Source organism: Salmonella sp. SAL04213 (assembly GCF_046550535.1).
GTDB classification, from domain to species: domain Bacteria; phylum Pseudomonadota; class Gammaproteobacteria; order Enterobacterales; family Enterobacteriaceae; genus Salmonella; species Salmonella enterica.
The window spans coordinates 1-230686 of the sequence record NZ_JBGDXS010000002.1 but is presented as its reverse complement, the minus strand read 5'-3'; the positions used below and the strand labels follow the sequence as shown (position 1 = coordinate 230686).

Here is a 230686-nt window from a genome sequence, read left to right as displayed (position 1 = left end):
CGCTGGACAACACACCGGGCGTAGAAGATCTCACCACCACCGCGCTGACCGGCGACGGCGGCATGGTACTCTTTGAATACTCACCGTTTGGCGTCATCGGTTCAGTCGCCCCAAGCACCAACCCGACGGAAACCATCATCAACAACAGCATCAGCATGCTGGCGGCGGGCAACAGCGTCTACTTTAGCCCGCATCCGGGCGCGAAAAAGGTCTCTCTGAAGCTGATTAGCCTGATTGAAGAGATTGCCTTCCGCTGCTGCGGCATCCGCAATCTGGTGGTGACCGTGGCTGAACCCACCTTCGAAGCGACCCAGCAGATGATGGCCCACCCGCGAATCGCGGTACTGGCTATTACCGGTGGCCCGGGCATTGTGGCAATGGGCATGAAGAGCGGTAAGAAGGTGATTGGCGCTGGCGCGGGTAACCCGCCCTGCATCGTCGATGAAACGGCGGACCTGGTGAAAGCGGCGGAAGATATCATCAACGGCGCGTCATTCGATTACAACCTGCCCTGCATTGCCGAGAAGAGCCTGATCGTAGTGGAGAGCGTCGCCGAGCGTCTGGTGCAGCAAATGCAAACCTTCGGCGCGCTGCTGCTAAGCCCTGCCGATACCGACAAACTCCGCGCCGTCTGCCTGCCTGAAAGCCAGGCGAATAAAAAACTGGTCGGCAAGAGCCCATCGGCCATGCTGGAAGCCGCCGGGATCGCTGTCCCTGCAAAAGCGCCGCGTCTGCTGATTGCGCTGGTTAACGCTGACGATCCGTGGGTCACCAGCGAACAGTTGATGCCGATGCTGCCGGTGGTAAAAGTCAGCGATTTCGATAGCGCGCTGGCGCTGGCCCTGAAGGTTGAAGAGGGGCTGCATCACACCGCGATCATGCACTCGCAGAACGTGTCGCGCCTGAACCTCGCGGCCCGCACCCTGCAAACCTCGATATTCGTCAAAAACGGCCCCTCCTATGCCGGGATCGGCGTCGGCGGCGAAGGCTTTACCACCTTCACTATCGCCACGCCAACCGGCGAAGGGACCACGTCAGCGCGTACTTTTGCCCGCTCCCGGCGCTGCGTGCTGACCAACGGCTTTTCTATTCGCTAACCGAGGTCGCGATGAATACCTTCTCACTACAAACGCGGTTGTACAGCGGTCAGGGCAGCCTGGCGGTGCTCAAGCGCTTTACCAATAAGCACATCTGGATAATCTGCGATGGCTTTCTGGCGCGCTCGCCGCTACTGGATACCCTGCGTAACGCGCTGCCCGCAGATAACCGCATCAGCGTCTTTAGCGAGATAACGCCGGACCCCACCATCCATACTGTGGTGCAGGGCATTGCGCAAATGCAGGCCCTGCAGCCGCAGGTGGTGATTGGTTTTGGCGGCGGCTCGGCAATGGACGCGGCGAAAGCGATTGTCTGGTTTAGCCAGCAAAGCGGCATCAACATCGAAACCTGCGTGGCGATCCCGACCACCAGCGGCACCGGTTCGGAAGTCACCAGCGCCTGCGTAATTAGCGACCCGGATAAAGGCATCAAGTACCCGCTGTTCAACAATGCGCTGTATCCGGATATGGCGATCCTCGACCCGGAGCTGGTGGTCAGCGTACCGCCGCAGATTACCGCCAACACCGGCATGGACGTGCTGACCCACGCCCTGGAGGCCTGGGTGTCACCGCACGCCAGCGACTTTACCGACGCGCTGGCGGAAAAAGCCGCCAAACTGGTGTTCCAGTATCTGCCCACGGCGGTGGAAAAAGGCGACTGCGTAGCGACGCGCGGGAAAATGCATAACGCCTCAACGCTGGCGGGGATGGCATTCAGCCAGGCGGGACTGGGTCTTAACCACGCGATAGCTCACCAGCTCGGCGGACAGTTTCATCTGCCGCACGGGCTGGCCAATGCGCTGCTGCTCACGACGGTGATCCGCTTTAACGCGGGTGACCCGCGCGCCGCCAAACGCTACGCGCGGATGGCCAAAGCCTGCGGTTTTTGCCCGGCAGAAGCCAATGACGTTGCGGCGATCAATGCGCTGATTCAGCAAATCGAACTGCTTAAGCAACGCTGTGCCCTTCCCTCACTGGCCCTTGCGCTTAAAGAAGGAAGATCCGACTTTTCCGCACGCATTCCGGCGATGGTGCAGGCTGCGCTGGCGGATATCACGCTGCGTACCAACCCGCGCCCGGCCAGCGCCGAGGAAATTCGCGAGCTGCTGGAGGAACTGCTATGAGCGCCGCCATCAATAGCGTTGAAATGTCTCATAGCGCCGATGAAATTCGCGAGCGCGTCCGCGCAGCGGGCGTTGTGGGTGCGGGCGGCGCAGGTTTTCCCGCTCACGTCAAACTACAGGCGCAGGTAGAGATTTTTCTGGTGAACGCCGCCGAATGTGAACCGATGCTCAAAGTTGACCAGCAACTGATGTGGCAGCAAGCTGCGCGCCTTGTGCGCGGCGTACAGTACGCCATGACGGCAACCGGCGCGCGCGAAGGGGTGATAGCCCTGAAAGAAAAATACCGCCGGGCCATCGACGCCCTCACCCCGCAGCTGCCAGACGGTATCCGCCTGCATATCCTGCCGGATGTATATCCCGCGGGCGATGAGGTGCTGACTATCTGGATGGCAACCGGTCGTCGGGTCGCCCCTGCCGCGCTACCGGCCAGCGTCGGCGTGGTCGTCAATAACGTGCAAACGGTGCTCAATATTGCCCGAGCGGTCGAGCAGCGGTTTCCGGTCACTCGTCGCACGTTGACCGTGAACGGCGCGGTCGCCAGACCGTTGACCGTTACCGTTCCTATCGGCATGTCACTGCATGAAGTGCTGGCGCTGGCGGGCGGCGCAACGGTCGACGACCCTGGTTTTATTAACGGCGGCCCGATGATGGGTGGCCTGATTACCTCTCTTGATAACCCGGTGACGAAAACTACCGGCGGCCTGCTGGTGCTCCCCAAAAGCCATCCGCTTATCCAGCGGAGAATGCAGGACGAGCGCACGGTGCTTTCCGTCGCGCGTACCGTTTGCGAACAGTGCCGACTGTGTACCGATCTCTGTCCGCGACACCTGATCGGCCACGAACTCTCTCCGCACCTGCTGGTGCGGGCAGTGAACTTTCACCAGGCCGCCACGCCGCAGCTGCTGCTGAGCGCCCTTACCTGCTCGGAATGCAACGTTTGTGAAAGCGTGGCCTGCCCGGTGGGGATCTCGCCGATGCGCATCAACCGCATGTTAAAACGCGAGCTGCGGGCGCAAAACCAGCGCTACGAAGGGCCGCTGAATCCGTCCGACGAAATGGCGAAATATCGCCTGGTGCCGGTGAAGCGGCTGATCGCCAAACTGGGACTAAGCCCCTGGTACCAGGAAGCGCCGCTGGTTGAAGAAGAGCCGTCAGTAGAAAAAGTCACTTTGCAGCTGCGCCAGCATATTGGTGCCAGCGCAGTACCGACTGTTGCCGTCGGCGAGCGCGTGACGCGCGGGCAATGCGTTGCCGATGTCCCGCCTGGCGCGCTCGGCGCCCCCGTTCACGCCAGCATCGACGGCATTGTATCGGCCATCAGCGAACAGGCCATCACGGTTGTAAGAGGTTAACCATGTCTCAGGCTATAGGAATTTTAGAACTCACCAGCATCGCCAAAGGCATGGAGCTTGGTGATGCCATGCTGAAAAGCGCCAACGTTAATCTGCTGGTCAGTAAGACCATCTGCCCAGGTAAGTTTTTACTGATGCTGGGCGGCGATATCGGCGCTATCCAGCAGGCCATTGAAACCGGTACGTCGCAGGCCGGCGAGATGCTCGTCGACAGCCTGGTGCTGGCAAATATTCATCCCAGCGTACTTCCGGCCATCAGCGGCCTGAACAGCGTCGATAAGCGCCAGGCGGTAGGTATCGTCGAAACCTGGAGCGTGGCGGCCTGCATTAGCGCCGCAGACCGGGCGGTGAAAGGCTCAAACGTCACCCTGGTGCGGGTGCATATGGCCTTCGGCATCGGCGGTAAATGCTACATGGTGGTGGCGGGCGACGTTTCTGACGTCAACAACGCCGTGACGGTTGCCAGCGAAAGCGCGGGGGAAAAAGGGCTGCTGGTTTACCGCTCGGTGATCCCGCGCCCGCATGAAGCCATGTGGCGACAGATGGTGGAGGGATAATGGAAAGACAACCGACAACGGATCGCATGATTCAGGAATACGTGCCGGGGAAACAGGTCACTCTCGCGCACCTGATTGCTAATCCAGGTAAAGATCTCTTTAAGAAGCTGGGCCTGCCGGATGCGGTCTCCGCCATTGGCATCCTTACCATCACGCCGAGCGAAGCATCGATTATCGCCTGCGATATCGCCACCAAATCCGGCGCGGTGGAAATCGGTTTTCTTGACCGATTTACCGGTGCCGTGGTGCTGACCGGCGACGTTTCTGCTGTGGAATATGCCCTCAAGCAGGTAACGCGCACGCTGGGCGAAATGATGCAGTTCACCACCTGTTCGATCACCCGGACGTAACGTCATGAAGCGTTTGATGTTTATCGGCCCCAGCCAGTGCGGAAAGACCTCTCTGACCCAAAGCCTGCGCGGCGAAGCGCTCCATTATAAGAAAACCCAGGCCATTGAATGGTCGCCGATGGCCATCGACACGCCGGGCGAATACCTGGAGAACCGCTGCCTGTACAGCGCCCTGCTAACCAGCGCCTGCGAGGCCGACGTTATCGCCCTGGTGCTGAATGCCGACGCCCAGTGGTCGCCCTTTTCTCCGGGGTTTACCGCCCCGATGAACCGCCCGACGATTGGCCTGGTCACCAAGGCCGATCTCGCCGACCCGCAGCGTATTTCGCTGGTTGCGGAATGGCTTACGCAGGCTGGCGCCCGGCAGATTTTTATTACCAGCGCGTTGAATAATTCGGGTCTCGACGCCGTGCTGGATTTTCTGAATTCGAAGGAACCTTTATGTCTTACAAAATAATGGCCATTAACGCCGGTAGCTCATCGTTAAAATTTCAGCTGCTGGAGATGCCGCAGGGCGACATGCTCTGCCAGGGACTGATTGAACGTATCGGTATGGCGGATGCGCAGGTGACAATTAAGACGCACAGCCAAAAATGGCAGGAAACCGTCCCCGTTGCCGATCATCGCGATGCGGTAACGCTGCTTCTGGAAAAGCTGCTGGGTTATCAAATCATTAACAGTCTGCGGGACATTGATGGGGTGGGCCATCGTGTGGCGCACGGCGGTGAGTTTTTTAAAGACTCGACGCTGGTCACGGATGAAACGTTAGCGCAAATCGAACGTCTTGCTGAACTGGCCCCGCTTCACAACCCGGTAAACGCGTTGGGTATTCACGTTTTTCGTCAACTGTTGCCTGATGCCCCTTCCGTAGCCGTGTTTGATACGGCATTTCACCAGACGCTGGATGAACCCGCCTATATTTACCCGCTTCCCTGGCATTATTACGCGGAACTGGGAATTCGCCGTTATGGCTTTCATGGCACCAGCCATAAGTATGTCAGCGGCGTTCTGGCGGAAAAGCTGGGCGTACCACTCAGCGCATTACGGGTGATTTGTTGTCATCTTGGAAACGGTAGCAGCATCTGCGCCATCAAGAACGGGCGTTCGGTCAATACGTCGATGGGCTTTACGCCGCAGTCAGGCGTGATGATGGGCACCCGTAGCGGAGATATTGATCCCTCTATTCTGCCGTGGATAGCCCAGCGCGAAAGCAAAACGCCGCAACAGTTGAATCAGTTATTAAATAATGAGTCAGGCTTGCTGGGCGTTTCTGGCGTGTCGTCTGATTACCGCGATGTCGAACAGGCAGCCAATACCGGTAACCGGCAGGCTAAACTCGCTCTCACTCTGTTTGCCGAACGCATTCGCGCCACCATTGGCAGCTATATTATGCAAATGGGAGGACTGGATGCGCTGGTATTCACTGGGGGCATTGGCGAGAACTCAGCGCGCGCCAGATCGGCGGTGTGCCATAATTTGCAATTTTTGGGCTTAGCCGTTGATGAAGAGAAAAATCAGCGTAATGCGACATTTATCCAGACGGAGAACGCCCTGGTGAAAGTCGCCGTCATCAACACCAACGAAGAGTTAATGATCGCACAAGACGTTATGCGCATTGCGCTACCGGCCACGGAAGGGCTTTGTGTACCAGCCTGAGAGGGTTAAACGACGCATTGCGGCAAGTCATGGTAATAATGCTTTTACCATGACACTATGCGCGCACACTATTCGTACCTGAAAGGTGATAACGTGGCTGTTGCGCAATGCCCCGCCTCATGCGGGGAACTTATCCAGGGATGGATTCTGGGCAGTGAGAAACTGGTCTCCTGCCCCGTTGACTGGTACAGCACCGTAGCAGTCACGGCTGCGCCGCCGTTGGTAAACGAACGCCCATTGTCGCGGGCGATGGTGGAGCGCGTTCTGGCGCACTGGCAGTATCCTGCGCACTGGAGTAACGAGATTCGCGTCGATGTGCGTTCGTCAATTCCTGTTGCCAAAGGCATGGCCAGCAGCACCGCAGATATTGCCGCTACGGCGTTGGCAACGGCGCATCATCTTGGCCATTCGCTGGATGAAACCACCCTTGCACAGCTTTGCGTCTCAATCGAACCCACTGATAGCACCGTTTTTCATCAGTTAACGCTGTTTGATCATAATAATGCGGTCACGCAAATCGCCTGCGAGCCACCGCCGCCAATCGATTTGCTGGTACTGGAAAGTCCGGTCACACTGCGCACGCAAGATTACCACCGTCTCCCTCGCCAGCAGAAATTAATAGCAAGTTCAGCAACCTTGCAGCAGGCCTGGAATCTGGTGCAGGAAGCCTGTATAACGCAAAATCCGCTCCGACTGGGTGAGGCGGCTACGCTTAGCGCTATCGCCAGCCAGACGCTGTTACCTAAGCCAGGATTTACCGCCCTGTTGTCGCTGGTCGAAGAGTGTGATTTATACGGATTGAACGTGGCGCATAGCGGTAGCGTGGTGGGTCTGATGCTGGACCGGAAACGTCATGATATTGCGCGCCTGAAAGGTAAGCTGGCAGAGAAAAAACTTACCCGACACTGGCCAAAACAACATTTACTCAAGATGGTCACTGGCGGGGTCAAACTGCAGTGAGAGCCTGATATACGCTCCCACTGCCGTAGCGCATTATTCGGCTTTTACATCGGCGTGTTTCATTTCGCCCATCGCTTTCAGCTTTTTGGAAATGTCGCGACGCTCTTTGGAGATTTCGGCATTTTTAATGATGTAGTCATCAACGCGATCTTCATAGTCGCTTTTCATGCTGGCGATGATACCCTGAATCGCCTCAACGCTCATACCTGGCTTGATGTAGTCGCTCAGGTTGTCCAGCAGCAGCACACGCTTCTGGTTGTCACGGATCTTCTTCTCAATGTCCTGAATTTCACGTTGCAGTTTATTTTTGCGACGGAACAGACGAACAAACTCCAGCACGTCCTGGAAAGAAGGCTTGGTTGTTTCCATTTTTACACCCCTGATAATGTGAGATTCGGATTCGTTAAGCAACTGCTAGTGGATAAACATTACGTTTATCCCCGTCATACTTCAAGCCGCCAGAGGAAACACCGTTACGTCGCCGTCTGGGAAACCTGAAGGTTCGGGGATAAAATCGTTGCCAGTAGCACTCATTTTATCCTTATATTAGTATCATACTCTTAATCTTTGCTGAATCGAAGCAGCAACAAATTCATTCGCCCCATCTGCTTTTTATTTGCGCAAAGCCCGGCAGATCAAGTGTGAAAGCAGTTCCAACTGTCGGGCCGTTTCCATACTTAGCCAAACATAGCCGTGGATGGGGGTTTCAGCCACCGCGTCGCCCTGCTGCTCGTTCATTAGCTGTCGCAACTCGGCAGCAATATCATTCAGTTTACCGGTATTTGCCAGTACCGGCTGCGGGTTGCCTTCAAACAACGCGTGGGCGATCGTTAGCAAGGTTTGCTGCGTCATCTGCTGGGTTTCACGCAATGTGTGCGCGTTAAGCATCACAAAATGGCTGGCGCGCGTCGCCCAGTGGGCATTGATTTGTAATTCAAGCATACAAACCAGATTGCGGTTGATGGTCTGAATGGCCTCGAAAATAGATTTTTGTATCCGGGTTTCTTTACTGGCGGGCGTTATCAGCCCGCGCATTTTGACGACATCGTTCAGCAACCGTTGCAAATGTTTATCCAACCGGGGGCGCTCCAGCAAATTCGGCGACAGAGCTGCCTGATACACCCGATTATACGCCGTGACGCAATGCGCCAGTTGGATGCGCCAGTGCAAAAAGGCGCGCTGGGGCCAGATGCCGGTAAACAACATCGCCAGTAGCGACCCCAAAATCACATCCCCGCCACGCCATAATGCCGTATTCATATCACCAGCGGGAGCGCCGACAACAACGGCGAGCGTTATGCCTATCAGTAGCGCCTGATACGGTTTTTTCCCTAAGGCCAGCCAGCCGCACAAAAACATCGCTATCGCACACCACACCAGCATCAGCGGTAAGGAAAAGAGCTCCAGGCGTAGCGCCACCAGCCCTAACGCCGCGCCCAGGATCGTACCGCCTATGCGCTCAAAAGCACGAGGCACTACATTTCCCCAGAATGAGATGGGCCCCATAATCACCACTAACGTGATTAGCGGCCATGTGCCCTCGGGAATAGAAAACAGACGAACCAGCAGAAAGGTAAGAATGAACGCCAGGGCGATACGTATGCCATGCACGATGCGATAATGACGGTACAACCGTATTTCAAAAGGGCTTAATGACTTATCGGCACGCACGCTTGCGCTCCTTACGGGAATGGCAAAAAATGCATTGTACCTGCTTTATAGCAAAAATAGCGCACTGGCGGACGGAACACATTATCCGTCCGCTCTTTTCAGCCAGGAAACCAGTCGATCACTTCCGCTGTACCGGAATATACATTTCAATATCCCAGTATCCATCTTCCATGCCGTTATTCAGATAGGTTTCAAAACAGGGCGCAGAGGCTATCTGATAAGCGCTATCCTGCTCCAGGACGTCAAAAAACCGTTCCCACGGCTTCGCAAAGTCACGGTCTTCCACACGCGCGACAGCAGTGGCATATTCGCCGCCTTCAATGGCGGTCACGATTACGCCTTCGCTATTGTCCGGCAGGATGAAATTCTCTGCCACGGACACCACGGTATCGCAGCGGAGTTTTTCCGCAGGTACGACATCTGGATTGTCGTAATAGACGGCAATCCATTCAACTGGCACGATCCGCTGTCGATCCACCCACGTCATCAGTTGTTCAAAACCCTGCTTCACGGTGTGTTCCCATGGACCGACCATGTGGAAACCGGCTATCTTGCGTTTTTGTTCCTGCCTGATTTCGTAATCCATGCTGCCTCCGTCACTTTACTACACTGTATGAATGTACAGTATAATTACAGCCTTTTACGGTCACAAGGACAGCGTGATCATTTTGTGAGCAACCTCGCAATCCCGCCCTTTTGACACCTCAGATGACGGTGAACGGTGTGTGACAACGGCTTACGCTTTATGCTGAAAATAGTCGCTCAGACGAGAGAACATACCGCCTTTACCCACCGATTCCAGAGTGACCAGCGGCCACTGAGCGATCAGTTTATCCCGATCGTAGAGCTCTATTTCACCTACCTGTTGATGAGCGGCGATTGGCGCCTCCAGCTCTTTTCTATCCAGCACATATTTTGCTTTGATATGCGGAATTTCCGCTTTGGGCAGCGCCATCCAGAAATCCTGTTCCGCACCCAGCGCAATCTTTTCTTTGTCTCCATACCAGATTCGCTCGCTGCCCACTTTTTTACCGCTGTGCAAAATCTGCACCGTCGCAAAGTTTTGCTGGCCCCACTGCAACAGTTTTCGCGCCTGTTCCTCACGACCTTTCGAACTTTTCGCCCCCATCACGACGGCAATAAGTCGGCGCTGCCCGTCCACCGCCGATGCGATAAGATTAAATCCCGCCCCCGATGTGTGTCCGGTTTTAAGCCCATCGATATGCATGGTCTTATCCCATAACAAGCCGTTGCGGTTCTGCTGCGTGATGCCGTTCCAGGTCAGGCTTTTCTCGCTGTACATGTGATAAAATTCAGGTTCGCCGTGAATAATCGCCCGGGAGAGTACGGCCAGATCATACGCGGAGCTATGTTGTCCCGGCGCATCCAGACCGTGGACGGTTTCAAAATGGGTATCCTGTAAATTGAGTTTTTTCACATAGCTGTTCATCATCGCCACAAACTGCGGCTGCCCGCCCGCGATATAATCCGCCAGCGCCACACAGGCATCGTTACCGGAATCCACGATTAAGCCACGACTTAAATCACGCACCGACACGCGATCCCCTTCTTTTAAAAACATCAACGAGGAGCCGACAAACACCGGATTATCCTTCGCCCAGGCGTCGCGCCCAACGGTGACGATATCGTCAGGGCTGATACGATGACTATCGATGGCGCGATCGACGACGTAGCCCGTCATGAGCTTGGTAAGGCTGGCGGGATTACGTTGCTGGTGTTCATTACCGGCGGTAAGAACCTGTCCCGTAGTGTAATCCATCAACACCCAGGCGCCTGCATCAATGGCTGGCGGTTGGGGAGCAAAACTTACGGCATCGGCCGCAAGCGCAGGAGAAAGGTGCATCGCGAATAAAGAAGCGGCAATAAACAAACGGCGTTTCAACAGCATGTCCTCAGGATGGTCTCAATTTGCCGTTCTTTTTACGGAAGTTCAGTTAAACAAACATGGATAAATTGCAAGAAAATGTGACACAAGGCACATTTTCTTGCTGACATTATTTTATGGATACGCTCAGACGGCGGACTTATCCCCGCGCGGCGCGGTACGATGACGATGATAGCCGTCAACCATGCTACGGAAAATTTGTCCCGGCGTGTCGCCAAGAGTACACAGATAGAGATGCGCGCAAATAAACAGTAAGCCGATGATAGCAAGCGCCATATGCAACACCAGCATCACAGGGCCCAGACCCGCAACCTGCGGATAGAGACACAGCAAACCGGTGATGATTAACAGCGGTACCAGCGCGTACATAATCGCCAGATATGCCAGTTGTTGCAGTGGATTGAACTTATTCTGCTCTGTTGCCGCGAACGGATGCGCTTCCCCTTTCATAATGCCAAAAAGGTAAAAACGCGTCTGGCGTATGCAGCGCGTTACCAGTCCGGAAAAATTTACCCGATAGTGACGCCCGTTACCTGTGGTGAGGTTGATCAGCACAAACCCGACCCAGAAAGCCAGTAAGGCAAAACCACACCAGGTATGCACTTGTACCATTAGCGCTACAGGGCCGAGAGAAAAATGACCAAATAAACCGCTTAACAGTAATAAAACAAACAGTAACGCATTTCCCCAATGCCAACGGCGAATCGCCAGCGAGTAGAGATAGTCACGATGCTCTTCGCCGCCCGCCGTTTTTGGCGCCAGCATCCGGCGCAATAACGCATGGATAACCAGCCCAACAAGCATGAGCAGCACCACGACGCCTGCGTAAATTAACCACAGCGGCCAATAATCTGGCGCATAATGTAGTTCCGCTCCCCAGATAGTATTCATGCTTTACCCTCCTGATGGACTTCTTTACGACGGTACAGACTGACCGCGCCGCTACGCGCCTCCTGCTGGCGATAGACCTCTTTCTGACCGACCCAGCGCTGGATCTCGCTCTCATCCAGTCTGCCGAATTTCAGCGCGTCCGTTGGGCAAACGGATACGCACGCCGGAGACTGGCCAGCCGCCAACCGCGTGTCGGCACAGAAGTTACACTTGTCGGCGACACCGGTTTGCGGATTCAAATAGCGCACATGGAAAGGACACGCGGCAACACAATAATCGCAGCCAATACAGCGCGATTTATCCACCTGCACGATCCCGTTTTCATCACGATATGACGCTCCGGTAGGACAAACGCTGACACATGGCGCATTTTCACAGTGCTGACAGGAGACGCGGACAAATTGAAAATGGGTTAGTGCGTTGGATGCCTGTTCAGGGGCGCGAATTTGTACCTGTACGCGGCTAAATCCCTCCGGTACGTCATTAAGCACTTTGCAGGCAACGGTACACGCCTGGCAGCCGATACAACGTTTTTCATCATGCAGCATGACGTACTGATTCGTTAAATGATTCATGGTTCCCTCCTCCCTCATGCCCGGCTCAGCGTCACGCCTGCGGTATGCACTACCGTACCGGATACCGGACTCGTCACGTGCGGCAGTAAATTGCCACAGTGGATACCGTGTGTCGTCGCCGCCGTTTTGGCCCCAGCTTTAGCGCCAAATCCCATATAGACAAAAAGCGTGTCCGGGCGGATTCCGGGCGTCACCAGCGCCTTACCTTTCTCTTTACCCGTAGCATTTTCCAGCCAGATCTCATCGCCGGTCTTAATGCCTTTTTCTTGCGCCGTTTGCGGATGGACCCAGACCGCGTTATCCCACATTAGCTCGCTGAGTAAAGGTACGTACTGCGTCGCGCCATTGGTATGCACGGCCACCTTGCCCTGAATGAAGTAAAGCTCATTCTCTTTTTTAAGCGCAAAGTCACGAACGCGCGGAACGCCGTAGCCTGGGAGCAATTCCTCCAGAGTTGAGGAATAAAGTTCGATTTTGCCGGAGGGCGATTTGAAGCGAAGCTGTTCGCCATAGGTGTTGTCGCTATCCGTCGCGATAGCGCCGGGGTAACGCGCCGTAAACTGACGAACGGATTCTGGTTCGCGTAATAGCAGCGGAACGCCCCATTCGAGATACCCTTTCTGTCGCAGTTCCTTCGCTAAGGCATGGTCGCCGTTCAACTGATAGAGTTGGCGCGTCTGCATATCCTGCCACGGATAGTACTGCCCTAATCCCAACTGCTCGCCCAGCTCTTTCCAGATTTGCCAACTTGGACGCGCCTCGCCAATCGGCTCTACGACCTGTTGGCGCAGAGCGTAAGCCGGGTGCAGTCCCGACATATCCGATACCTCTTCGTCCCGTTCGAGATAAGTGCATTCCGGCAGCAGATAGTCGGCATACGCCGCGCTCTCGCTCAAATAGACATCGCAACTGACCACCAGATCCAGTTGCTCAACGGTTTTTACCAGGTCCGAACGACAGGTGACGGTCTGGAAGGGATTATGCCGCGACATAATCCACGCCTTTATCGGGTAAGGCTTCTGGGTTAACACCGCGTCAATAATGCTTTGCACCACGCCGCCGCCAGCGGCGATATATTTAAACTGCGGTGCGACCAAATCGATGCGTTGCGCCGTCGGTTTCGGCATATTTTTAATGTTGAGTTTCGCCAGCGTTGGCGCGACCTTTTCTCCGGCCAGTTTATTGTAAACCGACGCATTTTTTTTCTGATATAGCCCGCCTTCGCGCTCAATATTACCGAGCAGCACATTAAGCGTAAAAATCATACGCCGCATATCGATCTCTTCCTGCGAGAACGTCGCGCGATGACCAGGACTGACAATAGCGTGAGGCGCGCAGGCGGCCAGTTCGCGTGTCACCCGGACAATAACGTCGGCTGGGACATCGGCCTGCGCGGCGGCCCATTCCGGCGTCGTCTCTTTTACCGCCTGTGCTAACTGTTCAAATCCGCTGGTATAACGCTCAACAAAAGACGCATCGTAGAGTTGTTCATCAATCATGACGTGGCACATCGCCAGCAGAACCGCTAAATCCCCCCCGGGACGAATAGCGTGCCACTCATCCGCCTTGCTGGAAAATATCGACAAACGCGGATCGAAGCTCACCATTTTGGCCCCCTTCTCCTGCGCGGTCATTAACTCATGGGTATCGGCAACTTCAATCCCTTCATACAAATTGTGGCCAAACGAAACCAGATAGCGCGTGTTAGCGATATCCATCGCCAGATCGCCGCCCATCATCACTTTTGCCGCAATGGCTTTCCCGGCAGGGCATGTTGAGGCGTGAGTAAAGGTATTAGGCGAACCAAAGGCCGTAGCCAGATGGAAAAGATGGCTGGAGAGCGAGCCCGATTTGGAAGAGAAAGCCACGCTCTCGGGGCCATGCTGCGCTTTGATGGCATTCATTTTCGCCGCGATTTCCTGGTAAGCCTGTTGCCAGCTAATCACCTGCCATTCACCGTCGCCGCGTGGCCCGGTGCGTTTCATAGGTTTTACAATCCGTTGCGGGTCATTGACCAGGCTGACGCCGCTCCCGCCCCTGGCGCATATGCGCGTCCCCTGCTGCGGCGCAGAAGGATTGCCCTGGATAAAAACGGTCTTGTTATTGACTACCTGCGCCTGAATAGGGCAACGAAAGGAACACATTTCGCACAAGCTTGGCGTTAGCGTGGTTTTACCGTTAATGCCGGCAATCGGGTTGCGCGCCAGCGCCCCGGGCGGAAAAGCGCCCAGCGCGCAGGCAGAGCAGCCGATGCCTACCCCCTGCAAAAAAGAACGACGACTAATGCTCATATAACCTCCTGTTATTAGATATAGCTGAAGATTATATTTAATTTGTATTATGAAATGTCGGCTTCAATCACAATTTGAAATAGTTGTTAAAATGAACACGCCAACACGATAAAACCTTTTATTTTATAAATATTTTACATTTCCTGAACACGCACATGGACTGTCATTGAATAATCAGCAGAATTACCAAACAACCCGCTGTTAATTATAAAAATGATACAATTCCAATAACACGTAATAATATTTAAAAGAAAACGATTATTTCCTGAAAAGCGATTTCACGCGCTTTACGCAGTTCTTTCTCATACGCGCCGGAACGTCCGCCGACGATATCCCGAATGCCGGTGAAAAACGCTGGTTGAGCATCGAAGCGGGTTTACTTTTGCGTGCACACGGATTCGTTACCCGACCCGCTTTTTATGCCTGGATTTTTCCGCAGATACGTCAGCGTCCCACAATACGGTGACATGATGACAGGATGGACACTTTCTGAAAGAAACCTGCCAGATAACATGGTGAATTGTGATCTCCATCGCCATACCGACATATGAAGCTTACTTTTAAGGCGTTAAAAATCCAGACCGTTTTTCCATAATGATGTTGATAAGGAATTCTAATGAAGATATCATCAGGCACAATTAATTTTTCTACTATTCCTAACCAGGTTAAAAAATTAATTACCTCTATTCGTGAACATACGAAAAACGGGTTCGCCTCAAAAATAACCAGTGTTAAAAACACGCATGCTTCTTTAAATGAAAAACTTAAAACAGGAAAGAGCTCATCGATTGAGTTCGCGTTACCACAAAAAATAAAAGACTTCTTTCAGCCGAAAGATAAAAACACCTTAAACAAAACATTGATTACTGTTAAAAATATTAAAGATACAAATAATGCAGGTAAGAAAAATATTTCAGCAGAAGATGTCTCAAAAATGAATGCAGCATTCATGCGTAAGCATATTGCAAATCAAACATGTGATTATAATTACAGAGTGACAGGTGCGGCCCCACTCCCCGGTGGAGTCTCTGTATCAGCCAATAACAGGCCCACTGTTTCTGAAGGTAGAACACCACCAGTATCACCCTCCCTCTCACTTCAGGCTACGTCTTCCCCGTCATCACCTGCCGAATGGGCTAAGAAACTCACGGATGCACTTTTACGACAGAAAGCCGGAGAAACCCTTACGGCCGCAGATCGCGATTTTTCAAACGCAGATTTCCGTAATATTACATTCAGCAAAATATTGCCCACCAGCTTCATGAAGCGAGACGGCGATATTATTAAGGGGTTCAACTTTTCAAATTCAAAATTTACTTATTCTGATATATCTCATTTACATTTTGACGAATGCCGATTCACTTATTCGACACTGAGTGATGTAGTCTGCAGTAATACAAAATTTAGTAATTCAGACATGAATGAACTGACTTTACAGTATTCAATTACTACACGACAACAGCCCTCTTTTATTAATACAACATTAAAAAATACGTTTATACGTCACAAAGCCAACCTCTCTGGCGTTATTTTAAATGAACCGGATAATTCATCACCTCCGTCAGTGTCAGGGGGCGGAAATTTTATTCGTCTAGGTGATATCTGGCTGCAAATGCCACTCCTTTGGAGTGAGAACGCTGTGGATGGATTTTTAAATCATGAGCACAATAATGGTAAAAGTATTCTGATGACCATTGACAGCCTGCCCGATAAATACAGTCAGGAAAAAGTCCGGGCAATGGAAGACCTGGTGAAGTCATTGCGGGGTGGCCGCTTAACAGAGGCATGTATCCGGCCAGTTGAAAGTTCGCTGGTAAGCGTACTGGCCCACCCCCCCTATACGCAAAGTGCGCTTATCAGCGAGTGGCTCGGGCCTGTTCAGGAACGTTTTTTTGCCCACCAGTGCCAGACCTATAATGACGTTCCCCTGCCGGCTCCTGACACATATTATCAGCAGCGCATACTGCCTGTGTTGCTGGATTCGTTTGACAGGAACAGCGCCGCCATGACTACTCACAGCGGACTCTTTAATCAGGTGATTTTACACTGTATGACAGGCGTGGACTGCACTGATGGCACCCGCCAGAAAGCTGCAGCGCTTTATGAACAGTATCTTGCTCACCCGGCGGTGTCTCCCCACATCCATAATGGGCTCTTCGGCAATTATGACGGCAGCCCGGACTGGACAACCCGCGCTGCAGATAATTTCCTGCTGCTTTCCTCCCAGGATTCAGACACGGCGATGATGCTCTCCACTGACACGCTGTTAACAATGCTAAACCCTACTCCTGACACTGCATGGGACAACTTTTACCTGCTGCGAGCCGGAGAGAACGTTTCCACCGCGCAAATCTCTCCGGTAGAGTTATTCCGTCATGACTTTCCGGTGTTTCTCGCCGCATTTAATCAGCAGGCCACGCAGCGACGCTTTGGGGAGCTGATTGATATCATCCTCAGCACTGAAGAGCACGGGGAGCTGAACCAGCAGTTTATTGCCGCCACGAACCAGAAACATTCCACCGTGAAGTTGATTGATGATGCCTCAGTGTCGCGTCTGGCCACCATTTTTGACCCCTTGCTTCCTGAAGGCAAACTCAGCCCGGCACACTACCAGCACATCCTCAGTGCTTATCACCTGACGGACGCCACCCCACAGAAGCAGGCGGAAACCCTGTTCTGTCTCAGTACCGCATTCGCACGCTATTCCTCCAGCGCCATTTTCGGCACTGAGCATGACTCTCCGCCGGCCCTGAGAGGCTATGCGGAGGCGCTGATGCAGAAAGCCTGGGAGCTGTCTCCGGCGATATTCCCATCCAGCGAACAATTTACCGAGTGGTCCGACCGTTTTCACGGCCTCCATGGCGCCTTTACCTGTACCAGCGTTGTGGCGGATAGTATGCAACGTCATGCCAGAAAATATTTCCCGAGTGTTCTGTCATCCATCCTACCACTGGCCTGGGCGTAGTCCAGCCTCAACCCGCATGGAATTAAGGGACACAGCGTTGTGTCCCTCTGTAAATAGACCCGTTTTAGTCCATGCATTTTTGAGATCCCGGCCAGATTGACCCTGGCCTAAATTCCATACAGTACTAAATCAGAATCAGTAATTTCAGATGGACCGAAATATGGTTTACCATAGAGGGAGCGTAGCTTAGTGTCGCTGATGATCATTTTAGTATTTTGTACTCAATGATTTTAATGTTTATGTACTCACCATCGCATGTACGAACATTAGCAACAATATCAATTGGTGTACAAATACAATCCATCAACGACAAAATAAAAGAATAAAATATTTCATATACAGATAACATCAGGCGTGTACATCAAGTGACAGTTAAAAACGACAGCATACAGAGCACATTCCTCTTCCACGATTACGAAACCTTCGGTACGCATCCGGCCCTCGACAGACCTGCGCAATTCGCCGCGCTCCGTACGGATAACGACTTCAACGTTATTGGCGAGCCGGAGGTGTTTTACTGCAAACCCGCCGATGATTATCTACCGCAGCCCGGCGCGGTGCTGATTACCGGCATCACGCCGCAGGAAGCGCGTGAGAAAGGAGAAAACGAAGCCGCTTTCGCCAGACGCATTCATGCGCTGTTTACCGTTCCTAAAACCTGCGTTGTAGGCTACAACAATGTGCGCTTTGATGATGAAGTCACTCGCAATATTTTTTATCGCAACTTTTACGATCCCTATGCCTGGAGCTGGCAGCATGATAATTCACGTTGGGATCTATTGGATGTCATGCGCGCCTGTTATGCGCTGCGCCCGGAGGGAATTAACTGGCCGGAAAACGACGACGGCCTGCCCAGCTTTCGTCTGGAACATTTAACCCAGGCGAACGGGATCGAACACAGCAACGCGCATGATGCGATGGCGGATGTCTACGCCACTATTGCGATGGCGCAACTGGTGAAAACACGCCAGCCGCGGCTGTTTGATTATCTTTATAGCCACCGCAGTAAACATAAACTGGCGGCGCTGATTGACGTTCCGCAAATGAAGCCGCTGGTGCATGTCTCCGGCATGTTTGGCGCGTGGCGCGGTAATACAAGCTGGGTCGCGCCGCTGGCGTGGCATCCTGAAAACCGTAACGCGGTGATCATGGTCGATTTAGCAGGCGATATTTCTCCTCTTCTTGAGCTGGACAGCGACACCCTTCGCGAGCGGCTTTATACGGCCAAAGCCGATCTTGGCGATCACGCCGCAGTGCCGGTAAAGCTGGTGCATATCAATAAATGTCCGGTACTGGCGCAGGCGAATACCTTGCGCCCGGAGGATGCCGACCGGCTGGGAATTAACCGCCAGCACTGCCTGGATAACCTGAAAGTGTTGCGTGAAAACCCGCAAGTCCGCGACAAAGTGGTGGCGATTTTTGCCGAAGCCGAACCTTTTGCCGCCTCGGATAACGTTGATGCCCAGCTCTATGATGGTTTTTTCAGCGATGCCGATCGCGCAGCCATGAAAATCGTACTCGAAACCGAGCCGCGTAACCTGCCCGCGCTGGACATTACCTTTGTCGATAAGCGCATTGAGAAGCTGCTGTTTAATTACCGCGCACGCAATTTTCCCGGTACGCTGGATGACGCAGAACAGCAGCGCTGGCTGGAGCATCGCCGTCAGGTGCTGACGCCGGAGTTTTTACAACAGTATGCCAATGAATTGCAGATGCTTTCTCAGCAGTATGCGGAAGATAAAACGAAGCTGGGGCTGCTGAAAACACTGTGGCAGTACGCAACCGAGATTGTGTAATTGACCAATGCCTGACGGGCAGTGTTAATCCAGAGCGGATAAAGAGTGACGCCGCCATCCGGTAAACGTGCTGGATGACAAACAAAAAACCGGAGGCAGTGCCTCCGGTTTTACTATTGCCGATAATACGTGCGATTACGCGACGTCTTCGTACTGTGGAACCGGGTTGCGGAAGCTTTTAGTTACGCACGCCAGATAAATCAGCCCGATACCCGCCCAGATCAGGCCCAGTACCATTGAGCTCTCTTCCAGGTTAACCCACAACGCACCAACCGTGAGCGCGCCGCACATCGGCAGGAACAGATACTGGAAGTGATCTTTCAACGTTTTATTACGCTTCTCACGGATCCAGAACTGCGAAATCACCGACAGGTTAACAAAGGTAAACGCGACCAGCGCGCCAAAGTTAATCAGCGCCGTCGCCATCACCAGGTCAAAATTAATCGCCAGCAGCGCGATCGCCCCGACCAGGATGATGTTCATCGCTGGCGTACGCCATTTCGGATGAACGTAACCGAAGAAGTTTTTCGGGAATACGCCGTCGCGCCCCATTACGTACATCAGGCGCGCTACGCCTGCATGCGCAGCCATACCGGAAGCCAGTACGGTGATAGTAGAGAAGATCAGCGCGCCCACCTGGAAGGTTTTACCCGCCACGTACAGCATGATTTCCGGCTGAGACGCATCCGGATCTTTAAAGCGAGAGATATCCGGGAAGTACAATTGCAGGAAATAGGTTGCAAAGATGAAGATCAGGCCGCCAATCAGCGCGGTCAGGAAAATCGCACGCGGGATCACGCGCTCAGCATCTTTGGTCTCTTCCGACAGGTTACTGATGCCGTCAAAGCCGGTAAAGGAGAAGCACAGGATCGTCGCTCCCGTAATCATCGGGATAACGTGCGCATCGCCGGACCAGAACGGACGGGTGCTCGCCAGCGTACCGGCGCCTTCGCCTTCAAATACGCCATAAACCACCATGCCCAGAATGACCGCAATCAGCACCACCTGTAGCACTACAATCACGGTGTTGAAGTTAGCGACCGATTTGAGGCTGCGCAGGTTAAAGGCCGTCATAAAGGCCACCAGCGCCACGACAAACACCCATGACGGAATGGAGGGCACCAGCGCTTCAAAATAAATTTTCGCCAACAGAATGTTGATCATCGGCGCGAACAGATAATCGAGCAGAGAAGACCAACCCACCATAAAGCCAACGGTCGGGCTGATGGATTTCTGGGCATAGGTATACGCCGAACCCGCGGAAGGGTAGCGACGCACCAGTTTCCCGTAGCTCAACGCCGTAAACAGAATCGCGATTAACGCGAATGCATACGCCGTCGGTACGTGACCGTCAGTGAGGCCTGAAACGATACCAAATGTATCGAACAGCGTCATCGGCTGCATATAGGCAAGACCCATCATTACAACCGGAACTAACGTAAGCGTTTTACGTAATTCCACGCGAGAGGTGTTTGGAGTAACGTTATGCGACATGGTCATTCTCCTTTACGGCGAATGCCGTCGCGTAAGCAAAAAATTGCCCCATTTTCTGGATTCCTCAGCGACAACAACTGTCGATTTTTAAGTAAGTATCTATCCGGTACGAAGCCCGGCCTCTTGGTATTGAATGATGTGTTTGAAGCAAAAAAATAACCGACGCGTATTAAAACGTCGGTTAGTGTCATTTTTTGCAAGCGGCGTATTCTGCCCTAAATTGAAGTGAAATGACAAGAGAATGCGAGCGCGTTCAAAAAATTATTTTTCATAAGCGATTGATTTTTAAACCGGCGATTTTGCATACACCCCAGCAATAGCATTATTTGCTAAAATTTCATCCCGCCACCAGCCGCTGGCCAGCCCGGCGGTCTGTTCATTCCAGCCAACCCACACCGGTTCATAGACGATTTGCGCCACAACTTTCTTCTCTACAAGCGCGCCGCTTTCCAAAAATCGCTGCGCCAGATAACGCGGTAAATAGCCGCATCCCAGGCCGCTAATTTGCAGCTCCAGCTTGGTTTTAAAATCAAACACGGTAATCGCTTCCTGAGCGTCGAGCAGTTCAGACCCTATTGATCGCGAGGAATGGACGCTATCGCCAACCACAATCGCGCGAAAACGTTTGATCGTCTGGCGGCTAAGCGGTTCCTCTTCATGAACCAGCGGATGATGCGGAGCGACAGCAAACACCAGTTCAAGATCGCCCAGTCTTGCAAAGCCAAAGCCGGTGTCAGGCGGCGGCGCGCGCATGGCGCCAACGATGATATCCGCCCTTCCCTGCGTCAGCGTCTCCCATGAACCGCCGAGAACGCCATTGACAAATTTAAGGCGCGTCACGCTGTGGCGTTGATAAAAAGCGTCGATAAGCGGGGCCAGAAGAGAAAAGGGAAAGGTATCATCCACACCGATGACCAGTTCGTTCTCCCAGCCTTCATGCAGTTTAATCGCCTGCTTTTCCAGCTCGCGAACGGTGTGCAGCACTTCACGGCCTTTTTCCAGTAGCATTTTACCGGTTCGCGTAAATCGCGCGCGATGCCCGCTACGGTCGAGCAGTTGGATATTAAGATCGTTTTCCAGCTTATGAACGGTATAACTGAGGGCGGACGGCGTTTTAAATAATTTTGCCGACGCCGCCGCGAAGCTGCCTTCTTTTTCTAACGCATCAAGAATAATCAGAACGTCCAGCAGTGGTTTCATACTCGTCCCCTTGCGCTATATGGCGACCACCTGCTGGACAGCGACTCACTCCATCGGCATCACCAGCGGATCGGGATATTGATATTCAAATCCCAGCTCATTACAAATCCGGCTACCATCGATAATCTTCCCTTTGCCGTTGTCCGGTGCGTCACGAAAATGCGGCGGCGCCATTCCCAGCAAGCGCGTCATTTGCGGATAAAACACGTTGCGGGCTGGATGCGCCGGCGCACATATATTATAGATGTGCCCCCCTTTTGGCGCCTGTAGCAAGAGGGTAATTGCGCCAACCACGTCTTCAAGATGCACCAGATTGACCCCGTGTTGACCATCCGGCGCGGTTTTTCCAGCAAAGAAACGTCCGGGATGGCGTCCAGGCCCGACCAACCCCGCCAGCCGCAGAATATCCACTGACGTGCCCGGCAGATTATGCAGCCAATCTTCCAGTTCCTTCAGGGTACGCCCGCTGGCCGTGACCGGATTACGCGGCGTATTCTCTTTCACCACGCCTTGCGCATCGCCGTAAACAGACGTCGAACTGGTAAAAATAATACGCGGGATACGATAAGCCAGCGCGCTGTCGACCAGCTCCTGCATCGCCTGCAGATAAAAATCCTCTCCCGGACCGCTACGGCGCGCGGGCAGTGTTATCACCAGCGCATCGACATCCAGCAGAGCGTCAAGATCGTCCGCCTCACAGACCAGCTCCGGCTCCAGACGCAGCGGATAGCTTTCAATTCCACTCATACGGGCCGCTTCCACCCCGTCAAGGGTGGTTTTGCTGCCGGTAACCTGCCAGCCTCTCGCTGCCAGCGACATTGCCAGCGGCATGCCTAACCAACCTAAACCGACAATTGCGACCTTTTTCATCCATTTTCTCCTGACTTTAACGCCTTATACATAAGGCTACGCCAGCCCGCCGTGACTGACAATTCATACTATAAATGCGAAATGAAAAAAGCGCTTGCTTTAAGGCGTAAAAGTGGTTTAGGTTAAAGGTATCAAATGAATAAGCATTCATCGGAATTTTTATGACACGCGTTCAATTTAAACACCACCATCATCACCATCATCCTGACTAGTCTTTCAGGCGATGTGTGCTGGAAGACATTCAGATCTTCCAGTGGTGCATGAACGCATGAGAAAGCCCCCGGAAGATCATCTTCCGGGGGCTTTTTTTTGGCGCGCGATACAGACCGGTTCAGACAGGATAAAGAGGAACGCAGAATGTTAGACAACACCCGCTTACGCATAGCTATTCAGAAATCAGGCCGTTTAAGCGATGATTCACGAGAATTGCTGGCCCGCTGCGGCATAAAAATTAATTTACACACTCAGCGCCTGATTGCGATGGCGGAAAACATGCCGATTGATATCCTGCGCGTGCGTGATGATGACATTCCGGGTCTGGTGATGGATGGCGTGGTCGATCTCGGCATTATCGGCGAGAACGTGCTGGAAGAAGAGCTACTCAACCGCCGCGCGCAGGGCGAAGATCCGCGCTATTTTACCCTGCGCCGTCTTGACTTCGGCGGCTGCCGTTTATCGCTGGCAACGCCGGTTGACGAAGCCTGGGACGGCCCGGCGGCGCTGGACGGTAAACGTATCGCCACCTCTTATCCGCACCTCCTCAAACGCTACCTCGATCAGAAAGGCGTCTCTTTTAAATCGTGTCTGTTAAATGGTTCTGTCGAAGTCGCGCCGCGCGCGGGGCTGGCCGACGCTATCTGCGATTTGGTCTCTACCGGCGCGACGCTTGAAGCTAACGGCCTGCGTGAAGTCGAAGTTATCTACCGCTCTAAAGCCTGTCTGATTCAGCGCGACGGTGAGATGGCACAGAGCAAGCAACAGCTGATCGATAAATTGCTGACCCGTATTCAGGGTGTGATTCAGGCGCGCGAATCGAAATACATCATGATGCACGCGCCAAGTGAACGCCTGGAAGAGGTTATCGCCCTGCTGCCAGGCGCTGAAAGGCCGACAATTCTGCCGCTGGCGGGCGAGCAACAGCGCGTGGCGATGCACATGGTCAGCAGCGAAACGTTGTTCTGGGAAACCATGGAGAAACTGAAAGCGCTTGGCGCCAGCTCGATTCTGGTACTGCCGATCGAGAAGATGATGGAGTGATCTGACGCCTGATGGCGCTGCGCTTATCAGGCCTACGTAATGCGTTGATATTTTGGGTTCAGTAGGCCGGATAAGGCGGAACCCTGTGATGGAGTAAAGACCATGAGCTTCAATACCTTGATTGACTGGAACAGCTGTAGCCCTGAACAGCAGCGTGCGCTGCTGACACGTCCGGCGATTTCCGCCTCTGACAGTATTACCCGGACGGTCTGCGATATTCTGGATAATGTAAAAACGCGCGGTGACGATGCCCTGCGTGAATACAGCGCTAAATTTGATAAAACAGAAGTGACAGCGCTACGCGTCACCCCTGAAGAGATCGCCGCCGCCGGCGCGCGTCTGAGCGACGAATTAAAACAGGCGATGGCCGCTGCCGTCAAAAATATTGAAACGTTCCATTCCGCGCAGACGCTACCGCCTGTAGATGTGGAAACCCAGCCAGGCGTGCGTTGCCAGCAGGTTACGCGTCCCGTCGCGTCCGTCGGTCTGTATATTCCCGGCGGCTCGGCTCCGCTCTTCTCAACGGTGCTGATGCTGGCGACGCCGGCGCGCATTGCGGGATGTCAGAACGTGGTTCTGTGCTCGCCGCCGCCCATCGCTGATGAAATCCTCTATGCGGCGCAACTGTGTGGCGTGCGGGAAATCTTTAACGTCGGCGGCGCGCAGGCGATTGCTGCTCTGGCCTTCGGCAGCGAGTCCGTACCGAAAGTGGATAAAATTTTTGGCCCCGGCAACGCCTTTGTAACCGAAGCCAAGCGTCAGGTCAGCCAGCGCCTCGACGGCGCGGCTATCGATATGCCTGCCGGGCCGTCTGAAGTGCTGGTGATCGCCGACAGCGGCGCAACACCGGATTTCGTCGCTTCTGACCTGCTCTCCCAGGCTGAGCACGGTCCGGATTCCCAGGTGATTCTGCTGACGCCTGATGCTGACATTGCCCGCAAGGTGGCGGAGGCGGTAGAACGTCAACTGGCAGAACTGCCGCGCGCGGACACCGCCCGTCAGGCCCTGAGCGCCAGCCGTCTGATTGTGACCAAAGATTTAGCGCAGTGCGTCGCCATCTCTAATCAGTATGGGCCGGAACACTTAATCATCCAGACGCGCAATGCGCGCGATTTGGTGGATGCGATTACCAGCGCAGGCTCGGTATTTCTCGGCGACTGGTCGCCGGAATCCGCCGGTGATTACGCTTCCGGAACCAACCATGTTTTACCGACCTATGGCTATACTGCTACCTGTTCCAGCCTTGGGTTAGCGGATTTCCAGAAACGGATGACCGTTCAGGAACTGTCGAAAGCGGGCTTTTCCGCTCTGGCATCAACCATTGAAACATTGGCGGCGGCAGAACGTCTGACCGCCCATAAAAATGCCGTGACCCTGCGCGTAAACGCCCTCAAGGAGCAAGCATGAGCACTGAAAACACTCTCAGCGTCGCTGACTTAGCCCGTGAAAATGTCCGCAACCTGGTACCGTATCAGTCCGCCCGCCGTCTGGGCGGTAACGGCGATGTCTGGCTGAACGCGAATGAATTCCCGACAGCGGTGGAGTTTCAGCTCACCCAACAAACGCTTAACCGCTACCCGGAATGCCAGCCAAAGGCCGTGATTGAAAACTACGCGCAATATGCTGGCGTAAAGCCGGAGCAGGTGCTGGTCAGCCGCGGCGCGGATGAAGGGATCGAGCTGGTGATCCGCGCCTTCTGCGAACCGGGGAAAGACGCCATTCTCTACTGTCCGCCCACTTACGGTATGTACAGCGTCAGCGCCGAAACCATTGGCGTAGAGCGCCGGACGGTTCCCGCGCTTGAAAACTGGCAGCTGGATCTACAGGGGATTTCCGACAACCTTGACGGCACAAAAGTGGTATTCGTTTGTAGCCCCAATAACCCCACCGGGCAACTTATCAACCCGCAGGATCTGCGCACGCTGCTGGAGTTGACACGCGGTAAAGCGATAGTCGTCGCCGACGAAGCTTATATTGAGTTTTGCCCGCAGGCCACGCTGGCAGGCTGGCTGGTTGAATATCCTCATCTGGTTATCCTGCGCACATTGTCGAAAGCTTTTGCGCTGGCGGGTCTGCGCTGCGGCTTTACGCTGGCTAATGAAGAGGTGATCAACCTGCTATTAAAAGTGATCGCCCCTTATCCGCTTTCTACGCCAGTGGCGGATATCGCCGCCCAGGCGCTGAGCCCGCAGGGAATAAACGCAATGCGCGATCGCGTGGCGCAGACAGTGCAGGAACGTCAGTATCTGGTGAATGCCCTGCAACAGACCGCCTGCGTAGAACACGTCTTTGACTCTGAAACCAACTATATTCTGGCGCGGTTTACCGCCTCCAGCAGCGTGTTTAAATCCTTATGGGATCAGGGCATTATCTTACGCGATCAGAATAAACAACCTTCTTTAAGCGGCTGCCTGCGGATTACGGTCGGCACCCGCCAGGAAAACCAGCGCGTCATTGACGCCTTACGTGCGGAGCCAGTATGAGTCAGAAGTATCTTTTCATCGACCGGGACGGAACCTTAATTTCCGAACCACCGAGCGATTTTCAGGTAGACCGCTTTGATAAACTGGCCTTTGAGCCAGAGGTGATTCCCGTATTGCTGAAGCTGCAAAAAGCCGGTTTTAAGCTGGTGATGATCACTAACCAGGATGGACTTGGCACGCAAAGTTTCCCGCAGGCGGACTTCGACGGACCGCACAACCTGATGATGCAGATTTTCACCTCTCAGGGCGTACGCTTTGATGAGGTGCTGATCTGCCCTCACCTGCCCGCAGACGATTGCGACTGCCGCAAGCCCAAAGTGAAGCTGGTGGAGCGTTATCTTGCGGAACAAGCGATGGATAGCGCCAACAGCTATGTGATTGGCGATCGTGCGACCGATATCCAGCTCGCTGATAATATGGGCATTACTGGTTTACGCTATCACCGTGAAACGCTGAACTGGACGATGATTGGCGAACAGCTAACGAAACGCGATCGCTATGCGCATGTGGTCCGCAACACCAAAGAGACACAGATTGATGTCAGCGTCTGGCTGGATCGCGAAGGCAACAGCAAGATTAATACCGGCGTCGGCTTCTTTGACCATATGCTCGATCAAATCGCCACCCACGGCGGCTTTCGTATGGAGATTACCGTTAAGGGCGATCTCTATATCGACGATCACCATACGGTAGAAGATACCGGACTGGCGCTCGGTGAGGCATTAAAACTGGCACTCGGCGACAAACGCGGTATCTGCCGTTTTGGCTTTGTACTGCCGATGGATGAATGTCTGGCGCGCTGCGCGCTGGATATTTCCGGTCGTCCGCATCTGGAATATAAAGCTGAATTTACCTACCAGCGTGTGGGCGATTTGAGCACAGAGATGATTGAACACTTTTTCCGCTCACTCTCTTACACGATGGGCGTCACTCTGCATCTCAAGACTAAAGGTAAAAACGATCACCACCGTGTCGAAAGTTTGTTTAAAGCCTTTGGTCGGACTCTACGCCAGGCTATTCGCGTGGAGGGCGATACATTACCGTCCTCGAAAGGAGTGCTGTGATGAACGTCGTCATCCTTGACACCGGCTGCGCCAATTTAAGCTCGGTGAAATCCGCCGTGGCGCGCCACGGTTACACCCCGGTGGTCAGCCGCGAAGCGGAAACCGTATTACGCGCTGACAAACTCTTTCTGCCCGGCGTCGGCACGGCGCAGGCCGCTATGGATCAACTGCGCGAACGTGAACTGATCGACTTAATTAAAGCGTGTACTCAGCCGGTACTGGGTATCTGCTTAGGGATGCAACTGCTGGGTCGTCGCAGCGAAGAGACGCGCGGCGTGGATCTGCTGAACATTATCGAACAAGACGTGCCGAAAATGACCGACTTTGGTCTGCCGCTGCCGCACATGGGCTGGAATCGCGTGTATCCGCAGGCGGGCAACCGGCTGTTTCAGGGCATTGAAGATGGCGCCTATTTTTACTTTGTTCACAGCTACGCGATGCCGGTCAACCCGTGGACTATCGCCCAGTGCAATTACGGCGAGCCGTTTACCGCGGCGGTACAGAAAGATAATTTCTTCGGCGTACAGTTCCATCCGGAACGTTCGGGCGCGGCGGGCGCACAGTTGCTGAAAAACTTCCTGGAGATGTAATGATTATTCCGGCATTAGATTTAATTGACGGCACCGTGGTGCGTCTCCACCAGGGCGACTACGCCCGGCAGCGGGATTACGGTAACGATCCCCTGCCCCGTTTGCAGGATTACGCCGCCCAGGGCGCCGGGGTGCTACATCTGGTAGATCTGACCGGCGCTAAAGATCCGGCTAAGCGACAGATACCGCTGATTAAAACCCTGGTCGCGGGCGTGAACGTGCCTGTTCAGGTCGGCGGCGGCGTGCGTACCGAAGAAGACGTTGCGGCATTACTGAAAGCTGGCGTTGCCCGTGTGGTCATCGGTTCAACGGCGGTGAAATCCCCTGACGTGGTGAAAGGCTGGTTTGAACGTTTTGGCGCGCAGGCGCTGGTGCTGGCGCTGGACGTTCGCATAGACGAACACGGCAACAAGCAGGTGGCGGTTAGCGGCTGGCAGGAAAATTCCGGCGTCTCGCTGGAACAACTGGTGGAGACCTATCTCCCCGTCGGCCTGAAACATGTACTGTGTACCGATATTTCTCGCGACGGCACGCTGGCGGGCTCTAACGTGTCACTGTATGAAGAAGTATGCGCCAGATATCCGCAGATCGCCTTTCAATCCTCCGGCGGTATTGGCGATATCGATGATATTGCCGCCCTGCGCGGCACCGGCGTGCGCGGCGTGATTGTCGGGCGCGCGCTGTTAGAAGGGAAATTTACCGTTAAGGAGGCCATCCAATGCTGGCAAAACGTATAATTCCGTGTCTGGATGTTCGTGATGGTCAGGTGGTGAAAGGCGTACAGTTTCGCAACCATGAGATCATTGGCGATATCGTTCCGCTGGCCAAACGCTATGCCGACGAAGGCGCGGACGAACTGGTGTTCTATGACATTACCGCCTCCAGCGATGGTCGCGTAGTCGATAAAAGCTGGGTGGCGCGCGTTGCCGAGGTGATCGACATTCCGTTTTGTGTAGCGGGCGGTATCCGGTCAATTGACGACGCCGCCAAAATTCTCTCTTTCGGGGCGGATAAGATCTCTATCAATTCCCCTGCACTGGCTGACCCAACGCTGATTACCCGTCTGGCTGACCGTTTTGGCGTACAGTGCATTGTCGTCGGGATTGATACCTGGTTTGACGACGCCACGGGGAAATATCATGTTAACCAGTATACCGGCGATGAAAACCGTACCCGCGTGACGCAGTGGGAGACGCTGGATTGGGTGCAAGAGGTACAACAGCGCGGCGCGGGGGAAATCGTCCTGAATATGATGAACCAGGACGGCGTGCGTAACGGTTACGATCTGACGCAGTTGAAAAAAGTCCGTGACGTTTGCCGCGTGCCGCTGATCGCCTCCGGCGGCGCGGGCACTATGGAACACTTTCTTGAGGCATTCCGTGATGCCGATGTCGACGGCGCGCTTGCCGCCTCCGTTTTTCACAAGCAAATCATCAATATTGGCGAATTAAAAGCGTACCTGGCAGGCCAGGGCGTGGAGATCAGGATATGTTAACAGAGCAACAACGCCGCGAGCTGGACTGGGAAAAAACCGATGGCCTGATGCCAGCCATCGTGCAACATGCGGTATCCGGCGAAGTATTGATGCTGGGCTATATGAACCCACAAGCGCTGGATAAAACCATTGAATCCGGCCATGTCACGTTCTTCTCACGCACGAAACAGCGTTTATGGACCAAAGGCGAAACCTCAGGCCATGTGCTGAATGTCGTCAGCATTGCGCCAGATTGCGACAACGATACACTGCTGGTGCTGGCAAACCCTGTCGGGCCGACCTGCCACAAAGGTACCAGTAGCTGCTTTGGCGACGCCAGCCATCAGTGGTTATTCCTGTATCAACTGGAGCAGCTACTGGCAGAGCGCAAAACCGCCGATCCGACCAGCTCTTACACGGCGAAACTGTACGCCAGCGGTACCAAACGTATTGCGCAAAAAGTTGGCGAAGAAGGTGTAGAAACCGCGCTGGCGGCCACCGTCAATGATCGTTTTGAATTAACCAATGAAGCGTCTGATTTGATGTACCACCTGCTGGTGCTGTTGCAGGATCAGGATCTCAACCTCACCACCGTGATCGACAATCTTCGTAAGCGTCATCAATAAGCGTAAAAAAAAACCGGGCAATGCCCGGTTTTTTAATGAGAAATCTTACCTGTCGTAGCCGACCACCATCCGGCAAAGAAGCTTACAAGGCTTTTGGCTTATAGCTACGTAGCGCATTGCGTCCCAGCACAATCCCGGCACCGATCATCCCACCCAGCAATACAGCCAGCACAAGGGTAATGGCTTTTTTCGGGCTATCGCGACGGACCGGCAGCGTCGGCTTCATCACATAACGATAGACGTGCACCGTATCGGCAGTCACTTTCAGATTTTTAATGTCCAGCAGTGTCTGCTTCGTCTGGAAATAGGCCGGAGAAAAGACCAGTGGACGCGTCGCTTCGTTCTGTATCATCGATTTTAGCGCATCGCTCCCCAACAGGAACATCGTGTCCTGGGTAACATCCTGGGTTTGCTGAATCTGCGGCTGCGTGATTTTGGCCTCATCCGCATAGCGCAACGCTTCTTCGATTTGCTTAATACGCAGATCTTTTTGCTCCTGCGCCACAACTTCCTGCGTCTCAAGGGACTCCTGCAACGTTTTGGTTTGCAGCGTGATGTTATCTTTCAGGTCAACTTCCAGTTCCTTAGCGACCTCTTCATCCACCTGTTGGATATATTCCGCCAGCCGACGCTGCGCCCCTTCAGCGGTAGTACTCACATAAGAAACCGAGAGCGGCAGCGTCTGCCCCTTTACCGACTGTTCAATGGTGAGCTTTTCCCGCTCTTTCTGATTATCCAGCGCTTCCGATAATGCGGAAAACGCAGAACTAAAGCGGCTTATAAAATTCGCCTGCACTTCAGAGATTTTGGGGGCATTCCCGCCATACAAGACGTTGAGCGCGTTGGTATAGGTGGCAACCTGCGCGGCATCAGGTTGGGTAATAATCGCCGTGGATGTCCATTTTTCTTTGGCTATCATCAGGTAGCCTACGGCCAGCAAAATGGCGATAATAACGGCTACAATAATGGTCATCTTCCCACGCCATAACTGTAGCAATAACTCAATCAAATCAATCTGTTCCGGATCGTTCCCACGCCCGGAAGACGTATTACTATCCACTGTCATAGATACCCTAACTAAAAAAAGGATGAAGCTGGAGACAGTGTAGTCATAAAGCAAATATATGCCATAGGATTAATGATAAAAATCAGACATTATTTCCATTTGGTCAATAAATCATCGGGACTCATCAGCCCCGATTGCCTTATTAATCACTACCGAAAAGATCGCGGGTATACACTTTTTCAGCGACATCCAAAAGCTCTGCCGCCATCCTGTTGGAAATAATGACATCCGCCTGCTGTTTAAAGTAGTGCAAATCACGTTCAAGGCGTGAGTTAAAGAAAGTATCTTCTTCCATTACCGGCTCATAGATGATGACCTCTACGCCTTTCGCTTTAATGCGCTTCATAATCCCCTGAATCGATGAGGCGCGGAAGTTATCGGAGCCACTCTTCATAATCAGGCGATAAATGCCTACCACTTTAGGCTTTCTGGCGAGGATAGCGTCGGCAATAAAATCTTTACGCGTACGGTTTGCTTCAACGATAGCGGAGATAATATTATTAGGCACCGACTGATAATTGGCCAGCAACTGTTTGGTATCTTTTGGCAAACAATATCCGCCATAACCAAAAGAGGGATTATTATAATGATTGCCAATACGCGGGTCGAGGCACACCCCTTCAATAATTTGTCGGGTATTTAATCCTAACGTTTCAGCATAGCTGTCTAATTCATTAAAATAAGCGACTCGCATAGCGAGATAAGTATTGGCGAAAAGTTTAATAGCTTCCGCCTCAGTGGAGTCCGTAAACAGCGTCGGAATCTCCTGTTTAATAGCGCCTTCCTGGAGTAATGCGGCAAATTCTCTGGCGCGCTCAGACTGTTCCCCAATCACGATACGGGAGGGATAAAGGTTATCGTAAAGGGCTTTACCTTCACGTAAAAACTCCGGAGAGAAAATGATATTTTCTGTCGCAAACTTCTGACGCATTGCCGTCGTGAAGCCAACCGGCACCGTAGACTTAATAATCATCACGGCTGCGGGGTTGATGCTGATCACATCCTGAATGACCGATTCCACACTGGACGTATTAAAATAGTTGGTTTTGGGATCGTAATCCGTAGGCGTAGCAATAATGACGTAATCTGCATTCTGGTACGCATCAAACTTATCCAGCGTTGCTCTGAATCTGATGTTATCTTCCTTTAAAAATTGCTGAATTTCTTTATCAACAATCGGAGATATCCGATCATTTAACAGTTCAACACGGGAAGGAACAATGTCTAACGCCACCACATCATGATGTTGTGCAATAAGCAAACCATTAGACAAGCCAACATAACCCGTCCCGGATATCGTGATTTTCATTATTCGCTCTCAGAATTAACTTAATTATGAATCATGATGTATTTCGCATCCTGATAAGATATTAAAGTTTTAACGCCTGAGTATATAAAGTGCAACGCAGACGAAAACAATTCAGATTATCTTCATTACGATAAACACAGATTATTAAGTTAATATTAAGCAAAAGCGATAAATCAATAAGAATAGAGATAAAAAAAGCCCGGTATTAAACCGGGCTTAAACATTTTTGCAGAAATTACTCCAACCATTCGGTATGGAAAATGCCTTCTTTATCAGTACGTTTATAGGTGTGCGCACCAAAGTAGTCACGCTGCGCCTGAATTAAGTTAGCTGGCAGTACTGCGGCGCGATAGCTGTCATAGTAGGCCACTGCCGCAGAGAATGTCGGCACCGGAATGCCGTTCTGCACCGCGTAAGCCACAACATCACGCAGCGCCTGCTGGTACTCATCAGCAATTTTCTTGAAGTAAGGCGCTAACAGCAAATTGGCAATACCAGCGTTTTCTGCGTAGGCATCGGTGATTTTCTGCAGGAACTGAGCGCGAATGATACAACCCGCACGGAAAATCTTAGCAATCTCGCCGTAGTTGAGATCCCAGTGATATTCATCAGACGCGGCGCGTAGCTGCGAGAAGCCCTGCGCATAGGAGACGATCTTGCCAAGATACAGCGCGCGACGCACTTTCTCGATAAATTCAGCTTTGTCGCCTGCCGGCTGCGCTTTCGGCCCGGAGAGCACTTTAGATGCGGCAACACGTTGCGCTTTCAACGAAGAGATGTAACGCGCAAAGACGGATTCGGTAATCAGCGACAGCGGTTCACCCAGATCCAGCGCGCTCTGGCTGGTCCATTTACCGGTCCCTTTGTTGGCGGCTTCATCAAGAATGACATCCACCAGGTAGTTTCCGTCTTCATCTTTTTTAGTGAAGATGTCTTTAGTGATGTCGATCAGATAGCTGCTCAGCTCGCCGTTATTCCACTCAGTAAAAGTGTTCGCCAACTCTTCATTGCTGAGGTTCAGGCCGCCTTTCAGCAGGGAGTAAGCTTCAGCGATAAGCTGCATATCGCCATATTCAATACCATTGTGGACCATCTTGACGTAGTGACCAGCACCATCGGCGCCGATATAGGTCACGCACGGTTCGCCATCTTCCGCCACGGCAGCAATCTTCGTCAGGATCGGCGCCACCAGTTCATAGGCATCTTTCTGACCGCCAGGCATGATAGATGGCCCTTTCAGCGCGCCCTCTTCACCACCGGAAACACCGGTACCGATAAAGTTAAAACCTTCCGCAGACAGCTCGCGATTGCGACGGATTGTGTCCTGGAAGAAGGTGTTACCGCCATCAATAATGATATCGCCTTTTTCCAGATACGGTTTCAGCGAATCGATAGCTGCATCAGTACCTGCGCCCGCTTTCACCATTAACAGGATACGACGAGGCGTTTCGAGGGATTCAACAAACTCTTTCACCGTGTAATAAGGCACCAGCTTTTTGCCGGGATTCTCGGCAATCACTTCTTCGGTCTTTTCACGGGAGCGGTTGAAAACGGAGACGGTATAACCACGGCTTTCGATGTTGAGCGCGAGGTTGCGCCCCATCACTGCCATACCGACGACGCCGATCTGTTGCTTGGACATTACATACTCCTGTCAGGTGTGGAAACCCTGCCACAAACGGTCATGGCAGGTTAAAGGTGAATAGTATGTTAACTCAAAGGTATGATATTAAGGTAGCGATTGATGCGTTCAGATTTTACGCAGGCTATTTTATACAATTATTATTCAGTACTTCTCGGTAAGCTTAATACGCACCATCTCGCCGCAAAACAACTTTCGCTGTTTTAAACAGAATGGCAATATCATTCCAAAGCGTCCAGTTTTTAACATACCAGGAATCAAAATAAACACGAGTGTCATAATCAACATCATTACGCCCACTCACTTGCCATAGACCTGTCATGCCCGGCTTTGCCATCAAATAATAATCAACATCATCACAATAACGCTCCAGTTCATCCGAAACGATAGGTCGTGGTCCAACCAGGCTCATATCACCTTTTAGTACATTAAAAAGTTGTGGCAACTCATCAAGGCTAGTTTTACGTATAAATCGACCTACAGCTGTGATTCGAGGATCATTTTTCAGTTTAAAATCTTTTTCCCATTCAGCTCTGGCAATAGGATCGTTAGCCAAAAGTTCTTTTAGTACCTCTTGAGAATTCATAACCATAGAACGAAATTTGTAGCATGGAAAAAGTTTTCCATGCCGGCCTACTCGCTGGTGACCATAAATAGCCGGACCACCATCTCGAGTAACTTTATACCACAGATAAATCATAAGTGGTGATGCAATTATAAGAATCATTATTGAACAAACAATATCAAATGTCCGTTTGAGAAAACGGGACGACCTTTTAGCCAAGTTATTTTGTATCCTTAATAACATAACTTCATGGCTAAAGATAAAAGACATATCTGTATTATATAACGGCAATCCTCTAAACGAGGGGACGACAGTAACAGAACGACAATGATGTTTTGAAAGTTCACGTAGCCAAAAATGTGTTTTCTCCAACTCGGTGTATTCATAAGCAAGGATATAATGGACATCACCTGTACGATTTAAATCCCAAATAGTCTCAGTATCCTTTATCACCGGCAACATATTTATTTCAGCATCTGACGCATCCGTATCAAAAAAAGCGATAACATCAAACCCCATCATCTCCTCACTTTGCAGCGCAGAATATGCACCACGAGCATTCTGTCCGCTCCCCAGGATGATAGTTTTTTTCTTCCAGATACCTAGCTTGTTCAATAAATGCTTTGTAAGTGCGCGAAAAAAAGGCACCAGGATTATGGCAAAAGTCCAACAAAACACCCAGACATAGCGTGAAAACTGCCATTTTGTAAAAGCAATTAAAGCCAAATCAAACACAGCAAAAATAACGATAGTACGAATAACCTCTTTCAACTCATACCAGAATGGCTTTCGATATGTATAGTGACGCAGCCGAACCCAAAACCATCCAACGCATACTATAGATAGAATAAAATGTGATATAAATCGATTATCCAATTGCTCTTGTGGTACAAATCGCTGAACTTCATCAAAGATTAAATATACAACACCTAGCGATGCCCATAAGGCTACATTAAAAAACAATAAATCTGATATAGCCAATAATATTTTGCATAAATTTGGGTTATACTTATTATCAAAACGATCCATTTAATCCTCACCCTCAACCTGGGTACCAGATAACCAGACAAAGTATTACTGGAAAGAAACGCTCTATATCAACAGCCATTAAGCTCTACCCAGTTTGCTTTTGATATTAGAGAGAACAGTTTCAACAATATTACATGCATCCTCTTGCGAGTCAGCCTCCGCATAGCAACGCAACTCAGGGGCATTGCCTGAAGGTCGTAAATGAATAATATTATTGTTATCGATAGTGATTCTAAAGCCATCAGTAACATCAGAATGTAATATATGATGTTTATTAAAACCAATATACTGCAAAAAATCCTCTTGATCTGTCAGACCAAGATTTATTAGAGACATACTTGTTTTAACACTTATATCCTGTAATCTGTTTGAATAGGTATAGCGAGCAGGAAGTTTTTTAACAAGCTCACTAATACTTTTGTCCTTGCTACCAAACAGAAGCATAATGGCAGGTAATAAAGCATCACGTGTTGGTAATGCCTTAAGTAAACGCTGATTAATATAAACATCGCTACCTAGCAGAAAGCCACCATTCGCTTCAAAACCAGCTATACAATTATAGTTTGCAGATAATTTAGCAAATGCTGCAATCACATAGGGTGAACCAATCTTTGTTCGTTCCACATGTTTAAAAAAGTTACCAGATGAGATTGTACTGTTGCAGCTTACAGGAATAGCGACTGCATCAGCAGCTAATTCGAGAGAGCACAGAAGGCCTAATATATCTCCTCTTAACCAATTTCCATATTCGTCAGCTATCAGAGGGCGATCTCCATCACCATCAGTTGAAAATATAGCATCTAACTGATATTTTTTTGCCCATGTGATTGCTTTATTTCTATCATCTTCACTTACAGCTTCAGTATCAATAGGAACAAATTCGTCGCTCCTTGCTAAACTAACAACTGTAGCACCCAACATTTTGAATAACGTCTTATAGAGATCACGACCCGCACTAGAATGCTCATAAATTCCAATGCGCTTATTTTTTAAGAATGGCATTGGAAATAATGAGGTATATCGTAGAATATAATTTCCAGCAGCGATTGTGGAAATTGTCAATTGTTCAAGCTTAGGCTTCATAAATGAGGCTTCAACATGAATAATAGCATTCTCATCATCTTTAGTAATTTCACCATCTGGCCTATAAAATTTCAGGCCATTACGGTCAAAAGGGATATGACTGCCAGTAACCATGATTGCAGGTACTTTATCGGAAATTGATTGATGAGCTAAAGCAGGTGTTGGAATTACGCCATAGTAAACGGTTTTAATTCCTTTTTCTTGCAAAGCAGCAGCACAAGCTTGAGCCATCGCGTAACTGCTTGGACGATTATCAATTGCGAGCGCAACCGTTGTAAATGAGAATCTTTGCTGCATTACTGTCAAAAAGGAAATGGTAAATGCTGCGCAAACTTCGGGTGTAAAATCGGTAACAAGGCCGCGGGCACCACTGGTTCCAAAATTAATTCCAGATTTGTTGATAACATCGTAAGTATTATATATATTTTTCATCAATTCATTACTCCAGATATCCAGAATGTTTCTCCAGGCGAATAATATCATCCTCCGCAAGATAGGTGCCAGATTGAATTTCTATTAGTTCTAATGGAATAGTCGCGGGGTTTTTTAACGTATGAACTGTATTAGCAGGTATAAATGTTGATTCATTCTCCGAAATTGTAAAAATTTCTTCCCCCTTAGTAATACAAGCAGTACCAGATACCACTATCCAATGCTCAGCACGATGGAGATGCATCTGAGCAGCAAACTTCGCGCCTGGTTTAACAGTTATTCTTTTAACTAAATAATTATCGCCACTATGAATTACGCTAAATTTTCCCCACGGTCGGAAAACCTCTAAATGTTTTTTATGTTCGTTTCTATTATTAGCTTTTAAATAATCAACAACTTTTTTAACATCCTGGACTGAATCTTTATCAGATACTAATAAGGCATCTGCTGTCTGCACGATAACTAAATTATTTACTCCGATTGTACTAATAAACGATTTTTCAGAATAGATATAATTATCTTTACTATTATATGCAAAAATATCGCCATGTAATACATTACGTTGTGGATCTTTCTTAGAAATATCCCACAGTGAAGACCATGACCCCACATCTGACCAGCCGGCATTCATCGGTACGACAACTGCATGCCTAGTATGTTCCATTACCGCATAATCGATAGAATCACTAGGGCACATTGCGAATGCTTCTTTATCAATACGGATAAAATCAAGATCAGGATTAATACTCCCTACCGCATTTTCACATGCTTGGTAAATATCGGGGGACAGATCCTTTAATTCTTGTAAGTAACTACTTGCACGAAAAAGGAACATACCGCTGTTCCAATAATATTTCTCTGAATCTACATAATGACGCGCTGTATCGAAATCAGGCTTCTCTACAAATTCGGCTACAGAAAAAGCATCTTCCCCGATTGCTTCACCTCTACAAATATAACCGTAGCCAGTTTCGGCCTGTGTGGGTACAATACCAAACGTTACTAGCTTACCTTGTGTTGCAAAAAATTCAGCGTGATTGATAGCTTTAAGAAACACTTTCTCATCGCGGATGACATGATCCGCAGCAAGGACAAGCAAAAGCGGGTCTTCATCGACGACATTCTGAAGTGAACAAAAAGCGGCCAGCGCTATAGCTGGGGCTGTATTACGCCCCACTGGCTCTAATATGATGTTATTTGCTAGTTTATTTATAGCTCGAAGTTGTTCAGCGACAAGGAAGCGGTGACTATCATTACAAATGACTAAAGGTTCTCCAGCCAAAAGAGGAGTCAATCTTTTAATGGTGTTTTGCAGCATAGATAATTCACCATCTACGCTTAAAAACTGTTTCGGATGCTCTTCACGTGAAAGTGGCCACAAACGGCTACCAATCCCACCGGCCATTATTACTGGTATTAATTTAGACATTCAATAAACCATAATTAACGTTTAATAATCTGTTCTGTTTTGAAAAGATTCCACTTTTCATTAACAAAGTTCTTAAATTCTTGTTCAAATCTTGATCGAGAAAATTTTTCTGCATTTTTTCTACAAGCCTGAGATGTAAAAAATGATGCATTTTTTTCAAACTCACTAACAGCTTCATGCAAAGAAGCAATATTCTGTTCCTTGAAGAAAATGCCAGTCGGTTCCTCTATACCTAGTGGGCGAACGGTTTCTAAGGCCCCTCCCTTCCCAAAGGCAATAACAGGGGTACCGCAAGCTTGAGCTTCGACAGGTATTATTCCAAAGTCCTCTTCCGCTGCAAAAACAAACGCCCTGGCGCTCTGCATATACTCTTTTAAAACAGGAAAAGATTGATAACCGAGCAATTTTATATTGTCTGTAGCCTTGCTCTTTATTTTTTTCATCTCCGGTCCATCACCAATAACTACTAATTTCTTTTCCGGCATTTTACTAAAGGCTTCGACAATAAGATCAATACGTTTGTAGGGTACCATACGGGATGCTGTGAAATAATAGTCTTGCTTTTCATTTTTTACTTCAAAATTATCCACATCTACAGGCGGATATATAACTGAAGCCTCACGTCTGTATACTTTTTTAATTCTACGCGCGATATATTGAGAATTAGCTATAAAATGATCAACCCCATTTGCGGTTCGAGAATCCCAAATTCGTATTTTGTGAAGAAGCCATTTTGCTAACCAACCTTTAATTCCTTTATTCAGGTTAGACTCATTAAGGTACTGATGCTGTAAATCCCACGCATATCGAATAGGAGAATGAACATAGCTAATGTGAAGCTGATCTGGTCCGGAAATAACACCTTTTGCAACGGAATGGGCGCTACTAATGATGATATTAGCATCTGATAAATCAAGTTGTTCAATAGCCAGTGGCATTAGTGGTAAATATTTCTGGTAAAATTTTTTAGCTTTAGGTAAATTTTGAATAAATGTGGTAGTCGCATATTTCCCCAGAAAATGTCTTCTTTGTTCATCCGTTAGAAAATCAACCACCGAATATAACTTCGCTTCAGGGAAAATATGCAGGATGGCAGATGATACCTGTTCGGAGCCTGCATAACTTAATAACCACTCATGAACGAGAGATATTTTTATTTCATTTATTTCCATCACATGCCTCTGTCAGTACCATTTCAATCTCACTAACCACGTTTTGCCAATTGAACCTCTTTGCCCGCAAAAGCCCCTTTTGGATTAAATGCTTACGAAGTTCAGAATCATTAATTAACCTCGAAATTCCTTTAGTAATAGCATCTTCCGAAAGAGGGTCGACAAGAATCGCTGCATCTCCAGCCACCTCTGGCAATGATGAAGTTAGAGAAGTTAATACAGGAATACCACAGGCCATGCTCTCCACTACAGGTAATCCAAAACCTTCATATAAAGAAGGGAAAACTAATCCTAACGAGCCCTTATATAACGATGGTAAATCTTTTTCAGACACGAACCCAAAGAACTTTACACGTTCACTTAAACCATGTTGTATTATTAGTTTTTCTAAATCATTACAAGGATTACCAGTAAAAACGAGTTTTATTGCTGGATCAATATCTGCTTTGGCAAAGGCAGATATAACACACTTCTCATTCTTATGAGTTTTTCTGTTTCCTACACATAGCAAATATTTATAGCCTAAATTCAATGGTTTTACATCGGCATTAAATAGACTAGATACCCCATTATATACCGTGACTATTTTATTAGGGTTTACACCTGACCATGCTACTATTCTTTCTTTTGAAAAATTCGAAACTGTGAATATTTTATATGCTTTTCTACAACCGCGCTTTATTATAAAATTATAAAATAACCTCTTAAAAAGAGAGGAATTATCATTTAAATCCAGATGATTTAGATCATGTATTGTTATTATGAACTTTTTCGAACAAAAAAGTGGTGGGATATAGCCAGGAAGAAAAACCACATCAGTTTTCTTTCGCAGAAAAATATTGACTGCTAAACCTAATGGGGCCAGCGGAGAAGCACATTTTCTATATAGTTCCTCCTTAGATATATCACATAGTAGTTTAGAAATTTCATCAGTAAAACGTCCAATACCCCCTTTATTAGACCAACTAATATCCATCAAAACCTTTTTATTATTCATTATCGCGTGCACCGTCTATTTGTTAATTTTAAAAATGGAATCAAAGCTAAAACTGTCCAATAATATATAGAAAAAGTTGATGACGAAGGTGCTGAACTTAACGCTGCACTTATAAAATATATACTTCCAAAGAGAAAATATAATCTATAGTGCATATTGCTACAATGACTGCCATATATTCTATTTAGTAAAGTTGAAGAATAAAATTGACTTGCTAGATAAATAATATTTATGATTAAGCCAATAATACCAGTCTCAAGGGCGATCCAGAAAAAATAATTATCCGTATTTAACCTATTATCTTTTACCGAAAGCATGTTTCCTGAACCTTGAGTACCCAGACCTATACCTGATGGATGTTCTGACAGGAAGTTTAATGAATTAATTGCCATATCTATCCGTCCCTGTGTAGATCCACGCGATGCCTGAGACGAATCTGTAAACCTGCCGATCAAAATTTCTGTATAGTTGTCAAAAATATTAGTAGAAATTGCTAAAACGGGTATAATTATTACAAATAAAGTTATTCCACAAAGAAGCATCTTCCGATTTGAAATTATATAAAGTGCGTAAATAAGCGCAGCAACAAGTATTGCTCCTCTAGTAAGACTCATGCAGATCGCTATAAATAGCACAAAACTAATAATAAGCATCAATAATCTTTTATATCCTTGGGAAAAACACTCCATACATAACAAAACACCTAATGTGAGCATATATCCAAAATTGAGAGCATCACTAAAACCGCCTGTAGCCCGGACCATCCCATCATAGCTATTAATTAAGTTTAATTGTTCTCCTGCATAATGCTCATCATATCCGAGCAATTTAATGAACTCTCCATTCATTAGTACATCAATAATAGATATTGTCGCAACTATAAACATTAGAAAAATTATGTAGCAAACTATTTTTTCAATATTTAAGGATTGCGGGTATGATACTTTTAAAATCACTAATGCTATGAAAACTGCCGGGAATAAAATATAACTCCGCCCCCCCATAATTGCTTGAATTTTATCCGGTGAGAATATAGTTAACGCTATTACCCATAGTATTACCGCCGACCATGAAAAAATAGTAAAAATCAACGGAAAATAAGTTTTTTTCCTATCAATGACAAATCGAACTAGCACTAACGCCACAAAAAATACATTGAGTACATCCCTTAGGATTGCTCCTGGTGGAAATGGCAGCATACCCACCATCCACGAACTAATATATGGAGAAAATAAGTTAACGCCTAATATCGCAGCAAGAAGTATATTCATAACATTTTTTGAAAGTGGAGGTTAAATACCAAGACGCGGAGTACCGCCTTTTTTGCTACGAATGTATTTAATTAAAGCATCATAGCCCCTCCGTTTTAGTACATACCCTAAAAAGGCATGCACATAGAAAAGCTTTTCATTTGAAAATCCCATTTCCCGAAATTTATTTATCATTTTAATATAAGTATAAAGAGGCAAGTCGAGTTGATCTCGAATATAAGGATAAAAATAGTTCGCTAAGTCTTTTCTAATTCCAGCATAAACGCCATCAATTTTTGTTGTATCTTCTATATATTTTGCAATTAGCAACAAGCCTTCAACCATATGTATACGGCCCTCTGGTTTATACCCCCCCGGGGTGAAAACTCCTTTTTCAGTTCCAGCGTTACCAAAGTCAGGAGCCTCTGTATCCCTCGACAATGTCATCACGTCGCTAAAATAGTATCCCTGACCTTCAGCCATTAGCATACCAGCAAGGTACATTTGATAATATAAACGCCCATCAAATAAATCACTCGATAGTTTTTTTGCTTTTTCAGCATTGACAATAAAGCCTGAAATAACTCCAACTCTACGGAAGAAAAATTTAATGGCATCAGCCCCCGGCTGAAATAAAGTATCGTCTGTTAAATGACGAACAGTATCACATAACTCATTCGGATTTTCCTTAAACCAACCATACGCTCGCGTAGCCAATACAATTTCAGGATTAGCCTTCAAAACTTTCACTATTTTTGATAACGCTCCATCTGCTAATAGATCATCGTTGCCCATGATCATGCAATATTTACCTGTCGTCAAACTAATGCATTTTTTTAAATTCTTATCATAGCCTAAATTATCTTCATTGAAATTAACATGAAGATTATGTTTATTATTTTTTGCTTTATAGTTTTCGATAATAGAGTTTATCTCATCTCTTTGTGGAGATTTATCTTCACAAACAATGACCTCAAAATCATTATTGTTTAAACAATAATCTTGATTATATATGCTATCCAGTAGTGGCTCTAAAAACTCAGCTCTATTATAAGACGGTATACAAATACTGATAAAAACATTCATTTTAAAATACCTTTATTACTTTAGCAGGAACCCCACCAATTAAACATGGCTTATCGACTTTTAAATCCTTGACGACTGAATTAGCTGCGATTACACAGCCATCACAAATTTCACTACCAGCCAGAATTACTGCATTATCTCCAATCCAGCAGCAATTACCTATTTTAATAGGAGCAATATCACCTAATGGCTTATTTGCTGGCGGTTCTATTTTCGGACTGCATACTTTATAACTGCCATGGCTATGATCGCCTATATAAACTTTGCTACCAATTAATATATCGTTTTCTAAAATTAAACATGATACGCAAGAAATATGAACATTATCACTTAAACATATACGATCACCTATGTACAAATAAGGTTCAAATTTTTCATCACCATAATTATATACAGCTTCAATCCAGCAGTTATCACCAACCCGCATACTACCCCATTTGGAAGAGGTGTTATTTTTTGCAGAGTACGGTTTGACATTCAATTTAAAATTCTTCCCAACCATTTTAAAATCATATCCGCTAAGCAGAACAAAAAACTTCGCTTTTAATTTCCGCCTAACTTTACTCAATAATGATATGATAAGATTTAATTTTAATCTTAAAATATAGACAAGCATTAGATAGTCCTATAAGTCGTTTTCAGCAAACCACCTTGAATAATTTTTATTTATGCATTAAAACCGTCTTTATAATATATTTTATTTTTCTAAATAAAGGCACAGTTTTAGGGTATAGATAGAAAAACCTAAGCCCATATTTATATATAATTAAATCTATAAATGCACTATCGCAATCTCTTAAATAATTATTTGTAGCAAAATTTTTGGTTTTATCTTCATCGCCTATGAAGTTAAGTAAGAATAAACATGCTGATGCGCGAACTCTCTTACTTACACGGTGCTCTCTGGGATAAAAAACATCAAAGATTGTCGCAAGATTATTAGAAAAAACCTTATATAAATGATATCCACCTGAATTATCTGGCTCAGCCTCAATTATATTATTATGGATAACTGCGAACTCTCCACCCTGTTTAAGTAATGGCAATTGCCATGTTAAATGCATAAGATATTTTCCAGTAGTTTGCGGACTGAAAATACCAACGGCTTTGACAATTGCATCAGTTTTCTTACATATCATTCCAGAAATAAACGTGAACATAACTTTCACGTCTGAAATAAAATCTACATCATTTGTGTAGAATGACGTCCTAACATCAGCATTATAATTTAACTCAGTCTTTGCTGCTGAGTTTACATACACCATATCTAATGCAGGCCGGGACTTTAATATCGAAAAAACCTTCGAAATACCATTTTTGACTATTAGATCATCATCGCCAATCATCCAAAGATATTTTCCATTTGATAACTCAAAACATTTCTGGAAGTTACCATCCATTCCTAAGTTTTCTTCATTTAGATGATAAGTACTATTTCTTATTTTATCTAAGCCACTCTTGGCTATTCTTGCTGTTTCATCTGTTGAAGCATTATCACAAACAATAACCTCGAGTTCATCATGACAATAGTTCTCCTGTTGAATTATACTATCAAGTAAACGAGCCAAACATGAAGAGCGGTTATATGTCGGAATAGCAATAGTAAGAAGAGGTTTTTTACTCATAAGAACTCTTGAATTTTTTAAAGATTATATAAGTTTGAGGAACAAAATATAACCACGTTAGTGCTGCATACATTAACATGTAGAACCTCGAGTACTCTAAATATGCAACAAACAACATTGTAGTTATAGTCAAGAGAGCCATTATACATGATGCCAATGTCATTTTTTCAGTTTTATGCGCTCTTATATAGGTTGCAAAGCAAGCTACAATGTGATTACCAATAATTGCTAAAGATAAAAAGAAAAAATCCTGCAATCCCAAAAACCGCTCGCCAATGTTTGAACCAGATAATTTCAATAACCATAATGAAATGTATACACCAGTTAACCCTGTCAAGACAAAAAAGGATGATTGCATTACTGCACTTTTGAACGATTTACTCAGTTCCGCAAGTTGTTTGTTGGAAACCATTACTCCCCATTTTGGATATTTAGTGGATATCCAAGCCAGGCCCGTAGCCATTACCATATTGCATAATGTTAAAGACATCCCTAACTGCCCTGCATATATAGCCCCGAAATATTTGAATGCAATGGGGGTCATAACAAAATAAATAAAATACCCTGACATCCAACTTAGAGCAATTCGCCATTGCATAGGAAATATTTCATTAACCCATGAAATACCACCTTCAGTATATTTATTTTTATACCTTAAAGATTGCAGGAAAATTTTTTTAAAATACTTATATGAAAATATGGAGAAGATGATAGTCCCTGAAATAGCTATTGCAGACGTAGCATATAGTCCAAAGCCACTAATAAGTAAGCTTACTGCCAATATACCAGCTAACAGCGACTGATACATTCTCATTTTATTCACATCAGTAATTAACCCACTCCCTTCAGCGACAGAAAGTACAGAAACAAGAAAAATATTAAAAGCTGTAACTATTGTTAATAATAACCATGCCCCTTGCCAAGGTACACCTAAGCCTTCTTTTTGCGTAAAAAAAACATACCCGATGGGACCGACTATTAATATTATTAGCAAAGCTATTACTGCATACCATTTTATTGCCAACCGAAATAACGATAGGTAACGTTGCTTATTTTTACTTTCACCTATAATATCTCGTTCAGAATAATCATATTTTAACGCTGACATTTCGTGGCTAGCGAATTGAATGATTACCGTTGATAGCCCCAATTCAAATATTATCTGTAGTGCCACCACTGAATTAAATGTATAATAATAGCCCTGTGCGTCTTTAGATAAATGGTGTGATATTAACATTATTAACAGCAAACCCGTTAATACAGATATTATCTTACCAAAAATAACATAACGAATTGCTTTATCTACACCTAACATTCTAATAATACGATTCATTAATCTTTCATACTCAACATTTTTTTCACACCCTTCTCAATAGAAAACTCGGCACTCCAACCTAATTGAGTCAAGAAAGAGGTATTTGCATGTGACTCCATAATCTCATCATCACGCATCGCAACTGCACCATAATTTATCTTACTACTACTATGCGTTTCTTTTTTTATTATCTCAAACACTTCTTTTAGCTCTATCGATTTTCCAGTCCCCACCTCGACATCATAGTGTCCAGCGTTAAAACCCTCCTTTAAAATTTTCAAATAGGCCGAAACAACATCGTCTATATAAATAAAATCTCTTTTCTGCCTGGCGATCGTACAATCAATATCTTCATTGTTTTTCATTTTTTTGATAATATACGGGATTATTTTACCTGCTTTATCCCTCTCACCGTAAACATGTTCTAAACGTAAATTTATAAAACAAACGTCTGGATGTTCCTCTACGTATATTTTTGATAGTTCTACAAAATGTCTTTTAGATGCCATGTAAGAACGCATATATCCATAGTGCTTCTCATATTTCCCAAAAAAAGAGTCAGTAGAAATAAAGAATTTAGTTTTAAGCGCTGGCATTAACTCAAGCAGTCTTGTTGGTAATAGGACATTACATTTATATTGTTCAGATATAGGGGTTCTGTTTCGACCATAGTCTGTTGCAATATGGACAATCGCATGAATATTCATAGATGATTGACATATTTTTTCTATATCTTGTATATTCAACCATTCAATCAAGGTATTGATAATCGTTGGCTCGGTTATAGGACGCTTTAATGCAATAATACTATAACCTTCCTTTATGAGACTATGTAGTAGATGGGTACCTACAAAGCTAGTAGCGCCAGTCATTAGGATTTTCTTATTCACATCAAGCATCCTATTCTAAAAATTAGAAATTTAAACCAAAAAATTCTTCAAACTTACTTACGACATAATCTAAATGCTCTGTAGTCAAGCCTGGATAAATACCAATCCAGAACGTTTGATTCATTATACGGTCGGTATTTGTCAACTCACCCACTACACGATATTTCACATTAGCAAAATACGGTTGGCGAATCAGATTTCCAGCAAACAGTAAACGTGTACCGATTTTTGCTTCATCAAGGAATTTCACCAGTTCGACACGGTTAACACCGCTAGTTTCTTTCAGGGTGATAGGGAAGCCAAACCAGGATGGGTCTGATTTCTCTGTTGCTTCTGGTAATTCGAGGAATTCAGTGCAAGATTGCAAACCCTGTTTCAAATAGGAAAAGTTAGCTTTACGCTGCTCTACAAACTCTTCCACGCGTTCTAACTGAGCCAGACCACATGCTGCCTGCATGTCCGTGATTTTGAGATTATATCCGAGGTGGGAATAAGTATATTTGTGATCATAGCCTTGAGGAAGTGACCCCAATTGCTGACCAAAACGTTTACCGCAGGTGTTATCGCATCCTGGCGCACAATAACAATCCCGGCCCCAGTCACGGAACGACTCAATAATTTTCTTCAGTTCACCTGACCTGGTGAATACAGCACCACCTTCACCCATTGTGATATGGTGAGCCGGATAAAAACTAACGGTTCCGATGTCACCAAAGGTACCTACCATCTGGCCTTCATAAGTCGTCCCAAGGGCATCACAGCAGTCTTCAATCAACCATAAGTTATATTTATCGGCAATCCGACGAACTTCACTCAGGTTAAATGCATTACCGAGTGTATGAGCGATCATTATCGCTTTTGATTTCTCAGTAACTGCAGCTTCAATGAGAGAGGCATCGATATTATATGTCGGGATATCAACATCCACGAATACCGGTATTAAACCATTCTGGATCGCCGGGTTTACTGTAGTCGGGAAGCCAGCAGCGACAGTAATAACCTCATCACCAGGTTTGAGAGCACGCTCGCCTAATTTTGGGGAAGTCAGCGCAGTCAGTGCCAGCAAGTTTGCCGAAGAGCCAGATGTAGTCGTTAAAACATGAGGAACCCCAATAAATTCCCCAAGTTTTTTCTCAAAGGCATCATTGAAACGACCAGTAGTTAGCCATCCATCAAGAGACGCCTCAACCATCAATTGTAACTCTTTGGCACCAATAACCTTCCCGGAAGGAGGCACAACGCTTGTACCTGCAACAAAAGGTTTCGGGCTCAATGCCTCATTCGCATACTGAGCGACAAGCTGAGAAATTTGCTCACGCAGGTTATTTGCTGTCATTACTTTGATTCCTTAAACTTATTTTCTTAACGAGTAGTTGCAGACATATAGTCGCTGATTTCACGCTTTGAACAAATCAACATATCTTCGCCGCGAATCCATGCTTTATGCCATTTTACGATGCGACCAAGTGTTTCAGTCAATCCCCAACGCGGATGCCATCCTAATTGCATATTTGCTTTAGAGCAATCCAGTTTCAGATAATGTGCCTCATGAGGATGATTCTCACCATCCAGTAACCAGCTTGCATCATCACCCCAAAGCGTGACCATCTTGTCAACAATAAATTCGACCGTCTTCGCATCTTCATCACGCGGGCCGAAATTCCATCCTTCAGAAAACTTAGCACCTTCTGTATATAAGCGTTGCGCCACCACAATGTAACCAGAAAGAGGCTCCAGTACATGCTGCCATGGACGGATAGAATATGGGTTTCGAATAATAACCTGCTGGTTATTTTCAAATGAGCGCAGAATATCGGGAATTAAACGGTCTTTAGCCCAATCGCCTCCGCCTATGACATTACCAGCCCTCACAGACGCCAAACCAACGCCATGTTGCTCATAATTTGCAGGATTGAAGAATGAGTTCCGGAATGCAGACGCGACTAATTCTGCACAACCTTTACTATTAGAGTATGGATCGTACCCTCCCATGGGTTCGTTCTCACGATAGCCCCACACCCACTCACGATTGTCGTAGCACTTATCACTGGTGATATTTACGACTGCCTTTATGTTACCTACTTGCTTAACTGCTTCAAGCAAATGGACAGTACCCATAACATTTGTTGAGTATGTTTCGATTGGCTGTTCATAAGATAGGCGCACTAAAGGCTGGGCTGCCATATGGAAAACAATTTCTGGCTTAAATTCTGCAATAGAATTGCGCAGCTTTTCAAAATCACGAATATCGCCAATATGAGATTCCATAAGATCATTAAGATGCACTATCTCAAATAAACTTGGAACAGTTGGCGCATCAAGTGCATAGCCTTTTACAATTGCACCCATTTCAGTCAGCCATAGCGAAAGCCAGCTTCCTTTAAAGCCAGTATGGCCGGTAACGAATACACGTTTACCTTGCCAAAAATTTTTATCAATCATCTAGTTACTCCCAGGTTTTCCACGGAGCTTTACCTTTTTCCCACAGCCCTTCGAGGTAAACTTTATCACGTAGGGTATCCATCGGCTGCCAGAAACCTGGGTGTTCAAAAGCCATTAACTCCCCCTGTTGTGCCAATGTCATTAATGGCTCTTGTTCCCATGTTGTTGCATCGTTATCGATGAGATCGATAACCGATGGATTCAACACAAAGAAACCACCATTGATCATTGCCCCATCGCCTTTCGGTTTTTCCTGGAATGACCGGACCTGACCAGCTTGGATATCTAATGCGCCAAAGCGTCCTGGTGGAAAAGTAGCTGTTAAAGTCGCTTTCTTACCGTGAGCCTTATGGAAATCGATAGTCGCTTTGATATCAAGGTCGGCAACGCCATCACCATAAGTAAACAGGAAAGCCTCGTCATCTTTTACGTATTCAGCAACACGTTTCAGACGACCACCAGTCATTGAAGAATCACCCGTATCAACCAATGTGACATTCCATGGTTCAACACGTTTATGGTGAACTTCCATACGGTTTTCAGCCATATGGAATGTTACATCTGACATGTGAAGGAAGTAGTTCGCAAAATATTCTTTAATCACATATCCTTTATAACCACAGCAGATAATAAAATCCTTGATACCATGCACAGAATACATTTTCATAATGTGCCAAAGAATAGGCTTGCCACCAATTTCTACCATCGGTTTTGGTTTTACAATTGTTTCTTCACTTAGTCTGGTACCAAGTCCACCAGCCAGGATGACCGCTTTCATAAATTACCCTCAATATTATTTAGATGCAGTAAATGCATCAGAATAGAAATGTTCTACAGAGAGATTTTTCATCATAAAGTCCTTTTTACTGGCATCGATCATCACAGGTGAACCACATGCATATATATCGAAGAACTCTAGAGAATCAAAATCATCCATCACGGCATGATGGACAAATCCCTTTCTCCCCCCCCATTCGGCGTCATCACCAGAAACAACAGGGATATAGTGAACGTTGTCGTACTGTTCACTCCACTGCTGCGGTAATGCAGAGTAAAAATCTTTACTATCTTGCATTCCCCAGTAAATGTAGATCTCACGACGACATTTCCCCTGAATGAGATGCTCAACCATTGATTTAACTGGAGCGAATCCAGTACCGCCTGCAAGGAAGATTATAGGTCTGTCACTTTCACGAATAAAAAATGTTCCGCAAGGCCCTTCAATGCGCATAAGAGTATTTTCTTGTAACTCCCCAAAAATGAGCGAGCTCATCTGACCATTGGGAACATTCCTTACATGCAACTCAATACCATTCGACTCATCACTATTAGCGATAGAATAACTGCGAGTTACACCTTTATAATGTAAATTGATATACTGCCCTGGAAGGAAGCCAATTTTTGCTGTTGGTGGTGTGCGTAACTTCAAAGTCATAACATCGCCTGAAACCAGTACAGCACTATTTACCTTGCATGGGACAATTTTTTTTGTCTGTCCAGCTAGTTCAGGAAAAAAATGCGCATTTAGCTCAAGGGCGGTTTTAGGTTTACAGCAGCAGGTTAGTATTTTATCACCCTGTCCAAAAATATTACCTTTGGAGTCAACAACTTCTCCCGCCAACAAATCGGACTCACAGATACCACAATCACCCGCTTTGCAGCTATGTTCAAGATGGATGCCAGCCGATAGCGCAGCATCGAGGATTGATTCATCCTCTCTTCCGGAAAATTCAATATTTGATGGAAAAATCTTAATAATATGAGACACGATGCTTACTCTGTTAACAAGGCTTGATGCAGTAAAGGTGCTGCAGCATCTTTTGCTGAAAGCTCAGGCAGCTGAGAAAAAGGCCATTCAATACCTATTGTCTCATCATTCCATAGAATGCTACCTTCCGATGAAGGTGAATAATAATTAGTTGCTTTGTACAAAAACTCTGCATAATCACTGAGAGTAACAAAACCATGAGCAAAACCTTCTGGAATCCAAAGCTGTCGCTTATTCTCAGCAGATAGATTTACGCCAACCCACTGACCAAAAGTAGGCGACTCTTTTCGGATATCGACCGCAACATCAAAAACCTCACCGATAGCACAACGAACTAACTTACCCTGTGCATTTGCTCCTCTCTGAAAATGCAGCCCTCTGAGTACGTTCTTTTTGGATTTTGAATGATTATCTTGAACAAATGTAATTTTACGTCCAATCAACTTTTCAAAGGTCTGCTGGTTATAACTTTCAAAAAAGAATCCCCTCTCATCACCAAAAACTTTAGGCTCTAAGATCAAGACATCTGGTATTGCTGTTTTAATCACAATCATCACTTATAAACCTTTCACCATCGTCAGCAAATATTTGCCATAATCATTTTTTAATAATGGCCCAGCCAGTTCTATAACCTGTTGTGCATTTATAAAATTTTTACGAAATGCGATCTCTTCCGGGCAGGACACTTTTAGCCCCTGGCGTTCTTCGATGGTTGCAATAAAATTACTGGCCTCTATCAAACTCTGATGCGTCCCTGTATCCAGCCAGGCATAACCGCGCCCCATCATAGCGACAGACAATCTTCCCTGATCCATATAGATACGGTTAATATCCGTGATTTCTAACTCACCGCGAGCGGAAGGCTTAAGATTTTTCGCCATCTCCACCACGCTATTATCATAAAAATACAGCCCCGTTACCGCGTAATTACTCTTCGGTTGTAACGGTTTTTCCTCCAGACTAACGGCTGTGCCACTTTGGTCAAACTCAACCACACCGTAGCGCTCCGGATCGTTTACATGATATGCAAAGACGGTAGCACCACTTTCTTTATTAACGGCAGCTTCCATTAACTTTGGTAAATCATGACCATAGAAGATATTGTCACCCAGTACTAATGCACAATCATCATGACCAATGAACTCTTCACCAATAATAAACGCCTGTGCTAAGCCATCCGGGCTTGGCTGTACTTTATATTGAAGATTCAGCCCCCACTGGCTGCCGTCTCCCAGTAGTTGTTGAAAACGCGGCGTGTCCTGTGGCGTACTGATGATCAGGATATCCCGAATGCCTGCCAGCATAAGCGTGGAAAGGGGATAGTAAATCATCGGTTTATCATAAATTGGTAGCAATTGCTTACTTACCGCCATGGTCACCGGATAAAGACGAGTGCCGGAGCCCCCCGCTAAAATAATGCCCTTACGCGTTTTCATTTCCATTTCTCATTCATAGAAAATGCCCTGATGGGCATTTAAATTTATCAGATGGTTGTCGTCGTAAACATTTCAGTCAGCATACGCTTAACTCCTAATTCCCATTGCGGCAGAATAAGGCCAAAATTACGCTGAAACTTTTCAGTATTGAGACGCGAATTTCCAGGTCTGCTCGCCGGCGTCGGGTAGGCGCTGGTCGGCACAGCATTAAGCTCAGTAAGCGCAAGTGTTATCCCTGCCTTACGCGCCTCGTCAAAGACTAAGGCCGCGTAGTCATGCCAGGTTGTGGTTCCCCCGGCAACCAGATGGTAAAGACCTGCGACTTCTGGTTTCTTTAACGCCACACGGATCGCATGAGCCGTGCAGTCAGCCAGTAATTCCGCACCGGTTGGCGCACCGTACTGATCGTTGATGACTGAAAGTGTCTGACGCTCTTTCGCCAGACGAAGCATTGTCTTTGCGAAATTATTGCCCTTACCTGCATAAACCCAACTGGTGCGGAAGATAAGGTGCTTAGGGCAGTTATCCTGCAGGGCCTTTTCTCCCGCCAGTTTGGTTTTGCCATAGACATTCAGCGGCGACGTAGCGTCCGTTTCCTGCCATGGGATATCGCCGGTACCAGGAAATACATAATCGGTTGAATAATGCACTACCCATGCGCCAGTTTCGTTGGCCGCTTTAGCAATGGCTTCCACACTGGTGGCGTTAAGTAACTGCGCCAGTTCTGGTTCAGACTCTGCTTTATCTACTGCAGTATGTGCTGCTGCGTTAACAATCACATCGGGACGAAGCTTACGAACGGTTTCGGCAACGCCTTTCGGATTGCTAAAATCACCGCAAAACTCTTTTGAATGGACATCCAGGGCAATCAGATTCCCCACTGGCGCCAGAGAACGTTGCAACTCCCAGCCTACTTGCCCTGTCTTACCAAAAAGTAAGATATTCATTACTGGCGTCCTTCATAGTTCTGTTCTATCCAACTCTGATACGCCCCACTTTTAACATTGTTTACCCATTGAGTATTTGCAAGGTACCATTCCACTGTTTTACGAATACCGCTTTCAAAGGTCTCCAGCGGTTTCCAGCCTAATTCGCGGCTAATTTTACCTGCATCAATGGCATAACGACGATCATGGCCCGGACGATCGGCGACATAAGTGATTTGTTCACGATAAGAAGTCGCTTTGGGTACAATCTCATCCAGCAGATCACAGATGGTAAATACCACATCGAGATTTTTCTTCTCATTGTGGCCACCAATGTTATAAGTCTCCCCTGCCTTGCCTTCAGTCACTACCATATGAAGCGCGCGAGCGTGATCTTCTACATATAGCCAATCGCGAATCTGATCCCCTTTGCCATAAATTGGCAAAGGCTTTCCTTCCAGTGCGTTCAAAATGACCAACGGAATCAGTTTTTCAGGGAAGTGATAAGGGCCATAGTTATTAGAACAATTGGTAACGATCGTTGGTAGACCATAGGTACGCCGCCAGGCACGGACTAAATGATCGCTGGATGCTTTTGACGCAGAATAGGGGCTACTTGGCGCATATGCCGTCGTTTCAGTAAATAACGGCAGCATAACGCTGTTTTCAACTTCATCAGGATGCGGTAAATCGCCGTAAACTTCATCAGTGGAAATATGATGAAAACGAAAATTATTTTTTTTATCTTCGCCAAGCGCCGACCAGTATTTACGCGCAACTTCAAGAAGTACATAGGTGCCGACGATATTGGTTTCAATAAATGCTGCCGGCCCGGTAATCGAACGGTCCACATGACTTTCCGCAGCCAAATGCATCACCGCGTCCGGCTGGTACTGCTCAAAAATACGCGTTATTTCAGCGGAATCACAAATATCCGCGTGTTCAAAATTGTAGCGATTACTTTCAGAAATATCAGAAAGGGATTCAAGATTACCGGCGTAGGTTAATTTATCAATATTAACTACAGTGTCCTGTGTATTCTTAATAATATGGCGAACAACAGCTGATCCAATAAAACCTGCCCCGCCAGTAATAAGTATCTTCACTTTTCTATTCCATAAGGCGTATTTAATGTGGTATTTAATTTGCCAATAAAAATTAATTGCTCAAGTCGTTACACACGCTACCGCCCCTGGCTCATCAGCTACCAGTGCACTGCGTACATATCGACTTGTTACAAACCTCGCCCAGCAGGGCAAAGCTCACTAAAACTTAAACGCTAATTGTCTTATTAATTGCATCCGGAAACAAGGATTAATCTTATAAAATCAGCATTAAAATGCTCCAGATAACCCCTTGTTACTTAAGCCTTTTATACAAAACTAAAACGGCAGTCAACACTCGTTTCAGCCAACTTGCCGCTTCGAATGTTCACTGCCGTTATTATGTTTATCACCAACCATTTATCACGGTTGTTAATACTTATTCATGCAGAAGCTGCTCTATGCTCTTACGGAACTTGGCTCCTTCTTTCAGGTTGCGCAGCCCGTACTTCACAAATGCCTGCATGTAGCCCATTTTTTTACCGCAGTCATAGCTGTCACCCGTTATTAGCATCGCGTCAACCGACTGTTTTTTCGCCAGTTCAGCAATGGCATCGGTGAGCTGGATGCGGCCCCAGGCGCCCGGTTCGGTTCTTTCCAGTTCCGCCCAGATGTCGGCTGAAAGCACATAACGGCCTACCGCCATCAAATCGGAATCCAGCGTCTGCGGCTGATCCGGTTTTTCGATAAACTCCACAATCCGGCTGACTTTGCCTTCATTATCCAGAGGTTCTTTCGTCTGGATAACGGAATACTCCGATAAATCACCTTTCATGCGCTTCGCCAGCACCTGGCTGCGACCCGTTTCATTGAAACGCGCCACCATCGCCGCAAGGTTATAGCGCAGCGGATCGGCGGTAGCATCATCAATAATAATATCCGGGAGTACCACAATGAAAGGGTTATCGCCCACGACCGGACGCGCGCACAGAATAGAATGCCCCAGCCCTAACGGCTGCGCCTGGCGAACGTTCATAATCGTCACGCCCGGTGGGCAGATAGATTGCACTTCCGCCAAAAGCTGACGCTTAACGCGCTGTTCAAGAAGTGATTCAAGTTCATAAGAGGTGTCGAAGTGGTTCTCAACGGCGTTTTTGGACGCGTGAGTCACCAGTACGATTTCTTTGATCCCTGCAGCCACAATCTCATCGACAATGTACTGAATCATCGGTTTGTCGACGATCGGTAGCATCTCTTTTGGGATTGCCTTGGTGGCAGGCAACATATGCATACCCAAACCCGCTACCGGTATAACTGCTTTCAAATTCATCATTGTTTCTTCCACCTGTAAAATGGTTGCTGAATTATAGCTCTTTAGCTTGTTTTCGCCAGCATGAATTACTCTGCTGCCAGGGATAATGATGGCACGCTCTACATTACGTCTTAGTCGGCCCCATAACATTAAGTATGAACAACTTTTTCCCAGGAATTTTCGTAAAAATAGCGATACTTACCCTCCCCGCTTCGGCAGAGGAAAATTCACTGCTTCGACATTCACGGTTTGGTGATTAATCCTGTCGATATCCACGGAACTCTGCCCGTTTTCATTGATGGCATGAACATTAGCGAGGGAAAGCAGCGTGTCCTGGCGGGCCATAAATTGACCACGGACATCTTTACGCAAATCGAAGTGCATTTTTAACGCCGGGCCAATCGCTGAAGTTTGCATCACGTTGATATTACGCAAAAAGAGGTGCTGCGGTTGATTATGCAGTTCCAGCGTAGCACGCGTCATCCGTACGTTGGTGATGGCGACAAAAGATGGGGTGTTGCCGGAGGAAATTTGAATGCCGCGTAATTTATAAGCAACCTGGCGATTATCCAACCGAATAGCGTTTAATTTAAAGTTTTGCGGAATTGACAGGTATTTTCCTTTAACGACGCCATAGCCGATGAGCATCCCGGCACTATTCGTCATATCAATATTATCAATGACGAAATTATCACAGCCATAAATTGCGATCGTTGCGTTATCAATACCCGCATTTTTACTGAAATCGGGCGTGATGTTTTTGGCTTTCACATTGCGAATGACGAAATGTTTGCCATTTTCTACGTGCACCAGCTGCCGGCAATCAGATCCGGTAATATTGGCCACCACAAAGTTTTTTACTGCCTGGTCTTCAGGATAACTGTTGTCATAGGTACTACCCGCCAGCCCGATGCCGATCCCCCAGTTGATTTTGCCATTGGTACAATCAATGCGTTCGATGACATGATCGGAAATCAGGATATCGCGGTCGTGAATCGCGACATTCCACTCAATGGCGTCCCCCTGTAAATCTCTAAAACGGCTATGCGTAATCCGCGCTCCATCCATTTGGTTATGAAATCCCTGGCGGAGAATGGCGTAGTTGGCGTGGGTAACGGTGATGTCATCGATAATGAGATTACGCATCACCTGCGGTTCCTTACCACCGATGAAAATTTGCGCGACGGGGCCAAAGCCGCTCATCGCCACGCCTTTAATCACACAGTCCGACCCGCGAACATCCAGCGTCACATTGTGCAGACTGCCGCCCTGCTCCCCCACCACCTGACACCCGTCCTGCAAAATAAACCGTCCCCGGCCATTCCCACGCACCGCGCCCTGTACCCGCAGCGTTTTTCCCGCCGGAATCGTTATCGCCGCATTGATATTTTCACACACCCATCCTGGCGGTACGACCACGGTCTGTCCGTCGGCGAAGGCCTGTTTGAACGAGGCGATACCGTCATCCGCCGGATAATCCTTAATATCGACGGTCTCGCGAGGTTCACGCGCCTGTACCGGCAAGGCGCGCAGGAAAGGAAGAACAGCAAGCGCAGAACCTGCCGTCAGGAGGGTACGTCGGGAGAATTTAGTCGCGGGCATACCACCTCGTTTATATCGTTTGTAGCAGGCTGGCTAACTGGCGATTAATCGCCTGCTGGTTAAAATCTTGCGCCACTTTTTCACGGGCGCGCGTGATCACCGACTCCAGCGTGTCGTGGTCAATCCGGCTGAACTCAGCGAGTCGGGCCGCCAGCGCCTGCGCATCGTTTTCCGGCACCAGCCAGCCGGATTTGCCGGCCTCCACCAGTTCCGGAATACCGCTATGCACGGTAGATACCACGGGAATCCCTACCGCCATCGCCTCCATCAGCGCTACCGGAATACCTTCCATATCGCCATCCGTACCGGTAATCGACGGCAGCAAAAAAACATCGGCGTCATCCAGCATCGCCTTCACTTCATGGCTCGGTTTAAACCCCGGCATCTCAATGACATCCTCTAGCTGATACTGCTCGATGAGCGTGCGCAGCCGACGTTCCCACGGGCCAATCCCCAGAATGCGGTAGCGAAACGCCACGCCCTGTGCTTTCAGTTGCCGACAGGCTTCAATCGCCACATGCAGGCCTTTTTTCTCGGTCAGGCGCGCGACGGAAATCATCTCCAGCGGCATCCCTGGCGCTTTCACCGAACGATGGGAAAAACGCGTCATGTCGACGCCCATGCGCGAAACAGCAATCTTTTCCGGCGGACAGCCCATACTTTTCAGGCGACCGGCCCACAGTTCGCTGATGGGCAGCATCAGATCGCCACGACGAAACAACTGCTGATACTCCGGCGTGTAATGACTGAGCACTTCGCGGCTGGAAATATCAATCCCGTGGAAAATAGTCGCTATTTTGCCGCAAAGCACGCCCAGTTCGCGTAGTTTGGCCGCCGTCACGCCCGCCGGACCAAAGTGTGCGATAAACACATCCGCCACAAAAGGGTGGCTCACCTGCGCGCAAATCGCGGAAAGGATCAAATTGCGTGATTCATCGCCATAGCGGGTAAAATTGAGCGCTTTCCAGGTCGCCGCCCGATGCAGCCCCGGCAGCGTTTTACATGCCCGGTAGCGCAGTTTCGCCAGCCGTCCCTGGGGCTCATCCTGTAACCAGCGGGTTTTCGCCGCCAGGCCATACTTCTCCCAGGCGGCATGAGTATGTTGGGTATCGCCTTTTTGTAACGCGACAATCTCCACCTCATGGCCCATATCAATAAACGCAGTAATCTGATTCAGCACAAAGGTTTCCGATGAGAGTGGAAATTTCAGCAGAAAAAAGCTGACTTTCATTGTTCCTCCCGAATTCTGTCGAGAACGGATTTGATCATCGTGAACCCTTTCGCCCGCTCCTCGGTAACGGCGTTAGCCACTTTTGCCTTTAGCGCAGGCAATTGATTGAGCGTATCGGCCACCACGCTTTGTAATGAACCGTTCAGCAAGTGACGGATATCGATGGCCAATTCCGCCAGGCCTAGCTGCTGCATAATCCCGGCGGATTTATGTTCATAATTAATGGCGATGGCGGGCGTGCCAAAATTCATGGAGATAATGGCGGAATGCAGGCGCGTCCCGATGGTCAGTACGCAGGAGGCGAGGATCTTTCCGATTTCCACGTCATTGAGTTCGTCCATCGCGATATGAAAATGCTCTGAGTCGTTTACATACTTCGCCATCCGTAACGCAACCATCCGGTCATCGCGGTTATAGCGATCGATACTGGTGCAGGTCGACAGCGCCAGTACCTGATAACCGTCTGCAATCAGGCGATTCACGACCTGGGCAAATGCCTGCTCATAGGCCTGCTGAGTGGTGCCCAGGCGTTTATCAAACGGCTCCAGATCGCGCAACGTAATCGCGACGGTTTTGCGGCGCGCGGTGACGTCCAGCCAGTGCTGGACAGCATAACTGGCGACAAACTCGTCGTGACGGCGTTCGACTAACCAGGCAGTATCCACCCCCTGCTCCACTTTCCGGGTATCGATCTGCGCGGCGGTCATCAGATCGCGGCTGACGGTTTCACGCAGGATCAGCGCACTGGTGCGCCCAAAAACATAATTGGCGAGCTGGTTAAAGTCAGGATTCTGGAAAGGGCCGACGCTATGTCCCACCATATAAATTGGTTTGTTCGCCATAAACGCGCACAGCGGATATTCAAAGTGAGTCAAACCGTATAAGTCGACATAGTTTGAACCGCCCACCTGAATGACGGCGTCATACTGCGCAATAAATTGCGCGAATTCGGCAAATTCCGGCGCGATAGCAAAATTACGCAGCGATCCTTCCTGGGCGACTTTAGACAATAAAATTTTATGCTGAAAACGACGGCGTAATACTTTTTTCACCCGACCGTTAAGCCCTGCCGCCGCCTGCTGTTTCTGGCTTAACTGATACAGCGGGTCGGCAATAATCGGGCGCCCCTGCAACCAGGCGGAACTCACCGGGAAACGGCTCATCACATCCATCTCCGCCTCTGGCGCCTGTTGACGGATGGCATCAAGCAAACCGCGCATAATGGCGCTATCACCACGGTTGCCGCATGTGTGGTTGCCTAAAATTAATAATTTCATAAATAGCCTCTTATATCCCCGTCATCCGACACGTAATAACTTTTTCATTTTTGCACTGCCAAAAAGCTGATTTTTAATTTCCGTCACCAGCGCATTGCGTGAAAAAATAATCATTAAAATAAAACTCAAAATACCGACCATAACCTGTAGCGCGAATACCCCCGACAACGGTAAATAACCGTCGACCAGCTTTCCTGCGCCGTAGCTGGTAATAAATGTTGGCAATGAGAGATAAAACGGTAGCCACAGGCTGAGAATATACTGACGATAGCTGGAGCCGAGTACCGGCTTAATCATCACGAAATAGCTCAGAATGGTGTTGATGATTTGTACCACCAGGAACCCCAGCGTCACGCCAATCGCCCCCGCCAGATGGCCGCCAATGAGAATTGCCGGGATAAACAGAAACGTTTTAAAGACGTTGAACTTAAAGCTGATATCCACGCGCGCTTTCGCCATCAGCAGCGAACCAATCGGGTTGCCGACCGAGCGCAGCAGCCCCACCACGCACAGCAATTGCAGGATCGGGATAATGCTGTTCCACTTCTCGCCAAACACTAACGGCACAAAATTGTTCGCCACTACCATCAGGCCCAACAGCGCGGGAAAATTGATAATTCCCACCACGGAAAGCAACTTATAGAAGTTGACGCGCAGCTTCTCGGTATCGTCCTGGATTTTGGCGAATGCCGGAAATAGCACGCGAGTAATGATGGGGTTAAGCTTCGCCGGCGGCACAACCGCCACGTTGTACGCGAGGTTATATCCCCCGGCGACGCTTGCGCCGAGAATTCGCGCCAGTACCAGCGTCGATAAATTCGTGTTGATGTAATTGACGATACTGTCCGCCGTCAGCCACGCGCCAAAACGCAGGTTCGTGGACACCGATGCCAGCGAAAAATGCAGCCCCGGACGGTAAATCTTGCGGCCAAAGTAACCAAACAGCAGCGTTCGCACCGCACTGTTCACCAGATAGCCGAGAATCGCGGTTAACGCCAGCGGCCAGTAATGGGCGCTAATCACCGTAAAGGTGAACCCCGCCAGCACGGAGGTCGTTTCGATCATGCCGATCTTATTGAACTCCAGCTCTTTTTGCATTAGCGCGCGGAACTGCTGCCCATGAGGGATCACGATAAACGCCAGCGACAACGTTTTGATTAACGGCGCGAGATCCGGGTTATGCAAAACATGCGCAATCGCATCGCTCAGCCAAAAGACCACCGCAAATACCACAATCCCAAGCCCAACGTTTAGCCAGTAAAGCGTGGTCAGCTCCAGATGCCCAATCGTTTTACGCTGGATAATCGAGTTCGCGATGCCAAAGTCCGAGATCGTGTCGGCCAGCGCGATAATCACCAGCGAGACGGTCAACAGGCCAAACTGGTGGTTGTCGATGATCCGCGCCAGCACCGTCATCTGAATTAACCCCAGACCGATAATCACTATCGTGGCGATAGCCGACCATTTAGCGCCGCTGATCGTTTTTTGTCGTAAACTCATTCTTTTCTCCAGAACCTGTTCACAAGGCGTCATTGGCGCAGCCAGATTGAGCACTGCCCTGGTGCAATATGGCAAGTAAAATAGCCTTGTGGGTCAGGTTCTTAATACGCCGCTTTATTAACAAACCCTTTAAAAATCGTCAGAAAAACGATTTTGATATCGAACCAAATACTCCATTCGCGGATGTATTCCAGGTCGAATTCCACGCGTTTTTCCATTTTCTCCAGCGTATCGGTCTCACCGCGCCAGCCATTAATTTGCGCCCAGCCGGTGATGCCCGGCTTCATCTTGTGGCGTAGCATGTAACCTTCAATCAACTGACGATACTGTTCGTTATGCGCCACCGCGTGCGGGCGAGGACCGACGATAGACATCCCGCCGGTTAATACGTTGATAAACTGCGGTAATTCATCCAGCGAGGTACGACGCAAAAAGTTACCTACCCGGGTGACGCGCGGATCGTTTTGCGTCGCCTGGGTAACGACCTTATCGTTCTCCATCACCTTCATTGAGCGGAACTTCCAGACCTTGATCGGCTTGCCGTCCATCCCGTAGCGCGTCTGACGGAAAATCACCGGCCCGGGCGAGCTCAATTTGACCGCCAGCGCAATGCAGCACAGTACCGGTGAGATGAGCAGCAGAATCAGCGACGCCAGCACGATATCTTCTGCCCGTTTAAGCAGACGGTTAATCCCTGATAGCGGCGTGTCATACAGCGGAACGACCGGAACGCCGCTCATCTCCTCCACGCGCGAGTGGAGAATATTAAAGGTGAACACATCGGGAATAAGGATCACCGAGCAGGTGGTGTCGGCCAGCTCGCGCACCAGTTTTTTCACCATGGCGCCGTCGCTCATTGACATGGCGATATAAACATTGTGAATTCGCGAGGCTTTCGCATCGTCAATTAACTGCTCGAAGTTCCCGGCCCAGTCAGCAGAGACGCCGCCCGGTTTAGGATCGTGATAGACGCCCACCACCTCAAAACCCAGCCACGGCTCATTACGGAAGCTATCCAGCAACGTCTGGCCCGCAGGCAAATCTCCGGCGACGGCGACCCGGCGAGTGTTATAACCACGATTGCGTAGCCAACCCGCGCCGAAACGAATAAATGAACGGCATAACACTAAGCCCAGGCTGGACAGCGCATACCAGGCCAGCCAGGTGGCGAGGCGGTTGTCAAAGTCATCATTAAACGCCACCAGACCGGCGCTGAAGATCAGGCTCAGCGTCCAGTTTTGCAGTAACAGCGTTAACTCTGTCGACATTTTGACGCCGCGCCAGGAGCGATAAAAATCGGTCATCCCGCCCAGCATTTGAAAAACAACCAGCGTAATCAGCGCCACCAACAGGTGCATGTACAGGAATGGCAGTCCACTGACTTCACAGATGAACCACAGCCCGCCAAACATGATGGTGATATCTGAAAAGCGTTGCACCATAGAGATTAACGATGCATTGGTTTTGGCTCGTTCGCGCTTTTTTAGATTTGTCATCGTTGTTCCTGTGATTGGCCCCTTACCCGCAGGCGGTAAGGGGAGATCTGACGTTACTGATTCAGCAGCGCCAGCAGAGTGCGTGTTCGCGCTTCCATCAGCGGAATATCGCCGCGTGATTCCACATTCAGGCGCACCACCGGTTCGGTGTTTGACGAGCGCAGGTTGAAACGCCAGTTGGCAAACGACATGCTGAGACCGTCCGTGCGGTCCACTGCCTGCGCCTCTTCCGCAAAGTGCGCTTCCACCCGCGCAATGGCCGCCGCCGGCTCCGCCAGTCTGCTGTTGATTTCCCCGCTCGCCGGAAACGCCGCCATCCGGTCGCGGACCAGTTCACCCAGCGACTGCCCCTTCAGGCACACCAGCTCCGCCACCAGCAGCCACGGGATCATCCCGCTGTCGCAGTAGGCAAAATCACGGAAATAGTGATGTGCGCTCATTTCCCCACCATAAATGGCATCCTCCGTACGCATCCGCTCCTTGATAAAGGCGTGCCCGGTTTTTGACATCACCGGCGTCCCGCCCGCCGCCGTCACCACTGCCTCCGTGTTCCAGGTCAGGCGCGGGTCGTGGATAATCTTCGCCCCCGGGTGTTTTTCCAGAAATGCTTCCGCCAGCAGCCCGACGATGTAGTACCCCTCGATAAACTGCCCTTTCTCATCGAACAGGAAGCAGCGGTCGAAGTCGCCGTCAAAGGCGATACCCATGTCCGCCCCGTGTTCAATAACGGCCTTGCGGGTGTCGTCGCGACACTCCGGCAGCAACGGGTTGGGAATGCCGTTCGGGAAGGTGCCGTCCGGGGTGTTGTGGATTTTGATGAACTCCACCGGCGCGCCCAGCGCCTTCAGACGCGCTTCGATGGCGTCAATGACCGGCCCCGCCGCCCCATTGCCGGAATTCACCACCAGCTTCAGCGGGGTGAGATTGCTGACGCTGATATAGCCGAGCAGGTGGTCGATGTAGGCGTCGCGCAGGCTGATTTGTCTGTAGCTGCCGCGCGCGGCCTCGTTCACCGGCGGGAAGTCGCCCGCTTCCGCCAGACGCTGAACGTCGCGCAGACCGGTGTCGCCGCTTATCGGGCGGGCGCCCTCGCGCACCAGCTTCATGCCGTTGTAGTCCATCGGATTATGGCTGGCGGTCACCTCAATACCGCCGTCCACGCCGAGGTGGAAGGTGGCGAAGTAAATCTCTTCGGTGCCGGACATACCGATATCCAGCACGTCGACGCCCGCGTCCTGTAACCCTTTCGCCAGCGCCAGCTTCAGCGCCTCGCTGGTCAGACGCACGTCGCCGCCCAGCACGATGGTTTTCGGTTTTAAATATTCGCCGTAGGCGCGGCCAATCCGCCACGCGATATCTTCATTGAGCTCTTCGCCCAGCCTGCCGCGAATGTCGTAGGCCTTGAAACAGGTTAATTTTGTCATGTTCTTACCCTTCTTCAGGCAACAGTTAGCCCTGACCGTAAATGGCCAACATCGTTATTGTTATTCATTGCCGGATGGCGCGTTGCGCTTACCGGGCACCGTTGCAGGCGTCAGACCCGCCCGTAACGATCCTCGAACCGCACCACGTCGTCCTCTTCGAGATACGAGCCGGAACGCACTTCAATTAAATCGAGCGGTATTTTTCCCGGATTTTCCAGGCAGTGGGTCGCCCCCAGCGGAATATAGATGGACTCGTTTTCACCGAGCAGCTTAACCTCGCCGTTGATGGTGACTCTGGCGGTCCCCGCCACCACCACCCAGTGCTCGGCGCGGTGATGGTGCATCTGCACCGACAGTCCTTCCCCCGGCTTGACGGTAATACGTTTCACCTGATAGCGCTCACCCGCGTCGATGGAGTCGTATTTGCCCCACGGACGGTAAACCTCGCGGTGCATGTGGTGCTCATGGCGTCCGTCGGCCTTGATCTTCTCCACCACCTTTTTCACGTCCTGCACCGCGTGGCGATCGGCAATCAGCACGGCGTCTTTGGTCTGCACCACCACCAGATCCTTCACACCGACGGTGGTCACCAGGCCGGATTCGGCGTAAACGTAGCTGTTTTCCGTTTTATGGCTGATGACGTCGCCGTGGTGGACATTTCCCTCCGGGGTGTGGGCGCTGATTTCCCACAGCGAGGACCACGAGCCGACATCGCTCCAGCCCGCGTCCATTGGCATCACCACCGCGTCCGCCGTCCGCTCCATCACCGCGTAGTCAATGGACTCTTCCGGACAGGCGAGGAAGGCCTCTTCATCCACGCGAATGAAGTCAAGATCCGGATCGACGCCGCGCATCGCCTGTTCACAGGCGGCCAGAATATCGGGGCGGAACTTTTTCAGCTCTTCCAGATAGCGTCCGGCGCGGAACAGAAACATGCCGCTGTTCCAGTAGTAATCGCCGCTGGCGACGTAGGCCTGGGCGGTTTCCAGCCCCGGCTTCTCAACGAACTGCGCCACCTCAAAAGCCACCGCATCCGTCGCGCCCGGCACGACATCACCGCGCCGGATATAGCCATAGCCGGTTTCCGGCAGATCCGGCACGATACCGAAGGTCACCAGTTTGCCCGCGTCGGCATAGGGCATGGCGCCGCGCACCGCGTCGCGGAAGGCCTCTTCATTGGCGATCGCATGATCCGCCGCCAGTACCAGCATCAGCGGATCGCAGTCCGTATGCTGGCGCGTCGCCGCCAGCGCCGCCAACGCAATCGCCGGCGCGGTATTGCGCCCGGCGGGCTCAAGAATAATGTTCTCCGTCAGCTTATTGAGCTGGCGGAGCTGCTCGGCAACGATAAAACGGTGCTGTTCGTTGCAGATAACCACCGGGCTTTCGCACTCCACGCCGTTCAGACGGCAAATGGTGGTTTGCAGCATGGTGAGATCGCCTTTCAGGCACAGAAACTGTTTTGGATAAAGCACGCGAGAAAGCGGCCACAATCGGCTACCGGAGCCACCGGCCATCACAACCGGGTAAAGTTTTGTCTGACGCATTATCATCCCCGAATATCTGCAATAAATTGGCGTAGCACGTTCTCTTTATTGAGCGTGCGTTCGGCGTATTCACGTGCCGTCGTGTTGTTTTTCGGCATGGCGAGCGCCTGGCTAATCCCGTTGACCAGCGCGTCGGTCGACTCCGGTTCCACGCAAACGGCGATGCCCGGATAGCGCGCGCAAAGTTGTCCTAATTCGGTGTGCGGCTCAGCGGTAATCACCGCATTACCGCCGACCGCCAGAATGTTAGTCAGCTTGGAGGGCAGTACCGCATCCGCTGCGCCGCGCTTTTGCACCACCAGATGGCAGTCGCCCATTTTCAGCAGCGCGGGTAAGGCGTCGTAAGGCTGCAGCGGGAGGAATTTAATATTTGGCAGGCCGCGTTCGCGGGCCATGTTCTCCAGCCGCGCCTTGCCGCCCCCCTGGCCGACAATCGCAAAAATCAACGGTCGATCGCGTAATCGTTCCGCGGCGTCAATTACCTTTTCCAGCCCTTGCTTTTCGCCGATATTGCCGGAATAGAGCACAATTTTTTTGCCCTCTGACAAGCCAAGCTGCTGACGCAAAGCCGTCACGTCAGCGTCATTAACATCCTGAAAGCGCGCCACTTCCGACCAGTTCGGAAAAAAGAGGATTTTTTCCGCCGCGACGCCCTTTTCCCGCGCTTTATTCATCATGGAGCGAGAGATGGCCGAAACATTATCAACGTTACGCAGCGCACTGCGTTCAAAGGCCGTCGCTAACCGCGCTACGCTGCCGCGCTTGCCTTTTCCCGCCATTCCTAAGCCGAGCATGGCGTCCACTTCGTAATCCTGAATATGCAGTACGGTACGCGCGCCGGAGAGTGCCGCCAGCAGGCGCATTCCCGGCGTACAAAAGAGCGTCGGTACAACGCCGATAATCCGATCCGGCTTCCAGCGACGCTGCGCCATCAGTGGGAAAAAACTGCTCAATGCAAAGCTCCCCAGATGAAGCAACCGTTTTAAGGTGGAGGGCTGTTTCGGCACATACAGCGGGCAGCGCCAGACGGTAGCCTCGCCCTCTTCCCGGCGATAGCGCCAGGCGGAATAGCGCTCGCCGACCTTCCACTGCGGGTAGTACGGCGGCGCAGTAATGACCCGCACCTCATGGCCTTCCCGCGCCATCCACGCCACCATTTCGCCGGTATATTTGCCGATACCGGTCAGTTCCGGTGAATAGTTAATGCCATAGACCAGGATCTTCATAGGCCCACCGCCGGCACGTCAGGAGAGAAGTAGGCCCGACTGTTCTCATGAACATTATCGCTTGCCAGAAGCTGTTCCGGCGTCAGCCAGCGGTAACTGCCATGCTGGGTGTCAGGCAGGCGTAAATCGCTCTCCGCCACGCGCAGACGAAAGCCGAGCACGATGTAGTGAGTTGAAAAATCCTCACCGGAAAAGTTGTCGTCATAGAAGTGCTGCCAGACGCCATAAAACGTCCCTGCCGCCAGCGGCAGACGCACGCCCAGTTCCGCCTGCGTCAGGCGTGCAAAGGCGGCCTCCAGCGTTTCGTCTTTGCACACCCGCCCCCCCGGCACAAACCAGTAGCCCTGCGCCGGACGGTTGAGACGCTGACCCAGTAAAATTTCCCCCTGGCCGTTTTCCACAATGAAATCGAGGGAGATGAGGGGCGTGGTCCGCACCACGGCGGCGAAATCTTCCTGACGTAAAAACATTGTCACCCCCGGAACCGTTGCTGATTCTCAAGGAACCACTGGTAAGTACCGGCAAGCCCTGCCTCCAGTGAAATTTCGTGATACCAGCCAAGCTGATGCAGGCGCGTGACGTCGAGCAATTTACGCGGCGTGCCGTCCGGCTTCGCGGCGTCGAACACCACCCGGCCCTGGTAACCCACCACCTTTGCGATGGTCTGCGCCAGCTCGCGAATGGTGCAGTCCACGCCAGTGCCGACGTTAATGTGCGACAGCATCGGGTCGGTGTTCTCCTGCCACACTTCGCGCGCCAGCTCCATCACGTGAATACTGGCCGCCGCCATATCGTCAACGTGCAGAAATTCACGCATCGGCGTGCCGCTGCCCCACACCACCACCTCCGGCGCGTGGCTCTGCGCAGCCTCATGAAAACGGCGCAGCAGCGCCGGGATCACATGTGAATTGTCCGGATGGAAATTGTCATGCGGGCCGTACAGGTTGGTCGGCATCACCGAACGGTAGTCGCGACCGTACTGCCGGTTGTAGGACTCGCACAGTTTAATTCCGGCGATCTTGGCGATGGCATACGGCTCGTTGGTCGGCTCCAACGTCCCCTGCAGCAGCTCGCTTTCCGCCATCGGCTGCCTTGCCAGTTTCGGATAGATACAGGACGAACCGAGAAACAGCAGTTTGTTCACGTTGTGCAGGTGCGCGGCGTGAATAATGTTGCTCTCTATCATCATGTTTTCATAAATAAAATCCGCCGGATACGTGTTGTTGGCGACAATGCCGCCCACTTTCGCCGCCGCCAGATAAACCTGGTCGATACCCGCCCCGGCAAAGAACGCCTGTACCGCGCGCCCGTCGAGCAGATCCAGCTCATCGCGGGTGCGCAGCACCAGTTCCACGTCGCCGCGCTGCGCAAGCTGCCGTACAATGGCGGAGCCCACCATCCCGCGATGGCCCGCCACAAAAATTCGTTGCTTATTCATTCTCAGGACTCCAGCGCGATGGCCACCTCGTAACCGTGAGATTTCAGCAGTGAGTGTTTTTTCGCGGCTTCCAGATCGTTCGCCACCATCTCGGAGACCATCTCCGACAGGGTGATTTCCGGTTTCCAGCCCAGTTTCTCATGCGCTTTGGACGGGTCGCCCAGCAGGGTTTCCACTTCCGCCGGACGGAAATAACGCGGATCAACGGCCACAATCACATCCCCCGGTTTCACGCCCGGCGCATCGTGTCCGGTAACGGATACCACGATCCCTTTCTCATTAATGCCTTCGCCTTCAAAGCGCAGTTTTATCCCCAGTTGCGCCGCCGCCAGCTCCACAAACTGGCGCACGGAATACTGCACGCCGGTGGCAATCACGAAATCTTCCGGCTGCTCCTGCTGTAACATCATCCACTGCATCCGCACGTAATCTTTCGCATGGCCCCAGTCGCGCAGCGAGTCCATGTTGCCGAGATACAGGCAGGACTCCAGTCCCTGCGCGATATTGGCGATGGCGCGGGTGATCTTACGGGTGACGAAGGTTTCGCCGCGACGCGGGGACTCGTGGTTAAACAGAATGCCGTTACAGGCGTAAATACCGTAGGATTCACGGTAGTTGACGGTGATCCAGTAGGCGTACAGTTTCGCCACCGCATAGGGGGAACGCGGGTAGAACGGCGTGGTCTCTTTCTGCGGAATTTCCTGCACCAGACCGTACAGTTCAGAGGTGGAGGCCTGGTAGAACCGCGTTTTCTTTTCAAGACCGAGGAAGCGAATCGCCTCCAGCAGGCGCAGCGTGCCCATCGCATCCACATCGGCGGTATATTCCGGCGACTCAAACGACACCGCCACGTGGCTCATTGCGCCCAGGTTGTAGACCTCATCCGGCTGCACTTCCTGTAAAATGCGGGTCAGGTTGGAGGCGTCGGTCAGGTCGCCATAATGCAGATGAAATTTCGGGTTGCAGCTGTGCGGATCCTGATAAATATGGTCCACGCGCTCGGTATTAAACGATGACGCGCGGCGCTTGATACCATGCACCTCATACCCTTTTTCCAGCAGAAATTCTGCCAGGTAAGACCCATCCTGTCCGGTTACGCCAGTAATGAGAGCGACTTTTGACATTTTCATTTCCTCAAATAGTCCCGTTAGGGAGTAACTTTCTGAACGCGCTGGCGCGTTACCACTGCGGGATTGCCCCGACAAATCGCATTTGCCGGTAATGATTTAAATACGCTGCTGCGCGCGCCGACGACGGTGCCATGACCTATCGTCACGCCGGGCGCGACAAAAACATCGGTTGCCAGCCAACATTTTTCGCCAATAACAATCGGCGCGGCGTTAATATCGAAATGGGCGCTGGTATAATCATGGCTACCGGTACACAAATACCCTTTTTGTGAAATGACCGCATGTGCGCCAATATTAATTTCACCCAACGTATATAACACAGCGTCGTCGCCTACCCAGGCATAATCGCCGACGGTTAATTTCCACGGATAGGTAATTTTTACTGACGGTCGAATAACCACATTCTTTCCAATTTTGGCGCCAAACAGACGCAGCAAAAAGGCTCGCCAGCGATACAATATTTGCGGCGATCCGGCGAATAATGTCGCCTGTACCGCCCACCATAATTGTACTTTTAGCGCATTAGCGCCGCGGAACCCTTTCGGCACCGTAAAGCCGCTAAGATCCTGCATAATAACTCCCGGTGATTAGACTTTGTTATACCGCGCTTTTGTTTTACCCGTCGTTTTCAGACGTAATAAATAGGATAATTGCGCCCAAAATCCTGGCACACGTAATATTTTTCGCTGTACATTTTTTGCATCCTGACATAATTCCAGATTATTCGAGGTTGACACGCCGCCCATCGAAAATTCAGATACCAGTCCGTTAATTCGCCGAAAAGGATAGCCTGCTTTATAGAGACGGGCCGCCAGCGCATAATCTGAAGAGACATGATATTGCAGATCATAAGGATACTTTTTTAACGCTACCGTCGGGAAAAATATCGCCTGATGGCTGGCTGGCAAACTATGGTAGATATAATACCCGGGTTTAGCCTTCCGGCGTATTTTATGCCCGCCGCCGAAATCCAGCAGCGCGTCGCCAATATACATCGCCTCGCCCTTTTGTCGCGCCAGTTGGCGGACAAACAGCGCGGCATCATCATGGAACGCATCACCGGAATTAAGAAACAGGGTATAGCGCCCCTGCGCCAGCGCAATGCCTTTGTTCATGGCATCATAAATACCGCGATCCTTTTCACTGATAAAACGCAGGTTAAACTCACCGTGACGTTTTTGCAGAAATTCGCGCGTGCCGTCCTCCGAACCGCCATCCACTACGATCCATTCAAATGACAGGCCCGGATCGCGCGCCAGATTGCGCAGCGAGCGCCAGGTTTTTACCACCCCTTCGTAATTGCGAAAGGCGACGGTAACGACGCTTAAAAACATGCCACCACCCCGTTATGAAATTTTTAACGCCTTGCGCAAAATGAACGGACAGACGATTAAAAAAGCATATTCCGGGCTAAATATTGAACCGGTAAAAAACAGCGACACCGGCGTAAAAAGATAGAGCTGCACCCGAAAATTACGATTATCGCCAAACGCATTTAGCGCCATTTTTAAAACTTTCCCCATATACCACAGCGTCATTAGCACTGCGAACCAGGAAAAATAAATAATCAGCAGATACAATCCATTGTCTATGGTTTTCCCGACATCCGCACCGTTAAAGATTCCGAATGATGCGACATATTCATAAAGTGAGCCAAATCTGACTACACCATCAATATGGGTCAAGGAATATCCGACCATGACTAACGGGCCCACAATACGATAATAAGAAGATGAGCCTTCCGTCCCTAAATCGCCAAGTCGTGTCGCGATATAAGGAAATGCAATAATTACCCCAACCAAAAACAGGGTTAATGAGACCAGCGCCAGTGGAAGTTTTTTCTTTATCGCATCCTTATTCAAATATTGGAACGCCCACTCCAGAAGGTAAAACAGGATAAAGGTCATTACCCCTGAAAATGATCCTGATAATATTATCCCTGCCAGAATCATAGCATCGCTTTTCGGTGTTTTGATACCAAACTGTTTGATGCTCAGCCAAATTGAGATTAGTGCCAAAGCGAAAAATGCCGGTTCAAAATAAAGCGCAGTGGTACGCTTACCGCCAAATTTTATGAAGTTCAGTACATAGCTATTACTGTAAATGAGATATTTCGAAATTCCTTCCATAATACTGCTGCCGCCGGTAAGGATAATTTGCGCCATCTCAACCGCGGCGAGCGCGACCACCATACCCACCACCAGATAAAAAAAACGCAAAATCTTTCGGTGGTTATGCGCGGAAATGGTTTTGAATCGGATACTCCAGACCATCCCGATAATGACCACAATATAGACAAACAGCATCGTGGACGTGACATATTTACCGGCATTCAGCGACTGGCCGAACAGGAAGTTAAATGCCGTAAGCCCCGCGCCGATGCCTAAGGCGATCATCAATTTTTTTACGCTAATGCGTTCCACAAATAACAGCAGCAACAGCGGTAAAAAAGTGACGATGGTAATGGGAAAGCTTTCCCCCAGTTGGGCAATCTTGACATTGACCAGTAGGTAGATCAGCGGCAGCAGCAGATAGCTACAGATTCTGATAGAACGAGACATACTCCTCCAGCATCTGTTGACCGCTGTACGCGACGCGGCTACGCATACGAAAGGCGTCCAGCGTTGCGCCAAATACCGCCTGAGCAATCTCTGGCTTACGCCGCTGCGCCAGGCGCAGTACATCTGTAGCGGCAAAGGTCTGGCCGCCGGATTTCGCCAGCACCTCCTGTGCCGCCTCGCTGTGGGTAGCGAGTACCGGTACGCCGATCGAGAGCGCTTCACACAAGATCAGCGGATAGTTATCGACCCGCGAGCTAAAGACCAGCGCATCCATCTCATTGAGCGCGCTCATTAATTTGCGCTTATCGGTTTCAAAACCGTGATTAACAACGTTTTGGCCGGTAAAAGGCGAAAATTTACCAAAGGTATGCAGTTCAATTTTTTCGCCCAGCGCCATCATGTCGTGTACCAGACGCTGGTCAGTTTTGCCGTCGTAACGCAAGTCATGCGCCACAATGGCGATCCGCGGTCTGCCCGGATTCAGCGGCACAGGTGATAGCTGCGCGAGAATCGCCTCGGTCGCCAGATCGATACCGTTGTTAATAATCTGGCAGCGCCCCGCGCCATAAACGCTGTTAAAGGCCTCGGCCACGTGCTGGCTCGGCGAAATAAACCGGCAGCCCAGCCGCAGCATGTCCCGAAAGCGCTGACGTTTGCCGTCAATAAGCTGGTGCGCCCGATCCACCCTAACCGGCGGATAATTGCTTAGGGTCGGGCATTTTTGGCAGCCGCTTTTCCAGCCCTCGCAACCGTCGGTGAAGGCGCAACGCCCGGTGACGCTCCAGTGATCGTGCAACGTCCAGACCAGCGTGACGTCTGGTTTTTGCGCTTTGACTTTTTCGCAAAACGTCACGATGTCCGCCAGGTTTAGCCAGTAACTGTGGAGAACATGAAAATGCAGCACCAGCGGGCCGGATGTCTGGATAACCGTGCGGTAAAGATTGTCGAGATTGCCAAACAGATCGCGATTCAGGAAACGAAACAGCGCGATATTAGCGATTGCCGTGCCGCGCGGCGTCTGTTTTATCACCTGCGGATAACGGTGGTGGCTGACGCTTTTTTTTCCGCCTTTGCCATAACCGTAGACAAAACGTGACGTCAGCCCTTTTTGCAGCGCCCGCAGATGGAGATCCAACGCCACTCCCGCCGCGCCGCCTTCCGCCAGCCGTACATTAAATTGCAGAATATTCATGTGCTGACCTTCACCCGTGCTTTTTCCCCCACCACCAGCGCATGGTCCGGAATACTGTCAAGCACCACGCTACCCGCGCCAATCGTGACGTGATTACCGATAGTAATATCGCCAAGCAGGATGACATTCGCCCCCAGCTCAACGCCGTGACCAATCACCGGACAAGCCAGGCTGTCCGCGCCGCGATTGCCAATGGTGACGCCGTGGCGAATGGTAAAATCGTCGCCGGCGACGACATGTTTGTTGATCACTACCGCGTAACCATGATGGATAGTGAACCGCCGACCAATGGTCGCGGCGGCCTGGATTTCATACCCGAACAGGCATTCCGTGATCACGCGATACAGCACCAACACCGGCGCGGCCCACAGATTATTCAGCACATTCTTTTTGCGCCAGACGGAACAAAAATGAGCGATACGGTAGGCCAGCACCATGCAACAGGGGCGTAAGCTCCAGCTATTCGCGCGTAAGTCTTCCAGCATCGTTATCGCCCCCGCAACCCGGCCGCCAGGCGTTTGCTATTACGCACGGAGAGCAACGTCAGCAACGTGCGCCAGGTCATTCGCTTATTGCGAATTTGGTACAGCGTAAAAAGCTGGTATTTTTTGCTGGCGCGATCGAATTTATCTTTGTGCTTACGATAAAAATGGAAATAGCCGGAGAACTTTTTCGGCGAAGAGGTAATCTGCATCTCGCCGTGGTTGATATGTAAAATTTGCGTCGCCTCTTCGACTTTCCACGGTTCGCCATACTCCACCACCATGCGCAGAAAAATGTCGTAATCCTGCGCCGCCTTGAGTTCGGTATCGAACAAACACGCTTTAAAACGCCAGGCCCAGGTAAAAACCTGATTGCCAATAATATTGCGCTTGTAGAATAAGCGGCGCGAATAAGGGGATTTCGGATACAGCGGCAGGCTGGCAGGCTGAGAGTAGACCTCGCCCTCGCACACATAGTCGTTGGCATACAAAAAGGCGTGTGTAGTTAACTGGTGTTTATGGGCCAGAAACACGCTCAGACGGTTGGGCGTCCATTCATCGTCATCATCAATACCGGTAATGTAGTGCCCTTGCGCCTGCATAATGGCCTGGTTGCGTACCGCGCAGGCGCCGGTATTCCTGGCGTTATGGGTATAACGGACGCGCGGGTCGTTCAGCTCCTCAACGAATTGTTGTAGCTGCTGATAAGACGAGGAGCAATCATCCACGATGATCATCTCCCAGTGACGGTAGTCCTGACGTAGTACTGATTTAATCGCCCGGATAGCCAACTGCTGCCTGTTCCAGGTTGGCATATAAATTGAGATCAGCGGATTGTCTGTTGTCATGCTTATTCCCCAGATAGTTTTGCCGCATGGCGCTACGCTTGTCCGGCCTACAGTCACAGGCCGCGCCATCCGGCACGCCTTATTTTTTATTTGGAATCTGACTGGTATTCATACTCGTAATAGCCATAATCCTGGTAGCCCGTCGCCCGGCGGAAAATGGAGTTGAGAATGACGCCTTTGACCTGAATGCCATTCTGGTCAAAACGGCTCAGACTGGTTTCCACCTCTTTTAAAGTGTTGACGGCATAACGCGCCACCATCAGCGTCGTCCCGACGTGACGACCCACAATCGCGGCGTCCGTCACGGCCAGAATCGGCGGCGTGTCGATTAATACCAGGTCGTAGCGGCTGCTTGCCCAGGCGATCAGCTCGCCGAAGCGCTCGCTCATCAGCAATTCTGATGGATTAGGCGGTACCTGACCGCGCGGAATAAGATCAAAATTAGCGATCGCCGTGGGTTTCGCGCAGGAGGCTATCTCGCCTTTGCCCGCCAGAATGTCAGATAAGCCGTCCACGTTATTGGTGCCGAGCAGTTCATGGGTGTAGCCCTTGCGCATATCGCAGTCGATCAGTAATACCCGTTTATGCGTCTGGCTGATGACGGCCGCCAGGTTGGCGCAAACAAAGGTTTTGCCGATAGAGGGGCTGACGCCTGTGAGCATGAGTACATTATTTTGCGCCTGCATCATGGCGAAATGCAGGCTGGTGCGCAGGCTGCGAATCGCCTCAATCGCCAGATCGGTCGGATTGCCCACCGCCAGCAGTTGGCTCTGCTTGTAACGCTTAATTCCTTTAATGGTTTTGACGCTATCGCGCGCTTTTTGCCATTCCGACAGCGGAATACTGGCATAGACGCTGATTCCGTGCTCCTCCAGTGCCTGCGGGCTTTCGATACCGCGATTAAACAGCGAACGCAGCAGCACGCCGACAATCGATAACATTAATCCCAGAATAATGCTGCCGAGAATAATCAACGCCTTTTTCGGCTTCAGCACGCCCGGCTGGGTAATCGCCGGGTCAACGATGCGCACGTCGCCAACGGTGCTGGCTTCGGTGATTTTCAGCTCCTGCTGTTTATTAAGCAGTTGCATATAAACCTGCTGGCCGGACTCCACATCACGGGTCAAACGCACAATCTCCTGCTGGGTTTTCGGCATTGCCGTCACCCGCCCGTTCAGTTTGGCTTTTTCATCTTCCAGCGCTTTACGTTTTTCCAGCAGGGTGCGGTAAGCCGGATGCGCTTTGGTAAAGAGCTTGGAAATTTCCGCCTCTTTAAACGTCAACTCATTCAACTGGGCGTCGATATTAACCATCGAATCGAGCACCGCCTTCGCCTCCAGTGGTAAATCCACCGAGTCTTTATCCTGGCGGAAAGCGTTTAGCTTGTTTTCCGCCACATCCAGACGGCTGCGGACTTCCGGCAGTTGTTTTGCCAGAAACGCCAGACTCTTCCCCGCCTCTTCAGATTTCCGCGCAATATCCTGTTGCAGATAGTTACGGGTAATACTGTTGAGAATTTCGCGGATCTGGTCGCGATCCTCTCCCGTGAACGTCAGGCTCAGAACGCCGGTATCTTTGCCGGTTTCCGTTACGGTGAGGTTATTTTGCAGGTTATTAATCATGCCAAGCGTTGAGAATTTACTCACCGTAAATTCTGTATCAGGACGGGCGTCAATTGCCTCTACCCGCATCGTCACGCCGTCTTTATTGAGTGGCTGGCCCACAACGCCCTGCGCGCTAAATCCGCCGTCGCTAACCAACTGATAACGTTTGTCGCCCAGCACTTTGAGGGTGAAGATCTGTCCGCTCATCGTCTCTGGTCGGGTGAATGTCGTGACTTTCACCATTTCATTGTGACGCCCCATCAGCCGCTCCCACCCGGCGCCGAACAGCGGAAAGGTGTTTTTGGTGACGGCAATATCCAGATCCAGATCGTCAACGGTCTTCCCCAGCACCAGGCGCGATCGAATGAGCTGAATTTCCGCATCGGAAGCCGGCGGCTTATTCGCTAATGCGCTGTTGATATCCTGTACCAGCGAATTACCGGCGTTTTGTTCAATCTGCACCAGCGCATCGGCGCTATAGATGGGCGTGGCGAAGAACGTATAAATTACCGCGCACAGCGCAAATATGGCCGTCGTCCCCAACACCCACCAACGCGCTTCAATCACCGTTCCGACCAGACGCCCGATATCGATTTCATCGCTACCCGTAACCGCCGCAGATTGTTTTACTTTTTCTGTCATGGTTTTCCCTGCTCTGCATTCAGTGCCTGCGCCCACTGGCGGGCAGACCTTTCCAGTAATGTGTACACCGCCTCAAACGCATCGCGGCTTTTGCGATACGGGTCCGGTATTTCACGCTCGCTGTCCCAGTGACCAAACAGCATTACCTTGCCGCGCATTTCCGGCGCAATGTCGCACAGGGCGGCGATGTGACGTTTCTCCATCGTCAGAATCAGGTCATATTCCCGGCACAGACGCGCGGAAATTTGCCTTGCGCAGTGATTTTCCAAAGACAGATCGTGGGCGCTCGCCACGCTCGCCGCCGCAGGATCGGCGCCTTTGCCGACCAGCGCGCCTAACCCGGCGGACGCAACCGTCAGCGAGGGATGAAAGCGCTTTAGCAAACGTTCCGCCGTCGGGGAACGGCAAACATTCCCCACACAGACCACTAAAATTTTGTTAAACATAACGATTACCAGGAATGAATGTCGCTGGCCGTATCCGTCATATAACGGACACCGCTAATGGTCGGCAGCAACTGATTGATCAGACGGTTCCAGCGAGCAACCGGCGCGGTCGTGACGTACACCACATCGTAAGGCTGAAGTCGGAATTCCGTCGCCATCACCAATGACGTGGCGTCAGACATATCAAGCTGGTAGATATTGGCGATCTTGCCGCCGCGTCCCCCCTCGCCTTTCAACGGACGAATCACAAAAATGCCGCTGGCGTTGGAGGTGGTCAGATCGATGCCTTCCGCATTGCCCAATGCTTCGGTGAGCGTCATACCGCTGAAATCCATTTTGAGGGTGCTCTGTTTTTTCACTTCGCCCATGACAAAGACTTTCAGATCGTCATTGCGCGGCACATACAGAATGTCGCCAGGGTAGAGCAAGCGGTTCTGGCTAAGATCGCCATTTTGCATCAGCGCCTGTAGCGAAATGCGCTGTTCTTTGCCGTTGTGCGTCAACACGACGTTGCGCCAGTCCGCCATATCGGTCAGGCCGCCCGCAGCGTTAATCGCATCCAGGACGGTTAGCGGTACGTTAGTAATGGCCTGCTGACCGGATTTATTCACCTGGCCGGAGATGTACGCTTTTTGCGAGCGGAAAGCGGCGATATTGACATCCACCTGCGGGTCCGCGATGTACTTCGCTAAACGCCCGGTAATATCGCTGCGAATCTCTGACAAAGTTTTACCGACGACGCTAACCTTGCCAATGTAGGGATAAAACATGGTGCCGTCCGGCTGTACCCAGTTGCCGGTATCGCTTGAGCTACGGTACTGGCCTGCTGGCGTGGTCAATTCCGGGTGATCCCAGACGGTGACATTCAGCACATCGCCAGGCCCGACGCGATACTGATAGCTGGCGATCTCCTGGTCCAGCGACATATTCGGTTGCGCGACATTGGGCCGCGGGCGTAATTGCTCAACCAGCCGTGGCGTCAGCGGATACACATTGACCATCCGGTCGAGATCAAAGTCAGCGTCTTGCTGTTTGATCACATCTTTCCCCATCGTAGACATATTGCTGCCCGGAAGTACTGTGCAACCACTTATCAAGCTGAGCGACGCCAATAATGGCATCAATTTCATTTTGGATTTCATCATTGATTATTTATCACTTTGGCAGAGTCATTATCCTGTGCAATTTAAATAGCGGCTTCGTCCGTGCACATTTACCTTGCAGTTAATGGCAGAGAAAATTAACTGGCATCATTCTGAAAAAAAATCAATTCATCCGCAGGCTATTGACAGAATAATAAAGGCTTATATTCAGGCTTTCAGGCACGCTACCGCCCCTGGCTTTTTAGCTACCAATACACTGATTATTCTAAATTTTCGCATTCCCCTCCGATTTCATCCTCGTTCAGATAAAAATCTTCAGCGAAATAAAGGTTACGTATTAATAGTTTTCTCGATGTCGTGACAGGATATTTAAGAGCGCTATCTTAATCCTGCAAGAATTGTTGCAGCTAACCTAATGACAGGCAAGGTAACAAACCCGCCATTCTATATTTTTAAGATTAATATTAAATGAATTAACAGATGATTTTAGGATTTTATTGATGTTGACAATATTTATTTACTCCACTCCACCTGCGATATTTCCTAAATATATTCTTGACATTATTTAGTTTCCGACAGAAACATTACGGCTATTTTAAAGTTATTTTATAGCCGCGTAACAAAGATAAATTGCTCTGCGGCATTGCATTTTTCCGCCGCATTATCCATGATCGAATTGTGACAATTGTCATATTACAGAAGGTATTGCTCTTACTATGGAATGGATTGCCGATCCGTCAATCTGGGCCGGACTGGTAACGTTAATCGTTATCGAACTTGTTCTCGGCATTGATAACCTGGTCTTTATTGCCATCCTCGCTGAAAAACTACCGCCGGGGCAGCGCGACCGCGCGCGCATTACCGGCCTGATACTGGCGATGATCATGCGCCTGCTGCTGCTGGCGTCAATCTCGTGGCTGGTCACCTTGACTAAGCCGCTCTTTAGCGTACAGGCGTTAAGCTTTAGCGCCCGCGATCTGATTATGCTGTTCGGCGGCTTCTTCCTGCTCTTTAAAGCCACCATGGAGCTCAACGAACGGCTGGAAGGGAAAGATAGCGCCAACCCTACCCAGCGTAAGGGGGCGAAATTCTGGGCGGTGGTCGCGCAAATCGTGGTGCTGGACGCTATCTTTTCTCTCGACTCCGTGATTACCGCCGTGGGGATGGTCGATCACCTGGCGGTCATGATGGCGGCAGTGATAATCGCCATTAGCCTGATGCTGCTCGCCAGCAAGTCACTGACCCGATTTGTGAACAACCATCCCACCATTGTCATTTTGTGCCTTAGCTTCCTGCTAATGATCGGCTTTAGCCTGGTGGCGGAAGGGTTTGGTTTCCACATTCCGAAAGGGTATCTGTACGCGGCTATCGGCTTCTCGGTGATGATCGAGGCGCTCAACCAACTGGCTATTTTTAACCGCCGCCGTTTTCTTTCCGCTAACCATACGCTGCGCCAGCGCACAACGGAGGCCGTGATGCGGCTGATTAGCGGTAAAAAAGAGGATGCCGAACTGGATGCGGAAACCGCCGCGATGCTGGCAGACCATGACGACAGCCAGATTTTTAATCCGCAGGAGCGCAGGATGATTGAGCGGGTGCTGAATCTCAACCAGCGCACCGTAAGTAGCATCATGACGTCGCGCCACGATATCGAGCATATCGATCTCAACGCGCCGGAAGCGGAAATCCGCGCTCTGCTGGAAAAGAACCAGCATACGCGTCTGGTCGTGACGGGTGAAAATGAACAGGAAGATTTACTCGGCGTCGTCCACGTCATCGATCTGTTGCAACAATCGCTGCGCGGCGAACCGCTCAACCTGCGGGCGCTGATTCGCCAACCGCTGGTTTTCCCGGAAACATTGCCGCTGCTGCCTGCGCTGGAGCAGTTCCGTAACGCCAGAACCCATTTTGCCTTTGTCGTAGATGAGTTTGGCTCGGTTGAAGGCATTGTGACATTAAGCGATGTCATGGAGACTATCGCCGGTAATCTGCCGAATGAAGTCGAGGAAATTGACGCCCGCCACGATATTCAGAAGAACCCGGACGGTTCCTGGACAGCAAACGGCCATATGCCGCTGGAGGATTTGGTGCAGTACGTGCCGCTACCGCTGGATGAAAAACGGGAATACCATACGATTGCCGGATTATTGATGGAATATTTGCAGCGCATACCGCAAACCGGTGAAGAGGTTCAGGTGGGCGATTATTTGCTGAAAACATTGCAGGTAGAAAGCCATCGAGTGCAGAAAGTGCAGTTAATTCCGCTGCATAACGGCGAGCCAGACCAGGAGATGTAACGTCTGTTCGCCTGCCCCGGCCTGCTTACCAGGCAGGCCGGTGGCGCGTTAGCCTCGCCATCCGGCTCTGCCCTTTGGCCAAAAACTACAGCTTATTCAGCAGCTTCTTCACATCTTTACCGTTGCGGGTATCTTTATTGCGATCCGCCCAGTCATTGAGCCGACGCTTCGCCTCATCCTGTAAATGCTTACGCAATAACTGATCCACTTGCAGGGTATAGTTCAGCTCCTGCCACTTGCCATAGACGCGCAGCGGCACCGGCGTCTCTTTCAGGAAGGTGATCAGGTTGCTATCGCCGTTCCAGCCGCCCAGCACACGCAGATTAAATTGCGTATCACAGCTCTGCTTAACCAGATCCAGCGTTCCGCTGCCGGTTAACGCCAGCATAGAAGATTGCCCGACCATGTCGTCGAGCGTCAGCGTGCCCTTATTTAGCGTCAGATCGGTCGTGAAGCGATCCAGTCGGGTCGCGTTGTCCATATTTTCCTGCGACTGCTGCGCGTCGCCGCCGCTTCGCTCTACGGCCTGCTGCACCAGTTGCTGGAAATTCATTCCTTCGAGGCGCGTATTGCTCATGTCAACATGCGCTTTTCCTTTCCAGCTGTGGCGAAATGCCTCCGCGTCAATATCCGCCCCGGAGAAATCGCCAACCAGCGACATCTTACCGGTCAGGCTAATCGGATAATTGAAGGCTTTCAGGATAGTCCCAATCTCAACATGGTTGAGGCGAGGGTGGAACTCGATGCGCGGACTGGCGGTGCGGGCGTCAAGCGTGCCGGGCAGCGACATCTCTCCGTCGGCCAGTTTCCCCTGCAACTCAGTGATATCCAGCAATCCGGCCTGATTAGACATCTTCGTCGAAACCTGGGTAAAGTCCATTCCCCGCCAGCGAACTGAATCCGCCTGTAAAACAATCTCCGCCGTAAAGCTTTGCAGCCCCTGATAAGGCGGCGCACCAACACGCGACGCGATAACTGGCCTGGTCAGGGGGAGCGTATTTTGCCCCTGCGACACCGCGCCGCCCGTCTGTGCCACGGCGCTATGATGCGGCAACAGGTTGTCCAGATTAAGCTTGCTGGACCGGAGGTCAATTTGCCATTCCGGCTGCTCCGCCAGCGTTACCTGAACATGCCCGGTCAGAGAACTGTCATTCGCCGTTAAATTTAAGTGGTTAAATGAAAGACGTTTTTGCGCCTCCTGCCACTGCGCCTGTAATTGTCCCTGCCCCTCAATCCCCTGCGCCGGTAAATCCGCGCCCTGCAATTGCCAGCGCAGTTGCTCAATACCCGCGGTTAAATTATGCGGATAATCGGAAGCATCCACCGTTCCGCTGAACGATAAAGCAAGATCCCGCTGATCGCGGTTCACGCGTCCCGAAAAATCAAACGTGCCGCGATGCTCGGCATCTTGTTCCATATTCAGACGAATATCGCGCACCGTGACCTGATCATCATTTTCATGTTGGAAAACCAGCACGCTGTCGGCAACGCGCAGGCTACGAATATCAAACGACCAGCCGCGATCTTCCGCTACGTCCGGCAAGGTATTATCTTTCGGCGCGACCGGCGCATCATCGCTGCGTACCGCTTCCGTTTGCGGCGTCAGTTGAATCACCCCGCCTTTCAGCATCACCTGCTTAACATGAAGCTGATGACTCAACAGCGGCCATAAAGCGACATCCAGGCGCATATTGTCAGCCCGCACCAGCGGTTCGCTGGCGCCTCGCGCCGTTAGCGTCATTCGCCCGGAAAGGATGCTGAGTTGCGGCCATACGTGCCAGCGCAGCGGCCCGTCCAGTTGCAACTGGTATTCACTACGCGCGGCAACCTGCTGCACCATATAGGCGCGGAAATCATTCGGATTGACCAACAATACCAACGCAGAGAATCCGGCCACCAGCACGACCAGGAGAATCATCAGCGTCGTCAGAAATCGTCTCATGCTACCCTCAATGGACCGGCAGTATTGCGCCGAATGGCTCAGTCTTTATCAATCCGGCTGGCGACAGCGCCCTGCTGATCGCGATATTTGGCATCCTGACGGCGGTTATAAGGCCGCGCCGCCGGGCCGGACAGCGGCTCAAAGCTCAGCGCGCCGATGAGCATACCCGGACGCAACGCCAGCGGCAGCTTCCCGGAGTTGTAAAACTCAAGCACAATGCAGCCCGACCAGCCGGGATCGATCCGGTGCGCCGTCACATGCACCATCAGCCCCAGACGCGCCAGCGAGGAGCGACCATCCAGCCAGCCCACTAAATCCGGCGGCAGGGTAACGGATTCAAAGGTAACGGCCAGCGCCAACTCGCCCGGATGCAGATAAAATGCCTCGCCGTCCGGCAAAACGATTTCATCGCTCATCACGCGATCCAGCGCTGCGCTGACCTCATCTTTCGGCCCGCTCAGATCGATAAACGCCGCCGTATGGCCACGGAAGGTTCGAAATTTATTGCCAAGACGTACATCGACCGTCGCGCCGTTAATGCGCTCTACGGGAGGTCGCGGGGTGATAGACAAACGGCCTTCATCCAGCCAGGCTTCAATATCTCGGTCGCATAAACGCATGGCACTTTCTCCTTTCGCGCATCAAGCCCTTAAATCAAGCACATCAAGGGCTAACCAGGTTATCACTGAACGGTACACAATTCGCCAGATTTATTCAAAGAACTGGCTGATTTTCGCTTTCAGAATATCAATAGCGATGCGGTTTTTACCGCCGCGCGGCACGATAATATCCGCATATTGTTTGGAAGGCTCAATAAATTGCAGGAACATCGGACGCACCGTTTTCTGATATTGCGCCATCACCGAATCCATTGAGCGACCACGCTCGTTCACATCGCGTTTGATACGGCGCATCAAACAGATATCCAGCGGCGTATCGACAAAAATAGAGAAGTTCATCTCTTCACGCAAACGCGCGTCGGTCAGTAACAGAATACCTTCAAGAATAATCACTTTCTTCGGTTCTACGCGAACCGTTTCCTGCATACGGGTATGCTCAACATAACTGTATACCGGTAATTCAATCGCCGAACCGCGCTTGAGCGCCTGAAGATGCTGAAATAGCAGGCTGTGATCCATCGCATTCGGATGGTCATAGTTGGTTTTTACGCGTTCTTCCATCGACAGATGGCTTTGATCTTTGTAATAACTGTCTTCGGGAATAACGCCAATATGTTCGTCACCCACTTGTTCACGCAATTCGCGGTAAAGGGTACTGGCAATAAGACTCTTGCCGGAAGCCGATGCGCCAGCGATACCGATAATGACGCACTGATGAGACTGATCAGTCATAAATTTAGCGACCTGATTAACCTGGATGTAAGGAAGGGGGGCGCCGAAACGCCAAACGCGGCAATTATAGGGATTTCAGCAGCGCGATACCAGTCCGGCGCTATGCCACGGTGAATTTGTTGGCGGCGCATTCGACGTCGCGACGTAAAAGCGTTCAGTTTTAACGCGGGCAGCGGTTTTATCGACCCGTCTGGAGGAGGAATACGCCGGGAGCCACAATTTATATTCAGCCAGCGTATAAATCATTACGCGTTTATACTAGCATAATCACAGAGTAAACTGACGCGTCCGGTATTCCGCGACGTTACCGGCGATTCGGATAGAGTGGTAATGAGTAAACCATCCCAACATGTTTTCGTTACCGTCCCCCACCCGCTATTGCGTCTGGTCAGTTTAGGCCTGGTCGCGTTTGTCTTTACGCTCTTTTCGCTCGTATTATCGCGTGTCGGCACCCAACTCGCGCCGCTGTGGTTCCCCACCTCCATTATGATGGTCGCGTTTTACCGCCATGCGGGCCGTCTGTGGCCAGGGATCGCGGTCGCCTGCTCGCTCGGCAGCATCGGCGCCTCACTGACTTTATTTCCTGCCGCCTCGCTTAACTTTAGCTGGACGGCAATAAATATTATCGAGGCGGCCACTGGCGCGATACTGCTGCGAAAACTGCTCCCCAGCTACAACCCCTTACAAAATTTGAATGACTGGTTTCGTCTGGCTATCGGCAGCGCCGTGATTCCGCCGCTACTCGGCGGCCTGTTATTTTGGCTGATAGCGCCGGAAGCGGTCGCCTCGAAAGCGTTTCTGATTTGGGTATTATCGGAAGCCATCGGCGCACTGACGCTGGTGCCGTTAGGTTTACTGTTTAAACCACACTATCTGTTGCGTCATCGCGACCCGCATCTGTTGCTGGAAACGCTATTGACGCTGGTCATTACGCTGGCGCTAAGCTGGCTCGCTATGCGCTATATTCCGTGGCCGTTTACGTGCGTTATCGTCCTGTTGATGTGGAGTGCGGTGCGTCTGCCGCGAATGGAGGCGTTTTTAATTTTTTTAGCTACCGTTATCGTGGTCTCGCTCATGCTGGCCAATGACCCCACGCTGCTCGCCACGCCGAAAACCGACGTGATGGTCAATATGCCGTGGCTGCCTTTTTTAATGATCCTGCTGCCTGCCAATATGATGACGATGGTGATGTACGCGTTTCGCACGGAACGCAAACATATCACCGAGAGCGAATCCCGCTTTCGCAACGCGATGGAGTATTCCGCCATTGGTATGGCGCTGGTCGGTACGGAGGGTCAGTGGCTACAGGTCAATAAATCTCTGAGCCATTTTCTTGGCTATAGCCAGGATGAATTACGCACGATGACATTTCAGCAATTGACCTGGCCGGAAGACCTGAATAACGACCTTGAACAGCTAAACATGCTGGTGCGCGGCGACATCAATAGCTATTCCATGGAAAAACGCTACTACACCCGCAACGGCGATGTCGTCTGGGCGCTGCTGGCCGTCTCGCTGGTTCGTCATAAAGACAATAAACCTCTCTATTTTATTGCTCAGATTGAAGATATTAACGATCTCAAGCAAAGCGAGCAGGAAAACCAGCGGTTGATGGAGCGTATTACACAGGCGAACGACGCGCTGTTTCAGGAAAAAGAACGGTTGCACATCACGCTTGACTCTATCGGAGAAGCGGTGGTGTGTATTGATGTCGCGATGAATATCACCTTTATGAACCCGATCGCCGAGAAGATGAGCGGCTGGCGGCAAGAGGATGCTTTAGGCGCGCCATTATTAACGGTTCTGCGCATTACGTCAGGTGATAAGGGGCCGCTGCTGGAGGATATTTATCGCGCCGACAGGTCGCGATCGGACATGGAACAGGAGATAGTGCTCCATTGTCATAACGGCGGCAGCTACGATATTCATTACAGTATCACGCCGCTCAGTACGCTTGACGGCGATAAGATTGGTTCGGTTCTGGTTATCCAGGACGTTACCGAATCACGAAAAATGTTACGCCAGCTCAGCTACAGCGCAACGCATGACGCCCTCACCCATCTTGCCAACCGCGCCAGTTTTGAAAAGCAGCTTCAACAGCGCCTGCAAACAATACAGGAATCGCCTCAACATCATGCGCTGGTGTTTATCGATCTGGACCGTTTTAAAGCGGTTAACGACAGCGCGGGACATGCCGCCGGCGATGCCTTATTGCGCGAGCTCGCGTCACTGATGCTCAGTATGCTTCGATCCGGCGATCTCCTGGCCCGTCTGGGTGGCGATGAGTTTGGCCTGTTGCTGCCGGATTGTAATAGTGACAGCGCGCGCTTTATCGCGACGCGGCTTATCAACGCCATTAATGAATATCACTTTATGTGGGAAGGACGCCTGCATCGGATCGGCGCCAGCGCCGGGATCACAATGATAAATGAACATAACTGCCAGCTCACAGAGGTCGTGTCTCAGGCCGATATTGCCTGCTACGCCGCGAAAAATAGCGGTCGAGGCCGTCTGACCGTGTACGAACCGCAGCACGCATTAACCTCCTCAAAGGGAATGATGCCGCTGGAAGAACAGTGGCATATGATTAAAAATAACCACCTGCTGATGCTTGCCAGAAACGTCGCGCCGCCGCGTACGCCGGAGGCCACCAGCTTTTGGCTGGTCTCACTCAGGCTGTGGACCAGCGAAGGGGAAGTGTTGGAAGAGCGCGCGTTCCGGGCAGGGTTAGCCGACTCCGCGCTGCATCACGCGCTTGACCGACGGGTATTCCATGAGTTTTTCCACCATGCGGCGACCGCCGTCGCCAGCAAGGGATTAAGCGTTGCGCTGCCGCTGTCCGCCGCAGGATTATACAGCGCGACCCTTATTGATGAGCTGCTGGAACAACTGGAGCATAGCCCACTACCGCCACGGTTATTACACCTGATTATCCCGGCTGACGTTATCGTTAAGCAGGCGCAGACCGCCGCTGCGACTCTGCGAAAACTGCGGCAACGCGGCTGCCAGGTTATTCTCAGCCATGTCGGGCGCGATTTACAGCTGTTTAATTTACTGCCCCCGCATATCGTCGATTATTTACTGCTGGATAGCGACCTTATCGCCAACGTTCATGAGAGTTTAATGGATGAAATGCTGACCTCGATCATCCAGGGACACGCCCAGCATCTGGGCATCAAAACGCTCGCCGGGCCGGTACAAAATCCACAGGTGCTGGATACGCTCTCCCGTATTGGCGTGGATCTGATTTATGGCGACACTATCGCCGAAGCGCAACCGCTGGATTTGTTACTGAATACCAGCTATTTCGCTATCCATTGACGGTTGCCAGCCGTGGGTATACCAGATATGCAGTAGCGCGTAGGAACGCCACGGTTTCCAGCGCTCCGCGTAGCGACGGATCTGCGCGGCCGTCATCCCGGCAAAGCGCTGCTTAATTAAGTAATCATCGGGCAAAAAGATATCTTTTGCCTGCCAACCGCGCAGGGCGAAATAGTTCGCCGTCCAGCGGCCAATTCCCGGAAACGTTTGTAAATTTTTAACGCTCTGCTCAATATCCGGCGGCGCGGCGAGCGCCAGTTTTCCCGCCAGCGTCGCCTGCGCCAGATGAATCAGCGCTTCGGCGCGCCGCAGCGGCATCCCCAGAGCTTTAAGCGCCAGCGGATCGGCCAACGCCAGCGTTTCCGGACCGGGAAAACAGACATAATCGGGCGCATCCGGCAACGCCTCGCCATAGCGGCGCGCCACTTTCGCCGTCAACCTTGCCGCCATCGCGACACTCACCAGTTGCCCCAGTATCGCCCGCACGCCTTGTTCAAACGTATCAACCGATCCCGGTAAACGCAGCCCCGGTCTGTCCTCGCCCAGTGGCCCCAGCACGGCGGCAACCTGCGCGGGCTGGCAGTCAAGATCAAACAGACGCGAAACCTTCGCCAGACACGCCGGCGCGACGGGAAGTAATCCGGCGCTCACGCTAACCTGCACAGTGTGGGTGGGCAGATGGGGCCTCACGCTGACCAGTCCGCGATGCTCGCCCACCACCAGGCTGCGCGCATAAAAGCCCTCGCCTACCGTTTCCACGCCGTCCACCGCACGCGAGGCAAGAAAGCCCAACATCCACGACCAGTCGTAAGGTGGCTGCCAGCTCAGGGTAAACATACTTTTCTCCTTTATTTGACCTTTCAGCATAAACGCTAATCGCACGTAACGCCTTGCTTTCATATTCCAGTTGTCGCCGCGACGACATTTCGCTAAAGTCACGCCCCTTCTTCACTGGCATGGGGATTTTAAGGTGTTTATAGGATTTGATTACGGTACGGCAAACTGCTCGGTCGCCATTATGCGCGACGGGCATCCACAGTTGCTGACAATGGAGAATAACAGCGCATTACTGCCGTCTATGCTGTGCGCGCCGACGCGCGAAGCGGTGAGCGAGTGGTTGTATCGCCATCATGATGTGCCGGCAACGGACGAAGAAACCCAGGCGCTGCTACGCCGCGCGATACGCTACAACCGCGAGGAAGATATTGAGGTTGGCGCGCAAAGCGTACAGTTTGGTCTGGCGTCGCTGGCGCACTATATTGACGATCCCCAGGAGGTCTGGTTTGTCAAATCGCCGAAATCCTTTTTAGGCGCCAGCGGCCTGAAACCGCAGCAGGTCGCGCTGTTTGAAGATTTGGTCTGCGCCATGATGGTACATATTCGTCATACGGCGCACAGCCAATTGCCGGAGGCCATTACCCAGGCGGTGATCGGTCGCCCGATCAACTTTCAGGGACTGGGCGGCGATGACGCGAACCGCCAGGCGCAGGGTATTCTGGAGCGGGCGGCAAAACGCGCCGGTTTTCAGGAGGTGGTATTCCAGTATGAACCGGTTGCGGCGGGCCTGGACTACGAAGCTACGCTGCGGGAAGAGAAGCGTGTGCTGGTCGTGGATATTGGCGGCGGCACCACCGACTGTTCCATGCTGCTGATGGGGCCGCAGTGGCGTCAGCGCGCCGATCGTGAAAACAGCCTGTTGGGACACAGCGGTTGCCGCGTGGGCGGAAACGATCTGGATATCGCGCTGGCCTTTAAAAATCTGATGCCTTTGCTGGGCATGGGCGGCGAAACCGAAAAAGGCATCGCCCTGCCGGTGCTGCCGTGGTGGAATGCCGTGGCGATTAACGACGTCCCGGCGCAAAGCGATTTTTACAGTAGCGCGAATGGTCGTCTGTTGAACGATTTGGTTCGCAACGCGCGTGAAGCAGACAAGGTCGCGTTGCTGCTCAAGGTCTGGCGTCAACGGCTTAGTTACCGCCTGGTACGCTGCGCGGAAGAGAGCAAAATCGCCCTTTCCGGCCAGGCGGATGTTACGGCGAGGCTGCCATTTATCAGCGACGACCTGGCGGTCGCTATCAGCCAGCAAGGACTGGAAGCGGCGCTGGATCAACCGCTGGCGCGTATTCTGGAACAGGTGCAACTGGCGCTGGACAGCGCGCAGGAAAAACCGGATGTCATCTATCTGACCGGCGGCAGCGCCCGTTCGCCATTGATTAAAAAAGCGCTTTCCGAACAGCTACCGGGCATACCCGTCTCTGGCGGCGATGATTTCGGCTCCGTCACCGCAGGACTGGCGCGCTGGGCGGAGGTTGTTTTCCGCTAAGCGCCTCGCAAGCCCAGCGCTGATGGATTGACATTATTCTTGATGTGGCTTAACGTCAGGAGTGAGGGTAAGGGAGGATTCCTCCTCCCCCTGGTGTCTTAGTAAGCTGGTAGGCTAATCACTAAGAGTATCACCAGTATGATGACTACCTTCATCATAACCCTTTCCTTATTTTGGCCCCTTCCTCGGGAGGGGCTTTCCCGTTTCAGCGTCCTGCTGAAATCGGTGGCTTACCTTTATTGCCGTGCCGCCACTTTACCGCACTCCGGCGCGTTAACGATTTTCACCGATGAGAGTTGCGTAGCGCCTCGCAAAGCGGGCCGCCATTCAGAATAATCCCGACCGTGTTCCATAATTCCTCCATTTTTCTCCCTTCCCTGCTGACTACAATAGAGGGAGCAACATTCCGCAAAACGTTTCAGGATGAGAAACTTATACCGATGAAAGGCAGTAATACTTTCCGCTGGGCAATAGCGATTGGGGTTGTAGTGGCCGCCGCATTCTGGTTCTGGCATAGCCGTAGCGAAAGCCCGACCGCCGCGCCGGGCGTCGCCGCGCAAGCGCCGCATACCGCCGCCGCAGGTCGCCGCGGTATGCGCGACGGCCCTCTGGCGCCGGTACAGGCCGCGACCGCGACCACGCAGGCCGTACCGCGCTATCTGAGCGGGCTGGGTACCGTGACCGCAGCGAATACCGTTACGGTACGTAGCCGCGTGGATGGTCAACTCATCGCCCTGCACTTTCAGGAAGGTCAGCAGGTCAACGCAGGCGATCTGCTGGCGCAAATCGATCCCAGCCAGTTTAAGGTCGCCCTGGCGCAGGCTCAGGGACAGTTGGCGAAAGATAACGCTACGCTGGCGAATGCGCGTCGTGATCTGGCGCGCTATCAACAACTGGCAAAAACCAATCTGGTTTCCCGTCAGGAACTGGATGCGCAACAGGCGCTGGTCAACGAAACCCAGGGAACCATTAAAGCGGATGAAGCCAATGTCGCCAGCGCGCAGTTACAGCTCGACTGGAGTCGTATCACGGCCCCGGTCTCGGGACGCGTGGGTCTGAAACAGGTGGATGTCGGCAACCAGATTTCCAGCAGCGATACCGCCGGTATTGTCGTCATTACGCAAACGCACCCGATTGATCTCATTTTTACTCTGCCGGAAAGCGATATCGCGACCGTGGTTCAGGCGCAGAAAGCGGGGAAAACGCTGGTCGTAGAAGCCTGGGATCGGACTAACTCGCACAAATTGAGCGAAGGTGTGTTGCTCAGTCTGGACAACCAGATTGATCCCACGACGGGAACGATCAAAATTAAAGCGCGCTTTACCAATCAGGACGATACGCTGTTCCCCAATCAATTTGTGAACGCCCGGATGCTGGTCGATACCGAACAAAATGCCGTTGTGGTGCCTGCCGCGGCGGTGCAAATGGGCAATGAGGGCCACTTTGTGTGGGTGCTGAACGACGAAAATAACGTCAGCAAGAAGCGGGTAAAAATCGGTATTCAGGATAACCGAAACGTGGTGATCAGCGCAGGCTTGTCGGCAGGCGATCGCGTCGTTACCGATGGTATTGATCGGCTGACGGAAGGCGCAAAAGTCGAGGTCGTCGAGCCGCAAACCACCGTGGCGGATGAAAAATCCCCTTCCCGCCATGAAGGTCAAAAAGGAGCGCGCGCCTGATGCAGGTATTACCTCCGGGCAGCACGGGCGGCCCTTCGCGTCTGTTTATTCTGCGCCCCGTGGCCACCACTCTGCTGATGGCGGCGATTTTACTCGCCGGGATTATCGGCTATCGCTTCCTGCCCGTCGCCGCTTTGCCGGAGGTCGACTACCCCACTATTCAGGTTGTTACGCTCTACCCTGGCGCCAGCCCGGATGTCATGACCTCCGCCGTCACCGCGCCGCTTGAGCGCCAGTTCGGCCAGATGTCAGGACTGAAGCAGATGTCGTCGCAAAGTTCCGGCGGCGCATCGGTGGTGACGCTACAGTTTCAGTTGACGCTGCCGCTGGACGTTGCCGAGCAGGAAGTACAGGCGGCGATTAACGCAGCCACCAATTTATTGCCTTCCGACCTGCCGAATCCGCCGATTTATAGCAAAGTCAATCCGGCGGACCCGCCGATTATGACGCTTGCCGTCACCTCAAACGCGATGCCGATGACCCAGGTAGAGGACATGGTAGAAACCCGCGTGGCGCAGAAGATCTCACAGGTCTCCGGCGTCGGGCTGGTGACGCTTGCCGGCGGGCAGCGCCCTGCGGTACGCGTAAAACTGAATGCTCAGGCTGTCGCCGCGCTCGGTCTGACCAGCGAAACGGTCCGTACCGCAATTACCGGCGCCAACGTCAACTCGGCGAAAGGCAGTCTGGATGGCCCCGAACGGGCGGTGACGCTTTCTGCTAACGATCAGATGCAGTCTGCCGACGAATACCGCAGGCTTATCATCGCGTATCAAAACGGCGCGCCGGTACGGTTGGGCGATGTCGCCACCGTCGAACAGGGGGCGGAAAATAGCTGGCTCGGCGCATGGGCGAATCAAGCGCCGGCTATCGTGATGAACGTTCAACGCCAGCCCGGCGCCAATATCATTGCGACAGCGGACAGCATTCGCCAGATGCTGCCCCAGCTTACCGAAAGCCTGCCGAAATCGGTGAAGGTCACGGTCCTGTCCGATCGCACCACCAATATTCGCGCTTCCGTGCGCGATACCCAGTTTGAACTGATGCTGGCGATCGCGCTGGTCGTCATGATTATCTATCTGTTTTTACGTAATATTCCCGCCACAATTATTCCCGGCGTCGCCGTACCGCTGTCGCTTATCGGCACCTTTGCGGTGATGGTGTTTTTGGATTTTTCCATTAATAACCTGACGCTGATGGCGCTCACTATCGCCACGGGTTTCGTGGTGGACGATGCGATTGTGGTGATCGAGAACATCTCGCGCTACATCGAAAAAGGAGAAAAACCGCTGGCGGCGGCGCTCAAAGGCGCGGGCGAAATCGGCTTTACCATTATTTCCCTCACCTTTTCACTGATTGCGGTGCTGATCCCGTTGCTCTTTATGGGCGATATTGTTGGTCGACTGTTCCGCGAATTTGCGGTGACGTTGGCGGTAGCGATTTTAATCTCCGCCGTCGTCTCTTTGACGCTCACGCCCATGATGTGCGCGCGTATGCTCAGCCAGCAGTCTCTGCGTAAACAAAACCGCTTTTCCCGCGCCTGCGAGCGGATGTTTGACCGCGTGATCGCCAGCTATGGACGCGGATTAGCGAAAGTACTCAACCATCCGTGGCTTACATTGAGCGTGGCATTCGCCACGCTCCTGCTCAGCGTTATGCTGTGGATAGTCATCCCGAAAGGGTTCTTTCCGGTACAGGATAACGGCATTATCCAGGGGACGCTGCAGGCGCCGCAATCGTCATCGTATGCCAGTATGGCGCAACGTCAGCGCCAGGTGGCGGAGCGGATATTACAGGACCCGGCGGTGCAAAGCCTGACGACTTTTGTTGGCGTAGACGGCGCTAACCCCACGCTGAATAGCGCGCGCCTGCAAATTAACCTCAAGCCGCTGGATGCGCGTGATGACCGCGTGCAGCAGGTGATCTCCCGGCTGCAAACCGCCGTGGCGACGATTCCCGGCGTGGCGCTGTATCTCCAGCCGACGCAGGATTTAACCATCGACACGCAGGTCAGCCGCACGCAGTATCAGTTTACCCTGCAGGCCACGACGCTCGATGCGCTCAGCCACTGGGTGCCAAAACTGCAGAACGCGCTACAGTCGTTACCACAGCTCTCTGAGGTAAGCAGTGACTGGCAAGATCGAGGATTAGCGGCCTGGGTGAATGTCGACCGCGACAGCGCCAGCCGTCTGGGTATCAGCATGGCGGATGTGGATAACGCGCTCTACAACGCGTTCGGACAACGCCTGATTTCAACGATTTATACCCAGGCGAACCAGTACCGCGTCGTGCTGGAACATAATACCGCCAGCACGCCGGGCCTGGCGGCGCTGGAGACGATTCGCCTGACGAGCCGCGACGGCGGCACCGTACCGCTCAGCGCGATTGCCCGCATTGAGCAGCGCTTCGCTCCGCTCTCCATCAATCATTTAGATCAGTTCCCGGTCACGACATTTTCGTTTAACGTGCCGGAGGGCTATTCGCTCGGCGATGCGGTGCAGGCGATTCTCGATACGGAAAAAACGCTCGCCCTGCCAGCGGATATTACAACGCAGTTTCAGGGCAGTACGCTCGCCTTCCAGGCGGCGCTGGGCAGCACCGTCTGGCTTATTGTCGCCGCCGTGGTGGCGATGTATATCGTGCTCGGCGTGCTGTATGAGAGTTTTATCCATCCGATCACGATTCTCTCAACGCTGCCTACGGCGGGCGTCGGCGCGCTGCTGGCGCTGATCATCGCTGGTAGCGAGCTCGATATTATCGCCATTATCGGCATTATTTTGCTGATCGGCATCGTGAAGAAAAACGCCATCATGATGATTGACTTCGCCCTCGCCGCCGAACGCGAACAGGGGATGAGCCCGCGCGACGCTATCTTCCAGGCCTGTCTGCTGCGTTTTCGACCGATTCTGATGACCACGCTGGCGGCGTTGCTCGGGGCATTGCCATTAATGTTGAGTACCGGCGTTGGCGCGGAATTACGTCGCCCGTTGGGGATCGCGATGGTAGGCGGCTTACTGGTCAGCCAGGTATTAACTCTGTTTACCACACCGGTGATTTATCTCCTGTTTGACCGCCTGTCGCTGTACGTGAAAAGTCGCTTTCCGCGCCATAAAGAGGAGGCGTAGATGCGCTTTTTCGCCCTTTTCATCTACCGCCCGGTCGCCACCATTTTGATTGCCGCCGCCATTACGCTGTGCGGCATTCTGGGCTTTCGTCTGCTGCCGGTCGCCCCGCTGCCGCAGGTCGATTTCCCGGTGATTATGGTTAGCGCCTCGCTACCGGGCGCCTCGCCGGAAACCATGGCTTCGTCGGTGGCGACGCCGTTGGAACGTTCTTTGGGACGCATTGCAGGCGTCAATGAAATGACCTCCAGCAGCTCGCTCGGTAGTACGCGCATTATTCTCGAATTTAATTTCGATCGTGATATTAACGGCGCGGCGCGCGACGTGCAGGCCGCCATTAACGCCGCGCAAAGCTTGTTGCCAGGTGGAATGCCCAGCCGCCCGACTTATCGCAAGGCCAACCCGTCCGACGCGCCGATTATGATTTTAACGCTCACCTCGGAGAGCTGGTCACAGGGCAAACTGTATGATTTCGCCTCTACCCAACTGGCGCAAACCATCGCGCAAATTGACGGCGTCGGCGATGTTGACGTCGGCGGCAGCTCCCTGCCCGCAGTACGTGTAGGCTTAAACCCGCAGGCGCTCTTTAACCAGGGCGTCTCGCTGGATGAGGTCCGCGAAGCGATCGACAGCGCCAACGTACGCCGACCGCAAGGCGCAATTGAAGATAGCGTGCACCGCTGGCAAATCCAGACCAACGACGAACTGAAAACCGCCGCCGAATACCAGCCGCTGATTATTCACTATAACAACGGCGCGGCGGTACGCCTGGGCGACGTCGCCAGCGTCACCGACTCGGTGCAGGATGTCCGTAACGCCGGGATGACGAACGCTAAACCCGCTATTTTGTTGATGATCCGCAAGCTGCCGGAGGCCAATATTATTCAGACGGTCGACGGCATCCGGGCAAAACTGCCGGAACTGCGGGCAATGATCCCCGCCGCTATCGATTTACAAATCGCCCAGGATCGTTCGCCGACGATTCGCGCGTCGCTGCAAGAGGTAGAAGAGACGCTGGCTATCTCTGTCGCGCTGGTGATCCTGGTGGTGTTTTTATTCCTGCGTTCCGGGCGCGCCACGCTAATCCCCGCCGTCGCCGTTCCCGTTTCGCTCATCGGCACCTTCGCCGCCATGTATCTGTGCGGCTTCAGCCTCAACAATCTGTCGCTGATGGCGCTGACTATCGCGACCGGATTTGTCGTTGATGATGCCATTGTGGTGCTGGAAAATATCGCCCGCCATCTGGAGGCGGGAATGAAACCTTTGCAGGCGGCATTACAGGGTACGCGGGAAGTCGGGTTTACGGTCATCTCCATGAGTCTGTCGCTGGTGGCGGTATTTCTGCCGCTGCTGTTAATGGGCGGTCTGCCAGGGCGATTATTACGGGAATTCGCCGTTACCCTCTCGGTGGCGATTGGCATTTCGCTGGTGGTCTCGCTCACGCTGACGCCGATGATGTGCGGCTGGATGCTTAAATCAAGCAAACCGCGCACCCAACCGCGTAAACGGGGCGTTGGCCGTTTGCTGGTCGCCTTGCAACAGGGTTACGGCACGTCGTTAAAATGGGTGCTTAACCATACGCGTCTTGTCGGTGTGGTTTTTCTTGGCACCATTGCGCTGAACATCTGGCTTTATATCGCCATCCCTAAAACATTCTTTCCGGAGCAGGACACCGGCGTGTTGATGGGCGGTATTCAGGCTGACCAGAGCATCTCTTTCCAGGCCATGCGCGGCAAGCTGCAGGATTTTATGAAAATTATTCGCGACGATCCGGCGGTGAATAATGTCACTGGTTTTACCGGCGGCTCGCGGGTGAATAGCGGCATGATGTTTATTACGCTGAAGCCGCGCGGCGAGCGCAAAGAGACGGCGCAGCAAATCATTGATCGACTGCGGGTCAAACTGGCAAAAGAACCCGGCGCCAGGCTGTTTCTGATGGCGGTACAGGATATTCGCGTCGGCGGGCGGCAGGCTAACGCCAGTTACCAATATACGTTGCTGTCTGACTCTCTGGCGGCGCTGCGCGAGTGGGAGCCGAAAATACGCAAAGCGCTCTCGGCCCTGCCGCAACTGGCGGACGTAAACTCCGACCAGCAGGATAACGGCGCGGAGATGAACCTTATCTACGACCGCGACACCATGTCACGACTGGGCATTGATGTTCAGGCCGCAAACAGTCTGTTAAATAATGCTTTCGGCCAGCGGCAAATTTCCACCATTTATCAGCCGATGAACCAGTATAAAGTGGTGATGGAAGTCGATCCGCGCTATAGCCAGGATATCAGCGCGCTGGAGAAAATGTTTGTTATCAACCGCGACGGAAAAGCGATCCCCCTCTCTTATTTCGCCCAATGGCGGCCCGCCAATGCGCCGCTGTCGGTGAACCATCAGGGACTTTCCGCGGCGTCCACGATTGCCTTTAACCTGCCGACCGGCACATCGTTATCGCAGGCGACGGAGGCCATTAATCGCACCATGACGCAGCTTGGCGTCCCCCCGACGGTACGCGGCAGTTTTTCCGGAACGGCGCAAGTGTTCCAGCAGACCATGAATTCACAGCTTGTTTTGATAGTGGCGGCGATCGCTACCGTCTACATTGTGCTGGGGATACTGTACGAAAGCTACGTCCATCCGCTGACCATTCTCTCTACTCTGCCATCGGCGGGCGTTGGGGCGCTTCTGGCGCTGGAACTCTTCAATGCCCCTTTCAGCCTAATCGCCCTGATAGGGATCATGCTATTAATTGGCATTGTGAAGAAAAACGCCATTATGATGGTCGATTTTGCGCTTGAAGCGCAACGAAGCGGCGGCCTGACGCCGGCACAAGCCATTTTCCAGGCCTGCTTGTTACGCTTCCGTCCAATAATGATGACCACGCTGGCGGCGCTGTTCGGCGCACTGCCATTGGTGTTATCTGGCGGAGACGGTTCGGAATTACGGCAGCCGTTGGGGATAACCATTGTCGGCGGTTTGGTCATGAGCCAGCTTCTGACGCTCTATACCACGCCAGTGGTGTACCTCTTTTTCGACCGTCTGCGGCTGCGTTTTTCGCGTAAAAATAGCAAACCGGTAGTAGAGATATGACAGAACTTCCTGACAACACCCGCTGGCAACTCTGGATTGTGGCATTCGGCTTTTTTATGCAGTCGCTGGATACCACCATCGTCAACACTGCGCTGCCCTCCATGGCGAAAAGCCTGGGGGAAAGCCCGCTGCATATGCACATGGTAGTGGTGTCATATGTTCTTACCGTCGCCGTAATGCTCCCCGCCAGCGGCTGGCTGGCAGATAAAATCGGCGTGCGTAATATCTTCTTTGCCGCCATTGTGCTGTTCACGCTGGGTTCGCTGTTTTGCGCCCTTTCCGGCACGCTTAATCAACTGGTATTAGCGCGGGTTTTACAAGGCGTAGGCGGCGCGATGATGGTGCCGGTCGGACGCCTGACGGTCATGAAAATCGTGCCGCGCGCGCAATATATGGCGGCGATGACCTTCGTCACCCTGCCGGGTCAGATCGGGCCGTTACTCGGCCCCGCGCTGGGCGGGGTGCTGGTGGAATATGCTTCATGGCACTGGATCTTTCTGATCAATATCCCGGTGGGAATTGTCGGCGCTATGGCAACCTTTATGCTGATGCCAAACTACACCATAGAGACCCGGCGCTTTGATCTGCCGGGGTTCCTGCTGTTAGCTATCGGCATGGCGGTACTCACGCTGGCGCTGGACGGTAGTAAAAGCATGGGGATTTCGCCCTGGACATTAGCCGGACTTGCTGCGGGCGGCGCGGCAGCCATTCTGCTCTATCTCTTCCATGCCAAAAAAAACTCAGGCGCGTTATTCAGCCTGCGATTGTTCCGCACGCCCACGTTTTCACTGGGGTTGCTGGGCAGTTTTGCCGGGCGTATCGGCAGCGGTATGCTGCCGTTTATGACGCCGGTCTTTTTGCAAATTGGTCTTGGTTTTTCACCGTTTCATGCCGGTTTGATGATGATTCCCATGGTGCTGGGCAGCATGGGAATGAAGCGGATTGTAGTGCAGATAGTTAACCGTTTTGGCTATCGTCGGGTTCTGGTGGCGACTACGCTCGGACTGGCATTGGTTAGCCTGTTGTTTATGTCGGTCGCGCTGCTCGGCTGGTATTATCTCCTGCCGCTGGTACTGCTTTTGCAGGGAATGGTGAACTCGGCGCGCTTTTCTTCCATGAACACCTTAACGCTAAAAGACCTTCCCGATACGCTGGCCAGCAGCGGCAATAGCTTATTATCGATGATTATGCAGCTCTCGATGAGTATCGGCGTCACTATTGCCGGAATGCTGCTGGGTATGTTTGGCCAACAGCATATCGGGATAGACAGTAGCGCCACACATCACGTCTTTATGTACACCTGGTTATGTATGGCGGTTATTATCGCGCTACCGGCGATAATTTTTGCCCGCGTGCCGAACGATACACAGCAAAACATGGTCATTTCACGGCGTAAAAGGAGCCTGTAATGAAAGTCTGGCGGCCCGGAATCACCGGCAAGCTGTTTCTGGCGATCTTCGCCACCTGCATCGTGCTGCTGATCAGTATGCATTGGGCCGTGCGCGTCAGTTTTGAACGCGGATTTATTGACTATATCAAACACGGCAACGAGCAGCGGCTACAAATGCTGGGCGATGCGCTGGGCGACCAGTACCAGCAACACGGCAACTGGCGTTTTTTACGCAACAACGATCGCTTCGTTTTCCAGATTCTGCGTTCATTTGAGCATGACAACGACCGGGATAAACCCGGCCCCGGTATGCCGCCGCACGGTTGGCGCACCCAGTTCTGGGTCGTCGATCAAAATGGCCGGGTGCTGGTCGGCCCACGCGGTCCGGTGCCGCATGACGGTACTCGCCGCCCCATTCTGGTCAATGGCGTCGAAGTCGGCGCGATTATCGCCTCGCCTGTCGAGCGGCTGACGCGCAATACGGATATTAATTTTGATATGCAGCAGCGGCGCGCCAGTTGGATGATCGTGGCGTTATCAACGTTGCTGGCCGCGCTGGCGACATTTTTGCTGGCGCGTGGCCTGCTCGCCCCGGTCAAACGGTTGGTCGAGGGTACGCACAGACTGGCGGCGGGGGATTTTACCACGCGCGTGACCCCAACCAGCGCCGATGAGCTGGGAAAACTGGCGCAGGATTTTAACCAGCTTGCCAGCACGCTGGAAAAAAACCAGCAGATGCGCCGCGACTTTATGGCGGATATTTCCCACGAACTGCGCACGCCGCTGGCGGTATTGCGCGGCGAACTGGAAGCCATTCAGGATGGCGTTCGCCAGTTCACGCCAGAATCGGTTACCTCGCTACAGGCGGAAGTCGGTACGCTTACCAAACTGGTTGACGACCTGCATCAGCTGTCGTTGTCTGACGAGGGCGCGCTGGCTTACCAAAAAACGACCGTCGATCTTGTTCCCCTGTTGGAAGTCGCTGGCGGCGCGTTCAGAGAGCGCTTTACCAGCCGGGGGCTAACGCTACATTACGCGTTGCCGGATAGCATGACCGTCTTCGGCGACCCGGATCGCCTGATGCAACTGTTTAATAATCTGCTGGAAAACAGTTTGCGCTACACCGACAGCGGCGGCGGCCTGCATATTTCCGCCGAACAACGCGACAAATCATTATTCCTGACCTTTGCCGATTCTGCACCGGGCGTCAGCGATGAGCAGTTACAAAAGCTTTTTGACCGTTTTTACCGCACGGAAGTGTCCCGTAACCGCGCCAGCGGCGGTTCTGGACTGGGGCTGGCGATATGCGTCAATATTGTACACGCGCATAACGGTCATCTTCACGCCGCTCATTCGCCTTTTGGCGGGGTTAGCATTACAGTAGAGTTACCGCTGGATCGCGATTTACAGAGAGAAGTATGACTGAATTACCCATTGATGAAAACACGCCACGCATTTTGATTGTTGAAGATGAACCCAAGCTGGGTCAGCTGCTTATTGACTACTTACGCGCGGCGAGTTACGCCCCCACGCTCATCAATCATGGCGACAAGGTACTGCCGTATGTGCGTCAAACGCCGCCGGATCTAATCCTGCTGGATCTGATGCTGCCGGGTACCGATGGTCTGACGCTATGCCGGGAGATTCGCCGTTTTTCCGACATCCCCATTGTGATGGTCACGGCCAAAATCGAAGAGATCGACCGGCTGCTTGGGCTGGAAATCGGCGCCGATGATTATATCTGTAAGCCTTACAGCCCACGCGAAGTCGTGGCCCGCGTGAAAACCATTTTGCGCCGCTGTAAACCGCAGCGCGAACTCCAGCAGCAGGATGCCGAAAGCCCGTTAATGATTGATGAAAGCCGCTTTCAGGCCTCCTGGTGTGGTAAAGCGCTGGATTTAACCCCCGCTGAATTCCGCCTGCTAAAAACCTTATCGCTTGAACCGGGTAAAGTTTTTTCCCGCGAGCAGTTGTTAAACCACCTCTACGACGACTACCGTGTGGTGACCGATCGTACTATCGACAGCCACATTAAAAACCTGCGCCGCAAGCTGGAATCGCTGGATGCCGAACAGTCATTTATACGCGCGGTCTACGGGGTGGGATATCGCTGGGAAGCGGATGCGTGTCGCCTGGTATAATGATTATTAGCATAACAATAACAAGGTCGTAAGACGATATTTTCCGCCAACGCTATTCTGGCGGAATTAACACACTGTCCTCTTTCCTTTGGCCGAGCGGTATCCCGAAAACCATGACGAACGCGATCGGGGACAATAAATTATTTGGCCGATCTTTTTAGTTTACCGATATACTGTGAGTAGTTTTTTAAACTTATTGCGCATTAATTCATTAAGTGAATCTAAAAATACATAAGCATAATGCCAGCTTAATTATACATGGATTTTTATGACAGAAACGTCATCTCACCGCTATAAACCACGCAATATAATAAATGCGCCAAATGTAAAATCGTCTATTTTTTCCCGGAGCCAACAACGCGGCGACAGCGAAAATATCCAGCGCTGGTTAAGCAACCATTTTTATCGTTGGATCATCGGTGACTTTCCTCATGTTTATCCTGTGCGCTCCGTCGCCGATTATGCCGTTTATTTTAGCGCTGATGCAGAAATCCCCGCCTGGCTGGTGCCAAAGCTGGGTGGCGATGAGCGCTTTTACTACCTTAACGTTCAGCACCCGCAACTCGTGGCAATGGAAAGAGATTTAGTGGAATTTCTTTCGCGGCAGGAAGGAACGCGGCTGGAAACTAAACTACAGCGCATCAACTGCTTTACCGTGCTGGCAATGCGCGAAGCGGAGCATCAAAAAATGCAGCGCCTGCGTGAACAAGGTTGGTATCCCTCCAACAGCGAGGCGCTAAAACCGGTGATGGCGGTGAATAACGGTGTGCTGGTTGAGCTTGATGCAACAAACCCCGGCCTGCGCAGTGAGATGGCGTATGAATCCTGGCATATGCAACACTGCGTCGGAGATTTTGATAATAAAGGCGCGCTTTCCGGCGGCTACGGCGATTACTACGCCCGGCAAATTGAACAACAGAAACTTCGCCTGTTCAGCCTGCGCGACGGCAATAATATTCCCCACGTCACAATAAGCCTGGTGGTCGGTAATAACGGCCTGAGCATTGATCAGATTAAAGGTAAGCAAAATCGCCATCCTATTAAGAAATATGCTAACGATGTTTTATCTCTGTTACGCCATCTGCAACCACTTCCTGAGCGCCACGCCGATTGTGAAGGGATGGGAATAGTTTATGAATCGACGCCGGAATATTCAGGTTGGAAATTTATTACTCATATTCATGACCTCAATTTTCTGCTCAATGTGCTGCATGACAATTTTCATTTAATGGAGCACTTCCCCACTCCCCCGGTAGCTTTACAGTGGCTGCTGTTGCACAGCGCCCCGGAGGCACTGCGCTACCTTCAGGTTGTTGATCCTAACGTGGCGACGGCTGCGGAAATGCTGTTTCCACGACATGGATGGCACCCTACGCTTGCCGGGAAAAACACCAGTAGCGAACCTTTCGAAATTGAAAGCCTGACGCTACAAACCACGCGCTATCTTTCTGCAACCAGGGAGGAGCGCTAATGTTCTGGATTGTTCTTATTATTGCCGCCCTATTTTTTAGCTGGCGCAACTACAAAAAAAACAAACCGCTGATTGCGGTCCGTATCGCCGAGGAGAAAGAAAAAGATCGTCTGAAGGATCTGCGTCGCGATACCCGACGGCGGCAATGGGCGCTGGCGCTAGCTGATATCCTCGCCCGGCGCAACGGGCTACCGACCAAAGGCGTTGAGCTGGTCTTCAAACTTGACGATGACAAACGCCGCTATCTGGCACAGCAGGTAAAAAAAGAGCTGGGCTTGAGCGAAAACCTCGACGGCGCGGCGTTACGCCACAAGGTCGAGGATATCTTACGCCGCTGGCCTGCGGGCATCGGCAGCTCGCCGCGCACGTTTTATCATCATCTGGCGGCCCAGGGCCAGGTCCGCGACGCGCTGGCTTTCGACTGCATGCGCACCGCCTTTCTGACCCGCTGTATCGCCGGGCTCGGCTGGTGCGACGTACATCAGGCCTGGCTGGTGTTATTACTTAACGCCCAGCGCGCTCAGGACTGTTTTGATTCCTGGGAGGATTACGCCACCGCCTACGTTCGCGCCCGCCGGGTATGGCTCACGCTACGTGACACGCCAACAGCGCTTGCCGGACGGGATTTACAGGAAGCCACCCATTATTTGCAAGACCCGGTCAGCCGCTGGCGACAACTGCCGTGGAATGAATTCAAAATTTTCGAGCCGATTTAAAGGACGCTTTATGGAACAGGATGATCGTCTGCTCAACGCTATGTTTGAGATGTGCAACCACAAAAATCCCCTCAATGACGGGCAACGCGAATGGCATATTGCCGATATTCCCGGCCTGCTGCGCGAAGAACGCTATGACGAACTGGACGAACGCTACAACCAGGCGCTGACGGAGAGCTTTACCAGCCGCGAAGCGGAAAAGCGCTATTTCTTCGCCTGGAATCAAATGGACAACCCTTTTTACGATATGGACACGCTGGTTGAGGCTGGGCCGCAAGGATTAGCGCTGATCAAAAACTGGCAGCGCGCTCGTCCCCGCTCCACTCACGCCTGGCTTGCCGAGGCGCAATACTGGAATCACCGTGCGTGGCTTTACCGCAGCTATGGCTGGGCGAGAGAAACCACCCGAGCGATGTGGATCTGCGCCGCCGCCTGCAACGAACGGATGGTCATCGCCGCGCTCAATGCTATCGACTGTGAACCGCGCCAGTGGATGGCGGCGGCCCTGACCAGCACCAACTCAAAAGTCTTCGGCCAGCCCGACTGGCTGGTTGAGTTCCTCGTGGGCGCGGATGTTGCCGGGCAGCCATTAATGGAAGATCTGGCTGAATATCATCGCCATTCACCGCAGGAGGTGGACGCGCTGATGGCCCATTCCGGGCTGTCGTTTGCCGATGCGGTTTGCCCAAATTTGCCGCGCCCGTCCGTGCTGCCGGAGTGCAATGACGATGCCGGGCAAAAATACTGGCTCGCCGTCTGCCTGGCTATTTTCCCGACGGCATTTTACGTGCTGGATGAATATATCCCGTTTCGTATGCCACGCTGGAGAGGGTCTCACGAGGAGATCCGCGAATTTCTGGAATCAAGCGTATGCGATCACCTTTCTGCCGCAGAACGTGAACATCTGGAGCTATTGATCTGGTGGGACGATCACCGCGATCTGCGCATCAAAGAGGTTGACTCCCCGGCAGAACAGGAACGTATTATCGCCAAAGCCGAAGAGATTAGCCTGCGAGCGCATATCCAGGAATCTCGCCACAACGCGCTGGAGTGGCTGCGGGTCTGCTATAGCGATCTGGACGATAATGACGCGCTCTGGCGAACCCTTCAGCGTTCGATCGTGGAAAAAGTTAAGCTCAACAACTACTTCTCTGATGACACGATAAAGTTCGCCCTGCGCGATTTTCCTGACACCTGGTGGATGTATAATTTTCTCTGTCAGAATGCGCAGCAAACGGAATTCGCAGTGCCGAAAATCCGTCGTGGCTACTTTCAGTACGCCGGGTTATTGGGTTTCGAAAAGGATGAGGCGCAAGGCCTCGCCTGGCTCGATAGCGTCGCCGACATTCAATATAACCATAACTGGCGGGCGGCGATTAAAAATTTCAACTGGTTCGGGCTCCCGGAACATTTCGTGCCGCTGGCAGAGCTGGGCGCACAAAGAAATATACCCGCCGCGCTAAACCTGCTAGGCCTTGAACACAATAATAAAGAGAACAACGGCCTACTACCTTACGATCCTGCCATCGCGTTAGGGTATTTTCAGCGCGCGGCGGAGATTTTGCACCGGCAGTTAGCGCTGCGCGAGAGCACCCCGTACAAATTAATAGATAACGGAGGCTATACCGACTATGAAAATGACCTGCAAAATATTCATTTCAGCATTGGCATCTGCAACCAGCGTCTGAGTAAACAAGAACCTGATACCGAAAAACGTTCCGCTTATGAAAAAGAACTGCTCGATAATCTCTGGCTGGCGCATCAGTTCGGGCATAAAGAGGCCTGGGGCTTGTTCCTGCTGAATATTTTTGAAGTGAAGGATATTACGCTGGCGCATAAGCATCTGGAACTGGTGCAACAAGAGGCCAACAAAGGCACGCTACATGCTATGGTGACCCTATCGCGCCTGCACGGTAATAAACACGATCGAACGCTGTTTAATATGAAGCTAAGCGCACGCTGGGCACATTTTGCCTTCACACTTTACCCGGATAATGAAATCGTTATGGACTGCCTGGACCACCTGCATTTCGATTCTTTCTGGAAACGCTTTCGTTTCGCCTGGTATACCGTCCGCATCCCGAATTCAGAGCTGCCGGGACAGGTCAACTCAATGGTGTAATGGAGTGATAATACAAAGAAAATCTCTATTTCTTTGCGCCCTGCTTCTACTCTGCGCCACCGCCAGGGCTGAAATTACGGAGCAGCAGATCGAGGCCGACTGCGCAAAAATTCCAGTTTTGGCCAGCCAGGGTGAACAGCTTTACAAGACCCAAAAGTATGCCAAAGCGCGCGACGCTTTTGAACAGCAGGCCGCATGGAGCGAAAGCTGCGCCCTTGACGACAGCGCCATCGCGACGGCCTACAACAACGTGGCGCTAACCTGGATACACGAAGGCGAGTGGCGTAAAGCCCGCGCCTGGCTGATGCTAAGGCCGAATGATAGCAAGTCGATCTACAACCTGAAACTGATCAAAGATAAGCTATCGGCCCTACCGCCACCGGTTTCCGCAGTGGGTGAATACTGGCGCTATGCCGGGCGCGCCTCCTGGAACGTGCTTAGCGTGAAGGCATTACCCACCCCATCGCGCTATCAGGTTAATTTTCAGGGTTACTGGTTCGGTTTAATGGGGAGCCACTTCGGCCCCTATATCGGCGAGTTCTCCACAGCGGTAACGCTGGAAAACGATAAAGCCATCGTGGCGCTTCGGGAAGGCGATGATATTCACTGTGACATTTCACTGGCTTTTTCTTCTGAAACCATTGATGCCAGCACCGATACGTTTGTGGACTGTGGTTTTGGCGCAAATGTCCGCGCCGACGGGCACTATCTGCGCGTTGAATAAATCTGGCGTGGAAACTGAAATTTTATGATTAACCTGAGTTCAGTTGAAATTAACAATCTATTTATAATTCTCATAACGTTTCTCATTCTTTCCTGATATCCATATTACCTTAACACCTCCATTACAATTATTAATGTCGTAAGCATGGTATATTTAACGCTCGCTTCTTTTTTTAACCTGTGATACTTCATTTCTGGATATCAATTTGAACCGACCATTTTCCATTTGATATTGTTCCTTTATATAAATCTGAGGCGCCTGATCTTTAAACTTTATAGTTACAAGCTGACCATCTTTGCTGTCTTCATACCACCTATATATAACATAACTATCAATGCTTATTGTGTAATCCTGGCGGATGACAAAATCAGAAAAACGCACGATATCTTCATAAGCAAAAAAGCTACTAAGCAATAAAGCATCCACCAGGTTTCCTTTTGCATCGTAACTATTTATTTGCACATTAAGCAATGACGTATCAGACTCTCCAATTTTATTATAAACTATCAATCTGTAAGTATTACCATCATGTTCAAAGTATCCTAATTCATAATAACGGACACCATCTCCAATATACGGAGAAAGAAAATTCTCACCTTTTACCGGCACCTTAACTTCCTGCTGATTAAATAAGTTAGTTTTCTCTTTATATTCACCTGGTAATTTTAACTCCATTACATTATCATCGGAATTAATATCCTTATAATAACAAGCCAATTGCGCAAACTGCGTGGAATCAACAGGAAGAACCAATTCTTTACTCTTTTGATTATTACAACCAACACTTGTTAAAATAATGCCAAACAATATGGCCGAACGCAGGAAACATAAAGAAAAAGTTAATCTATAACTATTCATAGTCGGCATTAACATTGGATTATATGTTGAAAACTATATAATAAAATATTGTCATCATACATTGTTGTATTTTTCAATTAAAGACTCATGATATGATTGCTAAATAAGCGTCAATTATTAAGATGTGCAGATGACGGTGTTGATACCAATTTTTAGCGTTTTTGCTGTATCGCGCACGTCAGCACCATTAAAGGCCATATCAACAATGTGTTCTTTGACGCCGGGCTTACGGGCTTCACAGGTATAAGACAACTGGAAAACGCGTCTACATGGCCGGCAACGAAAGCGCTCGTGCCGGGAAGAACTACGACCATGACGATAAATTTCATCTGAATGGCAACAGTAACCATAGAAAACCTAAAATAACAGGACATACTATAAATTCTATCGATTGAAGGCATTACCCCTGTATCCTCCACAAAACGTTGCCCCGGAGGATGGAGCTCGTTTACAAAACACCACATTATTCACACTTTATTCTTTCTGTACTATTTAAAGAACTTCCAAACTCATAAAAATCGTTCATATTAGTGATATAATCATGATAATTATCATCATTTAATTCACGTTCCTTCTGCATAACCAACGAAAACAATTCGCTGTCAGACTTAACATCATAGCAACCATGAACTGACATCACAGATAACAAATATATAATTGTCATTTTTTCAAAAGAACTATTTGTGGTTGAAAGTTTGTCTCTCAATAGAGGAATAGCCTTCGATCCCATAGGGGCAATACCATCAGCCATCCATAATGGATATGGTCTTTTAGCACGCGTACCATAATAATAAAAATCATACCTTTTATCTAAAGGCAATCCCTTCATATACACCAAAACATCCTGGATAGAGTGCCCGTTGAGGGTACTCCTGACATATTCAGGAATAGAAGACTGGCAAGCTGTTATCGCCGCAACGAATGATATGACCATAATTATAGAGAAAAATTTTTTTGACATAAATTATCACCTGCATCAGTTATTTTTTTCATATCAGATTTTATTTTATCCCCTGTCGCATAGGCATCCTTTTCAAAACCAATATTTCAAAGTCAGAAAAAATGCACGGCACGATAAGAACATTAGCTGGTATCTGACAATCAATCACTATCAATAAATTTGCGTCATTACCGGATTCTACATATTTAAATAAATACCATCATGACTTCCCAAAATTCCTCCAAGCCAGAGCATGTTCCTTAGATTTTACTCCCAACAACCCCTCTATTTCCCCCCATAAATGTTGATTGGCGTCTGTCGATGTAACTATTGCCTCAACAAGACCTGTTGCTATGGCAGTGGCTAATTCATCATTATCTGAAGCCATCCCATCTTCAATATATTTAAACAATAACTCTTTTTTAACACAATCAAGTTCAGAAAATATCGCTACCAAAGACTTACCAATCTGCGAAAATAGCATAATCAACGGTGGCTCATCAGGAATCCAATACTCATTAACGGACCCAATTGTTTCTGATATAGAGTCCGAAAAAGAACTAAATTTATCCACATAGTCAGCAATAATTTTATCCATTACTCTCCCCTTAAAGCTCGCTGTAAATCTTTCAATATATTCTCTGCCGCCGACCTTCTCACCAGTAGACAATTCATAAAGCACAGCATCCGCAGTGCTTCTGCAAATAGACCCGTTTTAGTTCAATGCATTTTTTTAAGATCCCGGCCAAATTGACCCTGGTTGAGTTGTATCCATTTCTTGTTTGGACCAACATACCCTCCCCCCAAGGCTCTACTTTTCCATCAGAATATGGTCACAGTGGCAAAGGTGGAGTTTTCTCTCCGGCTCATGGTGTGGCTCCAGTTGCCCCGTCATCTGCTCCGGCGTCAGCCCGTCCCTCTTGACTAAAATTTACACAATTCATTGATAATAAAAAATATTTAAATCATAGCTAATTCTTTAATTTTTTCAGTTCTTGTAGCTTGTTTTGAGCACCTATATCACCATTTTTTGAAGCCAATCCCATCCAATAAATAGCTTTGTTCAAATCATAATACTTTGAAAAGTCAGGGTTTGTATTGGATAAATAAATACCATAATTATATTGAGCTATGATATTTCCTTGAGATGCAGATATCTCCAAATACCTTAATTGTTCGTCAATGTTATTTATGGTGAAGCAATAATATTGATATAATCGAAATGATGCTTCCGAGTCTCCATCTTTCGATTTGTTTTCAAGCTCGAATTTTTGCTCATCCGTTAGATTATAGATGGTGGAAGTGGATTCCGACCTCCATTTATTACCGTCTTTAGACTTAGTCATTTTGCCACCAAATGTGTAAAATGATACTATTAACATTATAAATACAATAACAAATCGCATTTATTTCCTCATCATATAAATTTATTTTATATCTCCTGGTTTCTGAAGCGTTCCAGTGGTTGTTGATACGGGTTTAATCCCTCCATAAGCCCTATCGGGTCCTGTATGATATTCCTCCTTTGCAGCAAATCATACCATCGACATCAGTTGTAATCTCGACACCAGATAATTTTATATCTCATTAGCAGTAGCACAGACAGACTATTATTCACAAACATTTTCTTTTATTTTTTTTATCGATTCATTAATTTTGTCTATAATACGCTCATCTCTAAATTCATTTAATAGTTCATTTAGAATAGGAAGTAATTCTTTACTCCCGGCATTCCCGGCTGCAATAATAATTTCATCAAAAATCACATCTTTCTTAAGTTCTTTAATTATGGTTTCCAGAACACGTTCATCCTTTCTCTCTGCCAGACCTGATATAACCTCAATTCTTATATCATCATTCGTATCCAATAACATCCCCACAAACTCCTCTCTGATATCCTCGGTGTCATATTGATTGAAATTTATAGAAAATGCAGCCCAATTCTTCACGTCGCTATTATTATCACGAAGTAAACATAGCAATAAAGGTATTGTCGAGTTATCATTAATATTTGATAGTGCTGCTGCAATTGCACATCGAACATTTGCCGATTTATCATGAATTACTTTAGTGCATAAATTAATAAATTCCTTTTCGAAATGTTTGTCTTTTTTACAAAAATACCCTAACGCATTGATAATAGAGGCTCTTATCAAGACTGATTTATTGAGTTGGAACATGTTTTCTAAAAAACAAAAAGATTTTCGCAGTTTCTCATATGACATGGTCATTTGACTTAAAATAGTAACTCCAATTTTCTTTTTATAGTTATCCCTGGAATGACAAAGATTCATGGATAAATTAAAAACATCGTCTCCACTTAATATTTGCAGGCAAAATATAGCAGCATTTCTTTTTAAGGGGTCATTATCATACAAAATAGGAGTGAGTTGTTCTATTGTGTAGTTTTTATACTTTTCATATAGAAAAATCTCTCTTCTTTCTTTTTTTTGTTTGTATTTTTCAATAACTTTCATAACGATTATCACTTGGTAATTTTATCTTTGGATTGCCGTGTATGTTTGCATCCCCATGCCTTCATGGTGTACTTGTCTCCAGTGCAGTAAATCTACCATCTGCAATTAACTCTTCGAGCATCTCACATCGGCCAGGTTTCTTACCTGTACTTTGCCCTCGCTCACTTATTAATGAATCAACCAGCTTCTGTATTCCTGTGTTAGCTTGATTAGGCGCGGGTGAGTATGAACGGCAGCGGGCCGGGCAGCGTGAAGTCGGTCTCACCCGGCAGCACCTTCGCCCCCGGCAGCGGGTTTACCGGCCTCGCCGGACGTCATTCCGCCCGGACACACCGAGCACGCCACGCCTGTCGGCGCGCCTATCAGCCCCCCCCCGCAGCCCCTGGACTATCGGGCCACCTTCTGCTGTCATATCATTCTGGCGCGCCGCTGGTTTTCCGCTCATCACTCAATTCCTTTTATTATTTAATTTGATGTGAGGAATAAGGTATGTACGTATTTATCACTTGTGATACTCCTCGTTTTTTATCATTTTCCCCACCAAACAAAACCATTGAACATATCCACCAAATAAAAACCACCCCCATATTGCCACTGTCAAAACATATTCACTGTGAATGGTTGTAAAAATAAAACCAAAAGACAATAAAAATAAAAACAAAACAATAGCAAATATTATTCCTGTCGGAAATGATATTATTACCATCCCATACATCATAATACTATTCAGTTCACTTATATCGTAATTTGAATCTAACTGAGAAAGTCTAAGTAAAGAAACACATAATATAGAGATTGACATTGTTATCCAGATCATTTTTATACTTCTAATAAAGTGTTTCATTATAACACTCCAGTTAAAATAAATCTCATAAGCCGTCCTGCATTATTCCCGGAACATTTCATCTGACATGTTTTTAAAGTATCATTAGACCAATCCTGACAATTATTGACCAATCCAAATTTCATCGGGAACATCCATTCGGGTAATACGGTATAAAAAGGCCTTGCTCCTTTAAGTTTTTCTTTTAGGCAGCTTTCAATACAATCATTATCTGGTTCGACCGATTCGCACCGGCTAGCATCTTCTCTCGTATCGTTGCTCGCTTTTCCTGGTCCTAACATTCCATCAGTTGGCCATTCTCCTCGTTGATCCTGACCACCACAAACATATCCATTTTCCCCGTCAGGAACACAAAGATATTGATGATATAAAGGATTACCCCATATATCAGGGCCACTTTTTTCACCCGTACCTCCTAGTGAATGCAATGGTTTAGTACATTTTAGTGTTTCCAATCCTAATGGATCTATATCTGTGACCGGATTCAGCGGATATTTATAAAGGTTTCATCCCCCGGCTAATCCGATAGGATCCTGCGTGATATATATTCCCTGTTCCGGATTGTAATAACGGTACCGGTTGTAATACAGTCCCGACTCCTCATCGTATTGCTGCTCCGGCAGCCGTATCACCTGCTCCAGGTGCTCAGGGTTTTCCTCACCCGACAGGTTTTCCCATTCATTAAACGCTACTAACTTATACAATACTTCTATTAACGCCGATTAACATCTGCGATAGTCTCTAATAACCACGATAATATAGGTTTTTACCTACTGGTCACGATGCAAGCCTCTACTAGCTCTCCTCGTTTGCTGCGTTTTTTCATCACGTAAGTTTTCGATAAGAGCATCGACATCACGATCAAAGTGTGATGACTTTTTTATATATCGAATGATATCTTCCGATAAAAATTGGTCGGGATCAATAAGTGCCAACCTAACTAATTTCATCAATTCATCTTTAGATGGTTTCTTCTTTAACCACCAATGAAACGCGCCATTCCGATCATGTTCCGAACTATCCTCATGACCAACCTCATATCCATTAAGTTGTTTTAAAAACAATAAATCAGGATACATATCAAGGTCTAACCACTCCATTGGAAAAGACATTAATGTTATAAACTCTATTTTGTTCATAAACCACCTTATTAAACAGGATCCGCACCAGTATATTGAATTTCTCCACCTAACCTTTCGAATATCTCACACATCGACACATCCCCACGCAAACACCCTTCTCAAGCAGCCCCCATTGATATATATTGTAATAGTAAAAGGTCAGCACTTAATAACTTACCAAATTTAAAAATCATCTTCTGCCTGGCAGATAGAATTTTCTTACTTGCATCAGATAGTTTTCTACAAAATGAGCTTTGTTCCTTTGTCATTTTAGTTGAATCTGCTTCAGAAAGAGGTTTCCATGTATCGGTACTTACACGAGGACCATCATTTTTCCCTAAGTGAATATGATCTGGAGCATGGTCAGGCCGAAATCTGTGGCCTCTGGGCCAGGGTTCGCATGTACCGAAGTAGGACCTTAGCCCCAGGGATACCTTGTCCAAGGTTAACCAGCCCCAAAGGGTCACTTCTGCTAATCGGATTTAGTGGATACTGGTACAGGTTCCATCCTCCCATCAGCCCAATCGGATCCTGCGTGATGTACCTTCCCTGTTCCGGATTGTAATAACGGTGCCGGTTGTAATACAGCCCCGATTCCTCATCATATTGCTGCCCCGGCAGCCGTATCACCTGCTCCAGGTACGCCGGATTTTCCTCACCCGACAGGTTTCCCTATTCACCATATTTCCGCACGTCGACAAAGTTATCTTAAATATCAGATCAGTCATGCCTATAGATTGTGTACCATGCGAAACATCGAGCCAACCTATCTGGAATGTATGGAACATGATCTTTTACCCATTTTTCTATATTTTTTTCCTCTGATATTTCAGCCGCACCACTCCATATTGTGATAAAATCATCCTTAAACTCATCTCCAGAATAAAAAATAAACGCCTCATCGGCACCATATGTTTCTATATAGACGATTGAACTATTTTGCTCTTTAAAAAATTCGAGTATATTTAATCGTTCTGTTTTTAGTTGTCTTTTGATATTATTTTGCAAAGAATCTCTTTGTGCAGCACTTAATTTATCAGACATATTAGTACATGGTGTTTTTGCAAATGAAAAACCACAAGCCAGGCAAAATACTAACGTACATTTAAGTATATTTATTCTTATCCATCTCATTATCTCACATCCCCAAATTTCATATTCACCCGATTTTATTATTTCAAAAAAGCTCTTGACATTTCCCCTTCTTATCCTGCAATCATCCTCGTTCATCGCCACATCCAAACGCCAATGCAATTTATTTTCCACATCCCAATGGCTTCTCATCGCATTAGCAAATTTTTCTGCTGTTAAATCTTCTGAACATATATAATATCTCACCCAACATTTCCGGTTCTTTCTTTCCGCTACGTTTCTCTGAACGAAAAGATACCGTCACACATAGTTTTTTAACCCCTCATTCAAATGTAAAATCAATTAGCTCATCCGGAACATCACTGACAATATGAGTCACATGTTATTTAACATTCAATGAGAAATATATCTCTTTGTAATCTTTAAATGAGGGTGAATCCCCTACGCCCATAAAAATGAACATTATTTTTGTTGGTGGTAATGCCACCTCTGCCTGAAGGCACTGATCTATCAGGGAAAGATCATAACAACCATAACTCAAACATTAATTTATGAATTTAGTAATAACGCAACATTGATCTGTAAAATCCAGCACTGACTTGTATTTAAAAAGTTGTATTTAACGTGATAAATATACGACCCTTGGTTATTTTATTCTTTATCCCGGTGTGTACAAAAATATACTTTCATACTCTCGTCATGATGCTGAAGGTTAAATTTAATTCATTTTAAAAGGCTAAAACCAGGATGAAGATCTACCTCGTCACCAAATCAATTTGCCACCACCACCTATATAACTCCGGCCTGGATATGGAAGTATAAACATGTCATCACATTTTTCCCTGGAACACCCCCAGTATATCGTTTCCTTACCATCGGACCATTCTGCCGTGGCAGCAGCATTAATAGAAAAATGCCACTTTTTCTTATTATAAATCAACTCACCCGTTATTTCACAGGGAAACCAGAGCCAAAATCCAGTCATGGTATCACTCATTTCCTTGTATTTATCACTTAACGAAAATATTTTTTCTATCTGACTTGCATTTAAAACCCATTTATTGCATAAGTTTCTATCCCCAGGCTCTTTATTATAAGGACTCATATAATGGGACTGATTTATTTTTAATATCTTCATATCAGCAAAACAATAACTCACAGAGGATAAAAATAAAATCACAAAAATAATAACATTATTCGCTTTCATATTAACACTCTATCCAGGTCGAACGCATACCTTTGTCGTTTAGTCGAGCGGCGGCGGGCATATAGTTTTCCTCATTATATATTGATGTGATTTTGTATCATTGCAATTATAATATTAAAGTTACCTTACTCAGTTTAGTAAAAAAAGGCAGAACATGTTTGACGTCAATATTATTTAACATTCTATGAAGAAGTACAAATTCAAACTAACAGTTTGCACTTGCTTTTTGAATAAATAATGAGAAATTTTTTATCTGACTTGTTCTTTGCCCTAATTACTACAAATCCGTGAGTTTGTACTCGATTTTACATTATTGTCGATAGTCAGGAATTATTGATATATAATTCAGTAAATTTGACAAATTCGTTTCAGAATGACCTTGCTTTTATGTGAACTTCATTCATTTTTCAAACCGTCTCATATAATCTTTTCATGCAAATTTTCTTGTCGTACACATTGAAAACATATAACAAAAATATGCTCACGACATATCCAATTAATATTTCATACCATCATTAACTTCATCATCATAATTTATGAAATATAGAATTATTTTAGTGTAATACGTTTGAGTGGCAACCACTCACCAGGCTGAGAATATGAAAACATTTTTCCTTTTATATAATATACTTTTCCTTTATTGCTTATCTCAAATTGCGGTGATGGATATGGACATGCATTTTCCTCGTCGCCGTTATAGTATAATGCCAAAACACCAGAATTGATTTTTAAAGAGTAGTCACCAATGCATGTTATCCCCGCATGCCAGGTTGTCATGGATAAAGAAGCACGATTATTTTTACTATCTATCTTTAAATTATATTGTAAAAAAACCTGACTCCCATCATTTAACTGCTCGCCAAGTTCCTCGACTCTAAAGTTACCATCCCATTGAGTTTGAGTAATCGCAAAAGTATTTGCGCTCCATAAGCAAGAAAAAATAAATAGATACTTTATAAAATCGCCCATACCACTAACCCCTGATTTAATATGTAGAAGGTATCAATTCAGTATTCAGCATTGCCACACTATACACAAAATCACTCAAGTTGCATCAAGGCGGCAAGGATTTGCTATTGCGCAATGCGTAAAAAACAAAAATATATTTTTCATAATAAAATCCACTAATAAGTAGATTCAATGGATTCCATCTTATCAATACGTAATTATCATTTTCTGTTCAACCTCAACCTGATTTCCTCTTAGTACTGAGCATCGTCTGCGATCGTTAATTCTACCTCTGATGATATCTCGTTAAAAATAACGCTACCGCCATACCCTGGTTTACAAACCTGCACACCCTAAGATTACTCTCTTATCTGCATTAAGAATATCATTGTGTTTTTTTTCGGAATATATAAAGATTCCCCATAGTGGATACATAACGTGAGCCAAATTAGTTAAAGACGTAATCACTGACGCTATAATAAGTCAAATGACCTTTAGTATTTTCTTTAATAAATGTTGCCGGGGTAATTTCAACTTTATTTTTAGTGAATTAGTTTCATATTCAGGAAATACTTTATTTAAATCCTGAATATTGGGGACAGTGTCATAACATCCTGATAGCAGAAAGATATAAATAAGCAGCTATTTACCCTGATTAAACATATATGCCTCACGCACTACAATCTTCCGTGACCAAATCCAGCAGCGTTAAACTCCACCCTTTGCCCAAGCCATGAAGCTCGCTCAGATGAAAAATCAAACCATCACCCCATTTTTTCGGCACTGCCACCACTCGCTCTGATTGCAGCTCAAGCCGCCTGGCGTTTGCTATACGGGTATCAGACGCCTGATCCCCATTATCCGCTCCATTCACCATGCTAAACGTCAGCAGCGCATTATCAGAACCGGTATAGCTGACAAAAAAACCGGCGTGATCCCATCCCTTTTCACAAACGTACTCAACCTCCGTGTGGTGATCAAATTCGTTATCCACAGGAATATGCTCTGAAAACCAACCTACCTGCCCCAACAGGTAGTTAAAACCGGGTATCGGCTTATTAATATCAAAACTCTTCATCCACTCATAATCATGCCCAGCCCCAATTCGGTACAGCACATACATCCCAACTTTTTTATCAATCAGGGCATTAATTTTCGCGTTGTCTCGCTGCTGAAAAGCGATAATCACCTGTCTTGCCGTCTCTTCAAACGACGGAGCGGCACAAACGGGATGCGCGACCATTCCCAGCAGACTCAACGCGATGGCCGTGCGGCTCATTTTCATCATTGGCTCTCCATTAACATCCGGTGTTCTATTAGCGCCAATATACTCTCGCAATATTTACTCGGCCTGTCCGTAAGCGTACAATGCCCGCCCTTAAAGTGAGGACTCTCCTCAAGCCGCCTCATCAGGTGAGGCGGATCTGACCTGTCATCAGAACGAGAAAATGATGTTTAAACCAGAACTTCTTTCGCCGGCGGGAACGCTGAAAAATATGCGTTACGCTTTCGCTTACGGTGCCGATGCCGTCTATGCGGGCCAACCGCGCTACTCTTTACGCGTGCGTAATAACGAATTCAATCACGAAAATTTACAGCTTGGCATCAACGAAGCCCACGCGCTCGGAAAAAAATTCTACGTGGTGGTGAACATCGCCCCGCATAACGCCAAGCTCAAAACCTTTATCCGTGACCTGAAACCCGTCGTCGAGATGGGCCCGGATGCGCTGATCATGTCCGATCCAGGGTTGATTATGCTGGTACGCGAGCACTTCCCGGCAATGCCGATTCACCTGTCGGTACAGGCTAACGCCGTAAACTGGGCGACGGTAAAATTCTGGCAGCAGATGGGGCTGACCCGTGTGATTCTCTCCCGCGAGCTGTCGCTGGAAGAGATTGAGGAAATTCGCCAGCAGGTGCCGGATATGGAAATAGAAATTTTCGTCCACGGCGCGCTATGCATGGCCTATTCCGGCCGCTGCCTGCTTTCCGGCTACATCAATAAACGCGATCCGAACCAGGGCACCTGCACCAATGCCTGCCGTTGGGAATATAACGTGCAGGAAGGAAAAGAAGACATTGTCGGCAACATCGTGCATAAGCACGAACCGATTCCGGTACAGAACGTTGAGCCGACGCTCGGTATCGGCGCGCCGACGGATAAAGTGTTTATGATAGAAGAGGCCCAAAGACCGGGCGAATACATGACCGCGTTCGAAGACGAGCATGGCACCTATATCATGAACTCAAAAGATTTGCGCGCTATCGCCCACGTGGAGCGCCTGACGAAAATGGGCGTCCACTCGCTGAAAATCGAAGGCCGCACCAAATCCTTTTATTACTGCGCCCGTACCGCGCAGGTCTACCGTAAGGCCATCGACGACGCCGCCGCGGGTAAACCCTTCGACCCTACGCTGCTGGAAACGCTGGAAGGTCTGGCTCATCGCGGCTATACCGAAGGTTTCCTGCGTCGCCATACGCACGACGATTACCAGAATTACGAGTACGGGTACTCCGTTTCCGAACGCCAGCAATTTGTCGGCGAGTTCACCGGCGAGCGTAAAGGCCAACTGGCGGCCGTGGCGGTGAAGAATAAATTCTCCGTTGGCGATAGTCTGGAGCTGATGACACCGCAGGGAAATATCAATTTCACCCTGGAACAGATGGAGAACGCCAAAGGCGACGCTATGCCGGTGGCGCCTGGCGATGGCTATACCGTCTGGATGCCCGTCCCGCAGGACGTTACGCTGGATTACGCACTATTGATGCGTAATTTCTCAGGCGAATCAACGCGTAACCCCCATGCTAAGTAGTTAATTGCGGTTATTTTTTCATGACGGGAAGATTCTTAGAAATTGATCACATACCGCTTCGCTCAATGCGGGTATTATTCAACGCGCTGAAAAACATAACCCATAAATGCTAGCTGTACCAGGAACCACCTCCTTGGCCTGCGTAATCTCCCTTACGCAGGCTTATTTTTTGCGTTTAATCAATAAAAAAGTGGTACTTCCCGCCATATCCAAAATTGACCACACTAACCAAAGCGCAAATGGGCGCTTAGGTTTACAGACCTCCACTATTCATGGCCAGCCAGCAAGTCACAATCCTCCCGCATCCGGTCAGACTCAGGACTTAGCATTCTGACGTTTACGTTTAACATCAGTAAATTAAATCAATAACTGCTTTGTGAGAACTTACACAAAAAGTTTCCAGGTTATTAAATTAAGGTTAAAAACTGATAATTTAAGCGTGTAAAAATATGGCACGTTTTAATGCCGCTTTTACAAGGATTAAAATAATGTTTTCCCGGATTAGAGGTTTGATTTCATGTCAAAGTAATACTCAAACCATCGCACCTACGCTCAGTCCACCCTCATCAGGCCATGTAAGTTTTGCTGGGGTTGATTATCCTCTATTGCCACTAGATCACCAAACGCCGCTCGTTTTTCAGTGGTTTGAACGCAATCCAGATAGATTTGGTCAAAACGAAATTCCCATTATCAATACGCAGAAAAACCCTTATCTTAATAATATTATCAATGCTGCTATAATAGAAAAAGAAAGAATTATTGGTATTTTCGTTGATGGCGATTTTAGCAAGGGACAAAGAAAAGCATTGGCAAAATTGGAACAAAATTATAGAAACATAAAGGTTATTTATAATTCTGACCTTAATTATAGCATGTATGATAAAAAGTTAACGACGATTTATTTAGAAAACATCACCAAACTGGAAGCTCAGTCAGCAAGTGAACGAGATGAGGTCTTGCTTAATGGAGTAAAAAAAAGCCTGGAAGATGTCTTGAAAAACAATCCTGAGGAAACGCTTATTTCATCTCATAATAAAGACAAAGGGCACTTATGGTTTGACTTCTACAGAAATCTTTTCCTGCTAAAAGGAAGCGATGCTTTTCTGGAAGCTGGTAAACCTGGTTGTCATCATCTGCAACCAGGCGGCGGTTGCATATATCTTGATGCAGATATGTTACTTACTGATAAACTCGGTACTTTGTATTTACCTGATGGTATCGCTATCCATGTAAGTCGTAAAGATAATCATGTTAGCCTTGAAAATGGGATTATTGCTGTTAACCGCAGCGAGCATCCAGCATTAATAAAAGGACTCGAAATTATGCACAGTAAACCTTATGGCGATCCCTATAATGACTGGCTCAGTAAAGGGTTGAGGCATTATTTTGACGGTTCTCATATACAAGATTATGACGCATTTTGCGATTTCATTGAATTTAAACACGAAAATATCATTATGAACACAAGCAGTTTAACTGCCAGTTCTTGGAGGTAATCATGATAGCCTTGTTTTACTCACCCTTCCCACCGTCACGTATAATCGGTATCCAGAGTTATTCCTTTATCCTGTAAAATGTGATACAGATTCTCCATTGATCTAATAACTACCTCAATTTCACATTCAAGTTTCTCTACAGAACCTTCATTGAGTGAGAAGTTGAGAGCCAGTAATAATGATTGTGAGTTATTATCATAACACAAATGTGGTCCATTATTCTCTGCAAACCATAAATTAGCATTGAGAAATTCAAAAGCAAGATTATTATTATCCGGAGGTCTTCCGCAAAAACCGTATATCATTATATACTCGCTGTTAGTGCTTGTTAGTAAGATACGGTAACGGTTATCTATAATAAATGAGCATAATCTGTTTTCGTCAAAGGCAATTGAATCGGCATTTAATTTTAGTGAAAACTGTCTTAATAAGCGATCGGCTCTTGAATACATAACACCCCATACTCTATCTAAAGATTTTCTATATAAGTCATAAGCCTCTGGTCTGGACGCTTAACACCCCGTGTCATCGTCAGAATTCGTCTTTTCCCTATGACTTGCTGTGTTTGCTCATTTATGGCCAGGCTGGCCGGGTTCTGACGCCATTTGCGCTAAGGTATAGTCCGGCGCATATTCCCATCATACCAATTCCCCCCATGCCAAACGATGCGCCTAAAACCGTCAGAGCGGTAGTATATGCAGCACCACTACTGACACTGGCGACAGCCCCTGAGCATACCCCACTAAAAATACCTGTAAACAATGCCGTGGTTCCCACGCATATTAAACATCTGGGTTTATTGCCGTGAGCGTTAAACTCAACGATTTCAGCTGCCGGAATTTCTTCATTACACCGTTCAGAAGGGGAGAGCAATGGCGTTTGCGCATTCACGCCTGAAGTAACATTCATATAAACCTCTTCATGCACATGCCTGTTTATGTTTATGAGAAAAGCGATACCTCAGGCAACGGTACGACTATAAGAAACCGCGCTAAGTCATCATCTAAATAGGTTTTATTTGATAACAAGAATAGTGTACTGCTAATAGTGCGTCTTGTTCCTGCCAAAGCAGTCTAAAGAACATTTCGATTTTATGCTATTAAAAAGTATGTTTGGTAATAAATATCAGGTTTTTATCTGATATTATGAAGTTTGAAATTAATACTGATAACTGACGTATGTTCGTCTTGTTAATTCTCCGTTTCGTTATTAAAGGCGCTATATCGGAAAGCGTCTGACTACCCCTTGTGGTTTCCTTGCACTCTTACAAGCGATACTCAATGCGCATACCGGCATCTCTCTTGTCGCCATTTGCCTTAAACCATGCTTCGCTTACCGCTGCGTACAGCAGGAAGAAAAACGGTAAAGCAATAAGTGCGCAACATTTCAATTTTCATCCTGTTCTGACCTCGCTTTTTCATTTCTGCTATACACTTTCTGGAGATTGTTGTTCAACCTATTAAGGCATAACGGATGGCTAACTTTCCCGCCAGCTTACTGATCCTCAATGGCAAAAGCGCTGATAACCAGCCGCTACGTGAGGCCATTACTCTACTTCGCGACGAAGGTATACAGATTCACGTTCGGGTAACCTGGGAAAAAGGCGACGCGCAGCGTTACGTTGATGAAGCCCGTAGACTGGGCGTTGAAACGGTGATTGCCGGCGGCGGAGACGGTACCATTAATGAAGTGTCGACCGCGCTCATCCAGATCCGCGACGGCGTAGCCCCTGCACTGGGCCTTTTGCCGCTCGGCACTGCCAACGATTTTGCCACCAGCGCCGGTATTCCTGAAGCGCTGGACAAAGCGCTGAAACTGGCGATTGCCGGAAACGCGATGGAAATTGATATGGCTAGGGTCAATGATAAAACCTGTTTTATCAATATGGCGACGGGCGGTTTTGGCACCCGCATTACCACCGAAACGCCGGAAAAACTTAAAGCCGCGTTGGGCGGCGTCTCCTATCTTATTCACGGTCTGATGAGAATGGATACGCTGACCCCTGACCGCTGCGAAATACGTGGCGAAAACTTTCACTGGCAGGGAGATGCGCTGGTGATCGGCATCGGCAACGGTCGTCAGGCCGGCGGCGGGCAGCAATTATGTCCCACCGCGCTGATTAACGACGGGCTGTTACAGCTACGGATTTTTACCGGCGAAGAACTGCTGCCGGCGCTGTTTTCCACACTCACGCAGTCAGATGACAATCCGAATATTATTGACGGCGCCTCAGCGTGGTTTGATATTCATGCGCCGCATGAAATCACGTTCAATCTGGATGGCGAACCACTCAGCGGACAAGAATTTCATATTGAGGTGCTGCCTGGCGCATTACGCTGTCGGCTGCCGCCAGACTGCCCGTTGCTACGTTAATAACACCTGTCGCTGGCCGGATGCGCTCACATCCGGCTTTTCTTCGTTGAACTCAGGCGATGGTGACTTTGCTATCCAGATAGACATCTTGTACGGCGTTAATCAACTTCACGCCATCAGCCATCGATTTCTTAAAGGCTTTACGTCCCAGAATTAGCCCCATTCCACCGGCTCGTTTGTTGATCACCGCGGTACGAACCGCGTCGCCGAGATCGGTGTCACCGCCGTCCGCGCCGCCGGAGTTGATAAGCCCGGCGCGTCCCATATAGCAGTTCGCCAACTGGTAACGAACCAAATCAATCGGGTTATCGCTGGTCAGTTTGCTGTACACGCGATCGTCGGTATAGCCGAAGTTGACCGCTTTATAACCGCCATTATTCTCGGCCATTTTCTGTTTCACAATATCCGCGCCAATCGTAGCGGCCAGATGGTTGGCTTGCCCCGTCAGGTCAGCGGATACATGGTAATCAACGCCGTCTTTTTTAAAGGAAGAATTACGCAGGTAAGCCCACAATACGGTCACCATACCCAGCTCATGCGCACGCTCAAAAGCGGCGGAGATCTCTTCAATCTGGCGACGGGACTGTTCCGAACCGAAATAGATCGTCGCGCCTACCGCCACGGCGCCCATATTGAACGCCTGCTCAACGCTGGCGTACAGGGTCTGATCGTACTCTGTCGGATAGCTCAATGTTTCGTTGTGATTCAGTTTGACCAAAAACGGAATACGGTGCGCATAGCGCCGTGAAACCGAGGCCAGTACGCCGTAGGTAGAGGCCACGCAGTTACAGCCGGCCTCAATCGCCAATTCAACAATATTTTTTGGGTCAAAGTAGCGCGGGTTGGCCGCAAAAGAGGCGCCGGCGGAGTGCTCCACTCCCTGATCGACGGGCAGTATCGAAAGGTATCCTGTTCCCGCCAGGCGTCCAGTATTATAGAGCGTCTGCATATTACGCAGAACGGCTGGTGGACGATTGTTGTCAATCATCACCCGGTCAACGTAATCCTTGCCGGGTAGATAAAGCTGATCGGAAGGAATGGTCATACAACGATGCTGTAAAAGGCTGTCGGCGTCTTTGCCAAGCAACTGCGCAATATCAGTCATAGCTATGCTCCCGTAAGTTCCGATAGGGTATCGGAAGGTGAATAGTCCTGCCCCGCAGATTGCGGGTCGCAATAAGCCTGGTACTGACCGACCATTTTTGCCAACTTTAGCGCATTTTTTCGGCGCTATCTGCTGACTCGATTCACGTCCGAAAAAGTGTTAGATCGGTCAAAATTAATGCTCAATGGTATTTAAAAGGTATTATTAAGTGGTATTGTCGTGGCGTACCTTACCTGTCATGAAGGATTCAAAAATGAAAACGACCTTTAAACTGTCGTTCATGATGTTCGTGGAGTGGTTTATCTGGGGCGCCTGGTTCGTCCCCCTGTGGCTATGGCTAAATAAAAGCGGGTTTTCCGCCGGTGAAATAGGCTGGTCTTATGCCTGTACCGCCATTGCGGCGATCCTGTCGCCGATTCTGGTCGGCTCCGTTACCGACCGTTTTTTCTCAGCGCAAAAAGTCCTGGCGGTACTGATGTTTGCAGGCGCCGTGCTGATGTATTTCGCGGCGCAGCAAACCACCTTTGTCGGATTCTTTCCGCTGCTTCTGGCCTATTCATTGACCTATATGCCGACCATCGCGCTGACAAACAGCATTGCCTTCGCTAACGTACCGGACGTTGAACGCGATTTTCCACGCATTCGCGTTATGGGAACCATTGGGTGGATTGCCTCCGGCCTCGCCTGTGGATTCCTGCCGCAAATGTTAGGCTATAACGATATTTCCCCCACCAATATTCCACTGCTCATAACCGCCGCAAGTTCAGCGTTGCTGGGCGTATTTGCGTTCTGTCTGCCAGACACGCCGCCAAAAAGCACCGGCAAGATGGATATTAAAGTGATGCTGGGACTGGATGCGCTGGTCCTGCTGCGCGATAAAAACTTTCTCGTTTTCTTCTTCTGTTCCTTCCTGTTTGCGATGCCGCTGGCCTTCTACTACATCTTCGCTAACGGCTATCTGACGGAAGTGGGAATGAAAAACGCCACCGGCTGGATGACGCTCGGCCAGTTCTCTGAAATCTTCTTTATGCTGGCGCTGCCCTTTTTCACTAAGCGCTTTGGTATTAAAAAGGTATTATTACTTGGTCTTATTACCGCCGCGATCCGCTACGGCTTTTTTGTCTATGGCGGCGCGGAGACGTACTTCACTTACGCCCTGCTGTTCCTCGGTATTTTGCTGCACGGCGTAAGTTACGATTTCTACTACGTCACCGCCTACATTTATGTCGATAAAAAAGCGCCGGTTCATATGCGTACCGCTGCGCAAGGGCTTATCACCCTCTGCTGTCAGGGATTCGGCAGCCTGCTGGGGTATCGTCTCGGCGGCGTGATGATGGAAAAAATGTTTGCTTATCCGCAACCGGTTAACGGTCTGACATTCAACTGGGCGGGCATGTGGACGTTTGGCGCAGTGATGATTGCCGTCATCGCGCTACTGTTTATGATTTTCTTTCGCGAATCGGACAAAGAGATCACTGCTATTGACGATCGCGATATTGCGTTGACACAAGGGGAAGTAAAATGAAAGCAGAACGTATTCTCGGTGCTCTTTACGGGCAAGCGTTAGGGGATGCGATGGGAATGCCCTCTGAGCTGTGGCCGAGAACGCGCGTCAAAGCGCATTTCGGCTGGATTGACCGCTTTCTGCCCGGCCCAAAAGAGAATAATGCCGCCTGCTATTTTAACCGCGCGGAGTTTACGGATGATACCGCAATGGCGCTCTGCCTGGCCGACGCGCTACTCGAATGCGAAGGCAACATTGATCCCGAGATTATTGGGCGTAACATCCTCGCCTGGGCGGAACGCTTTGATGCGTTCAATAAAAATGTACTCGGCCCGACGTCAAAAATTGCGCTGAATGCGATTCGCGACGGCAAACCCATCGCGGCGCTGGAAAATAACGGCGTGACTAACGGCGCGGCCATGCGCGTTTCGCCGTTGGGCTGCCTGTTGCCGCCAACTAACCTGACAGCCTTTATAGCAGAAGTAGCGTTAGCCTCCAGCCCGACGCATAAATCCGATCTGGCGGTGGCTGGCGCCGTGGTTGTCGCCTGGGCCGTCTCGCGAGCGGTTAACGGCGACACGTGGCAAAGTATTGCCGACTCGCTCCCCGCCGTCGCCCATCAGGCGCAGACAGCGCGTATTACCACGTTTAGCGCCTCGCTATCGGCACGTCTGGAACTGGCGCTAAACATTGTCCGCCACGCCGACGGCGTCGAATCTGCCAGCGAACAGCTCTATCAGATCATCGGCGCGGGAACCAGCACCATTGAATCGGTTCCCTGCGCTATCGCCATGGTGGAACTGGCGAATACCGATCCTAACCGCTGTGCCGTGCTGTGCGCTAACCTCGGCGGCGATACCGACACTATCGGCGCGATGGCTACCGCCATTTGCGGCGCGTTGCACGGGGTAAGCGCCATTAACCCCCAGTTAAAGCAAACGCTGGACGAGGTTAATCAGCTGGATTTTGCGCGCTATGCCGTTGCGCTGGCGAGCTATCGTCAACGGCGGGAGGCACTATGAACGGCGCACGGTTGCTGACATTATTACCGACCCTGCATACCCGGCGTCCGCTCACCGTTATCGGCGCGGCAGTGATCGATATCATTGCCGACGCCTGGACGTTGCCGCGTCGCGGAGGCGATATTGAACTGCAACAACAGAGCGTCAATGTCGGCGGCTGTGCGCTGAATATTGCCGTGGCGTTGAAACGACTGGGGATTGACGCCAGCAATGCGCTGCCGCTGGGCCAGGGCGTGTGGGCGGAGAGGATTCGCCGCCGTCTGGCAAAAGAGGGATTATCCAGCGTGATTGACGCGGTTGAAGGAGATAACGGCTGGTGTCTGGCGTTAGTCGAACCGGATGGCGAACGCACGTTTATGTCTTTTAGCGGCGTGGAAAACCAGTGGAATGCGGACTGGCTGTCGCAGCTCAGGACACCGCGGGGCAGTCTTGTCTACCTGTCCGGCTATCAACTGGCCTCGTCCTGTGGCGAGCCACTGATCCAGTGGCTGGAAACCGTCGACGATGTAACGCCTTTTATCGATTTTGGCCCACGAATCGGTGATATTACAGACGATGTAATGGCGCGCATTATGGCCTGCCGACCCATCGTCTCCCTCAACCGCCAGGAAGCCATCATCGCCGCGGAACGCGCCGGACTTGCGACCGATACGCGCACTTTCGGCGAAGCATGGGTAAACCGCTTTTCCGCGCCGCTGGTGGTGCGCCACGATAAAGACGGAGCGTGGTATTTTAGCGCGCAATCTTCCGGCGTTGTGCCAGCGTTTCCGGCAACCGTGGTGGATACCATCGGCGCGGGCGACAGCCATGCTGGCGGCGTGCTGGCAGGACTGGCGTCAGGCTGGCCGCTCGCGGATGCCGTACTGCTGGGAAATGCGGTGGCAAGCTGGGTGGTCGGGCATCGCGGCGGCGACTGCGCGCCCACGCGCGAGGCGCTACTCCTCGCACACAAAAACGTATAGGTCGCTACGACAATAACTGATGCTGTATTCAATAGGCCGCTGCTGCTGATCGAGCGCCACCTGCTTAATCACCAGCACCGGCACTTTACCATCCATTTGAATATGCGACTGAAACTCATCATCCGGCATCCGGGCGCTGACGCGGGATCGGGTACACTGAGGGTAAATGTGCTGGCGACGAAAATAGTCATACAGAGAAATACCAATCGCGTCGACATCATGAATCAGATGCGCGGGCACCCAGGACTCTTCAATCGATACCGCATCCTCATCAACATAACGAATGCGTTTGAGTAAAAAGACGTCGCTGCCTGCGGGGATCGCCAGATGCTGCGCGACCTCATCCGGACAACTTACCACGCGTTTGTTAACCCATAGCGTATCCGGTTTTTTGCCGCGCAAGACAACCTGCTGAGAAAATCCCCGCGCCTCTTTCAGGGAATATTCAAAGATATTATTGATTTGCGTACCGTAGCCACGGGCGCGCGTGACGACCCCCTCTTCTTCCAGCGCCTGCATCGCTTTCCGTACCGTGATGCGCGAGACGCCGGTAAGCTGGCTGAGATCGCGTTCGCCAGGCAAAATATTACCGTGCTCAAGAATACCGCTGCGCACGGCATCCTTTACCGTCTGGGCGAATTTCATGTATAGCGGCGTATTATCCGCCGCTGAAATTCGTTCATTCAGTTGCGCGATGAGCCGGGTATGCGCTTGTTCCATTTATCTTTCCTGACGACGGGTCTGTAGGCAGTATACTACCACCACGCGTGGAAATGATGTACCGGACCAATGCCCTTCCCCACTTCCAGCGTGTCCGCCTGCGCCAGCGCCGCCGAAAGCCATGCCTTCGCCTCGTTTACCGTCTCTCCCCAACAGCGATGCCGGGGCCGTAACGCCGCCAACGCCGCCGACAACGTACAGCCCGTCCCATGCGTATTTTTGGTGTTCACACGCGGCGCGCTAAAACGTTGCTCGCCCTCACGGGTAAAGAGCCAGTCCGGGCTTTGCGCATCCTCTAAATGCCCGCCTTTCATTAATACCGCTTCACACCCCATCGCCAGTAACGCCCGCCCCTGCGCCAGCATCTCCTGTTCCGTACGCGCATGGGGCGCATCCAGCAACGCTGCGGCTTCCGGCAAATTAGGCGTAATCAGCGATACCTGCGGCAACAGCCGGACGCGTAATGTTTCTATCGCAGAGGGCGAGAGCAGCGGATCGCCGCTTTTCGCCAGCATCACCGTATCCAACACCACATTACGTACATGATGGCGCTGTAGTCGCTCCGCCACGGCCTCGACAATATCGGTTTCCGCCAGCATCCCGATTTTTGTGGTATCAATGCGCACATCGCTGAGCACGGAATCAAGTTGAGCGGCGACAAAGTCCGGCTCTATCCGGTACACCGACTGTACGCCACAGGTATTTTGCGCCACCAGCGCGGTGATGACCGAACAGCCATACGCGCCCAGCGCGGAAAAGGTCTTGAGATCCGCCTGGATACCGGCCCCGCCGCTGGGATCGGTACCGGCAATCGTCAGCGCGTTAATTCGTTGCATTGGCCGCCTCCACATCCAGATGATAGAGCGCATCAAGAAAAGCCGGGATGAAGCTGCCCGGACCTTCGCTACGCTCTGCCGCGGCCTGTCCAGCCAGTTTCATCCAGCAGCAGGCCGAAGCGACATTGTCCAGCGCGGCGCCCGGTAACGCGCAACTGGCGGCGGCGACCGCCGACAACGCGCAGCCGGTGCCTACAATGCGAGTCATTAACGGATCGCCGCCGGGAATGCTCAGCGTGCGCTGACCGTTAGTGACGTAATCTACCTCTCCGGTAACCACAACGATGCAGTCTATCTGACGCGCCAGCGCCTGCGCCGCAGGCAGTGCGGCCAACGCCGCCTCGGTGGTATCTACGCCGCGTCCGCCCAGCGCCATGCCGGATAACGCCAGGATTTCCGAGGCGTTGCCGCGTATTGCCGCCGGGCGCAGGGACAAGAGATCCAGGCAAAATCGCCGACGAAATTCCAGCGCGCCCACCGCGACAGGATCAAGGGTCCACGGCGTTTTGGCATCATAAGCGCTTTCTACCGCCGCACGCATCGCGTCAGCGCGTGAGGCGGTTAAGGTTCCGACATTAACCAGCAAGGCGTTGGCGATGGCGGCAAACGGTCTGGCCTCGACGGGATCAATCACCATGGCGGGTGAAGCGCCCAGCGCCAGCAGCGTATTGGCGGTAAACGTTTGTACGACGTCATTCGTCATACAGTGCGTAAGCGGGGAGAGCGCGCGAAAGTGTTTTAACGTATGCGCCGCAAGCGTGCGGCAGTGCAGGTCAGGCTGCATGGTTCAGCTCCTGCCCGCGTGAAGAAGGGACACGAGCAGTGTCAGACTTCCCTACGCTGGCATTATCCAGATCAGGTGGTACGGGTATTTCTCAGCCTTCACAAAGAAGGGCACCCCGAGTCGTCAAGCCCCACCGTGTTAAGCGGGGGTTTCGCTATTAAGCATACTGTCTGCGCCAGACAATGTAAATTTACAGCCAACGGCGGACGATAATTTCAGCGTTATCAGATAGTTCTCAAAACCTATTCGGTTCTGGCAAACTTGCTGGCGGATATGTTGCTGCACGACGCTTTCGTTTACACTTTTTACGAAAAGGGGCGTGAGATAACAAAATAGCGCTTGTCAGATACGCCACCAGCAGAAATGATACACACGATGTTAACTGACCCGCATATGTGGAGGGTAAAAGTATGAAAAGTAAGTTGCTGCCTTGCGCGCTGTTGCTTGCAACCAGTTTTGCATGGGCCGCCCCCGCGACAACGGGCATTGATCAATATGAGTTAAAAAGTTTTATCGCCGACTTCACCCACTTCAAGCCCGGCGATACCGTTCCGCAGATGTACCGCACCGATGAGTACAATATTAAACAGTGGAAATTACGTAATCTGCCCGCGCCAGATGCCGGTACTCACTGGACCTATATGGGCGGCGCGTATGTACTGATTAACGATACCGATGGAAAAATCATCAAAGCCTATGATGGCGAGATTTTTTATCATCGATAAAAAAAGCCCCCTCATCCAGAGGGGGAAATACAGCCCCATGTTACTTTTTTATTAGCCCTTAATCACTCTATCCCCTTCAAACTGCCTTTTTGTTGACTGCCTTCACTACCCGATTCTCTCTGGATCTCGCCCTTTTGAAACTACCGCATACCACATTAAAATTTATTGCAGAAAAATTGTCATCCCGGTCACTTATTATTGTAAGTGACCGGAAGTTCATTCACCTATCGCGCCATATATCTTAAATATTTTTCATATATATTAATCGTATTTCACATAGATCAGCGCAGTCGCTTTTAGATCGCCTGGCTTTATATTGTCTCGGTCATAAACATAATAACTGGCGATAATAGGGATTGTTATCATATCACTGTTGAGCGGCGTGCCTACTTGATCCACTTTCCATAACGTTGAAGCATTACCCTGCTCTGCTGTATTTGAAATATTCACCGTTTTTCCACCGCTCTCCAGTATAAATCCGACGCCATTATTCACAGCACCACGCAACACAGAATAGCTATCTGGTATTAAATCACTGCTGGAGAGATAAACCGTCATTTTACGCGATGCTTGTTTAGCATTACCAAAAAGATTATCACACTGGAGTCGAATATTATCCGCGGCATTTTTGTTACTGACCTTGCCTGTGTTATATAATTCAGAAAGCGCAATATTCGGTAGCGTGATCGTCAGATCTTCAGGTTTGCAGGTTGTCTGCTTGCGATCGTAGGACACAAACAGATCAAATGAATATAACCCTGCACCTCTAAGATAACTATTATAATCTGCGGCACAGGCATTCCAGCCTCTTCCTGCTAGCAGGCACCCTAAAAACCGCAAACCGGCCGTAAACTGAGTTGCAGAAGAAGCGCTTGTTATTGATACCACCCCGTTGATTAGGACACTGTTCCCACTACCGGCAGAAATATTTACATTCGCCCCAGAGGAAGCGGGTTCAACCGTTACCGTATAGCCCGTTGTAAACGGCATTGTGAGAGTATTATTATCTGCCCAGGCGATTTTTAACTTCAGTTTTACTGTATCATTGTATAATCCCACGATGATATCGGAAGGATCCATACGCGTTATCTTATAAGTCCCTGAACAAGTTGTATCGTTAAAATTATGGCTATAAGTTGCGGACTGATTAGGGTTAATCGTAAAATCCTCACGAATAATTAAATTATCCTGATAAGTAATTTCTCCCGTACAGGCTGCGTATGTTTCAGGTAAAATCAATAACATCACGATAAAAAGAAAGAGTTTCATTTCACCACCTCACCACTACCGACAAATATAAACTTTACTTTCATCAACCGTTTTACCAAAGGTGATTGAACATGAAAGCCCCTGCTCTTTATCTACTGGTACACTGACTTCGGGCGGAATATCATTCGTTCGAATAAATAGCTGACTACCTTGTCCAACAATGCCCACATTATGACCATGATGATCTACTACATCATAACCAAAAATAAGAGGCGAGCCATCAGGACGCTGCGCTTTAATAAACCATGGTTTACGCTGGTCGGTATCAAAATTCACTAGCACGACGGCCCCTCGGTACGGGGCGGCAACTTTACGGTTACCGCGTAATTCCGTTTCACTGCTACTTTGCGACACATCAAGCATAAGATGGTTTTCGCGATATGGCGTAAGGTTGTCATAAACCACCGTTCCTTTTTTATTGGTGGTCCGATATTTTTGGCCGTTAACGTAGGCTCCTTCAAGTCCCGGAGCCTGCATAATCGCAAAGGTATCTGAAAGCCGGCTGGATAAATTCAACCCGCCACTCCAGGCTACAACCCCACCGGAAATACTTCCGCCGGTCTGAGTATAATTGGACGACTGGCTGTAACTACCATTAAGCGTTGCAACGGGCGTATTCCAGGTTAAATTCGTCCCCGCTGTGGTCTCACTATCCTGTCGCTGATGACTAACATTCACGCCGTAATTAAATTGATCGCGACTGCCTGCCGTACCGGTTAAACCAATATTGTTTGAGGTAAATCCATCATCATCAAAGGTCGTCGAGTTCGACACATTCAGATGACGCCGCGGGGTAGTAATACCGTCCCCCCAGTCAAAGGGAATTGAAATAAACAGGTTAAAACGTTTATCTTCATTATGATCCTCGTCGTAAGTCTGACTGGCGGATAACGTATAATTAATTTTCTGGAACGTATTGGAATAGCTTATTTGATAATCTTTACTGGTGCCGCTACGTCCCCAGTAATCACGCCATAATGCACTCAGTGATACTGCGCCCCATCCTTCTGGCAAAGATTGGCTCACATTAGCTGAAAACGTATTTTTACGCCCAAAATCGTTTTGATAATAATCAGCAATATCGTATACATCATTCTTATCGCGACGATAGTTATTTTTATTATTGGCCCAGACATGATCGTTAAATGTGCGGTAATCCTGTGATGAATACCGATACGCAGCCAGACCAAACCGAGTTAATGTTTGGGTCAGGTATTTATTATAAGCAAGCTGATAACTCTGACCATCAAATACATCGCCATTATCCTGTTTACTGTGCGATCGCGTAGCGTCAAGCGAAATGGCGCCAATCCGGGTATTCCACCCCGTGCCGAGGGTAAACGCATTATAATGGTTCGATAGCATCGTACCGCCATAAAGCGTCAACAAGTTATTAAGGCCATACTGATAACTGATTTGTGTAAAATCGGCCTGATTATCGGCGCCTTCAATATGACTACTGCCGGCGGAAAAATCATACTTAGAGACGCCAGGCTGCAACATGTTCGGTACGGAAGCGTAAGGCACCAGCCAGGTATTTATCGAACCATCCGCCTCACGCACGGTGACATCAAGATCCGCGCCACCGCCCGCGAGTTGCAGATCCGCAATGGAAAAGGGGCCAGGAGGAACCTCTTTCTGATAAACAACGAATCCGTTCTGTTCGATGGTTACCAAAGCGTTAGTCTGTGCAATCCCCTGCACCAACGGCGTAAAATTCTGTTTCGAGTTTGGCAACATTTGCATATCGCGGAACAGGCGAACGCCGGTAAATCTCACAGAATCAAAAATCTCTGACGAGGTATACTGATCCCCGGCGCGTAATGTGCCGAGGAGCTCAGCGATACCGCGCTCCAGATACAATGTGTTGCTTTTCCACTCACCGCTGCTGCCATCGGTTTTATTAAATGTGGTATCCGCATGCGCTTGCCAGCCCAACAGATTGAAACCGCTATTGAACCGAACGTAAGTACTTTCACTACTGCCAGAATTCTTATAGTCACTGTAATACTGGCTGGCATAGTAAGAAGTATAAAATGCATTGATGCCGCGATCCCAGTTTTCAGGCAATACATAACCCGCCTCGACCTCATTTACATAGGCCTGGGGAACGCTCAAATCCAGCCGAAAAACGCCAATATTAAAAGTATAGCCACCGCTTCTCACGACATCTTTTAACGCAATACAATCCGTTGCTCCCTGCGGTTGCAGACCATCGCTTATCACACCAATATTTTTCAACAACTCAGTTGAAATACACGTGCTACCGGGATCATCGGCAACAATGATATCGTATTTACCTCGCCATTGATTGTTGACATAAATATCCAGTTCGTACTGTCCCGGAATTGGCTTATTCTCATCCAGATGGAAATTTGTTATTTTTTGATCTCTCATTCCCCCCACCATAAAATGGGTATCAAACGTTTCCGTCGCGATAGCCTGCGTTTGCCAGGTAAACAGAGTCAATAAAACAAGCGAAGCGATGGGCGTCATCCTTAGCATGATGAACTCCTGTTTATTTTACATTAATTTTGCTACTAATATAGTTACCATTATCATCAATAATCGTTACTTCATACTGGCTTGTTGACGCATATTTCATGTTAATATTTTGCGTCGATAGCGGTGGCAGCATGATAGTTTGATCATTAATCTTAGTATTTCCTGCTTTTACATCCGTCACGGTAATCCAGTTTGCAGTATCATTTTTCATGATGACAGTTTTATTACTGCGAAATAAACCAATCCGCTGAAAACTGTCTTTGGTTACGGCGGCAATTCGACTGGGGCGCCATATTAATTTTATTCGATTCTGCATTGCGAATTTAAGCACATTTTTACCGGCGTTTTCCTGGCTGTTTGGTGGAATATCAAGCACATTCAGATAAAACAGACTTTCTTTGTTGTCCGGTAAGCTATTAGGCATTTTCTTGATTTTGATCTGCTGACCAGACTCAGCGGCAACGCGCGCCACTGGCGGCGTCAGCATAAATGGCACCTGAATTTTTTCTGGCGGTAATGAAGTGTTACCGTCATCAATCCAGGACTGTACCAGCGAAGCTTGCTCGCCCTGATTCACCAATTGTACAACGACTTCTTTCTTCTCTGCCGGGTAAATCACACGCGTACCATAAATAACAATACCAGCATGCGCAGGCAAAATTATGGCAGATAATAATACTGCAGATAATATTTTCATATTTACACGGCCTTGCTTATAAAAAACCGGCGACGAACGCCGCCGGTTGAATAAATTAGTCAGTAACAACCGTTAAAGTCAGTGTTGAGCTAACATCACCAGAAGCAACATCACCGTCTAAACGCGCATAGCGTGCTAAAAAAGTCAAGTCGTATTCACCGCTGCTATTTGGATCTAGTGTCACCCCCGTCTCTGGATCAATCTGATTATCCGTACTTCCGTAGTAAACCGCAAAACCGACACCTTTGGCAGACCCGTTATTAAATGTGATATCGTGGCTGTCAAATTGCGTTGAAGAGAAGGTAATACGCGGCGCTACACCCTGTTGACATTTTATTTTCAACGGCATCTGAGTTTGATTAGTTACTGCGTCATAAATCTGACCCGGGGTTAAATTAATTATTTTATCCGCACCAATTTCATTCAGTCTAATTTCAGCGGTGTTCGTACCCAAAAATTGACAGGTAGTACCAACCACCTTTCCGTTAATATTCAGAACGCCTGAATCATACTCATCAACAGCAAAAGCCCCAGCGCTCATAAATACAGCAGACAATACAGAAGCAGCAATAAGTGAACGTTTCATAATCTCTTCCTTAATGAAGTAATTTCTATTTGTTAAGAGTTATTAACCCTTGCAACGAAAATTCTCATAGACAGGAAGTTATCGCAATGTAAACACGATGTTTTGTTGATTTAAAACAATTTACAGATTGCAATATAATTGCAACAAATAATCATTGCTTATCATTATTTTGTAAACTTATTAATTTCCGAAATTTACTGCCCTTAAATATAAACACAACAAATAAAAAAGCCCATATCATTGATATCAATGATATGGGCCTGCGGAATTAATAAGAATTAGTCGTAATGATTAACAACAATCTGTCGGGTGCTATCACCAGGCACCGTGTATAGCTGCGTTGTTACACCTCTCATCGGCGTAGCGGCGGGTGTTTGCAGCGTTGAAACGTGGATAGTGTTGCCGCAACGCTGCTGCAACTGTGCGTTTACCACTTCTGTACTGCACGTTGGCGCGGTCACTTTTCCACTGATGGTTAATGTTGCGGTGTCGGAGGCAAAAACGGGTACGCTTATCCCATAAGCCGAAACTATAATTCCCATCAGCAAATATTTTTTCATAGTGAGCAATTGTTCCTCTGGTGAACGTCAAACAGTATGCAGGCCGTCCTGATGAGCAGTATGAACGTATCGATACCTTAAAACCAATTGAAAAAATAAATCAGTAGGATAGGTATGATCAATTCAAATAATGTTTTTGCCGATTATTTCAGATAAACACCTGTCTGTTTAAGCAGGAATTAACAATGCGGGGGCTATTATTTTATTAATACATTCACTGCATCAATATATATTAATGCAGTGAATGTCATATTCTCTTTGGAATACGTCAGGAGGATTACACCGCGCGGAAGGCGATTTCTCCCGGAATCACTTCACCCTGCCAGTAAAGCTGTGCCGCAACGCGATCGGCCAGTTCGCGATAGATCGCGGTAAATTCGCTCTCCGGACGGCTAACCACCGTCGGCGTACCACGATCGAGATCTTCGCGCAGACTAATATGCAACGGCATCTGACCCAGAAGCTGAGTATGGTATTTTTCCGCCAGCTTCTGCGCGCCGCCCGTGCCGAAGATCGGTTCGTGATGGCCGCAGTTGCTACAAATATGCATACTCATATTTTCCACAATGCCGAGCACCGGCACTTCCACCTTCTCGAACATCACGATACCTTTTTTGGCGTCGATTAGCGCGATATCCTGCGGCGTAGTCACCACCACCGCGCCGGTAACAGGAATGTTCTGCGCCAGCGTCAGCTGAATATCCCCGGTTCCCGGCGGCATATCCAGTACCAGATAATCCAGATCCGGCCACAGCGTCTCCTGCAACATCTGCATCAGCGCCTTACTGGCCATTGGGCCGCGCCATACCATCGCGTTATCGTCAGTCACCAGATAGCCGATCGAGTTGGTCGCCAGGCCGTGAGACATAATCGGCGCCATATGCGTACCGTCTGGCGATGTCGGGCGCTGATCTTCTGCGCCAAGCATGGTTGGGATCGACGGACCGTAAATATCGGCATCGAGAACCCCGACCTTTGCGCCTTCAGCCGCTAACGCCAGCGCCAGGTTTACCGCCGTGGACGATTTACCCACCCCGCCTTTACCGGAGCTCACGGCAATGATGTTTTTCACGCCATTAATGCCAGGCTGATTTTTGACGCGTTTCAGCGTCGCAATGTTGTACGACAGTTTCCAGTCGATCGCTTTTGCGCCTGTAATACGTAACAGATCGGCGCTGCATTGCTCTTTTAAGACCTCAAACGCGCTGTTCCAGACGAACGGCATGACCAGCTCAACGTGCAGCGTATCATCCATCCAGGCGACGTGGTGCAACGCCTTAAGCGTGGTGAGGTTATGCTTCAGGGTTGGGTGCTGGAAATTCGCCAGCGTCCCGGCGACCATCGCTCGCAGGGTATCTGGTGATTTGGCCTGGGATTGTTCGTTCATCCCGACTCCTTTTGTAGTTCTGAAAAGTACGATTGTAACTTTGTAGTTTACTCCAGCGGTAACAATTATTCATTTACGGATAAATGCCCTTATCGATTGGCGCAGTAATTACCATTTTGGTACTATCAAAGCCCTTTTTTACAACAGAAGAAGTAATACCCACTATGACTCAAGTCGCGAAGAAAATTCTGGTAACGTGCGCGCTGCCGTACGCCAACGGCTCTATCCACCTCGGCCATATGCTGGAGCACATCCAGGCTGATGTCTGGGTCCGTTACCAGCGAATGCGCGGCCATGAGGTTAACTTCATCTGTGCCGATGACGCTCATGGCACGCCGATCATGCTGAAAGCGCAGCAGCTTGGTATTACGCCGGAGCAAATGATCGGTGAAATGAGCCAGGAGCACCAGACCGATTTCGCCGGTTTTAATATTAGCTACGACAACTACCACTCAACGCACAGCGACGAGAATCGCGAGCTGTCCGAGCTGATTTATACGCGCCTGAAAGAGAACGGTTTTATTAAGAACCGCACTATCTCTCAACTCTACGATCCGGAAAAAGGCATGTTCCTGCCGGACCGATTTGTGAAAGGCACCTGCCCGAAATGTAAATCCGCAGACCAGTACGGCGATAACTGCGAAGTCTGCGGCGCAACTTACAGCCCGACCGAACTTATCGAGCCGAAATCCGTGGTGTCCGGCGCGACGCCGGTAATGCGTGACTCCGAGCACTTTTTCTTTGACCTGCCGTCATTCAGCGAAATGCTGCAGGCGTGGACCCGCAGCGGCGCGCTGCAGGAGCAGGTGGCGAACAAAATGCAGGAATGGTTTGAATCCGGCCTCCAGCAGTGGGACATCTCCCGCGACGCGCCGTATTTTGGTTTCGAAATCCCGAACGCGCCGGGCAAATATTTCTACGTCTGGCTGGACGCGCCGATTGGCTATATGGGCTCCTTCAAAAATCTGTGCGATAAGCGCGGTGACACGACCAGTTTTGATGAGTACTGGAAAAAAGACTCCGACGCCGAGCTGTATCACTTTATCGGCAAAGACATCGTCTATTTCCACAGCCTGTTCTGGCCTGCCATGCTGGAAGGCAGCCACTTCCGTAAGCCGACCAACCTGTTCGTTCACGGTTACGTGACGGTGAACGGCGCGAAGATGTCTAAGTCGCGCGGCACCTTTATTAAGGCCAGCACCTGGCTGAAACACTTTGACGCCGACAGCCTGCGCTACTACTACACCGCGAAGCTTTCTTCACGCATTGATGACATCGACCTGAACCTGGAAGACTTTGTCCAGCGCGTCAATGCCGATATCGTCAATAAAGTAGTTAACCTGGCCTCGCGTAACGCCGGTTTTATCAATAAGCGTTTCGACGGCGTGCTGGCGGCTGAACTGGCCGATCCGCAATTGTATAAAACCTTTACTGACGCCGCTGCGGTGATTGGCGAAGCATGGGAAAGCCGTGAATTCGGTAAAGCTATCCGTGAGATTATGGCGCTGGCCGACGTCGCTAACCGTTATGTTGACGAGCAAGCGCCGTGGGTGGTGGCTAAACAGGAAGGCCGCGACGCGGACCTGCAGGCCATTTGCTCGATGGGCATCAACCTGTTCCGCGTGCTGATGACGTATCTGAAACCGGTACTGCCGACGCTTTCTGAACGCGTTGAAGCCTTCCTGAACAGTGAACTGAACTGGGATGCCATCGAACAGCCGCTGCTCGGTCACAAGGTCAACACCTTTAAGGCGCTCTACAATCGCATCGACATGAAGCAAGTTGAAGCGCTGGTTGAAGCGTCTAAAGAAGAGGTGAAAGCCGCAGCTGCGCCGGTTACCGGCCCGTTAGCCGACTTCCCGATTCAGGAAACCATCACCTTTGACGATTTCGCCAAAATTGACCTGCGCGTAGCATTGATTGAAAACGCCGAGTTTGTGGAAGGATCTGACAAATTGCTGCGCCTGACGCTGGATCTGGGCGGCGAGAAGCGTAACGTCTTCTCCGGCATTCGTTCCGCCTACCCGGACCCGCAGGCGCTGATTGGCCGCCAGACGGTAATGGTCGCCAACCTCGCGCCGCGCAAAATGCGCTTTGGCGTTTCCGAGGGAATGGTGATGGCCGCAGGCCCTGGCGGGAAAGATATCTTCCTGTTAAGCCCTGATGACGGCGCGAAGCCTGGCCAACAGGTGAAATAAGCAACAAGCCGGAGCATGCTCCGGCTTTTTTAACCGCTTAATCCTGACTGGCATATCACCCCATCCGCGTGTTTTAACTTTTTCCTTAATAAGCAATAGCGTTAAGACTCCATATCCGGACTGCTAAATAACGGCTAAAAGTCATATTCTATCTCTCCCTGATACATTGCTATTACTGGGTTAAATTAATTCATTGAAATTATTTTAAAAACCCAATCATTATATAAAATGGAGTTTTAGATGAAAATTTCTGGCAAGTTATTGTCCGCGGCTTTGGCTTCCGTACTGGTGTTCTCTCTTGCTGGCTGTGGCGATAAAGAAGAATCAAAGACCTTTAACGCAAACCTGGCGGGGACAGAAATTTCAATTACTTACACCTATAAAGGTGACAAAATCATTAAGCAGACGTCTGAAAGTAAAATCAGCTATGCCACTGTAGGCGCTAAAACGAAAGAAGATGCCGCCAAAATTCTCGATCCGCTGAGCGCGAAATATAAAAATATCGCCGGAGTGGAAGAAAAATTAACCTATGAAGATACCTATGCCCAGGAAAACGTCTCTGTGGATATGGAAAAAGTGGACTTTAAAGCGTTACAGCAAATCTCAGGGACGATGGTGTCCGGCGATACCAGCAAAGGTATCAGCATGAAACAAACCCAGACGCTGCTGGAAGCTGCTGGTTTTAAAGAAGCGAAATAACTGGCAGGCATAATGTATTGCATCGACTGGTAAAGTCGCTCAGGGCGCTGCTTCGGCAGCGTCTTTTCTTTATGAATTCCGAAAAAAGACAGCCTCGCTGTAAGTCCCCTCGCCAAAGCCTATAATCCCTGAATTCCTGGCCACACCAATACTTAACGACAAGGAATTGTTATGCAGGTTCTACGCCTTATGGCACTGCCACTATTCGCGCTCTCTCTATCGGTTAGCATAACTGGCTGCGATCAGAAAAACGATACTCTCCAGGGAAAGCAAAATAACATGACAGCGTTTATCAAGAAGATAGCCGCTAGCAAAGAGTCAGAGGAAACACAACGCTATGCAGGTAATCTCAACGGTATTGAAATCAAGTTAACCTATTACTACAAAGGGGATATCGTTTTACGTCAAATATCTGAACATAAAATACTTTATAAGACCCTGAAAGCCAATAATAAAGAAGAGGCACAAAAAATGCTGAGTCAAGTCGGCGAAGCTTATCAGGGTATGCCGGGTTTGACTGAACGAATCGACTATTATGATAGCTATGCTACGGAATATGTGGATATTGATTTTACCCAGGCAAAAATAAGCGACCTCTGTAAATTGCCAGGATCATCAATTGACAACTGTTCCGCGTACTATCTGTCAATGATTCGCTCGCAGAAACTGTTGGAAGAGAGCGGGTATCATAGAATCAATTAGTATAATAATGCGTTTTCCCGGTCAGACAGGACGCTGCCGGGAACAATACCGCAGAATTACTTCGCCGCGTGTTCACGGGCCGCCAGACCGCGCAGAAAATAACGCATAAACTGATCGCCGCATTCGCGGAAGTTCTTATGATCCGGCGCGCGCATCATCGCGGTGATCTCTGGCATTGAGACACGAAACAACTGACCGGTAAGTATCGCCAGGATATCATCTGTTTTTAGCGAAAAGGCAATACGCAGCTTTTTCAGCACAATATTGTTGTTGATACGACGTTCCGCCGTCAATGCAGGCGCCGCCTCATCTTTGCCGCGTTTTTCATAAATGAGGCCATTGAGAAATGAGGACAACACGATATCCGGGCAACGCTGAAACCCCTCTTCCTCTTCTTTGCGCAACCAGATTGCAATCTGCTCCGGCGTAGCATCAACGTTACCCAGCGCCAGGATACGCGCCAGATCGGTATTATTAGCTTTTAAAATGTAGCGCACGCTACGCAGAATATCGTTACTCAGCATGAGGCCTTCGGTCGTTTCTATGGCAAAACGATATTCTAACAGTCTTTTACAGGCCAATCGCCTCTTTTAAACTTTTCAGATAGCGACGGCTTACCGGCACCGTCAGGCCGTTGCGTAAAATCAGCTCTGCCTGCCCATTATCCTCCAGCCGAATTTCCTGCAAATGGGCCATATTCACCAGAAACTGACGATGACAACGCAGTAGCGGCGTCCGGCTTTCCAGCGTGCGCAGCGTCAGCTCGGTAAACCCCTCTTTACCTTCACTGCTGGTCACATAAACGCCGCTCATACGGCTACTGACAAAGGCGACATCATCCATTTGCAACAAATAGATCCGGCTGTGTCCGGTACAGGGAATGAATTTAAGCGCCTGCTGGTTTTCCGGCAGCAACGAAACATCCTGTTTACTGCGCTCCTGACGCAGACGATGTAACGTTTTTTCCAGCCGTTTCTCCTCTATCGGCTTGAGCAGATAATCAAAAGCGTGTTCTTCAAAGGCTTTGATGGCGTATTCGTCAAACGCGGTCAAAAAAACGATATACGGGCGGTGTTCCGGGTCAAGCATTCCTACCATCTCCAGTCCACTGATACGCGGCATCTGAATATCCAGAAACAGCACATCAGGTCGCAGCTTATGTACCGCGCCAATCGCTTCTACCGCGTTCGCGCACTCCCCCACAATCTCAATGTCATCCTGCCCCTGGAGCAAAATCCGCAGATTTTCCCGCGCTAACGGCTCATCATCCACAATCAGCACTTTAATCATGCGTCCTCCTCCAGTGGAAGTCGTAATGTAATTCGGGTAAAACAGTCCGGCTCGCAGGCCACGCTAATACCATAATCATCGCCAAAGTGTTCGCGCAGACGTTTATCAACCAGACTCATCCCCAGCCCGCTACTGCCGGCGGAAGGCTGATACAGTCCCGCATTATCCTCAATATCTAACATCAAATGCTGCCCTTCGCGCCGGGCGCGAATAGCGACGTTGCCGGTATCAAGCAATTGCGACGTGCCATGTTTAATGGCGTTCTCAACAATCGGCTGTAATGTAAACGCAGGCAATTTCTGACGTGAAAGCGTCGATGGAACATCAAGCTGTACCTGCAGACGCGACTGAAAACGCGCTTTTTCAATTTGCAGATAAGCGTTCACGTGTTCAATTTCATCCGCCAGCGTGACGATTTCCGACGGGCGTTTTAAATTTTTGCGAAAAAAGGTCGACAAGTACTGCACCAGTTGGCTGGCCTGTTCGCTGTCACGACGAATCACCGCTTTAATGGTATTGAGCGCGTTAAACAGAAAATGCGGATTCACCTGCGCGTGCAACAGCTTGATCTCTGACTGCGTCAGCAACGCCTTCTGCCGTTCATACTGCCCGGCCAGGATCTGCGCGGATAAAAGCTGCGCAATACCCTCTCCCAGAGTGCGGTTAATTGAGCTGAACAGCCGGTTTTTCGCTTCGTACAATTTAATGGTGCCCATGACTCGCTGATTTTCGCCACGCAGCGGGATCACCAGCGTCGAGCCGAGTTTACACTGCGGGTGTAGCGAACAGCGGTACGGCACTTCGTTGCCATCGGCATAAACCACCTCTCCGGTTTCAATTGCTTTCAGCGTATAACCTGATGAAATGGGTTTGCCCGGTAGATGGTGATCGTCGCCAATACCGGTAAAAGCCAGCAGTTTTTCACGATCGGTGATGGCGACGGCGCCAATATCCAGCTCCTGATATAACACCTGCGCCACCTTCATACTGTTCACTTCGTTAAATCCCTGACGCAGAATCCCCTCCGTTGACGCGGCGACCTTCAGCGCGGTAGCAGAAAATGCCGAAGTATATTTTTCGAACATGGCGCGCTTATCGAGCAAAATACGCATGAACAGCGCGGCGCCAACAGTATTCGTCACCATCATCGGCGCGGCAATATTACTGACCAGATGCAGGGCATCGTCAAACGGCCTGGCTATCAGTAAAATGATCAGCATCTGCACCAGTTCGGCAACACACGTAATTGCTCCCGCCGTCAGCGGGCTAAACACTTTGTCCGGGCGTCCGCGACGTATGAGAACGCTGTGTACCAACCCGCCCAGCAGCCCTTCGACGATGGTGGAAATCATACAGCTCAGCGCCGTCATGCCGCCCATAGAATACCGATGTAACCCACCGGTCAGACCGACCAGCCCGCCGACGACCGGCCCGCCGAGTAGGCCACCCATCACCGCGCCAATCGCGCGGGTATTGGCAATCGAATCTTCGATATGTAGCCCAAAATAAGTGCCCATAATGCAGAAGATAGAAAACGTGACGTAACACAGAAGCTTGTGCGGCAGACGAACCGTGACCTGCATAAGCGGGATGAACAGGCGCGTTTTACTCATTAGCCACGCAATGACCAGAAACACGCACATCTGCTGAAGCAGCAGCAACACCAGATTAAACTCGTACATACCCGCAAACCACACTTCAATTAAAAGCGCGTAACATACATTGAGTACGATTAACTTTCTTTGAACTGTTGCATAAAAATATGAATTCGTGAATACGATCACTTAAACGCCGCGCCGCAACCCGCTACTTCGCGTTTTAATGCATAAAAAACAGGCAAAACTTCCTGGTTCCTAAAAGAGCGTCTAAAGTTAAACCGGGACCTCGCGAGCAAGGGTGAAACGATGGCGCTTTACACAATTGGTGAAGTGGCTTTGCTTTGTGATATCAATCCTGTCACGTTGCGCGCGTGGCAGAGACGTTATGGACTTTTAAAACCACAGCGAACGGATGGCGGTCATCGTCTGTTTAACGATGCCGATATCGACAGAATCCGCGAAATCAAGCGCTGGATAGATAACGGCGTCCAGGTCAGCAAAGTCAAAGTGCTGCTCAGTAGCGACAGTAGCGAACAACCTAACGGCTGGCGCGAACAGCAGGAGATCCTGCTGCACTACCTGCAAAGCAGTAATCTGCACAGTTTACGGTTATGGGTCAAAGAACGCGGTCAGGATTATCCAGCCCAAACATTGACCACTAACCTGTTCGTCCCGCTGCGGCGACGATTACAGTGCCAACAACCTGCCCTTCAGGCGCTGCTCGGCATTCTTGACGGTATCCTGATCAACTATATTGCGCTCTGCCTGGCGTCTGCGCGTAAGAAACAGGGAAAAGATGCGTTGGTGATCGGCTGGAATATCCATGATACCACCCGCCTGTGGCTGGAAGGTTGGGTCGCCAGCCAACAGGGATGGCGAATCGACGTGTTGGCGCATTCGCTTAGCCAGTTCCGCCCGGAACTGTTTGACGGCAAGACGTTACTGGTATGGTGCGGAGAAAACCAGACGCTGGCGCAGCAGCAGCAACTCCTGGCATGGCGCGCCCAGGGACGCGACATTCATCCCCTTGGCGTTTAAACAGCAGCTAACAAATTCGCTTTAATGTATACTCCTTTTATTAACATAAGGAGTACATAATGCGCGTAGCGAAAATCGGGGTGATCGCCCTTTTCCTGCTGATGGCTATTGGCGGTATCGGCGGCGTGATGCTGGCAGGTTACAGTTTTATTTTGCGTGCCGGGTAAGCGCGCGCGTCAGCCTTTCAAACAGGCGATCGATAATGATCGCCGCCAGCGCCACCAGCAGCGCCCCCTGGATAACATAGGCCGTATTAAAGCCGCTAAGCCCGATAATGATCGGCGTGCCTAACGTACTGGCCCCCACCGTTGAAGCGATGGTCGCCGTACCAATATTGATAATCACCGAGGTTCGGATGCCCGCCAGAATCACCGGCGCGGCAAGCTGCAGCTCAACCTGATACAACTGTTGGCGACGGCTCATTCCCATACCGCTGGCAACACTCATCACGCTGGCAGGCACCGCGCCCAGCCCGGCCAGGGTCGCCTGCAGGATGGGCAACACCCCATACAGGATCAAGGCGATGATGGCCGGTTGCTGACCAAAACCCATGACAGGTACCGCGATCGCCAGTACCGCGACCGGCGGAAAGGTCTGCCCGACGGCGGCGATAGTCTCCACCAGGGGACGAAACTCTTTCCCACTTTCTCGCGTGACCGCAATCCCTGCGCCGACGCCCACCACGACGGCAAACAAACTTGAGATGCCCACCAACCAGAAATGGGCGAGCGCGAGGGCGGCAAAACTCTCCTGTTGGTAGACCGGGCGCGGTAAATCGGGAAACAGCGCGGCGAAGAACGGCTGGCTATAAGGCAATCCAAACAGCAGAAGCAAGAACAGAACAATAAGCCAGAGAAGCGGATCACACAGTCGTTTCACGGGGGGACGTCTCCGAAAGCAGATCGCGGAAATGGAGCGTACCGCAGGGCTCGCCCTGCTGATTCGCCACCGGCAGGACGTCGCACCGACGGGCGACAAACATCGATAGCGCATCGCGTAGCGTCATCTCTTCCACCAGCGCGTCGCCGCTGAGCTGTTCATGCCGACGTACATAATCGCCTACGCTACGTAACGAAAGCAGCCTTACGCCCAGCTCGCTGCGGCCAAAAAACGCCTGCACGAAATCATTTTCCGGCGAGGTCAGCATAGAAAGCGGCGATCCCTGTTGGATAACGTGGCCCCCGTCCATCAGCACCAGATGGTCGGCGAGGCGTAGCGCCTCGTCGATGTCGTGCGTCACCAGTACGATGGTGCGCCCCAGTAGCTGATGAATGCGGGTCATCTCCTGCTGCAATGCGCCGCGCGTTACCGGATCAAGCGCGCCGAAAGGCTCGTCCATCAGCAATACCTGCGGATCGGCAGCCAGCGCCCGCGCAACGCCGACCCGCTGCTGTTGCCCGCCGGAAAGCTGATGCGGATAACGATCGCGCAGCGCGCTTTCCAGACCCAATAATGCCATCAGTTCATCAATACGATCGTTAATCCGCGCACGCGACCACTTTTGTAGTTGCGGTACGGTGGCGATATTTTGCGCCACCGTCCAGTGGGGAAAAAGACCGATAGACTGAATGGCATAGCCCATGCGACGGCGCAGTTCAAGCACCGGCAGGCTGCGGATCTCTTCCCCGGCAAAACGGATCGTTCCGCTATCATGCTCTACCAGCCGGTTAATCATCTTCAGCGTGGTCGATTTTCCCGAACCGGAGGTGCCAATTAACACCGAAAAGCTGCCTTCGCTAAAGTGCAAATTGAGGTCGCTAACAGCCTGTTGATCGCCGAAGGTTTTACTGACATGGTTAAATTCAATCATCGGTTGCTCCCTTCAAAAACGCGATCCATAAATCAAACAGCGCGTCGATCACTACCGCCAGCGCAATCACCGGAATGACGCCCAACAGGACTAAATCAATGGCGCTGCTCAATAGCCCCTGAAACACCAGCGCGCCGAAACCTCCCGCGCCAATCAGCGCGGCGACGACGGCCATTCCCACTGTCTGGACCATGACTACCCGCAGGCTACGTAAAAAGACCGGCAGCGCCAGCGGCAGTTGCACATGCCTGAAGCGCTGGCCGCTACTCATTCCCATTGCTCTTGCGCTCTCCAGCACATCGCGCGGCACCTGATTGAGCCCGGCGACCACGCCGCGCACCAGCGGCAATAACGCATAGAGCACCAGCGCTATCAGTGCAGGCGTCATGCCGGTTCCCGCGACGCCGAATTCGGCAAGCCACGGAAACTGTTTCACCAGCCCGGCCAACGGCGCAATCAGCAGGCCAAACAGCGCGACGGAAGGGATAGTCTGGATCACATTCAGCACGGTAAACACCGGCCCCTGGCGTGAGGCGGAAAAATAACACCAGACGCCCAACGGTAGTCCGATCGCCAGCGCCGGTAGCACCGTGCCTGCCAGTAACATCAAATGTTGCACCAGCGCGGCATCGAAAACATCCTGGCGGTTGGTATACTCTTTCAGAAGCGAGAGGTTGTCGAACGTGCCTGAAAACAGCAGCGCCAGCGGGACAATGACAATTTGCGCGTGCAGCAACCAGCGCCACAGCGGCCCAACGGTAATACGGCGGATCGCATCGCTACAGGCCAGCAGCATCAGACCGAGGCCCAGCCACAATCCACTTCCCAGACTGGTACGCGCCAGCGGACTGCCCTCCTGCGCCAACTGGGTCGCCGCCCTGCCGACTCCCCACAGCATGACAATAAAAAGCGTCTGCGCCATCATCAGCGTCAGTACGCTACCGCGTTTACCGGGTACAAAGCACAGCGTAAACAGCGCGCATCCCGCGCCAGTCAGCATCCAGATGGTCGCCGGCCAGATCTCCCATAACTGGCGCCCCTCGCCGCTCACCAGACGATTCGGGGCGTAATTAATGAAAGGTAGCGCGACAGCAAGCAAGGTCAGAACAACCAACAGCAACAGCACACGATTAACCGTGATTTTTTTGGCAGCATCACTCACAGATTACTTCACCCACCCTTTTTGTCGGAGGTAATCTGCGGCGACTTTTTTCGCATCCAGCCCTTCTACGGCGATTCTGGCATTCAACTGTTGCAGCGTTTTCTCATCAAGGCTGGCGAAAACGGGCTGCAGCCAGTCGGCTATCTGCGGATAGGCCTGTAACACCGATTCACGCACTACCGGCGCGGGCGCATAGATAGGCTGGACGCCTTTCGGGTCGCTCAGGGTTTGCAGACCCAGCGCGGCGACCGGGCCGTCGGTGCCATACGCCATCGCGGCGTTAACGCCGGATGTTTGTTGCGCGGCGGCTTTGATCGTGACCGCCGTATCGCCGCCCGCCAGCGACAAGAGCTGGTTCTGATTCAAGGTAAAATCATAGGCTTTTTCAAATGCCGGCAGCGCATCCGCCCGTTCGATAAATTCCGCAGACGCCGCCAGTTTAAAAGTGCCGCCCTCTTTCAGATAACGGCTGAGATCGGCAAGCGAGGAGAGTTTATTTTTTTCCGCGATGTCCTGGCGTACCGCGATGGTCCAGGTGTTATTTGCCGGCGCAGGCGTCAACCAGACCAGCTTATTCTGCTCCGCATCCAGTTTTTTGACTTTCTCAAAGCCTTGCTTTGCATTTTTCCATGCCGGATCGTTTTCATCTTTAAAAAAGAACGCCCCGTTACCGGTGTATTCCGGATAGATATCCAGCTCTCCGGCGGTAATCGCGCCACGAACGACTGGCGTCGTCCCGAGCTGAATTTTATTGACCGTTTTAACGCCGTGGCTTTCCAGTACCTGCAAAATCATGTTGCCGAGCAGCGCGCCTTCGGTATCAATCTTTGACCCGACCGTCACGGGCGATGCCGCCTGTAGAGGTAAACTCACCGTCGCCAGCAACGCCAGCGAACTTACCCATAGCTTTGAGATCGTCATGATGCTTTCCTCATCCTTTTACGGCCTTTTTCAGAGACTTGAGAAAAAAGCATAGTTGAAAAGTCTGCGTTTAACCTGGGATTTTCCGCCAGTTTAAGTGACGTGGCAGGCAATAAAAGGGGGGACAGGAAAAGTCATTGCCAGACAGGGCGCAGCTATCGCGCCCTGTTGACGGCAGGCTTACAGTAGCTCGAACGATCCTTGTTTAACGCGAGCGGAATCCACGCCGATAAAGACGTTGAACTTGCCGGGTTCCGCGTCATATTTCATCTGCTGATTCCAGAACTTCAACGCCTCGATATCAATCGGGAAACTCACGGTTTTACTTTCGCCGGGCTTGAGGGTGATTTTTTCAAAGCCTTTTAATTGCTTCACCGGGCGGCTCATTGACGCCGTGACATCCTGTAAGTACATCTGGATGACCGTAGCCCCTTCGCGTTTACCGGTGTTCGTGACCTCTACGCTGGCCGTGACTTTGCCGTCGCGTTGCATTGTCGGTGAGGAGAGCGTGACGTCAGACACCGTAAATGTGGTGTAGCTCAGACCGTAACCAAACGGATAGAGCGGGCCATTCGCTTCGTCAAAATAACGTGAGGTGTATTTGTTTGGCTTTTCAGGATTATACGGGCGTCCCGTATTGAGATGGCTGTAATAGACCGGAATTTGTCCCACCGAACGCGGGAAGGAGATCGGCAGTTTGCCTGACGGGTTGTAATCGCCAAACAGCACATCGGCAATGGCGTTGCCGCCTTCCGTCCCGGCAAACCAGGTCTCCAGAATCGCATCGGCCTGTTGATCTTCTTTTACCAGCGCCAGCGGTCTGCCGTTCATTAATACCAGTACCAGCGGCTTACCGGTGGCTTTCAGAGCGGTGATTAAGTCGCGCTGACTCTGCGGAATGGTGATATTGGTACGGCTGGAGGCTTCATGCGCCATCCCCTGCGACTCGCCTACCACTGCGACCACCACATCGGCCTGTTTCGCCGCCTGCACCGCCTCATCAATCATCGCCTGCGGTGAGCGCGGATCGATTTTCACTGCCTCTTCATACAGGTTTAAGAAATCGACGATGTCTTTATCGTTAGTGATATTCGCCCCTTTGGCATAGAGGATCTTCGCCCCGTCGCCGACGGCATTTTGAATACCCGCCAGCACCGTCACCGACTGATTCGCGACCCCAGCAGCAGACCAGCTTCCCATTACATCACGTTGACTGTCGGCCAGTGGCCCAACAACGGCAATGGTGCCCGATTTTTTCAACGGCAGCGTTTCCAGCCGGTTTTTCAGCAGTACCACACTTTCCCGCGCCACTTCCCGCGCCTCTTTACGATGCAGGCGGCTTTCGGCATTGGTGTCCACCGGGTCGCTCTCTTTCGGCCCCAGATGACTATAGGGGTCGTTAAACAATCCCATGTCATATTTTACGTTGAGCACATGGCGCGTCGCGTCGTCCAGTTCCGCCATCGTCACTTTGCCCGACTTAATCAGACCCGGCAGATATTTGCTGTAATACTCATCCGCCATGCTCATATCCACCCCTGCCTTTAGCGCCACGCGCACCGCATCTTCCGGGTCGGCCGCGGTACCGTGTTTAATCAGTTCTTTAATAGCGCCGTGGTCGGAAACGGTAATTCCCTTAAAGCCCCACTCATCGCGCAGGACATCTTTCAATAGCCAGGAATCTGACGTCGCAGGCGTGCCGTTCAGCGAGTTCAGCGCCACCATCACCGCGCCGCTCCCCGCATCCAGCCCTGCTTTGTACGGCGGCATATAGTCATTAAACAGACGCTGGGAACTCATATCCACGGTGTTGTATTCTTTACCGCCTTCAACGGCGCCATAGGCGGCAAAATGTTTCACGCTGGTCATCACCGAATAGCGATCCGCCGGACTTTTGCCCTGCATCGCTTTCACCATGGTTTCGCCCATGATGGAGGTTAAATATGTATCTTCGCCAAAGCCTTCGGAGGCGCGTCCCCAACGCGGATCCCGGGAGACATCCACCATCGGCGCCCAGGTCATATTCAGACCGTCGTCCGCCGCTTCATACGCCGATACGCGTCCTACGGTTCTTACCGCATCCAGATTAAAAGAAGAAGCCAGACCGAGGCTTATCGGGAAGACGGTTCGCTGGCCGTGTACCACGTCATAGGCAAAAAAGAGAGGAATTTTCAGGCGGCTCAACGCCATCACCTGATCCTGCATTTGACGGATATCCTGGCGGGTGACGGTATTGAAAATCGCCCCTACCTGCCCGTCTTTGATCATCTCGCGAATCGCTTCTTTCGGGTTATCAGGGCCGACGCTAATCAGACGTAACTGACCAATTTTTTCATCGACAGTCATTTTCTTGAGTAAATCCGTGACGAACGCGTCGCGCGCTTCGGGCGTCAGCGGGTGATTGCCAAACAGGTTTTCCGCCAATGCTGGCTGCATCGCCAGACTCACAGCAACACCTACTGAACATAACCATTTCATGTTGAGTCTCTCTTTATCTTTATCCCGACGAGGCGGTAAAAACAGAATAAAAACCGCAGTTTGCCATAAGCCTAAACGCGAGAGGAGAAGAAAGCGAAGGTTATTCTCCTAATTTTCCGCACAGTCGAATACGCAGCCGCCAGCAAATGGTATCAAGGCGGCAAATGAATACCACCAACACAGAGACAATTTGAATGAGAAAGCGTATTGTCATACAAAGCGCTATGCTTAACGCTGATATTTTGTCCCACCACAAGGAGTGGAGAATGTCTTCCATAACAATGACTGATAATAAAACGTTCCTGAATGAGCTGGCCCGCCTGGTAGGCTATTCTCACCTGCTGACAGACCCCGCCAAAACCGCCCGCTATCGCAAGGGTTTCCGTTCCGGTCAGGGCGACGCGTTGGCCGTTGTTTTCCCGGGTTCGTTACTGGAACTGTGGCGTGTGCTCAACGCCTGCGTTAACGCTGACAAAATTATTCTGATGCAGGCCGCCAACACCGGTCTGACGGAAGGCTCCACGCCGAACGGCAACGACTACGATCGCGATATTGTGATTATCAGCACCCAGCGGCTGGATAAGCTGCACTTACTGGATAACGGTCAACAGGTTCTGGCCTGGCCCGGTACGACGCTCTATGCGCTGGAAAAAGCGCTTAAACCGCTGGGCCGTGAACCGCACTCGGTGATTGGTTCGTCGTGTATCGGCGCGTCGGTCATCGGCGGCATCTGTAATAACTCCGGCGGCTCGCTGGTGCAGCGCGGCCCGGCCTATACCGAGATGTCGCTCTTTGCCCGTATTGACGAGCAAGGCAAACTGCAACTGGTCAATCATCTGGGTATCGATCTTGGGCATACGCCGGAGCAGATCCTGAGCAAGCTGGATGACGAACGGATTAAAGATGAGGATGTGCGTCACGATGGTCGTCATGCGCACGATCACGACTACGTGACGCGGGTACGAGATATCAACGCCGATACGCCCGCCCGCTATAACGCCGACCCGGACCGTTTGTTTGAATCTTCCGGCTGCGCCGGAAAACTGGCGGTTTTTGCCGTTCGCCTTGATACCTTTGCAGCGGAAAAAAATCAGCAGGTTTTTTATATCGGCACCAATCAGCCCGCGGTACTGACTGAAATCCGTCGGCATATTCTGGCGAACTTCGACAATCTGCCAGTGGCGGGAGAATATATGCATCGCGATATCTACGATATTGCGGAGCAGTACGGTAAAGATACCTTTCTGATGATCGATAAACTCGGCACCGACAAGATGCCATTCTTTTTCACGCTAAAAGGCCGAACCGATGCGATGCTGGAAAAAGTAAAATTTTTCCGTCCGCATTTCACCGACCGCGCGATGCAGAAATTCGGCCATCTGTTTCCCAGCCATCTGCCGCCGCGAATGAAAAACTGGCGCGATAAATATGAGCATCATCTGCTGTTAAAAATGGCGGGAGACGGCGTCGCAGAAGCGCAACGCTGGCTGAATGAATTTTTTAAATCCGCTGAGGGCGGTTTCTTCACCTGTACGCCGGAAGAAGGCAGCAAAGCCTTCCTGCACCGCTTCGCCGCTGCTGGCGCGGCGATTCGTTATCAGGCCGTACACGCTGATGAAGTGGAAGATATCCTGGCGCTGGATATCGCTCTGCGCCGCAACGATACCGACTGGTTCGAGCATCTGCCGCCGGAAATCGACAGCCAACTGGTACATAAACTCTATTACGGCCACTTTATGTGCCACGTTTTTCATCAGGACTATATCGTGAAGAAAGGCGTCGACGTCCACGCGCTGAAAGCGCAAATGCTGGAGCTGTTGCAGGCGCGCGGGGCACAATACCCGGCGGAGCACAACGTTGGACATCTGTATAAAGCGCCGGAAACGCTGACGCGTTTTTATCGGCAAAATGACCCGACCAACAGTATGAACCCCGGTATCGGCAAAACGAGTAAGCGGAAATTCTGGCAGGAAAATACGCCCGACGAAACGCATTAACACGGTGCGGTTTACCGTGAAGCCCGGCGGCGCGATGCCTGCCGGGCCTACGGCGACTTAATCGTTCTGTGCGGTTTGCGCCCCGGCACTGGCGCTGGCTGCCGCCATTTGCGCGGCTTTTTGCTTTTTATAGCTCAGCGCGGCAGCCGGAACGGGCATGACTTTACCGGTTTCAATCCATGTACGCAGGCGACTGGCGTCCGCAAAGTGGGTATATTTGCCGAACGCGTCCATGACCACCAGCGCGACCGGTTTGTTATTGATCACGGTACGCATCACCAGGCAATGCCCCGCCGCATTGGTAAAGCCGGTTTTCGTTAACTGGATATTCCAGTTATCACGGTAGACCAAATGGTTGGTATTGCGAAACGGCAGCGTATACGCCGGATGCGAGAATGTCGCCATATCTTCGCGCGTGGTGCTTAGCTGGCCAATCAGCGGGTATTGCTTCGTGGCAATCAGCAATTTTGTTAAATCCCGCGCGGTCGAGACGTTATGAATCGACAGCCCCGTCGGCTCAACGAAGCGGGTATGCGTCATGCCCAGCGCTTTCGCCTTCGCATTCATCGCTTTAATAAACGCGTTATAACCGCCAGGATAATAGTGCGCCAGGCTTGCCGCCGCACGGTTTTCGGATGACATCAACGCCAGCAGCAACATATTTTTGCGGCTAATTTCGCTGTTCAGGCGCACGCGGGAGTAAACCCCTTTCATTTCCGGCGTCTGGCTGATATCGACCTTCAGTATTTCATCCAGCGGCAATCGCGCGTCGAGCACGACCATCGCCGTCATTAATTTGGTTATAGAGGCAATCGGACGCACCAGATCCGGGTGGTTCGAATAGATCACTTTATTGGTGTTGAGATCAACAATCATTGCGCTACCGGAGGCAATCTCAGGTTGAGACGCCGCGGTTGTCGCTGCCGTTTTCGCCACGGCCTGCGGGGCAAAAGGTACGGCCAACATCAGAGCAAGGCTCAGGAATGAAGCTCGGAATTTCAGCATGATGAGATTTCTGATAATGATTCACGCGCGTCGTAACGCACACCGCCTGAGCTAAGATTATACTCAAGCTAGCAGTGGCATCATAGCGGCACGCCAGCGTTGCCGCTACAGAAGAATCGTCAGCAAATGCTGCATTGCTGGCTTTTGCGCCAGCCCTTTTTCGCATCAGAACAGGCGGTAGCCGTATCCCCACAGGATCACGGTGATCGCCAGTAGCACCTCCAGGACCAGCACGCCGATAGCGAGCGTCGAACTGGAGAAGCTTAATCCTTCCTCTCTATTAATGTTAAGGAAAGTCGGAATACCCAAATACAGCAAATAGCCGGTGTAAAAGAGCGCGACAGCGCCGACCAGTGCGCATAACCATACCAGGGGATAGAGCGCCACCAGACCACTTAAAAACAGCGGCGTCGCGACATAGCCGGCAAAAACCATACAGCGCGCAAGCGATGGCCGTTGCGGATAGTTTCGCGCCATCCACCAGATGACGCGTCCCATCACCGCGACGCCCGCCAGCATCACGCCGTAGAACAAGACCGCCAGCGCAAAAGCGGTAAACAGCGAGAGTTGTAACACGTTGCCGTCGCCAAAATTCCAGCCGATTTGCGTCGTGCCGATAAAGGCGCAGACGACGGGAATCGCCGCCATCAGCAAAACATGGTGCGTATAGTGATGCGAAACGGTTTCGTTTTCGCTTTTGATCACCTGCATTTCCCGATCGGGATGGGAAAAAAGCCCCCATACATGGTTCATACTGCCCCCTTCTGCTGCCTCAGATGCCAGTATGTTCAAGTATAATTCAGTTTCTGGTTATTTTATGAGCAATGGCAAAATAGTCTCCGGCAAAACGTCGGCTTTGCCTCGCACGCCTCTTGCCAGGGTGTATGCTTAATGCCGGAGGTGGTTTACGCATGGATATCAACACGCTTATTACGCATTATGGCTATGCGGCGCTGGTTATCGGCAGTATGGCCGAAGGTGAAACCGTTACCCTGTTGGGGGGCGTCGCGGCGCATCAGGGATTACTCAAGTTTCCGCTGGTGGCGGCGGCTGTCGCGCTGGGAGGGATGATGGGCGATCAGCTACTTTACCTGTTAGGACGATGCTATGGCGGGAAGATCCTGCGTCGTTTCCCGCGTTATCATACGAAGATTCGTCGCGCGCAGAAAATGATCCAACGCCATCCGTATCTGTTTGTGATCGGCACGCGTTTTATGTATGGCTTCCGGGTGGTTGGCCCCTTGCTGATTGGCGCCAGCCGCCTGCCGCCTAAAATTTTTCTGCCGCTGAATATTGTAGGCGCGCTGATCTGGGCGCTGCTGTTTACCACGCTGGGATATCTTGGCGGCGAGGTGATCGCGCCATGGCTGCACGACCTCGATCAGCATCTCAGGCACGGAGTCTGGCTGATTCTGGCCATCGTCCTGGTGGTGGGCGTGCGCTGGTGGCTGAAAAGACGCGGCAAAGCGGAGGCCCGTTAAACCCGATGGTATCCGGATGGCATAACGCCGCCATCCGGCACCCGGCGTTTATTTGGCGTTGAATTGCGGATTCGCCAGCATAAACCCGCCGTCGACAATCAGCGACTGACCGGTGGTATAGCTTGCTCCTTCCGAACACAGCCAGGCGACGAGGCTGGCTATTTCATGCGTAGAACCCGGTCGGGCGATAGGGATCGAGGGTTCCGATCCCGGCTCAATGTCGCTGTCATCCATATCATTCATCGGCGTGGCGATAGCGCCTGGCGCGACGGCGTTGACCAAAATATGATGTTCAATCAGTTCCAGCGCCATGGATTTAGTCAATCCCCCCAGCGCATGTTTCGCCGCGGTATAGGCGCTGGCTTGCGGAAGCGGCGTATGCTCATGGACGGAGGTGATGTTGATAATGCGCCCTCCCTCTCCTTGTTTAATCATATGCCGGGCGGCGATCTGCGCGCAGAGAAACGCGCCATCGACGTCCACGGTAAAAATTTGCCGCCACTGCGTAAACGGCATATCAATAAACGCGGATTTGGTCATCGCCCCGGCATTATTGACCAGCACGTCAACGCGCCCCAGGCGCTGAATAAGATGTTCAATGGCCTGTGCGCCCTCGGGTAACTGGCTCAGGTCAAGATGAATGGTCTCAGCCCGCACACCAAACTGCGCCGCTTTTTTCGCCGTCTCCTGCGCGCCGCGTTCATCAGAATGCCAGGTGATACCAATATCAAAACCGTTTTGTGCTAATAACAACGCACACGCTTTGCCAATTCCCGAATCTGATGCCGTTACAATTGCGACTTTGGTCATATTCCTCTCCGGATGAATCATACACAGCCTAAGTATAGGAACCCTGTCTGAATCATCCGGAAAAATCAGGAATGATAACCGCCGCCCAGCGCGCTGGTAAGCTGAATGGAGGCATCCAGCCACTGGCCCTGCAACAGCAAGCCGTTACACTGCTCGCGCAGTGCCGGGATTTTGGCCTCGCTCACGCGGGAACCCGCAATAATGCCGGCATTAAAGCGCGCTTGCGCCAGACCGACCACACGCTGCGCGTCATGCTCAATCTGCTGCTGATGCTGATTTTTCTGCGCCAGCGTCTCTACCTGACTGGCGGCGCGCGCCACATCATTAACCGCATCTACCACCGCTTTGTTGTAGTTGGCGATAGAAAGATTGCTTTGCGCTTTGGCGATATCGAGGTTGGCATTCAGCCTGCCGCTGTCGAAAATCGGCAGCGTCAGCCCGCCGGTAATGCCATATTGCTGTGCGGAATGGCGGAACAGATCGCTCAGATGTAACGCATCCTGCTGTAAAAAAGCCATCAGATTGATATCGGGATAAAACGCGGCCTTCGCGGCGTCAATGCTGCTCAACGAGGATTCAATGTACCAGTGCGCGGCCTGTAGATCCGCCCGGCGCGCCAGCAACGAATACCCCAGTTGCGACGGTAACTGGCTTTCAACGGCGGGGAGACTCACCTGACGCAGCTTGAGCGCCGCCGATTGCGTATTGGTTAACGCGCTGAGCCGCGCTTCAATAACCTTCATTTTACCGTTAACGTCATTCAACTGCTGCTGGGTTTTGCTGGCGTCGATATCGGTCTCGACCCCTTCAACAGAAGAAGTAATGCCGTGTTGATACAGCTCCCGGTTTACCGTCACCACGTTTTGCTGCTCATGCTCGATTTGCATCAGCACATTTTTCAGCGCCGCCTGCGTCTGCCACTCCCAGTAGAGTCGCGCCACGCCGCTTGCCAGCAGTTGTCGGGTTTGCTCCTGCTCCGCTTCGCGCGCTTTGACCGCCCCGATCCGCGCAGTAACTTCAGCGCGGTTTTTCCCCCATAAATCCAGATCCCAGCCCGCCGTCAGGCCGAATGTACCGTTGGTATACCACGGCCCGGTCGTTCCCGCCGCGGGGTCGGTAATCGCGAATGGCCCCATCAGCCCTTCCGCGGACATTCGCTGGCGCTCAATGTCGGCAGAAAAGTCGAGCTGCGGGCCGTCCTGCGCCTCAACCGCTTTCGCCTGCGCTTCCGCCAGTTGAATACGCTGTTCAGCCACCTGCATATCCGGCGAATGCTGTATGGCATTATCAATCAGCGCGTCAAGCTGCGCATCGTGATACGCCTTCCACCACTGGCTATCCGGCCAACCGTTTTTCAATGCCGCCGGCAGGCTGGAATCAACATGAGAAGAGGGCGTCTGCTGGGTCAGCGACTGGCGGGTATCGTGCATGGGGGCGCAGCCCGTCAGCAAAATAAAAAGCGGTAAGCTCGCTGTCGCGGCAAGGAAAGAATTACGATTCATGGAGGTGTTCTGATAAAAAAAGGTGCGCAGAGAGTACGTCTTACGGCGATCTATTTTTTAGTTACGCGTGGCAATACATCATCAGACAACAAAAGACATATTTTGAAATTTATATGATTAGCAAATAATTTCATCTGATACATTTTTTGATGTAATACTTCAATGAAAAGTCCCACTAACCCGTTCATAAATGAACGATTTTGCTGCAATACGCGCCAGCAGCCTTCATGAGTTAAACGTCGCCGCGCCCAACAAAGCAGCAGATGGCTTAATACTTTCCTATACTTTGTTTGTATTTACCAATAAAGGGACAAACAATGAAAATTCTTCTTTGACATCCTCCCCCACCTTCGCACTTCGTGACTCAGGAGGGGGATTCCCATTAGTGGGTGACGACTGATTGCTCAGCGTCTGGTTCCTGTTTCAGACGGGCGGCCTGACTGCACCATCCCTCCACAGGCAAGAACGGCGTGCCCCGCCGCTAAAATGTTACGAGCGCCATTTACATCAGCGTTCGCTGTATATCCGCATGCCTGACACACAAATTTACTTTGTGACAGGCGATTTTCTTTCGCGGTATGACCACAGCACGCGCAACGCTGGCTTGTGTATGCTGGCGGAACCGCAAGCACCTGACCGCCACGCCAGAGCTGTTTGTACTCAAGCTGGCGGCGCATTTCATACCAGCCCTGATCCAGTATCGAACGGTTTAGACCTGATTTGGCCTTGACGTTTCGTCCGTGCTGTTCTGCTGTACCTTTTGCCGATTTCGACATGTTACTAACCTTCAAATCCTCAATGACTATCATCGCGTGGTTTTTGCTGATTTCACTGGTAACTTTATGAAGGTAGTCGCGCCGGATATTGGCTATGTGCGAGTGCAGACGCTGGACTTTTCGCTTTTGTTTCTGCCAGTTACTGCTGAATTTGACTTTACGGCTTAACTGCCGCTGGAGTGTTGCCAGCTTGCGCTGACTTGCTTTAAAACTGTTGACTGGTTGGTATACCGTACCGTCTGAAAGCGTGGCGAGTTTTGTTACTCCTGCGTCCAGACCGACTATCGTTGTGCTTGTGTGATTGGGTTCTGCCGTTTCAACTTCAACCTGAAACGAGATATACCACTGTCCCGCTAACTGACTGATTGTCGCATTTTTGATTTTACCGTTCACACGTTGAGATTGCCGGAATTTTACCCACCCAAGACCTGACGGTAGCTTCACTCTGCGATTTTCAAGGCGGCAATATTTCTCAAAGTTCACAAAACGGATTGAATCTCTGCCCTCATTTTTTCGTTTCCATACCGGGGCCTTAGCTGCGAGCTTTTTATCAAAGCAACGTTTCCATGCAGCATGCAGGTCTTTCAACTTTTGCTGCAGATTGTCGGTATAAGCATCCTGTAAAAAGATGTGTCCCGGCATTTTTTTCCACACTGTAAGCATCCTGTTCAACTCGAAAGCCGAAGGTAACTTTTCGCCTGAGCCAAGGATGCGCTTTGTCTCCGCAAGACCTAAATTCCAGACAAAACGGGCGCAACCACATAACTGCCGCAAACGCTGCGACTGTTCAGGCGTTGGTTCCAGTCTGAATTTGTAGGCTTTCAGGATTAGCATCATCACTCAGTGTGTAGGAGATTTGTTTGCTATGTTACTGTTTTTACGGTCAACTTCAATGCAAAAACATAATATTAATCGTTCAAGACATGCCGCCTTCCTTTTGCATGTTCATCTTGTCTTTGTAACAAAATACCGTCGAAAGATACTGGGTGAGTCACACTATGCTGCATTCCATCAGTATGCAGCAGAAGTCTGCCGTGATTTTGGCGGAGAACTTAAAGAAAGTAACGGAGACGTCGATCATGTCCACATGCTGATCGAATACCCACCAACAGTGCAGCTTTCGGTACTGGTTAACTCACTGAAAGCTGTGACATCCCGCCGTCTGCGAAACGAATTTATTGATTTGCGGGGAGCATACGGAAAAGCCGTGCTCTGGTTGAGGTCATACTTTGCTGGCTCGTGCGGAGGTGCGCCGCTGGAAGTTGTGAAGCAATACATTCAACATCAGCGTAGCTGATGATCCTTCGGGCTTTTCAAGCCCGTCCAAATTCCCCCCCCGCCTTATGTCGGCGGGTGGGGAATTTGGAGTTAAGATGGGCAATCTTAATTATTTTTCTGATTGGGCTGTTGGTGGTAACGGGCGTGTTTAAGATGATTTTCTGATTCCTGCGCCGGGCAGCGATAGTATCTGCCCGGCACACGTTCTGGACGCTGTAGAGATTAGATTTTAATATCCTGAATCGCCCGCGCAATCTCGGACGAACGATTTAACGCCCGAATCGACTGAAAGAGTTCCGTCGCCTCAATATATTCCTTACGTAAATATCCTAACCACTGTTTAATACGCGCGACATGATATAAACCGGTATCGCCCTGCTTTTCCAGTCGGGTATATTTTTGTAATAACGTCACTACTTCCGGCCACGACATACGCGGCTCGTTATACTTCACCACCCGACTCAGGTTAGGAATATTTAACGCCCCACGGCCGATCATCACCGCATCGCAGCCGCTGGTCGCCATACATGCCTGCGCGCTCTGCCAGTCCCAGATTTCGCCATTCGCGATAACCGGAATAGTCAGACGCTGGCGTATTTCGCCGATCGCCTGCCAGTCGATATGCTCGGCGCGGTAGCCCTGCGCTTTGGTACGACCATGCACCACCAGTTCACTGGCGCCGGCCTGCTGCACCGCATCGGCGATTTCAAATTTTCTATCGCCGCTATCCCAGCCGAGACGCACTTTTACCGTCACCGGCAGATGCGACGGTACCGCGGCCCGCATCGCTTTCGCGCCCTGATAGATGAGTTCGGGATCTTTGAGCAATGTCGCGCCGCCGCCGCTGCCGTTCACCACTTTTGACGGACAGCCGCAGTTCAGGTCCACGCCATACGATCCCAACGCCGTCGCCCGCGCGGCGTTTTCCGCCAGCCACTGCGGATGCTGGCCCAGAAGCTGAATACGCACCGGCGTGCCGGACGGCGTGCGGCTGGCGTGATGCAACTCCGGGCAGATGCGATGAAACACTTTTACCGGCAGCAGCTGATCCACCACGCGCACAAATTCGGTGATGCAGAGATCGTAATCATTCACTTCGGTCAGCAGCTCGCGCACTAACGCGTCGAGCACGCCTTCCATCGGCGCCAGTAAAACACGCATATCGGTATCCACAGCAAAAAAAGAGGCGCTATCATAACGCCTCTCTGCGATGAGCAAAACTTTTTGCCGGGTGGCGGCGCAAACGCTACGCTACGTCACGTAAGGCGCTCAACGCGGCTCAAGACAGTTATCTTCTTTCCAGCCGTACAGCCATTCGATACCGCGATAAAACGCCTCCTGCGATTTCCCTTTCCACAACAGATTACGCACCTGACGCTCCACCCCGGCGGCGTGATAGAGACGTCCCATCTCGCGGGTAGACCAGACGATACGCGCCGTGCGGGGAATACGCACCGACTCATACAGCGCAAATGCCTGCTGCGCGTCGCCGTCGCAGCGTTCCAGCGCTTTGCCCAGCGTGACGGCGTCTTCCAGCGCCATACAGGCGCCCTGGGCCATATATTGCGCCACCGGATGCGCGGCGTCGCCCACCAGAGTGATACGCTCGGTTCCCCATTTTGCGACCGGCTCGCGATCGGCGGTCGACCAGCGGCGCCAGGAGGTCGGCTTATCCAGCATCTGGCGCGGGCGGGGATGAATGCCGGCAAAATAAGAGAGCACCTCTTCTTTACTGCCGTCTTTCACGCCCCACTCTTCTTGCTGGCGGCTGTGGAATGTCACCACCAGATTGTACTGTTGGCCTCCGCGCAGCGGATAATGAACCAGGTGACAATGCGGGCCTGCCCACAGCACCGGTGCGTTAATACGTAAATCGTCCGGCATATCGTCGCAATCAATCACCGCCCGATAGACTACATGCCCCGTTACGCGCGGCGCGTCGCCGAGTAAACTTTGCCGCACGACCGATTTAACGCCGTCGCAGCCCACGAGAATATCCGCCGTCCAGCTATTTCCCTGCTCATCAAACACCGTAACGTCATCCGGCGTCTGGCGGATATCGACAATATGGGTCGAGGTACGATACTCCACGCCAGGGTGCGTCAGCACCGCTTCCCATACCGTTGCATGAATATCTACCCGGTGAATTACCGCATACGGCCCGCCAAAATGGTCGCGGAACGCCTGTCCGGTTTCAATGCATACCACTTCTTCGGCATTCACGGCATCCATCATGGTAATGTGATCGGTAAACACCGCACGCTGGCGGGCAACATCGCCCACACCGAGACTATCCAGCGCCGAAAAAGCGTTCGGCCCAAGCTGAATACCCGCGCCAATCTCGCCAATTTCGTGCGCTTTTTCCAGCAGCATGACTTTTATTCCCTGGCGCGCCAGCGACAGCGCGGTCGCCGCGCCGCCGATTCCGCCACCTACAATAATTGCGCTTGTCACGTGAGTCATGGTCATTCTCCTTTTCAGGCCGGGATTTTATCTTGCTGATTTTCCGGCGCGGCGGCAATAAACGCCGGTAGCTGTACGCAGGCGTCATAAACGGCTTTACAGCGCGGATAGCCTGATAAATCGCAGCCCATCCTGAGCGCATTCGCCCACTGAGGAATCAGGCAGCAGTCCGCAAGGCCTGGCGCGTCGCCCACGCAGAATCGTCCGGACTGACTTTTACGCAATAGCTGCTCTACCGCGCTTAACCCTTGCTGTATCCAGTGGGCGTACCAGCGTTTTTTATCCTCTTCGCTAACCTTCAGCTCATCGGTCAGGTAGCGCAACACGCGCATGTTATTGATTGGGTGTATATCGCAGGCGATAGCGTAGACAATTTCCAGCGCCTGGCTGCGCGCCGGGTCGCTCGTCGGCAGCAGCGGCGTTTGCGGAAAATGTCGGTCCAGCCAGTCGACGATGGCCAGCGATTGCCCCAACGATTCGCCGTCATCAGTGACCAGCGTCGGCACCAGGCCTACCGGATTCATCCGTCGGTAGGCCAGCTCATTCTGCTGGCCGATACGAATATTGACGCCCACTGTCTGGTAATCAATCCCCTTTAACGCCAGCGCAATACGTACACGATAAGACGCCGAACTATTAAAGAAACTGTACAGCTTCATCGTTCACCTCAGACAATTTTCACAGCAATCGGCGTCAGACCTTCTACGTTCCCGGTGATGACATCCCCTTTCACCACTGCGCCCACCCCCTCTGGCGTACCGGTGAAAATCAAATCGCCTGGCTGCAATTCAAAAAAGCCGGACAAATAGCTGATGGTTTCATTCACCGACCAAATCAGGTGACGAATATCGCTGCGTTGATGGTCTTCGCCGTTAACCTGTAGCCAAATAGGGGCGTTATCCACATTATGCGTTTCAGCGGCTTTGTGTAATGGCGCAATGGGCGCGGAGAGATCGAACGCTTTGCCAATTTCCCACGGGCGTCCCATCTGACGCATTTCCATCTGACGATCGCGACGCGTCATGTCCAGACCTGTGGCGTATCCCCAGACATATTCATGGGCTTTTTCCAGCGGGATATCGCTCCCCTTTTTACCAATCGCCACCACCAGCTCAATTTCATAATGGTAGTTATCAGTCTGCGCCGGATACGGCAGTTCCAGGGTATCCCCCTCCGCTACCGGGACGACAGCGTCCGCTGGTTTACAAAAGAAGAACGGCGGTTCGCGATCGGGATCAAAGCCCATTTCACGGGCATGGGCGGCATAGTTGCGACCCACGCAGTAAACGCGACGTACCGGAAACTGCTCATCACTGCCCGCCACGGGTACTGTCACTGGGGCCTGCGGCTGGAATACATATTTGGTCATGTTCTCTCTCCCTAATTAATAACGTGCTTCGCGGAACAGCCCCAGGGCTTCCTGAACCGGCTTGTCCGAAAAGCTGAATAACACCGTGTCTTCGCTGCTGCGAAACGACACCTCATGCCAGGTCGGCGCCACAAAAATGTCTTTTGCGGAAAAATGAAAAGTTTCGTTGCCGATAGTGACCTGCCCTGCCCCTTCAACGACGTGGTAGATAGTGCTGTCGGTGCTCCGCGCCACACGCGAGGCAAAGCCTTTTGGCAGCAGTTGCAGGAACGCGCCCATCGACGGCATCGGATAACCGCCGGTGACGGGATTAACGTAACGCAGCTTGTAGCCTTCCCACTCATCCGGATCGCCCATACGGGTCAGATCGTGCAACGCCTCGCGGCTGCGGTCGTAACGGTAGTTGAAAATCGGCGACGAGTTCCCGCGCTGGTGGCGTAGCGGCAGCATATTCGCTGCATAGCGCGGCAGATAATCGCCCTCTTTTCGCGTCACCGGCTGCTGATCTTCGGGATAGTCTTCCGCAAACCCACAGCCCAGGAGGTTGACTAACGGCAGATCCAGACCATCCAGCCATACCACCGGCTCTGACCCCGGATTACCATGATCGTGCCAGCGCCACTGCGGCGTCAGGATAAAATCGCCGGTATGCATTGGCGTGCGCTCGCCGTCCACCGCGGTAAATGCGCCTTTACCTTCGACGATAAAACGCAGCGCCGACTGGTTATGGCGATGACTCGGCGCGACTTCGCCGGGCAGGATCAGCTGTAAACCAGCGTATAAGGTCGCCGTGATCGACGACTGACCGCGCAATGCCGGATTTTCCAGCACCAGCACCCGGCGGATCGCCTCTTTCGCGCCAATGACATTGCCGCTTTCCATGAGTAGCGGACGAATTTCCTGATAATTCCAGTAGGCCGGCGCGCAGTTGGCGTTTGGCGTCTGCGGTACCAGGTGATGTAACGATTCCCACAGCGGCGTCAGATTCTGCCCGGAAATATGCTGGTAATACTGTTGACGGCTATCTTTTACGTTCTGATTTATTTCAGACATGGAGATTCTCCTTATTCGTTTACGACGCTGGCACGCGGCAGGTCGTCAGGTACAGAAATCGAAAGGCGGACAACCACCGTCAGCAGGGTAAGCATTACCGCGCTGATAGCCGCCGGAATAGCAATGACAAAAAACAACGTATCGAAAGAGAAATTGAGGGCCATCATCATGCCGCCGGAGAGCGAACCGACAATCGCCCCGCAGCGTCCAATGGCGTTCGACCAGCTCACGCCCGTCGCCCGGCTTTGGGTGGGGTACAGCGTCGCCGTCAGAGCATTAAGCCCTACCTGGGAACCGCTAATACCGATGCCGGTACCAAAAATCGCCAGCGCCATCAGCCAAAGGCCGTTTTCGCTCAGGCCTATCATGACAATGCAAACCGCGCCCAGCGCATAGCTCACCGCCAGTACCCGGAACGGGTTAAGCCGGTCCATCAACACGCCGAGTAACAGCGCGCCAAGCGTGCCGCCAACCTGGAATGCGGCAGTCACCCACGACGCCTGTTGCAGATCAATACCGCGATGGTTAAGTAACGTCGGCATCCAGCTGGAAAGCAGATAGATAATGAGCAGGCTCATAAAGAACACCACCCATAACATCAGGGTAATGACAAGCTGTCGCCCGGCAAAAAGCTGGCGAATACTGCCTTTGGCGATGGCTGCCGTCTCATGCAGAAAGAATTGCGTATCGTGATAGCGCTCGCCGGTAATGGCGCTGACCGTCCGGGCGACAACGGCTTGCGGTAGTTGGCGACGTACCTGCCAGCGGGGAGATTCCGGCAGCGCGAACAGCAAGCCGAAAAACAGCATCAAAGGCAAGATGCCGCCTAACGCCAGAATTCCGTGCCAGCCAATCAGCGGCACCAGTTGCGCGCTCACAATCCCGCCCATCGCCGACCCCAGGGTAAAACCGCAGAACATCAGCGTGACCAGCGCTCCGCGTCGACGAGCGGGAAGGTATTCCGACGTCATGGTGATGGTATTCGGCATCGCTCCGCCCAGTCCCAGACCGGTTAAGAAGCGCAGCAACACCAGGGTTTCTATATCCGGTGAGAAAGCGGAAAGCAGGCTCAATGCGCCGAATAGCGCTACGCAAAGCTCAATGACCCGCTTGCGGCCAAAGCGATCCGCCAGCGGCCCGCATAGCAGCGCGCCGGCCGTAAGCCCCAGCAGCCCTGCGCCAAACAGCGGCGCAAGTTCGCTGGCGCTTAGCTGCCAGTGAGTACGAATATCCGGGGCGATGAAGCCAATCGCGGCGGTGTCGAAACCGTCGAGCATAACCACCAGAAAACAGCAGATGATAACGCGCCACTGCATTTTGCCGACGGGCGCGGCATCAATAAGGGCTTGTAGATCACGTCGTTGAGTCATAGCTAATGCCTCAGTGCAGGGAGATAGATGTTGTTTTTATGTTTGCTATGTTACGAGTTTGTAGAGTGAGCGATAAAATGTACAATGGCTTTTCAGGCAGAGACATAACCTGGAGGTTATAGCGGATGGCGAACTGGGCGCAGAAATTGAAATTACATCACCTGCAAACGCTGGTTGCGCTGGGCGAACAGGGCAACCTGACGCATGTCGCCCGGATGATGAATATCTCCCAGCCGGCGCTATCGAAGTGGTTATCTCAACTCGAAGATGAGATAGGCATCACGCTTTTTGAGCGCCACAGTAAAGGGCTACGGCCCTCGGAAGGCGGTAAATTACTGCTCCAGCACGCCCAGCGCCTAATTAACGATCTGGAGCGTTCACAGTATGAAATCGCCCGTTTCAAGCAGGGCGGCCTGGTTGGCAGCCTGAAGATCGGCTGTTCGCCCGTGGCGACTGACTGCGTATCACAGGCGATTCTGAGCCTGCTTAACGAAATGCCGACGCTGCATCTGAATATTGAAGAGAAGGTAATGACGCCGCTGCTGCACGATTTGCTTGCCGGTCAGGTGGATGTAGTGGTAGGGCGTGTCGGCGGCCGCGCCCTGCAACTGCCGCTTAATTATCAGGTACTTTATACCGAGCCGGTCTGCTTTGTGGCGCGTCCGCACCATCCGCTGGCCGCGCGAGCACAGATCGCCTGGAGCGATCTGGCGCACTGGCGGTGGATAGTCTGGCCAACCGGCACCCCTATTCGCATCAGTATTGATAACGCCCTCGTCGATAATGGCGTCATGCTCCCGGAAAACACCATTGAATCGGCGTCAATGAACGTCAGCACCAATTTGCTGCAAAGCAGCGATATGATCTCTATTCTTTCTTTACGGCTGGCGCAACGCTATGCCAGCCAGGGGCAACTGGCGATTTTAAACTTGCCAAAAATTGAGCAAAAAGGCAGCGTAGGGATGTTCTGGCGTAAGAATGAGACGCCGTCTTTGGCCCTGAGTCGCTTTTTGTATTTTTTAGCCCAGGTTTAACGCCGCCGACCAGGGGCATTGCCCGATGTTCCTGCTGTCTATACCCACTATGCTAAGAATTCATGATGTGATCGGTAGCACGTTTTAACGTTTAATTGTATGATGAATCCATCTCATCAAGGGCTTTAAACATGAGTAAGTCACTGAATATTATCTGGCAATATATACGCGCTTTTGTATTGATTTATGCCTGTTTGTACGCAGGCATTTTTCTTGCATCACTGCTTCCTATCACTATTCCCGGCAGCATTATCGGGATGTTAATTCTGTTTGTGTTGCTGGCGCTGCAAATTCTGCCGGCGAAGTGGGTTAACCCCGGCTGTTATGTGCTGATTCGTTATATGGCGTTGCTGTTTGTGCCGATTGGCGTTGGGGTCATGCAATATTTTGATTTACTGCGCGCGCAATTCGGCCCGGTGGTGGTCTCTTGCGCTATCAGTACGCTGGTCGTTTTTGTGGTCGTAAGCTGGAGTTCACATCTGATACACGGTGAGCGTAAAGTGGTTGGGCAGAAGGGAACGAAAAAATGATGACATATATCTGGTGGTCGTTACCGCTGACGCTGGCGGTATTTTTCGCCGCCCGCCGACTGGCGGCGCATTTTAAAATGCCGTTGCTGAATCCGCTGCTGGTGGCAATGGTAGTCATTATTCCTTTTCTGTTGCTGACCGGTATTCCCTACGAGCACTACTTCAAAGGCAGCGAAGTACTTAACGATCTGCTGCAACCGGCGGTAGTGGCACTGGCCTATCCCCTTTATGAACAATTGCACCAGATTCGCGCGCGTTGGAAATCCATTATTAGCATCTGTTTTGTCGGCAGTCTGGTAGCGATGATTACCGGGACATCCGTTGCCTTGCTGATGGGCGCAACGCCTGAAATCGCGGCATCGGTACTGCCTAAATCCGTGACTACGCCTATCGCGATGGCGGTGGGCGGCAGCATCGGCGGCATCCCCGCGATCAGCGCGGTATGCGTAATTTTTGTCGGTATTCTGGGCGCGGTGTTTGGCCACACGCTGTTAAACGCGATGCACATCCGTACTAAAGCCGCACGCGGGCTGGCAATGGGGACCGCCTCACATGCGCTCGGTACTGCACGCTGCGCCGAGCTGGATTACCAGGAAGGCGCGTTTAGCTCCCTGGCGCTGGTGATCTGCGGCATTATTACCTCGCTGGTAGCACCCTTTTTGTTTCCGCTCATTCTGGCGGTAATGCGCTAACGACGGGACAAAAGACCGGGTTAAAATTTGCGATACGTCGCGCATTTTTCATTTAAGTTTCACAAGTTGCATAAGCAATGAGATTTAGATCACATATTAAGACATAACAGGCCCGTAAACTACGGTTCCATTACATTGTTATGAGGCAACGCCATGCATCCACGTTTTCAAACTGCTTTTGCCCAGCTTGCGGATAATTTGCAATCAGCGCTGGCCCCTATCCTGGCGGACCACCATTTTCCCGCCATGCTGACCGCAGAGCAGGTCTCGACGCTTAAAAATACGGCGGGACTGGACGAAGACGCGCTGGCTTTCGCACTGTTACCTCTGGCGGCGGCCTGCGCCCGTACCGATTTGTCCCATTTTAACGTCGGCGCGATTGCGCGCGGCGTTAGCGGCAACTGGTATTTCGGCGCGAATATGGAGTTCCTGGGCGCCACCATGCAACAAACTGTGCATGCTGAACAAAGCGCGATTAGCCACGCCTGGCTACGCGGCGAAAAAGGGCTCGCCGCCGTCACCGTTAACTACACGCCTTGCGGCCACTGTCGCCAGTTTATGAACGAGCTGAACAGCGGTCTGGATCTGCGCATTCATCTGCCGGGCCGCGCGCCGCATACGTTACGCGATTATCTGCCTGACGCTTTCGGGCCAAAAGATCTGGAGATCAAAACGCTGCTGATGGACGAGCAGGATCATGGCTTTACGTTAACGGGCGATACGCTAACGCAAGCGGCGATTACGGCAGCCAATAAGAGCCATATGCCTTATAGCCACTCACCGAGCGGCGTGGCGCTGGAATGTAAAGATGGCCGTATTTTCACCGGCAGCTATGCGGAAAACGCCGCCTTTAACCCTACGCTTCCCCCGCTGCAAGGCGCGCTAAACCTGCTGAGTCTCAATGGCTATGACTATGCGGATATTCAGCGTGCGATTCTGGCGGAAAAAGGCGATGCGGCATTAATTCAATGGGATGCCACCGCCGCAACGCTGAAAGCGTTAGGTTGCCATAATATTGACCGCGTGCTTCTCGGCTAAGCAAATGTGCCGGATAGCGACGCCCTGGCGTCTTATCCGGCCTGACTCTCCTCTCCCGCGACCCGATACAAGGGAAATCATGCTGAAAATCTCCGCAATCAGACGGCGGTTTCTTGCGCTACGTCTTCGGGTACAGTAGCCTGATCGTACTTTCATCCTGGTATCGAGTTTCCTGCATGTTAAAGCGCGTGTTTTACAGCCTGTTGGTCCTGGTAGGCTTGCTGCTGTTGACGGTGCTTGGCCTCGATCGGTGGATGAGCTGGAAAACAGCGCCCTATATCTATGACGAGCTACAGGATCTCCCCTACCGCCAGGTTGGCGTCGTGTTAGGGACAGCCAAATACTATCGCAAGGGTGTCATTAATCAGTACTATCGTTATCGTATCCAGGGCGCGTTAAACGCTTACAATAGCGGTAAAGTCAATTACCTGCTGCTCAGCGGCGACAATGCCCTGCAAAGCTATAACGAACCGATGACCATGCGCAAAGACCTTATCGCGGCGGGCGTCGATCCTGCGGACATTGTGCTTGATTACGCTGGCTTCCGTACGCTTGACTCCATTGTGCGTACCCGCAAAGTGTTTGATACCAACGACTTTATTATCATCACTCAGCGCTTCCACTGCGAACGCGCCTTGTTTATTGCGCTGCATATGGGCATTCAGGCGCAGTGTTACGCGGTACCTTCGCCCAAAAATATGCTGACAGTGCGCCTGCGCGAATTTGGCGCCCGCTTTAGCGCGCTGGCGGATCTCTATATTTTTAAACGCGAACCGCGTTTTTTAGGCCCGCTGGTACCTATTCCCACGCAGCATCAGGTGCCGAATGACGCCCAGGGGTATCCGGCAGTTACACCGGAACAATTGCTTGAACTGGAAAAGAAAAAAGGGAAATGATCATGAATGTACAGACGATATTTGTCATATTAGCCTTTCTGCTACTCCCGCTTTTTTGCTTCCGTGAGGCCTGGAAAGGCTGGCGAACCGGCGCGGTAGATAAAGTTGTCAAAAATGCGCGAAAACCGGTTTATGTCTATCGCCATGCCGATCCCGTACAATATTGGTCTTATCTTTTTCTTTATACCGGTTGCGGTTTTTTATTTACTGGAATGATTATTTATCTTCTTTTTTATCGTTAATCTATTTATTATCCCTTTAAAATTGAGAATAGTTATTATTATGATATAAGGAACAAATGCTGTTTTGCATTCTGGTTTCATTTTTTTGTGAATTCTTTCACAGAATACCCTTCTTTCAATGCTTAGGCTGGCGGTAGATTTTAGATCATTAAAACGCGTTATTTGCGTTTCGCCTTAATTTATTCAAGCATTAAGGAAGATTATATGCCGCAACAAAATTATCTGGATGAACTCACGCCTGGTTTTACGCCATTACTGGCAATAAAAGAGGCTTCACGTTGTTTATTATGTCACGATGCGCCCTGTAGTCAGGCTTGCCCGGCGCAAACCGATCCGGGGAAATTTATTCGTTCTATTTACTTTCGCAATTTTAAAGGCGCAGCGGAAACTATCCGGGAAAATAATGCGCTTGGCGCCGTCTGCGCCAGAGTCTGTCCGACGGAAAAATTATGCCAGCGCGGATGTACACGTTCCGGAATAGATAAACCTATTGATATTGCACGCCTGCAACGTTTTATTACCGATTTTGAACAGCAGACTGCCATGCAGATTTATCAGCCCGGGAGTAAAACACGCGGGAAAGTCGCGATTATTGGCGCGGGTCCGGCAGGTTTGCAGGCAAGCGTGACGCTCACGCATTTAGGCTATGACGTCACCATTTACGAAAAACAGCCGCAGCCCGGCGGATGGCTGCGTCACGGCATCCCGGCATTTCGTCTGCCGCAAAGCGTACTCGATCAGGAAATTGCCCGCATTGTAGAAATGGGCGTCAATATTAAATGTAATTGTGAGGTGGGCGGGTCGCTATCGCTTGCGCAACTCAAAGCCGAATATCGCGCCGTGCTGATGACCGTCGGGATGCCCTGTGGCTCTGATTTACCGTTATTTGAGCAAGCCAGTCACGTAGAGATTGCCGTTGATTTTTTACAGCGCGCCCGTCAGGCCGACGGCGATATTAGCGTTCCGCGTAGCGCATTAATTATTGGCGGCGGCGACGTAGCGATGGATGTCGCCAGTACGTTAAAAATTCTCGGCTGTCCTTCCGTCACCTGCGTGGCGCGGGAAGAATTAGCCGAATTCCCCGCCAGCGAAAAAGAATTTACCAGCACGCAGGCATTAGGCGTATCGATTATTGATGGTTTTACGCCTGTCGCCGTCAGCGGAAATAAAGTGACCTTCCACCATGTACGCCACTCAGGAGAACTGACGCTGGAAGCGGAAAATATTATTTTGGCCGTGGGGCAGCACGCACGACTGGATAACTTTGCGGAGATAAAAGCGCAGCATAATATTATCGACACGCATAATTATCAAACCGACGACCCGGCGATCTTTGCCGCTGGCGATATTGTTAAAGGTGATAAGACCGTCGTTTATGCGGTAAAAACCGGAAAAGAAGCCGCTCAGGCTATTCATCATTATTTAGAGGAGGCCTGCTCATGTTAACAAAAGATTTGTCTGTTACCTTTTGCGGCGTTAAGTTTCCCAATCCGTTTTGCCTTTCTTCTTCTCCGGTAGGCAATTGTTATGAGATGTGCGCCAAAGCCTATGATACCGGCTGGGGCGGGATCGTTTTTAAAACCATTGGTTTTTTTATTGCCAACGAAGTCTCTCCACGTTTTGACCACCTGACGAAAGAAGATACCGGTTTTATTGGTTTCAAAAACATGGAGCAAATTGCTGAGCATCCGCTGGAAGAGAATCTGGCCGCCATTCGACGGCTAAAACAGGATTATCCGGATAAGGTGCTGATTGCTTCCATCATGGGAGAAAATGAGCAGCAGTGGCAAGAACTGGCGCGTCTGGTTGAAGAAGCCGGCGCGGATATGATTGAGTGTAACTTCTCTTGCCCGCAGATGACCTCGCACGCCATGGGAAGCGATGTAGGGCAAAGCCCGGAGCTGGTTGAAAAATACTGCCGCGCCGTAAAACGCGGTTCATCTTTGCCAATGCTGGCGAAAATGACGCCGAATATTGGCGATATGTGTGAAGTCGCGCTGGCCGCTAAACGCGGCGGAGCCGACGGTATCGCCACCATCAACACCGTGAAATCCATTACTAACATCGACCTGAACCGCAAAATCGGGATGCCGGTGGTTAACGGTAAATCCAGTATCTCCGGTTATTCAGGAAAAGCGGTGAAACCCATTGCGCTGCGTTTTATCCAGCAGTTGCGAATGCACCCTGAACTGCGCGATTTCCCGATTAGCGGTATCGGCGGCATTGAAACCTGGGAAGACGCTGCCGAATTTCTGCTGCTGGGCGCGGCGACCCTACAGGTGACGACAGGCATTATGCAATACGGTTATCGCATTGTAGAAGATATGGCGAGCGGCCTCAGCCACTATCTGGCCGATCAGGGATTTGCCTCATTACAGGAGATGATCGGGCTGGCGAATGGCAATATTATCCCGGCGGAAGACCTGGATCGCAGCTATATCGTCTATCCGCGGATTAATCAGGAGAAATGCGTCGGCTGCGGACGTTGCTATATCTCCTGCTATGACGGCGGTCATCAGGCGATGGAGTGGGATGAACACAGCCGCACGCCGCATTGCAATACGGAAAAATGCGTCGGTTGTCTGCTGTGCGGTCATGTCTGCCCGGTCGCCTGTATTGATTTAGGCGAGGTCAAATTTAAAAAAGGCGAAAAAGAACACGCGTTAACGCTGTAGCTCGCGGTATGAAGCCCGGCGCGCAGTTTCGCTGCGCCGGGTTATCTGATAAGCAAGGCAATACGTCTGGATAACTACTTCTTACGCGCGTATTTCAGCGAGTCCAGCGCCACGGCGAAAATGATAATGCCGCCTTTGATAATGTACTGCCAGTACGGGTTTACCCCGATATAGGTCAGGCCATAGTTGATGACGGTAAAGATAATGACGCCGGTCACCACGCCGAAGACCGTCCCCACTCCGCCGCTAAACGATACTCCCCCGACAACGCACGCGGCAATCGCATCCAGTTCATACATAAAGCCGAGGTTGTTGGTGGCAGAACCAATACGCCCTGCTTCCAGTAAGCCGCCGAAGGCATAAAACACGCCGGAGAGCGCATAAATCATCAGCAGGTTCAGCGCCACGTTTACGCCAGAAACTTTTGCCGCTTCCGGGTTGCCGCCAATAGCAAAAATGTTTTTACCAAAACGGGTCTTATTCCACAGCACCCAGACAAACGCTACCGCAATCAGGGCGTAAAAGGTGATGTATGAGAGCCGGAAACTGCCCATCGCCACAAAGCCCTGCGCAAAGGTGGAAAAGCCGCTGTCAAAGCCGGAAATGGGCGAAGCGCCGACAAAGTCATAGTAAAGGGAGTTGATCCCATAAACGATAATCATCGTGCCAAGCGTGGTAATAAACGGCGTCACATTCAGGTAAGCAATGATGATACCGTTCACCAGGCCAATCACCGCGCCAATCGCGCAGACAATCAGGATGACCAGCGCAATCGGCATGGTCGCCATTTCCGGAAACACTTTGTTGGCGTTTTCCATTGATTGCAGTAATGTTGCCGCCACGACCGCCGCCAGCCCTACCTGACGCCCCGCCGACAGGTCTGTCCCCTGGGTGACGATGAGCCCCGCCACGCCCAGCGCGATAATAATACGTACCGAAGATTGCGTCAGAATATTACTTAAATTCAGCAAACTTAAAAAAGTCGGGTCCTGGAAAATAATAATCGCCAGCAGCACTAAAAGAACGACGTAAATTCCGCCCTCTTTCAGCCAGGTCAAAAAGCTTTTCTTGTTTAACGCACTCATAAGGAGCCCCTGATCTTAAAGGTGCAAAGAAGCAAGACGCAAAATTTCGTTTTGCGTTGTTGTTTTAGTATCGACAATGCCGGAAACGAGACCGTTACTCATCACCAGGATACGATCGGTAATCCCTAACAGCTCCGGCATTTCAGAAGAGATAATGATGATCCCCTTGCCTTTTTTCGCCAGTTCCGCAATAAGCTGATAAATTTCAAATTTTGCGCCGACATCAATGCCGCGGGTCGGTTCGTCCAGCATTAATATTTCCGGCTGCGTTAATAGCCAGCGACCAATGATCACCTTTTGCTGATTGCCGCCGGAAAGTGAACCAATTTGCGTGCGATGCCCCGGCGTTTTTACCCGCATGGAATCAATGACCCATTGGGTGTCGCTTTTCATCCGGGAATTATCCAGTAACCCCACTTTATTTTTATAATTACGGATATTCGAAATTAATGAGTTAAATCCGATATCCAGATAGGCATAAATTCCGGTGGAACGACGCTCTTCCGTCACCAGCGCAAAACCGTGGTTAATCGCTTCGTTCGCAGTGTGATTATTAATTTTCTTGCCATGTAAAGTGATTGTCCCGGACGACTTCTCACGAATACCAAACAGCGTTTCGACGATATCGGTACGCTTTGCCCCAACCAGGCCGGCAATGCCCAGAATTTCGCCCTTGTGCAAATCAAAGGAGACATCGCGAATGGAAGGCTGGCGCAGCGAGGTCAGGTTACGTACCTCCAGAATCACGTCGCCCGGCTTATTTTCTTTATCCGGAAAGCGCTGGTTCAGGGAACGCCCGACCATCATCGCAATGATCTTATCCATATCCAGCCCTTCCAGCGGCTGGGTGGCAATCCATTGACCGTCGCGCAAAATAGTAATTTCATCGCACAATTGAAAAATTTCTTCCATTTTATGCGAGATATAAACAATTCCGCAGCCGCGTTCTTTCAGCTTGCGGATAATGGTGAACAGATGATTAACCTCTTTCTCAGTTAACGATGAGGTCGGTTCATCCATAATAACGATCTTAGCGTTATAGGAAAACGCCTTCGCAATTTCGATCATCTGCATTTGCGAAACGGATAACGTTCCTACGCGCGCGCGTGGGTCAATATCGATATCCAGTTCATCAAATATCGCTTTGGTATCCTGGTACATTTTATCCTGGTCGACAAACATACCTTTGGTGGGATAACGTCCCAACCACATGTTATCCATGACCGAACGTTGTAATACCAGATTTAACTCCTGGTGTACCATCGAAATCCCATTCTCCAGCGCTTCTTTCGCCGAATGGAAGTCCACTTCTTTTCCCTGAAATACAATGCTGCCGGAATCTTTTTGATAAATACCGAAAAGACATTTTAATAATGTTGATTTGCCTGCGCCGTTTTCACCCATTAATGCATGAATAGAGTGCGGACGAACGTTTAAGTTGACATTATCAAGCGCTTTCACGCCGGGAAATGATTTGTTAATGCCACGCATTTCCAACAAATATTCACCCGACGACGGAGAGATCGTGCTGCCCATAATGATACCCTGTCGGCCTTTTTAATTATGACTATCCGCGCCGGATGGCAAAAGAAATACGTTATCCGGTCTGCGGCACGTCACCCTTCCACGGTTTCAGGGCGCAACAAAATTGCGCCCACAGACGGAAAAGTTATTTTTGGGTAAATTCGCTCAGATTATCTTTGTCCACGCCGACATAAGGCACGCGCACGATTTTGTTCTCAATCTTCCAGCTGGTGCCGTCAGCCGCGCCCTTGCCTTCGGCGAGGTTTTTCGCCAGATCGAATGTCGCTTTCGCCTGATTGTTGGCGTCATTCAGTACCGTACCGGCCATCGCGCCCGATTTCACCAGCGCCAGGGCTTCCGGTAACGCATCGACGCCAAAGACCGGAATCGACGATTTATTATGCGCTTTCAGCGCCTCTACCGCGCCCATCGCCATCGCATCGTTATTCGCGATAACCACTTCAATCTTGTTAGCGTTCGGGCCAGACAGCCAGGCATCCATCTTATCTTTTGCCTGCGCGGTATCCCACATGGCGGTGTCTAACGCCAGTTGCTCGGTCTGAATACCTTTAGCATTTAACTCTTTCACCACATACGTCGTACGGGCTTCAGCATCCGGGTGCCCCGGCTCGCCTTTCAGCAGAACATACTGAATTTTACCGTCTTTATTCAGATCCCAACCCTGATTCGCCTGCCAGTGTTTGGCAATCAAGTCGCCCTGAATCACACCGGATTCTTTAGAGTCAGTCCCGACATAATACGCCTTGTCATAGCTGTCCAGCGCTTTGCGGGAAGGCTCTTTGTTAAAGAACACCACCGGCACATTTTGCCCGCGCGCTTTCTCAATCACCGTACCGGCGGCTGCCGGGTCGACCAGGTTAATCGCCAGAGCTTTAACCCCTTTCGCCAATAAAACGTCAATTTGATCATTCTGTTTGGACTGATCGTTTTGCGAGTCATTCATCAGTAGCTGAACATCCGGCGCGGATTTGCCATCTTTTTCAATAGCCTTACGCACCACGGACATAAAGTTATCGTCATATTTATAAATCGTCACGCCAATACGAGTATCAGCCGCGTGCGCGTGCGCGCCGAATAACAGACTTGCCATCACGGCAGAAAGGGTCAGTACCTTCTTATTCATGGTAGCTCCGGTTTTATTATGTAGGGTATAGCGTAAAAAAATGCCCGGCTGTTCAGCACGTTAACACATGTTACTGAACGCCGAAGCGTATTTAGAGCCTATCCCACCAGGCGTTATTGGCGCAGCCAGTTTGGACACGGACAGCGCGCAAAAACCGGAGCGTACACGTAGTACGTGAGGTTTGACTCGCTACGCTCGCCCTTCGGGCCGCCGCAAGCGGCGTTCAAAACGCTAACGCGTTTTGGCGAGCACTGCCCAGGTCCAAAATGGCAAGTAAAATAGCCCTAATGGGATAAGCTCTTATTCAACTCTTTATTTTTGTCCGGTAGTCGCGGGATATTGTGATAACGGTTTTTATAAGCGAAATACCCCAGCAAAACTGACAACTAACTGTTACACATTAGTTACAGTGCGACAAACGTTGTCATCATAGCTATCACAATGTTAATAAACTGTGAATTTACTCACAGATTGAAAACGGTTACATGCGGTGCGTAATCAGTTAGTGATCAGTACCGCATTCTGTCGCCATGCCACCGAATGGCGCCGTACCAGGGTCGGCATGAAGCAGTGCGTCGCCGTGATATCCAGCGTGCCTGCGGCCCCCTGTAACGCCAGCTCGGTCGCGATTTTCGCCATAGAAGCAATAGGATAGCGCACGGTAGTCAACTGAGGATCGGTATAACGAGCAATAGGGATATCATCGAAACCGATGACAGACAGATGCAAGGGAATGGCGATGCCGTTATCTTTTAACGCCGTCAGCGCGCCCGCCGCCATGTTATCGTTATAGGCAAATACCGCCGTCAGTTGCAGATTGCGTCCCAACAACTCAACCATTGCCGACTCGCCGCCCTGCATATCCGGCGTGCCGGTGCCAATCCAGCTCTCCGACGCAGCAACCCCCTGCTCTTGCAGCGCGTGTAACCACCCTTCTCTGCGCATCGCGTCATCTTCAATACGGTGGCTGGAGGCCAGGTAGCCGATGCGTTGATGTCCATTATTCAGCAACATTCGGGTCGCCATTCTGGCGCCGCTCACATTGTCGAGACAGACACAACGATGCGCATAACCCGGCACGATACGGTTAATCAGCACCATACCGGGGATCTGATCCATAAAGTCGCTCAGCTCGCGATCGGTTAAGGCTTTTGAGTGAACAATCAATGCGTTACAACGCTGACGGATCAAGACTTCAATCGCATGGCGCTCTTTTTCCGCCTCATGATAACTGTTGCCAATGAGAACATATTTCTGGTGCTGCTGCGCGACCAGATCTACGGCTTTCACCAGAGCGCCGAAAAAGGCATCGGAAACATCCATGACCACGACACCGATGGTGTCGCTCACCTGAGTGGCCAGCGCTTGCGCATTCGCATTTGGCCGATATCCCAGCAGGGTGACGGCCTGCATAACGGCGTCACGGGTGTCGGGACTAACCAACGCGCTGTTATTCAGTACGCGGGAAACGGTCGCTACAGACACGCCAGCCTGGCGCGCTACATCACGAATGGTGATCATATTCACTGCCCTGTTTGAGTTCAAAAATGCTCACAAATGCCCCGTTAGCAGGCGGCTATTTTGTCAGCACCCTGCCCAGGGCTGCGTGAGAAACATCACAGGGATGGAAACGGTTACAGCCATTTTGTTAATGAATGTGATCCAGATCGTTATCTGAGCGATCCTGACGCGCGCAACGTGAGTTGACGCCATAACCACTCGACCGGTCCCTGTCGCCAGAAACGTAGCCAGATGACGGAAAAGAGAAGGTTTATTGCCCATACCGGAACGACAAAGAACAAGAGTTCCAGTCGATTGAATTTCATAAATAAGCCAAACTGATAAAACAGCGTGGTACAGATGATCGTCTGCAGCAGATAATTGGTCAGCGCCATTCGCCCTACGCAGGCAATGGCAAGCGTCAGTCTGCATCGGCTAAGCTGCGGCCAGAAGCCAAACATCAGCGCGGCATAGCCCAGCGTTTGCAACGGCGCGCTCAGTTCGCGCGGCGCCTGCAATAAGAAGGCGCACCAGCGGTACGCCCAGTCCAGCCGCCATTGTAAAATGACCGCAGGCAGGTTGATCATTAGCCCTAACGCCACCAGCAGAACCCCGGTACGGCGATAGTGCCGCAGACTGTACTGACCTTTCAGCCAGCCGCTACGCATTAGCGCGGCGCCCAGCAGCATCATACCTGCCAGTTGCCAGCCATACTGCGCGCCGAGCGCCAGTAAACTATTCGACAGCATCTCTGCCCGGTTGCTGATAGCCTCCATGCCGCCATTCAGCTTCCAGTATTTTTCATACAATATTGCCGACGCATCCGGCGTCCAGGCGCGGCTGGTTTCGCTACTCGATACCACGCCCAGCAGCAGTAGCACGCCAATCCCGACCAGATAAAGGAGTATGCCGGTATTGAACAGGCTTTTTACCGAAGGCGCATCGCGTATCAGTCGCCAGCAAATTAACCCGACCAGACCGTAGGCCAGCAGAATGTCGCCGTCCCAAAAGAATAACGCATGGATAAAACCTAACAGTACCAATAGCGTCAAGCGCGACTGAATCCACTGTTTACCACGCGGAAGCAGCATTTGTAGCCCCGCGCCAAACAACAACGCGAACAGCGTAAGAAACTTAGCCTGCGCCACAATATCGAGAATCGCCCAGGACCAGGCGTCTTCGGGAACGATCGCGCCGTACCAGGCGGGATTGAGATAAGCCGCCTTCGGCAATCCAAAGGCGCTAATGTTAAGAAGCAGGATACCGAGGATAGCGACGCCACGTACAAAATCCAGCGTGACATTACGCTCCATCGTCTCCGCCTTAATCATGGATGATGGCGAACGGCACGCAGAAACTCCTGGCGCGTATTCTGGCTGGACTTAAACAATCCGCCCAGCGACGTCGTCGTCGTGGCGCTGGTTGCGTCACGAATACCGCGCGCTTTCACGCAGTAATGCACCGCATCAATCGATACCGCTACATTATTGGTGCCGAGCAAGGTTTGCAGCGCCGTCAAAATTTGTTGGGTCAAACGTTCCTGAACCTGTGGACGCTGGGCGAAGAATTGCACGATGCGGTTAATTTTCGACAGGCCGATCACAGAATCTTTGGGGATATACGCGACGGTCGCTTTGCCATCAATGGTCACAAAGTGATGTTCACAGGTGCTGGTCAGCGTGATATCGCGGACGGTGACCATTTCATCCACCTTCATTTTATTTTCAATGAGGGTAATTTTCGGGAAATTGGCATAGTCGAGGCCGGCGAAAATCTCGTCAACGTACATCTTAGCGATACGATGCGGCGTTTCCATCAGACTGTCATCGCTCAAATCGAGATTCAGCAACTGCATAATCTCAGTCATATGCCCTGCGATAAGGCTTTTTCGCGTTTCATTATCCAGTTCATCCATAGGCGGGCGCAGCGGCGTTTCCAGCCCCCGAGCAACCAGCGCGTCATGAACCAGGGCCGCTTCTTTACTGAGTGATGGCATTAATCGTGTTCTCCTGCAGGTGTGGCGCCTCTGCCCTGCATGGGGCAAAGTTTGTCAATATTGTGACAGTGTGATTATTGTGCGTGAGGTAGCGCACATAATCCAGTATTCACGCCCATAATTGTTGAAATTGTCGCTGCCTTTCATGACATCTTTTCCGGTGCAAGAATGCTGGCAGGACAAAGGGCATATTTGTTAACGCAACGTTATTTAAATGATGAAGCATGTTTATGTATTACGGAAGTGAAAGTTACTCACAACGCGGTGAATAATCTGTATTATGAAGAATCTGCATACCTTATCAGGTTCACCATAAAAGGAGCCCCCGCATGGAAATGCTCGAAGAACACCGATGTTTTGGCGGCTGGCAGCAGCGCTGGCGTCATCATGCCGCCACGCTAAACTGCGCCATGACATTCAGCATTTTTCTTCCGCCGACTCAGGATAATGAACCGCCTCCGGTACTGTACTGGTTGTCCGGGTTGACCTGCAATGATGAGAATTTTACTACCAAAGCAGGCGCGCAGCGTATCGCAGCAGAACTGGGCATTGTATTGGTGATGCCGGATACCAGTCCACGCGGTGAACAGGTCGCCGACGATAGCGGATACGATTTAGGCCACGGCGCCGGGTTTTATCTCAATGCCACACAGCCGCCCTGGGCCAGCCATTATCGCATGTACGATTACCTGCGCGATGAGCTTCCGGCGCTTATCCAGACACAGTTTAACGTCAGCGACCGTTGCGCCATCAGCGGGCACTCGATGGGCGGCCACGGCGCATTAATCATGGCGCTGAAAAATCCGGGCAAATACACCAGCGTCTCTGCTTTTGCGCCTATCGTCAACCCCAGCCGCGTGCCGTGGGGAATCAAAGCGCTTACCGCTTATCTCGGCGAAGATGAATCAGCCTGGACTGAGTGGGATAGCTGCGAATTAATGCTGGCCAGCCAGCCGCAGGACGCCATTCCTGTGCTCATCGATCAGGGCGACAGCGATCAATTCCTCGCCGATCAGCTTCAGCCCGCCGTACTGGCGGAAGCCGCGCGGCAAACCGCCTGGCCGATGACGCTACGAATCCAGCCTGGCTACGATCATAGCTATTATTTTATTGCGTCCTTCATCGAGGACCATCTGCGCTTTCATGCCCGGTATTTACGGGACGAGCGTGAGACGTCACCAACATAATGAATTTTCCAGCGCCGCGCTGTAATTCACCTCCTCCGACTGCGGCGCGGAAGATTTATTATTTAAATCCGCGGCCTGCTGGCGTACCTGAAGGCGGCCGCTCCCCTCTCCGCCTTCATAACTTTCGTGAAAATTACGCAGCTCGGATTCAAACAGCACCGCATCAAGATTATGCAACTTATCCAACGCCCGCAGGAGAGAAATTAACGTATCAAGATTGAGCCCTCCCCCCTTCTCGATACGCTTGATGGTGGCGATGCCAACGTGCGCGCGATCGGCAAGCTGCTGCTGGGTCACCGAAAGAGACAGACGCGTCTCCTTTAAGCGGGCGCACAACGACAGGATAATCTCGTCGTTATTCATCGTATTGTATTTCACGCTGTTACCCTCTCTTGCGCGGCTGAATTTTCCCCAGCGAACCATGATACGTTTCACGGTATTTAGCGCTCATGTCTTTACCGGTCTCGTACATCGCAGCAATGATCTCATCGAGCGAAATACAGGGTTCGCTTACGCGACTCATCGCCATCGTCGCCGCGTTTATCGCTTTCACGGCAGAGATGGCATTTCTCTCTATGCAGGGAATTTGTACCTGCCCGCCCAGCGGATCGCAGGTCAATCCCAGATGATGTTCCATGGCAATTTCAGCGGCGCTCAGCGTTTGCTCCACGGATGCGCCCATCAGTTCAGCCAGGCCCGCCGCCGCCATTGAGCACGCCACGCCGATTTCCCCCTGACAGCCAACTTCAGATCCCAGAATAGAGGCGTTTTGTTTAAACAACATCGCGATAGCGGCGGCGGTCAGGAAGAAACGGGTCAGAGCACCAGGCTCCAGCGGCGTGACAAATTTATCATACCAGCAGAGCGCTGCCGGAATGATGCCGCACGCGCCATTGGTTGGCGCGGTAACAATCTGTCCGCCGCTGGCATTTTCTTCGCTTACCGCAATCGCGAAGGCATTGACCCAGTTCAGCGCGGTTAAAAAATCGCTGGCGGAGCGGTTAGCCTGTAACGTCTTATGTAACGCACAGGCGCGCCGCGGTACCTGATAGGGACCGGGTAATACCCCCTCAGTATGCAGGCCGCGATAAACCGCCTGCTGCATCACGTCCCATATTTGCGCCAGATAATTCTGCAACGTCTGTGGCGAGTGGCGGCACAGCTCATTTTTCATCATCAGCGCCGCCACGGACAGGCCATTACGTCGGCACAGCGCCAGCAACTGCGCGGCATGGCTAAATTCAAAGGGCGACACTGTACGCAAAGGAAGCGATGGCGTCAGCGGCTCGCCATGTTTGCGGACCTGCCCGGCGCCGGTCGAAAACCAGGTCTCTTCATACACCGTGAAATAATCATCTCTGGCGCGAAACGTCATGGCATAAGGATGGCCTGGATGCGCCTGGTGATTGGCGATAATCTTGACTTTTATCGTGATTCCGCCCGCGTCGGAGAGCGGGAGTTCGATTTTGTTTTCATTTTCCGCACGCTTAATTACCGCCATATACGAACGGAGATCGACATTCTCCGGCTGGCAACCCAGCAGCCCAAGATAAAGGGCGGTATCCACATTGTGGCACTTGCGGCTTAACGATAACGCGCCATACAGCTCGATTTCAATTTCCCGAATTAGCGGCAACGTCTCTTGTTCTCTGAGCAATGAAATAAAGTGACAGGCGGCGCGCATCGGCCCTACGGTACGTGAGCTGGATGGACCTATTACTATTTTGAATATATCAAGGCAACTCTCCATCGTTATATCAATCCTTTCAGTGTCATTCGCGTTCAGTAATAAATAACATCCTCGCACAGTTGGCATATCAAAAGTGATACCTTTTGTGTCTGAACTTTACCTGGTATCAAAAACAACGCTTTTTTAGCCCTTTTCTGGCTGTGATATCTGTGATAGCACAAGATTCCACGCCGCAAAAGAGTCATTATAATACCCGTAAATTAAGGGAGTTATCATATGAGCATTATTTATTTTATTACTACACAGGATATCGATACGTTTCAGAAAAAATTACAGGAAACGTTATTTAATGCCGTCACCATGCCGTTTCCGCTATTATTTGATAAACGTTATGCCGCGCTTATCAATACCGCTTATTTAAAGCTTACGCTGCCAGCGGAATGTCTGACGCCTGAATTTTATCGCTATTTACGCGAACTCTCATTGCAATGGAAGTTTGATTTTTTTATTAAGCCGCAGCCACTGCCTGCTAACGGTATTATCGCGTTTGATATGGACTCGACATTTATTGCGGAAGAAGGCGTGGATGAAATTGCCCGCGAGCTTGGCATGTCGACGCAAATCACCGCCATTACCCAACAGGCGATGGAGGGCAAGCTTGATTTTAACGCCAGTTTTACCCGACGTATCGGAATGTTGAAAGGCACACCGAAAGCAGTGCTGAACGCCGTATGCGATCGCATGACCCTTTCGCCAGGCCTGTTAACTATTCTGCCAGTCATCAAGGCCAAAGGATTTAAAACCGCGATTATCTCCGGGGGACTGGATATATTCACCCAGCGTCTAAAAGAACGGTATCAACTGGATTATGCCTTTTCGAATACGGTTGAAATACGCGATAACGTTCTGACGGATAACATTACCTTGCCGATTATGAATGCCGCAAACAAAAAACAGACGCTGGTTGACCTGGCTGCCCGGTTAAATATTGCCACGGAGAATATTATTGCCTGCGGTGATGGCGCCAACGATCTGCCGATGTTAGAACATGCTGGCACCGGTATTGCCTGGAAAGCGAAGCCGGTTGTACGGGAAAAAATCCACCATCAGATTAATTATCACGGTTTCGAATTGCTTCTTTTTCTTATTGAAGATGAATTATAACGCGACTCACCTCGCCGGAAGGGAATTTTAAAATGAGTATAAAAACATTTATTTTCAGCCAGCCCGATAAGCCGATTGTAAAAGAGAAAAAAGAGATAGACCAGACCTATAAAAAATTTCGTTTTGAGATTATCGCCTCGGTCTTTATCTCTTATGCCGTCTTTTATCTTACCCGTAAAAACTTCTCCGCCGCGATGCCGGCCATGCTGACGGAAACGTCGCTGACCGCAGAAGACTTCGCCATTATGTCTTCCATTTTTTACATTCTTTATGGCGCGATGAAGTTTGTCGGCGGGATGCTGGTCGATAAAATTAACCCGAAAGCCATGACCGGCCCGGTGCTGATTGGCGTGGGGATTGTAAATATTCTGTTCGGCTTTTCCGATAGCGTGGCGGCATTCTACGTGCTGTACAGTCTCAACGCGATATTACAGGGCACCAGCTTTCCGCCGATGGCGAAAATTATGGCCTCGTGGTTTTCGAAAAACGAACGGGGACGCTGGTGGGCTATCGTTGAAGCGGCGCACAATATCGGCGGCAGCCTCGCGCCGCTGCTGACCAGCTTTGCTATCGCCTTTAGCGGTAGCTGGAAAATGGGGTTTTATGTTCCCGGCGCCATTTCGCTGCTGATGGGGATAGTGGCGCTATTTACCATTAAAGATCGTCCCGGTACGTTAGGTTTGCCCAACGTGGGGCAATGGCGTAACGACCCGACAGAACTGGCCCAGGTCAAGGCCAGCCCGGTCAACCTGAGCTTCTGGCAGATTTTTGTGAAATATATCCTGACCAATCCACTGGTATGGATCATTATTATCGGCGATATGTCGGTTTATATTGCGCGCACCATCCTTAACGACTGGCCGCAGATTTACTATTCGCAGGTTCACGGCTGGAGCCTGATAAAAGCGAACTCGATTATTTCCTGGTTTGAGGCGGGCGGACTGGCAGGTGGGTTGCTGGCAGGCTACTTGTCTGACTTTATGTTCAAAAGTAACCGCTGGATGACCGGATTAATCTTCGCGTTAGCGCTGTGCATATGCATCGTGCTGGTGCCGCTGGTTCAGGATACCTCTTACACCCTCACCGCGATTCTGTTCACCATCATGGGCTTCGCCTTATACGGACCGCATATGCTTTTTGCCGTCGGCTGTCTGGATGTGACCCATAAGGATGCGGCGGGATCGATTACCGGCTTTCGGGGATTGTTCAGCTATGTCGGCGCGGCAATGGCCGGTGTGCCGGTAATTATGGTGAAAAATAGCTGGGCGTGGTCGGGCGTTTATATCTATGCGGTGATCGCCATTCTGCTAACGACTCTGTCGCTGGCGCTGCTCTCCAGGCTGCATCGGTTATAACATTCTGGCGACAGCGGCAAAACGCGGCTGTCGCCAGTCTCTGTCAGAAACGGTAATCCACCGCCATAAAGTAACGACGTCCGTCTTCGGTATAACCGTAGTCGTCGCGTTTGAGATCTTTATCGCCCACGTTCAGAACGCCCGCACGCAGTTTAACGTTTTTCGTCGCCTGCCATGCCGCGCCGGTATCCCAGACCACGTACCCGCCCGGCGTTTTCGCCGTTGCGCTGTCGGCCCGCTTACGCCCGGTATAATTCCCTGATACGTAGAATGACCAGTCTTCGAGCTGCGCCGGTTTCCAGTCCAGCGTACCGTTCGCGGTGTGGAACGGCAGATCGGAAAGCGGCTTGTTCCCGCCATTACTGACGTCGCGTCCGTCGTTATAGGTGTAATTCAACGACAGTTTCCACGCCTCGTTAAACGGAACTTTCAACTCGGTTTCCACGCCCTGAATACGCGCTTTATTCACGTTGTAATAACGGAAGACCGGAACGCGCTGTCCCCGACTGTTGGTTTCGAAACCGACAAAGTTGGAATAGCCGGGCGCGGCGTTAACGTCAGGGGTACGGCTAATGCTGATGCGATTGTCCACATCGTTACGGAACGTGGTAACGCTCGCTTCCACGCCCTCCAGTATGCCTTCTTCGCCCCGGTAATAAAGGCCGAGCTCCCAGCTTTCACTGGTTTCAGGTTTCAGATCCGGGCTACCGATAATGCGGCATCCGCCACGGCAGGAGTTGGTCGCCCAGTCCGGACTTAATTGCAATAGCGACGGCGCTTTAAAGGCCGTGGCCCACCCACCTTTCACCGTCAGGGTATCCGTTGCGTTATAGACCAGATAAGCACGCGGGCTCCAGTGATCGCCATAGGTTTCATGGTCATCCATACGAATACCGGTGGTCAGCGCCAGCGGTTCGAAGATGCGCCACTCATCTTCAAGGAACAGAGCATACTGGCTGGCGGAGGTTTTAGTACTGGAACCGCCGGTCAGGTTCACCGCATCGCTCAGTTTATCGTGACGCCATTCGCCGCCGAAGGTGAGGAACTGGTTGACAGACGCTAACGGCAGAACGTATTTCCCGTCAATCGAATTGCTTTCTGACGTGATAGGGCTACTGTTGCCGGGGTTTTTGTTTTCCACTTTTTCGCCGTAGAATTTGAGCTCACTATTGCCGAGATCCCAACGTCCGTTATGGCTCAACGCATAGTTTTGCCGTTCCAGACGGTTTTTATCCAGCGAGTCGGAGTCCCGGTCCTGGCGATCAAAACCGTAGCCTGCGGTAACGTCATGATTTTCGTTTGGTGTCCAGGCAAACTCGACGTTTCCATCCCGGCTGGTAAATCCTTCAATGCGCGGCGTTTCACCCGTAGCGGTGGTGGCGGAACTCTGCTGCTCGTCTTTTTCGCGTTTCGCCAGGCTACCGTAGGCTTTCATTCCCAGCACGCCGTCGATCAGCGGACCGCTGGTAAAGAACTGACCGTTATAGGTATCGCCACGGTCGCGATGTTCCTGAATAGTGGAGTCAACCGTGACGCTGCCGTGCCATTTCTGACCAATTTTTTTGGTGATAATGTTGACCACGCCGCCCAGCGCATCGGAGCCATACAGCGAGGACATGGGGCCACGCACCACTTCAATGCGTTCGATAGCGTCAACCGGTATCCAGTTCAGATCAAAATCATTATGGCGGAAGACCGCGTTACGGGAGTTAACGCGCTTACCGTCGATCAGGATCAGCGTATAACTGCTGTCCAGACCACGAATACTCACGCCTTTACGGTTATCCCCTTCGTTAGTGAGCTGTACGCCCGGCACCTCTTTCAGGACATCTTTCAGGTTTTGCACGGGCCTGCGCTGTAAATCTTGCTGGGTAATGACGCTGATACTTGCTGGCGCATCTTTCAGATTTTGTTCGATGGCGGACGCGGTAACGACCATGGTTTCACCATCATCCGTTGCCGCGGCAACCGGCCAGGCCAACGTAACTGCGGACATACAAAGCCCTACCCGAACGAAAGGGTTAAACCTAAACATTCCATTTCTCCATGAGGTAAATACGACAAAAAAATCGGTTATCGCTCACAACGCATTACGTTTCGCCTGCGATAACGGTTATCACGGCGAACTCTTTTTATGCAGGCGAGTCGGGCTCATGAGTGACGGTCGCGCCCGAATCTTCATCCTTTCTGATTTCGAGCGTAACGATAAAGCAAACGATAATAATTATCAATTTAATTGTTAATAATTATGTCATTTGAACCAATAATGAAGAAAAAACAAAAAACCCTCTCGAATGAGAGGGTTAGAAGGGTCAGATTCAGGCAGTCAGTGCCGGATAGCGGCATAAAGCCTTATCCGGCCTACGACGAGAATACCGCGTTACTTTTTAACGCGTTCCGGGAAGTGCATTTCGCTATAGCGCACGAAATGCGTACCTTTTATCAGCTTGTAGCCGAACCAGATAAGCAGGAACAGCGGAATACCGATATAAGTCGCCGCGACGCCGCCCCAGTCGATGGTATCTTTCAGGAACGCTTCATAGTTCTGCCCCAACGTAATAATCAGGCACAGTACAAAGGCGAAAATCGGCCCCAGCGGGAAGAACCCGGAACGGTACGGCAAATCATTCACATCATACCCTTGTATCACGTAACCGCGACGGAAGCGATAATGGCTAATGGCAATCCCCAGCCAGGCGATGAAGCCCGTCATACCGGAGGTGTTCAACAGCCACAGATAGACCGTCTGGTTGCCGAACATTGAGGTCAAAAAGCAAAGACCGGCAATCACGGTGGTGGCATAAAGCGCATTGCGCGGTACGCCGCCGCGGGACAATTTCGCAAAAATACGCGGGGCCTTACCGTCACAGGCCAGGGTGTAGAGCATACGGGTCGAGGCATACATCCCGGAGTTACCCGCAGACAGTACCGCCGTCAGGATAACCGCATTCATTATCGCCGCCGCAGACAACAAGCCCGCATGCTGGAACACTAAGGTAAACGGACTGACGCTAATGTCTTTGACGTCGTTACGCAGCAGGTTTGGATCGGTATAAGGAATGATCAGGCTGATAATCAAAATCGCGAAAACATAAAACAGCAGAATACGCCAGAACACCTGACGCACCGCGCGCGGAATATTCTTCTCCGGGTTTTCAGATTCCCCGGCGGCAATACCAATCAGCTCAGTTCCCTGGAAAGAGAAGCCCACGATCATCGCGACGCCAATCATTGCCGCAAAACCGCCAGCGAAAGGCGCATCGCCCGTCGTCCAGTTGCTCCAGCCGACCGGCTCGACACCTTTAAAAATGCCGATAATCATCGCTACGCCAACGATGATGAAGATAATAACGGTCGCGACTTTAATTAACGAGAACCAGTACTCCGCCTCGCCAAAACCGCGTACAGAAATGTAGTTCAGCAAGAAAATGACGCAGAGGAATAGCGCGCTCCAGATCCAGCCCGGCGTGTCCGGGAACCACCAGCCCATCACCAATTGCGCGGCAACCAGGTCAACAGCGATAGTCACCGCCCAGTTGTACCAGTAGTTCCAGCCCAGCGCGAAACCAAAGCCTTCTTCCACATAGTTCTGACCATATGTCGCAAACGAGCCAGATACTGGCATATAGGCCGCCAGCTCGCCAAGACTGGTCATCAGGAAGTAGACCATCAAACCAATCAGAATATAAGAAAACAGCGCGCCGCCTGGCCCCGCCTGAGAAATTGTCGCACCAGATGCAACGAAAAGACCTGTCCCGATGGAGCCGCCAATGGCAATCATCGTCAGGTGACGCGCCTTTAATTCGCGACGTAGCGCGGGCGCTTCTGTGGTTTTAGTTTTGGAACCCATGTGAAAATGCTATCCATCCAAAAAATGAGGCGCGATTGTAACAGACGAAATACTATCCTTCCGACACAAATGCGCGGTTATAAGAGACCTTCATGACCGGCCACGGATTATAAGTAAAGCAGAGAATAACGTATACGTAAGCGGATACTAAAAATGGCGATGCCGCCCGGGCAGCCCTCCTCTTCACCTTTATTCACAGTAACTCAAAAAACGCTGCAACGCGTTAGAAAGATGTTTCTGCCGATGATGAACACGCCACAACGTGCGCACCAGGCGCGGTAACGGCACCGCGACTTCGCCCAGGGTTCCCGCCTGGAGTTGTTCAGCAATCACCCGGCGCGATAAACAGCTTATCCCCAGTCCATGACGCACCGCATGTTTGATCGCTTCTGAATTCCCCAACTCCATCGCCATATGAAAGCGCGGCAAATGCGACAACAGCAAATAATCGACAATTTCCCGCGTACCGGAACCGCGCTCGCGTAAAATCCATGGGGATGCCGCAAGCTGTTCCAGCGTCACCGGCCCCTGCGTCAGCGGCGAGGACGGCGCGGCAAAGACCACCAGCTCATCTTCCAGCCACGGCTCAGAGATAATCTCTGTACTGTGACATGGTCCTTCAATCAGGCCGATATCAACCCGAAAATCCAGCACCGCGTTAATCACGTCCTGGCTGTTTCCCACGCTGAGTTCCAGCGGCAAGGCCGGATAATGCTGGCGATAGCGGGCAATCATGGCGGGTAAAATGTAATTGCCGATGGTGCTACTGGCATAAACCCGTATCGCGCCGTTATCTTCACGAAATAGCTGCTCAATTTCTACCGCTTGCTCCAGCAATGCCAGCGCGCGCGGGTATAACAAGCGCCCATGTTCGTTGACCACCAGCCGTTTCCCCACCCGATCAAACAACTGTACGCCGAGCTGACCTTCCAGATCGGTGAGCGCGGCGCTAACGGCGGACTGCGATAATGACAGCATGACCGACGCCTGGGTTGTTGAACCGCTTTTCAGTACTTCAGCAAACACTTCAAGTTGTCGTAGCGTAATATGCATAGTCGTATCCCACCGATAGCGTTTCACTTACCACTTATAAAGATTAATTATAAATATATAATCAATTTTATTTTTAAACCAGATCACCGTAACCTTATTGTCCATATACAGGAGAAGGTTATGACAGAACTCACCTTGCAGAATCATCGTCGTACAATGTGGCATTTTATACCGGGGCTCGCTCTGAGCGCCGTCATTACAGGAGTCGCCCTGTGGGGCGGCGCTATCCCTGCAGTTGCAGGCGCGGGGTTCAGCGCCCTGACCCTGGCTATCCTGCTGGGTATGGTTATCGGGAATACCGTCTATCCACAAATATGGAAACAATGCGACGGCGGCGTGCTGTTTGCAAAACAACATTTACTGCGTTTAGGGATTATCCTTTACGGCTTCCGCCTTACCTTTTCACAAATCGCCGACGTGGGCATTAGCGGTATTGTGATTGACGTATTAACGCTTTCCAGCACGTTCATGCTGGCCTGCTTCTTAGGCCAAAAAGTCTTTGGTCTGGACAGGCACACCAGCTGGCTGATTGGCGCCGGTAGCAGTATCTGCGGCGCGGCGGCGGTACTGGCGACAGAACCGGTGGTAAAAGCGGAAGCCAGTAAGGTTACTGTAGCCGTCGCGACTGTCGTTATTTTCGGCACCATCGCTATTTTCCTTTACCCGGCAATGTATCCGCTGCTGGCGCACTGGTTCAGCCCGGAAACTTACGGCATCTATATCGGCTCAACCATGCATGAAGTCGCGCAAGTGGTCGCAGCGGGTCATGCCGTTAGCCCGGATGCGGAAAATGCGGCAGTTATCGCTAAGATGCTGCGTGTCATGATGCTGGCGCCGTTCCTGATCATTCTGGCGGCGCGCGTTAAACAGCTTTCACCGGCGACCGGCGCGGAAAAAAGCAAAATTACCATTCCGTGGTTTGCTATTTTCTTCATCGTAGTGGCGATCTTCAACTCTTTCCACCTGCTGCCGAAAGCCGTGGTGGATATGCTGGTGACGCTGGACACGGTACTGCTGGCGATGGCAATGGCGGCGTTGGGTCTGACCACTCACGTTAGCGCATTGAAAAAAGCGGGGGCGAAACCGCTGCTGATGGCGCTGGCATTATTCGCCTGGCTGATTATTGGCGGTGGCGCCATTAACGTCCTAATCCATAGCCTTATCGCATAAATTATTACGTTTCACGCCTGTTAACCCGTTATCATAGCGTTCGTAATGAACCGTTAGCGGGTTTAACAGGAGTCTTTTATGAAATACATCGGAGCGCACGTCAGCGCTGCTGGCGGTCTGGCTAACGCCCCTGCCCGCGCGGCTGAAATTGGCGCAACGGCCTTTGCGCTTTTCACAAAAAACCAGCGTCAGTGGCGTGCCGCCCCCCTTACTCCCCAGGTCATTGATGACTTTAAAATCGCCTGTGAAAAGTATCATTTCTCGGCGGCGCAAATCCTTCCCCACGATAGTTATCTGATTAATCTGGGCCATCCGGTCAGTGAAGCGCTGGAAAAATCACGCGATGCCTTTCTCGATGAAATGCAACGCTGTGAACAACTCGGCTTAACCTTGCTTAATTTTCATCCCGGTAGCCATCTGATGCAGATTGCACAGGAGGATTGCCTGGCGCGGATCGCGGAATCCATCAATATCGCCCTCGCGCAGACCGAGGGCGTTACGGCGGTTATCGAAAATACAGCCGGTCAGGGCAGTAATCTGGGGTTTGAGTTTGAACAGTTAGCCGCCATCATCGACGGCGTGGAAGATAAGTCGCGCGTTGGCGTCTGTATCGATACCTGCCATGCCTTTGCCGCCGGATACGATCTGCGTACGCCAGAGGCATGCGAGAAAACGTTCGCCGGATTCGGGAAAATTGTCGGATTTCAGTATTTGCGCGGAATGCACCTTAACGACGCCAAAAGCGCCTTCGGTAGCCGCGTTGACCGTCATCACAGCCTGGGTGAAGGCAATATCGGCCACGATGCGTTTCGTTGGATTATGCAGGATGCGCGTTTTGACGGTATTCCGCTGATACTGGAGACCATCAATCCTGATATCTGGGCGGAAGAGATTGCGTGGTTAAAAGCCCAGCAAATTGCCGAAGCGGTGGCCTGACGCTCAATGTTCTTCAGGCAATAAAAAAGGCAGAGCGCGCTCTGCCTTTTTTAGCGTGTTTCTCTTACGCCGCTTTTGCCGCGACTTCCGTCTCCGGACGTTTCAGGACGGCATAAGCCAGTCCTGCCACCAGCGTACCGGCCACAATTGCCAGCAGGTATCCCAATACCGGCGTAATTGCGCCTGGGATAAGCAGAACAAACAGACCGCCATGCGGCGCCATCAATTTTGCGCCTACCGCCATAGAAATAGCCCCGGTCAACGCGCCGCCAACGATACAGCACGGCAGTACACGCATCGGGTCGCGTGCCGCAAACGGAATAGCGCCTTCAGTGATAAAGCACAGCCCCAGCACCAACGCCGCTTTACCGCCTTCCTGCTGCGCTTTGTCGAACTTACGACGCGCCACCATCGTCGCCAGACCCAGCGCTAACGGCGGTACCATACCTGCGGCCATGATCGCCGCCATCGGCGCGTAAGTTTGCGTACTCAGCAGACCAACGCCAAACGCATACGCCGCTTTGTTCACCGGGCCGCCCATGTCGGTACACATCATCCCGCCGAGAATCGCGCCCAGCAGCACCGCGTTTGCCGTCCCCATGGTTTGCAGCCAGTGGGTGAGCCCTTCCAGAATCCCGGCAACCGGTTTACCGATCAGGTAAATCATCGCCAGCCCCACCACCAGACTGGAAATTAACGGGATGATCAGGATTGGCTTCAGCGCTTCCATACTTTGCGGAAGTTTCAGTTTGGTACTGATAAGCTTCGCCATATACCCGGCAAGGAAGCCGGCAATGATCCCGCCGATAAAACCGGAACCGGTGCTAACCGCCAGCATACCGCCAATCAGACCTGGCGTAAGGCCTGGGCGATCCGCGATGGAGAAAGCGATATAACCCGCCAGTACCGGTACCATCAGCGCAAACGCCGAACCGCCGCCAATCTGCATCAGCGCCGCCGCCAGCGTGTCCGGCACCTTAAAGGCTTCAATACCAAAGGCGAAGGAAAGCGCAATACACAGTCCCCCGGCAACCACCATAGGCAGCATGTAAGAAACGCCCGTCAACAGATGCCGGTATGCGCCAGCGCTCTCTTTCTTCCCTTCGGTCGCCGCTTGCGATGCCTTACCCGCCGGTTGATACGGCGTCGCTTCCGCTACGGCTTTATCCAGCTCCTGCGCCGTCTTTTTCAGCGCCAGGCCGGTCGACGTGCGGTACATTGGGAGACCGGCAAACTTCGCCAGATCCACTTCGATATCCGCCGCCACAATCACTAAATCCGCTTCCGCCACCTCTTCCGGGGTGATGGCATTGCCGGCCCCCACGGAGCCGCGCGTTTCGACTTTTACCCACCAGCCGCGTTTTTTCGCTTCTGTTTCAATGGCTTCAGCCGCCATAAAAGTATGAGCGACGCCGGTCGGGCAGGCCGTTACCGCGACCACGCGTTTCGGACCGCCGCTCGCCGCAGGAGCAGCCGCAGCAGGGGCGCTGTAAGGGGTCGCATGGCTTTTGGCTTCACTCAGAAACAGTTCCGGATGCGCGACGGCGCGGCCAATATCCCCCAGCCAAACCTTTTTGCCGTTCAAAGCATTGTCGTTCGGCAGAGATTCGCCCAATACGATCGCCAGCTCAGCATCATTCGGATTGTCGATAATTTCCAGATTTGCTTTATGCGCCGCCGCTCCAAGCAGGGTTTTCGCCATGTAAGCGCGAGCCTGGCCGAGATTAGCGTCAATTATCAGCAGCGTTTTCATTATGCCTCTCCTGCTGTCAGTTAAACGGTTGTAAGTCGACACGCGCCATCATTGCGGCCAACTGAGGACGATCGGTAATACCCACATTGCTCTGGCTGACCGCCAGCGCGGCAACCGCCGTCGCCAGACGCAGCGTATGTTCGCTGGACTCGCGCATCAGCAGGCCGTAAATCAATCCGCCAACCATGGAATCGCCTGCGCCGACGGTACTTACCACGTCAACCGCCGGTGGTTTAGCGATCCATTCTCCTGAGGCGTTAACCCACAGCGCGCCTTCCGCCCCCAGCGAAATCACCACATGGGCGATACCCTGTTCGCGTAACGCGTGCGCCGCATCAATCACATCTTTCATTTCCGGGAGCTTACGACCCGCCCAAATTTCCAGTTCGCGGCGATTCGGTTTCACCAGCCACGGCGCAGCTTTAAGACCGGCGACTAACGCTTCACGGCTACTATCAAAGATAATGCATGGACACTGGCTGCGCAGACGCGTCATCCAGTCGGTGAACGCTTCCGGACTCACGCCAGCCGGTAAGCTACCGCTGACGCAGACCATATCGAACTGACCCAGCCAGCTCAGGGAGTCGTTAACAAAGCGTTCCCAGTCTGCGGGGGTCACGTCAAAGCCGGAAAAGTTGAAGTCGGTCACTTCGCCATCTTTTTCCGTCAGCTTCACGTTGATGCGGGTCCGGCCCTGAACCACCTGAAAGCGGTTAGCGATGCCCAGTTCGCTGAACAATTGCTGAAAACCGTCCTGGTTATCTTTACCGAGAAAACCGCCGACGGTGACGTCGATGCCTAAGTCTTTCAGCACCTTGGCAACGTTAATGCCTTTGCCCGCCGCGTGCAGACCCGTGGTTTTCACCAGGTTCACTTCACCGCGTTCGATTTCAGGGCAAAACCCAACCAGATCGTAAGCCGGATTAAGGGTAATGGTGGCGACACGCCTGCTCATTATGCGCCCTCCCCGAGGCCGGCGGCGATCGCATCGCCAATCGCTTTCAGCGCCTGTTCAGCATCTTCACCCTGCGCGGTAAAGCGCAGACGATGGCCTTTCTTCACGCCTAACGCCACCACTTTCATCAGACTACGTCCGTTTGCCGGTTTTCCGGTTCCATCAAGGTTTGTCACGGTAATTTCACTGTTAAATTGTTTAATCGTATTCACCAGCATGGTGCCCGGACGGGCATGGAGACCATGCTCATTACGCACTACAAATTCCGCGCTCAGTACGTCATCCGTCAGCGCATCATCACTGGTCAGCAACGCCAGCAGCGTCGCGGCGTCGGCGCTCAGCAGACGATCGGCTTTATTGTTCAGCAACAGGTCGCCGAGGCGTTTTAGCACGGCAATCGGCTGCTCGTCGGTCATCGCAACAGTGACTAATAAGGCTGCTTTTTCACCCTCTACGTCAAACGCCTGGGTCGCACGGCTTACCGCAACAGCGCTGCGCAAATTGCCTTCCGCGCTGTCGTTCAGCCAGATGCCTTGCCCCAGATTCATCGGACTATCGTTAATCGTTTTTGCGACGAACGCCGCATCAACCGCTCCCGCCTCTTTCAGACGCGCCGCATTTAGCGCCTGCAATGTGACCAGCGAGCTGGCGATGACATCCAGCGTCATCGTCTCATTATCAAGTTTTAATTGTTCACTTTGCTTCTCGCCCATCAGCAATGCGCGCAGCTCTTCCGCCGTTGTCGCGGATTTCAGCTGTTCAGCCACGGAGTCATCGCTCAGCACATGCGTCAGCTGACGCAGCAGGCCAAGGTGTTCGTCCGAACTGGCGGCAATACCAATCGCCACGTAGGCGACCTGGCCTTCTCCCCAGGTAACGCCCTGCGGAAATTGAAAGACCTGGACGCCGGTTTTCAGCACCTGATCGCGCGTGTCTGTTGTGCCATGGGGAATCGCAATACCATTGCCAAGAAAGGTCGAGGTTTGCTGTTCGCGCGCCAGCATACCGTCAACATAGCCGCCCGCCACATTCCCCGCCTGCGCTAACGCGGCGGCGATTTGCCGAATGGCCTCTTCTTTATTTCCGGCCTGCTCGCCCGGATGAATGTCCTGAACCGATAACTGGAACATGTGTCTCCTCTCCTGCTGAATTGAAACGATTCAGCCGCTATGAGAAAAAAAGCGCCAATCTGAGTTATCAAAAAAACCAGATCGCGCTGAAACGTTTCAAGAAGTCTGGATCTTTCTGCTTCAGCACGCAAGAAAAGTTACCGGTTTTGTAGCAATTTTTTGAGGTGAAGCACATTTTTTCTCCAACAGACCCTCAATAGCTGACGCATAAAAGGCTTCAGCTTTTTTCTTTCAGCTTGCGTCAGCACGCCCTGGTAACAAACTGGAATGCTATTTTGATTTTTCGTGTCGATTTTGATTCAGACGCCTGTTTATTTTCTGACGGGCAGCGTAAACTCCGCCTCTCTTCACACCACTGATATAGAAACATGCACAACAGTCCCGCCGCCGCTGCGCCTAAATCGTTTGACCTGACGTCTACCGCCTTTTTGATCGTCGCTTTTCTCACCGGTATTGCCGGTGCGCTACAGGCGCCGACGCTCAGTATTTTTCTGACGGATGAGGTTCACGCCCGTCCCGGCATGGTGGGATTCTTTTTTACCGGCAGCGCGGTTATCGGCATTATCGTGAGCCAGTTTCTGGCGGGTCGCTCAGATAAAAAAGGCGATCGCAAAAAACTGATCGTTTTCTGTTGCGTGCTGGGCATGTTGGCCTGCGTGTTGTTTGCCTGGAACCGCAACTACTTTATTTTGCTGTTCATTGGCGTCTTTCTCAGTAGCTTCGGCTCTACCGCCAACCCGCAGATGTTTGCGCTGGCCCGAGAACATGCCGATCGTACAGGTCGTGAAGCAGTGATGTTCAGCTCAATCCTCCGCGCCCAGGTCTCGTTGGCCTGGGTCATTGGGCCGCCGCTGGCCTATGCGCTGGCGATGGGTTTTAGCTTTACGGTGATGTATTTGAGCGCGGCGGTAGCTTTTATCGTCTGCGGCGTCATGGTGTGGTTCTTTTTACCGTCAATGCGCAAAGATGCGCCGCTGGCAACCGGCACGCTGGAAGCACCGCGTCGTAATCGCCGCGATACGCTGTTGCTGTTTGTCATCTGTACATTAATGTGGGGGACTAACAGCCTGTATATCATTAATATGCCGCTGTTTATCATCAATGAGCTGCATCTTCCGGAAAAACTTGCAGGCGTGATGATGGGCACCGCCGCCGGGCTGGAGATTCCCACAATGCTGATTGCAGGTTACTTCGCCAAACGGCTGGGAAAACGCCTGTTAATGTGCATCGCCGTTGTCGCCGGACTGTGCTTTTATGCGGGTATGTTGCTGGCGCACGCGCCGGCGACGTTGCTCGGCTTGCAGTTGCTGAACGCGATTTACATCGGCATTCTTGGCGGGATTGGCATGCTCTATTTTCAGGATCTCATGCCAGGCCAGGCGGGTTCAGCCACCACGCTGTATACCAATACCATTCGCGTCGGCTGGATCATTGCCGGTTCGTTGGCGGGAATCGCCGCAGAAATCTGGAATTACCATGCGGTCTTCTGGTTTGCGTTAGTTATGATTGTCGCCACCATGTTCTGCCTGGCGCGTATTAAAGATGTTTAACTTGCAAGCCTGATACTTTTACTCTTCGACACATTTCAGCGCAGAGTTTATCTCTGCGCAATGTTCATGCACGGTCATTCATTGTCTTTTTCTCAATACGATATTCTGTTAGCGCCCTCCTACATAAAAGACCGGTTATTGAGAAAATTACGCCCATCAGCCCGCAAAGGACCAGCACCAGCCGCATCTTATATTTTGGTGTAACAGCAACTTCTATCACTTCAATGTTAGCATTATTTTTAACCGCCTCCGACAACAATGATAGCTTTGCATATGTTTCCGTTTGTAACATATTTTTATGCACGCTATAACGTTTAATGTCACCGTCATCGATATACCATGCTGCCATTTTATCGACACTATTTTTCAGGGTGGAAATAATATTATTGACGCTTTCTTCCCTCCCCTGCGCCTTAAAAAGGACAAGCTGATTTTTCGCGTCAAAACTTATTTTATTTTTATAGTTCGCAGGCAAGAAACGGCTAAACTGGTTAAGGATAACCGTTGTTTTACATTGAATATCATTAGTATAGCCACATAACGCATAGGTAGCAGGCGTATCCAGATTAGGTTTGATCGTAATACTCACAACCTTTGTATCATGCTGCACGCTCACAAAAACATAGCCAATGGCGACAAAAATAAAGGTAGCGATCACGATACTTAGCCATTTTCTTATAAGGAATAAGGAAACGTCGACTAAATCAATTTCACTATTTTCTCCCCGCATTTCACATCCCTTTTAAAACGCTAATAGTCAACCCGAATACTGAAATAACAAAAAGCAACACCAGCGTAAAAATAAACGCCCTGGCTGCGAACGTATATTTCTTCATAAGATAAAACCCACACATAAGAATTCGAGTATTTTAAAGGAAAATAACAACACATTCACACTGGTTATATCGATCGGTAAATACATCAATGATAGATATAAACTATCAAATTCATGATATCGATCGTTATAAATAATTAAAATCGATCAAAATTCCTCTCTTTAATAGATAAAAGCTATCATATAAATAAAATTGATCGTTTTTGTTTTATGTGACGGTTTATTCGGTACACGTTCAGGCACCAACGGGGTTGAGCGGCGACATCTACCGCTTCAGAAGCCACGAAATAAGGGAAGCATGTATTACGCTATTTAATGGTAAAAGGAGGTAATTTGAGGCGCAGCTTTTGCAGACTATTTCGAGATATAACGTAAGCCCCTGCACGTTTATCAAAAACGGCTTAGCTCATGGTAAGGTTTTCTGTTCGAGTTCCAGCAAATAAATAATGGCCTCTTCCCGGGTCGTTAAACACATGTCCCCTGTCGGTTGCAAACCAGAGCACACTTTTGGGCGTAAAGGCGAGCCAAAGATAAGGCACAAGTTATCTTCCGAAAGCTGCACGCATCTGGTATTCATCGGCTTGCCATACGGCATTCCGGGTATCGGCGACGAAATTGAAGGCGCAATACAGCAAGCGCCACAACCGCTACGACAGTCCATGCTCAGCCCTCTATTTATAACCAAATGAAAGATAACAGAATTTGTCCAAAGAAAAATCCAGATTTAAAATGTGGACGTCATCATGATCAGGCCTGCCCTCAGACATTCCGAAGACAAGGCTGGAAACAGAAGGGACAACACAGCACACTTCCCCCCTCCGGGCGACATGCCATCGCGTATTCTCGTTGAACGCGGAGCGGAAAGCGGGCGAACAGTATCACCTTTTTTGCACCAGCAAAAGTGACATTTCCACTTGCCTGGACGGCCCGGCGCGAGTAGTTTTACGCGATATTTTAGATAATCTCTACAACAGGATCTCCTCGATGCCAAGAGCGAACGAAATCAAAAAAGGTATGGTACTGAACTACAACGGCAAATTGCTGATTGTGAAAGATATCGACATTCAGTCGCCTACCGCCCGTGGCGCCGCCACACTGTATAAAATGCGTTTTTCCGATGTCCGCACCGGTCTGAAAGTGGAAGAACGTTTCAAAGGCGACGATATCGTTGATACCGTCACCCTGAGCCGTCGCGGCGTTGACTTTTCTTATGTCGATGGCAACGAATATGTGTTCATGGATAAAGAAGACTATACGCCGTATACCTTCACCAAAGATCAGATTGAAGAAGAGTTGCTGTTTATGCCTGAAGGCGGAATGCCGGATATGCAGGTTCTGACCTGGGACGGCCAACTGCTGGCGCTAGAGCTTCCGCAGACCGTGGATCTGGAAATCGTCGAAACCGCGCCGGGTATTAAAGGGGCGTCCGCCAGCGCACGTAACAAACCCGCGACATTAAGCACCGGTCTGGTGATTCAGGTTCCTGAATACCTGAGCGCAGGTGAGAAAATCCGCATTCATATCGAAGAGCGCCGTTATATGGGGCGCGCGGATTAAGTTTCACATTTTTCGGCTGCGCCCCAGGGCGCAGTCTGACCCTTTTCTTTATTGATTGTTCTGCACCAGGCAAGAGAAACGTTAAAAATTTAACATTTTCTGCTCTTAAGATGGCAGAAGCACGACTTCGTCAACTCAGCGCTTCTCTTTTTCACGTTTATTCGCCAGGATTATTAAAAGTTGTTATGTTGTATCAATATTCTGGAGCTGACGTGACCAAAACCAATCTTATTACTGGATTTCTCGGTAGCGGAAAAACCACCTCTATCCTTCATTTATTAGCCCATAAAGATCCGGCTGAAAAGTGGGCCGTCCTGGTCAATGAATTTGGCGAAGTGGGTATTGACGGCGCGCTGCTTGCCGACAGCGGCGCACTGCTAAAAGAGATCCCCGGCGGCTGCATGTGCTGCGTCAACGGATTGCCTATGCAGGTGGGGCTCAACACGCTGCTACGCCAGGGCAAACCTGATCGGTTGCTGATTGAACCAACCGGACTGGGGCACCCAAAACAGATTCTGGATTTATTAACTGCGCCGGTTTATGAGCCGTGGATTGATTTACGCGCTACGCTCTGCATCCTTGACCCTCGCCTGCTACTGGACCAACAGAGCGTCGCCAATGAAAATTTCCGCGATCAGCTCGCCTCAGCCGATATTATCATCGCCAATAAGACCGATCGCGCCACGGCGCAGAGCGATGCCGCCCTGCAACAGTGGTGGCGACAGTACGGCGGCGATCGTCAACTGATTCATGCCGAACATGGACAGATAGACGGTAAGCTTCTGGATTTACCACGACAAAATCTGGCGGAACTGCCGGCCAGCGCCGCGCATTCTCACACTCATGCCAGTAAAAAAGGACTCGCCGCGCTAAATCTGCCCGCCCAGCAGCGCTGGCGACGCAGCCTCAATAGCGGACAAGGTCATCAGGCCTGCGGCTGGATTTTCGATGCCGATACCGTGTTTGACACCATTGGCCTACTCGAATGGGCGCGTCTGGCGCCGGTGGGCCGGGTGAAAGGCGTTATGCGCATACAAGAGGGGCTGGTACGCATCAATCGCCAGGGCGATGACCTGCACATCGAAACACAGAGTGTCGCGCCGCCGGATAGCCGGGTTGAACTTATCTCAAACACAGAAACCGACTGGAATACGTTACAGACGGCCTTGTTGAAGCTTCGTTTAGCGACGCACGCGTAAGGTTGCCACCGTTTAAAAACTATGGCGAAATGACGATGAAAACCCGCTATTCCTTGATAATTCTGCTTAATGCCGCCGGTCTGGCGCTGTTTTTGTCATGGTATCTTCCCGTCAATCACGGCTTCTGGTTCACCATTGATTCCGGCATATTCCACTTCTTTAACCAGAAACTGGTGGAAAGCCACGCGTTCCTCTGGTGGGTCGCTATTACCAATAATCGGGCGTTTGACGGCTGTTCGCTGCTGGCGATGGGCGGACTGATGCTCAGTTTCTGGCTAAAAGAAGACGCGTCGGGCCGGCGGCGCATTGTGATAATCGGATTGGTCATGCTGCTAACAGCGGTGGTGCTTAACCAACTCGGTCAGGCGCTGCTCCCCGTCAAGCGCGCCAGCCCAACGCTCTCTTTTGAGCATATTTATCGCGTCAGCGAGTTGCTGCATATCCCGACAAAAGACGCGTCAAAAGACAGTTTCCCAGGCGATCACGGTATGATGCTGCTGATATTTTCCGCCTTTATGCTGCGTTATTTCGGCAAAACGGCGGGGATTATCGCCCTTATTATATTTGTGGTTTTCGCGTTTCCGCGCGTTATGATTGGCGCTCACTGGTTCACCGATATTGTGGTCGGGTCACTCACGGTTATTTTGATTGGCCTCCCCTGGTGGCTGATGACCCCGCTCAGCGACCGGGCGATAGCGCTTTTTGAGAATTATCTCCCGGGCGGAAATAAACAAATTTTAAACAAATAACCCATGTAATTAACATTACCTTCAGCGATAGTTTTACATCGTTGAAGGTAATTTATGATGATATTCCCCCAGCCCATCATTTTTCGGTCATATTATTCCTGTGCAAAATGAACAGGTTGTCCGATTTTTAAACGATTTGCGCTTAATTTGACCCGTGCTGATAGTTCACTTTTCGTATCATAAATTCTTATAAAAAATCACGCGAAATCGCTCGCAATGACAGCAACAATCGGGTAATCTCAAACTCGTTTTGCCTCGCCAGATAATTATTCTCATTGCGAATAAATTTGTGCGTTCCGCCACAGATTTGTGCACAAAGAATTGTCTCAAGCTGTGCAGGTAATTAGTCTCATCACGTTTGGCATTTTTATAACGATATTTATCGTTAAGGACTTCAAGGGAAAACAAACAACATGGTCAAATCTCAACCGATTTTGAGATATATTTTGCGCGGGATTCCTGCGATTGCAGTTGCGGTTCTGCTTTCTGCTTGTAGCACAACCACCAATACCGCAAAGAATATGCATTCTGAGACGCATGCTGTGGGCAATAGCGATAGCTCTTCACTGCAAGCCTCTCAGGATGAATTTGAAAATATGGTGCGTAACCTCGACGTTAAGTCGCGGATTATGGATCAGTATGCTGACTGGAAAGGCGTGCGTTACCGCCTTGGCGGCAGCACTAAGAAAGGCGTCGACTGTTCCAGCTTTGTACAGCGCACCTTCCGTGAACAGTTTGGTTTAGAGCTTCCGCGTTCAACCTATGAACAGCAGGAAATGGGCAAAGCGGTTTCACGCAATAACCTGCGTACGGGCGATCTGGTTCTGTTCCGCGCCGGTTCCACTGGTCGTCATGTCGGTATTTATATCGGCAATAACCAGTTTGTCCATGCGTCTACCAGTAGCGGCGTCATTATCTCCAGTATGAACGAACCGTACTGGAAAAAACGCTACAATGAAGCGCGTCGAGTTCTGAGCCGCAGTTAATCTTCATCAGGCAGCACCTCCCTTGGCTTACCTGATGAGACGGCATAAAAAGCACTGCTTCGGCAGTGCTTTTGCTTATTATCCCTTCTGAACCCGTTTTACCGAATAGCGACGTGTCGCCTCTTATCCAGCCTACAACACACGAACATAGGCCTGATAAACATAGCGCCATCAGACATTCAGGTCGTTTCCGCCAACGACTACTGCGACAATACGCTTTCCTGCGCATCACAGAAAAGCATGACTATCCGGGGTAATCCAGGCTATAGTCTTATAAATCAACCAGTTTAACCGGCATCCGCCTTTTCAGGTCACACCAGGAATTATGCTAACACGCGACTCCTCTTCCGGTCGGAAAATCCTGCTTACCTGTATCATTACGGGGATGGCGGCAGCATTACTTATTGGTAGCCTGCAATTTTTCCTGTCGTGGCATAAACGGGATGTTAAATACAATACGCTCCTTTCTGATGTACAACATTACCTGGCCAGCTATTTCGCCGACCTGAAAGCCACCACCGATATTCTTCAACCGTTGACGATCAACACCTGTCAGCAGGTTGGCGCAGAACTCACCTCAAGAGCCGCTTTTAGCCTTAATGTCCGCGCCTTCTTATTGATTAAAGATAAAAAAGTGTTCTGCTCTTCCGCCACTGGCGCCATGAATATGCCGCTTCAGCAACTGGTACCGGATATAGATATCCGCAAAGACGTTGCTATGGCGATTCTGCCCGGCACGCCAATGATGCCCAACAAACCGACAATGGTGATTTGGTATCGAAACCCATTATTAAATGACAGCGGCGTATTCACATCGCTGAATATTAACCTGACGCCCTACTTACTCTATACCACGCGCCAGGACGATTTTAACGGCATCGCGCTGATTGTCGGCAATACCGCGCTGTCGACCTTTTCTTCGCGTCTGCTGACCGTCGCGGAGCTGCCGGGCACGCCTTCACGACAGGCAACTATCAACGGCCTGCCGCTTAAAATACAGCTTTATGCCGATAGCTGGACCTACAATGACTTGTGGTATGCGTTGATGCTGGGCTGCATTAGCGGCATCGTAGCGGGGTTTATCTGTTACTTTATCTATGCCCTCCGGACGCGACCGGGCAAAGAGATTTTAACGGCGATCAAACACGAGCAGTTTTATGTGGTTTATCAGCCCGTCGTCGATACTCGTACGCTGAGCGTCACCGGGCTTGAAGTCTTACTGCGCTGGCGTCACCCTACGGCAGGCGAGATTCCGCCGGATGCCTTTATCCACTATGCCGAAGCGCAGCAACTTATCGTACCGTTAACGCAGCATCTGTTCGAGCTGATCGCCCGCGACGCACCCACGCTACAGAAGGTGATGCCCGTCGGTGCCAAATTTGGCATTAACATCGCGCCGGAACATCTGCACAGCGACAGTTTTAAAGAGGATATGCACCGGCTCAGGGACGCCCTGCCCGCGCACCATTTTCATATCGTGCTGGAAATCACTGAACGCGATATGCTCCAGCAGTATGAAGCGGCCAAACTGTTCGAATGGCTGCATTCCGCCGGGTTTGAAATCGCTATAGATGATTTCGGTACAGGCCATAGCGCCCTGATTTATCTGGAGCGATTTACTTTAGATTATCTGAAAATCGATCGCGGCTTTATCCAGGCGATCGGCACGGAAACCGTCACGTCTCCGGTTCTGGATACCGTGCTGACACTCTCCAGACGCCTGAATATGCTGACGGTGGCCGAGGGCGTTGAAACGCCGGAGCAGGCCCGTTGGCTACGCGATCACGGTGTTAATTACTTGCAGGGGTACTGGATTAGCCGTCCTTTACCCCTAAAAGATTTCGTGCTGTGGATGTCGGCGCCTTCCGTGCCTGAATGGTAGTCCCCTTACGGTTTTAACGGATTCACATCAGACGCAACGTCACTTATTATTCAGCGAAACGCCTGCCGGTTTGCAGCGGGCAATACGATAAGGAAACCGCCTTCAGATGATTGCGCGCGTAATGCTTCTGCTTGTCGCACTGGTTAGCGCTGGCGCCCAGGCCCAGGAAATCAAAGAAAGCTACGCTTTCGCCGTACTCGGCGAACCTAAGTATGCTTTTAACTTTGATCACTTTGATTATGTGAATCCTGCTGCGCCGAAAGGCGGTCAGATGACGCTTTCCGCCATTGGTACGTTCGATAATTTCAATCGCTATTCGCTGCGCGGCAATCCCGGCGTACGTACCGAAGCCCTTTACGATACGCTTTTTACCACCTCGGATGATGAACCCGGAAGCTATTACCCGCTGATTGCCGACCATGCCCGCTATGCCGCCGACTATTCCTGGGTGGAAATCTCGATTAATCCCCGCGCTCGTTTTCACGATGGCACGCCCATTACCGCCCGCGATGTAGCCTTTACCTTTCATAAGTTTATGACCGAAGGCGTACCGCAGTTCCGTCTGGTCTATAAAGGTACTACCGTGAAGGCGATTGCGCCTTTAACCGTGCGAATTGAGCTGGCGAAGCCTGGTAAAGAAGACATGCTTAGTCTGTTTTCACTACCGATCATGCCCGAAAAATTCTGGAAAAATCACAAACTCAGCGATCCGCTTTCAACGCCGCCCTTAGCCAGCGGGCCATACCGGATTACTCAGTGGAAAATGGGCCAGTACATTGTCTATTCACGCGTCAAAAACTACTGGGCGGCTAATCTGCCGGTCAATCGTGGACGTTTTAACCTCGACACTATCCGCTACGATTACTACCTTGATGACAATGTCGCTTTCGAGGCGTTTAAAGCGGGCGCATTTGATCTACGGCTGGAAAACGACGCTAAGAACTGGGCAACGCGCTACATCGGTAAAAATTTCGATAATCATTACATCATTAAAGAAGAACAGAAAAACGAGTCGGCGCAGGACACACGCTGGCTGGCCTTTAATATTCAGCGCCCGGTATTTAAAGACCGGCGGGTACGTGAAGCTGTCACCCTGGCCTTCGATTTTGAGTGGATGAATAAAGCGCTGTTCTATAATGCCTGGAGCCGAACCAACAGTTACTTCCAGAATACCGAGTACGCCGCCAGAAATTACCCTGACGCCGATGAGCTGGTATTACTCGCGCCGATGAAAAAAGATCTTCCTCCTGAAGTCTTCACCCAGATCTATCAGCCGCCGGTCTCTAACGGCGACGGCTACGATCGCGAAAATCTTCTTAAAGCTGACGCCTTGTTGACGCAGGCCGGATGGGTGATCAACGGACAGCAACGGGTCAATAGCGTCACCGGTAAGCCTCTGACGTTTGAACTTCTCCTTCCTGCCAGCAGTAATAGCCAGTGGGTTCTGCCCTTCCAGCATAATCTTCAGCGTCTGGGCATTACGATGACTATCCGTCAGGTTGATAATTCTCAACTCACTAACCGGATGCGTAGCCGCGACTATGACATGATGCCGAGGCTATGGCGGGCGATGCCCTGGCCCAGCTCCGATCTACAAATCTCATGGGCGTCGGAATACATTGACTCCAGTTATAACGCTCCCGGCGTACAAAGCCCGGTGGTGGATAAACTGATCGCGCAAATTATCGCAGCGCAGGGTGATAAAGCGAAACTGGTGCCGCTGGGACGGGCGCTGGATCGCGTGCTGACCTGGAACTATTACATGCTGCCGATGTGGTATATGGCGCAAGACAGGCTCGCCTGGTGGGATAAATTCTCCCATCCGGCGATTCGCCCGGTATATACCATCGGGTTAGATACCTGGTGGTATGATGTCAACAAAGCCGCCAAGCTACCGGCAGCCAGGAGGTAGTAAGAATCAATGGGCGCCTATCTTATCCGCCGTCTGTTACTGGTGATCCCCACGCTATGGGCCATTATTACCATTAACTTTTTTATCGTGCAGATCGCTCCCGGCGGCCCTGTCGATCAGGCGATTGCCGCGATTGAATTTGGCCAGGGCGGCGCGTTGCCCGGCGCCAGCGGCGAAGGCGTTCGCGCCAGTCATGCGCAAACCGGCGTCGGCAATATCAGCGACAGCCATTATCGTGGCGGCCGGGGACTCGATCCGGAGGTGATCGCGGAGATCACCCATCGCTACGGCTTCGACAAACCGCTGCATGAGCGTTATTTCAAGATGCTACGGGACTATCTCTCTTTTGACTTCGGCGACAGTCTGTTTCGCAGCGCATCCGTACTAACGCTGATCAAAGATAGCCTTCCCGTCTCCATTACCCTGGGATTATGGAGCACGCTGATTATTTATCTGGTGTCTATCCCGCTGGGGATCCGCAAAGCCGTCCATAACGGCAGTCGCTTTGATGTGTGGAGCAGCGCGTTTATCATTATTGGTTATGCGATCCCCGCCTTTCTGTTCGCTATTTTATTAATCGTCTTTTTTGCCGGCGGCAGCTACTACGATATCTTTCCGCTACGTGGCCTGGTCTCCGCCAACTTTGACACGTTACCGTGGTACCAAAAAATCACCGATTATTTGTGGCATATTACGCTACCGGTGTTGGCGACCGTCATCGGCGGTTTTGCCGCCCTGACGATGCTGACGAAAAATTCGTTTCTCGACGAGGTGCGTAAACAGTATGTCGTTACCGCTCGCGCTAAAGGCGTGAGTGAAAAAAACATTCTCTGGAAACATGTTTTTCGTAACGCCATGCTGCTGGTGATCGCCGGGTTTCCCGCCACTTTTATCAGTATGTTTTTCACCGGCTCGTTGCTAATTGAAGTCATGTTCTCGCTCAACGGCCTGGGGCTGCTGGGTTATGAAGCAACCGTTTCGCGCGACTATCCGGTGATGTTCGGTACGCTTTATATCTTTACCCTGATTGGCTTATTACTGAATATCCTGAGCGATATCAGCTATACGCTGGTCGATCCACGCATTGATTTTGAGGGACGATAATGCCGCGATTAAGCCCGGTCAATCAGGCCCGCTGGGCGCGTTTCCGCCATAATCGCCGGGGCTATTGGTCACTATGGATTTTCCTGGTCATGTTCAGCCTGAGCTTATGTGCGGAACTGATTGCTAACGATAAGCCATTGCTGGTGCGCTATGAAGGCCAGTGGTATTTTCCGCTGGTAAAAAATTACAGCGAGCGCGATTTCGGCGGCCCGCTGGCGACAACGGCAGATTATCAGGACCCCTGGCTACAACGGCAGCTTGAGAATCGGGGCTGGGTGTTGTGGGCCCCCGTACGCTTTGGCGCCAATACCATTAATTTTGCCACCACGCAGCCTTTCCCCTCCCCGCCTTCGGCGAAAAACTGGCTGGGCACCGATGCGAATGGCGGCGACGTTTTCGCCCGCATCCTGTACGGCACCCGCATTTCTATTTTATTCGGTCTGATGTTAACGATTTGCTCCAGCGTCATGGGCGTACTGGCGGGCGCGCTACAGGGCTATTATGGCGGCAAAGTCGATTTATGGGGACAACGTCTCATCGAAGTCTGGTCGGGGATGCCGACCCTGTTTCTGATTATTTTACTTTCCAGCGTAGTGCAGCCTAACTTCTGGTGGCTGCTGGCCATAACCGTACTGTTTGGCTGGATGAGTCTGGTGGGCGTGGTGCGCGCCGAATTTTTACGGACCCGCAATTTTGACTATATCCGCGCCGCGCAGGCGCTTGGCGTCAGCGATCGTGACATTATCCTGCGCCATATGTTGCCTAATGCGATGGTCGCTACCCTGACATTTTTACCGTTCATTTTATGTAGCTCCATCACCACCCTGACGTCGCTGGATTTTCTGGGATTTGGTCTGCCGCTTGGCTCCCCTTCTCTCGGCGAACTTCTTTTACAGGGGAAAAACAACTTACAGGCTCCCTGGCTGGGGATCGCCGCCTTTCTGTCTGTCGCCATTCTGCTATCGCTGCTGATTTTTATCGGCGAAGCGGTACGCGACGCCTTTGATCCTGCTAAGGCGGTATAAGATGACATCTCCATTGCTTGCGATTGAAAATTTATCGGTAGGTTTCCGTCAGCAACAGCACGTGCGCCCTGTCGTTAACGCCATTTCGTTACAGGTGAACGCCGGGGAAACGCTGGCGCTGGTCGGCGAGTCCGGGTCAGGAAAAAGCGTGACGGCGCTTTCCATTCTGCGTCTTTTGCCTACCCCTCCCGCCGTCTACCTCTCCGGCGATATTCGCTTTCACGGCGAATCATTGCTTCATGCCAGCGAGCAGACGCTACGCGGCGTGCGCGGCAATAAAATCGCCATGATTTTTCAGGAACCGATGGTTTCACTTAACCCGCTGCATACGCTGGAAAAACAGCTCTATGAAGTGCTGTCGCTCCATCGGGGAATGCGTCGGGAGGCGGCAAGGGCGGAGATGATCGGTTGTCTGGATCGGGTCGGTATCCGCCAGGCGAGCCAGCGTCTGCGCGATTATCCGCATCAGCTTTCCGGCGGCGAACGCCAGCGCGTCATGATAGCCATGGCGCTGTTAACACGGCCGGAATTACTGATCGCCGATGAGCCGACCACCGCCCTCGACGTCTCCGTACAGGCGCAGATTTTATCTCTACTGCGGGAACTCCAGCGCGAGCTCAATATGGGATTGCTGTTTATCACCCATAACCTCAGCATTGTAAAAAAACTGGCGGATTCGGTGGCGGTAATGCAACACGGCAAGTGCGTAGAGAACCAACGCGCCGACACGCTGCTCTCCGCGCCGACCCATCCGTACACGCAAAAACTACTCAACAGCGAACCCACAGGCGATCCGGTTCCGCTCCCCGCCGGGCAGACGCCGTTGCTGGAGGTGGACAGGCTGCGCGTCGCCTTCCCGATCCGCAAAGGCATTCTGAAGCGCGTCGTGGATCATAATGTGGTGGTTAACAATATCAGTTTCACCCTGCATCCAGGCGAAACGCTGGGTCTGGTCGGCGAGTCAGGATCGGGAAAAAGCACCACCGGTCTGGCGCTGTTACGGCTTATCCGCTCCGAAGGCCGCATCGTGTTTGACGGTCAATCGCTGGATACGTTAAACCGCCGCCAGCTTTTACCTGTTCGCCACCGTATCCAGGTCGTATTCCAGGACCCGAACTCATCGCTAAACCCGCGTTTAAACGTGTTGCAAATTATCGAAGAAGGCCTGCGCGTCCACCAGCCTACGCTTTCAGGCGCGCAGCGCGAACAGCAGGTGAAAGCGGTCATGATGGAAGTCGGTCTGGACCCGGAAACGCGGCATCGTTACCCCGCTGAGTTTTCCGGCGGCCAGCGTCAACGTATCGCCGTCGCCAGGGCGCTGATTTTAAAACCGTCGCTTATTATTCTGGATGAACCGACCTCATCGCTGGATAAAACCGTTCAGGCGCAGATTCTTGCCCTCCTGAAATCGCTCCAGCAAAAGCACCGTCTGGCCTATATCTTCATTAGCCACGATCTGCATGTAGTACGCGCGCTGTGCCATCAGGTTATCGTGCTGCGGCAGGGGGAGGTAGTTGAACAGGGGCAATGCGAGCGCGTGTTTACCGCACCGCAACAAGCGTATACGCGTCAGCTACTCGCGTTAAGCTGACGCCTAAAAAGGATTATTGTTAGAAAAAGGTTCCGCTATCGCCACGCCGAAATTTTTCAGCCGACAGGTGGCGGCAAACTCATCCTGACGATTAACGAACAGGCACGGCTCCCCTTCGCACTCCAGCACGGAGCAAGGAACTTCAATATCGCTTAGCGCCTGGCTGAGCTTATGCATCACTGACCACGCGCTATCGCCTGCCGGACTCAACAGTTTAAGCGCCACCAGACTATTCTCGGTGCTCTGCCCGTTTTGCGGAATCGGTTCAACCTTTGACCCCGCAAAACCCGCCGACCAGCGATAGTTTTGCGGCAGACGGTGAACAATTGAGAGCTGTAATGTATTCACTTTCTTTCCCCGGAAGCACAATTACTTCACAATTTACTTACATTTATATTAACACATCATTGACAACCCGTCCTTAAACAGATTGCTAACGCCCTTCTCTCCGTCAGTGGCTCTACAGCAAGCGGGAGTTAAAATAGTTTTACCGACGCGGAGATAGCGGCGGGCTATATGTACCCGTTTCTGCGATCTAACTCAACCTTTTTAACTACAATGATGTGACTTTTTACATAAATGGATTTTACATAAAATAAACATAAAGGAGGAAAATGATGAATTGGTAATTGATATACATCAACTATGAAAGTCGTTTGGCTTTGCCATCGTGTAGCGGATAGCGTCCCCCAACGCCGCCTGCGCATTTTTCGGCGCCATTGAGGGACAGCGAGTCTATCACCGTTTTTTGGGACGGCTGGCGTAGAGATAAAACAGAATGGAACAGGCGGCACAAAGCGCAATCGACCAGATCATCGGCCACGCACTGGTAAAGGTAGCCAGCGACAGCAACGCGCCGACGATAGCGCCAATACCAAAGCGGAAAGTGCCCGCCAACGAAGACGCCGTTCCGGCCATATGCGGAAACTCATCCAAAATGACCGCCATCGCATTGGACGAAACCATCGACACACAGCCGACAAACGCCGCAACGCCGACCACCAGCGCCCAGAATCCAATGCCCATCAGCGCGCTGAAAACCATCCACACCGCCATCGCAAACTGAATCCATAGCCCGGCCCGAAACATGTTTAGCGCCCCTACCCGTCTGACAAAACGGCTGTTGATAATCGTCATCACAAACAGAAATACGATGTTCAACGCGAAGTAGTAGCCGAAATCCTGCGGCGGAACATGATTAATTTCGATATAAACAAACGGCCCCGCGCTCAAAAAAGAGAACATACCGGCAAAACTAAACCCGCTCGCCAGCATATAGCTCAGTACGCGTTTGTGGCGAAACAACGCGGCAAAGTTACCTATTGTGGTACGAATATGAAAAGGCTGACGCCGCTCAACGGGCAGCGTCTCTTTAATCAGAGCAAAGATCATGACTGACGCCAGAATCGCCGCAATGGCCAGTATCCAGAAGATATAGTGCCAGCTTAACCATACCAACACCCAGCCGCCGACAATGGGCGCCATTAACGGCGCTATCGTAGTGACCAGCATGACAAATGACATCATGCGCGAAAACTCTTCCTTTGGATAAATATCCCGCATCAGCGCATTGATGACGACGCTTGCCGCCGCGGCCGCCAAACCGTGAAAGAAACGCATCACGATCAGTTGATCGATAGTCTGCGCCAACGCACAGGCGACCGCCGCAGCGGCAAATACCAGCGTCCCGCCCAGGATGACCGGCTTACGCCCGAGGCTATCCGCCATCGGTCCATAGATAAGCTGACCCAGCGCAAACCCCAGAATATAGGTGCTGAGCGTCATCTGCGCGCTACCGGCAGGCACGCCGAATTGCGCAGAAATCACCGGCAGCGCTGGAAGATACATATCAATCGACAGCGGCATTAACATGGCCAACAGGCCAAGAATAAAGACAATGGCAAAGGAAGAGTGCTGCCGGGTGGTCACATCGAACTCCTGAATTTAACGAGATAGTTAGCCGACGCTGGCGATTTCTTCTTCAGTCAACGGGCGGTACTCGCCGGGAGCCAGATTCTCATCCAGCGTAATGGCGCCAATCCGTTCGCGGTGCAGTTCCACAACGCGATTGCCTACTGCGGCAAACATCCGCTTCACCTGATGATAACGGCCTTCGCTGATGGTCAAACGGACCTGCACAGGCGTTATCACCTCCAGCGTAGCGGGTTTAGTGAGATCTTTTTCATTATGCAACTGCACGCCTTTCGCAAATTGCGCTGCCGTATCGTCGGCCACCGGCGACTCCAGGGTCACCAGATAGGTTTTTTCACAGTGATGGCGCGGCGACGTAATGCGGTGCGACCATTGACCGTCATCTGTCATTAACACCAGACCGGTAGTATCGATATCCAGACGTCCTGCGGCATGCAGCTTATACGCCACCGGCTCATCCAGGAAATACAGCACCGTTGGATGATCGGGATCATCGGTTGAACAAACGTATCCCTGCGGCTTGTTAAGCATAAAATAGCGTGGCCCGTGTTGCTGCGCTAAGGGATTGCCGTCATACGCAACCGCATGTTCCGGGAGCAGTTTGAAGGCCGCATTTTTAATGATGTCGCCATCGACGGTAACGCGGTTACCACGAATTTCACGCCCGGCAATAGCGCGGCTGACGCCAAGCTGCTGAGCGATAAATTTATCAAGTCGCATGTGTGTGATTTAGCCTGTAATAATACGGAAATCGGGCATTCTACCCGAAAAAAGGGAATTGCTATCCGCTCAGTATAGCGGGCTAACTATATCCCTCAAGGGAAATGATTCATGGCATACTATTCCCGGAACCGTTTAACGTAGTGAGACCATGATTTTTACACTCCGCCCCTACCAGCAAGAAGCCGTAGACGCCACGCTCAGCCACTTTCGCCGCCACCGTACGCCCGCCGTGATTGTTCTGCCGACCGGCGCAGGTAAAAGCCTGGTGATCGCCGAACTGGCGCGCGTCGCCCGCGGACGGGTACTGGTGCTGGCGCATGTGAAAGAGCTGGTCGCGCAGAACCACGCCAAATATTGCGCGCTGGGGCTGGAAGCGGATATTTTCGCCGCCGGACTCAAACGTAAAGAGAGTCAGGGCAAAGTCGTGTTCGGCAGCGTACAGTCGGTGGCGCGTAATCTTGACGCCTTCCAGGAGGAGTTTTCGCTGTTGATTGTCGATGAATGCCACCGCATCGGTGACGATGAAGACAGTCAGTATCAGCAAATCCTCACTCACCTGAGTAAAGTTAATCCTCACTTACGTCTGCTTGGGCTCACCGCCACGCCTTTTCGCCTCGGAAAAGGCTGGATTTATCAATTTCATTATCACGGTATGGTGCGCGGCAACGACAACGCTCTGTTTCGCGACTGTATTTATGAACTGCCGCTGCGCTATATGATTAAACACGGCTATCTGACGCCGCCTGAGCGGCTTGATATGCCAGTGGTCCAATACGATTTCAGCCGCCTGCAGGCCCAAAGCAATGGGCTGTTCAGCGAAGCCGACCTGAACCGCGAGCTGAAAAAGCAGCAGCGGATTACGCCGCACATCATCAGCCAGATTATGGAATTTGCGCAAACGCGCAAAGGCGTGATGATTTTCGCCGCCACGGTCGAACATGCGAAAGAGATTGTCGGTCTGCTTCCGGCGGACGACGCGGCGCTGATTACCGGCGATACGCCAGGGCCCGAGCGCGACGCGCTGATTGATAATTTCAAGGCGCAGCGTTTTCGCTATCTGGTTAACGTCTCGGTGCTGACCACCGGCTTTGACGCCCCACACGTTGATCTCATCGCGATTCTACGTCCCACCGAGTCAGTTAGTCTTTACCAACAAATTGTCGGGCGTGGTCTGCGCCTTGCGCCGGGAAAGACCGATTGCCTGATTCTTGATTACGCTGGCAACCCGCACGACCTGTATGCCCCGGAGGTCGGTAGCCCGAAGGGAAAAAGCGATAACGTCCCTGTCCAGGTATTTTGCCCGGCCTGCGGCTTTGCCAACACCTTCTGGGGGAAAACCACTGCCGACGGCACGCTGATTGAACACTTTGGCCGTCGCTGCCAGGGCTGGTTTGACGATGATGACGGCCATCGCGAGCAGTGCGATTTTCGCTTTCGCTTCAAAAACTGCCCGCAGTGTAATGCCGAAAACGATATTGCCGCCCGACGCTGCCGGGAATGTGACGCTATTCTGGTCGACCCGGACGATATGTTAAAAGCGGCGCTCAGGCTCAAGGATGCGTTAGTCCTGCGCTGTAGCGGAATGACGATGCAGCATGGGCAGGATGAGAAAGGCGAATGGCTGAAAATCACTTACTATGACGAGGACGGCGCGGATGTCAGTGAGCGCTTCCGCTTGCACACGCCCGCCCAGCGTACCGCTTTCGAACAGCTATTTATTCGCCCGCATACGCGCACGCCCGGCGTTCCTTTACGCTGGATCACGGCGGCGGATATTGTCGCGCAGCAGGCGCTGTTGCGGCATCCCGATTTTGTGGTCGCGCGGATGAAAGGCCAGTACTGGCAGGTGCGTGAAAAAGTGTTCGACTATGAAGGCCGCTTCCGCCGGGCGCACGAATTACGTGGTTAATTGTACTTTTCATTGATGTAACGGCGATTTGAGTATAGAATCCCGCCCGCCTTTGCATACGCAAAGCAGATCACTTACCTGTTGCTGGGTCGCCTGTAGCAGGAATTATTAAAGAGAGATTTAAATGTTTACTATCAACGCAGAAGTACGTAAAGAGCAGGGTAAGGGTGCGAGCCGCCGCCTGCGCGCCGCTAACAAGTTCCCGGCAATCATCTACGGCGGTTCTGAAGCCCCGATTGCTATCGAACTGGACCACGACCAGGTGATGAACATGCAAGCTAAAGCTGAATTCTACAGCGAAGTTCTGACCCTCGTTGTTGACGGTAAAGAAGTAAAAGTTAAAGCTCAGGCTGTACAGCGTCACGCTTACAAACCGAAGCTGACTCACATCGACTTCGTTCGCGCGTAATCGCCTGGAAGTTGAAGAAAAACCCCGCCCCGGCGGGGTTTTTTTATGCGTTTAATTGAATTTGACGACATGCAGAGCAACGAGAACCCACTTTGCTTTTCTGCTTTCTTACACCTCGCCACATTCAATTAGCGCCTCCCCTAATCGAGGATCTGTAGTTTCCGACGCGGTATTCATACCTTTAAGCCGATTGAATAATGCCCGTTGACGAACGCTGGCACTTTCCGGTTTCCATGGCAGAATTCGTATTGGTATCGTTTGCCCGTCATTCAACGCATCAAATACCTTTTCATTGGTCAGTAAGTCGCCGCAGCTCCATGTCTTGCTATCAAACTGAAAATCAAATAAGACATGGAGTTCCAGTTCATCTACACGCACTTGACGCTTTGCATTATCGATGCGTATTTCCACCTTCTCTTTATGCGTCAAAGTTGCATCAAGATTGAGTCCATACCGTTTCAACTGCCCCTTGTCGTAATAGTAACGTATGCTGGACCAGGTTGATTTAAAAGCAAATCCAGTAATGAATAAACCACTTAACAAGAACAGCGGGCATATGAACAAGCTCAGTAACCAGTTGGCGCCATAAGTATAAAACAGTACCAACGAGAGAACGGTGAACACCATGCCGAGCACCAACATCATCAAAAATGCGACAATGTGCGCATACAAAACCTGCCGAAATAAACTGAAATTAACAGGCGGCTTCTGACGTATTCCTTTACTCACTACGGCGTCCTTTTATGTCGTATGCCTTTATTTCCCGCCCGACGAGCGTCGCTGCAACTGGTCGCGCAGATTCGGCGGCGTCCCTTTGATAGTCAGGGTATCAGTCGCCGGGTCCCAGAAAATCCGCTCGCCCAGCAGCATCGCATCAAAGTTAATCGTTAACCCGCCGCCGCTGCCGGCATATTTGGTTAGCTGGCGCAGCGTACTGCGATCCGCCGGAAAGCTCTCTTCCAGCTCATAGCCTTTTTCGGCGGTAAATTCGCTGAAGCTGACTTCACTGACGCCGGAAAGCTCTTTAGACAGCGATTCCAGCTCAATCTCTTCCCCGGCTTGTAACTGCTCGTTGCAGTAGCTGTACACCTGCTGACGCACGTTCTGACGTTCCGCTTTATCCAACTGCGCTTCTGCGGTGAAATCATCCACTGCCTGCAACAGGCCGCGATTCTGCGCTTTGGCGTTCAACCCTTCGCTGGCGCCGAGGAAATCCATAAAGAAGTCAGCGACCTTGCGCCCTACCCGACCTTTCAGGAACGTCAGATAGCGGGTCGATTGCGGATTAGTTTCCCACTCGGTAAGATCGATACGCGCCACGATATCCGCATGGTTGATATCAAGATAATGCGTCGGGTTAATGTCCAGATTTTCATTGACCCGCATACTGCTCAGGTTGTTCAGTACCGTAACCAGCAGATACTCCACCGCCAGGTAGCGATAATGGCAGAACAATACAATGCCGCCGTCCGCAAAGGGATATTTCGCCAGTTCGTCACGCAGGCGTCCGGTCGCCGCCCGGCTAAAGGCAAGAAAATCTTCTTCCCCCTGACGTTGCAACCGCAGCGCTTGCGCCAGTTCACTCTCTTCATTAAACAGGCCATACGCCTTATTCTTGGCGCTATAGACCCGATGCAGTTCAGCCACCATCTCGACAACGGTGGTTGTCGGCTCCAGCAATGAATCGCGCAAGACCAGCTCAAGATTTTGCTCATCGCGCTTGATAAGCTGGTGCAGGGCAATCTGGTTGATATCCAGACTCATGATAAACTCTCCTTTAAGACCGGGCGGTATTCAACCACCGCCTGCCGGAAGACGCAAGCAATCGCCCTGTCATTTCAGGCGTTATCCGTAACGCGAATGATTTAGGGGATAAAAATGCAGAAAAAAAACTGTTGCTACGGTAATATGTTGCCCTTTCATGAACAAACAGATTTTGATTTATGCCACAACTCTCCCGCTATAGTGATGAACATGTTGAACAACTGCTGAGCGAACTGCTCAGTGTACTGGAAAAACATAAGGCGCCGACCGATCTTTCCCTGATGGTGCTGGGAAATATGGTCACCAACCTTATCAACACCAGCGTGGCGCCGGCTCAACGCCAGGCGATTGCGAACTCTTTTGCCCGCGCCTTGCAGTCTTCGATTAGCGAAGACAACGCGCACTAAAAAGCCGACTCCGGAGAAACAAGCGACAGGTATGGTAACTCATCGTCAGCGCTACCGTGAAAAAGTCTCCCAGATGGTTAGCTGGGGGCACTGGTTCGCTCTGTTCAATATACTGTTGGCTACGTTGCTCGGCAGCCGTTACCTGTTTGTCGCCGACTGGCCGACAACGCTTGCGGGTCGCATATACTCCTACCTGAGCATTGTCGGGCACTTTAGCTTTCTGGTGTTCGCCACCTATTTGCTTATTCTTTTTCCGCTCACGTTTATCGTGATGTCCCAGCGGCTGATGCGGTTTTTATCAGCCATTCTGGCGACCGCGGGTATGACGTTGTTGCTTATCGACAGCGAAGTCTTTACCCGTTTTCACCTGCATCTTAATCCCATTGTCTGGGAGCTGGTCATCAACCCTGACCAGAACGAAATGGCGCGCGACTGGCAGCTTATGTTTATTAGCGTGCCGGTTATCTTATTGATTGAGATGCTATTTGCGACATGGAGTTGGCAAAAGCTGCGCAGTCTTACGCGCCGCCGCCATTTCGCAAGGCCGCTTGCGGCATTCTTTTTCGTCTCCTTTATCGCATCGCATCTTATCTACATCTGGGCAGACGCTAATTTTTACCGGCCGATTACCATGCAGCGGGCAAACCTGCCGCTCTCTTATCCGATGACGGCGCGACGTTTTCTTGAAAAACACGGTCTGCTGGATGCGCAGGAATATCAGCGCCGTCTGGTAGAGCAAGGCAATCCGGAAGCGGTCTCCGTACAGTACCCGCTCAGCAATTTGCACTATCGCGATATGGGCACCGGTCAGAATGTGCTGCTCATTACCGTAGACGGCCTGAACTATTCTCGCTTTGAGAAGCAGATGCCGGAGCTGGCTACATTTGCCGAGCAAAACATCGACTTCACCCGTCATATGAGTTCAGGGAATACCACTGATAACGGTATTTTCGGCCTGTTCTATGGCATATCGCCAGGCTATATGGATGGCGTGTTATCCACCAGAACCCCTGCGGCGCTCATTACCGCGTTGAATCAGCAAGGCTACCAACTGGGACTGTTTTCTTCGGATGGCTTCGCCAGCCCGCTTTACCGTCAGGCATTACTGTCCGATTTCTCGATGCCGACAGCGCAGACGCAGTCTGATGCGCAAACGGCCAGCCAGTGGATAGACTGGCTTGGACGCTACGCACAGGAAGATAACCGCTGGTTCTCATGGGTATCGTTTAACGGTACTAACATTGATGACAGTAATCAGAAGAATTTTGTTAAGCGTTACGCCAGCGCCGCCAGCGACGTGGATGCGCAAATCAATCGGGTTCTGAACGCGCTGCGAGAGGCCGGTAAATTCGACAATACCGTCGTGATCATTACCGCAGGACGCGGCATACCGTTGACGCCGGAAGAAAATCGCTTCGACTGGTCGCAAGGTCATCTGCAAGTACCGCTGGTGATCCACTGGCCGGGGACGCCTGCGCAGCGTATTAATGTGCTTACCGATCATACCGATGTGATGACCACGTTGATGCAACGCCTGTTACATGTCAGCACGCCAGCGAACGAATATTCACAGGGCCAGGACATCTTTACCGTTCCACGTCGTCATAACTGGGTAACGGCGGCAGACGGCAGTACGCTGGCAATCACGACGCCGCAAATGACTCTGGTGCTCAATAATAACGGTCATTATCAGACCTATGACTTACACGGCGAGAAGATCAAAGATCAGAAGCCGCAGCTCAGTCTGCTGCTGCAAGTGCTAACAGAAGAGAAACGTTTTATCGCTAACTGATTAATTATAAATCAGTTAGCACCGTTTCCCCTTGCATTCGCGTTGGAAAGAGGTAGTATTAGCACCCACAAGTCGGCACGTAGCGCAGCCTGGTAGCGCACCGTCATGGGGTGTCGGGGGTCGGAGGTTCAAATCCTCTCGTGCCGACCAATCAAATTTTTTGAACTAGTCGTAGTCGTTCGTACTCGTTCATAAACCCCACAAAAACAGCGAGTTGTAAGACTCGCTGTTTTTTTATTGTTCGTTCGTAGTCGTTCATAGTTGTTCGCTTGCATCCGCAGTTTTTAGGCATATATTTGGGCTATCGAGATCTTTGGCGTTATCCCGACATGCCCAAAGTGGCATTTTCCTCAATAAATACATTGATTTATAGAGGACAATGCAATGCAAAAACCTCGGCCCTTAAGCAATATAGAAATCAAAAATGCCCGCCCTTCCGCTAAACCACACGTACTTTATGATGGTGATGGGCTGGAACTAAAAATCACTCCGCAAGGCTCAAAGTTGTGGCTGTTTCGCTACTACCATCCCCACTCGCACAAATGACGAACCATGAGTATTGGCCCTTACCCCGCTGTTTCTCTCGGTTACGCCCGCGAGATCCGCGATAAAGCCAAAAAACGCTGGCGCGATCCATTAACCAAAAAATACCTCAACTTCAATAAATTAGTTGATCTACTCAATGCAAAAGCTGAACATCTTATGGCCAAAGACAGCTCTCTAAGACTGAAAGTGATAGGTCTCGATCTGACCGCACCTTATTTTTCACCAGCACATTAAGAGCTCATTTCAACCCCTTTCATTACATTATCCAGGGGCTGAGATCGCAGAAAATGGAAATGATATGATCACTCTATCTAAAGCATAAAGCAGCAAGATTATGGTGTATGGAAATTATGGCCTTTCCGCTGCTTTTAACCAATCGGCTATCTCCTTAACCCCCAAAGAAAGTAGCGTATCTTGTATCGCCACAACGCGTTGTAGCATTGAACCACGATCAGACTCCTCACGTTCTTCTGCTTCCGCAAAAAGCCTGGTCATCAATTGGGTGAGATTATCATTATGATCATATAAGCGTTGTTTGCTATGATCTACATAGGCTAAGTAGATTTCTGTCGCAGCTAAAGCGTATTCTGGGTCTTGTAGCGAAATTACATTAAGCCATTCGATAAACCCGAAGAAACGAGGATGTTTCTTCTCACCATCGCCAGCGTTTTCAAATACTGAAAAACAACGACTGAGCAATCCTATCGGAACAAAAACGACTTCACCTTTATAGTGGAAAATGCGAGCCATCTCACCCGCTACTCCCAGGGCATGGCGGCCATCAGCATTTAAACCCGCCTTAATACCCGCAAAGCACTGTTCCCTTTGCTGTCGCATGTTTTCAGCGTTTGTCCAGACGGTGGTTGCGCCATGCCAGGCCTCTGTAGTGTCCAGAACATTCAAGTCGTTTAGAAATTCATTAAACTCAACGTGTTGAGTCATGGCTGCTAAAGCTGAAATGCGTCCCCAAGTTTCCAAATCTTTACCACGCCCTTCACAGCGAAGGCGCGCTAATAAAGGCTCCACGACATCAAAATGTCTGTGGTATGCATAATAAAGGCATCGCTCAGCAATTTTCCAAAGTCCATCTGCATCCTGCATGACGAGGTGGAATAAATCCCAACCGAAATCGAAAGATTTGCTTTGCAAATAGGGTAAGCGGCGTAAGATCATGGCGCGAACCGCCGGATGTTTGTCACGGGCGAAACGGCGCAATGTAGGTGCCAGCAGCTCAGGGAATTCGTTGTCCTGCGCTAGAAAATTATCTGCGAGAATCATCAAAGCTTCGGCTACGGCACCTTTTGCCATATTGAGTCCTAAGCCAAGTAAACCGACAGAGTCACCCTTGATTGGATCCTCTTCCTGAAACCCAACGAAATCTATGGCTAAAAATAAAAGCTGCTCTGCTTTTCGTGGGTCATGTATGACATGCGAGCATGCTTCAAGGGCTTTAGCCGTAGAGCGTCGATGCCTCCAGTACCTTGGGTGTCTTTCCAGTTCATCAAGGATCCGGTTTGCCAGGAGGGAAGCATCAGGTTCTTCGAGCGGATTCCATGTTTCGTCAGCCTTCAAGTTGCCATAGCGATGGGCCAGATATGTGGAAACCCCATTCATGACATCATCACGAAAACTTTCAGGTATGTCCGTCCAGTGATTAGATAATAAGCCCAAAAATCGGGAAGGATGACGAGAGGAGGCCTCTCGTAATTGCCAGCCCACCTCACGCTCACCGCCGACCAAAAAATCATTCCAATCCCAACCAGAATGGCCCTCATAATGCGCCAGTAATTTCAACACTCCGTCGTCATTGATGCCAAGAAATAGCTCAAATGAGAATGGCGCTCTAACAATGCCACCATGAGAATGAATTTTAGGCTGACGGATCAATACTCCTGCTTTTTTCTCATAGGTATCCAACACCGCCTGCGCTTCGAGTGAACGCAGGTGGCAAGGAATCGACACAATCACTTCGGCTTGCGATTTCATCACCCTTAAATCATTACTATCGGCAACATCTTTCCACATATTTAAAATGCTAGCCATCACAGCATCTTGTTTGGGGGAAGGAAGAAATGTGAATATTGACTGTATCAAACCACCTAATTCAAAAGAAAGTTCAAACTCCAGCATATTGCGGTCACACAACATGCGGCCTATCAGGTCAATATTGGCTTCTGGCGATTGGGTACAGGCAAGTATACCAAAATAGAGCAACGCGCCTTCATGATGGAAACAAAGGCGTTCACAGTTTTTTTGCCACCAGTTTGAGTGTATTTTTGCGTTGTAAAGAATACCAGCTTCAACTGCGTCAAAAAGAATATTCATACTGTCCACATGATGTATATCCCGCTGACTATGAACATTTTCATATGACGTTTCCCCCAGAAAACCATAACGATAACTTATACGGGTTTCGCCATATTGTGATTCTTGGGTATAACTCCAGTATTCTATTGCATCTACAGCTAAATCCAGCAAAGTACTGGATCGTACCATACGTTGCTGGAGAAAGTTTTCATTTTTACTACCAAATTCATGGGGTTGGCAACGCAGCTTATTATCGAATCTGTGTTGCAGTATATCCTCACCTGTAAGGCCATCCGTAATATAACGCCAAAGTAACGTATCTCCTATCACACCAGCAGCCACGCAATTAGCAATGACCTCCCCAAGAGGGCTGTAATCCGATAGTGGCGTATCAAGTAATCGCATAAGCAATGGAACAACTACTGATAAATTTTCAGCCTTAATGACCGAGAGATGCATTGCTATCTGATCCGCAATTCCATTGCCATCAAACCAGTTCAGCGTAAGCGCTTCTATCCAGAATGATACCACGCCAGCAGTATCAATATTGCTCCATTGGGCAATACGATGAACATGCATCGCCACGCCTTCAGCATCCCGGGTCGCTTTTAAATAGGGAACCAAATTATTGATCCAGAAACGATGCCACTCAATCGATCCGCCTGCGACATAAACTACCTGAAAAACTTCACGGTTTTTTTCTCGCAGTTCTCGTATCAATAACCAGTCTTCATTCTGCGGTTTTTGTTCAGCAAACGATTCTGCTACCAGACGTCTGATATGGAAGGCCGCATTACCCGTCAATACGGTTCTAAGTTGTTTTCTGTACTCGCGGCGCTCACCCAGAGCCAACTGAGCAATAAAACTTCGGATGCTGGGACGAACAAATGGAACAGGTGGTAAACCGCGTATGAATTCGTTCAATGTGACACCATTACGAATGGCTCGACTTATGACAAGCACATCCAGAAGGGTTTGATGACCAAAGGTCAGCTTCCCATCCTGAGTTTCCTGCAATACATTGAGGCTACAAAGTTTTCGCTGAATGTCCGGAGAAGCAGTAAAGCGTTGATGCGGTACTACCAGGCTTCGCATTTTCAGCATTTCTGACGCAATAGCTTCAATCGCTTGTATCGCATTATCCCCTAAGTCGCTATCAGCAAGCACAATAGTATCCAGATAACGTTGCGCCAGTGCCTGACTGGTCACTACGTTGAAACTGCCGTCTCTTCGGGCCAGTTCAACAAATAGTGCCAATTCACGCGGATTGCGAATCAGCTCGCGCGTATCAGCATCGATAGCGGCTGTCGCAATCCCTAGCGTATCAAGCAATGGCACAATTTCATTATTCCAGTCCAGTGGCTGGCACTTTAATTCACAATCCCAATGCCGTTCGGCAATCCGTCTGTCGTAATGTTTGTCAAAGTCGCGACAGGCGGTAACAACTGTGATATTGGGGATCAACAGCAGACGATCGATCTGTGCAAGAAAATACTGCAGTACGCGATGTTCACGAGCAATGGACAATACATCTAAAGAATCAATAACGACTACCACATGAGCGTCTTCAGCCAGCCTTGCAGCTTTCTCAACCCACTGTTGCGATAGTCCCTGAACCTGACGCTCTTCTGACGTAGCCAGGTCAGCAAACTCACGTGATTGAATAAAGAGAGGTACAATATTTGAACAGGTTTTTACACGTTCTTCCAATGCCTCCTGCAATGCAAGCATTACACATGTTTTCCCAGAACCAGGGAGACCTGTAAGCAGGATAGATCTTTTTCGCACATCAATGGCGGCAAGAATCTCATTCACAATTGGGCTGGTAATACGCAGCCCCGCAATGTCTCGACGCCAAGACCTACCAATAGCAGAAGTACTGGAAAAAGAATGGCGTATCCCTACAAGATCCATGGGAGGAGCCAGTGTTGACCCAGACTGTTGGATAATGTTCCGAAGATCGTGTTTGGTTAAGCGATGCTGAACCGCTGTAGATGATCTACTGCCATCCATGCGTGCGCCTAGTTGGTCGAGTTTCATCCAGAGAGCATTGAAGGCAGAGTCAGTATTGCTCACCAAGTTTCGTAAACGTTCGCGTAACAATGCTTCCATCCGATCTAAATCGTCGCTGGTCACGAAATTGGTTCGACTCAGGAATTCAAACGTTGAAAGGCTGGGGGCAATTTTTGCCAGTTGTTTTGACAAGGCGTCATCCAGCAACCGCTGCGCCTTACCTAAACTTTGTTGGTAACTGCCTTCGTCTGGTTGAGATGAACTGTGCTCTTTAAGTTTTGCAAGGTCGCCAAAGTTATTTCGGGAATAGAATCGGACATTCACCTTTGGGTTCTCAGCCAGTAGAAGGGAGGCTTTATCTAGTTCATCTCCAAGGTCAGCTATCGTCCAAGCCTTGAAATCGGTTTGATTCTTTTTGCACTGACAAACGATTATATTTCCGTCGATTTTGCCAATAACTACATCATCAACGAGATAACTTATCGAGTCGATTTCAATCCATTGAAAATCCTGGTCGGATAGTACTGTCAACGCCCAATCAAAGGCTACCAGTGTCTGGTAACCATCTCCACGATTGGAACGTATGCCTGCAATACTCATCAACTTTTCTCCCTTCGGGAGGGCATTTCTTCCCTCATCCACACTAACATTAGCAGCGCCAATATTTTTGATTATGATATGCGCCCAAGATAGGCTGCGCTAGTGCGTTAAAAATTAAGCGATTGCGCTTTGTATCATTGAAGGTCTGCTTTAGCAAAGAAGTAGTGGATCAGTAATTACATACACCTTATCAGTCAGTTAATGTAACAACCGCACAATGAGGAAACTACCATGACAACACACTTGCAAAAAATTTTTCAAACTTCTGACACGTTAGCAGATAAAAACATTTACTATGTTGGAAGAAGCCTGCTGCAATATCCTTGATTACATCAAAATACTTATAACAGCAAGCTGTCGACATGGTACGAATGACCGGATGTCACGAATAAGGAAAACACCAATTCGTTACATTTCCCCCGGTTCATCACCACCATAAGGCTCGATCAAAACAATGCCAAGTTGATCCGCCTCCTCCTCAATCAACGCCAGAATACTCTCTGACGCCAGAACAGGCTCAGACTCCGTTTCAACCGTCAGTTGTTCCGGCGTTACCCGATCGCCAAATAACATCAGAGCTGTGCCGCCATGTTGCCGAGATGACCACTGCAACCCGTGCGCATCCGGGTGCGCGTTATAGATAGCGACAGAATATTCCTGCGTGAATACATACTGCTCTGCCGGAGAATCAAGAAGCTCCGATCGCTTCACGCCCATCTTCCGTAACGTTTTAGGATTCAAATCGACCAGGTTCAGATCCAGAACAGGCTTAACGACGGAATGCACCTTCCCTTCCAGCCTGCCTAAATCAAAAGGAACGCCAGCAGAATCTACGGGCAGATCGTGAAAAAGGGTTTCCATAATCACCACGCCGGTGCTGACGCCGCCATACAGCGTCGGCACGCCATTGCTCATTGGGCTGAAACGAGCGCTTCCCAGACCTGGATTAAACTGCGTCGCGGTGAATCTGGATGAATGGATCCGGTAAATCGGTTTTCCGGCAGCCCAGCTCGCAAAATTAGCGGTAAGGTTTTCCTTCGGGGCCGGTACTTTTCGTTCAATCAGCCCCTTATCATCAGGATCATCCATGCGCCCCTCCATCCAGCTCGGCCTGCGCCGCCTGCAGCACCTGACCTGGCATTGTTTTCAGTACATCTTTTGGCTTTTTACCTCCCAGCCAGCTATTTGCCGAACCGAACCAGATGGCCAGTCCCCAGGGCGTTTTTTTCTCGCCAAATAAGGAGATAACCTGTTTGACGACGGGCACAGGACGATAGCCTTCATCCAGAGCATATCCCGGATATTTGTCTTTTCCGTTAATCTGTATGGCAAATATCCGCCCGGCAGATTTCCAGCGATTAGGCCCGGCGCTGGGGTTGGTGTTTTTGAACTGCGCTTTCTCTGAGAGCTCTTTTGCTGACAACCACTCAGAATCAGCAAGAATACAGGCATTAAGCGCTTCACGACGCTGCGCATTACGTTCGGCCCAACCCTGCTTATCGACCTGGTTCACAGCGTCACCCACCGACGTCACCACTTTCGGCGCGCTTTCCGCTTTTCGTGTTCTTACGCCAGGGGACATAATGCCCATCGAGGCAATAACCGCATTTACCGCAGCATTCATCGCAACTTTAAGGGTTTCGTCAAACCCTGTATGACGTTCGCTGATGTTCCCTAAATCAATGACCAAATACTCCGAATCAGCGCGCGTAGTCAGAGTATGCAGTTCATCGCCGTTGACGGTTTTAATGTCAAAGAAGGATTCGTCACGGCGCACGGTGTTACCTTTCACTGCCATCCCCCCCTCCTCATAATGGATATATTGGTTATATTCATTATATAACGACAGATAGGATTGTCACCTGGTATGAACAAAATTTGCTCTTTTACCGCTAACAGAGGAGTTAACAAGAGGTGGGCAGTGCTATGCGTGGTAGCATGGAATTAACAGGCCGCAAATAAGCGATGAACATCACAAATTCACCAAGCGATCCTTACAGGCTAATTTTTAGGCAGATCGCCATTCTCTGAACAGAACAAATTGCTTGTAAAACTAGCAGGTTAGAGCACTAGTTCCGCTCCTCTCGCGCCAAAATTCCCCTTAAAAACCAGCCTCTCAGGGCTGGTTTTTTTATGCCTGCAATTAAAAAGTTAGCTGATGCCAGAGACGTTATTTTGCATAAACTGATCGGACACCTTTCCCGTGCAGTGGTCAACGTAAAGTCAATGCAGGCAAATAACGTAAACCATGTTTGTACTAAAACAGAAAAAGCGCATCTACACCCTATGCTGGAAGAAATGTTTGCAGTGGCAGGTAAATGAGTAAGCAATCTGTCGCAGCAATAATAAAACGTTCTGGTAAGGTAAACGGCTTACCACTTCTTTGTTACTAACAATTAGCCTCCCTGTCGCCATAGGGTCGATAACGATCGGCTAGTCACAACACGTTTTTGTAGACGGTGATGATTACTCCTTCAGCCAGCAACTCGCTAATTGTTATTCAACTTCAGAAATTATAACTAATTGAAGCACCTACAAAATTATGCCCTGAATTTTTATCCGTGAGTGATCCATTCGAAAAATGCCGGATATAAGCTTCTGTAGAAAAAGCCCCAAAGTTCCAGCCAAGAAACGCTTTTTCTCCAAAGGTAAATGCAGAATTGACACGCATATCATCTCGCGACTTAGATTTTATATAAGCCCCCAGACCAATACCGGTATAGATACCAGCGAAATGAACCAGCGCCACATCCTTCGAGATACCCAATACGCCCTGGTTATATTTATTGCAGGGAACGCTGCCAGAATGTTTACTGCAATCATCGCTACCCTTAGCCTTAAATCCTCCTAACTCCAGATTATTTCTTGCCTGTAAAAAGAAAAAATCGCTGGGTTCACTGTATGTCAGAAAAGCCGTATATAAATGCTCAACCCCTCCTCTTCTTATACTTTCTCCCGCAGCAAAAGAGATCTGATGCTTGTTGCCCTTGCCAAAAAAAACATTATCATTAGCAGAACATGCGAATGCACAAGGTAATAATATATATATAAATATTCTCTTCATATACACTCCACCACCATTTCAATGTCAATAGTTATTTTTAACCGGCTAACATATTTAAAATTTTCTACGCCACGCTTACGCTCACAGAAACGGCTGATATAGCATCCAGTATTAATATTATTTTCATAATTACTCCAACCAGCATTTTTGATGCAAACAGGCTGGACATGGACTGTGTGCAGAAATCAAAACATACTCACTACGATCTCCCCTTGAGTCGCCCCAACGGGTGCTCAAAACGCCGCGAGTGTTGTTCAGGCACATCCAGGATAAGTTATAAGTGAATGACACTCATTTCTGACCACATTTTCATTTATGATAAGAATATCGTCAGAATCTCTTTATCGCATAAAAATACCTCTGCTATTGACTTAATATTTAATTTAACAGATGTCGCGGTTTATTCGTTCTGCTCAGATGTATTTCATTGACATTAATAAAACCATAAATAAATTCAGTTAAAATAATTTGTTAATAATGACAAGCTTTAGACGCTATGACTTTTAATAAGGAGTTTCCTGCCAGTAAAGATAGTCTGGACTTACGGGGGCAAGGGCGCAGCTACATATGCCAGACTTCTGTTATGTCACATTGTCCGAAAAAAGCGTCCAGACCAGTATTCAACTTCAGGGAGTATTCTGTTTTCTCTCACAACGGGTTGTTTTATCCTTTCTATCGTTCAGCTAATGACTCGCCTGTCACAGGTTTTACTACTTACCCATGCACTAATTAGGGTAAAATTTACGCGCTTGACAATGTGGCAAATCTGGACGATTTCCGCGCTGAAAACAATAATCATTCTAATAAAACTCAGGAGATATAGCATGCCTGAAGTAACACCTTTTCAGGTGCTTATTGTGGACGACCATCCACTTATGCGGCGAGGTATTCGTCAATTACTGGAACTGGACCCGGCTTTTTATGTCGTTGCCGAAGCGGGTGACGGGGCGAGTGCGATCGATCTGGCGAATCGCATTGAGCCCGATCTGATCCTGCTGGATCTGAATATGAAAGGTCTGAGCGGGTTAGATACCCTGAACGCGCTACGCCGGGATGGTGTGACGGCGCAAATTATTATCCTTACCGTCTCGGATTCCGCCAGCGACATCTACGCGCTGATCGACGCCGGCGCCGACGGTTATCTGCTCAAAGATAGCGATCCGGAAGTGCTGCTGGAGGCCATTCGCAAAGGCGCTAACGGCGGTAAAGTCTTTAGCGATCGGGTCAATGAATATCTGCGTGAGCGCGAACGGTTTGGCGCGCAGGAAGATCCCTTTAGTATCCTGACCGAACGAGAGTTAGATGTCTTGCATGAGCTGGCGCAGGGGCTTTCTAACAAACAGATTGCGTCAGTACTGAATATTTCTGAGCAGACGGTTAAGGTGCACATTCGTAATCTACTTCGCAAACTAAACGTGCGCTCGCGCGTCGCGGCGACCATTCTATTTTTACAAACACGCGGAATGCAGTAACAAGCCAGGCCCGGTGGCGCCACGCCACCGGGCCGTCAGGGTCTTATTTCTCCTGCGCCAGCCGGATACTGCGCTCTATCACCGCCCGCCGGGCGTCACCCGCCGGCAGCAGCTTCAGCATCATCTCCCAGGCCGCCACCGCCTCGCCAAAGCGCTGCTGCTCAAAGGCGCTGAACGCATACAGGCTTAACACCCGGATATCCGTGTGGTCGCGGCTCACCAGCTGACGCAGCAGCTCCCCGCCGCGGCGGTTATCCTCCGGGTCGGACGAGCGCGTCAGCGCCTCCGCATAGCCCAGCGCCGCATCGCTGTTTTTCGGGTCCAGACGGTAGGCGTTCGCATACGCCCCGGTGGCGGTACCGGCATTACCCAGTACCATACCGGTGCGCCCCAGCATGAGCCAGCCCTCAACATTGCCGGCATCATTCTGCA

206 protein-coding genes, 1 tRNA gene, 10 pseudogenes, 1 riboswitch and 1 other annotated feature (1 of these 219 cut by a window edge) are annotated in these 230686 nt (G+C 50.6%); of the genes and pseudogenes, 80 read left to right on the top strand and 137 right to left on the bottom strand.

Features of this window, described 5'->3' with window-relative positions; translation table 11 throughout:
• The 8 genes from pduP to pduX all read left to right on the top strand — a co-directional run.
• On the top strand, positions 1-1097 hold the 3' portion of the coding sequence (gene pduP / locus ACLJPQ_RS05835) for a CoA-acylating propionaldehyde dehydrogenase PduP (protein ID WP_080184639.1). The gene continues 298 nt to the left of window position 1, outside the view; the window shows 1097 of its 1395 coding nt (coding positions 299-1395); its start codon lies off the left edge, out of view; the stop codon is at positions 1095-1097.
• 11 nt (positions 1098-1108) lie between these two features.
• On the top strand, positions 1109-2221 hold the full coding sequence (pduQ, locus tag ACLJPQ_RS05830) for a 1-propanol dehydrogenase PduQ (RefSeq protein ID WP_080184640.1): 1113 nt from the start codon (positions 1109-1111) through the stop codon (positions 2219-2221).
• Positions 2218-3573, top strand: a complete 1356-nt coding sequence (gene pduS, locus ACLJPQ_RS05825; RefSeq protein WP_042949043.1) for a cobalamin reductase PduS — start codon at positions 2218-2220, stop codon at positions 3571-3573. The genes pduQ and pduS overlap by 4 nt, the downstream gene beginning before the upstream one ends.
• Before the next feature lie 2 nt (positions 3574-3575).
• Positions 3576-4130, top strand: a complete 555-nt coding sequence (gene pduT, locus ACLJPQ_RS05820) for a propanediol utilization microcompartment protein PduT (RefSeq protein WP_000075777.1) — start codon at positions 3576-3578, stop codon at positions 4128-4130.
• Positions 4130-4480: a propanediol utilization microcompartment protein PduU gene (gene pduU / locus ACLJPQ_RS05815; RefSeq protein WP_000441100.1), complete on the top strand. Its 351-nt coding sequence runs from the start codon at positions 4130-4132 to the stop codon at positions 4478-4480. Before pduT ends, pduU begins: the two co-directional genes overlap by 1 nt.
• Positions 4481-4484: 4 nt before the next feature.
• On the top strand, positions 4485-4937 hold the full coding sequence (pduV, locus tag ACLJPQ_RS05810) for a propanediol utilization protein PduV (RefSeq protein ID WP_000826272.1): 453 nt from the start codon (positions 4485-4487) through the stop codon (positions 4935-4937).
• On the top strand, positions 4922-6136 hold the full coding sequence (gene pduW / locus ACLJPQ_RS05805; protein WP_000120647.1) for a propanediol utilization propionate kinase PduW: 1215 nt from the start codon (positions 4922-4924) through the stop codon (positions 6134-6136). The genes pduV and pduW overlap by 16 nt, the downstream gene beginning before the upstream one ends.
• A gap of 93 nt (positions 6137-6229) precedes the next feature.
• Positions 6230-7096, top strand: coding sequence for an L-threonine kinase PduX (pduX, locus tag ACLJPQ_RS05800; protein ID WP_138010047.1), 867 nt, complete (start codon positions 6230-6232; stop codon positions 7094-7096).
• A 33-nt stretch (positions 7097-7129) separates the two neighbouring features.
• On the opposite strand, the gene ACLJPQ_RS05795 is transcribed toward pduX, so the two are convergent.
• The 8 genes and pseudogenes from ACLJPQ_RS05795 to ACLJPQ_RS05760 form a co-directional block, all read right to left on the bottom strand.
• Complete coding sequence (locus tag ACLJPQ_RS05795) at positions 7130-7465, bottom strand: DUF496 family protein (RefSeq protein WP_000450405.1); 336 nt, start codon at positions 7463-7465, stop codon at positions 7130-7132.
• 243 nt (positions 7466-7708) lie between these two features.
• The gene (locus tag ACLJPQ_RS05790) at positions 7709-8767 is read right to left on the bottom strand and encodes an FUSC family protein (protein ID WP_001200858.1); all 1059 of its coding nucleotides are present in this window, start codon (positions 8765-8767) and stop codon (positions 7709-7711) included.
• A 118-nt stretch (positions 8768-8885) separates the two neighbouring features.
• Positions 8886-9353, bottom strand: a complete 468-nt coding sequence (gene sbmC / locus ACLJPQ_RS05785; RefSeq protein ID WP_000384326.1) for a DNA gyrase inhibitor SbmC — start codon at positions 9351-9353, stop codon at positions 8886-8888.
• A gap of 150 nt (positions 9354-9503) precedes the next feature.
• The gene (gene dacD, locus ACLJPQ_RS05780; protein WP_023216046.1) at positions 9504-10676 is read right to left on the bottom strand and encodes a serine-type D-Ala-D-Ala carboxypeptidase DacD; all 1173 of its coding nucleotides are present in this window, start codon (positions 10674-10676) and stop codon (positions 9504-9506) included.
• Positions 10677-10799: 123 nt separating this feature from the next.
• Positions 10800-11564 (bottom strand): thiosulfate reductase cytochrome B subunit, encoded by a 765-nt coding sequence (phsC, locus tag ACLJPQ_RS05775; RefSeq protein ID WP_001092553.1) that lies wholly within the window; start codon positions 11562-11564, stop codon positions 10800-10802.
• Complete coding sequence (phsB, locus tag ACLJPQ_RS05770) at positions 11561-12139, bottom strand: thiosulfate reductase electron transport protein PhsB (protein ID WP_001016236.1); 579 nt, start codon at positions 12137-12139, stop codon at positions 11561-11563. The genes phsC and phsB overlap by 4 nt, the downstream gene beginning before the upstream one ends.
• Positions 12140-12153: 14 nt before the next feature.
• Positions 12154-14430 carry a thiosulfate reductase PhsA gene (phsA, locus tag ACLJPQ_RS05765; protein WP_000028223.1) on the bottom strand — a complete coding sequence of 759 codons (2277 nt, stop codon included), beginning with the start codon at positions 14428-14430 and terminating at the stop codon, positions 12154-12156.
• Positions 14431-14689: 259 nt separating this feature from the next.
• Positions 14690-14782 (bottom strand): annotated as a pseudogene (locus ACLJPQ_RS05760) (heavy metal-binding domain-containing protein); the annotation flags it as partial.
• Positions 14783-15046: 264 nt separating this feature from the next.
• Here ACLJPQ_RS05760 and sopA point away from each other — a divergent pair.
• Positions 15047-17395, top strand: coding sequence for an SPI-1 type III secretion system effector HECT-type E3 ubiquitin transferase SopA (gene sopA, locus ACLJPQ_RS05755; protein WP_023199943.1), 2349 nt, complete (start codon positions 15047-15049; stop codon positions 17393-17395).
• 128 nt (positions 17396-17523) lie between these two features.
• On the opposite strand, the pseudogene ACLJPQ_RS05750 reads toward sopA, so the two are convergent.
• Positions 17524-17601 (bottom strand): annotated as a pseudogene (locus ACLJPQ_RS05750) (hypothetical protein); the annotation flags it as partial.
• 159 nt (positions 17602-17760) lie between these two features.
• Between ACLJPQ_RS05750 and sbcB the strand changes: the two are divergent.
• Positions 17761-19191 carry an exodeoxyribonuclease I gene (gene sbcB, locus ACLJPQ_RS05745; protein WP_080184642.1) on the top strand — a complete coding sequence of 477 codons (1431 nt, stop codon included), beginning with the start codon at positions 17761-17763 and terminating at the stop codon, positions 19189-19191.
• 135 nt (positions 19192-19326) lie between these two features.
• Here sbcB and plaP read toward each other — a convergent pair whose 3' ends face one another.
• The 4 genes from plaP to ACLJPQ_RS05725 form a co-directional block, all read right to left on the bottom strand.
• Positions 19327-20685 carry a putrescine/proton symporter PlaP gene (gene plaP / locus ACLJPQ_RS05740; RefSeq protein WP_138010046.1) on the bottom strand — a complete coding sequence of 453 codons (1359 nt, stop codon included), beginning with the start codon at positions 20683-20685 and terminating at the stop codon, positions 19327-19329.
• Entirely contained in the window at positions 20675-20737 is a 63-nt protein-coding gene (gene yoeI / locus ACLJPQ_RS05735) for a membrane protein YoeI (RefSeq protein WP_096335044.1), read from the bottom strand. The genes plaP and yoeI overlap by 11 nt, the downstream gene beginning before the upstream one ends.
• Before the next feature lie 233 nt (positions 20738-20970).
• Positions 20971-21885, bottom strand: a complete 915-nt coding sequence (locus ACLJPQ_RS05730; protein WP_080184644.1) for a LysR family transcriptional regulator — start codon at positions 21883-21885, stop codon at positions 20971-20973.
• 45 nt (positions 21886-21930) lie between these two features.
• Entirely contained in the window at positions 21931-22755 is an 825-nt protein-coding gene (locus tag ACLJPQ_RS05725; RefSeq protein ID WP_000754712.1) for an SDR family oxidoreductase, read from the bottom strand.
• Between the two features lie 161 nt (positions 22756-22916).
• On the opposite strand from ACLJPQ_RS05725, the gene hisL reads away from it, so the two are divergent.
• The 9 genes from hisL to hisIE all read left to right on the top strand — a co-directional run bounded on the left by hisL (position 22917) and on the right by hisIE (position 30249).
• On the top strand, positions 22917-22967 hold the full coding sequence (gene hisL / locus ACLJPQ_RS05720) for a his operon leader peptide (RefSeq protein ID WP_001364200.1): 51 nt from the start codon (positions 22917-22919) through the stop codon (positions 22965-22967).
• Positions 22943-23066 (top strand) — a sequence feature (His leader region). (Overlaps the previous gene by 25 nt.)
• 46 nt (positions 23067-23112) lie before the next feature.
• Entirely contained in the window at positions 23113-24012 is a 900-nt protein-coding gene (gene hisG, locus ACLJPQ_RS05715) for an ATP phosphoribosyltransferase (RefSeq protein ID WP_000886600.1), read from the top strand.
• 102 nt (positions 24013-24114) lie between these two features.
• Positions 24115-25419, top strand: a complete 1305-nt coding sequence (gene hisD, locus ACLJPQ_RS05710; protein ID WP_076935384.1) for a histidinol dehydrogenase — start codon at positions 24115-24117, stop codon at positions 25417-25419.
• Entirely contained in the window at positions 25416-26495 is a 1080-nt protein-coding gene (gene hisC, locus ACLJPQ_RS05705; RefSeq protein WP_023195126.1) for a histidinol-phosphate transaminase, read from the top strand. The genes hisD and hisC overlap by 4 nt, the downstream gene beginning before the upstream one ends.
• On the top strand, positions 26492-27559 hold the full coding sequence (gene hisB / locus ACLJPQ_RS05700; RefSeq protein ID WP_000080050.1) for a bifunctional histidinol-phosphatase/imidazoleglycerol-phosphate dehydratase HisB: 1068 nt from the start codon (positions 26492-26494) through the stop codon (positions 27557-27559). Before hisC ends, hisB begins: the two co-directional genes overlap by 4 nt.
• Entirely contained in the window at positions 27559-28149 is a 591-nt protein-coding gene (hisH, locus tag ACLJPQ_RS05695; protein ID WP_001103593.1) for an imidazole glycerol phosphate synthase subunit HisH, read from the top strand. The genes hisB and hisH overlap by 1 nt, the downstream gene beginning before the upstream one ends.
• Complete coding sequence (gene hisA / locus ACLJPQ_RS05690) at positions 28149-28886, top strand: 1-(5-phosphoribosyl)-5-[(5-phosphoribosylamino)methylideneamino]imidazole-4-carboxamide isomerase (protein WP_000586406.1); 738 nt, start codon at positions 28149-28151, stop codon at positions 28884-28886. Before hisH ends, hisA begins: the two co-directional genes overlap by 1 nt.
• Positions 28868-29644, top strand: a complete 777-nt coding sequence (gene hisF, locus ACLJPQ_RS05685; protein ID WP_000880125.1) for an imidazole glycerol phosphate synthase subunit HisF — start codon at positions 28868-28870, stop codon at positions 29642-29644. The genes hisA and hisF overlap by 19 nt, the downstream gene beginning before the upstream one ends.
• On the top strand, positions 29638-30249 hold the full coding sequence (hisIE, locus tag ACLJPQ_RS05680) for a bifunctional phosphoribosyl-AMP cyclohydrolase/phosphoribosyl-ATP diphosphatase HisIE (protein ID WP_000954848.1): 612 nt from the start codon (positions 29638-29640) through the stop codon (positions 30247-30249). The genes hisF and hisIE overlap by 7 nt, the downstream gene beginning before the upstream one ends.
• Positions 30250-30331: 82 nt before the next feature.
• Here the strand turns inward: hisIE and wzzB are convergent, their stop codons facing one another.
• From wzzB to ACLJPQ_RS05465, 43 genes and pseudogenes are all read right to left on the bottom strand, one after another.
• Positions 30332-31315, bottom strand: coding sequence for an LPS O-antigen chain length determinant protein WzzB (gene wzzB / locus ACLJPQ_RS05675; RefSeq protein ID WP_000215254.1), 984 nt, complete (start codon positions 31313-31315; stop codon positions 30332-30334).
• Positions 31316-31457: 142 nt separating this feature from the next.
• Positions 31458-32624, bottom strand: a complete 1167-nt coding sequence (gene ugd / locus ACLJPQ_RS05670) for a UDP-glucose 6-dehydrogenase (protein ID WP_080184645.1) — start codon at positions 32622-32624, stop codon at positions 31458-31460.
• 235 nt (positions 32625-32859) lie between these two features.
• Positions 32860-34266 carry an NADP-dependent phosphogluconate dehydrogenase gene (gndA, locus tag ACLJPQ_RS05665; protein WP_000043532.1) on the bottom strand — a complete coding sequence of 469 codons (1407 nt, stop codon included), beginning with the start codon at positions 34264-34266 and terminating at the stop codon, positions 32860-32862.
• Positions 34267-34429: 163 nt separating this feature from the next.
• On the bottom strand, positions 34430-35860 hold the full coding sequence (locus ACLJPQ_RS05660; RefSeq protein WP_000373565.1) for an undecaprenyl-phosphate galactose phosphotransferase: 1431 nt from the start codon (positions 35858-35860) through the stop codon (positions 34430-34432).
• A 78-nt stretch (positions 35861-35938) separates the two neighbouring features.
• Positions 35939-37375: a phosphomannomutase gene (locus ACLJPQ_RS05655; RefSeq protein ID WP_080184646.1), complete on the bottom strand. Its 1437-nt coding sequence runs from the start codon at positions 37373-37375 to the stop codon at positions 35939-35941.
• A gap of 7 nt (positions 37376-37382) precedes the next feature.
• On the bottom strand, positions 37383-38804 hold the full coding sequence (locus ACLJPQ_RS05650; RefSeq protein WP_001519056.1) for a mannose-1-phosphate guanylyltransferase/mannose-6-phosphate isomerase: 1422 nt from the start codon (positions 38802-38804) through the stop codon (positions 37383-37385).
• Between the two features lie 14 nt (positions 38805-38818).
• Positions 38819-39976 (bottom strand): glycosyltransferase family 4 protein, encoded by a 1158-nt coding sequence (locus ACLJPQ_RS05645; protein WP_001529342.1) that lies wholly within the window; start codon positions 39974-39976, stop codon positions 38819-38821.
• Positions 39963-40973, bottom strand: coding sequence for a glycosyltransferase family 4 protein (locus tag ACLJPQ_RS05640; RefSeq protein ID WP_001060529.1), 1011 nt, complete (start codon positions 40971-40973; stop codon positions 39963-39965). Before ACLJPQ_RS05640 ends, ACLJPQ_RS05645 begins: the two co-directional genes overlap by 14 nt.
• Positions 40973-42172 carry an O-antigen polymerase gene (locus ACLJPQ_RS05635; RefSeq protein ID WP_001529369.1) on the bottom strand — a complete coding sequence of 400 codons (1200 nt, stop codon included), beginning with the start codon at positions 42170-42172 and terminating at the stop codon, positions 40973-40975. The genes ACLJPQ_RS05640 and ACLJPQ_RS05635 overlap by 1 nt, the downstream gene beginning before the upstream one ends.
• A 93-nt stretch (positions 42173-42265) precedes the next feature.
• Positions 42266-43309 (bottom strand): glycosyltransferase family 2 protein, encoded by a 1044-nt coding sequence (locus ACLJPQ_RS05630; RefSeq protein WP_001100432.1) that lies wholly within the window; start codon positions 43307-43309, stop codon positions 42266-42268.
• 1 nt (position 43310) lies between these two features.
• Positions 43311-43925, bottom strand: coding sequence for an acyltransferase (locus tag ACLJPQ_RS05625; RefSeq protein WP_001529348.1), 615 nt, complete (start codon positions 43923-43925; stop codon positions 43311-43313).
• A gap of 46 nt (positions 43926-43971) precedes the next feature.
• Positions 43972-44934 (bottom strand): glycosyltransferase family 2 protein, encoded by a 963-nt coding sequence (locus ACLJPQ_RS05620; RefSeq protein WP_000038916.1) that lies wholly within the window; start codon positions 44932-44934, stop codon positions 43972-43974.
• Positions 44927-46267, bottom strand: a complete 1341-nt coding sequence (locus ACLJPQ_RS05615; RefSeq protein WP_001079813.1) for a hypothetical protein — start codon at positions 46265-46267, stop codon at positions 44927-44929. Before ACLJPQ_RS05615 ends, ACLJPQ_RS05620 begins: the two co-directional genes overlap by 8 nt.
• Positions 46267-47148 carry a CDP-abequose synthase gene (gene rfbJ, locus ACLJPQ_RS05610; protein WP_000887842.1) on the bottom strand — a complete coding sequence of 294 codons (882 nt, stop codon included), beginning with the start codon at positions 47146-47148 and terminating at the stop codon, positions 46267-46269. Before rfbJ ends, ACLJPQ_RS05615 begins: the two co-directional genes overlap by 1 nt.
• 13 nt (positions 47149-47161) lie before the next feature.
• The gene (gene rfbH, locus ACLJPQ_RS05605) at positions 47162-48475 is read right to left on the bottom strand and encodes a lipopolysaccharide biosynthesis protein RfbH (protein WP_000126351.1); all 1314 of its coding nucleotides are present in this window, start codon (positions 48473-48475) and stop codon (positions 47162-47164) included.
• Positions 48476-48501: 26 nt separating this feature from the next.
• Positions 48502-49581, bottom strand: coding sequence for a CDP-glucose 4,6-dehydratase (gene rfbG, locus ACLJPQ_RS05600; protein ID WP_000565902.1), 1080 nt, complete (start codon positions 49579-49581; stop codon positions 48502-48504).
• A gap of 4 nt (positions 49582-49585) precedes the next feature.
• Positions 49586-50359 carry a glucose-1-phosphate cytidylyltransferase gene (gene rfbF / locus ACLJPQ_RS05595; protein ID WP_000648783.1) on the bottom strand — a complete coding sequence of 258 codons (774 nt, stop codon included), beginning with the start codon at positions 50357-50359 and terminating at the stop codon, positions 49586-49588.
• Positions 50356-51349 (bottom strand): annotated as a pseudogene (locus ACLJPQ_RS05590) (CDP-6-deoxy-delta-3,4-glucoseen reductase). Before ACLJPQ_RS05590 ends, rfbF begins: the two are co-directional and overlap by 4 nt.
• Positions 51350-51354: 5 nt before the next feature.
• Complete coding sequence (gene rfbC, locus ACLJPQ_RS05585; RefSeq protein WP_000973713.1) at positions 51355-51906, bottom strand: dTDP-4-dehydrorhamnose 3,5-epimerase; 552 nt, start codon at positions 51904-51906, stop codon at positions 51355-51357.
• Positions 51907-52785 (bottom strand): glucose-1-phosphate thymidylyltransferase RfbA, encoded by an 879-nt coding sequence (rfbA, locus tag ACLJPQ_RS05580; protein WP_022630115.1) that lies wholly within the window; start codon positions 52783-52785, stop codon positions 51907-51909.
• Between the two features lie 47 nt (positions 52786-52832).
• Positions 52833-53732, bottom strand: a complete 900-nt coding sequence (gene rfbD / locus ACLJPQ_RS05575; protein ID WP_001023659.1) for a dTDP-4-dehydrorhamnose reductase — start codon at positions 53730-53732, stop codon at positions 52833-52835.
• Entirely contained in the window at positions 53732-54817 is a 1086-nt protein-coding gene (rfbB, locus tag ACLJPQ_RS05570) for a dTDP-glucose 4,6-dehydratase (RefSeq protein ID WP_023202794.1), read from the bottom strand. Before rfbB ends, rfbD begins: the two co-directional genes overlap by 1 nt.
• 376 nt (positions 54818-55193) lie before the next feature.
• Positions 55194-56087 carry a GalU regulator GalF gene (gene galF / locus ACLJPQ_RS05565; RefSeq protein ID WP_080184647.1) on the bottom strand — a complete coding sequence of 298 codons (894 nt, stop codon included), beginning with the start codon at positions 56085-56087 and terminating at the stop codon, positions 55194-55196.
• 177 nt (positions 56088-56264) lie between these two features.
• Complete coding sequence (gene wcaM / locus ACLJPQ_RS05560) at positions 56265-57668, bottom strand: colanic acid biosynthesis protein WcaM (protein ID WP_080184648.1); 1404 nt, start codon at positions 57666-57668, stop codon at positions 56265-56267.
• 10 nt (positions 57669-57678) lie between these two features.
• The gene (gene wcaL, locus ACLJPQ_RS05555; protein WP_080184649.1) at positions 57679-58899 is read right to left on the bottom strand and encodes a colanic acid biosynthesis glycosyltransferase WcaL; all 1221 of its coding nucleotides are present in this window, start codon (positions 58897-58899) and stop codon (positions 57679-57681) included.
• Entirely contained in the window at positions 58896-60176 is a 1281-nt protein-coding gene (gene wcaK / locus ACLJPQ_RS05550) for a colanic acid biosynthesis pyruvyl transferase WcaK (RefSeq protein WP_000770902.1), read from the bottom strand. The genes wcaL and wcaK overlap by 4 nt, the downstream gene beginning before the upstream one ends.
• A 21-nt stretch (positions 60177-60197) precedes the next feature.
• Entirely contained in the window at positions 60198-61676 is a 1479-nt protein-coding gene (wzxC, locus tag ACLJPQ_RS05545) for a colanic acid undecaprenyl disphosphate flippase WzxC (RefSeq protein WP_000058683.1), read from the bottom strand.
• Between the two features lie 101 nt (positions 61677-61777).
• Positions 61778-63172, bottom strand: coding sequence for an undecaprenyl-phosphate glucose phosphotransferase (wcaJ, locus tag ACLJPQ_RS05540; RefSeq protein ID WP_000183166.1), 1395 nt, complete (start codon positions 63170-63172; stop codon positions 61778-61780).
• A gap of 53 nt (positions 63173-63225) precedes the next feature.
• Entirely contained in the window at positions 63226-64596 is a 1371-nt protein-coding gene (cpsG, locus tag ACLJPQ_RS05535; protein ID WP_080184650.1) for a colanic acid biosynthesis phosphomannomutase CpsG, read from the bottom strand.
• A gap of 110 nt (positions 64597-64706) precedes the next feature.
• The gene (gene cpsB, locus ACLJPQ_RS05530; protein WP_000605946.1) at positions 64707-66149 is read right to left on the bottom strand and encodes a mannose-1-phosphate guanyltransferase; all 1443 of its coding nucleotides are present in this window, start codon (positions 66147-66149) and stop codon (positions 64707-64709) included.
• Complete coding sequence (gene wcaI / locus ACLJPQ_RS05525; RefSeq protein WP_080184651.1) at positions 66146-67369, bottom strand: colanic acid biosynthesis fucosyltransferase WcaI; 1224 nt, start codon at positions 67367-67369, stop codon at positions 66146-66148. The genes cpsB and wcaI overlap by 4 nt, the downstream gene beginning before the upstream one ends.
• Positions 67366-67839, bottom strand: a complete 474-nt coding sequence (locus tag ACLJPQ_RS05520; RefSeq protein WP_078061191.1) for a GDP-mannose mannosyl hydrolase — start codon at positions 67837-67839, stop codon at positions 67366-67368. The genes wcaI and ACLJPQ_RS05520 overlap by 4 nt, the downstream gene beginning before the upstream one ends.
• 2 nt (positions 67840-67841) lie before the next feature.
• Positions 67842-68807 carry a GDP-L-fucose synthase family protein gene (locus tag ACLJPQ_RS05515; RefSeq protein ID WP_001041704.1) on the bottom strand — a complete coding sequence of 322 codons (966 nt, stop codon included), beginning with the start codon at positions 68805-68807 and terminating at the stop codon, positions 67842-67844.
• A 2-nt stretch (positions 68808-68809) separates the two neighbouring features.
• Positions 68810-69931: a GDP-mannose 4,6-dehydratase gene (gmd, locus tag ACLJPQ_RS05510; protein ID WP_000048160.1), complete on the bottom strand. Its 1122-nt coding sequence runs from the start codon at positions 69929-69931 to the stop codon at positions 68810-68812.
• 23 nt (positions 69932-69954) lie between these two features.
• Positions 69955-70509, bottom strand: a complete 555-nt coding sequence (gene wcaF / locus ACLJPQ_RS05505; protein ID WP_001153603.1) for a colanic acid biosynthesis acetyltransferase WcaF — start codon at positions 70507-70509, stop codon at positions 69955-69957.
• A gap of 15 nt (positions 70510-70524) precedes the next feature.
• Positions 70525-71271: a colanic acid biosynthesis glycosyltransferase WcaE gene (wcaE, locus tag ACLJPQ_RS05500; RefSeq protein ID WP_000480134.1), complete on the bottom strand. Its 747-nt coding sequence runs from the start codon at positions 71269-71271 to the stop codon at positions 70525-70527.
• Positions 71272-71283: 12 nt separating this feature from the next.
• Positions 71284-72498, bottom strand: a complete 1215-nt coding sequence (wcaD, locus tag ACLJPQ_RS05495; RefSeq protein WP_000091397.1) for a colanic acid polymerase WcaD — start codon at positions 72496-72498, stop codon at positions 71284-71286.
• Positions 72473-73690 carry a colanic acid biosynthesis glycosyltransferase WcaC gene (gene wcaC / locus ACLJPQ_RS05490; RefSeq protein ID WP_079944202.1) on the bottom strand — a complete coding sequence of 406 codons (1218 nt, stop codon included), beginning with the start codon at positions 73688-73690 and terminating at the stop codon, positions 72473-72475. Before wcaC ends, wcaD begins: the two co-directional genes overlap by 26 nt.
• The gene (gene wcaB, locus ACLJPQ_RS05485) at positions 73687-74175 is read right to left on the bottom strand and encodes a colanic acid biosynthesis acetyltransferase WcaB (protein WP_000888724.1); all 489 of its coding nucleotides are present in this window, start codon (positions 74173-74175) and stop codon (positions 73687-73689) included. The genes wcaC and wcaB overlap by 4 nt, the downstream gene beginning before the upstream one ends.
• Before the next feature lie 2 nt (positions 74176-74177).
• Positions 74178-75020 carry a colanic acid biosynthesis glycosyltransferase WcaA gene (gene wcaA, locus ACLJPQ_RS05480; protein ID WP_000205695.1) on the bottom strand — a complete coding sequence of 281 codons (843 nt, stop codon included), beginning with the start codon at positions 75018-75020 and terminating at the stop codon, positions 74178-74180.
• 86 nt (positions 75021-75106) lie between these two features.
• Positions 75107-77266: a tyrosine-protein kinase Wzc gene (wzc, locus tag ACLJPQ_RS05475; RefSeq protein WP_000137227.1), complete on the bottom strand. Its 2160-nt coding sequence runs from the start codon at positions 77264-77266 to the stop codon at positions 75107-75109.
• Positions 77263-77712: a low molecular weight protein-tyrosine-phosphatase Wzb gene (gene wzb / locus ACLJPQ_RS05470; protein ID WP_000482224.1), complete on the bottom strand. Its 450-nt coding sequence runs from the start codon at positions 77710-77712 to the stop codon at positions 77263-77265. Before wzb ends, wzc begins: the two co-directional genes overlap by 4 nt.
• 5 nt (positions 77713-77717) lie before the next feature.
• Entirely contained in the window at positions 77718-78857 is a 1140-nt protein-coding gene (locus ACLJPQ_RS05465; protein WP_000978077.1) for a polysaccharide export protein, read from the bottom strand.
• Positions 78858-79531: 674 nt separating this feature from the next.
• Between ACLJPQ_RS05465 and ACLJPQ_RS05460 the strand changes: the two genes are divergently transcribed.
• Positions 79532-81112 (top strand): TerC family protein, encoded by a 1581-nt coding sequence (locus ACLJPQ_RS05460; RefSeq protein ID WP_000454713.1) that lies wholly within the window; start codon positions 79532-79534, stop codon positions 81110-81112.
• Between the two features lie 85 nt (positions 81113-81197).
• Here ACLJPQ_RS05460 and asmA read toward each other — a convergent pair whose 3' ends face one another.
• The 3 genes from asmA to udk form a co-directional block, all read right to left on the bottom strand.
• A complete protein-coding gene (gene asmA / locus ACLJPQ_RS05455) occupies positions 81198-83054 on the bottom strand; it encodes an outer membrane assembly protein AsmA (RefSeq protein WP_021294058.1) in 1857 nt (618 codons plus the stop codon).
• Positions 83055-83092: 38 nt separating this feature from the next.
• Positions 83093-83674, bottom strand: a complete 582-nt coding sequence (dcd, locus tag ACLJPQ_RS05450; RefSeq protein ID WP_001234783.1) for a dCTP deaminase — start codon at positions 83672-83674, stop codon at positions 83093-83095.
• 90 nt (positions 83675-83764) lie between these two features.
• On the bottom strand, positions 83765-84406 hold the full coding sequence (udk, locus tag ACLJPQ_RS05445; protein ID WP_000132082.1) for a uridine kinase: 642 nt from the start codon (positions 84404-84406) through the stop codon (positions 83765-83767).
• A 330-nt stretch (positions 84407-84736) separates the two neighbouring features.
• Between udk and ACLJPQ_RS05440 the strand changes: the two genes are divergently transcribed.
• Positions 84737-87727, top strand: coding sequence for an MASE1 domain-containing protein (locus ACLJPQ_RS05440; protein ID WP_080184652.1), 2991 nt, complete (start codon positions 84737-84739; stop codon positions 87725-87727).
• Here the strand turns inward: ACLJPQ_RS05440 and alkA are convergent.
• Positions 87695-88564 carry a DNA-3-methyladenine glycosylase 2 gene (gene alkA, locus ACLJPQ_RS05435; RefSeq protein WP_080184653.1) on the bottom strand — a complete coding sequence of 290 codons (870 nt, stop codon included), beginning with the start codon at positions 88562-88564 and terminating at the stop codon, positions 87695-87697. The genes ACLJPQ_RS05440 and alkA overlap by 33 nt on opposite strands.
• A 133-nt stretch (positions 88565-88697) precedes the next feature.
• On the opposite strand from alkA, the gene yegD reads away from it, so the two are divergent.
• On the top strand, positions 88698-90050 hold the full coding sequence (gene yegD, locus ACLJPQ_RS05430) for a molecular chaperone (RefSeq protein ID WP_080091047.1): 1353 nt from the start codon (positions 88698-88700) through the stop codon (positions 90048-90050).
• A 98-nt stretch (positions 90051-90148) separates the two neighbouring features.
• Here yegD and ACLJPQ_RS05425 read toward each other — a convergent pair whose 3' ends face one another.
• Positions 90149-90208: a type I toxin-antitoxin system Ibs family toxin gene (locus ACLJPQ_RS05425; protein ID WP_105887528.1), complete on the bottom strand. Its 60-nt coding sequence runs from the start codon at positions 90206-90208 to the stop codon at positions 90149-90151.
• Positions 90209-90490: 282 nt separating this feature from the next.
• Between ACLJPQ_RS05425 and mdtA the strand changes: the two genes are divergently transcribed.
• The 10 genes from mdtA to ACLJPQ_RS05375 all read left to right on the top strand — a co-directional run bounded on the left by mdtA (position 90491) and on the right by ACLJPQ_RS05375 (position 106496).
• A complete protein-coding gene (mdtA, locus tag ACLJPQ_RS05420; protein ID WP_064000681.1) occupies positions 90491-91729 on the top strand; it encodes a multidrug efflux RND transporter subunit MdtA in 1239 nt (412 codons plus the stop codon).
• Positions 91729-94851, top strand: a complete 3123-nt coding sequence (gene mdtB, locus ACLJPQ_RS05415) for a multidrug efflux RND transporter permease subunit MdtB (RefSeq protein ID WP_001197797.1) — start codon at positions 91729-91731, stop codon at positions 94849-94851. Before mdtA ends, mdtB begins: the two co-directional genes overlap by 1 nt.
• A complete protein-coding gene (mdtC, locus tag ACLJPQ_RS05410) occupies positions 94852-97932 on the top strand; it encodes a multidrug efflux RND transporter permease subunit MdtC (protein WP_020898990.1) in 3081 nt (1026 codons plus the stop codon). It abuts the gene before it with no gap.
• Entirely contained in the window at positions 97929-99341 is a 1413-nt protein-coding gene (locus ACLJPQ_RS05405; protein WP_000137818.1) for an MFS transporter, read from the top strand. Before mdtC ends, ACLJPQ_RS05405 begins: the two co-directional genes overlap by 4 nt.
• On the top strand, positions 99341-100744 hold the full coding sequence (gene baeS / locus ACLJPQ_RS05400) for a two-component system sensor histidine kinase BaeS (protein ID WP_000870081.1): 1404 nt from the start codon (positions 99341-99343) through the stop codon (positions 100742-100744). The genes ACLJPQ_RS05405 and baeS overlap by 1 nt, the downstream gene beginning before the upstream one ends.
• The gene (gene baeR / locus ACLJPQ_RS05395) at positions 100741-101463 is read left to right on the top strand and encodes a two-component system response regulator BaeR (RefSeq protein WP_000137854.1); all 723 of its coding nucleotides are present in this window, start codon (positions 100741-100743) and stop codon (positions 101461-101463) included. Before baeS ends, baeR begins: the two co-directional genes overlap by 4 nt.
• Positions 101464-101731: 268 nt before the next feature.
• On the top strand, positions 101732-102934 hold the full coding sequence (locus ACLJPQ_RS05390) for a cytoplasmic protein (protein ID WP_138010045.1): 1203 nt from the start codon (positions 101732-101734) through the stop codon (positions 102932-102934).
• Positions 102934-103650 carry a DUF1266 domain-containing protein gene (locus ACLJPQ_RS05385; protein WP_063916732.1) on the top strand — a complete coding sequence of 239 codons (717 nt, stop codon included), beginning with the start codon at positions 102934-102936 and terminating at the stop codon, positions 103648-103650. The genes ACLJPQ_RS05390 and ACLJPQ_RS05385 overlap by 1 nt, the downstream gene beginning before the upstream one ends.
• 10 nt (positions 103651-103660) lie before the next feature.
• Complete coding sequence (locus ACLJPQ_RS05380; RefSeq protein ID WP_023181956.1) at positions 103661-105772, top strand: DUF4034 domain-containing protein; 2112 nt, start codon at positions 103661-103663, stop codon at positions 105770-105772.
• Positions 105773-105776: 4 nt separating this feature from the next.
• Entirely contained in the window at positions 105777-106496 is a 720-nt protein-coding gene (locus ACLJPQ_RS05375; RefSeq protein WP_193627507.1) for a tetratricopeptide repeat protein, read from the top strand.
• A gap of 130 nt (positions 106497-106626) precedes the next feature.
• Here ACLJPQ_RS05375 and ACLJPQ_RS05370 read toward each other — a convergent pair.
• The 18 genes and pseudogenes from ACLJPQ_RS05370 to ACLJPQ_RS05285 form a co-directional block, all read right to left on the bottom strand.
• Positions 106627-107354 (bottom strand): annotated as a pseudogene (locus ACLJPQ_RS05370) (hypothetical protein).
• Between the two features lie 123 nt (positions 107355-107477).
• Positions 107478-107678, bottom strand: a pseudogene (locus ACLJPQ_RS05365) (IS1-like element transposase); the annotation flags it as partial.
• A gap of 139 nt (positions 107679-107817) precedes the next feature.
• Positions 107818-108315, bottom strand: a complete 498-nt coding sequence (locus tag ACLJPQ_RS05360; RefSeq protein WP_000037400.1) for a hypothetical protein — start codon at positions 108313-108315, stop codon at positions 107818-107820.
• A 199-nt stretch (positions 108316-108514) separates the two neighbouring features.
• The gene (locus ACLJPQ_RS05355; protein WP_080184656.1) at positions 108515-108892 is read right to left on the bottom strand and encodes a hypothetical protein; all 378 of its coding nucleotides are present in this window, start codon (positions 108890-108892) and stop codon (positions 108515-108517) included.
• A gap of 373 nt (positions 108893-109265) precedes the next feature.
• Positions 109266-109700, bottom strand: coding sequence for a sel1 repeat family protein (locus tag ACLJPQ_RS05350; RefSeq protein ID WP_001213036.1), 435 nt, complete (start codon positions 109698-109700; stop codon positions 109266-109268).
• 204 nt (positions 109701-109904) lie between these two features.
• The gene (locus tag ACLJPQ_RS05345; protein WP_000864148.1) at positions 109905-110771 is read right to left on the bottom strand and encodes a HEAT repeat domain-containing protein; all 867 of its coding nucleotides are present in this window, start codon (positions 110769-110771) and stop codon (positions 109905-109907) included.
• A 61-nt stretch (positions 110772-110832) separates the two neighbouring features.
• Positions 110833-111036 carry a polymorphic toxin type 34 domain-containing protein gene (locus ACLJPQ_RS05340; RefSeq protein WP_071786064.1) on the bottom strand — a complete coding sequence of 68 codons (204 nt, stop codon included), beginning with the start codon at positions 111034-111036 and terminating at the stop codon, positions 110833-110835.
• Positions 110987-111216 (bottom strand): annotated as a pseudogene (locus ACLJPQ_RS05335) (DUF6531 domain-containing protein); the annotation flags it as partial. The pseudogene ACLJPQ_RS05335 and the gene ACLJPQ_RS05340, both read right to left, overlap by 50 nt.
• Positions 111217-111273: 57 nt before the next feature.
• Complete coding sequence (locus ACLJPQ_RS05330) at positions 111274-111615, bottom strand: hypothetical protein (RefSeq protein WP_023181949.1); 342 nt, start codon at positions 111613-111615, stop codon at positions 111274-111276.
• Entirely contained in the window at positions 111615-112070 is a 456-nt protein-coding gene (locus tag ACLJPQ_RS05325; RefSeq protein ID WP_180316385.1) for a hypothetical protein, read from the bottom strand. The genes ACLJPQ_RS05330 and ACLJPQ_RS05325 overlap by 1 nt, the downstream gene beginning before the upstream one ends.
• Positions 112071-112124: 54 nt before the next feature.
• Positions 112125-112301 (bottom strand): annotated as a pseudogene (locus ACLJPQ_RS05320) (RHS repeat-associated core domain-containing protein); the annotation flags it as partial.
• Positions 112302-112385: 84 nt separating this feature from the next.
• Positions 112386-112754 carry a hypothetical protein gene (locus ACLJPQ_RS05315; protein ID WP_023216344.1) on the bottom strand — a complete coding sequence of 123 codons (369 nt, stop codon included), beginning with the start codon at positions 112752-112754 and terminating at the stop codon, positions 112386-112388.
• 423 nt (positions 112755-113177) lie between these two features.
• Positions 113178-113408, bottom strand: a pseudogene (locus ACLJPQ_RS05310) (RHS repeat-associated core domain-containing protein); the annotation flags it as partial.
• Between the two features lie 417 nt (positions 113409-113825).
• Positions 113826-114201, bottom strand: a pseudogene (locus ACLJPQ_RS05305) (ISAs1 family transposase); the annotation flags it as partial.
• Between the two features lie 390 nt (positions 114202-114591).
• Entirely contained in the window at positions 114592-115035 is a 444-nt protein-coding gene (locus ACLJPQ_RS05300) for a hypothetical protein (protein WP_000646715.1), read from the bottom strand.
• A 549-nt stretch (positions 115036-115584) separates the two neighbouring features.
• Positions 115585-116004 carry a hypothetical protein gene (locus ACLJPQ_RS05295; protein WP_031605535.1) on the bottom strand — a complete coding sequence of 140 codons (420 nt, stop codon included), beginning with the start codon at positions 116002-116004 and terminating at the stop codon, positions 115585-115587.
• A gap of 427 nt (positions 116005-116431) precedes the next feature.
• A pseudogene (locus tag ACLJPQ_RS05290) lies at positions 116432-116629 on the bottom strand (hypothetical protein).
• A gap of 24 nt (positions 116630-116653) precedes the next feature.
• A complete protein-coding gene (locus tag ACLJPQ_RS05285; RefSeq protein WP_020899002.1) occupies positions 116654-117271 on the bottom strand; it encodes a hypothetical protein in 618 nt (205 codons plus the stop codon).
• A 163-nt stretch (positions 117272-117434) separates the two neighbouring features.
• On the opposite strand from ACLJPQ_RS05285, the gene yegQ reads away from it, so the two are divergent.
• Both yegQ and sseK2 read left to right on the top strand, forming a co-directional pair.
• The gene (gene yegQ / locus ACLJPQ_RS05280; RefSeq protein ID WP_080184684.1) at positions 117435-118796 is read left to right on the top strand and encodes a tRNA 5-hydroxyuridine modification protein YegQ; all 1362 of its coding nucleotides are present in this window, start codon (positions 117435-117437) and stop codon (positions 118794-118796) included.
• A 449-nt stretch (positions 118797-119245) separates the two neighbouring features.
• On the top strand, positions 119246-120292 hold the full coding sequence (sseK2, locus tag ACLJPQ_RS05275) for a type III secretion system effector arginine glycosyltransferase SseK2 (protein WP_077949398.1): 1047 nt from the start codon (positions 119246-119248) through the stop codon (positions 120290-120292).
• A 35-nt stretch (positions 120293-120327) separates the two neighbouring features.
• Here the strand turns inward: sseK2 and ACLJPQ_RS05270 are convergent, their stop codons facing one another.
• Positions 120328-120744, bottom strand: a complete 417-nt coding sequence (locus tag ACLJPQ_RS05270; protein WP_001747580.1) for a CesT family type III secretion system chaperone — start codon at positions 120742-120744, stop codon at positions 120328-120330.
• Positions 120745-120865: 121 nt separating this feature from the next.
• Entirely contained in the window at positions 120866-121201 is a 336-nt protein-coding gene (gene steD / locus ACLJPQ_RS05265; RefSeq protein ID WP_006497691.1) for a type III secretion system effector SteD, read from the bottom strand.
• A 564-nt stretch (positions 121202-121765) separates the two neighbouring features.
• Here steD and yegS point away from each other — a divergent pair.
• The gene (gene yegS, locus ACLJPQ_RS05260; protein ID WP_001273393.1) at positions 121766-122665 is read left to right on the top strand and encodes a lipid kinase YegS; all 900 of its coding nucleotides are present in this window, start codon (positions 121766-121768) and stop codon (positions 122663-122665) included.
• 52 nt (positions 122666-122717) lie between these two features.
• On the opposite strand, the gene fbaB is transcribed toward yegS, so the two are convergent.
• The gene (gene fbaB / locus ACLJPQ_RS05255) at positions 122718-123770 is read right to left on the bottom strand and encodes a class I fructose-bisphosphate aldolase (RefSeq protein ID WP_000129590.1); all 1053 of its coding nucleotides are present in this window, start codon (positions 123768-123770) and stop codon (positions 122718-122720) included.
• 253 nt (positions 123771-124023) lie between these two features.
• Between fbaB and ACLJPQ_RS05250 the strand changes: the two genes are divergently transcribed.
• From ACLJPQ_RS05250 to ACLJPQ_RS05240, 3 genes are read left to right on the top strand one after another with little or no spacing between them, the layout of a single operon-like run.
• Positions 124024-125295, top strand: a complete 1272-nt coding sequence (locus ACLJPQ_RS05250; RefSeq protein ID WP_000858698.1) for a nucleoside permease — start codon at positions 124024-124026, stop codon at positions 125293-125295.
• Positions 125292-126296: an ADP-ribosylglycohydrolase family protein gene (locus tag ACLJPQ_RS05245; RefSeq protein WP_000642793.1), complete on the top strand. Its 1005-nt coding sequence runs from the start codon at positions 125292-125294 to the stop codon at positions 126294-126296. Before ACLJPQ_RS05250 ends, ACLJPQ_RS05245 begins: the two co-directional genes overlap by 4 nt.
• Positions 126293-127258, top strand: coding sequence for a PfkB family carbohydrate kinase (locus tag ACLJPQ_RS05240; RefSeq protein WP_001012664.1), 966 nt, complete (start codon positions 126293-126295; stop codon positions 127256-127258). The genes ACLJPQ_RS05245 and ACLJPQ_RS05240 overlap by 4 nt, the downstream gene beginning before the upstream one ends.
• Here the strand turns inward: ACLJPQ_RS05240 and ACLJPQ_RS05235 are convergent.
• The 3 genes from ACLJPQ_RS05235 to thiM are packed head-to-tail and all read right to left on the bottom strand — an operon-like array spanning position 127232 to position 129598.
• Positions 127232-127978, bottom strand: a complete 747-nt coding sequence (locus ACLJPQ_RS05235) for a GntR family transcriptional regulator (protein ID WP_080184658.1) — start codon at positions 127976-127978, stop codon at positions 127232-127234. The genes ACLJPQ_RS05240 and ACLJPQ_RS05235 overlap by 27 nt on opposite strands.
• Positions 127979-128013: 35 nt before the next feature.
• Positions 128014-128814 (bottom strand): bifunctional hydroxymethylpyrimidine kinase/phosphomethylpyrimidine kinase, encoded by an 801-nt coding sequence (thiD, locus tag ACLJPQ_RS05230; protein ID WP_001188960.1) that lies wholly within the window; start codon positions 128812-128814, stop codon positions 128014-128016.
• Entirely contained in the window at positions 128801-129598 is a 798-nt protein-coding gene (gene thiM, locus ACLJPQ_RS05225) for a hydroxyethylthiazole kinase (protein WP_023202771.1), read from the bottom strand. Before thiM ends, thiD begins: the two co-directional genes overlap by 14 nt.
• Before the next feature lie 31 nt (positions 129599-129629).
• A riboswitch (TPP riboswitch) is annotated at positions 129630-129726 on the bottom strand.
• 282 nt (positions 129727-130008) lie between these two features.
• Between thiM and rcnB the strand changes: the two genes are divergently transcribed.
• Positions 130009-130323: a Ni(II)/Co(II) efflux transporter accessory subunit RcnB gene (gene rcnB / locus ACLJPQ_RS05220; RefSeq protein ID WP_000837534.1), complete on the top strand. Its 315-nt coding sequence runs from the start codon at positions 130009-130011 to the stop codon at positions 130321-130323.
• A 261-nt stretch (positions 130324-130584) separates the two neighbouring features.
• On the opposite strand, the gene ACLJPQ_RS05215 is transcribed toward rcnB, so the two are convergent.
• From ACLJPQ_RS05215 to apbC, 6 genes are all read right to left on the bottom strand, one after another.
• A complete protein-coding gene (locus ACLJPQ_RS05215; protein WP_000765278.1) occupies positions 130585-131592 on the bottom strand; it encodes a putative fimbrial-like adhesin protein in 1008 nt (335 codons plus the stop codon).
• A 15-nt stretch (positions 131593-131607) separates the two neighbouring features.
• Positions 131608-134097 carry a fimbrial biogenesis outer membrane usher protein gene (locus ACLJPQ_RS05210; protein WP_080184659.1) on the bottom strand — a complete coding sequence of 830 codons (2490 nt, stop codon included), beginning with the start codon at positions 134095-134097 and terminating at the stop codon, positions 131608-131610.
• Between the two features lie 13 nt (positions 134098-134110).
• Positions 134111-134794 (bottom strand): fimbrial biogenesis chaperone StcB, encoded by a 684-nt coding sequence (gene stcB, locus ACLJPQ_RS05205; protein WP_000698775.1) that lies wholly within the window; start codon positions 134792-134794, stop codon positions 134111-134113.
• Positions 134795-134849: 55 nt separating this feature from the next.
• A complete protein-coding gene (yehD, locus tag ACLJPQ_RS05200) occupies positions 134850-135380 on the bottom strand; it encodes a fimbrial protein YehD (protein ID WP_000830686.1) in 531 nt (176 codons plus the stop codon).
• A 278-nt stretch (positions 135381-135658) separates the two neighbouring features.
• Entirely contained in the window at positions 135659-135940 is a 282-nt protein-coding gene (locus ACLJPQ_RS05195) for a YehE family protein (RefSeq protein WP_000760404.1), read from the bottom strand.
• 277 nt (positions 135941-136217) lie between these two features.
• Positions 136218-137327, bottom strand: a complete 1110-nt coding sequence (gene apbC, locus ACLJPQ_RS05190) for an iron-sulfur cluster carrier protein ApbC (RefSeq protein WP_001005424.1) — start codon at positions 137325-137327, stop codon at positions 136218-136220.
• A gap of 164 nt (positions 137328-137491) precedes the next feature.
• On the opposite strand from apbC, the gene metG reads away from it, so the two are divergent.
• The 3 genes from metG to ACLJPQ_RS05175 all read left to right on the top strand — a co-directional run bounded on the left by metG (position 137492) and on the right by ACLJPQ_RS05175 (position 140926).
• Positions 137492-139525 (top strand): methionine--tRNA ligase, encoded by a 2034-nt coding sequence (gene metG, locus ACLJPQ_RS05185; RefSeq protein ID WP_000195335.1) that lies wholly within the window; start codon positions 137492-137494, stop codon positions 139523-139525.
• A gap of 240 nt (positions 139526-139765) precedes the next feature.
• Entirely contained in the window at positions 139766-140224 is a 459-nt protein-coding gene (locus tag ACLJPQ_RS05180; protein ID WP_000703137.1) for a YehR family lipoprotein, read from the top strand.
• Between the two features lie 171 nt (positions 140225-140395).
• On the top strand, positions 140396-140926 hold the full coding sequence (locus ACLJPQ_RS05175; protein ID WP_023138368.1) for a YehR family lipoprotein: 531 nt from the start codon (positions 140396-140398) through the stop codon (positions 140924-140926).
• Between the two features lie 56 nt (positions 140927-140982).
• On the opposite strand, the gene ACLJPQ_RS05170 is transcribed toward ACLJPQ_RS05175, so the two are convergent.
• From ACLJPQ_RS05170 to ACLJPQ_RS05160, 3 genes are read right to left on the bottom strand one after another with little or no spacing between them, the layout of a single operon-like run.
• On the bottom strand, positions 140983-141450 hold the full coding sequence (locus ACLJPQ_RS05170; protein ID WP_000950413.1) for a DUF1456 family protein: 468 nt from the start codon (positions 141448-141450) through the stop codon (positions 140983-140985).
• 46 nt (positions 141451-141496) lie between these two features.
• Positions 141497-142216 (bottom strand): two-component system response regulator BtsR, encoded by a 720-nt coding sequence (gene btsR, locus ACLJPQ_RS05165; RefSeq protein WP_000598637.1) that lies wholly within the window; start codon positions 142214-142216, stop codon positions 141497-141499.
• A complete protein-coding gene (locus ACLJPQ_RS05160; protein ID WP_000272850.1) occupies positions 142213-143898 on the bottom strand; it encodes a sensor histidine kinase in 1686 nt (561 codons plus the stop codon). The genes btsR and ACLJPQ_RS05160 overlap by 4 nt, the downstream gene beginning before the upstream one ends.
• 222 nt (positions 143899-144120) lie before the next feature.
• Between ACLJPQ_RS05160 and mlrA the strand changes: the two genes are divergently transcribed.
• Entirely contained in the window at positions 144121-144852 is a 732-nt protein-coding gene (mlrA, locus tag ACLJPQ_RS05155; protein WP_001240418.1) for an HTH-type transcriptional regulator MlrA, read from the top strand.
• A 59-nt stretch (positions 144853-144911) separates the two neighbouring features.
• Positions 144912-145019: a protein YohO gene (locus tag ACLJPQ_RS05150; RefSeq protein ID WP_001261696.1), complete on the top strand. Its 108-nt coding sequence runs from the start codon at positions 144912-144914 to the stop codon at positions 145017-145019.
• Here the strand turns inward: ACLJPQ_RS05150 and ACLJPQ_RS05145 are convergent.
• From ACLJPQ_RS05145 to bglX, 5 genes are all read right to left on the bottom strand, one after another.
• Positions 145000-145731, bottom strand: a complete 732-nt coding sequence (locus ACLJPQ_RS05145) for an ABC transporter permease (RefSeq protein WP_080184660.1) — start codon at positions 145729-145731, stop codon at positions 145000-145002. The two genes, ACLJPQ_RS05150 and ACLJPQ_RS05145, sit on opposite strands and share 20 nt — an antisense overlap.
• Entirely contained in the window at positions 145715-146662 is a 948-nt protein-coding gene (locus ACLJPQ_RS05140) for an ABC transporter ATP-binding protein (protein WP_000569166.1), read from the bottom strand. Before ACLJPQ_RS05140 ends, ACLJPQ_RS05145 begins: the two co-directional genes overlap by 17 nt.
• Complete coding sequence (locus ACLJPQ_RS05135; RefSeq protein WP_001278120.1) at positions 146655-147824, bottom strand: ABC transporter permease; 1170 nt, start codon at positions 147822-147824, stop codon at positions 146655-146657. Before ACLJPQ_RS05135 ends, ACLJPQ_RS05140 begins: the two co-directional genes overlap by 8 nt.
• 3 nt (positions 147825-147827) lie before the next feature.
• Positions 147828-148745, bottom strand: a complete 918-nt coding sequence (locus ACLJPQ_RS05130) for an ABC transporter substrate-binding protein (RefSeq protein ID WP_000155876.1) — start codon at positions 148743-148745, stop codon at positions 147828-147830.
• 180 nt (positions 148746-148925) lie between these two features.
• A complete protein-coding gene (gene bglX / locus ACLJPQ_RS05125) occupies positions 148926-151223 on the bottom strand; it encodes a beta-glucosidase BglX (RefSeq protein WP_000871555.1) in 2298 nt (765 codons plus the stop codon).
• A gap of 266 nt (positions 151224-151489) precedes the next feature.
• Between bglX and dld the strand changes: the two genes are divergently transcribed.
• A complete protein-coding gene (dld, locus tag ACLJPQ_RS05120; RefSeq protein WP_080184661.1) occupies positions 151490-153220 on the top strand; it encodes a D-lactate dehydrogenase in 1731 nt (576 codons plus the stop codon).
• A gap of 57 nt (positions 153221-153277) precedes the next feature.
• On the opposite strand, the gene pbpG is transcribed toward dld, so the two are convergent.
• Complete coding sequence (pbpG, locus tag ACLJPQ_RS05115) at positions 153278-154225, bottom strand: D-alanyl-D-alanine endopeptidase (RefSeq protein ID WP_000911555.1); 948 nt, start codon at positions 154223-154225, stop codon at positions 153278-153280.
• Positions 154226-154390: 165 nt separating this feature from the next.
• Positions 154391-154978, bottom strand: a complete 588-nt coding sequence (locus ACLJPQ_RS05110; protein ID WP_001017057.1) for a Yip1 family protein — start codon at positions 154976-154978, stop codon at positions 154391-154393.
• Positions 154979-155136: 158 nt separating this feature from the next.
• On the opposite strand from ACLJPQ_RS05110, the gene ACLJPQ_RS05105 reads away from it, so the two are divergent.
• Entirely contained in the window at positions 155137-155706 is a 570-nt protein-coding gene (locus tag ACLJPQ_RS05105) for a DedA family protein (RefSeq protein ID WP_001523476.1), read from the top strand.
• A gap of 48 nt (positions 155707-155754) precedes the next feature.
• Here ACLJPQ_RS05105 and ACLJPQ_RS05100 read toward each other — a convergent pair whose 3' ends face one another.
• Both ACLJPQ_RS05100 and mdtQ read right to left on the bottom strand, forming a co-directional pair.
• Positions 155755-156516, bottom strand: coding sequence for an SDR family oxidoreductase (locus ACLJPQ_RS05100; RefSeq protein WP_000169608.1), 762 nt, complete (start codon positions 156514-156516; stop codon positions 155755-155757).
• Between the two features lie 65 nt (positions 156517-156581).
• Complete coding sequence (gene mdtQ / locus ACLJPQ_RS05095; protein ID WP_080184662.1) at positions 156582-158018, bottom strand: multidrug resistance outer membrane protein MdtQ; 1437 nt, start codon at positions 158016-158018, stop codon at positions 156582-156584.
• Positions 158019-158208: 190 nt separating this feature from the next.
• On the opposite strand from mdtQ, the gene ACLJPQ_RS05090 reads away from it, so the two are divergent.
• Complete coding sequence (locus ACLJPQ_RS05090; RefSeq protein ID WP_024133166.1) at positions 158209-158418, top strand: hypothetical protein; 210 nt, start codon at positions 158209-158211, stop codon at positions 158416-158418.
• A gap of 4 nt (positions 158419-158422) precedes the next feature.
• Here ACLJPQ_RS05090 and ACLJPQ_RS05085 read toward each other — a convergent pair whose 3' ends face one another.
• Positions 158423-159628 (bottom strand): RNA-guided endonuclease InsQ/TnpB family protein, encoded by a 1206-nt coding sequence (locus tag ACLJPQ_RS05085; RefSeq protein ID WP_023211177.1) that lies wholly within the window; start codon positions 159626-159628, stop codon positions 158423-158425.
• A 58-nt stretch (positions 159629-159686) separates the two neighbouring features.
• On the opposite strand from ACLJPQ_RS05085, the gene tnpA reads away from it, so the two are divergent.
• Positions 159687-160091, top strand: a complete 405-nt coding sequence (gene tnpA / locus ACLJPQ_RS05080; protein WP_162847508.1) for an IS200/IS605 family transposase — start codon at positions 159687-159689, stop codon at positions 160089-160091.
• Positions 160092-160294: 203 nt separating this feature from the next.
• Here the strand turns inward: tnpA and dusC are convergent, their stop codons facing one another.
• The 6 genes from dusC to ACLJPQ_RS05050 all read right to left on the bottom strand — a co-directional run bounded on the left by dusC (position 160295) and on the right by ACLJPQ_RS05050 (position 166327).
• Positions 160295-161233: a tRNA dihydrouridine(16) synthase DusC gene (gene dusC, locus ACLJPQ_RS05075; protein ID WP_023138367.1), complete on the bottom strand. Its 939-nt coding sequence runs from the start codon at positions 161231-161233 to the stop codon at positions 160295-160297.
• A gap of 108 nt (positions 161234-161341) precedes the next feature.
• A complete protein-coding gene (locus tag ACLJPQ_RS05070; protein WP_000150103.1) occupies positions 161342-162535 on the bottom strand; it encodes a 3-hydroxybenzoate 6-monooxygenase in 1194 nt (397 codons plus the stop codon).
• A 14-nt stretch (positions 162536-162549) separates the two neighbouring features.
• The gene (maiA, locus tag ACLJPQ_RS05065) at positions 162550-163194 is read right to left on the bottom strand and encodes a maleylacetoacetate isomerase (protein ID WP_000781195.1); all 645 of its coding nucleotides are present in this window, start codon (positions 163192-163194) and stop codon (positions 162550-162552) included.
• An 8-nt stretch (positions 163195-163202) separates the two neighbouring features.
• On the bottom strand, positions 163203-163904 hold the full coding sequence (locus tag ACLJPQ_RS05060; protein WP_000170626.1) for a fumarylacetoacetate hydrolase family protein: 702 nt from the start codon (positions 163902-163904) through the stop codon (positions 163203-163205).
• A 15-nt stretch (positions 163905-163919) separates the two neighbouring features.
• Positions 163920-164957 (bottom strand): gentisate 1,2-dioxygenase, encoded by a 1038-nt coding sequence (gene gtdA, locus ACLJPQ_RS05055; protein ID WP_001289857.1) that lies wholly within the window; start codon positions 164955-164957, stop codon positions 163920-163922.
• 11 nt (positions 164958-164968) lie between these two features.
• Positions 164969-166327 (bottom strand): MFS transporter, encoded by a 1359-nt coding sequence (locus ACLJPQ_RS05050; RefSeq protein ID WP_000194218.1) that lies wholly within the window; start codon positions 166325-166327, stop codon positions 164969-164971.
• A gap of 125 nt (positions 166328-166452) precedes the next feature.
• Here ACLJPQ_RS05050 and ACLJPQ_RS05045 point away from each other — a divergent pair, with 125 nt between their 5' ends.
• The 8 genes from ACLJPQ_RS05045 to preA all read left to right on the top strand — a co-directional run bounded on the left by ACLJPQ_RS05045 (position 166453) and on the right by preA (position 173434).
• Positions 166453-167361, top strand: a complete 909-nt coding sequence (locus ACLJPQ_RS05045; RefSeq protein WP_000024658.1) for a LysR substrate-binding domain-containing protein — start codon at positions 166453-166455, stop codon at positions 167359-167361.
• A 131-nt stretch (positions 167362-167492) separates the two neighbouring features.
• Positions 167493-167891, top strand: coding sequence for a CidA/LrgA family protein (locus tag ACLJPQ_RS05040; RefSeq protein ID WP_000045719.1), 399 nt, complete (start codon positions 167493-167495; stop codon positions 167889-167891).
• Complete coding sequence (locus ACLJPQ_RS05035) at positions 167888-168583, top strand: CidB/LrgB family autolysis modulator (RefSeq protein WP_000989296.1); 696 nt, start codon at positions 167888-167890, stop codon at positions 168581-168583. The genes ACLJPQ_RS05040 and ACLJPQ_RS05035 overlap by 4 nt, the downstream gene beginning before the upstream one ends.
• Before the next feature lie 153 nt (positions 168584-168736).
• On the top strand, positions 168737-169621 hold the full coding sequence (gene cdd, locus ACLJPQ_RS05030; RefSeq protein WP_000553526.1) for a cytidine deaminase: 885 nt from the start codon (positions 168737-168739) through the stop codon (positions 169619-169621).
• A 176-nt stretch (positions 169622-169797) separates the two neighbouring features.
• Complete coding sequence (gene sanA, locus ACLJPQ_RS05025; RefSeq protein ID WP_000920081.1) at positions 169798-170517, top strand: outer membrane permeability protein SanA; 720 nt, start codon at positions 169798-169800, stop codon at positions 170515-170517.
• Positions 170514-170759, top strand: a complete 246-nt coding sequence (locus ACLJPQ_RS05020; protein WP_080162830.1) for a DUF2542 family protein — start codon at positions 170514-170516, stop codon at positions 170757-170759. The genes sanA and ACLJPQ_RS05020 overlap by 4 nt, the downstream gene beginning before the upstream one ends.
• A 204-nt stretch (positions 170760-170963) precedes the next feature.
• Positions 170964-172205 (top strand): NAD(P)-dependent oxidoreductase, encoded by a 1242-nt coding sequence (locus tag ACLJPQ_RS05015; protein WP_080184664.1) that lies wholly within the window; start codon positions 170964-170966, stop codon positions 172203-172205.
• On the top strand, positions 172199-173434 hold the full coding sequence (preA, locus tag ACLJPQ_RS05010; protein ID WP_000956095.1) for an NAD-dependent dihydropyrimidine dehydrogenase subunit PreA: 1236 nt from the start codon (positions 172199-172201) through the stop codon (positions 173432-173434). The genes ACLJPQ_RS05015 and preA overlap by 7 nt, the downstream gene beginning before the upstream one ends.
• Positions 173435-173508: 74 nt before the next feature.
• Here preA and mglC read toward each other — a convergent pair whose 3' ends face one another.
• The 6 genes from mglC to folE form a co-directional block, all read right to left on the bottom strand.
• Entirely contained in the window at positions 173509-174519 is a 1011-nt protein-coding gene (mglC, locus tag ACLJPQ_RS05005) for a galactose/methyl galactoside ABC transporter permease MglC (RefSeq protein WP_001275101.1), read from the bottom strand.
• A gap of 15 nt (positions 174520-174534) precedes the next feature.
• Positions 174535-176055, bottom strand: coding sequence for a galactose/methyl galactoside ABC transporter ATP-binding protein MglA (mglA, locus tag ACLJPQ_RS05000; RefSeq protein WP_000535914.1), 1521 nt, complete (start codon positions 176053-176055; stop codon positions 174535-174537).
• A 133-nt stretch (positions 176056-176188) separates the two neighbouring features.
• Positions 176189-177187 carry a galactose/glucose ABC transporter substrate-binding protein MglB gene (mglB, locus tag ACLJPQ_RS04995; RefSeq protein ID WP_001036938.1) on the bottom strand — a complete coding sequence of 333 codons (999 nt, stop codon included), beginning with the start codon at positions 177185-177187 and terminating at the stop codon, positions 176189-176191.
• A gap of 498 nt (positions 177188-177685) precedes the next feature.
• Positions 177686-178708, bottom strand: coding sequence for an HTH-type transcriptional regulator GalS (galS, locus tag ACLJPQ_RS04990; RefSeq protein WP_000628634.1), 1023 nt, complete (start codon positions 178706-178708; stop codon positions 177686-177688).
• A 149-nt stretch (positions 178709-178857) separates the two neighbouring features.
• Positions 178858-180000 carry a DUF418 domain-containing protein YeiB gene (yeiB, locus tag ACLJPQ_RS04985; RefSeq protein ID WP_023224104.1) on the bottom strand — a complete coding sequence of 381 codons (1143 nt, stop codon included), beginning with the start codon at positions 179998-180000 and terminating at the stop codon, positions 178858-178860.
• Positions 180001-180014: 14 nt separating this feature from the next.
• The gene (gene folE, locus ACLJPQ_RS04980; RefSeq protein ID WP_001139611.1) at positions 180015-180683 is read right to left on the bottom strand and encodes a GTP cyclohydrolase I FolE; all 669 of its coding nucleotides are present in this window, start codon (positions 180681-180683) and stop codon (positions 180015-180017) included.
• Between the two features lie 329 nt (positions 180684-181012).
• Here folE and fghA point away from each other — a divergent pair, with 329 nt between their 5' ends.
• On the top strand, positions 181013-181870 hold the full coding sequence (gene fghA / locus ACLJPQ_RS04975; protein WP_000425488.1) for an S-formylglutathione hydrolase: 858 nt from the start codon (positions 181013-181015) through the stop codon (positions 181868-181870).
• On the opposite strand, the gene ACLJPQ_RS04970 is transcribed toward fghA, so the two are convergent.
• Both ACLJPQ_RS04970 and ACLJPQ_RS04965 read right to left on the bottom strand, forming a co-directional pair.
• A complete protein-coding gene (locus tag ACLJPQ_RS04970; RefSeq protein WP_058821469.1) occupies positions 181859-182248 on the bottom strand; it encodes a helix-turn-helix domain-containing protein in 390 nt (129 codons plus the stop codon). The genes fghA and ACLJPQ_RS04970 overlap by 12 nt on opposite strands.
• 4 nt (positions 182249-182252) lie before the next feature.
• Positions 182253-183620 carry an L-serine ammonia-lyase gene (locus ACLJPQ_RS04965; protein WP_000443208.1) on the bottom strand — a complete coding sequence of 456 codons (1368 nt, stop codon included), beginning with the start codon at positions 183618-183620 and terminating at the stop codon, positions 182253-182255.
• Between the two features lie 216 nt (positions 183621-183836).
• On the opposite strand from ACLJPQ_RS04965, the gene serB reads away from it, so the two are divergent.
• Positions 183837-184724 carry a phosphoserine phosphatase SerB gene (gene serB, locus ACLJPQ_RS04960; protein ID WP_080184665.1) on the top strand — a complete coding sequence of 296 codons (888 nt, stop codon included), beginning with the start codon at positions 183837-183839 and terminating at the stop codon, positions 184722-184724.
• 32 nt (positions 184725-184756) lie between these two features.
• Positions 184757-186079, top strand: a complete 1323-nt coding sequence (locus ACLJPQ_RS04955; protein ID WP_000023807.1) for an MFS transporter — start codon at positions 184757-184759, stop codon at positions 186077-186079.
• 43 nt (positions 186080-186122) lie between these two features.
• On the opposite strand, the gene cirA is transcribed toward ACLJPQ_RS04955, so the two are convergent.
• The 3 genes from cirA to yieE all read right to left on the bottom strand — a co-directional run bounded on the left by cirA (position 186123) and on the right by yieE (position 190982).
• Positions 186123-188114 carry a catecholate siderophore receptor CirA gene (gene cirA, locus ACLJPQ_RS04950; protein ID WP_000488251.1) on the bottom strand — a complete coding sequence of 664 codons (1992 nt, stop codon included), beginning with the start codon at positions 188112-188114 and terminating at the stop codon, positions 186123-186125.
• Positions 188115-188459: 345 nt separating this feature from the next.
• Positions 188460-189929 (bottom strand): lysine-specific permease, encoded by a 1470-nt coding sequence (gene lysP, locus ACLJPQ_RS04945; protein WP_000534999.1) that lies wholly within the window; start codon positions 189927-189929, stop codon positions 188460-188462.
• A gap of 189 nt (positions 189930-190118) precedes the next feature.
• Positions 190119-190982 carry a DNA-binding transcriptional regulator YeiE gene (gene yieE, locus ACLJPQ_RS04940; protein WP_000548316.1) on the bottom strand — a complete coding sequence of 288 codons (864 nt, stop codon included), beginning with the start codon at positions 190980-190982 and terminating at the stop codon, positions 190119-190121.
• A 120-nt stretch (positions 190983-191102) separates the two neighbouring features.
• Between yieE and ACLJPQ_RS04935 the strand changes: the two genes are divergently transcribed.
• Both ACLJPQ_RS04935 and nfo read left to right on the top strand, forming a co-directional pair.
• On the top strand, positions 191103-192152 hold the full coding sequence (locus tag ACLJPQ_RS04935; protein WP_000137966.1) for a YeiH family protein: 1050 nt from the start codon (positions 191103-191105) through the stop codon (positions 192150-192152).
• Positions 192153-192230: 78 nt separating this feature from the next.
• On the top strand, positions 192231-193088 hold the full coding sequence (nfo, locus tag ACLJPQ_RS04930) for a deoxyribonuclease IV (protein ID WP_000873912.1): 858 nt from the start codon (positions 192231-192233) through the stop codon (positions 193086-193088).
• Between the two features lie 64 nt (positions 193089-193152).
• Here the strand turns inward: nfo and fruA are convergent, their stop codons facing one another.
• From fruA to fruB, 3 genes are read right to left on the bottom strand one after another with little or no spacing between them, the layout of a single operon-like run.
• Positions 193153-194841, bottom strand: a complete 1689-nt coding sequence (fruA, locus tag ACLJPQ_RS04925) for a PTS fructose transporter subunit IIBC (RefSeq protein ID WP_000854408.1) — start codon at positions 194839-194841, stop codon at positions 193153-193155.
• Positions 194842-194857: 16 nt separating this feature from the next.
• Positions 194858-195796 (bottom strand): 1-phosphofructokinase, encoded by a 939-nt coding sequence (fruK, locus tag ACLJPQ_RS04920; protein WP_000091249.1) that lies wholly within the window; start codon positions 195794-195796, stop codon positions 194858-194860.
• On the bottom strand, positions 195796-196926 hold the full coding sequence (gene fruB, locus ACLJPQ_RS04915) for a fused PTS fructose transporter subunit IIA/HPr protein (RefSeq protein ID WP_023195760.1): 1131 nt from the start codon (positions 196924-196926) through the stop codon (positions 195796-195798). The genes fruK and fruB overlap by 1 nt, the downstream gene beginning before the upstream one ends.
• A gap of 368 nt (positions 196927-197294) precedes the next feature.
• Here fruB and setB point away from each other — a divergent pair, with 368 nt between their 5' ends.
• Complete coding sequence (setB, locus tag ACLJPQ_RS04910) at positions 197295-198476, top strand: sugar efflux transporter SetB (protein WP_076937091.1); 1182 nt, start codon at positions 197295-197297, stop codon at positions 198474-198476.
• 64 nt (positions 198477-198540) lie between these two features.
• Here setB and ACLJPQ_RS04905 read toward each other — a convergent pair whose 3' ends face one another.
• The 3 genes from ACLJPQ_RS04905 to ACLJPQ_RS04895 all read right to left on the bottom strand — a co-directional run bounded on the left by ACLJPQ_RS04905 (position 198541) and on the right by ACLJPQ_RS04895 (position 199972).
• Positions 198541-199206: a GNVR domain-containing protein gene (locus ACLJPQ_RS04905; RefSeq protein WP_076937090.1), complete on the bottom strand. Its 666-nt coding sequence runs from the start codon at positions 199204-199206 to the stop codon at positions 198541-198543.
• Position 199207: 1 nt separating this feature from the next.
• On the bottom strand, positions 199208-199330 hold the full coding sequence (locus tag ACLJPQ_RS04900; protein ID WP_001519564.1) for a membrane protein: 123 nt from the start codon (positions 199328-199330) through the stop codon (positions 199208-199210).
• A gap of 387 nt (positions 199331-199717) precedes the next feature.
• Entirely contained in the window at positions 199718-199972 is a 255-nt protein-coding gene (locus ACLJPQ_RS04895) for a YkgJ family cysteine cluster protein (RefSeq protein WP_010989043.1), read from the bottom strand.
• A 323-nt stretch (positions 199973-200295) separates the two neighbouring features.
• On the opposite strand from ACLJPQ_RS04895, the gene yeiP reads away from it, so the two are divergent.
• The 9 genes from yeiP (at position 200296) to yejF (ending at position 211316) form a co-directional block, all read left to right on the top strand.
• The gene (gene yeiP / locus ACLJPQ_RS04890; protein WP_001136822.1) at positions 200296-200868 is read left to right on the top strand and encodes an elongation factor P-like protein YeiP; all 573 of its coding nucleotides are present in this window, start codon (positions 200296-200298) and stop codon (positions 200866-200868) included.
• A gap of 212 nt (positions 200869-201080) precedes the next feature.
• Positions 201081-202067: a CobW family GTP-binding protein gene (locus ACLJPQ_RS04885; protein ID WP_000169350.1), complete on the top strand. Its 987-nt coding sequence runs from the start codon at positions 201081-201083 to the stop codon at positions 202065-202067.
• Positions 202068-202096: 29 nt separating this feature from the next.
• The gene (locus ACLJPQ_RS04880; RefSeq protein WP_052907437.1) at positions 202097-202816 is read left to right on the top strand and encodes a phosphatase PAP2 family protein; all 720 of its coding nucleotides are present in this window, start codon (positions 202097-202099) and stop codon (positions 202814-202816) included.
• Positions 202817-203229: 413 nt separating this feature from the next.
• The gene (gene mepS / locus ACLJPQ_RS04875) at positions 203230-203802 is read left to right on the top strand and encodes a bifunctional murein DD-endopeptidase/murein LD-carboxypeptidase (protein ID WP_000241015.1); all 573 of its coding nucleotides are present in this window, start codon (positions 203230-203232) and stop codon (positions 203800-203802) included.
• A gap of 325 nt (positions 203803-204127) precedes the next feature.
• Positions 204128-205684 carry a cyclic di-GMP phosphodiesterase gene (locus ACLJPQ_RS04870; protein WP_000957763.1) on the top strand — a complete coding sequence of 519 codons (1557 nt, stop codon included), beginning with the start codon at positions 204128-204130 and terminating at the stop codon, positions 205682-205684.
• 106 nt (positions 205685-205790) lie between these two features.
• On the top strand, positions 205791-207596 hold the full coding sequence (locus ACLJPQ_RS04865; RefSeq protein ID WP_000561742.1) for an extracellular solute-binding protein: 1806 nt from the start codon (positions 205791-205793) through the stop codon (positions 207594-207596).
• 9 nt (positions 207597-207605) lie between these two features.
• Positions 207606-208700, top strand: coding sequence for a microcin C ABC transporter permease YejB (locus ACLJPQ_RS04860; RefSeq protein WP_000501623.1), 1095 nt, complete (start codon positions 207606-207608; stop codon positions 208698-208700).
• Positions 208700-209725: an ABC transporter permease gene (locus ACLJPQ_RS04855; protein ID WP_001137753.1), complete on the top strand. Its 1026-nt coding sequence runs from the start codon at positions 208700-208702 to the stop codon at positions 209723-209725. The genes ACLJPQ_RS04860 and ACLJPQ_RS04855 overlap by 1 nt, the downstream gene beginning before the upstream one ends.
• Position 209726: 1 nt before the next feature.
• On the top strand, positions 209727-211316 hold the full coding sequence (gene yejF / locus ACLJPQ_RS04850) for a microcin C ABC transporter ATP-binding protein YejF (RefSeq protein ID WP_000203619.1): 1590 nt from the start codon (positions 209727-209729) through the stop codon (positions 211314-211316).
• A 3-nt stretch (positions 211317-211319) separates the two neighbouring features.
• On the opposite strand, the gene ACLJPQ_RS04845 is transcribed toward yejF, so the two are convergent.
• The 3 genes from ACLJPQ_RS04845 to rsuA form a co-directional block, all read right to left on the bottom strand.
• Positions 211320-211664 carry a YejG family protein gene (locus tag ACLJPQ_RS04845; RefSeq protein ID WP_001094639.1) on the bottom strand — a complete coding sequence of 115 codons (345 nt, stop codon included), beginning with the start codon at positions 211662-211664 and terminating at the stop codon, positions 211320-211322.
• A gap of 390 nt (positions 211665-212054) precedes the next feature.
• On the bottom strand, positions 212055-213245 hold the full coding sequence (locus ACLJPQ_RS04840) for a Bcr/CflA family multidrug efflux MFS transporter (RefSeq protein ID WP_000213349.1): 1191 nt from the start codon (positions 213243-213245) through the stop codon (positions 212055-212057).
• A 27-nt stretch (positions 213246-213272) separates the two neighbouring features.
• Positions 213273-213968 (bottom strand): 16S rRNA pseudouridine(516) synthase RsuA, encoded by a 696-nt coding sequence (rsuA, locus tag ACLJPQ_RS04835; RefSeq protein WP_001234836.1) that lies wholly within the window; start codon positions 213966-213968, stop codon positions 213273-213275.
• 151 nt (positions 213969-214119) lie between these two features.
• Between rsuA and ACLJPQ_RS04830 the strand changes: the two genes are divergently transcribed.
• Both ACLJPQ_RS04830 and rplY read left to right on the top strand, forming a co-directional pair.
• A complete protein-coding gene (locus tag ACLJPQ_RS04830; RefSeq protein WP_000578115.1) occupies positions 214120-215880 on the top strand; it encodes a DEAD/DEAH box helicase in 1761 nt (586 codons plus the stop codon).
• Between the two features lie 124 nt (positions 215881-216004).
• Positions 216005-216289: a 50S ribosomal protein L25 gene (gene rplY / locus ACLJPQ_RS04825; protein WP_000494192.1), complete on the top strand. Its 285-nt coding sequence runs from the start codon at positions 216005-216007 to the stop codon at positions 216287-216289.
• 108 nt (positions 216290-216397) lie between these two features.
• Here the strand turns inward: rplY and ACLJPQ_RS04820 are convergent, their stop codons facing one another.
• A complete protein-coding gene (locus ACLJPQ_RS04820; protein WP_000033432.1) occupies positions 216398-217018 on the bottom strand; it encodes a hypothetical protein in 621 nt (206 codons plus the stop codon).
• 27 nt (positions 217019-217045) lie between these two features.
• Positions 217046-218053 (bottom strand): nucleoid-associated protein YejK, encoded by a 1008-nt coding sequence (gene yejK / locus ACLJPQ_RS04815; RefSeq protein ID WP_000050804.1) that lies wholly within the window; start codon positions 218051-218053, stop codon positions 217046-217048.
• Between the two features lie 179 nt (positions 218054-218232).
• On the opposite strand from yejK, the gene ACLJPQ_RS04810 reads away from it, so the two are divergent.
• The 5 genes from ACLJPQ_RS04810 to ACLJPQ_RS04790 all read left to right on the top strand — a co-directional run bounded on the left by ACLJPQ_RS04810 (position 218233) and on the right by ACLJPQ_RS04790 (position 221032).
• Positions 218233-218460: a YejL family protein gene (locus ACLJPQ_RS04810; RefSeq protein WP_001135904.1), complete on the top strand. Its 228-nt coding sequence runs from the start codon at positions 218233-218235 to the stop codon at positions 218458-218460.
• Positions 218461-218491: 31 nt separating this feature from the next.
• A complete protein-coding gene (gene yejM, locus ACLJPQ_RS04805; protein WP_000256155.1) occupies positions 218492-220252 on the top strand; it encodes an LPS biosynthesis-modulating metalloenzyme YejM in 1761 nt (586 codons plus the stop codon).
• Between the two features lie 73 nt (positions 220253-220325).
• Positions 220326-220402: transfer RNA gene (locus ACLJPQ_RS04800), tRNA-Pro, on the top strand.
• Between the two features lie 234 nt (positions 220403-220636).
• A complete protein-coding gene (locus tag ACLJPQ_RS04795) occupies positions 220637-220798 on the top strand; it encodes an integrase arm-type DNA-binding domain-containing protein (protein WP_350427404.1) in 162 nt (53 codons plus the stop codon).
• Between the two features lie 6 nt (positions 220799-220804).
• On the top strand, positions 220805-221032 hold the full coding sequence (locus ACLJPQ_RS04790) for an Arm DNA-binding domain-containing protein (protein ID WP_061424458.1): 228 nt from the start codon (positions 220805-220807) through the stop codon (positions 221030-221032).
• 114 nt (positions 221033-221146) lie between these two features.
• Here the strand turns inward: ACLJPQ_RS04790 and ACLJPQ_RS04785 are convergent, their stop codons facing one another.
• The 3 genes from ACLJPQ_RS04785 to ACLJPQ_RS04775 form a co-directional block, all read right to left on the bottom strand.
• Positions 221147-225718 (bottom strand): AAA family ATPase, encoded by a 4572-nt coding sequence (locus tag ACLJPQ_RS04785; RefSeq protein WP_080184666.1) that lies wholly within the window; start codon positions 225716-225718, stop codon positions 221147-221149.
• A 408-nt stretch (positions 225719-226126) separates the two neighbouring features.
• Entirely contained in the window at positions 226127-226807 is a 681-nt protein-coding gene (locus tag ACLJPQ_RS04780; protein ID WP_000342600.1) for an RES family NAD+ phosphorylase, read from the bottom strand.
• Positions 226800-227516: an integrase gene (locus tag ACLJPQ_RS04775; protein ID WP_061424452.1), complete on the bottom strand. Its 717-nt coding sequence runs from the start codon at positions 227514-227516 to the stop codon at positions 226800-226802. Before ACLJPQ_RS04775 ends, ACLJPQ_RS04780 begins: the two co-directional genes overlap by 8 nt.
• Before the next feature lie 335 nt (positions 227517-227851).
• Between ACLJPQ_RS04775 and ACLJPQ_RS04770 the strand changes: the two genes are divergently transcribed.
• On the top strand, positions 227852-228040 hold the full coding sequence (locus tag ACLJPQ_RS04770) for a DinI-like family protein (protein WP_061424449.1): 189 nt from the start codon (positions 227852-227854) through the stop codon (positions 228038-228040).
• A gap of 184 nt (positions 228041-228224) precedes the next feature.
• Here the strand turns inward: ACLJPQ_RS04770 and pagL are convergent, their stop codons facing one another.
• Positions 228225-228788 (bottom strand): lipid A 3-O-deacylase PagL, encoded by a 564-nt coding sequence (pagL, locus tag ACLJPQ_RS04765; protein WP_080184667.1) that lies wholly within the window; start codon positions 228786-228788, stop codon positions 228225-228227.
• An 818-nt stretch (positions 228789-229606) separates the two neighbouring features.
• Here pagL and narP point away from each other — a divergent pair.
• On the top strand, positions 229607-230254 hold the full coding sequence (narP, locus tag ACLJPQ_RS04760) for a nitrate/nitrite response regulator protein NarP (protein WP_001115500.1): 648 nt from the start codon (positions 229607-229609) through the stop codon (positions 230252-230254).
• A 43-nt stretch (positions 230255-230297) separates the two neighbouring features.
• Here the strand turns inward: narP and ACLJPQ_RS04755 are convergent.
• Positions 230298-230686 (bottom strand): tetratricopeptide repeat protein (locus ACLJPQ_RS04755; RefSeq protein ID WP_369529434.1); only part of this gene is annotated, 389 nt, incomplete at its 5' end.

Bases quoted from the DNA above. Each gene is read 5' to 3' on its own strand.
- pduQ (WP_080184640.1), top strand. From the start codon at position 1,109: ATGAATACCTTCTCACTACAAACGCGGTTGTACAGCGGTCAGGGCAGC.
- pduS (WP_042949043.1), top strand. From the start codon at position 2,218: ATGAGCGCCGCCATCAATAGCGTTGAAATGTCTCATAGCGCCGATGAA.
- pduT (WP_000075777.1), top strand. From the start codon at position 3,576: ATGTCTCAGGCTATAGGAATTTTAGAACTCACCAGCATCGCCAAAGGC.
- pduU (WP_000441100.1), top strand. From the start codon at position 4,130: ATGGAAAGACAACCGACAACGGATCGCATGATTCAGGAATACGTGCCG.
- pduV (WP_000826272.1), top strand. From the start codon at position 4,485: ATGAAGCGTTTGATGTTTATCGGCCCCAGCCAGTGCGGAAAGACCTCT.
- pduW (WP_000120647.1), top strand. From the start codon at position 4,922: ATGTCTTACAAAATAATGGCCATTAACGCCGGTAGCTCATCGTTAAAA.
- ACLJPQ_RS05795 (WP_000450405.1), bottom strand. From the start codon at position 7,465: ATGGAAACAACCAAGCCTTCTTTCCAGGACGTGCTGGAGTTTGTTCGT.
- sbmC (WP_000384326.1), bottom strand. From the start codon at position 9,353: ATGGATTACGAAATCAGGCAGGAACAAAAACGCAAGATAGCCGGTTTC.
- dacD (WP_023216046.1), bottom strand. From the start codon at position 10,676: ATGCTGTTGAAACGCCGTTTGTTTATTGCCGCTTCTTTATTCGCGATG.
- phsC (WP_001092553.1), bottom strand. From the start codon at position 11,564: ATGAATACTATCTGGGGAGCGGAACTACATTATGCGCCAGATTATTGG.
- phsB (WP_001016236.1), bottom strand. From the start codon at position 12,139: ATGAATCATTTAACGAATCAGTACGTCATGCTGCATGATGAAAAACGT.
- phsA (WP_000028223.1), bottom strand. From the start codon at position 14,430: ATGAGCATTAGTCGTCGTTCTTTTTTGCAGGGGGTAGGCATCGGCTGC.
- sopA (WP_023199943.1), top strand. From the start codon at position 15,047: ATGAAGATATCATCAGGCACAATTAATTTTTCTACTATTCCTAACCAG.
- plaP (WP_138010046.1), bottom strand. From the start codon at position 20,685: ATGTCGCATAACGTTACTCCAAACACCTCTCGCGTGGAATTACGTAAA.
- ACLJPQ_RS05730 (WP_080184644.1), bottom strand. From the start codon at position 21,885: ATGAAACCACTGCTGGACGTTCTGATTATTCTTGATGCGTTAGAAAAA.
- ACLJPQ_RS05725 (WP_000754712.1), bottom strand. From the start codon at position 22,755: ATGAAAAAGGTCGCAATTGTCGGTTTAGGTTGGTTAGGCATGCCGCTG.
- hisG (WP_000886600.1), top strand. From the start codon at position 23,113: ATGTTAGACAACACCCGCTTACGCATAGCTATTCAGAAATCAGGCCGT.
- hisD (WP_076935384.1), top strand. From the start codon at position 24,115: ATGAGCTTCAATACCTTGATTGACTGGAACAGCTGTAGCCCTGAACAG.
- hisC (WP_023195126.1), top strand. From the start codon at position 25,416: ATGAGCACTGAAAACACTCTCAGCGTCGCTGACTTAGCCCGTGAAAAT.
- hisB (WP_000080050.1), top strand. From the start codon at position 26,492: ATGAGTCAGAAGTATCTTTTCATCGACCGGGACGGAACCTTAATTTCC.
- hisH (WP_001103593.1), top strand. From the start codon at position 27,559: ATGAACGTCGTCATCCTTGACACCGGCTGCGCCAATTTAAGCTCGGTG.
- hisA (WP_000586406.1), top strand. From the start codon at position 28,149: ATGATTATTCCGGCATTAGATTTAATTGACGGCACCGTGGTGCGTCTC.
- hisF (WP_000880125.1), top strand. From the start codon at position 28,868: ATGCTGGCAAAACGTATAATTCCGTGTCTGGATGTTCGTGATGGTCAG.
- hisIE (WP_000954848.1), top strand. From the start codon at position 29,638: ATGTTAACAGAGCAACAACGCCGCGAGCTGGACTGGGAAAAAACCGAT.
- wzzB (WP_000215254.1), bottom strand. From the start codon at position 31,315: ATGACAGTGGATAGTAATACGTCTTCCGGGCGTGGGAACGATCCGGAA.
- ugd (WP_080184645.1), bottom strand. From the start codon at position 32,624: ATGAAAATCACGATATCCGGGACGGGTTATGTTGGCTTGTCTAATGGT.
- gndA (WP_000043532.1), bottom strand. From the start codon at position 34,266: ATGTCCAAGCAACAGATCGGCGTCGTCGGTATGGCAGTGATGGGGCGC.
- ACLJPQ_RS05660 (WP_000373565.1), bottom strand. From the start codon at position 35,860: ATGGATCGTTTTGATAATAAGTATAACCCAAATTTATGCAAAATATTA.
- ACLJPQ_RS05655 (WP_080184646.1), bottom strand. From the start codon at position 37,375: ATGAAAAATATATATAATACTTACGATGTTATCAACAAATCTGGAATT.
- ACLJPQ_RS05650 (WP_001519056.1), bottom strand. From the start codon at position 38,804: ATGTCTAAATTAATACCAGTAATAATGGCCGGTGGGATTGGTAGCCGT.
- ACLJPQ_RS05645 (WP_001529342.1), bottom strand. From the start codon at position 39,976: ATGGAAATAAATGAAATAAAAATATCTCTCGTTCATGAGTGGTTATTA.
- ACLJPQ_RS05640 (WP_001060529.1), bottom strand. From the start codon at position 40,973: ATGAATAATAAAAAGGTTTTGATGGATATTAGTTGGTCTAATAAAGGG.
- ACLJPQ_RS05635 (WP_001529369.1), bottom strand. From the start codon at position 42,172: ATGCTGCCATTTCCACCAGGAGCAATCCTAAGGGATGTACTCAATGTA.
- ACLJPQ_RS05630 (WP_001100432.1), bottom strand. From the start codon at position 43,309: ATGAATGTTTTTATCAGTATTTGTATACCGTCTTATAATAGAGCTGAG.
- ACLJPQ_RS05625 (WP_001529348.1), bottom strand. From the start codon at position 43,925: ATGCTTGTCTATATTTTAAGATTAAAATTAAATCTTATCATATCATTA.
- ACLJPQ_RS05620 (WP_000038916.1), bottom strand. From the start codon at position 44,934: ATGAGTAAAAAACCTCTTCTTACTATTGCTATTCCGACATATAACCGC.
- ACLJPQ_RS05615 (WP_001079813.1), bottom strand. From the start codon at position 46,267: ATGAATCGTATTATTAGAATGTTAGGTGTAGATAAAGCAATTCGTTAT.
- rfbJ (WP_000887842.1), bottom strand. From the start codon at position 47,148: ATGCTTGATGTGAATAAGAAAATCCTAATGACTGGCGCTACTAGCTTT.
- rfbH (WP_000126351.1), bottom strand. From the start codon at position 48,475: ATGACAGCAAATAACCTGCGTGAGCAAATTTCTCAGCTTGTCGCTCAG.
- rfbG (WP_000565902.1), bottom strand. From the start codon at position 49,581: ATGATTGATAAAAATTTTTGGCAAGGTAAACGTGTATTCGTTACCGGC.
- rfbF (WP_000648783.1), bottom strand. From the start codon at position 50,359: ATGAAAGCGGTCATCCTGGCTGGTGGACTTGGTACCAGACTAAGTGAA.
- rfbA (WP_022630115.1), bottom strand. From the start codon at position 52,785: ATGAAAACGCGTAAGGGCATTATTTTAGCGGGGGGCTCCGGCACTCGT.
- rfbD (WP_001023659.1), bottom strand. From the start codon at position 53,732: ATGAATATCTTACTTTTTGGTAAGACAGGGCAAGTAGGCTGGGAGTTG.
- galF (WP_080184647.1), bottom strand. From the start codon at position 56,087: ATGATGAATTTGAAAGCAGTTATACCGGTAGCGGGTTTGGGTATGCAT.
- wcaM (WP_080184648.1), bottom strand. From the start codon at position 57,668: ATGCCCGCGACTAAATTCTCCCGACGTACCCTCCTGACGGCAGGTTCT.
- wcaL (WP_080184649.1), bottom strand. From the start codon at position 58,899: ATGAAAGTCAGCTTTTTTCTGCTGAAATTTCCACTCTCATCGGAAACC.
- wcaK (WP_000770902.1), bottom strand. From the start codon at position 60,176: ATGAAATTATTAATTTTAGGCAACCACACATGCGGCAACCGTGGTGAT.
- wzxC (WP_000058683.1), bottom strand. From the start codon at position 61,676: ATGAGTTTACGACAAAAAACGATCAGCGGCGCTAAATGGTCGGCTATC.
- wcaJ (WP_000183166.1), bottom strand. From the start codon at position 63,172: ATGACAAATCTAAAAAAGCGCGAACGAGCCAAAACCAATGCATCGTTA.
- cpsG (WP_080184650.1), bottom strand. From the start codon at position 64,596: ATGACAAAATTAACCTGTTTCAAGGCCTACGACATTCGCGGCAGGCTG.
- cpsB (WP_000605946.1), bottom strand. From the start codon at position 66,149: ATGATAATGCGTCAGACAAAACTTTACCCGGTTGTGATGGCCGGTGGC.
- wcaI (WP_080184651.1), bottom strand. From the start codon at position 67,369: ATGAAGATCCTGGTCTATGGCATTAACTATTCACCGGAACTGACCGGT.
- ACLJPQ_RS05520 (WP_078061191.1), bottom strand. From the start codon at position 67,839: ATGTTTTTACGTCAGGAAGATTTCGCCGCCGTGGTGCGGACCACGCCC.
- ACLJPQ_RS05515 (WP_001041704.1), bottom strand. From the start codon at position 68,807: ATGAATAAGCAACGAATTTTTGTGGCGGGCCATCGCGGGATGGTGGGC.
- gmd (WP_000048160.1), bottom strand. From the start codon at position 69,931: ATGTCAAAAGTCGCTCTCATTACTGGCGTAACCGGACAGGATGGGTCT.
- wcaF (WP_001153603.1), bottom strand. From the start codon at position 70,509: ATGCAGGATCTTAGCGGCTTTACGGTGCCGAAAGGGTTCCGCGGCGCT.
- wcaE (WP_000480134.1), bottom strand. From the start codon at position 71,271: ATGTTTTTAAGCGTCGTTACCGTCGCCTTTCGCAATTACGAAGGGGTG.
- wcaD (WP_000091397.1), bottom strand. From the start codon at position 72,498: ATGTCTCGTTCTATCAGAATCTGTAGCTATCTGCTGCTGCCGCTGATC.
- wcaC (WP_079944202.1), bottom strand. From the start codon at position 73,690: ATGAATATTCTGCAATTTAATGTACGGCTGGCGGAAGGCGGCGCGGCG.
- wcaB (WP_000888724.1), bottom strand. From the start codon at position 74,175: ATGCTGGAAGACTTACGCGCGAATAGCTGGAGCTTACGCCCCTGTTGC.
- wcaA (WP_000205695.1), bottom strand. From the start codon at position 75,020: ATGACAACAGACAATCCGCTGATCTCAATTTATATGCCAACCTGGAAC.
- wzc (WP_000137227.1), bottom strand. From the start codon at position 77,266: ATGACAGAAAAAGTAAAACAATCTGCGGCGGTTACGGGTAGCGATGAA.
- wzb (WP_000482224.1), bottom strand. From the start codon at position 77,712: ATGTTTAACAAAATTTTAGTGGTCTGTGTGGGGAATGTTTGCCGTTCC.
- ACLJPQ_RS05465 (WP_000978077.1), bottom strand. From the start codon at position 78,857: ATGATGAAATCCAAAATGAAATTGATGCCATTATTGGCGTCGCTCAGC.
- ACLJPQ_RS05460 (WP_000454713.1), top strand. From the start codon at position 79,532: ATGGAATGGATTGCCGATCCGTCAATCTGGGCCGGACTGGTAACGTTA.
- asmA (WP_021294058.1), bottom strand. From the start codon at position 83,054: ATGAGACGATTTCTGACGACGCTGATGATTCTCCTGGTCGTGCTGGTG.
- dcd (WP_001234783.1), bottom strand. From the start codon at position 83,674: ATGCGTTTATGCGACCGAGATATTGAAGCCTGGCTGGATGAAGGCCGT.
- udk (WP_000132082.1), bottom strand. From the start codon at position 84,406: ATGACTGATCAGTCTCATCAGTGCGTCATTATCGGTATCGCTGGCGCA.
- ACLJPQ_RS05440 (WP_080184652.1), top strand. From the start codon at position 84,737: ATGAGTAAACCATCCCAACATGTTTTCGTTACCGTCCCCCACCCGCTA.
- alkA (WP_080184653.1), bottom strand. From the start codon at position 88,564: ATGTTTACCCTGAGCTGGCAGCCACCTTACGACTGGTCGTGGATGTTG.
- mdtA (WP_064000681.1), top strand. From the start codon at position 90,491: ATGAAAGGCAGTAATACTTTCCGCTGGGCAATAGCGATTGGGGTTGTA.
- mdtB (WP_001197797.1), top strand. From the start codon at position 91,729: ATGCAGGTATTACCTCCGGGCAGCACGGGCGGCCCTTCGCGTCTGTTT.
- mdtC (WP_020898990.1), top strand. From the start codon at position 94,852: ATGCGCTTTTTCGCCCTTTTCATCTACCGCCCGGTCGCCACCATTTTG.
- ACLJPQ_RS05405 (WP_000137818.1), top strand. From the start codon at position 97,929: ATGACAGAACTTCCTGACAACACCCGCTGGCAACTCTGGATTGTGGCA.
- baeS (WP_000870081.1), top strand. From the start codon at position 99,341: ATGAAAGTCTGGCGGCCCGGAATCACCGGCAAGCTGTTTCTGGCGATC.
- baeR (WP_000137854.1), top strand. From the start codon at position 100,741: ATGACTGAATTACCCATTGATGAAAACACGCCACGCATTTTGATTGTT.
- ACLJPQ_RS05390 (WP_138010045.1), top strand. From the start codon at position 101,732: ATGACAGAAACGTCATCTCACCGCTATAAACCACGCAATATAATAAAT.
- ACLJPQ_RS05385 (WP_063916732.1), top strand. From the start codon at position 102,934: ATGTTCTGGATTGTTCTTATTATTGCCGCCCTATTTTTTAGCTGGCGC.
- ACLJPQ_RS05380 (WP_023181956.1), top strand. From the start codon at position 103,661: ATGGAACAGGATGATCGTCTGCTCAACGCTATGTTTGAGATGTGCAAC.
- ACLJPQ_RS05360 (WP_000037400.1), bottom strand. From the start codon at position 108,315: ATGTCAAAAAAATTTTTCTCTATAATTATGGTCATATCATTCGTTGCG.
- ACLJPQ_RS05355 (WP_080184656.1), bottom strand. From the start codon at position 108,892: ATGGATAAAATTATTGCTGACTATGTGGATAAATTTAGTTCTTTTTCG.
- ACLJPQ_RS05350 (WP_001213036.1), bottom strand. From the start codon at position 109,700: ATGCGATTTGTTATTGTATTTATAATGTTAATAGTATCATTTTACACA.
- ACLJPQ_RS05345 (WP_000864148.1), bottom strand. From the start codon at position 110,771: ATGAAAGTTATTGAAAAATACAAACAAAAAAAAGAAAGAAGAGAGATT.
- ACLJPQ_RS05330 (WP_023181949.1), bottom strand. From the start codon at position 111,615: ATGAAACACTTTATTAGAAGTATAAAAATGATCTGGATAACAATGTCA.
- ACLJPQ_RS05315 (WP_023216344.1), bottom strand. From the start codon at position 112,754: ATGAACAAAATAGAGTTTATAACATTAATGTCTTTTCCAATGGAGTGG.
- ACLJPQ_RS05300 (WP_000646715.1), bottom strand. From the start codon at position 115,035: ATGAAAGCGAATAATGTTATTATTTTTGTGATTTTATTTTTATCCTCT.
- ACLJPQ_RS05295 (WP_031605535.1), bottom strand. From the start codon at position 116,004: ATGGGCGATTTTATAAAGTATCTATTTATTTTTTCTTGCTTATGGAGC.
- ACLJPQ_RS05285 (WP_020899002.1), bottom strand. From the start codon at position 117,271: ATGATGAAAATGAGCCGCACGGCCATCGCGTTGAGTCTGCTGGGAATG.
- yegQ (WP_080184684.1), top strand. From the start codon at position 117,435: ATGTTTAAACCAGAACTTCTTTCGCCGGCGGGAACGCTGAAAAATATG.
- sseK2 (WP_077949398.1), top strand. From the start codon at position 119,246: ATGGCACGTTTTAATGCCGCTTTTACAAGGATTAAAATAATGTTTTCC.
- ACLJPQ_RS05270 (WP_001747580.1), bottom strand. From the start codon at position 120,744: ATGTATTCAAGAGCCGATCGCTTATTAAGACAGTTTTCACTAAAATTA.
- steD (WP_006497691.1), bottom strand. From the start codon at position 121,201: ATGAATGTTACTTCAGGCGTGAATGCGCAAACGCCATTGCTCTCCCCT.
- yegS (WP_001273393.1), top strand. From the start codon at position 121,766: ATGGCTAACTTTCCCGCCAGCTTACTGATCCTCAATGGCAAAAGCGCT.
- fbaB (WP_000129590.1), bottom strand. From the start codon at position 123,770: ATGACTGATATTGCGCAGTTGCTTGGCAAAGACGCCGACAGCCTTTTA.
- ACLJPQ_RS05250 (WP_000858698.1), top strand. From the start codon at position 124,024: ATGAAAACGACCTTTAAACTGTCGTTCATGATGTTCGTGGAGTGGTTT.
- ACLJPQ_RS05245 (WP_000642793.1), top strand. From the start codon at position 125,292: ATGAAAGCAGAACGTATTCTCGGTGCTCTTTACGGGCAAGCGTTAGGG.
- ACLJPQ_RS05240 (WP_001012664.1), top strand. From the start codon at position 126,293: ATGAACGGCGCACGGTTGCTGACATTATTACCGACCCTGCATACCCGG.
- ACLJPQ_RS05235 (WP_080184658.1), bottom strand. From the start codon at position 127,978: ATGGAACAAGCGCATACCCGGCTCATCGCGCAACTGAATGAACGAATT.
- thiD (WP_001188960.1), bottom strand. From the start codon at position 128,814: ATGCAACGAATTAACGCGCTGACGATTGCCGGTACCGATCCCAGCGGC.
- thiM (WP_023202771.1), bottom strand. From the start codon at position 129,598: ATGCAGCCTGACCTGCACTGCCGCACGCTTGCGGCGCATACGTTAAAA.
- rcnB (WP_000837534.1), top strand. From the start codon at position 130,009: ATGAAAAGTAAGTTGCTGCCTTGCGCGCTGTTGCTTGCAACCAGTTTT.
- ACLJPQ_RS05215 (WP_000765278.1), bottom strand. From the start codon at position 131,592: ATGAAACTCTTTCTTTTTATCGTGATGTTATTGATTTTACCTGAAACA.
- ACLJPQ_RS05210 (WP_080184659.1), bottom strand. From the start codon at position 134,097: ATGCTAAGGATGACGCCCATCGCTTCGCTTGTTTTATTGACTCTGTTT.
- stcB (WP_000698775.1), bottom strand. From the start codon at position 134,794: ATGAAAATATTATCTGCAGTATTATTATCTGCCATAATTTTGCCTGCG.
- yehD (WP_000830686.1), bottom strand. From the start codon at position 135,380: ATGAAACGTTCACTTATTGCTGCTTCTGTATTGTCTGCTGTATTTATG.
- ACLJPQ_RS05195 (WP_000760404.1), bottom strand. From the start codon at position 135,940: ATGAAAAAATATTTGCTGATGGGAATTATAGTTTCGGCTTATGGGATA.
- apbC (WP_001005424.1), bottom strand. From the start codon at position 137,327: ATGAACGAACAATCCCAGGCCAAATCACCAGATACCCTGCGAGCGATG.
- metG (WP_000195335.1), top strand. From the start codon at position 137,492: ATGACTCAAGTCGCGAAGAAAATTCTGGTAACGTGCGCGCTGCCGTAC.
- ACLJPQ_RS05180 (WP_000703137.1), top strand. From the start codon at position 139,766: ATGAAAATTTCTGGCAAGTTATTGTCCGCGGCTTTGGCTTCCGTACTG.
- ACLJPQ_RS05175 (WP_023138368.1), top strand. From the start codon at position 140,396: ATGCAGGTTCTACGCCTTATGGCACTGCCACTATTCGCGCTCTCTCTA.
- ACLJPQ_RS05170 (WP_000950413.1), bottom strand. From the start codon at position 141,450: ATGCTGAGTAACGATATTCTGCGTAGCGTGCGCTACATTTTAAAAGCT.
- btsR (WP_000598637.1), bottom strand. From the start codon at position 142,216: ATGATTAAAGTGCTGATTGTGGATGATGAGCCGTTAGCGCGGGAAAAT.
- ACLJPQ_RS05160 (WP_000272850.1), bottom strand. From the start codon at position 143,898: ATGTACGAGTTTAATCTGGTGTTGCTGCTGCTTCAGCAGATGTGCGTG.
- mlrA (WP_001240418.1), top strand. From the start codon at position 144,121: ATGGCGCTTTACACAATTGGTGAAGTGGCTTTGCTTTGTGATATCAAT.
- ACLJPQ_RS05150 (WP_001261696.1), top strand. From the start codon at position 144,912: ATGCGCGTAGCGAAAATCGGGGTGATCGCCCTTTTCCTGCTGATGGCT.
- ACLJPQ_RS05140 (WP_000569166.1), bottom strand. From the start codon at position 146,662: ATGATTGAATTTAACCATGTCAGTAAAACCTTCGGCGATCAACAGGCT.
- ACLJPQ_RS05130 (WP_000155876.1), bottom strand. From the start codon at position 148,745: ATGACGATCTCAAAGCTATGGGTAAGTTCGCTGGCGTTGCTGGCGACG.
- bglX (WP_000871555.1), bottom strand. From the start codon at position 151,223: ATGAAATGGTTATGTTCAGTAGGTGTTGCTGTGAGTCTGGCGATGCAG.
- dld (WP_080184661.1), top strand. From the start codon at position 151,490: ATGTCTTCCATAACAATGACTGATAATAAAACGTTCCTGAATGAGCTG.
- pbpG (WP_000911555.1), bottom strand. From the start codon at position 154,225: ATGCTGAAATTCCGAGCTTCATTCCTGAGCCTTGCTCTGATGTTGGCC.
- ACLJPQ_RS05110 (WP_001017057.1), bottom strand. From the start codon at position 154,978: ATGAACCATGTATGGGGGCTTTTTTCCCATCCCGATCGGGAAATGCAG.
- ACLJPQ_RS05105 (WP_001523476.1), top strand. From the start codon at position 155,137: ATGGATATCAACACGCTTATTACGCATTATGGCTATGCGGCGCTGGTT.
- ACLJPQ_RS05100 (WP_000169608.1), bottom strand. From the start codon at position 156,516: ATGACCAAAGTCGCAATTGTAACGGCATCAGATTCGGGAATTGGCAAA.
- mdtQ (WP_080184662.1), bottom strand. From the start codon at position 158,018: ATGAATCGTAATTCTTTCCTTGCCGCGACAGCGAGCTTACCGCTTTTT.
- ACLJPQ_RS05090 (WP_024133166.1), top strand. From the start codon at position 158,209: ATGAACGATTTTGCTGCAATACGCGCCAGCAGCCTTCATGAGTTAAAC.
- ACLJPQ_RS05085 (WP_023211177.1), bottom strand. From the start codon at position 159,628: ATGCTAATCCTGAAAGCCTACAAATTCAGACTGGAACCAACGCCTGAA.
- tnpA (WP_162847508.1), top strand. From the start codon at position 159,687: ATGCAAAAACATAATATTAATCGTTCAAGACATGCCGCCTTCCTTTTG.
- dusC (WP_023138367.1), bottom strand. From the start codon at position 161,233: ATGCGTGTTTTACTGGCGCCGATGGAAGGCGTGCTCGACGCGTTAGTG.
- ACLJPQ_RS05070 (WP_000150103.1), bottom strand. From the start codon at position 162,535: ATGACTCACGTGACAAGCGCAATTATTGTAGGTGGCGGAATCGGCGGC.
- maiA (WP_000781195.1), bottom strand. From the start codon at position 163,194: ATGAAGCTGTACAGTTTCTTTAATAGTTCGGCGTCTTATCGTGTACGT.
- ACLJPQ_RS05060 (WP_000170626.1), bottom strand. From the start codon at position 163,904: ATGACCAAATATGTATTCCAGCCGCAGGCCCCAGTGACAGTACCCGTG.
- gtdA (WP_001289857.1), bottom strand. From the start codon at position 164,957: ATGTCTGAAATAAATCAGAACGTAAAAGATAGCCGTCAACAGTATTAC.
- ACLJPQ_RS05050 (WP_000194218.1), bottom strand. From the start codon at position 166,327: ATGACTCAACGACGTGATCTACAAGCCCTTATTGATGCCGCGCCCGTC.
- ACLJPQ_RS05045 (WP_000024658.1), top strand. From the start codon at position 166,453: ATGGCGAACTGGGCGCAGAAATTGAAATTACATCACCTGCAAACGCTG.
- ACLJPQ_RS05040 (WP_000045719.1), top strand. From the start codon at position 167,493: ATGAGTAAGTCACTGAATATTATCTGGCAATATATACGCGCTTTTGTA.
- ACLJPQ_RS05035 (WP_000989296.1), top strand. From the start codon at position 167,888: ATGATGACATATATCTGGTGGTCGTTACCGCTGACGCTGGCGGTATTT.
- cdd (WP_000553526.1), top strand. From the start codon at position 168,737: ATGCATCCACGTTTTCAAACTGCTTTTGCCCAGCTTGCGGATAATTTG.
- sanA (WP_000920081.1), top strand. From the start codon at position 169,798: ATGTTAAAGCGCGTGTTTTACAGCCTGTTGGTCCTGGTAGGCTTGCTG.
- ACLJPQ_RS05020 (WP_080162830.1), top strand. From the start codon at position 170,514: ATGATCATGAATGTACAGACGATATTTGTCATATTAGCCTTTCTGCTA.
- ACLJPQ_RS05015 (WP_080184664.1), top strand. From the start codon at position 170,964: ATGCCGCAACAAAATTATCTGGATGAACTCACGCCTGGTTTTACGCCA.
- preA (WP_000956095.1), top strand. From the start codon at position 172,199: ATGTTAACAAAAGATTTGTCTGTTACCTTTTGCGGCGTTAAGTTTCCC.
- mglC (WP_001275101.1), bottom strand. From the start codon at position 174,519: ATGAGTGCGTTAAACAAGAAAAGCTTTTTGACCTGGCTGAAAGAGGGC.
- mglA (WP_000535914.1), bottom strand. From the start codon at position 176,055: ATGGGCAGCACGATCTCTCCGTCGTCGGGTGAATATTTGTTGGAAATG.
- mglB (WP_001036938.1), bottom strand. From the start codon at position 177,187: ATGAATAAGAAGGTACTGACCCTTTCTGCCGTGATGGCAAGTCTGTTA.
- galS (WP_000628634.1), bottom strand. From the start codon at position 178,708: ATGATCACCATTCGTGATGTAGCGCGCCAGGCTGGCGTGTCTGTAGCG.
- yeiB (WP_023224104.1), bottom strand. From the start codon at position 180,000: ATGGAGCGTAATGTCACGCTGGATTTTGTACGTGGCGTCGCTATCCTC.
- folE (WP_001139611.1), bottom strand. From the start codon at position 180,683: ATGCCATCACTCAGTAAAGAAGCGGCCCTGGTTCATGACGCGCTGGTT.
- fghA (WP_000425488.1), top strand. From the start codon at position 181,013: ATGGAAATGCTCGAAGAACACCGATGTTTTGGCGGCTGGCAGCAGCGC.
- ACLJPQ_RS04965 (WP_000443208.1), bottom strand. From the start codon at position 183,620: ATGGAGAGTTGCCTTGATATATTCAAAATAGTAATAGGTCCATCCAGC.
- serB (WP_080184665.1), top strand. From the start codon at position 183,837: ATGAGCATTATTTATTTTATTACTACACAGGATATCGATACGTTTCAG.
- ACLJPQ_RS04955 (WP_000023807.1), top strand. From the start codon at position 184,757: ATGAGTATAAAAACATTTATTTTCAGCCAGCCCGATAAGCCGATTGTA.
- cirA (WP_000488251.1), bottom strand. From the start codon at position 188,114: ATGTTTAGGTTTAACCCTTTCGTTCGGGTAGGGCTTTGTATGTCCGCA.
- lysP (WP_000534999.1), bottom strand. From the start codon at position 189,929: ATGGGTTCCAAAACTAAAACCACAGAAGCGCCCGCGCTACGTCGCGAA.
- yieE (WP_000548316.1), bottom strand. From the start codon at position 190,982: ATGCATATTACGCTACGACAACTTGAAGTGTTTGCTGAAGTACTGAAA.
- ACLJPQ_RS04935 (WP_000137966.1), top strand. From the start codon at position 191,103: ATGACAGAACTCACCTTGCAGAATCATCGTCGTACAATGTGGCATTTT.
- nfo (WP_000873912.1), top strand. From the start codon at position 192,231: ATGAAATACATCGGAGCGCACGTCAGCGCTGCTGGCGGTCTGGCTAAC.
- fruA (WP_000854408.1), bottom strand. From the start codon at position 194,841: ATGAAAACGCTGCTGATAATTGACGCTAATCTCGGCCAGGCTCGCGCT.
- fruK (WP_000091249.1), bottom strand. From the start codon at position 195,796: ATGAGCAGGCGTGTCGCCACCATTACCCTTAATCCGGCTTACGATCTG.
- fruB (WP_023195760.1), bottom strand. From the start codon at position 196,926: ATGTTCCAGTTATCGGTTCAGGACATTCATCCGGGCGAGCAGGCCGGA.
- setB (WP_076937091.1), top strand. From the start codon at position 197,295: ATGCACAACAGTCCCGCCGCCGCTGCGCCTAAATCGTTTGACCTGACG.
- ACLJPQ_RS04905 (WP_076937090.1), bottom strand. From the start codon at position 199,206: ATGCGGGGAGAAAATAGTGAAATTGATTTAGTCGACGTTTCCTTATTC.
- ACLJPQ_RS04900 (WP_001519564.1), bottom strand. From the start codon at position 199,330: ATGTGTGGGTTTTATCTTATGAAGAAATATACGTTCGCAGCCAGGGCG.
- ACLJPQ_RS04895 (WP_010989043.1), bottom strand. From the start codon at position 199,972: ATGGACTGTCGTAGCGGTTGTGGCGCTTGCTGTATTGCGCCTTCAATT.
- yeiP (WP_001136822.1), top strand. From the start codon at position 200,296: ATGCCAAGAGCGAACGAAATCAAAAAAGGTATGGTACTGAACTACAAC.
- ACLJPQ_RS04880 (WP_052907437.1), top strand. From the start codon at position 202,097: ATGACGATGAAAACCCGCTATTCCTTGATAATTCTGCTTAATGCCGCC.
- mepS (WP_000241015.1), top strand. From the start codon at position 203,230: ATGGTCAAATCTCAACCGATTTTGAGATATATTTTGCGCGGGATTCCT.
- ACLJPQ_RS04870 (WP_000957763.1), top strand. From the start codon at position 204,128: ATGCTAACACGCGACTCCTCTTCCGGTCGGAAAATCCTGCTTACCTGT.
- ACLJPQ_RS04865 (WP_000561742.1), top strand. From the start codon at position 205,791: ATGATTGCGCGCGTAATGCTTCTGCTTGTCGCACTGGTTAGCGCTGGC.
- ACLJPQ_RS04860 (WP_000501623.1), top strand. From the start codon at position 207,606: ATGGGCGCCTATCTTATCCGCCGTCTGTTACTGGTGATCCCCACGCTA.
- ACLJPQ_RS04855 (WP_001137753.1), top strand. From the start codon at position 208,700: ATGCCGCGATTAAGCCCGGTCAATCAGGCCCGCTGGGCGCGTTTCCGC.
- yejF (WP_000203619.1), top strand. From the start codon at position 209,727: ATGACATCTCCATTGCTTGCGATTGAAAATTTATCGGTAGGTTTCCGT.
- rsuA (WP_001234836.1), bottom strand. From the start codon at position 213,968: ATGCGACTTGATAAATTTATCGCTCAGCAGCTTGGCGTCAGCCGCGCT.
- ACLJPQ_RS04830 (WP_000578115.1), top strand. From the start codon at position 214,120: ATGATTTTTACACTCCGCCCCTACCAGCAAGAAGCCGTAGACGCCACG.
- rplY (WP_000494192.1), top strand. From the start codon at position 216,005: ATGTTTACTATCAACGCAGAAGTACGTAAAGAGCAGGGTAAGGGTGCG.
- yejK (WP_000050804.1), bottom strand. From the start codon at position 218,053: ATGAGTCTGGATATCAACCAGATTGCCCTGCACCAGCTTATCAAGCGC.
- ACLJPQ_RS04810 (WP_001135904.1), top strand. From the start codon at position 218,233: ATGCCACAACTCTCCCGCTATAGTGATGAACATGTTGAACAACTGCTG.
- yejM (WP_000256155.1), top strand. From the start codon at position 218,492: ATGGTAACTCATCGTCAGCGCTACCGTGAAAAAGTCTCCCAGATGGTT.
- ACLJPQ_RS04795 (WP_350427404.1), top strand. From the start codon at position 220,637: ATGCAAAAACCTCGGCCCTTAAGCAATATAGAAATCAAAAATGCCCGC.
- ACLJPQ_RS04790 (WP_061424458.1), top strand. From the start codon at position 220,805: ATGAGTATTGGCCCTTACCCCGCTGTTTCTCTCGGTTACGCCCGCGAG.
- ACLJPQ_RS04785 (WP_080184666.1), bottom strand. From the start codon at position 225,718: ATGAGTATTGCAGGCATACGTTCCAATCGTGGAGATGGTTACCAGACA.
- ACLJPQ_RS04780 (WP_000342600.1), bottom strand. From the start codon at position 226,807: ATGGATGATCCTGATGATAAGGGGCTGATTGAACGAAAAGTACCGGCC.
- ACLJPQ_RS04775 (WP_061424452.1), bottom strand. From the start codon at position 227,516: ATGGCAGTGAAAGGTAACACCGTGCGCCGTGACGAATCCTTCTTTGAC.
- ACLJPQ_RS04770 (WP_061424449.1), top strand. From the start codon at position 227,852: ATGCCTGCAATTAAAAAGTTAGCTGATGCCAGAGACGTTATTTTGCAT.
- narP (WP_001115500.1), top strand. From the start codon at position 229,607: ATGCCTGAAGTAACACCTTTTCAGGTGCTTATTGTGGACGACCATCCA.